Consider the following 230,686-nt stretch of genomic DNA (forward strand, 5'->3'; position numbering starts at 1 on the left):
GGGATTTGCGTCTTAACTGATTAGAATTACACGCCCTTGCATTCCTGGGCGTTTGCTTGCAACCCGCAACATCGTGACAGCGATCAAAAGCTCAACTAACCTTCAGCGCGCGGAGAGTGATTGAGAATCTCTCGCGTTGTCAGACAACAACAATATTTTGAGGAAACCCCATGCGCAAACTCCTGTTGCTCTCGCTTCTTGCCGCTTCTCCCCTGGCCTTTGCCGGTCCTGAATGCACCACAACCGACAAGGCCCAATGGCAAGACCAGGCCAAATTTCAGGAAGAGCTCAAAGCCAAGGGCTACAACATCAAGAAGTTCAAAGTCACGAGCGGCAATTGCTACGAGATCTACGGCTGGGACAAAGACAAGCGCAAAGTCGAGATCTACTTTGACCCGGTCACTGGCAAGGTCGTGAAAGAAGAAATCGAATAGCCCCCTGTGAAAGCTGAAACCCTGCGCCTCTGGGACCCTCTCGTACGCGTTTGTCATTGGTCCCTGGTGGTTGCCTTCATCAGCGACTACTTCCTCAATGAGGAAGGTGACGGCTGGCATCGCTGGCTCGGCTATTACGCCGTGGCTGTCGTGCTGGTGCGTGTGGTGTGGGGGTTCATCGGCCCGCCATCGGCGCGTTGGTCAGACTTTTGGCCAACCCCGACGCGGGTCGTTCAGCATGGCCGGGCGCTGTTTTCCGGCAAGGGCTATCACCGCATGGGGCACTCGCCCATCGGAGCACTGGTGATGGTCCTCATGCTGTTGTTGATGACCGGCCTGGGTCTCAGCGGTTTTTTGATGGAAGAAGTGGACTATTTCTGGGGCGAAGACTGGCTACGTGATGTCCACGAGTTTATGGCCCATGCACTGCTCGCATTGGTTTGCGTACACATCCTCGCAGCGCTGGTGGAGAGCGTTCGCTTGCGTGAAAACCTGCCACTGTCAATGATCACGGGCCATCGTCGTAAGCGCTAGGTCTCAAAGATGCTGACACCACACATTGCCCTCCCCCTTGCGGGAGAGGGCGAGTGCCAACCTTATGTGTGATGAATTTCCCGATCCTTGGTTTCCGGCAGGAAGAACGTGCCAAGAATGGCCGTCATCACGGCGATGACGATGGGGTACCAAAGTCCGTAGTAGATATCCCCCGTGGCCGCGACCATGGCGAACGCCACTGTGGGTAGAAAGCCGCCGAACCAGCCATTGCCGATGTGATACGGCAGCGACATCGAGGTATAGCGAATACGCGCCGGGAAGAGTTCCACCAGCCAGGCGGCGATCGGGCCGTAGACCATGGTGACGTAGATCACCAGGATGGTCAGGAGCAGCAGCACCATCGGGTAGTTGGTCTTGGCCGGGTCGGCCTTCTCGGGGTAGCCGGCGTCCTTGAGGGCGGTGCCGAGGGTAGCGGTAAAGGCGTCGTTGCGGGCCTTGAAGTCGGCGGCCGGCATGCCGGTGCCCTCGAAGCTCTGGATCACCTTGTCGCCGATGCGGACCTGCGCGATAGCGCCTGGCTCGGCCTTCACGTTCTCATAGGGTATGGCCTTCTTCGCCAGTACGGTCTTGGCAAGGTCGCAGGAGCTGGTGAATTTGGCCTTGCCCACCGGGTCGAACTGGAACGAGCACTTACTCTGATCGGCGATCACCGTGACCGGGTTCTTCGCCTGCGCGGCGAACACGTCGGGGTTACCGTATTGGGTCAACGCGTGGAAGATCGGGAAGTAGGTCAGCGCCGCGATAATGCAGCCGGCCATGATGATCCCTTTGCGGCCGATGCGATCGGAGAGGCTGCCAAATACGATGAAGAACGGCGTGCCGATCAGCAGCGAGCCAGCAATCAGATAGTTGGCGGTCTGCGGGTCGATCTTCAGCGTCTGCAGCAAGAAAAACAGCGCATAGAACTGCCCGGTATACCAAACCACGGCCTGGCCGGCAGTGCCGCCGAGCAGCGCCATAATCACTATCTTGAGGTTATCCCAGCGGGCGAAGGATTCGGTCAGCGGCGCCTTGGACGACTTGCCTTCTTCCTTCATCTTCAAGAACACCGGCGACTCGCTGAGTTGCAAGCGGATGTACACCGAGACGATCAGCAGCAGGATCGACAGCAAGAAGGGAATCCGCCAGCCCCAGGCCTCGAAGGCTTCGTTGCCGAGAATGGTTCGGCAGGCAAGGATCACCAGCAGCGAAAGGAACAGGCCGAGGGTCGCGGTGGTCTGGATCCACGAGGTGAAGTAGCCGCGCTTGCCTTTCGGCGCATGTTCGGCCACGTAGGTCGCCGCCCCGCCGTACTCACCGCCCAGGGCCAGGCCTTGCAACAGGCGCAGGGTGATCAGGATGATCGGTGCGGCCACGCCGATGGTCGCATAGCCGGGCAAAAAGCCCACGATGGCGGTGGAGACACCCATGATGACAATGGTGATGAGGAACGTGTGCTTGCGCCCGATCATGTCACCCAGTCGGCCGAATACGATGGCACCGAAGGGGCGTACAGCGAAGCCCGCGGCGAACGCGAGCAGCGCGAAGATGAAGGACGTTGTCTCATTGACGCCGGCGAAGAAGTGCTTCGCTATGATCGCGGCGAGGGAGCCATAAAGGTAGAAATCGTACCACTCGAACACGGTACCCAGGGACGAGGCGAAAATGACCTTGCGCTCCTCCTTGGTGATCCCGTGGTGGGGCGCGCTGCCCGTGGATGTGTTGTCGATTGCGGCCATGAGTCTTCTCCGTCTTGCTCTTGTTATAGGGCGGAGTACCTCGTTACCTTTTTACCGTACCCAGGCCCCAGGGCTGATGTCATCGGATCAAGGACTGCGCGAAGCATGGAAACAGGCTGGCGGCCTCGCATCGCTGCAAGGTTTCTTGAAGCATAATCGGCTTCGCGCAGATATCCACTCGGCCCTCCCGCTCCAAACCCGGGCCGACGCGCCGTCGAATGATTATTCAGATCATTGAGATCCCACGCGAAGCGTCTGGGTCGCGCCCGCTGATGCCTATTCTTCGGGGCGACCATCGCCTGGAACTTCGCAGCGAAAGAATTTCGTATACCCTATCGCCATCTCACTCCAAACGACCGCTGCCGTGAACCTACCCAAACTCAACGCTCCCGACCTTGGCAATACCCCTTCGACCTCGGAAATCATCACCCGCCATTTGCGGGACGCGATCGTCGCCGGGCATTTCGCGGAAGATGAGCCGATTCGCCAGGACGACATTGCCCGCCAGTTCAACGTCAGCAAGATTCCGGTGCGCGAGGCCCTCAAGCGGCTGGAGGCCGAAGGGCTGGTGATGTTCCAGCGCAATCGCGGGGCGATGGTCACGCGGGTTTCCGATGCCGAGCTGGCGCAGATGTTCGAAGTGCGGATGTTGCTGGAGGACAAGATACTGCGCCTGGCCATTCCCAACATGACCGAAGAAACCTTCGCCCGTGCCGAGCGTATCTGTCAGGAGTTCATTGGCGAAGACGACGTGGGCCGCTGGGCCGAACTCAATTGGGAGTTGCACGCTTGCCTTTACGAGCCGGCGCAACGGCCATTTCTGGTCAGCCTGATTCGTTCGGTCAACGACAAGCTGGAGCGCTACTTGCGCATGCAGATGAGCTTGTCGGCCGGCAAGGAACGGGCTGATCACGAACACCGTGAGATCCTCGCGGCCTGTCGTGCCGGGGATGTGGATCTGGCGGTGAAGCTGCTGGACGAGCACATTGCCGGGGTCTGCAAAACCCTGTTCGAGCACCTGCCTCACGCGCACTGACCACTAGAATGCTGTGCTGATTTCGTCATCGGCACAGGATAAATCCATCAAGCCGACACCCCGCTGCACAGGCCACTCTTTCGTTCACTCATCTGAACGGACGTGGCCCTCCCATGAAACGCATCACCGTGATCGACTCCCATACCGGCGGCGAACCGACCCGTCTGGTGACTGCCGGCTTTCCTGACTTGGGCACCGGCAGCATGGCCGAACGTCGCAAGCTGCTCGCCGAACATCACGATCAATGGCGCGCCGCTTGTGTGCTGGAACCCCGTGGCAGCGACGTGCTGGTGGGCGCCCTGCTCTGCACACCTGTGGACCCGAGCGCCTGTGCCGGAGTGATTTTCTTCAACAACACGGGGTACCTGGGCATGTGCGGCCACGGCACCATCGGCCTGGTGGCGTCGTTGGCGCATCTGGGCAAGATCGGCCCCGGTGTGCATCGCATCGAGACGCCGGTGGGTACGGTGCAGGCGACCCTGCATGAAGATCATTCGGTGAGCGTGCGCAATGTGCCGGCCTACCGTTACCGCAAGGCGCTGGTGTTGCAGGTGCCAGATGTCGGTCAGGTGGTCGGCGATATCGCTTGGGGCGGCAACTGGTTTTTCCTGATTGCCGAGCATGGCCTGCGGGTAGCCGGCGACAACCTCGACGCGCTGACCGCTTATACCTACGCCGTGCAGCAGGCGCTGGAGGCTCAGGGTATTCGTGGCGAAGACGGTGGGCTGATCGACCATGTCGAGCTGTTCAGCGATGACGATCACGCCGACAGCCGCAACTTTGTCCTCTGCCCCGGCAAGGCCTATGACCGCTCACCGTGCGGCACCGGCACCAGTGCCAAACTGGCGTGCCTGGCCGCGGACGACAAACTGCAACCGGGGCAGATCTGGCGCCAGGCCAGTGTCATCGGCAGCGAGTTCGAAGGCTCTTACGAATGGCAGGGCGAGCGCGTTGTGCCGACCATTCGCGGGCGTGCCTTTATCAGCGCCGAAGCCAGTTTGATCATCGAACAGGATGACCCGTTCGCCTGGGGCATTCGTCCATGAACGAGGGCCTGGTGGCCGATGTGATCGTGATCGGCGCCGGCATCATCGGTGCCACCTGTGCCCAGGCGCTGGCCCGTCGTGGCTTGCAGGTGCTGGTGCTGGACGCCGGCTTGCACGGCGCGACGGAGGCGGGCATGGGCCACTTGCTGGTGCTCGACGACAACCCGGCCGAACTGGCCCTGAGTCAATATTCCCTGCAACGCTGGCGCGAACTGGCGCCGGACCTGCCCGACGGCTGCGCCTACCGCAACAACGGCACGCTGTGGCTGGCGGCCAACGCCGAGGAAATGGCGGTCGCCCATGGCAAATACCTGAACCTGCAAGCCCAGGGCGTGGCGTGCGAATTGGTCAGCGCCAGTGCGGCGCGCCAGCGTGAACCGGAACTGCGCGTGGGTCTGGAAGGCGGTTTGTTGATCAATGGCGACGGCATTCTTTATGCGCCAGCGACGGCCGGCTGGATGCTCGACACGCCGAACATTCGTCAACGTCGGGCGCGGGTCAGCGCAGTCGATGGCAACCGCGTCTGCCTCGATGACGGTCACTGGTTGAGTGCCGAAGCGGTGGTGTTGGCCAACGGTGTTCAAGCCAACGAACTGTGCCCGGAGTTGCCCATCGAGCCGAAAAAAGGTCACCTGCTGATTACCGACCGCTACCCCCGCACCGTCACCCACACCCTGGTCGAACTGGGTTACGTCACCAGCGCCCACAACGCCACGGGGCCGTCGACCGCCTGCAATATCCAGCCGCGCCCCACCGGGCAATTGTTCATCGGTGCCTCGCGGCAATTCGGTACCACCGACCCGCAAGTCGAAGGCTGGATGCTGGCGAAAATGCTCAAGCGCGCCGCCGAGTACATGCCGGGGCTGGCCCGACTCAACGGCATCCGCGCCTGGACCGGTTTTCGCGCCGCCAGCCCCGACGGCCTGCCGCTAGTGGGCCAACACCCGCAACGCCAAGGCTTGTGGCTGGCCGTCGGTCACGAAGGGTTGGGCGTCACCACGGCCCCCGGCACGGCCGACTTGCTGGTGGCGCAACTGTTCAACGAAACCCCGCCACTGACCGCACAACCCTATCTCCCCCAGCGCTTCCTCGGAGAACCTGTCTATGCCTGAATTGCTGCTGGACGGCCGCGCCTTGAAGGTAGCCGAGGGCACCAGCGTCGCCGCTGCCTTGGCGTTGGGCAGCGACGGCTGCACACGCACGTCGGTCAGTGGCCAACGCCGCGCACCGCTGTGCGGCATGGGCATTTGCCAGGAATGCCGGGTGACCATCGACGGCCGGCGACGCCTCGCTTGCCAGACCCTGTGCCGAGACGGCATGCAGGTGGAGACACGTCCATGAACGAATACGCCGATCTGCTGATCATCGGTGCCGGCCCCGCTGGCATGGCCGCCGCCCTTGCCGCCGCACCCAGCGGCGCACGCATCGTTATGCTCGATGACAATCCGCTACCGGGAGGGCAAATCTGGCGTGACGGCCCTCAAGCCAACGTGCCCGATCAGGCCCGTCATCTGCGTGAACGTTTGCAGGCTTGCAGCAATATCCGCCGTCATGCCGGCACCCGGGTGATCGCCAGTCCCGGTCCGAAACAACTGTTGGTCGAAGATGATGACGACGGCTGGTTGATCAGCTACGACAAACTGATTCTGTGCACCGGCGCCCGCGAGTTGCTGCTGCCCTTCCCCGGCTGGACGTTGCCGAGCGTGACCGGGGCCGGTGGTTTGCAGGCGCTGATCAAGGCCGGTGTGCCGGTGCAAGGTGAGCGCGTGGTGATCGCCGGCAGCGGCCCGCTATTACTGGCGAGTGCCGCCACCGCGAAAAAACATGGCGCCCAAGTACAACGCATCGCCGAGCAAGCCTCGCGCATTGCCGTCGCCGGTTTCGCCGCGCAACTGCCCCGCTGGCCCGCCAAATGGTTGCAATCGTTCAGCTTGTTCGACCGCCATTACCGCACCGCGACTCATGTGCTGGCCGCCCTTGGCACTGACCGGCTGGAAGGCGTGCGCCTGCAACAGCAAGGCAAAATCATCGAACTGGAATGTGATCGGCTGGCCTGTGGTTTCGGCTTGATCCCGAACATTCAATTGGGCCAGGCACTGGGTTACGCCATCGAAGGTCAGGCGTTGGCGGTGGATGCCTGGCAGGCCAGCAGCCGTGCCGATCATTATGCGGCGGGTGAATGCACCGGGTTTGGTGGCAGTGAACTGGCGTTGGTCGAAGGTGAAATTGCTGGCCACGCGGCGGTCGGTAACCTTGAAGCGGCCCGCCAATTGTGGCCACGCCGGGCACGCTGGCAGGGTTTCGCCAAGGCACTGAATCAGGCATTCGCCCTCGACCCGCAACTCAAGTCCCTGGCCCAACCTGACACCCTGGTCTGCCGCTGCGAAGACGTGCCTCACGCCGCATTGGCCGGGCACACTGACTGGCGCGAAGCCAAGCTGGCCAGTCGCTGCGGCATGGGTGCCTGTCAGGGTCGTGTGTGTGGCGGTGCGGTGCAGCATCTGTTTGGCTGGCAACCCTCGGCGCCCCGCCCACCCTTCAGCCCGGCGCGAATCGAGACCTTGATGTGCCTGGACGACACCCCACCGGCCTGATTCCCCCTCGGGGGTTTCGGCCACGCTGCCGAGCCTCTATGATCCCGGGGTCGCCATCAGACCCCAGCGCCATGTACCCCTCGCTCAGCACCTTCAAACCCTGCGACCTGCCAACGCTGCTCAACAGCCTGCAGCCGATTGCGCCGCTGCTCGATACCCTGGCGGACGTGGTGTTTTTCATCAAGGACCGCGAAGCCCGCTACGCCTTCGTCAACCAGACCCTGGCCCGACGTTGCGGTTTCAAGCATCGCGAGGAACTGCTGGGGCTCACCGCTGAAATGGTCTTCCCGGAACGCTTCGGCCCGCTGTACACCGAGCAGGATCGACGGGTACTGTCCAGCGGCCGCGAACTGTCCGACCAACTGGAACTGCACTTGTATTACGGTAATCAGCCGATCTGGTGCCTGACCCACAAGCTCGCCTTGCAGGATGAACAGGGTCAGATCGTTGGCCTGGCCGGGATCTCCCGCGACCTGCAATCACCCCAGTCCAACCATCCCGCGTTCCAGAAACTTGCCGCCGTGGATGCGCACATCCGCAGCCACTTCGCCCGCGCCATCAGCCTCGCCGAACTGACCGCCATCGCCGGCTATTCCGTGGCGCAACTGGAGCGTCACTGCAAACGGGTATTCCAGCTCACCCCACGGCAGATGATTCACAAGGCGCGCCTGGAAGAAGGTTCGCGGCTGTTACTGCACACCGACCTGCCGATCACCGAAATCGCCCTGCGCTGCGGTTACACCGACCACAGTGCCTTCAGCCGACAATTCCGCGCGTTGACCAGCCTTTCACCGAGCCAGTTTCGGGATAATCAGCGTTAGGGTCATTTTCCGGTGATTTGGTCCGGGGTTTGAGGGTGTTCTTCCGGGCCTCTTCGCGAGCAAGCCCGCTCCCACACTGGATCCTCTGTGAACATATTATTTGTGTCCGACACAACTCAACTGTGGGAGCGGGCTTGCTCGCGAAGAGGCCGGTACAACCACCACAAGGCTCGGTGTCAGACCGCTAAACAAACACTGTTTAAACGACACTTCCAGATACTCACCCAGGCTACACATCCTTGCGCCGTTGCCTACGACTACGCCAGAATCCGCCGGCTTGTGCGCCTTGAGGCCGGGCTCTATCGTTTCCGGGTCGCTGACGAATCAGCGATCGGATTTGACCGTCCGAATCAATCAAGGCGCGCCAGCGTCCAAGACCTGTTTCAGGCATGTCTGAAATATCGTGTCGCGGTGGCTGTGCGTGGGACACCTTCGGGTGTGCCGGATTCCTTGATGTCCGGTCGGTCAACCCGCGTACAGCTGCCACCTTGTTCGTTTGACCGCGAACGGTGGTAGCTCCAGTCATCAAGGAGCTTCACCATGTTCAAACCAACACCCAACCCGCCGGAAACCGATCCAACATCCCCCTACGAATCCCTCGATTCCAAGAAACTCAACGAAGCCGCCGACCGCGCCCTCGACCACTACCTCAAGCCAGCCATCCCCAAAGACACCAAGCGCAAACCCAGCACCATTTACCATGTGGGTGCGAAGGTCGATAACGAAACCCTGCTGGTCAACGCCTGCGAATCCCTGGCGTCAGCGAGCATGATGCTCAGTGAGTTCGCCGGCTTGATGGACATGCCACATCGCAACGTGATGTTGGGGATTCAATCGGTGGTCATGCTTGGGGAGTTGGCGGTGAATCGAGTGTTGGATAACCTCGATCCGCCGTCCTGAACATTAATCTGAGGCCACAGGGCTTTTGTGGCGAGGGAGCTTGCTCCCGTTCGGCTGCGCAGCAGTCGCAAAGCCTGAGCATGCGGTAGGTCTGAAAAACCGTGATCGCCGGGATTGGGGCCGCTTCGCGGCCCAGCGGGAGCAAGCTCCCTCGCCACATGGGGTGAATTCGGGCAAAGGGTTGGTCGATCAAAGGATCGCAGGTCCGGTGTTCCTTAAAGGGGCGCCCCGCACAACCATTGCTCCCATCTGTAACACCCGCCGTGGCGAGCCCAAGCCTTCACAGCGTCACTCCCCCTCCGTTGCGCCACTACAACACCTCTACCTCAAGGCCTGACGATTAATTCACACCTCGGCCTGGAAACGGGCACGTTGATTGCTATATTTAATATCGTATACGAAATCCCCAATACGATATCCAACAGCACTTCACATCAACGAGGCCTCTATGAAAAACCCCGCATTTGCCGTAGCCCTCAGCGCTGTTCTCAGTACCTCCTTTATCGCCACCGCCCAGGCCGACAAGCTCGACGACATCATCGGTTCGGGCAAGCTGCGCTGCGCCGTGACCCTGGACTTCCCGCCCATGGGTTTTCGCGATGCGGGCAACAACCCGGCCGGTTTCGACGTGGACTACTGCCATGACCTGGCGAAAATCCTCGGGGTCGAGGCCGAAGTGGTCGAGACGCCGTTCCCGGACCGCATTCCGGCGCTGGTCTCCGGGCGGGCCGACGTGATCGTCGCCTCTACCTCCGACACCCTAGAACGGGCCAAGACCGTCGGCCTCACCGTGCCTTATTTTGCCTTCCAGATGGTGGTGCTGACTCGTGATGACACCGGCATCAACAGCTTCGATGACATCAAGGGCAAACCCGTGGGCAACACCAGCGGCACCTATGAGGCCATCGCCCTGGAGAAAGATGTGAAGAACTGGGGCACCGGCACCTTCCGCGCCTATCAGTCGCAGAACGACACCCTGTTGGCGATCGCCCAAGGCCATATCGACGCCACCGTGGTCACCAACACCGTGGCGGCCGCCACCCTCAAATCCGGCAAATACAAAAACCTGAAAGTCGCCGGTAACGCGCCGTACGTGATCGACTACGTTTCCCTCGGCGCCAAGCGCAACGAGTACGGCCTGCTCAATTACCTCAACTTGTTCGTCAACCAGCAGGTGCGCACCGGTCGTTACAAGGAGCTGTTCGTCAAATGGGTCGGCACTGAAATCTCGCCGACCAATCTGACCGTACCACAGGTCTACTACTGAGATGTCCGGCATGCCTAGGCCCACTTCTCTGACCGGTCGCAGCCTGGTCGCGGGCGCCGCCGAGGGCGCCCTGCTGTTCGCCGATATCGGATTGAGTTTCTGGGGCGGGGTCGATCCGTATAGCGGCGAGATCATTGACCGTCACCACCCGCTCAGCGGCGAATACCTGGCCGGCCGTGTGCTGGCCATTCCCAGCGGTCGCGGCTCGTGCACCGGCAGTAGCGTGTTGATGGAACTGATCAGCAACGGTCACGCACCGGCCGCACTGGTGCTGGCCGAGCCCGATGAGATCCTGACCCTGGGCGTGCTTGTGGCACAGACCATTTTCGAGCGTTCCCTGCCGGTGCTGTGCATCGGCCGGGAGGCCTTCGCCGCTCTGCGCGGCAAGGCCTTCGCTCGGGTCGAGGGCACAACGCTGAGCCTGTTCGAGCACCTGCCGGGCGATGCCTGGGAGGCAAGCGACAGCCCTTTGCCGAGCACCGACATCGCCACCGCGATCGAACTCACCGAACACGACCAAGCACTGCTCGACGGCCAGCATGGCAAGGCCGCGCAGGTGGCGATGCAGATCGTCCTGCGCATGGCCGAACTGCAAGGTGCCCGCCATCTGGTGAATGTCACCCAAGCGCACATCGATGGCTGCATCTACACGGGACCTGCGAGCCTGCGTTTTGCCCAACAGTTGGTGCAATGGGGAGCAACAGTGCGGGTGCCCACCACCCTCAATTCGATTTCCGTGGACCAGCGCCGCTGGCGCGAGCTAGGCATTGATCCCGCCCTCGGCGAACCGGCCAGTGCCTTGGGCGATGCTTATATGGCAATGGGCGCACAGCTGAGTTTCACCTGCGCGCCCTACCTGCTCGACAGCGCGCCGAAGGCTGGCGAGCAGATCGTCTGGGCCGAATCCAACGCGGTGGTCTATGCCAACAGCGTGCTCGGCGCACGCACCCTGAAGTACCCGGACTACCTCGATATCTGCATCGCGCTGACCGGTCGCGCGCCGTTGATCGGCTGTCACCTGGACGCGCAACGCAAGGCCCGACTGCAGATCGAGTTGCCCGCCTTGGGTGAACTGGACGATGCCTTCTACCCGCTGCTCGGTTACCACATCGGCGCGCTGGCGGGCAGCCGGATTCCACTGGTGCGCGGGTTGGAAAACCGCAAGCCAAGCCTGGACGACCTCAAAGCTTTCGGCGCGGCATTTGCCACCACGTCCGCCGCTCCACTGTTCCATATCGCCGAGATAACCCCAGAAGCCATCGACCCGTCTCAAGTGCTGGATACGGATAACCCGGTGCCGGTGGAACACATCCTCTTGAAGGATCTGCTGCTCAGCTGGCGCGAACTCAACAGTGCCCGCGACAACCGGGTGGATGTGGTCTCGCTGGGCAATCCGCACTTCTCCCTCAGCGAGTTCGCCCACCTCGCGCGGTTGTGCCTCGGTCGGCACAAACACCCTGAAGTAGTCCTCGCCATTACCTGCGGCCGTGCCGTGCTGGAGCAGGCTCGCGAAGCCGGGCATGTCGCCGTGATCGAAGCTTTCGGCGCCACCCTGGTCACCGATACCTGCTGGTGCATGCTCGGCGAACCGGTGATCCCGCCGGCCGCAAAAACCTTGATGACCAACTCCGGCAAATACGCCCATTACGCACCCGGCCTGGTGGGTCGCAAGGTGCACTTTGCCAGCCTCGCCGAATGCGTCGATGGCGCCTGCAATGCCACCGCCAGCGGGCGTCTGCCGGCGTGGCTACAACCTGCCGCCCTACTGGAGAGCCCTGCGCATGTTTGATTACAGCTTCCAATGGCGCTCAGCGCTGCGCGCCCTGCCGGACATGCTCGCCGGTGCTCTGGTCACCTTCGAGACCGCGGCGCTGTCGATGATCTTCGGCGTGCTGATCGCCCTGGCCCTGACCGTGATGCGCGAAAGCAAAAACCCGCTGCTGCGCGGCATCGGCAACGGCTGGGTATCAATCGCGCGTAATACCCCGTCGCTGTTCCAGATCTACGTCCTCTACTTCGGCCTCGGCTCGCTGGGCCTGCACGTCAGTTCATGGCTCGCCCTGCTGGCCGGGATCACCTTCAACAATGCCGGGTACCTGGCGGAGAACTTTCGCGGTGGCCTCAAGGCCGTACCGGACACACAAGTGCGCGCTGCACGTTCGCTGGGCATGAGTGCCTTCCAGGCCTACCGCATGATCATCGTCCCGCAGCTGCTGCGAATCGTCTTCTACCCGCTGACCAATCAAATGGTCTGGGCGGTGCTGATGACGTCGCTGGGGGTGATCGTCGGGCTGAACAATGACCTGACCGGCGTGACCCAGGACTACAACGTCAAAACGTTCCGCACCTTCGAGTTCTTCGCCATCGCAGCGGTGCTGTATTACCTGATTGCCAAGGCGATCGTCGCGGCAGCCCGGCTGATGGCCTGGCGGTTGTTCCGTTACTGAGGAGCTGTGCATGTTCTCTACCGGTTTTTCCTCCAATGACCTGTTGTTCCTGCTCAATGGCGCCTGGGTCACGCTGCAACTGACGTTCTGGTCGATCCTGCTCGGCTCCCTCGCCGGCTTGCTCTTTGGTCTGTTGCGGGCCTTGTTGCCGCGGGCCAGTTTGCCCCTGGCCTGGGTGCTGGACGTGTTTCGCAGCGTGCCGTTGTTGATCCAGTTCGTGCTGTTCAACTCGCTCAAAAGCATCGTCGGTTTGAACATCAGCGCCTTCAGCGTCGGCTGCATTGTGCTGGGGGTCTACGCTGCCGCGTACTTCACCGAGATCGTCCGCGCTGGTGTGCTTTCGGTGCCGTTCACCTTGCGCCGGGCCAGTCGCTCGCTGGGCCTGAGCTTCCTGCAGGACCTGCGCTGGATCGTCCTGCCGATGGCCACCCGGGTGGCTTTTCCGGGCTGGCTGAATCTGGTGCTCGGCGTGATGAAAGACACCGCGCTGGTGATGTGGATCGGCATCGTCGAACTGCTGCGCGCCTCACAAACCATCGTCACCCGCATCCAGGAACCGTTGCTGGTGCTGTGCATCGCGGGCCTTATTTACTACGTCATGAGCCTGGTGGTCGCACGCCTGGGCGCTCGTCTGGAAAGAAGGTGGCAAGAAAATGATTGAGATCGACAACGTACATAAATCCTTCGGCGACCTCGCCGTGGTCAAGGGTGTCAGCCTGACGGTGAACAAGGGCGAGGTGGTGTCGATCATCGGCGGCTCGGGCTCCGGCAAATCGACCCTGCTGATGTGCATCAACGGCCTGGAACCGATCCAGAAAGGCAGCATTCGCGTCGATGGCGTCGAGGTCCACGACAGCACCACCGACCTCAATCGCCTGCGGCAGAAAATCGGCATCGTGTTCCAGCAATGGAATGCCTTCCCGCATCTGACGGTGCTGGAAAACGTGATGCTGGCGCCACGCAAAGTCTTGGGTAAAAGCAAGTGCGACGCCGAGGAACTGGCGGTGCAGCAACTGACCCACGTGGGCCTTGCCGACAAGCTCAAGACCTTCCCTGGCAAGTTGTCCGGAGGCCAGCAGCAACGCATGGCCATCGCTCGCGCCCTGGCCATGTCGCCGGACTACATGCTGTTCGACGAAGCCACGTCGGCCCTCGATCCGCAATTGGTCGGCGAGGTGCTGGACACCATGCGCATGCTCGCCGAAGACGGCATGACCATGGTGCTGGTGACCCACGAAATCCGCTTTGCCCGCGATGTATCCGACCGCGTGGCGTTCTTTCGCAATGGCCTGGTGCACGAGATCGGCTCGCCGGATCAGGTGATTGGGAATCCGGTGCATGCGGAGACTGCGGCATTTCTGAAATCGGTGAAATAGCGGCTGGCCCCTTCGCGAGCAAGCCCGCTCCCACATTAGAACTTCGGTACATTCGAGATCTGTGGCACACAGGAGATCCAATGTGGGAGCGGGCTTGCTCGCGAAGGGGCCCAAACAGACAAAACAAGGAGCAGGTAATGCGCTCATCGAAAGTCATTCATGTAGTCAGCTGTCACGCCGAAGGCGAAGTCGGTGATGTGATCGTCGGCGGTGTCGCCCCACCACCGGGCGCCACTGTGTGGGAGCAATCGCGCTGGATCGCCAAGGATCAGACACTGCGCAACTTCGTGCTCAACGAGCCGCGCGGCGGTGTGTTCCGTCACGTCAACCTGCTGGTGCCGGCCAAGGATCCTCGGGCGCACATGGCCTGGATCATCATGGAACCGGCGGACACGCCACCGATGTCCGGCTCCAATTCGCTGTGCGTCGCCACCGTGCTGCTCGACAGCGGCATTCTGCCGATGACCGAACCGCAAACCCGACTGGTGCTCGAAGCGCCCGGCGGCCTGATCGAGGCCGTGGCCGATTGCCGTGATGGCAAGGTCGAGCGGGTAGAAATCAAGAACGTGCCCTCCTTCGCTGATCGCCTCGACGCCTGGATCGAAGTCGAAGGCCTTGGCTCGTTGCAGGTCGACACTGCGTATGGCGGCGACAGCTTTGTGATCGCCGACGCCGAACGCCTGGGCTTTTCCATTCGTCCTGATGAGGCTGCCGACCTGGTGGCGGTCGGGTTGAAAATCACTCGCGCGGCCAATGAACAATTGGGCTTCGTCCATCCGCTGAACCCCGAGTGGTCACATATTTCCTTCTGCCAGATTGCCGCGCCCATCGTCGTTGAAAATGGCATCGCCACTGGCGCCAACGCGGTGGTGATTCAACCCGGCAAGATTGACCGCTCGCCTACCGGCACCGGCTGCTCGGCGCGCATGGCGGTGCTGCAGGCCAAGGGATTGATGCAGGTGGGCGAGCGCTTTATTGGGCGTTCGATCATCGGTTCCGAATTCCACTGCCGCATCGATTCCCTGACCGAAGTGGCCGGACGCCCCGCAATCTACCCGTGCATATCCGGCCGGGCCTGGATCACCGGCACCCACCAATTGCTGCTCGACCCGAGCGATCCGTGGCCACAGGGCTATCGCCTGTCAGACACATGGCCGGGTGCCTGAAACTCCCCCAGACCAACGGCTACCAAAAACCCCTGACTCATTGAAAAAAACACTAGCCGAGTCATTGTCATTTAAAATATCGTATACGAAATACAAAAACGAACCGGAGGCAACAATGAGCAAGCGTATTAACTGGAGTGGCGTCTTCCCCGCGGTGACCACTCAATTTAACGATGACTTCACCATCAACCTGGAAAAAACCCATCAGGTGATTTCCAACGTGATCCGTGACGGCGTATCAGGCCTGGTGGTGTGCGGTTCGGTGGGGGAAAACACCTCATTGACCGCCGAAGAAAAAATCGCCGTGACCGAAGTCGCGGTCGATGCCTCCCGGGGTCGCGTGCCAGTGATCTGCGGTGTGGCCGAGTTCACCAGCGTGCAAGCGGCCAAGGTCGCCAATGCCGTGCGCCGGGTCGGCGTCGACGGCGTGATGCTGATGCCGGCGCTGGTCTACGGCTCCAAACCGTTCGAGACCGCCGAGCACTACCGCTACGTGGCGAAAAACGCCGACGTACCGCTGATGGTCTACAACAACCCGCCGATCTACAAAAACGACGTCACCCCGGACATCCTGATTTCCCTGGCCGACTGCGACAACGTGGTGTGCTTCAAGGATTCGTCCGGCGATACCCGTCGTTTCATCGACGTGCGCAATGAAGTCGGCGACCGCTTCGTGCTGTTCGCAGGTCTCGACGACGTGGTGCTGGAAAGCATCGCGGTGGGTGCCGAAGGCTGGGTCTCGGGCATGTCCAACGTGTTCCCGAAAGAAGGCGAAACCATCTTCCGCCTGGCCAAGGCCGGTCGCTTCGCCGAAGCCATGCCGATCTACGAATGGCTGATGCCGATCCTGCACCTCGATGCCCGTGCCGACCTGGTGCAGTGCATCAAGCTCTGCGAAGCCATCGCCGGTCGCGGCAGCGCGCTGACCCGTCCGCCACGCCTGGCACTGCCGGAAGCCGATCGGGTGTTCGTCGAGCAGATCATGGCCAAGGCCCTGGCTAACCGTCCGGAGTTGCCAGACGTCGGTCTCTGAGTGATTGCCGGGCGGGTCTTTGCGGATCCGGCCCGGCTGCCTGTTTTTGCGCCTCTACAGGAAACGCCAGCATGTCCAATCCTCTACACACGCAAAGCGCAACCACCCCCTCGGGACTCAAACGCGTAGTGGCCGCCGCCATGGCCGGCACCGTTGCCGAGTGGTACGAATTCTTTCTCTACGGCACCGCCTCCGCACTGGTCTTCGGCCAGTTGTTCTTCCGCCAGACCAACAGCCCGATTGACGGCATCATCGCCGCTTTCGCCTTGTACGCGGTCGGCTTTCTCGCTCGCCCATTGGGCGGTCTGGTGTTCGGTCACTACGGTGACAAATTCGGCCGAAAACGCCTGCTGCAATTGAGCCTGGTGGTGGTCGGTATCACCACTTTTCTGATGGGATGCCTGCCCGGCTTCGACAGCATCGGCTATGCCGCGCCAGTGTTATTGGTGCTGCTGCGGTTGATCCAGGGCTTTGCCTTTGGCGGTGAATGGGGCGGCGCGATTCTGCTGGTGTCCGAACACTGCCCCGACAACCGTCGCGGCTTCTGGGCCAGTTGGCCGCAAGCCGGGGTACCAGCCGGCAACCTGGTGGCTACGGTCGCGCTGTTGCTGTTGTCGTCGAACCTGTCGGAGGAACAATTCCTCGCCTGGGGCTGGCGCGTGGCGTTCTGGTTCTCGGCGGTGGTGGTGCTGATCGGCTACTGGATTCGCACCAGCGTCGATGACGCGCCGATCTTCAAAGAAGCCCAGGCCCGTCAGGCACAGACCAAGCAGCAACAGTTGGGTGTGGTCGAAGTGCTGCGTCATCACTGGCGCGCTGTGCTGGTCGGGATCGGCGCACGCTTTGCCGAGAACATTCTCTATTACACCGTGGTTACCTTTTCGATCACCTACCTGAAACTGGTGGTGCACAAGGACACCTCGGAAATTCTGCTGCTGATGTTCGGCGCGCACTTGGTGCACTTCTTCCTGATTCCGTTGATGGGGTATCTGTCGGATATCGTCGGGCGCAAACCGATCTACCTGACCGGCGCGGTGCTCACTGCGTTCTGGGGCTTTATCGGTTTCCCGATGATGGACACCGGCAATAACTGGCTGATCATGGCAGCGATCATTCTGGGCCTGGGCATCGAGTCGATGACCTATGCGCCCTACTCGGCCCTGATGGCCGAAATGTTCCCGACGCACGTGCGCTACACCGCACTTTCACTGTGCTACCAGGTGGCGCCGATCTTCGCCGGTTCCCTGGCACCGCTGATCGCCATCACCCTGCTCAACAAATATCACAGCTCGACACCCATCGCCTGGTACCTGGTGGGTGCCGCGCTGATCTCCATCGTGGCCGTCGGCCTGACCCGGGAAACCCGCGGCAAGTCGTTGCACCAGGTGGATGCGGAATCCGCTGCGCGTATTGCTGCACTGGATAGCGCCGCGCCGGCCACCCCGCGCCGGGGTAGTGAGCTAGCTTGAGCCAAAAACCTGTGGGAGCGGGCTTGCTCGCGAAGACGGCGGCACAGTCAACATTAATGTCGCCTGACACACCACTTTCGCGAGCAAGCCCGCTCCCACATGGATTGCGGGCGTTCAAATTCTTGACTGACTGGCATTAGCCCCCCTCTTTTCCAACAGGAGTTTTCCATGCCCGAGATCATCGGCCACAACTACATCGGCGGCACCCGTAGCACCGCTGGCAGCATCACCCTGCACAGCCACGACGCCAGCACTGGCGAAGCACTGCCCTTCTCTTTCATGCAAGCCACCGTGGAAGAAGTGGACGCCGCCGCCCAGGCCGCTGCTGCCGCTTACCCGGCCTTTCGCAACTTGCCGGCGACTCGCCGTGCAGAATTTCTTGAGGCGATCGCCGCGCAACTGGATGCGCTGGATGATGAATTCGTCGCTCTGGTCACCCGCGAAACCGCGCTGCCGACCGGGCGCATTCAAGGTGAACGCAGCCGTACCAGCAGCCAAATGCGCCTGTTCGCTCAGGTTCTGCGCCGGGGCGATTTCTATGGTGCGCGTATCGACCGTGCCTTGCCCGAACGTCTGCCACTGCCACGGGTCGACCTACGCCAATACCGGATCGGTCTCGGTCCGGTGGCCGTGTTCGGCGCCAGTAATTTCCCGCTGGCCTTTTCCACCGCCGGCGGTGACACCGCTGCCGCTCTGGCCGCCGGTTGCCCGGTGGTGTTCAAGGCCCACAGCGGACACATGGCGACCGCCGAACGCGTGGCCGATGCAATCATCCGCGCCGCCGAGCAAACCGACATGCCCAAAGGTGTGTTTAACATGATCTACGGCGCAGGCGTCGGTGAAGCGCTGGTCAAGCATCCGGTGATCCAGGCCGTCGGTTTCACCGGCTCGCTAAAGGGCGGTCGCGCCCTCTGTGACATGGCCGCCGCACGGCCACAACCGATCCCGGTGTTCGCCGAAATGAGCAGCATCAACCCGGTGCTGGTATTGCCGGAAGCTCTGCTCGCGCGCGGCGAGAAAATCGCCGGTGAACTGGTGGCGTCGGTGGTCCAGGGTTGCGGTCAGTTCTGTACCAATCCGGGGTTGGTGATCGGTATTCGCTCACCCCACTTCAGTGCTTTCACCGCGCGGCTCAGTACCTTGATGGCCGAACAACCGGCGCAGACCATGCTCAATGCCGGCACCCTCGGCAGCTACGAAAAAGGTGTGCAGGCCTTGCTCGACCATCCGGGAATAACCCACTTGGCAGGCCACGATCAGCAGGGCAATCAAGCGCGGCCGCAACTGTTCAAGGCCGACGTCAGTCTGCTGTTCAAGGGTGATCCGCTATTGCAGGAAGAAGTGTTCGGCCCGACCACCCTCGTCGTCGAAGTGGCCGACAAGGCCGAGTTGCGACAAGCGCTTAACAGTTTGCACGGTCAACTCACCGCCACGTTGATTGGCGAAGCACAGGACCTGAAGGAACACGCCGATCTGCTGGCACTGTTGGAACAAAAGGTCGGCCGGGTGCTGTTCAACGGCTACCCCACCGGCGTCGAAGTCTGCGATGCCATGGTGCATGGCGGCCCCTATCCGGCGACCTCCGATGCCCGTGGCACTTCGGTCGGCAGCCTAGCCATCGAACGCTTCCTGCGCCCGGTGTGCTACCAGAACTGCCCGGACGCGTTGTTGCCCGACGCCCTGAAAAATGCCAACCCGCTGGGCATTGCTCGACTGGTTGACGGCATCAACCAGCGCGACCCGATTTAAAAAACACTCGAAAAACTGTGGGAGCGGGCTTGCTCGCGAAGGCGGAGTGTCAGTCAGCATTTGCATTGCCTGGCACACCGCCTTCGCGAGCAAGCCCGCTCCCACAGGGTTGGGTATTTCGTTTCAAGCCAGCAGTGCTTTCAGGTCGTTGTACAGTGCCTCGGGAATCTGCACCCCCTCCACCACACTGCGTGCCCGCGCCGCATAACGCCGTTGCGACGGCAAGCGTGCGCCCTGCCCTTCAATGCCCTGAAACAACACCTCGGCCCGGACCAAGTGTTCCTCAGTGGCCGCCCCCAAAAAACGTCGCGGATCCAGTGCGATGATCAACTCGCCATGGTACGGCGACGACTTGCTGCCCGCGTCATAAGCCAGCGACTCGGCACTGGTCAAATCACCGATCAAAGGCCCGGCGATCAACTCCACCATCGCCGCCAGCGCCGAGCCCTTGTGCCCACCGAACGTCAGCATCGCGCCGCTGTCGAGTACCACATTGGCATCGGTGCTCGGCCGGCCCTCAGCGTCCACGCCCCAACCCTCGGGAATCGCCTTGCCGGCACGCCGATGTAACTCGATATCGCCACGGGCAATCGCACTGGTGGCGAAGTCGAACACAAACGGATCCTGCCCCGCACGCGGCCAGCCAAAGGCAATGGGATTGGTGCCGAACACCGGCACACGTCCCCCCGCCGGTGCCACCCAGGCATGGCTCGGATTACACGCCAGCGCCACCAACCCGGCAGCGGTCAACTGCTCGATCTCCACCCACAGCGCCGAGAAATGCACACAGCGATTGATCGCCAACGCCGCAATCCCGTTGGCCCGGGTTTTCTCCGTCAGCAGCCCAAGCCCCGCCTGAAACGCCAATTGCGAGAAACCACCAGCGGCATCCACCCGCACGATCGACGGCGCCTGGTCGATCACCTGCGGTTCGGCATCGGCCGACACCTTGCCGGCCCGCAGGGAATTCACGCAGCCCAGAATCCGGTACAAACCGTGGGAGGCACAGCCATCGCGCTCGCCGGCGATCACCGTCGCCGCCACCGCTTGCGCGTGGGCCAGATTAAAACCGTTGTGCAACAGAATCGATTCGGCCAGTTCTCGGGCTTCGATCAGGGTCAGTCGGATCATGCTCATCTCCTTGGACAGACCATCCAGACTGGGCCATTCCAAGGCTCACGGCTTGATCGCTTTAGGTCGGGTTGATGACGAATTCGGCATATCGCTAAAAGCAGTCGACCTTGTGTGGCCGCACCACTCGTCGGCAGGCGCAACGCGATCAATTGACATCGGTGGGGGTCTGCGCAATTATTATTGCATCGCATACGATACAAACGTATACGACACATAAATCACATCTTTTGAAACGTTGAGGATCCCCCCCCATGAGCAAGATCGAAAAAGTACTGGCCACCGGCAAGACTCACACCACCGTTAGCGCCGCTGGCAATACTTCGCGGGGCCATAACGGCAGCCTCGACATCCAGCTCTCGTCGCCTGGAAACGCGAAACTGGCGCACGAGTTCAAAGCCATTGCACCGCACCCAACCGCCGAGCAATTGTTCGCCGGCGCATGGTCGGCCTGCTACACCGCCGCCGTCGGGCTGGTGGCAAATGAAATGAACGTGGTGCTGCCGTCTGATCTGTCCGTCGACATCGAAGTCGATCTGGGCCAGACCGGTCCGGCGTACTTCCTCCAGGCTCGGTTGACTCTGCGCGTCCCAGGTCTGGCGCATGACATCGCGACAACGCTGGCGCATACCGCAGATCAAATTTGCCCTTACTCGAAAGCGACGCGAGGCAATATCGACGTGGCCCTGAACGTCCTCACGGCATGACGCACTGTGATTGGCCTTTTTTTTCCATGTATATATCGCATGCGCTTTAAGCGCATGCGAATCAGGAGCTCATTCGTACTGTCGAACCCGGCCACAGTCGAAGTCAGAGCTGTTCCGATACAATCGCATACGCGGTATATTTTGCCTTTGCGAGCCTTCAACTTTGGCCAACGAGGAAGCACATGAAACCCACCGACAAGACGGCTCCCGCCAAGCTCTCCGACTTTCTGTGTTTTGCGGTCTATTCCACGAACCTGGCCTTCGGCAAGGCCTACAAGCCGATACTCGAGCAGCTGGGGCTCACCTATACGCAATACATCACCATCGTTGCGCTATGGGAGGAAGACAATCAAACCGTGGGTAGCCTGGGCGAGAAGCTGTTTCTCGAATCGAACACGCTCACACCGATCCTGAAGAAGCTGGAAGCGATGGGCTATCTACAGAGGCAGCGTGATCCCGAGGACGAGCGGCAGGTGCGCATCAGTCTGACGAAGAATGGTCGACAGTTGCGCGAAGGCCGTCCCGAAATGGGCCTCTCCGACGCAACCGGTCTGACACCGGACGAGTTCATGCAGATGCAGAATGCGATCGTGAAGCTGCGCAACAATCTCATCAAATCGACGAAAACCGGGGAATGAGTGACCACTGATCGTTTTTTTAATCGGGGGTATTTTCGGGTATGTAAAAGCCCAACCTTTTCGGATTGGGCTAGTCATTGAATCATAGGGTCGGGACACTCGCCCCTTGGTACCTCATCTTCTTTTTCACCCCAATTCGCTTTCCCGAATCAGCTTCTTATTAATCTTTCCCACACTGGTTTTAGGAATCTCGGCGACGAACTTGAACTGCTTGGGGATCGCCCATTTGTTGATGCGGCCACGCTCGACAAACCCTTGAAGGTGCGTCTCCAGGATCTTGCGGTCGAGATACTGCCCAGGCTCGCACACCACCAGCGCCATCGGCCGTTCGCCCCATTGCTCATCGGCAATGCCCACGACCGCGACCGACATCACCGCCGCGTGTTCGCTGATCAGGCTTTCCAGTTCCAGGGAGCTGATCCACTCCCCGCCTGTCTTGATGACATCCTTGATTCGATCTTTGATTTCCACCCCTCCCAAGGCGTCGATGGAGGCCAGATCGCCGGTGTGCATCCAGCCGTTGTGCCAAAGCTCGGCACCCTTTTCGGGCTCCTTCAAATAGCCTTGGGTCAGCCAGGGTGCGCGCACCACGATCTCGCCCAGAGACTCGCCGTCATGGGCAACGTCATTGCCATTGGCATCGATGATTTTCAGGTCGACCATCGGCACCGGCGTGCCAGTCTTGATGCGGGTGGCCAGTTGGGCTTGCGTGGATTGTTCGAGGTCTTCATCACGCAGGTACGTCAGGCACAGCAATGGGCAGGTTTCCGACATGCCATAACCGCTGTGCACCTGAATACCTTTGGCGCTCGCTTCGCTGGCAATTCCCAGCGTCAGTGCGCTGCCACCCAAGAGCATTTTCCAGCCATCGAAACGGGTCTGTGCCGCTTCCTCGCAGCTCAAGATCATCTGCAGAATGGTCGGCACGCAATGGGAAAAAGTGACCTTTTCCTCACGATACAACCTGACCAGGCTGTTGGGTTCGTAGCGGCCGGGGTACACCTGCTTGAGCCCCATCAGGGTGGCGACATAAGGCACACCCCAGGCATGCACGTGAAACATCGGGGTGATGGGCATGTACACATCATCGGAACGCAGCAACGGCAGGCCTTGATAGACACCCAAAGTGCCCACGGCATTCAAGGTGTGCAGGACCAATTGGCGGTGGGTGAAATACACGCCCTTAGGGTCGCCCGTGGTGCCCGTGGTGTAGAAAAGGGTCGCCACCGAGTTTTCATCGAAGTCGGGAAAGTCGTACCGGTCTGCGGCCCTGGACAACAGGTTTTCATATTCCCCCAGCACCGGTAACCACGTATCGATTGCTGTGTCGTCCGTGAGCTGCAGGTAACCTTTGACGGTTTCAAGCCGCCCCTGGATCTGTTCAACCAGCGGCAGGAAATCATCATGCACCAGCACCAGGTCGTCCTCGGCATGGTTCATGGTGAAGAGCACCTGATCCGGCGAAAGACGAATGTTCACGGTATGCAGCACCGCGCCGATCATCGGTACCGCAAAGAAGCATTCCAGGTAACGATGGCTGTCCCAGTCGAGCAAGGCCACCGTATCTCCGGCCTTGACGCCGGCAGCGGTCAAGGCGTTGGCCAGCCTGCGGATCCGCTGGTTGAGGGTCTGGTAGCTGTAGCGCAGTTTGTCGGCGTAGACGATTTCCCGGCCCGGTTCGTAGCGCACGCCGGACAGCAATAATTGCTTGATCAGCAAGGGGTAGGCATAGGCGCCATCGGCGGGCGGAATTATTTTTGTCGCCATCATGGTTGGGTTCCTTGTCCTTCGATCAGAAGTGCGCTGCTTCCAGCTTGTAGAGGCATTCGCTGCCAGCCTTGGCCGATGCGCTCAACGAGTGGATACGCGGCAACAACCGGGCAAAGTAAAAACGCGCGGTAGCCAGTTTGCTGGCATAGAAATCGTCCTTGGAATGTGTGCTCATGGCGGCTTTGGCCATTCGCGCCCACATGTAGGCGTAGGCGGTGTAGCCGAACACGTGCAGGTACTCGACCGAGGCCGCGCCGATTTCATTCGGGTTGTTTTGCGCCCGGTCCAGCAGCCACGCGGTCAACTCGTCGAGGGTATCCACGGCAGCATTCAACGGCTTGGTGAACTCGCCAAGATCGGCGCAGGCTTTGGCGGTGAAGTTGCGGATTTCCGACGCGAACAAACGGTAGAGCGCCCCGCCGCTGCCGACGATTTTGCGCCCGGCCAGGTCCAGTGACTGGATACCGTTGGTGCCTTCGTAGATCTGCGTAATGCGCACATCGCGAATCAATTGCTCCTGGCCCCACTCGCGGATGTAGCCGTGGCCTCCGAAGATCTGCTGGCCATGCACCGTGGTTTCCAGCCCCATGTCGGTGAGAAACGCCTTGGCCACCGGGGTCAGCAGCGACACCAGTTCCTGGGCGCGGGTGCGGGTTGCCGCGTCATCGCTATACTTGGCGGTATCCAGTTGCAGCGCCACGTAGCTGGAGAACGCACGCCCGCCCTCGTTCAAGGCTTTCATGGTCAACAGCATGCGCCGTACATCCGGGTGCACGATGATCGGGTCGGCGGCTTTGTCCTTGTTCTGCGCGCCCGTCGGCGAACGGCTTTGCAGACGGTCACGGGCGTATTCGACTGCGTTCTGATACGAGCGCTCACCCAACGCCAGGCCCTGGATACCCACGCCAAGGCGTTCGTAATTCATCATGGTGAACATCGCCGCCAGCCCCTTGTTCGGCGCATCGACGATCCAGCCGGTCGCACCGTCAAAGTTCATCACACAGGTGGCGGAGGCCTTGATGCCCATCTTGTGTTCGATGGAACCGCAGGACAGCGCGTTGCGCTCGCCCAGCGAGCCATCGTCATTGACCAGCACCTTGGGCACCAGAAACAGCGAGATGCCCTTGGGACCGGCCGGTGCATCCGGCAACCGGGCCAGCACCAAATGAATGATGTTTTCGGTCAGGTCGTGCTCGCCGCCGGTGATGAAGATCTTGCTGCCGCTGATCTTGAAACTGCCGTCGGCCTGGGGTTCGGCTCGGGTGCGAATCAGGCCCAGGTCAGTGCCGGCGTGCGCCTCGGTCAGGCACATAGAACCGGTCCAGGTGCCGGCATACATGTTCGGCAGATAGCGTTCCTTGAGTTCCTGACTGGCATGGGCATTGATCGACAGGCACGCACCGGCGGTCAGCATCGGGTACAAGCCGAACGACAGACTTGCCGAGTTGACCATCTCTTCGACCTGAGCCGAAATGGCCTTGGGCATGCCCATGCCACCGAACTGCGGATCGCCACCGACACCCACCCAACCGCCTTCGGCGAATGCCTGGTAGGCCGCGACAAATCCGTCCGGAGCCTGGACCGCGCCGTTGCTCCAGGTACAGCCCTGTTCGTCGCTGCTGCGGTTCAGCGGCGCGACCACCTCGGCGCTGATCTTGCCGGCCTCTTCAAGAATGGCGGCGGCCGTTTCTTCATCAATCACCTCGGCCATGCCAGGCAATTGGGCCCATAGCCGGGACACCTGGAAAACCTCGTTGAGTACGAAGCGCATGTCGCGCAAAGGAGCTTTGTAATCAGACATCGTTGGCTTACTCGGAAGTGGTCAGGGCATGCGACATGCCGGGACGTTCAGTGGATTCAGTGTTTTCGGCTACCGCAACGGCACCGGGCTCAGGAGCCCGTTCGCGCAGCAAGAAATACGACAGGGCTGGAATCAGGATCAGCGCGCCGAGCATGTTCCACAGGAACATGAAGGTCAGCAGGATGCCCATGTCGGCCTGGAACTTGATCGGTGACCAGACCCAGCACACCACGCCCGCCGCCAGAGTGATGCCCACCAGGCCCACCACCCGCCCGGTAAACGACACGGCGTTGCGGTAAGCCTGACTCAGCGGCAGGCCCTGGCGTTGGTAATGCAACTGCACGCTGAGCAGGTACAAGGCGTAGTCCACGCCGATGCCCACGCCCAATGCGATCACCGGTAGAGTCGCGACTTTCACGCCAATGCCCATGGCCACCATCAACGCCTCGCAAAGAATCGAGGTCAGGACCAGTGGCAACAGGGCGACTAGGGTTGCGCGCCAGCTGCGGAAGGTGATCAGGCAGAACAGCGTCACCGCCGCATAGACGTAAAGCAGCATGGTGCGATTGGCCTCGCGCACCACAATGTTGGTCGCTGCTTCAATCCCGGCCGACCCGGCCGCCAGCAGGAACTGGCGATCTTCGCTGTTGTTCTCTCGGGCGAATTTTTCGGCGATGCCCACCACGGCATCCAGGGTCTCGGCCTTGTGGTCCTTGAGGAAGGTGATCACCGGCATCAACGAGCAATCGGTGTTGAACAACTCCGGGGAGTTGACCGAGGCTTGCTGCGCGGCGTAGTTCAGCACGTCCTGATTGCGCTGGATGCTGTTGAGCTTGGGGTTGCCTTCATAAGTACCGGCGGTGATTTGGCGCACCGCGTTGACCAACGAAGCCGTGGCCTGTACGCCCGGATACTGCTGCAGCTCCCAGGCCAGACGGTCGGCGAGGACCAGCGTCTTGTAGTTCAAGCAGCCTTCCGGCGCGGTCTTGATCATCACCGCGAACAGGTCGCTGGAGAGCGCGTAGTGGCTGGTGATGTAGGCGTTGTCACGGTTATAGCGAGAGTCGGCACGCAACTCCGGTGCGCCACTTTCCAGGTCGCCGATCTTCAGCTGCAAACTGACCATGAAGCCGCCGATGCCCATCAGCATCGCGACCAATACCGCCCCCGTGGCCCATTTGGCCGTGGTGAAGCGGTCGAGCAAGTCCCACAGTTTGCCGAAGCCTTTATGCCCTTCTGCACGTGTGTCGATTTTCAGCGCACGCTCGGCAGCCTTGGCGCCGACGCCGACATAAGACAGCGCCACCGGCATCAGCAACAGTGAGGTGAAAATCAGCACCGCCACACCGATGCTGGCGGTGATCGCCAGGTCGCGGATCACCGGAATGTCGATCAGCATCAACACCGCGAACCCGACGGCGTCGGCCAGCAGTGCGGTGACGCCGGCAATGAACAGGCGGCGGAAGGTGTAGCGTGCGGCGATCAGTCTGTGGGTGCCGCGGGCGATGTCTTGCATGATGCCGTTCATTTTCTGCGCAGCGTGAGACACACCGATGGCGAAGATCAGGAAAGGCACCAGCACCGAGTATGGGTCGATGGCATAGCCTAGCCAGGCGACGATGCCGAGTTGCCAGACCACCGCGATCAGCGAGCAGCCAACCACCAGCAAAGTGCTGCGCACGCATCGGGTGTAGGCGTAAATGATGATTAGCGACGTGACGACGGCCAGGCCGAAGAACATCATCACCTGGATCAGACCGTCAATCAGGTCGCCCATCAGTTTGGCGAAACCGATCACCCGGACTTTGTACTGGCCCTTGCCCTCCTCCCCGGCCTTGCGTGCCGCGCTGTCACCGGCGAACTCGATCTTGTCGCGCAACTGCTCTTCGAGCATCTGCGAAAAGGCGTGGTAGTCGATGCGCTGACCGCTGGCCGTGGCTTTGTCCAGCAGCGGAACAATGAGCATGCTCGATTTGTAGTCGCTGGCCACCAGACTGCCGACGATACCGGCGCGGGAAATGTTCTGGCGCAGCTGTTCTATTTCTTCAGGCTTGCCCTGGTAGGTATCGGGCATCACCGGGCCACCCTGGAAACCTTCCTCGGTGACTTCGGTCCAGCGTACCGCCGGGCTCCACAACGACTTCATCCAGGCACGGTCGACGCCTTCGGTGACGAACAGCTGATCGTTGACCTGCTTGAGCACGTCAAGATAAGCGGGGTCGAAGATATCGCCCTGAGTGTTCTCCACCACCACCCGTACCGAGTTACCCAAACCGCGCAGCGACTGACGGTTTTCCAGGAAATTCTGAATGTACGGCTGGCTCTGCGGAATCATCTTTTCGAAACTGGGACGCAGCTCCAGGCGAGTCGCGGCCATGTAGCCCAGCACCACGGTGGCCAGCGCCATCAACAGCATGAACAGCGGGCGATAGTTGAACACCAACCGCTCCAACCGATTGCCGGAATGGCGGTCGAAATCCCGCAGATCGCGGATCACCGGCATGGTTTCTTGTTTGGTATGGCCCATGTCTGGGTTCTCGCTCTAAGGGTTCGAGGGCTTATTCAACGGACAGCGTCCGTGCACCACGGCTGCCAACTACCACCAGTGCACCGTCGGCGGACTGAGTGGCGCCGGTCACCGGTGTTGGTGCCCGTTGCTGAACCAGATGCAATTGCGCACCGAAGCCCTGGCTGACCAGCATCTGCCCGCCCTGGGTGAACAAGCGGTAATTACCTTGGGCATCGACGATGCCGGCGGTGATGCTGACGTGCAGGCCATTCTTCAGCGGGGTCCAGCTGTGACCGCCATCGGTGCTGCGCAGCACATTGCCGCGCAAGCCGTAGACGAGCGCTTCGCCGGGCTTGCCGAGCACACCGAAAAAACTGCCCTGATAGGGTGTCTGCACGGCGGCGAACCGCTGTTGGGTGTCATCCCACTTGAGCAACAGGCCCTGCTCTCCGGCGATGTACAGTGCGTCGCCGGTAGAGGCGATGGCGTTGAGGTGAAAGCCCTGCGGGTTGTCGGTGCGGTCCTGAAACGGCGTCCAGCTCTGGCCGCCATCCTCGGTGCGCAGGATCAGGTTGAACACCCCGACCACATAGCCAAGGCGCTCGTTGGCGAACCAGACATCGAGCAACGGTTTGTCGGCGCCCTGCGCCACCAGGCGCTCACCTTCGGCGACCAGCAGTGGCCATTGTTCGTTGGCGGGTTCTGCACTGGCTAACGCGCTGTAATGCTTGACCAGCAAGGCACCGATCTCGCGGCCGTCCAGTTGTTTGCGCCAGGTCGCGCCAGCGTCACTGCTGTGCAACACCACGCCGTCGCCGCCCACCGCCCAGCCTTGGGTGGCGGAAGGAAAACTCACGGCATTGAGGTCGGCACTGACTGGCACCGCTGCCTGCTGCCAGTGTTTGCCGGCATCATCGGAATACAGAATGTGGCCACGCTGCCCGACTGCGACCAAGCGGTCGCCGGCGCGGGCCATGCCGGATAACGGGCTATTGGCGGCCAAGGCGCTGACCCTGGCCGGCAGATCCAGCACGTCGACATAAGCGGACGCCTGACTCATGCCCTGCAACGTTGCAAGCAGAACGCCGAGCGCCAGCTGCAGATAATTTTTGTACGAACACATACCGCGTCCTCTTCGGATAACCGCGCCGGGACACACGTCCGTGTGCCTGACGTTCCAACCTGGCGCCCGCAACAATCGGCATGCGCCGACCGTCGTGCGGTCCCCTGCCTTGCAGGCAGCAGACCGAACGGACGCTTTGTCACGGTTTGCCTAGCGAATCCCGCTACCGGCCAGGGACTCAGGCGACCACTGCGCCTTGGAGAGCGGATCGATGTACTTGATGCCGCCGTAAGGCCCGACCACACCGTTGATGTTGTAGGAGCCACCCACCAGGTCGTAGATCATGAAGGGCGTGGAGTCCGGGATCTGCTTGTCGTAGCTCTGGCTGAGGAACGCGAACGAGCCACGGTACAGCTGACCACGGGCGTCGTATTGGTCAGAGGCCAGAGCGGTCCAGCTGTCTTCATCGAGGTAGAAGCGACGCTTCTGATAGATGTGCCGGGCACCGGCCTTGAGGTTGCCCTCCACCACCCAGACCCGGTGCTTTTCCCAACGCACATAATCCGGTGCCAGGTGATTGGCGGTGGTCAGCGACTTGGGATCCTGGGCGTAGGTCAGTTTGTAAGTATTGTAGGGCACGATCATTTCTTGCTTGCCCACCAGCTTCCAGTCGTAGCGGTCCAGCGCACCGTTGAACACGAAAACATCGTCGTAGGTGCCGGCACCGGCGGTGCCTGGGTTAGGCGTGTCGTAAGCCAGGTTCGGTGCCAGCTTGACCCGACGCTGGCCAGGCAAGTATTGCCAGGCGCGGCGCGGTTGCTGCAGCGGGTTGGCGGCGTCCTTGAGCATCACCGCTTCACCGGCCCGGCGCGCAGGGCCGGTGTAAGACAGCTTCATCTGGTAGTACACGTCGGCGCTGCTGATCGGCTGCGCCAGGTTCTCGTAGATCGGATAGGAAATGAACGCCTGCCCGGTGGTCGCCAGGGTCGGCACGCCAGCGGAATCGACGTTCCAGGAGTCGTACTTGGAGTTGATGTTGACCCCCTGATAACGCAACAGGAAGTTCCACATCGCCTCGTTGCCGGACTGCGGAATCGGGAACGGCACACCGGGCAGTACGTTATCGATGGCCAACCCGCCTTCCAGGGACTTGGCGTCAGTGGCGTTTTTCACGCCATTGTCCAGCACCGCCTTGGGCAGGGAGACAGTACGGTGAGTCGGGTAGACATTGACGTGGAAGCTTGGGAAACGCTTGGCCAGTTCCGCCGTGGTTGCACTGAGCAAGCCCTTGTACTGATCGACGTTTTTGCCATCGATCACCAGCAACGGTTTTTCATTGACGAAGGGATCCGGACGCATGCTGTCACCGGATTTGAAACTGGCCGGCGGCGTGGTCAGGCCACCGTTGTAGGCTGGGATGGAACCATCAGCGTTCCCGGCCTTTTCGGCGCCCACCAGGGTCAGGCTGCTGCCCAACTTGGCAGCGTCCTGAGTTGAAACAGCGGCCTGTGCCTGGGCGGCAAGGACCATGGCCAGCGAAGCGGCCAACACGGTTTTTGCGAATTTCATCTTGTTATTCTCCTGCTTGCATTGAGCAAATCAGTGGTGAATCAAAAAGTGGTTTTCATCGTCAGGTAAACGGCGCCACGGTCCTCAGTCGTGGCACCACCACCGGAGAAGGCCGAGTAGCCGCCGCCGTAACACGCGTAGTTTTCATTGCCGCTAAAGGCATTGGGGGTGGAGCCGTCGCCGCTGCCGGCATTGGCCGCACCGGTGCTCAAACCACTGGTGTCGCACTTGTCGGTCTTGCCGAAGGAATCCACGTACTTCAGGTCGATGAAGTATTTGTTGTACACAACGGCACCCACGCCCACGGCATAGTTTCCGGTGTCTTTGGCACCGCCACCGGACACCGGTGACACGCCATCAAGACCGACGTTGATGGACATCGGTGCGTTGAGATCGACCCCCGGGAACACCTGGTACCAGGTCGGTGTGAAGTTGACCGCGATGCCCCAGTTGTCCCGGGTCGGCTGGTCGATGCCGCGATAGGTGTCATTGCCCTTGTAGAGCGCTTCGTTCTTGCTATCGAGCTTGAGCAGGTTGCTGTAGTACAACTCGGCGAGCAGGCTGGCCGAATCGAACACCGGTGTTTTCGGGAAGGTCATCAGGCCGTTGAGCGTCCAGTGCAACGTGTCACCGGTGGCACTCATGCTGTCGCCCTTTTGCGGGGTGTCGTAGATCACACCGGTGGCCGCCGTGCGGGCCGGCAACAGCCCCAGGCCTGCGCCCAAACCCCGCGGCCCTGTCGAGCTGACAACGGCGGGAATACTGGCCAGCGGCATGTTGTGGCGAATGTTCAGGTCTGAACCGACGCTGATACCGCCCACATCCTTGGACAAACTCAGGCCGACGATCTTGATGTTGTCGGCATAGGCCAGCTGATAGGTGCTGGTGCTCAGCGAGTTGAGGGTGTTGACCACAGCGGGCACCATGCCGGCAGGCGGGGTGCCATTGGGATTGGCCGAGGTCAGGCCGGTGGCATTCAACCAGGCTTGCGGCAGGATCTCCGAGGTTTCGCGGTAGTAAACGCCGAGGGTGCCATCCAGCCAGGCCGGCGACCACTTGGCCATCACGCCCCAGTCTCCGCGCTTGTCCGGCGTCAGGTCGTGACCGCGACGCACATTGGTCAGCCCGTTGCAGGGCGCCAGACCACAACCCAATGGACTGCCCGGCACCACGCCATTGGTGTTGCCCAGCAGGAACGACTGCGCACCGAAGCCGACCAGATCGGAACCGCCGTAGTAAGTACCGGCTTCAGGCAGGCGGGCGGCATCCCAATCCAGGAAATATTGAGCGCCCACGGTCAACTCGGGATTGACCGTGAACGACATCGAAAGCTGGTTACGCGGAACGAACAGCTCCTTGGCTTCGGTGCCCGGCGAGGCGGCCAGTTTGGCCAGGTCGAGGCCGGACTGGCCGTAGCTGATCGAGTGCACCGGGTTGAGCAGGGTTTCACCCCAGAACACATTGTGCTGACCGGCCTTGACGCTCAACAGCGACTCCTCGCCCACTTCGGTGCTGTAGAACACGAAGGCATCGAGAATTTCGCCGGATGGACCGGTGTAGTAACGCTGGGCGTAGTTGCTCAGGTGCGGGCTGCCATTGCCGACATTGTCGCCAGTGACCCCGGCCAGGCGCGGATCGTTGGCGACCAGACCCGACCGTGCGTCATTGCCGTTGACGAACGGGTTGGAATTGGAACCGGTGTTCTCGTACGCCTTGTCGTACCAACTGGCGGCACTGACGCGAAAGCCCATGTGGTTCTGGTAGACCACATCCATTTCGGTCAACAGGTCAACACGGTTGGTGATGTTGGTCCCGGCCTTGCGGAAGTTGTAGTCGCCATCGTTGTTATTCGGTGTCGCCAACATGCGCTTGTCGGCGCTTTCGGTGCGTACGCCGTAGTTGTACTTCACGGTGTTATCAAAACGCACGGTCCAGTCCGGGTTACCTGTGTCGAGTTCGACCGCCTGCGCGACCGGCACGGCGGCGGCCAGAATGGCCGAGGCCAACAAGGTGTAACGCGAGGGTGCGAACCCGTGACTCTTATTGTTGTGCATTGCGTTGTCTCCGCCTTTTTGTATTTGTTTTAAGCGCAGCCGCCCTCGCGCAACCCTTGTTCCAGGGATTTGCGTTTTTCAGGAGTGAGGGCAAATGCCGGATGGCTGGGGCCAACCGGCGCCTGAACTAGCGATCCAGCTCCACGATGAGTGCTTCGGCTTGCGGCCAGTGGCCAAACCCTGCAACCGGATTGAGATGACCCACCTCGCCCAGGTTGAGCAGTTCGCTGCCCCAGCCTTCAGCCAGGCGAGTGGCGGCATCAAGGCTGGCGAGGTGGTCGTTGGTACTGGCGGCCACCAGACTGCGGAACGGCAGTGGCCCTTTTGGTAGAGGATTCCAACCCTGGGTGCGCAGGGTTTCAGCAGAGGGGTAGCCTTGTGGCCAATGAGCATCGAGATCCGGAGGGGTGGCCAGCAGCGCGCCCTTGATCGGCCGACTGTGCTGCGCAGCCCAGTGCGCGACCATCAGCACACCGGCGCTGTGAGCAACCAGAATCACCGGCCCGTCGATCTGCTCCAGCGCGTGCTGGATCGCTTCGACCCGCTTGGCGCAATCGAGCTTGTCGGTTTCCAGCGGCGGCACACTGCGCACTTTGCAGAGCCTTGCCTCAAGCAGCGTTTGCCAATGCTCGGCAACGTGCTCGCGCAGGCCCGGTACGATCAGAACGGTTGCGGCAGTTTGCAGTTTGTCCACTTCAACACCTTCGCTTTCTCGATGACTCGACTGGCTCTATTGCCAGGGGCTTTTTGTAGGACTGACATTAAAGAGCGCCCACCCGAGGTGCTTTTCATTGGACGTCAGGCACTTTTCTTTTCATGACAAATTTCCACATGTTGGCGTGCCCCGACCACTGGTCGAAAATCCCCCCAGCTTCGCTGTGGGTCACTGTAATCAATGGGTGAGCGTCGATTGCTCGACGACAACGCAGCTGCTTCTGGACAGAATCGGGCGAGCGCCCTCGACAACGTCACAACTGTTCAATTGCTGATGTGCTGGATATAGTCGCCACGCTCATCTGAATCACAACCGGCCCAGGAAAGACCTTCGCATGCCCAAGCTTGTTCGCGCCGCCGTCTTGACCAACTACCTGGAGGTCACCCAGTACCTGGGGTTCAATCCGCGCGATGTGCTGGCCGACGTCGGCCTGAGCAAAGCCCTGCTACAAGCGCCTGAACACCGTATTCCCATTGATGCCGCCGTACGCCTGCTGGAAGATTCGGCCGCCGCCAGTGGCTGCCAGAGCTTCGGCCTGAGCATGGCCGAGTCGCGTCAGCTCTCGGATTTCGGTGTGGTCAGCCTGCTGCTCAGCCACCAGCGAACGCTGCGAGATGCGTTGCAAGTGTTGGTGCATTACCGGCATCTGATGAACGACTCGCTGGCCCTTTTCATTGAAGAGGCCGGCAAGATGGTGATCATTCGCGAAGAGGTGGTTACTGAATCGCCGATGCCTTGCCGGCAAGCCAATGAACTGGCCATCGGGGTGATGTTCCGCCTGTGCGCCGCCCTGCTCGGCACCCACTGGCACCCTTACAGCGTCAACTTCACGCACCAGCCTCCCGACAACCTGCAACTGCATCGCCGCCTGTTTGGTTGCAAGCTGGAATTCGGCAGTGAGTTCAACGGCATTGTCTGCTCCGACGCCAGCCTCGACGTGACCAACCCCAATGCCGACCCAGCCATGGCGCGCTATGCCCAGAGCTACCTCGACTCGCTGCTGAGTCACGAAGGTCCCTCGATGCTGTTCGAGGTGCGCAAAGCCATCTACCTGCTGCTGCCGATGGGACGCGCCACCATCGAGCAGATCGCCCAGACCCAGGGCATGAACGTACGCACCCTGCAACGTCGCCTGAAAGACGACGGCTGCGCCTTCAACGACCTGATCAACGACGTGCGCCGCGACCTGGTGTTGCGCTACCTGGAAAACCCGAACTACTCGTTAGGGCGCATTGCCGACATGCTCGGCTATTCGATGGCGAGTTCCTTCACACGCTGGTTCATCACCCAGTTCGGCATGCCGCCCGCCGCATGGCGCAGCGCGCAAAAGCACACCCTCAAAGCTCCGCCGGACCTGACCACCCTACCCGGCTCCAGCGAACCCTGAACCGGACGCAACAGACGCAGGGCATGCAAAAAAAAGCGGCGACTGCTGGTACAGTCGCCGCAAAAGAACCGGTGTCTGTGACACCGGCCGAGGAGTCCTGTGGCGAGGGAGCTTGCTCCCTCGCCACTGTTTTGTGTACCTACATTCCCCAGCGCAGCAACAGCAGCACCAGCACGACAAGGAACACCGTCTCCCCCACCATCAGCAGGATCGGTTTGATGCCCACCGCCGCCAGCTCCTTGAGCTGGGTTTTCATGCCCAGGGCGCTGATGGAAACCACCAGGCACCAGCGCGACAATTCATTGACCGATCCCTGCACCACCGGAGCTATCCAACCGGTGCTGTTGATACAAGCCAGAATCAGAAACCCGACGGCGAACCATGGCAGCAGCGGCGGTCGTTTGCCGGCCGGATCAGCGCCCTGCATGCGGGTAATCATGGCGGCGCAGACGATCACCGGCAGCAGCATGGCAACCCGCATCAGCTTGATCACCGTGGCCGTATCGCCGGTCTCGGTCGACATGCTGTAACCGGCACCGACCACCTGGGCGACATCGTGGATGGTGGCGCCGAGGAACACGCCCGCCACTTGTGGCGACAACGACAGCCAGTTGGCAATCATCGGGTACACGATCATCGCCAGGGTCGACAGCGCCGACACCCCGATCACCGTGAATAACGTCGCGCGTTCTTTCTGCGGATGGTTCGGCAATGCCGCCGCCAGCGCCAATGCCGCCGACGCACCACAAATCGCAGTGGCCCCACCGGTGAGCATGCCGAACAAACGCTGGAATCCCAGCGCCTTTGCCGCGATCACCGAGACGCCGATCGTCACCGCCACCACAATCACCACCAGCGCCACAGGCTTCCAGCCCAGCGCGGCAATCTGTTCGAGCGTGATGCGCATGCCCAGCAACGCCACACCAATGCGCAACACGGTGCGTGCGGTGAACTCGATGCCAGCCTTGCAGGCGCCGTCACCGGCCAGAAAGTTCAGTGCCATGCCCAACAGCAAGGCAAACAGCATCACCGGCGCGCCGTAATGCTCGGACAAAAAGGACGCGGCCGCCGCCACGATCAGACTGACGACAAAACCCGGCGCCAGTTCGCGCGTTCGGCTATGGATACGGGTGAGAGCGATAGCGCTCATGGCACGGACTCCTCGGGAACGATGACGATAAATGCCTGGCCGTCGATGATCTCGACCGGGTAGTTGGCGACTTTGAGCTGGGTTGAATTGAGCAAATAACCGCTGCGCAGATCGAAGCGCAGGCCATGGGCGCAGCACTGAATCACCCGCCCCTCAAGGCGCCCGCCACACAGCGAGGCGCCCTGGTGCGGGCAACTGTCGTCGATGGCGAACAGGTCACCTTCGACGTTGAATAACGCCAGGCTTTTGCCATCGAATTCGAACAGTGCACGACCACCCGCCTGCGGGAGTTTTCCGGCAGGTACAGGGACACGAAGACTCATATCGGTTGCCGCTCACGAGCACTTTCTTTCAGGGCTTCGCTCATGGCCCCAAGTAGCGCTTCGGCAGACTGCGCGCCCACCATCGTCATCCGACGGTCGAACTGAAAGCTCGGCACGCCGCTGGCGCCGCCGGGGAATCCGTCATAGGGACTGGCGTCGCCCTTCAGGCAGTCGGCCACAGCTTCTGCCTCAATGCCGCAGGACCGGACAATGGCAAGCAAGGTCTCACGGCAACCGAGGTCTTCGCCCTTCTGGAAATAAGCGGCGAACAGACGCTCGAACAAGGCGTCACGCCGGGCAGGATTGCCCAGTACGCTGACACGCTCCAACAGCCGATGGGCGTCTGCGGTATTGGGCATGGTGGCTATGCGACTGAAGTCGATGGACACCCCCACTGCCTTCGCGGCCTGCTGCACCTGGGCCTGCCGCATGGCCACAGCGTCGGCATTGCCCAGACGCTTGCGATAGAAATCGGCGAAAGGTTCACCTTCTACCGGCAACTGCGGCAGCAACTGCACGCCATGCCACACCGTGGTGACCTGCACATCCGGTTGGCGACTGCGAAACTGTACCTGCGCATGCTCCAATTGGCGTTTGCCGATCAGGCACCAGGGGCAGATGAAATCGAAAAACACATCAATACGTAAACGACGACTCACAACTTCACCTCTAACCCGGCTTCGCTGACGGGGTCAGGAAGGCTCTGTCCTTGAAGGCGGGCAATATCTTTGTGGTAATGACACTTGGCATAAAAGAACACGGCCGCTGCCGCGATGCTGACCAGCGGCACCATTTGAAAAGCTGCATGCAAGCCGATGAGGTCGGACACCTTGCCGGTGATGAACGGCCCAGGCGCCAGCCCCAGCATGTTGTTGGCCAGGGTCAGCGTGGCGAAGGCCGTGCCATGGACCGAGTAATGGGTCAGGTTGGCAACCATGGCGCCGCAAGGGCCGGTCGTGCCGGCGGCAATCAACATGCCCAGGCAGATCAGCACCAATTGCACAGGCCCTGCCGGCAGCGCGAACGCCGCCGACAACAGCAGACAACTGCCCAGACAATAGGCGATGGCCAAAGCGACTTTGCGCTCCGGCGAATGGCGACACAGTCGATCGCTGAGCATGCCGCACAGGATCATCCCGGCACCGCTGCACAGCACGATGATCGCCGCGACTCCCCCCGCCTTGTCGGTGGCCATGTCGTAATAACGATTGAGGTAACTGGGCATCCACACAATGACGGTGCCGCCGACGAACAGTTGCAGGCCACTGCCGATGTAGGCAGCGATCACCGAGCGGCTGGAAAACAGCGTACGCAATGGACGCTTGACCGCGGCAGCCGTCTTGTTCGCCGCCTGAGCGGCACGTTGCGGCGCAATGCGTGCTTCCTTGACGATGATCGGGTAAAGCACCGCCAGCAGCAGGCCGAACAGCGACATGCCGGCGAACGACCAGCGCCAGCCAAGCTTGGCGGCGATTGCACCGCCCAGCGCCATCCCTAATACCGAACCGAACATGCCACCCGCCATGAAGGCACTGGCCAGGGTTGCACGCATGTGTTTGGGAAACACCGAAATCACCACCGCGATACCGACGCTGCCGTACGCCGCTTCGCCAACGCCGACCATGAACCGTGCAATGAACATCTGCTGATAGTCCTGCGCCAATGCGCAGCCCAGCGTTGCCAGGCTCCACAGCAAAGCCATCAGCGCCAAGCTCTTGACCCGGCCGAAGCGATCCGCCAGCAATGACAGGGGAAATGTCAGCAGCCCCACCATCAGGGCGACAATGCCACTGAGCAGGCCGAGCTGACCGTCGCTCAAGGCCCATTCGCCCTTGAGCATCGGGAACACCGCGTTCAGCACCTGACGCGACATGTAATCGGAAATCAACAAGCCGAACGTCAGTGCAAAGACGATCCAGGCATACTTGCGCGCAACGCCGACGCCACTGCAGTCATCATCGTCTGCGGCGATTGGGTGAAAGGCCATGCAGCCTCCTCAAAGCTTCGTTTTATTGTTGTTATCAAGCGTGTTGCAATGCAGCGAGCGGAAAGCCATTGACCTCCCGCGTCGTCTGCCGATCAGCCGCGTTGCGGCACACCTTTCTGCCCGGCCTTGCGGTTGGGGGCCATGCCATTGGCCAACAGGGTTTCTTCGATGCTTTGGTACTGCACGCCGATGCGGTAGATCTCGCGGGCTTCTTTACCCGTGGCGATTTCGCGACCCAGTTCATGGGCGATGCGCACGGTCTGCTTGATCTGCGCAACTGAGCCGAAACGATCGCCCTTGTGATCAATGATAGTGTCTTCATTGCCCACACGCGGGTGCATACCCATGGCCATCGACATGGTGTTGAACGGCATGACGTTCTTGAGCAGCGACTCGGAGGTCAGGGTGCAACCGTCTGGCGCGCGGTGGATGAAGTTGAAGAAGTTGAACGGATTGGGGCCATCGAAACCACCGCCGATACCGATCCAGGTCAGGTTCAACGGGCCCTTGTAGACGCCCTTGCGCACCAGGCGCTCAAGGGTTTCCATGGCATGCATGCCGGTCAGCTGGAAGTGCGGCTGGATGCCGTTGTCCATCAGACGCTTGAGGTGCTCCGCGACCCAGGCCGGGCCGGCCGGTACGGTCATTTCGCTGTAGGCCGCCTGATAGGCAGGATTGGCCAGGGACGTGCCTTCCAGGTATTCCGGATACAGCAGCTCCATGATGTTCATCTGGGTGGTGTTGATGGCCACCGTGACCTGATCCGGTTTTGGCGTCAGCTCGGCCAGCATGTGACGAGTATCGTCAGACAGCCACTTGGCAGCTTCGCCATCGCTTTCCGGCGCGAAGGAAATCGAACCACCGACCTGGATGATCATGTCCGGCACGGCTTCACGCACACCGGCGATCAACTCGTTGAACTTGGACAGACGCTTGGAACCCTTGCCGTCCAATTCACGCACGTGCAGGTGCAATACCGTTGCACCCGCCTCATAACAATCAACCGCCTTCTGCACCTGCTCGTCCATGGTTAGCGGGATGTCTTCAGGAAAGTCTTCCGGCATCCACTCGGGGCCATACGGGGCCACGGTGATCACCACCTTTTCCATGTTTTCCGGGTGCAGGGAATCGTCGAAGAATTGCATGAGTTACTCCTATTCTTATGATTGTTCCGCCCACCCGGGATCGTGCCGGGCAGGCGTGTCTACGAGAGCGAATGCAGCGGCGGTCGATCAGTAAGTCTTGTCGCCGATGATGCCGGCGCGCTCCATCTTGCGATGGCACGGCGGGTAATCCATGACGGCGTAGTGCTGGGTACTGCGGTTGTCCCAGATGGCGATGCTGTTGGGTTTCCAGCGCCAGCGCACCTGATACTCGGGGATGTAGGCCTGGCTGATCAGGTAGCGCAGCAGCTCACTTGCGCCCGGATTGGCGTCCTGGCCGAAGCGCACCCGCTCGGGGGTGTGGTAATTGCTCAAGTGCGTCGTGAAGGCGTTGACGAACAGCACCTTCTCCCCGGTTTCCGGGTGGGTTCGCACCACCGGGTGCTCGGCATCCGGGTACATCGCCTTGAGCGCCAGACGCTTCTCGATCGGCATGGCGGCACCGAAACTCGCTTCGATGCTGTGGCGCGCGCGCAGGTCGGCGATCTTCACCTTCACGTCTTCCGGCAAGCGCGCATAGGCCTCGACCATGTTGGCCCACATGGTGTCGCCGCCCACCGGTGGACACTCCACGCAGCGCAGCACGCAGCCCATCGGCGGCGCCTCGCGCCAGGTAGCGTCGGTGTGCCAGGCGTTTTCGTAGCGGTCCATCGGCTGGTCCGGCCGCTTGTAGATGCGCACCAGCCCTGGATGATCCGGATCACTGCCGGCCACCGGATGATCCTCCAGTTTGCCAAAGCGCCGGGCAAATGCCACATGCTCGGCGCGAGTGATGTCCTGATCACGCAGGAACAGCACCCGGTGCTTGAGCAACTGAGCACGAATCTCGGCAAAAAGACCGTCGTCATGCACCGCGTCGGCGAGGTTGACGCCCACCAGCTCCGCGCCAATGCTGCAGGTCAATTGTTCGACTTTCATGGCAGACGACTCCCTTAAATGACGAAAATCGATGAGCCCGTGGTTTTGCGTGATTCCAGGTCGCGATGGGCCTGCACGGCATCCTGCAAAGCATAGTGCTGGTTGATCTCGATCTTGATCCGACCGCTGCCGACATGGTCGAACAACTCGCCCGCCAACACGGCTTTTTCCGCCGGGTCGGCGATGTAATCGGCCAGGGCCGGACGGGTCATGAACAGCGAGCCTTTCATCGCCAGCAGTACCGGATCGAAAGCCGGGATCGGACCGGATGCCGTGCCGACGCACACCATCAAACCGCGGCGCTTGAGCGAATCCAGCGAGCCCATGAAAGTGTTCTTGCCGACACTGTCGAACACCACGTTGACCCCCACGCCGTCCGTCAGCTCGCGGACGCGCTGGGCGACGTCTTCATGGCTGTAATTGATGACATGCTCGCAGCCATGGGCCCGGGCAATTTCACCCTTGGCCTCGGTGGACACGGTGCCAATGACGTTCAAGCCAAGCAGCTTGGCCCACTGCGAAACGATCAGGCCCACGCCACCCGCGGCGGCATGCAGCAGAATGCTGTCGCCGGCCTTGAAATCGTAAATGCGCCGCATCAGGTACGAGGACGTCAAGCCGCGCATGGTCATGGCCGCAGCGGTCTCGAAACTGATGGTTTCCGGCAGCTTGATCAGCGGCGCGGCCGGAATCAGACGCTCGGTGCTGTAGGCACCCAGGGTATTGAGAAAACCGGTGTAGGTGACGCGATCGCCGACTTGTACGTTGGTCACCCCTGCGCCGATGGCCTGGACCACGCCGGACGCTTCAACCCCCATGCCGTTGGGCATCGGAATCGGGTAAGTGCCATTGCGAAAGTAGGTGTCGGCATAGTTCAGGCCCACCGCCACATGACGAAGACGAACCTGGCCTGGACCGGGATCGCCGACGTCGACCTCTTCATAACGAAGGACTTCGGGACCACCGGTTTCGTAGAAGCGTACGGCTTTGGCCATTTTTTCTTATTCTCCAGTCTCAAGTTGGGCGTGCTGCGTCGAATTGCGCTGATTGGACTGTAGGACGCCGTCTGGCGAGTCGCTTCTCATCAGACGACAATGGCTTTTCATTTCATGACAGTGTGCGTTGCATCAACGTCTGCTATGGATGACTTATCCAGTGCCTCTCGATACCCTGCGCACCTCGGTATGATGGTGTTCCAGGTCAAACCACCTCCCCTCCAGACGAGCATGTGATGAAATCCCCTGCAGGTTTGCTGCTGTCGGCTATTGAGCTGGACCGTGCCAGCGCCATCCCCCTGTACCGCCAACTCTATTTGCAGATTCGCAAACAGATTCTCAGCGGAAAAATGCAAGGGGGCGTGCGCCTGCCGTCGACGCGGACCCTGAGCAAAGAATTGGCGCTGTCGCGGATCACCATTCTCAATGCATTCGATCAGCTGATTGCCGAAGGTTTCCTGGCCTCGCGCACTGGAGCGGGTACCTATGTCGGCGATGAGTGGGAGAGCCGAGGGATTGCCGACGAAGAGCAGCGCCAGCCACCGCGCCTGTCCGACCTGAGCCAGTCCATGCTGTCGCTGCGCAGCAGTCACTTTCGCGGGGTTTCCTATACCGATTGGGACCCCGCGACCCCCACCTCATTCTTGCCCAGCCACAGTACCTACGACGCGTTCCCGCTCGCGGTGTGGCGGCGCTTGATGAACCGCCACCTGCTCAAGCCGACCAAGGCCATGCTTGGCTATGGCGAACTGCAAGGGTTACAGGCCTTGCGCACGGCGATAGCCGAGTACGTCTTTGATGCCCGTGGCATCGACTGTAGCGCCGAGCAGGTGGTGATCGTTTCAGGGGCCCAGCAAGCCTTCAACCTGTTGGGCATGCTGTTGCTCAATCCGCAGGACAGCGTGTGGATGGAAGACCCGGGACACATCGCGGCGCGCATTGCGTTGCAGGCCCAAGGGGCTCAGGTGGTCCCGTTGCGGATCGATGAACAAGGAATAGATATTCAGCAAGGCCTGACCGAGTGCCCTGACGCCCGCCTGGTGTTCACCACACCATCTCGCCAGCATCCCTTGGGCGTGACCATGAGTTATGCGCGGCGCCAGGCACTCATCGACTGGGCCGCGCACTATCAGAGCTGGATCATCGAGGACGATTGCGACAGTGAGTTTCGCTACAGCGGCCGCCTCCTCCCCGCGCTCTACGCCATGGACCAGATGGCTCGAGTGATCTACGTCGGCACCTTCAGCAAAGTCCTCTTCCCCTCGCTAAGACTGGGCTATGTGATATTGCCGCAAGCCCTGATCGAACCCTTCTGTACCCTGCGCGCGGTGATGGATCGCAGCCCGCCCACGCTTCTCCAGGCGACGACGGCGGACTTCATGCGCGAAGGCCACTTCCTCGGCCATATTCGCCGCATGCGCGCGCTGTACCAGGCTCGCCAGCAAGCACTGCTCGAGCAACTTCAGCAACAGCTGGGCGGCTTCTTCAACATCACCCCGGTGGAAGCCGGCATGCACTTGATCGCCTGGCTGCCGCCCACGCTTGATGACGACGTGATCGCCAGGGAACTGGCTCGGCACAACATCCACACCTATGCCCTGAGCGACTACTGCCTTGAGCATGTCCTGCCACCTGCCCTGCTCATCGGTTTCGCCGGGACGCCTGAGGGCCAGGCGCAGGAGCGCGTCGAAGCGCTGGCCCGGGCCTTGAGCAAAATGGGGTACCTGCAGGCCACTTGAGGTAAGTGGTCTTATGATTTAACTGATAATGGATCTATCGAGAGTTCCTGACTGGCGCGATAAAGGCTGCGCCGGCAGACCCGGCGTCTGACCAGGAACGACTCGAATGAACAATAAGATCCAAGAGCGATTCAATGCCTTGCTCAGCCACAAGGCTGCCGAGGCAGGAACACCTCCCCTACTGACAGAAGCATTGGCCCGCCAACTGCTCGACCGCCTTGGGCAGATGCGCTTGTTTGCGCATGCCTATCCCTTGCTGACCAACCTCACCCATGGCCGTGTCACACCTGCCGACCTGCTGGACTTCGCCTATCGCCACGAGCTGCAGGGTCTGAGCCTGCACTTGCTCGACGGCGAGGAAAACAGCCTGAGCCAAATGACACCCGCGCAGTTGCAGACGTTTGCCGACAAGGCCAATGCGCTCGGACTGGATGTGCACCTGGAAATCAGCAGCACGCTGAAAAAAGATGTCGATCAGGTGATCGCCATCGCCAAGGCGCTTGAGGTTCGCAACATCCGCGTTTACTCACGCTATGAGGGGACGCTGTCTCGGGTCATGGACGTGATCGAGTCAGACCTGCATTACCTCGCGCAGCAGGCCGATGAGCACAACCTGTTCTTCGACTTCGAGCAGCATGAGGAACTCAAGAGCGCCGAAATCGCGCAACTGCTGAGCCGGCTAAACCACCCACGGCTGCATGCCTTGTTCGACTTCGGCAACATGATCAACGCCTGCGAACAGCCCCTGCCGGCGCTGCGGACCCTGGCGCCGCACATACGCCAGACCCACCTCAAGGGTGTGCGCATCGTCCCCGAGCACAACGGCTTCGGCCATTACGGCGTGCTGCAGGGCAGCGACGATGACGACCTGCCAAGCGCTCGCATGCTGTTCGAACTGTTGATGCTCGGCGACTCAACCCCGCAGGTGATCGCGTTCATTCTTGAGCAGGAAAACCACTACGTCGCCCCGGCGTTCCGCCAGACCTCTGAGGCTGCCGATCCGTTCATTGCGTATCGGGAAATGAGCGACACACCACTCCCGGACGGCTACTCGCTCGAACGAATGCTCGCCGACGAACATCGTTGGGCAAACAACCAGGTCGCCTATGTGCGAGGCCTGCTGGCCGAGTTCCGAACCCTGGCCGAGTTGACCCTGGCCAACCGCGCTAATCCCTGAACCTGACACGACAACCAGCACTGCTTACCCGAACACGCCTGGAGAACAATAATGACAACTCGTGACAAGGCCAAATGGCTCAGATTCCTGATTCTCATCCTCGGTGGCGGCACCATCTACAAGCTGGCGAACCTCAAGGACGCCTTCTACATCCCCATGCAAGAATTCATGGGCTTGAGCCACACTGAAATCGGCATGCTGCTGAGCGCCAACGCCATCATCGCCACCGCCCTGTTTGTCGTCGGCGGCATGCTCGCCGACCGCTACGACACGCGAAGACTGATCCCCATCGGCCTCATCGGTACCGGAGGCCTGGGGCTGTATCTGGCGACCTTTCCGCCTTTCAGCAATCTGCTGATCGTGTTCAGCCTGCTGGCCGTCTGCGCCGATTGCATCTTCTGGCCCTCGCTGCTCAAGGCCATCCGCAACCTGGGTGACGATCAGGAACAGGGTCGGTTGTTTGGACTGCTGGAAGGTGGGCGTGGCGTCATTGATACCCTGGTCGCCTTTTCTGCACTGGGCGTTTTCGTCGCCATGGGCTCCGGTGAAACCGGTCTGAAATCGGCAATCCTCTTCTACTCGGTCATCGACATTCTTGCCGGAACCCTGACCTGGTTCCTGCTCAAGGGCGGCAGCGCACAGTCCATTGCCAAGCCGAAGAACGGTATGTCGAACCTGCTCGAAGCCATCAAGGTGCCGGGTATCTGGCTGGTCAGCCTCAACGTGTTCATGGTCTACATCGTCTACTGTGGCCTGACCTATTTCATTCCCTACCTCAAGGAAATGTACGGGCTGCCCGTGGCACTGGTGGGCGCCTACGGCATCATCAATCAGTACTTCCTCAAGATCCTCGGTGGCCCCGCCGGTGGTTTCATTGCCGACAAGCAATTCAAGAGCACCAGCCGCTACTTGAAGTGGGCATTCCTGGCCTTGCTGCCGCTGATGGGCGTCATCCTGCTGATCCCGAAAAGCCCGAGTTTTATCTATGCGGGCATGGCCGCCACGCTGTCGTTCGCGCTGATTGTATTTTCCATGCGCGGCGTGTTCTGGGCGCCCATGGGCGAAGTCGGCATCCCTTCGCACATCACCGGTTCAGCCTTCGGTATCGGCTGCCTGATCGGCTACGCACCGGGCATGTTCGCTTACGTCATCTACGGCGCAATCCTCGACCATTTCCCGGGTCAGCAAGGCTACAACTATGTCTTCAGCTTGATGAGCCTGTTGGCCGTTCTTGGATTCATGGTGTCCAGCCTGCTGTATCGGACTGTTCGGAATAAATCCACGGCAATCGGTGCGGTTAGCGCGGCGCAAAGCTGATCGGGTAATCGTCGCCTTCATTGAACAGACCAAGGCCTTTCGGTGAAGGCGATCGGTTCACGCCCTCACCCTGGACTTGAAATCGTTGAAAGTTGCGACTATCAGTGAGACTCAATCCTTCGAGGGCAATAACATGCCAACGACTGAAGAATCGATCATTACAGCAGCCAGGCTGCGCGCCGCCTACCGGGGAGAAAATGAGGCACTGGCTGCGGCTTCAGCGCTCGAAGCCCTGGCCGTGCTGAAAAAAACGTTAAAGGGAGATAAGTACCAAGAGGCGCTCGAAAGGCTGTATCTCGAGTACTCAACCTCTTGATCCGCCCGTGCCGCACTTGGCGGCGGCACATTGTTCGCCTATTGAGAGCAAAGCGATATTCATCTGGGATGCAGTGCATAACAAAAAATGCCCGAGTCTTGCGATCCGGGCATTTCGTTCATCGGCTGAGTGGCGTTTTTATCTCTGTCTGCGTTAGAAACTCGCTTTGACCGACAACATAAAGTTACGTGGATCACCGTAGTAGTTACCGAAGGTCTCGGTACCGATGGTGGCGTAGTAGCGCTTGTCGAACAGGTTGTTGCCGTTGAGCGCAACCGACCAGGTGTCGTCGATGCGATAGCCGATGCGGCCGTTCCAGATCGCATAGCCCGACTGGCTGATTTTCTCACCACTGGAGGGTGAAACCCGGAAGTTATCGCTTTGCGCGTTAACGCCAGCGCCGATCGTGAACCGCTCAAGTGACCCACTCAGCGCGTAATCGCCCCACATACGCAATACATGCCGAGGCACATAACTGTTGAACGCTGCTCCGTTCAGGCTGGTGTCGATGTCGTCGAGGGTTTTGGTCTGGGTATAGGTGTAACCTGCCAGTACTTGCAGGCGTTCAATGACTTCCCCGCTGATCTCGGCCTCGAACCCCTGAGCGCGAACTTTGCCGGCATTGACGTAGCAGTAACCATCGGATGACGGGCAGGACGAGTTGTAGTCAGTCTGCGCCTGATCTTTCTGGATCGTACGGAACAGGTTGAAGGAGCTGTTCAGTCGACCGTCGAACCAGGCACCCTTGATCCCCAGCTCATAGCTCTGGCCCACGAGCGGCTTAAGCGCCGAACCGCCTTCTGAGCGGTAATTGCCTTGCGGGGTAAAGATATCCGAATAGCTGGCGTAGGCCGTCAGGTTCTCGTTCAGGTCCAACAGCACAGCGGCAAACGGCGTAACCTGCCCGGTCTCTGTAGTGCTGGAGTGTTCCGAGGTGCCAGTGTTGATGAAGTCGGAGTCGGTATCGGAGTTGTACCAGCTCACCCGACTGCCGACGACAACTGTCAGCGGATCAGCCAGTTTCAAACGCAGTGTCGAGTAAATGCCCTTCTGTTTAGTCACTGAATTGACCGGCCCACCGCGAGATGAGTTGTCGATAAAGTAACTGTCATCCGGCTCCGGTATATGCTTGTCGGGGTTGAACACATTCTGGCGCTGCGGCAGAAACGCCACCGAGTAGAAGTCGTCCTTTTTCGAACGGCTGGCGTTGAAGCCCACGATCAATTCATGTTGCTGACCGAACGCATCGAACTTGCCATCCACGTAGGCATCGAGGCCGTAATCGACCTGATCGTAATCGTACATACTGCCCAGCACACCGGTGGTGTTGGTGCCGGGAGTCACGGCGCCGGAGGCGAACGCGTATTTGATGTCCTGAGTGTTTTTTGTGTAAACACTGGCGACCTTCAAGGCCCAGTCTTCGTTGATCTGGTGTTTCAGATCACTGAACACCGTGGTGCGCTGGCTGCGCCAGGTGTTCCAGGAAGGATCGAGGCACGTCGAACGACTGAGCTTCAAATCGCTGCTATCCCTGTAGCGCGGCAGGCCACCCCAGCATGGATTGGCGTCCACGTCTTCATAGGCAATGCCCAGCCCCAGCGTCGTGTCAGGGTTCAGATCAACATCGAGCGCGCCGTAATACACCTGATCCTTGCGACTGGCGTCGTCTACAAAGTAATGCCGGCTCTGCTCGGCAACGACGGCCCGTCCGCGTACTGTGCCGGCGTCGTTCAGCGGGCCACCGGTGTCGACCTGTCCGCGATAGTTGTCCCAGCTGCCACCGGACAGCGTGATGTCGGTGTGCGGGGCCGTCTGGCCGCGTTTGCGCACGAAGTTCACGCCGCCGGCAGTGCCACCTGAACCTTTCATCATTCCCGCTGCACCGCGAAGAATTTCGACCCGGTCGTAATACGCCATGTCACCGCTGAAACTGTCGGCCTGAACATAGAGGTTGCCCATGTCCAGCGGTACACCGTCGTACTGATATTGGCCCGACATCCGGAAACCGCGCGAATAAAAATATTTGCCGCCCATGGTCGAATCGTAGACGGTAATGCCCGGGGTCTTTTCCATGACCTGATCGATGGTGTTGAGGTTCTGGTCATCCAGCATCTTGCGGGTCATCACCGTGACCGATTGCGGCGTTTCCTTGAGGGAATGTTCGCCCTTGCCGATAGTCACCGCGCCGGTGGTGTATGAACCGCTGTTCTCGGTCGTTGCGCCCAACATCTGCCCGTTGATGTTGGTGGCGCCCAGTTCCAGCGCCGACCCGGCAGCCGGTACCGGGCGCAAAACGTAAGTACCGTTGGCCTGTGGTTCAGCTTGCAGACCGCTGCCACCCAGAATCCGTGCAAACCCTTCGCCGACCCCGAAAGCACCTTTGAGCCCGGGGGATTTCAACCCGTCGGTCTGCCGCGCATCAAAGGAAATGGCGGCACCCGCCGCGCTGGCGAAATGGCTGAGGACTTCAGTCAGGCTGCCCCCGGCGATGTCGAAGGATTGAAGCTGATTGTACTGTTGCGTCGGTGCCGCGATCGCGGCGACCGGCCATACGCAAATCGACGTTGCCGCGAGCAACCCGACCTTCACTACAATCGCCAGACGACCTGGCGCGTACACCCGATACATGCTTACCCTCCCCCAAAGACCATCAATAAAAACTCACTGAGGGATGAGCCGAACGATGCGTATGAAAAGTGCAAAAGCCCTAAAACATTTTTTTTGCGCGGCGCACGCTAATGCACATCACCGCCTGAAACATTGACCCAGTAGCGACTGTATCGGGTGATCCGTAGCGAAAACCCACTCTCCAGCGCAGCCAGCGCCAGGTCGGTATTATTAATGGGGAACGCGCCTGACACCTTCAGTTGGGCGATACGCGGATCGCAGCGCAACACGCCTGTGCGATAGCGCGAAAGGTCGGCCAGCAACTCGGCCAAGGGACGATTAATGGCAATGATGCTTCCCTGTTGCCACGCACCGACCGAAGCATCGTTGCGCCGTACAACCCCCAATGAGTGGCCATCGAAGTCCAGGGACTGGCCGGCCTCCACACGCACCGTCGAGCCACCGCCAGCCGAACGGAGCTCTACGGCCTTCTCGATCACCGCCACCCCACCGCCCTGCTCATGGGACCGGACGATAAAACGCGTCCCGAGCGCCAGCACTTCTCCATGATGGGTGAGCACCTTGAACGGCCGCTGCAAGGGATCGACAGCAGTCGTCACAAGTATCTCGCCCCATAACAGTTCGAGTACACGTTGACGACCGTCGAAACGAAGGTTGACTGACGTGTCGGTGTTGAGCAGCAACAAGCTGCCATCGGCCAACCGAAATTCACGGCGCTCACCCACGGCGGTGCGAAAATCGGCAACCAGGTTCTGGGAGATTTCACTGCGCCAACCCAACCAGCCCAGCGAACTGGCTGACGCGAGCACCAACACACTGCGCAACACCTGACGCCGGGATCGATCAGCGCCGCGCAACGCTGGCGAAGCCAGGGAGCCCGGCACACTCGCCATCTGCTCGCCTACGTCCACCATGCGTTGCCAGGCTTGGCGATGAGCAGGATCGGAGACCAGCCAGTCGTTCCAGGCTGCCAGATCCGAATCGGTGGTGACACCAGACCGAAGTCGGGCGTACCACTGAGCAGCGACGCCAATCGCCTTCAACTCAGCGGGCGAAAGGCTCACGCCAGCTGCAACTGAATCTGCATCAGACAGCAATGCTCCATGGCCTTGGCCATGTAGTTGTTGACCGTGCGGGCGCTGATATTCAAGCGCTCGGCAATCTGCGGATAGGTCAGACCGTCGAACTGAGACAGGATGAACGTCTGCTTGACCTTCGCCCCCAATCCTTGCAACAGGCGGTCGATTTCCATCAGGGCTTGCAACAGGATCGCCTGTTCCTCCAACGAAGGCTGCTGCCATTCGGGCATAGCGGCCAAGGCTTCCAGGTAGGACTGTTCCAATGAGCGTCGGCGAAACAGATCGATCAGCAAGCCCTTGGCGATCATCGACAGGTAAGGTCGCGGCTCGCGAATCTCTAGCGCGTTTCGCGCCTTGATTACCCGAACAAAGGTGTCCTGCGCCAGGTCTGCCGCATCGAAAGCATTGCCCAGACGCTTGCGTAGCCAGCCATTGAGCCAACCGTGATGGTCGCAATACAGATCATTGACGGCGCTACGCAGGGATAAATCGTTGGCGGACATGACGACGGAATAATTCGCGAGTGATAATGACTCGCATTGTCATGCGTACGAAGGGTGATTTGCAATAGCCACATTGGCCAACAAGCCCTGCGTCACCGGAAGGTGCGAGGGCGAGATGCCGGAGTTCGGAGCAGGTTTCGCCGTCATTGATTGAGCGCTGCTCCCTACTTCTTGATGCCACTTATTAAAGAGAATGGGTGACTCGGTAGCCGTCTGGCATCCAGACAGCGATCGGAGATATCACAGGCGTTATTCACACAGCCACCCACGACTTTGTTCTGTTGCAAAGCCATGTAAGCCGAACCGGGGTCTTGGAACGTCACCGGTGTTGCCCCGGCAATTCGGATCGACTGCTCGGAGGTCGAGCCTTTGGTGGAGCTGATGCGCTTGTCTTTGAAGAAGCTTTTTGGCTGATCGGCGTTGGTTACGCGCAGCAGTACTACTACGGCAACCGGACTTCTACAAACAGAACTTTCTGGGCCTCAATACGATTGGCAGGTCGGCCCCGGCATCCTGCGTACCGACTTGCGCCACTTCGACAACCCTATGTTCAGGTCAATTTGGCGAGACGCCACTCAAATTTTCAATCAATGACGGGGTCACCACTGCGCGATATCCATCAGCATTTGGGTGCAATCCATCCGCAACATACTGATTAAACAGGTCGGGATTTGATTTCAAGACCGCCTCCCACTTTGGATAATTGTCGATCAGACGAAGTCCCTTGGCTTTTGCGACATCCCGGTACATCTGGAAGTAATCCCTTAACTTCGGTCTCTGCACTCCAGAGCCTCCAATCACTGGATTCGTCACCATTAAAATGATCTCCGTCGATGACTTGGCAGCCTTGATCCGGTCAATCATTAGCTCGAGGTTTTTCCGCGCTTGTACGACGGTGGTTTTGTTGGGAAGGAAAGCGTCGTTGATCGCGAATTCGATAAACACCGTATCCGGGCTTTTGGAGATAACTCGACTTTCGAGATTTTCAACACCCCATCCCGACCACATCGAATCCTTGCCACTATTTATAACCGTGGCACGTCCAGGGTAACGCTGATTCAGATCATCCCCAAGCTGCTGCACCCAAGCGCCGGAGGCCGTCAAGCTCGTACCATAAGCTACGACGGTCTGCGCCTTGCCAGCATCAAGGTTTGAATAAAGATCGCTCTCCTGACCAGCAAAGCTGGCCGCGCTTAACGAAAGTAACATTCCAGCAAACAGAGCCTTGGCCCACAAACCATTCATTCAACTGTCCCGATCTTTTCACAGGTGGCAAGGATGAACCCGTGAGCTTGAGGCGTCCAACAGATTTAGGCGGGTGGCATTGGTTCTCACCCCGTAAGGTGCGGGCGAGGATGTCTCGGTCATTGTCGGGAAAGGATGGGCAGAAAATTGCAGGACATGCAAACGAAGACATGCCCAAAAATTACCAGCAGTAACCCCGAGCAAATCGTCTGGTCCGAGGCGATTCCGGACCTGAATATCAGCGAAAACTTCGGGTAGTTTTGCGCGGGTTTTGCGCAGAACTGCAACGAAAAAGGGGATCAAGCCGCTAAGTGCTTGATCCCCTTACAAAATATGGTCGGGACGGAGTGATTCGAACACTCGACCCCTAGCACCCCATGCAAGCGGACTCCTCTACAGGCCGTTAACCACAAGGCTTCGCGCTTGGCGCTCGCTGCAACGATGCCCAACTGTGCGGAACAGGGAATTACAAAGTCACTCGGAAAGTCACTAGGCCTTTTTCAGGCCCTCGCCGGCCAAGCCAGCTTTCGACGCTCGGCTGCTGCGTTGCGAACATTGCACGACTGGACGGGGGTTCAAATCCCCCAGCGCCACAAAATAAGCGTTACAAATCAGGCAATTAGTGATTATCGCAAGTGTCTTTTTTGTGCCCGGATGGGCCGTTTTTGCTCAGTAATGCCAGCTTAATGACAGCCTTCATCCAAAGGGAGCAGTGATAGATGGGGTCGGAAGTAGCGCGAATTCGTGAGCGGTCAAAAAGCCGAAAACTCATAGAGAGCTTGTATGAGTCGGCACAGCAAGTTTACGTCATCCATTATTCCTGCGAGTCGTTTTACGAGAATTCCACAGGTGGGTTGCTAAGCATCGCCTTCGAGCGAAATATGGATAGGGATTCGAACCCCTTCTAGTGATCGTGCAGGCCGTCACAGGCCGCGAAACTCGTGCTTATGTGCCTTTGAGCAAGGAGTGAAACGGCCTATAGCGGCCCCTTGTTTGCCCTAATTTTGCCCTAAAACGTTATGCGGTCGCGCAAGGCGAGGGCCTGCACAAGGAACACGCCTTGTGAAAGCATCAGGATTGAGGCGAAAGCTCCCGCCTCAATCCCTTCCACTACATACCTGGCCTAGCCTGGCTTGGATCGGCTGGTCGATAAGATTTCAGCTCGATGGAAGGTTACTCACCTGACCGCCGATCACATGACGCTTTCTATCAACCAGCCAACAGCCGGTACGAAAATTTCCACGCCAGTTCCCTATATGGCCGTGCACTCACTGCCGATACTGGCCCCGTCAACATGCATCGGGCACGTTGGCAAAATCATCAGGAGCCGGACCATGAGCAAGCAGTCTGATCAAGACAATCGTGCTAACCAATTGAACGACAACAATGACGCCTACTGGCAATCTCGAGGTGAAGATGAGCGCCCGGACGATTGGGATACCCGCTCAGAGGAGAACGACTGAAATGGCCAAAGTCTATAAAGCGCCACAAGACGCCCAGTCGGACTATGGCAATGCGAACAAAGGCACTCGCGGCACCAATCCTTTGTACGACAAGGCCCAAGGTAACCGAGGGAAGCAACTGGACCCACGACAGCAGCCACGTTCTGGGCATTGATAACGGCAAGTAGAGGCTGCTCACGCAGCCTCGTTTTAATCCCGAGCGCTCATTGGTCGGCCCAATTGCGTTCTGGCAAAACGATATTCTTGAGCGTAAGCGCTCATGACGGACGCCACTTCGTCGTGCGTCAGACCGATATGCGTAAGATGAAGTCGTACCAGGGCCAGGGTCTCGCCAAGTCGCAAAACGGATGCTTGAATCCAGGCGTCATAGGCTCTCCCCCCTGGATCGGCATCTTTCAACCGGGGCGATTCTTTGGTCACCGCACCGACCAGATCGAGAAATGTCTGGAATTTCGGACGGCCCTTTTTCGCTTGAACCCAATACCTGAGAAGCTTTATGCGAGCTGGCCCATCCACACCCTCAGGGGCTGAACTGTTTGCCCAACGGTTTCCAAGATAGGTCGTCACTTTCTGCTTTCGTTGCCAGTCACAAAGCTTTGCGAGGTGTTCAAGAGCCCCAAGCATCGGATTGCTCCATTCGCCGCTGAGCGGTTTGTAGACTGGTATGACACCGCCAAAGGGAATCAGCTCCGACATGCCGTCCCGTTCCACCGCTTCCCAAAAATTCTCAACAACGGTATCTGCTACGTACCAGGCAAGAAGGCGAAGCAGGACAGTGAGTGCATCAGCGGTGAGAACGCTTGAAATCACCTGGTCAACAGACGCTTCATTGTCCTCCCGCTGAGTGGAATCAGGTGCAGATTTTGCCCGTAGCGCAGCACACCCGAACCGCGACACTAACGGCGAACTGGCATAGCGTCGCCAGTTCTCTTCCAAGCCTTGACCAGCCCGAAGCGTTTCGGCGTTTAACACTGTGGCATCCCGGACAAATTGGACCCAGAACGCCTTGGCCGCCTTGTGATGGAAAAGTCCGCTACTAAACAGGCCAATCCAGGTGACCCCTACTGGCCAAACGTAGTCGGCATCATGAGGTCGCAACAGTTCATCAATCAGCGCGGTAGGGACGGCGCGGATCAAACGGCTCATTGCGCTGCGTCCGAGAGGACGAAATGGGCTGACCAGCATACTGGCCATTGTTTTGGCTACCGGGAGCGAAGGATTACCCGCGCGAACGCCCTCCCATATTTCTCTATGGCTGGTGTGCAGGAGCTTCCAGAACGACTCCACAGGCAAAAGCAATGCTCTGTTACTGATCAGGCGAACCATTCTGGGGTCATCTAACGACAGCAGATCCTTATACAAGTCCTCGGGGCTTTTTGTGGTCATTGCGTGACATCGGAAATGATGATGACTGAAGAGGCTAGTCGTTTTGCATGCCGTTGGCTAAGTAACCTGTTTTTATCACTGTGGGCCACACGCGGACATTCAACTCCAGCGTCACATTCCCAGCGACAGTGCTTCGCCAGTTCTGTGCGCACAGTGGCTCGACCTTGTTCTGGTCAAGATCCCAAGGCGACGAATCCTGCATGCGATTCGCGCGGTCTTGAGCAGCCGCTAGTCAATGTCCACAACCAGAAGCCGTCGTTCGTTAGTGGTAAGAAACCCTGCATGGACGTGAAGAAGATTTGCGTGTGGTCTGCAAACGTCCACTTGAGTCGGAATCAACCCCGGGTGTGGGAAAGGCATAACTTTCGAGGGAAGGGTTAAGACCTTATCAAGGTAATCGTCCAGCTTCCCTCCAACCCCTGCACTTCTGAATTTAAAAGCGTCGACTGCTTCTACCAACTTTTTCTCCAGATTGTCTCGATGCAGATCTTTCTTAAAAGACGGCATAAAACGTACTGAGGATGGGAACAAGTGATTTACGTTAAATTTCAAAAAGCGCCTCAATGCTGAACCGCTCCGATGCTCGCAGTAAACGTGAGATTCGATACAACCTCCTCCCCTTCATGGTTCGGAGGCTTTTGACGCAAAGTGGACATATCCAGACCCGGAACGGCAATTGCTCAATGGTCAACGCTGCGAGGCGGAGCTCCTGGGCACAGATCTCGTCAGCCTTCATGGCCCAATACCTCGACCAGCACAGGCACTTCCAGCAAGCGGCCGCTGAAAAATGTCATTTCGGATAAAGTTCGTCACGATCCGGTCTTTCTCGCACCGTTGTGTGGCGTTCAATGTCTTCTATCTCATGAGGCGCGATGATATTGCCTATGCTTACTGCGTCGTAGGTCAACCCGTGAGCTACTGATAACCGGTGAAAATCATCGGGGCCTATGCTGCTGACCGCCGTAGTCTCAAGCATTGGGAACTGAGTGCGCAGAGGTTGCGCCTTGATCTTCTCGAAAGCTTGCTTTAAGGCGCGTAGGTAAACATCGCAGGTGGAGCCGCCGCCGGCGAGAAAAACCGGTATCCCCGCAGTCCACTCTGGGGCATTCGGATAGCGGTGTGCCTTGGTATAGTGAAGAATCTCACCTATTACATCGCTCACACGTAGAACGAAATACTTATCGATGCCTAGAAGCAGAGCACGATCTATTGCTAGGCGTTCGGCGAGTTTATCCGTCGTTGGGGTTCCCTCAATATCATCCCAGTGATGGCTGCTTAACCCTAATTCATCAGATCGCCTAGCCATCAAGAAATGCGTTCCCAATGGTTTGACGGTGCTAGCAAAGATTGGAAATCGATCCTCGCTTTCCTGTGATTCTCGATAAACGTTAAAAACCGCGACATCCATCGTGCCGGCGCCAACATCCAGCAATAGATGCAGGCCATTCCGACGTTGTGGCGATTTGACGTAGCCGGCAATCTGCGCAACAAACTCTGGCATAGGGTAGAGACCATCCAGTCCTATGTCGGCCAAGCCTACAGGAGTGGCTTGCATCAATGCGTCGGCGGCTTCCAAGGTCAGCTTGTCGTGAGTTTGGCTGAGTTGCCACCCCCAACACCCGATACGGTTGTAGTCATCTTTTAATGGTGACAACCAGGAATTCGTTGGAATACCAAGGTTGACCTCCCATACCAAACGCCTGTTTCCAACAAGCGGCGCCTGATGTCGATATAGCCAAGCACGCGCATAGCGCATCACCCATGCAAGGAAAACTACTGCAGCCGCCAGTTGCCGAGACTGTACTGGGTGGCTGGAGATAAAGGGTAGTTTGAGATTACTGAGCACCTCGGACTTCTCAGGTGTTCTTCCCAGCCAAACACTCCCATCAGTGCAGCACGATAATTCGCCAGGCAGAAAATATCGATGGGGGCTGCTGCGAACTCCGTCCCAGTCGACAAAAAACACCTTGTCAGCGGCTCTGATGGCGAGTTTCGTATAGGCTGTTCCGAAATCGATGCCCACTCTGACGGATAAGGCACGTGAGGTTCCACCACCATTTGCTTGCAAGGCGGATCCTTCCTTTACCCAGTCCTCAGGCATCTTGAACTCGGACACCCGCGTCAGTACTGCCTGGCTGACGGCGTCAAAGCCTAGCTCGGCAATCGTAATCGTATCGACTTTGGCAGGGGGACGCGGGGACGTCTTCGATGCAGGGTGATATACCTCGTGCACAAAGTTCATATCCCCGCTGTCAATTTTCGAGGCTTGTGTATCGGGAGCTCGTTGCTTGTTTTGTTTTTGACTCGATGGTGGCTTCGCAGCGGGCCGTGGGCTTTTTTTATGTGTTACCTCCGAGCCGATTTCTGGAGTTCTTGAGTCCTTGGAATGCTTAAGAGCCTGGACGTCATCTTTCCAATCTTGCTCGGATGAGTACTTGATCTGTGATGGGGGTACTGGCTGATCGCCCGTCTTTATTACGGACTTCTCCTTTACGAGTCGATTGCCTAACTCTGGAAATACCTTGGCGAGCTCTTCTTGTAGGCTTCCCATCTCTCCTCCCTCAAGTCAGCCATCGACCTGCAAGATCCCTGCGCAAACGAAGTACCGGTCGGCGAGTACCTTTTCTTTTTCGCGGATACGCTCCCGGCGTGTGTTTATACGGGCCAAGAGTTTGTCAATCTTCCCTTGCGTCATATTGGCGAGGGAAGGCCGGCCCGCGTCGATATGTGTTTGCAGCGTGTTGTGTAATTTGGGTAGGCGGCGATCGAGGTAGTGGTCTATCGAGTCGAGTTGAAAGTGCGCACGGTCTGAATTCTCATTCCTCTTCCGCTCCAAGGCTATGCGATAGCGTCCATCGAGCAAGGTCTCCGCCTCCTCGAGGCGGGTTCGAACGAGACAGGGGGCTACTGCCTGGTCTGCGCCTAGCCAGTCGCAGCCATTCACGCGAGCAAGCTGCAGTAACTGATCGGCAGCGTCTTCATCAAGCACATCCCCGTCTTGTAGCCGCAAAGCGGCTACGGCCAGAACTTCCTCTTCCCGTACACCGGAGAATGCCCAAGAGCGTACGTAGAAGACATAGGTGCCGTGCGGCAAATAGCTCTGTTGTTCGCTACCACCAAGACGCAGTGCAATCAAAGGGTAAAAGTGTTCGTTGCGCGCCTTAAGGTCTCGACTGATAAAACGAATCAGAGGGTGAAATTGATGAATTATCTCCTCACCCCTGCGCGATATTTCGCTTACCCGGTTGAGAAAGCGGCAGATTCTCACCCCGCCAGCCCCCAGCTGTGTCTTACCTATCAACCCTTCCGTTCTGAGGAAATCATCGAGTCTGGCTGCCAACTCTCCTGGAAGTTGGATACTGATTAGACGACAATCATCAGTTTCTTGGGCAAAGCGATGTTCAGGCCAGTATTTGTTTAGATAGTCTTTAATATAAATGTAGAGATCAGTTTCCGTGACTCGACGCGCAAGTTCGTGAGCTGCCTCGATTCGTTCCATAACCCGCTGACCGTGGGCCATCATGTGTGCAGCATTACTCTCCAGTTCCTCGCGACGCAGACGTAGATTTTCGAGCGCCTGTGCTGCTCGCTCGATTTCCGCGTCTTCTTCCACTTGAGTCAGCTGACGGCTCAATAGCGAAGATTCCAGCTTGCGAATCTGATCACCCACCACTGCCTCGGCTTCCCCCAAGGCTTCCTCGAAGATGCGCAAACGGTCTAGAAGCCTGGAAACTATTCTCTGGTCGATCGTGTCCTTGAAGTAGAGATTCCAGATGTGGACTATATCTGCCTGCTGGCCAAGCCGATCGATACGACCGATGCGCTGCTCGATGCGGGCAGGGTTCCAAGGCAGGTCGTAATTCACTAAAACCCTGCAAAATTGGAGGTCCACACCTTCGGCGGCTACCTCGGTCGAAACAAGGATTCGAAGAGTCTTGCTCAGTCTGAACTCGTCGATCACTTCCTGCTTATTTTGGGCTTGATTGCCCCAGAGTAGCCTGGATGAGAATCCCTCGCGGAGCAGACGCTCAACTAGATATCGGGCTGTAGCGCGGAAAGTAGTGAAGAGCACAATCTTTTCCTGTGGGTGGTTCCTCAGGAAGTCGCCCGCCACTGTTAGAAGACGGGCGAACTTGGTGTCTTCACGCCGAAGAGCCGCCAGATCCACCGATCTAGGTATGGTTGCACGCAGCAACTCACGTAAGGAGAGTGGTGACTGGTCCACTTCTTCAAGTTCAAGTTCGGCCTCGTACTCATCCTCCAGATCCTCTATTAGCTCCTCAGCGCTATTCCCTCCCATAAGCCAGGCCTCGGCGACAGCAGCAGGACAGGAAGTCACCTGTCTCTGGGGACTGGCGAGGAGGAAACCGTCGCTGATACCCCGTTTCCAGGCGAATTCTCGGGTTGTCTCGGTAACAGCTAAATAGAGTTCGCGCTCCACCGGGCTCATTTCCACCTCCTCTCTGCGTACATCGCGGGTTACGCGGCGCTCCTGCACGTCGCGCTTGCGTGTCCTTACAATCACGTGTGAGAGCAGATTCATGCGTTCAAGCGTATCCGCTAGCTGAGCCCTATAACCTTTTGTTGCGAGCCGTTCGTCCGTGGGCGGATCACGAAGTACTGCCGCAAGTTGCAATGAGTTCATCAAAAGTTGTTCATCGGCAGCAGCCTGCAAATGGGACATTATCTGCTTGCTGTTCGATTGATAGTTGAGCACAGCATCCCGTGCCGCAACCAGCGGCTTATTTGATTCAATTAGCCGAGTGAAGTCCTGCTCCGAACTGAAATGGTCAGGATCAAGTAGTCGCAATAGGTTGAATAAATCTTGATTCTGAAGGCTAATCGGTGTCGCTGAGAGCATTGCTTGGTAGTCGGACACCCCGCGAAGCAATTCACCCAAGTTCCACGTGGCGCTTTCACTATTGCGCATGTAATGCGCTTCGTCGAAGACCACCATGTCAATAAGCGGCTCCTCCTCTGCGTTCTCATACAAAAAATCTGCCAACTGCCAGCGCGCGCTGGGGTTTTTCGGTTTGGTTTTTCCATCTGGCCTCCATGCACGCGATGCACGCGCAGCTTGGTAGCTGATGATCCAGGCTTTGCCTTCACCAATTTGATGGCGGGGCTGCCGCATAGCATCAAGCAGGTCCTCTGCTTTCACGATCTGGGCATCCACGCCGAATCGATTGCGCAGCTCATCTCGCCATTTTTCCCGCAACATTGCGGGGCAGACCACCAGCAATCGGCGCATGTCAAAGCGGGCTCTAAGCTCCGTCCAAATCAGACCAGCTTCTATGGTCTTGCCCAGGCCTACTTCGTCGGCAATGAGCAAACCGTTGATAGGAGATTCGAGTAGCGTAAGTAACGGCCGATACTGGTGGGGGTAGAATTCCGTATTGGTGATACCCATGGCATAAATCAGATTTGCCAGCCGCCCAGAAAGGTGCACATAGGTCAGGTTGCAGCGTAGATCCGCCGCACGTCCATACCGCCCCTTTTCCACCAACGAGAATGGGTCCTGCGAGTCGAGATTATCAAGAGGCTCGATCTCTTCCTCATGCACGAAGTCGACACCGCCATCGGACCATCGGACCTGAACGTAAAGCCCTGAGGGCTTCTTACGAGGTGGGGTGTTTGTCACCACCCCCTGCCGACCGGGATTATCGATGCTACTCACAGCAATGCCAGCGTCAAAGCTCATGCAACCTCCACTATTACGCCCCTCTGTATGGATGGCCTTTTACTTGTGGGTTCTGCTACGTCAAAAGTGGACGACATGTACTAACTATTAACTAACGTACGGCCAGCGACATATTTCTGTTTTGCTTTACGGCCACAAACGCATTGCATAGCCTCACTTGACAACTACCATCTAACAGCCAAAGTTCGGCCGAAGATACTTAAGCCGCACCCAGACTCGGCATACCTTACTAGGGGCACCTCTAAACTCACCATTCAGGCCAATCAATGAATTACTCTTGTTATGCACTTACAGACAAAGAGCAATTTTCTATCTTAGCCCCCTGACTGAGGAATATCATGTAACGACTGCAAGTGATACTTTATGCCAACTTTTAAATTCCCACCCAAACAAATACCCATAGAAACAAAAAACCAATGAAAGCAATTAAATACAACTTAAAACATAGAGAATTTCTGCATTACTTTCTCGGTAGAGAGTAGTGCAAGATTCCATAGAATGCAAAGGACTACCCTGGCCATGACAGGTTGACCTAAGTGTTTGTTTTTTAACTGGTGGGCCTAGTCGGATTCGTACCTACGCCCAAGGGATTATGACCTCAGCAAAGATGGCCTATCCATTGAAAAAACCATTTTTATCAGGATCTTATCGATATTTATTCCCATATTTCCCCAGTGTTCTCGGTAGGAGCTGACACTTTTTAGACACTCTCAATTGGTAAACGCTTGTAGATCGTGCAACGGCAGGTCCCAGCAGCCGGCGTAGCTCGAAACCATGATTGCACCACCATACGGAACTGCACAAAAAGCGATGCAAGACCGTCGTGGGGACAAGTGCGTTTCGGCTCGTTTCTTCCCCCACTTTAGCTATCCTTTCACGGTGAGCATCGATCATGGAACAAGCTCGTGCGGATGGTATGTATTCGTAAGTGACTTTGAAAGTGAGTGAACACCATGCAGAAGAAGCTCAGTGATGCATATCTGACGGCTGTGGCCAACGAAGAACTGGAAATACTGGACTGCCTGATGGATTACGTCGAACGGATGATTCGAGAAGGCTGCCTCGAGTATCGCAGCTTGCGGCGCGAAGCTTATGGCAAGACGGTATGTATCGTTCAGGAAAACGGTCAAAAAGACACCTATCGGTTAGGTATGGATTCGCTGACTTATCCGAAAAAAAATTCGGGATATGCAACGCCGCACTCACCAATTGGACGTTTGTGCTCAGTAGTCAGTCTGGGCTATCAGGGGTATTCCATACGCTGGGGTGATTACCGCGTTAATGAGGTTCGTCGGTTCCGTCGGCACGACTTCGAAGAGCTGGACAAGCAGGTTAGAAACTTCAGGGCAATGCTCGTCGAAAATGACAAGGGCGCGAGCACCGTTGAGAATTTGCGAGCTTTGGTCGCGAAGCTGTTGGCTCCTAGGCCGGAATCTGTAGTTGAATCGGACGCAAAGACAGAACTTTCTGGAGTAAATCTGTCCTCTGTTGAACCTGCTCCGCCAAGCTTGGGCGAAACCGCACTAGTTGCGTCAGGGGTGGAAGCCGAGCAGCCCCGGGAACCACTACAGCCTGCATTGATCCTTGAAATTCTCGACGATGAAGATGATGCGGCGATTGAAGGCATCATCACTCATTCCGACCTCGATATGGATGGCGAACCCGAGGAGTTTTCCGAATATATAGGTCTGGACGAAGACTTCTTCCTCAACCGTACCTGGGCACAGGACAAGATCATTTCCCGATCGCCCGTGGGCCCGATGTGGGTAGAGGGGGTTGCCGGTTCCGGTAAGACCTCGGCGGCGCTGGGTCGCACTAAGATGCTGTGTGACTTCAACTCCAACGTGGTTTCAGACAGTGAGATGTTTAGGCAAATCCTTGGCGATGAATTCGACTACTGGGAAGGACGCTTTGCCGGAAAGTTCTCTCAGGAGGGCTGCGTCGGCTTTGTCAGAACGGCTGAACTGATCCTGTATCTGAAGGAAACCTGTAGTCGTTTGGGTATGGCTAACCTGCCGGTGATGGAATACCACGAATTGCGCTCGCGGTTGCGAAACCATCGCAAGCTGGAAAGCTCCGGCGGTCCCGTCAAAAGATTCAAACACAGCAGTGAGGACAACCATCCACTGACCTCGACCTTGCAATGGCTTGACGCTGCAAGTTTCGCTGTTGCGCAGGTGATTGCCCGCGACTTGAGAGCTCAGGTTTCACTACTGAGTTCTTCCATTACGAAGGATCTTCCTGCCAATCAGCTCAGTCTTCTCACCGCTGCAATTGAGTTGCTGTCTCTGCGAGTCGAGGAGTTGAGCAGGGCGATCGAGAACCCTGTGGTTGCTCGCGGCGTATTGAGTGGGCTGGTTGTCAGGTTGCAGGAGCTAATTCAGAAGGTTGAATCACGCATCTTGGGTACTGATGTCCTTACCATCCAACTGGGCGGCAAGCTGGTTTATGGCACTGGTCAGCCGGAATTGGCCAAGGGGCTGATCGAGCAGGAGGTTGATTTCTTCCTAGACCCGAACACGGTGCTGGTTCTCTATCAAGTGCCAACTGACTCAGGGCTTGGGGAAGGAGTGAAGCTTTGTGTCTCCAGCTCTGGATACGAGTTCTTTGATACTGCTCGGCAGGGTATTGATCTTGCCGAAGCCTTGCAATGTGCTGATCAGAAAGAACCTGTAAGAGTCAAAATTCCGGCCTTGACGGATGTAATGCTCGCATTCTTCATGCCCGCCAATGAGCTGTTCATGAGACTGGGACACAGTGTTCCTCTCCTGTTCCTTAACAAGGGTGGCCTTAAGAGAATCAGGATCAAAAGGGGACTAGGCAGGATAGCGGCTGAAGGTACTGAATCATCAGCCAAGATGTTCTCGAGCCTGGCACGAGAAAAACTGGTCAAACCGCTGAAAAACTTTGCCTATTTCTATGCCAAGGCGCTTGAAGACGAGAGATTACTTTTTCCTGACCAAGTAGTGGCACAACAAGTGCTTGAACGCTTGCAGACATACCGGCTGTGTGACGCCGATATTGATTTGCTACTGTGTATTGCTCACGATATTGCCTTTAAATCGGAAAAGGGTTCCCTTCCCTCGGGGCTACTTTCGTCTAGCTACTACCAGAGTGTGTTTGTCGACGAGGTGCAGGATTTCACTGAGCAACAGATCTATCTGATGACCTCTCAAGCTGACCCCGAGTACCACGCAATCACTGTTGTAGGCGACCGCTCGCAGCAACTGTTGCGCAACGAGCAATTGCACATCACAGACTGCTTCCCGGGAGGTTTGCGCCCTGAGTTTGTCCGTCTGGACGAGAACCTGCGGCAGAAGAGCCAGCCTGAGCTGGCGGACTTTAGCGCTTTACTGCGCAAGCTTTTCGAAACGGGCACGCATGCTGACCTTCAGATGCTGGATACCTATCTGCTGCATGATCAAGTCAGCAACACAAGTGCGTACTCTCTGCAGAGCTTTGCGGATCGCGAGCAAGAATTCGCTTACCTCTGTGACATTATCTCTAATATCTCGGAAGATCTGACAGTTGCGGTCGTTTTACCCGACCAAGCGTTGGCGTTTGAGTTGCACAACTATTGCGAGCAAAGACTTGAAGGCAGCTTCCGTAAAATGAGCATGTCAGAGCATATAAATCTTGCCAAAAAGTACCTCGTGCATTTTACCTCTGTGCTGCATGTGAAGGGCTTGGAGTTCGATGTCGTACTGCTGCCGATGATTGAGCGTTACGATCTTGCTCAGCCGATTTTCAGGAATCGGTTGTATGTGGGCTGTACCCGTGCAAGGAAAAGTTTGGTCATGAGCCGGTTGACACATTCTTCCTGATTTTCATGCTGGAGTGAATCGCCCTAATTCTGCGGAAAATCTTCATGTCTTCGATAGAGGTCGGTAAGGGAACGGTGAACCCATCTTTTCACCCCCGCTAAGCCCCGACATGGTGGACACTATTTTTTAGTGGACACCATCTCTGACCTATTTAAGCGGATCCTTTATGCAGCCAAAACGACGCTCCTGTACCAAGACTTTCAAAGCCCAAATCATCCAGGAATGCGCCCAGCCAGATGCGTCAATCGCTGGGGTTGCCCAGATCCATGGGCTCAACGCCAATCTCGTGCATTAATGGATTCGCGTTCAATCGCAACAAAGCTTGGCACTGCAAACGCCTTCATCCCGCTGAGCATATGGCCCACCACTGTGTAGGAGTGCTTCGCAGGCACATTCTGCCCCCTTCATGCGCTACTCAAACAGATGCAGGGCGAACCAAGAGAAACAGATTGCGTTTCGCCCGTGTTGCCGCAACGTGCAGCAAACAATGCTCGGAAGTTTCCGTATCTTCCGTCACGCCAGCATCTTCATCGCGACTGAACTGCTCGGCGTAACTAGTCGCCCCCTTATAGGCGGCAACAATCACTACGCTGAACTCGAGCCCCTTGATGCGGTGCATAGTGGCTAGGCGAACACCCGGTAGTGCCGAATCGTCAGAGGTTGAATTGTCCAGTTTCAGGTGGACAATACCGGCTTGCTGTAAGGTCCGAGCAATACTGTCCAGATCATCATTGGTACGCGCAGTGATGCAAATCTGTCGAGGCTCCATGCCATCGTCCTGCAATTGTTTCAGGATCGCCTGTATATGCGGCATATCTTCTTGTACGGAGGACGACTCGATGATATCCGGCACATCACCATGAGTAAGAGAACGGTAACCGCGCAGAGATTCCGCGTTGCCGTCTAGGTCATCGACAGCACATCCTTCGAGCTGAGCGCAGGCCCATTGGCGGATTTCGTCGGTGGTTCGGTAATTCACCTTCAGGTTACGGCTGCGGCCGCGAACCTCGATACCCACCCGGCTGAGTACGACTTTGTGCCGGTAGATACGCTGGTGAGCGTCGCCAACGATAAACAGGTCGTTTTCGGCTACTTCTACTGCCGTACGAATAAGTTCGAAGCCTGCGTTGCTGATGTCCTGAGCTTCGTCCACCACCATGGAACGAATGCCCAGTGCAGGCTGCTCCTTCCTGAGCAACTGACAGGCCTCACGGAAGGCTTCTTCAGGCTCGCGCAAGTTGGCAGCTTGCAGTTGGGCGCGGTATTCGGCAAACACCGGCCAGATAGACTTACGCATCGCACGACCAAGCTGACCGCCGCGTCCTACTCGACTGGCACGCATATAGTCCTCAGCAGTTTCGCAAGCTTGAGGAAGCACCACTCGCTCATATTCCGCACGCATGAACTGCAAGCTGAGATCAACCGATGTCGGCATCGCCGACAGAGCTGCTTGCCAGAAACGGCGACGGTCGCCTTCGTTGTACAACAGATTATGTGGGTAGCCAAAACGACGCAGAAGGCTGGAAGCCCACTGATCCAGGTTCACCACCTGAATTTTCTCCAGCTCCTGCGGTGTGCACAGCAGCGCCAAATGCTGGCGGATGTCCTCAGCCAGCGTTTTGGTGAAGGTGGTAAACAACACGGGACGACCCGGCAAGCCCGAGTATTGTCGTGCAAGTCTTGCGGCGCGATGCATGGCCACAACGGTTTTACCTGTACCTGCACCACCGGTCACCTTCACCGGACCATTCCAGTCGCGCTCCACCAACTTGCGCTGGCTGGGATGCAGGAACACCCTCCAGCGCTCTAGAGGTGCAGCTAGTAAGGCCTCCAGATCGCTGTCATCAGTCAGTACTACGAAATGACGACGCGAACTGTCGCGCTCCAGCGCAGCCCCGAAGTCTGCAGGGTCGACCGACTGCGGCGCGGCTTGATCACTGATGATCTTGTCGAAAAGCTCGCCAGCAGCAAATAGATACAACGCCTCAAATGCCTCATCGGGCAACTGCGTTTCCAGTGCCTCAAGTTCATCTTCATTAGTCACGGCACGCACCGCTCCAAGCCGGTCATCGGGCACACCCAGACGGCGGATTTCACGGTCTTTGAGGGTATCGAACAGGCCCGCAGAACGCACCTCAACCGGTGCGTCAGATGCCGTCGTGTCAGCTAACTCCTGCACTGCATAAACCTGAATGCTGCCTACATCTGGATGGATCGCGACTCGATGGTGACGAGCCCACTGGTAGGCATCGTCGTGCTGGTCTACCCACAACAGGCAATACACGTTGCCCACATCAGGTTTAAGCACAATGCCGCGCATATTGTCGTTAATCCGCACCGAACGCATATTCGGATCGGCGGCATCATGAATGCGCTCATAATTGATGCCGGTCGCCATAGGGTTCTGACGAAACTTTGCAATGAAGGTCAGTACCGCCTGCTGGTGAGAGTGGGGAACTGCCGAAAACGACTTCAGAAAGTCATCAGACATTGCAATCTTCAGTGCCAGCGTCATGCCAGTGTCTCCATCAAAAGGGTTCTCAGCTCATCAGGCAATTCGCTGCCGTCAACAGTGAAAGAATGCCAACCTTGGCCAGCAAAAAGCGCAGCCTCTGCTCCTGTATCAGGCAGTAGTACGGCGGTACGAGCATCTGGCCAAGCCAATTCAGCTTCAGCTATTACGCGGCCTTTTTCATCCATTAACTCATAGCCCACTTCCGGTGCGGTCACGCCCAAACCAGCCAGAACCAAGCCCCAAAGTTGTAAATCCTGAGCAGCCAGATCCAGCGCTTCCTGCCAAGCTTCAGACAGCCCCCCAGATTTCGCTTTGAGCGCAGAACAATCCTGCAGCGCAGATAACCCAGGCATTTCAGCGTTGCCAACCCAAACCTGACGCAGCGGCAATAATAGGTTGAGTGCTTGCCAAAGCTGCTGCCAGCGTAACTGGAGCTCGCTTTCCGGCAAGCCGACTTCTCTCCACTCACCGACCAGCACAGGCTCCGAGTCCGCCGAGCCATTGCCCGTCATCACTTGCTTCAGCTGCTCCGGGTGCATGGCAATAGCCAGCGTCCAGGCTGTACCGAGCTGACGCAGGCTCAACCTATGCTGATGCAGATCCGGCAGCAGACCCAGTTCATCCAGGCGCTGCCAGAAGGCCCCTTCGCGCAAGGCTTGTAGCCCGGAGGTATCTCCCGGAGGCATTAGCATTCCCGCAGCCAGGGAGATGGCCAATTTGCCAAGCGCTTGGTGCTGCCCATGTGCTAAACGCTGATGCAGCTGAGTAAAGGACGGCAGCGATTTGAAGTTGGAAAGTGTGGCGATGCCCTGTGCCGTGCAGAGTTTTCTCACTACCTGCTGCGGATCATCATTAAGCAACATTTGCCAAGGCGATGGCGTAGCCAATACCTGGTTTTGCAAGGCGCATTCGACGTCATCCCAGGTCAGGGTCCATACCGAGAACTTCCCGCACTTTGCCACCGCCATACGTTTGGCGAGATCGGTAGCAATGATGTCCTTGTGGTACTGCCAGCCATCAACAAAAACCACCACGGGCAGGTCGTCGGCGGTATCGTCCGGCCAGAACACGAAGTCCGGCTTGCACGGAACCAGCACACCATCGCTGGTTCCCAGACTAACCTGCAACTCCATCCGCCAGCGACGCGAACCAGCCTGTATCTGGTAGCCCGCCTTGCCCTTGAACAAAAGCTCGGTCAGCTTAAATCTCTCACCCTGATGCTCTCGGCGCAGTGCCTCGACAAACCGCTTCTCCAGCATGCTGTCCAGTAACTGGTTAACCGGCTGGGAATCAGCCAAATGGGTAACAGGCTTCAGCGCCCCCTTGTGCTGCATCACCTCGCCCAACAGTTTCTGCGCAGTACGCCGCGAGATGGACTTACGATCGTGGCTGTTGTGATAGCGATACACACAGCGATAACAGCCATCAGTGTCCGCATTCTGGTTGCAGACACAGCTATTGAGGGCCTGCAACGCAATATCGAACACTTCCAGCAATGGCTCAGGTGCGCGCATCAGTTCTTTGAGGTAGCCAGTGCCGCCCGGCACGCTGTCGTAGATCACCAAATAACAGCGCGGCGTATCGGAGCCCGCAGCCATACGCATATCCAGGGCGATACGCAGGTGGTCCACCGCCCCCCTGAAACGCCGCACCAATCCCAATTCCAGAGCCGACACAAAGCTCAGCAGGGCCTCATTGGTGTCAGCAAAGCCCACCTCGGGCAAGAACAGACGAATACCCTCACTGGTGAACTCTCGATAGAGAAACACACATTGCTGCGTGCTCGCTTCCGGAGTCTTACGCTTCGAGCACCAGGACGAATGGTTACGATAAAACTCCTCGGCCTTGCGCTTTCGTTGCAAGGTGCCGCACTCCGGACAAATGCTGAAACCTGGGCGATTAAGCTCCTTACCGCCTATTTCCATCGGCGCACCTTCCGCCGACTGTTCACCAAAGTTCACCTCACGGAAGGTCACACGGTCGAGAAACTCAAAGCCGAAAGGAAACGTTTGTTCGTCGATCACAAAAGCTTGACGCACCGCATCTGGTGGGCTATCCACTAGCGCCTGCCGTACATAAAAGCCACGCTGGCGCTCATCTGAATCGTCAGCAATACGGCTGTCGCGATCCAGCGTTCGGGCAAACACCGTGGTCAAACGCAACATCTCGTGCACCCGACCACTGTCGCGCCACAGCGTATCGCCACAGCGAGGGCAGTTCGGGTGCTGATCACCTGACGACAGGGGCTCGGTATAGGAGCACTGCCTACAGAAGCGCCAGTGCTCCGGCTTGATCTTTGACACATCGACCTGATTGATCACCACCCGCCGGCCTTCGGCATAAAAGGTGTTGTTCGGCGCAAGCTCTGTGATGGCCGTTGAGCCAGGACGCTCATACTCAAAGGTCTGCGGATCGGGCGCTGTAGTGCCTGGCTTGGGATCACGGACAATTATCGAGCGCAGCAGTACACCTTGCTCCGGAAAGGCATAGTTGGGCAACAATCCTTCATCCGTCAGCACATTGAGCGTAGCCTTGCCCTCGATGGAACCGATCAGCCGCGATAACGCCGTACGATCCTGTAGAAGTCGAGTCAATTCGGCCTCCTGCTCCTCACCGCGCACGGTCAGTGCCTGCAGCTTATCGATCTCCTTAGCTGCTGCTTCACGCTTGCGCTTGATGCTATCAACATCACTAGCAATGCCCTGTAAACGGTTGACGATTTTGTAGGCCAACGGACTGCTTTCATCGCTACTGCCCTGGATGAAATTTGCTAGCCACTCACGAGTACCCTCGCTCAGAGGGTTCTGAGTGCCTTGGTTGAACAGGCGCAGAAAACGCTCAAGCAGCGACGCTTGGTTCTGCTCCACATAAAACAACCATGGATAAGGAAACTTGCTGCTGGTCTGATTATTGATCGCGCTGAACACCCCGCGAACTTCTGAGGGGATCTGCGCGGCACGTCCGTTTTCATGTACCCAGCAATCAAGGGTAAAAGCGGTGAGCTGACGCTCAAGCACCGCAGAGGCGTTAAGGAAAACTCCAGGTGCCTGCACAGCGCCTGCGATCATGGTTTTCGGGTCATCCCAGAAATACAGATCATGCGGTTTGCTGGTCGCCATGCTCATAAGCAGAGCGTTACCCGTGCTTCGCCCTGCTCGACCGGCACGCTGAATGTAGTTGGCTTGCTGCGGCGGTACCGAGCATTGCAACACGCTGGACAGATCGCCAATATCGATGCCCATCTCCAGAGTCGGAGTGGCTGAGAGCACATTGATGCCGCCAGGGCGGTCACTCTTCGATTTGAAATTACGCTCCACTGCCTCGCGAGTTTCACGTGGCAACAAACCAGTGTGCTCGTGGGCAACTACGCGCTGGATATCGGCATGTAAATAGAGCTTGCGGTAGAAGTCGCCGGGCAAAGCAACTGGCTGCAGCTGACCCTGACAATCCACACGACGGCAGGGCTGGCCAGAAAAATCATCTTCTGGACCTGACAGCGTCATGCTGTGGCAACTCTCGCAGCGCCAACTACAACCGCCCAAGGTGACACGGAAAGCCTTAGGCTCCAGCCCCCACACCCGCATATCAGGGTGATCATCGGCCTCTTCGAAGCCAGCCAGGCCAGCCTGACTCAGCGCTTCAAGCGCAAGTCGATACAAAGGAAAAATCAGCGCGTCCGCGCCGATCGCCAAATCGTGCAAAGCCGGCAAGGCCTTGAACGCCCAGGCACGGAACAAGCGGATATGGCTGCCAGTAATGCTGGCACAACGTTTGAACTCGGGCAGAGTCACAAAACGCGGTGGCCGCGGGCCGGTGAGCAACTTGAACTGGCTTGGGCTCTTTTTGTAAACCCAGGGGCTGCTACCAACACGAGCATAGAACGCCAAAGCTGGGTCCCGCCAGGCTCCCAGGCGTTGCATGGTTTCCATCAGCCCGCGCAGGAACACCACCGCTTCTTCCGATTGCGTACCTGCCACTGGCTCAAGCGTCTCTCGCAAGCGCGGTAACAACCAATGCGCGGCCTCTTCCAGCGCGCCGCTCTCCGGCACCACACTAGCCGTACCGGTGGCGACAAGCGTACGCCCTATATGAGCATCTTGGCCAAACTCTGCATTCATCACCCAAGGCAACAACTTCGCCAGTTCATGCAGCAAATTACTGTTTTCGGGCAGCGCGCCCTCACCCATCAGAGTTTCGTAATCACGCAGCCATTGCATCTGTGGCGGAAGAAAGTTGGCCACATAGTGGCCGTCACCCAACGCGTCACGCCAACGCTGCTCAAAGGCCGCCGGCAAATCAGCCAGCGTTAGAGGCTGGCCTTGTGCGATCGTTTCAGAAATCACCTGTGCCAGCGCCGGGCGCAAGTTCAAACGCCAAGTGCGCGCGGCAAGAAAACCTGCGCGGTGGGCAGCGTCCTGCACAGAGTCGGAGAAGGCAATAAGTTTCTTGTCCAGATTGAAGCGCGTTGCAAATAACTGCCCCACCATCGCCGCCGCCAAGCTAGCCGCCTGCGAACCCACAATAGTCAGTGTTTTATAGCCAGCGCAGTAAGGACAATCGTGATGCGACTTGCTGAACTTCGCGCCATTGCGCGAGCTTTCACGCAAGTTGCTGGCGATATCCACCGCCAGTAGGGCCTGATCTTCGCAGTGTGAGCACTCAGTTTGTGAGGCTTGATGCAAAGTGCCGCAGGCGGGGCACACCTGCTTGCGTTCGAAAATCTTTTGATCCGCACCTGCACTAGCGGGGAAGACAAAGCGCGTGGACACGTCCTCAGAGAAGAACGCGCTGTAAAAACCCTGCAAGTCATGGCTGAGTTGGTTCGGACTGATTTTTTGTTGCGCGGCCCCCCACCCTGTGGCGTGACATTCGCGACAATGGATCACCGGCAAATACACCCGAGTCAGATCGGCCTTACGCAAATCATCATGATGTTTAAGTAACGGCTCGGCATCTAGCATCGCCACCATGCGGCGCAGCTCGCGCAGCCAGATTTCTACCTTAACCTGCAAGAAGAAGTCCTGATGCCCCGGCTTGCGCGCATGGGCCACCAACGCCAGCAAACTGGACAACCACAACAGCGCAAAGCGCTCATCCTCGCAGGCCGGTAAGCGCCGTTTGAGCAGAATCAGCAGGTCATCCAGCAAAACAGATTTAGGGCTAAGACGCTCCAAATCACGCAACAGGTTCTGGAATGCAAAGTGGCATTTCAGGCGCTCGCCCAGCGTGCAGCGCCAGTCAAAGTCTTGCGCCTGCTCCGCCGAACACGAATGACCAAACCAAAGTGGTCCTTGTGCAGCCAAGTAGGTATACAAATCGTCATATTGCTCAGGTGCCAGGGCTGTAACGTCGCCGGGCTGCGGGCTTTGGGTAAACTCCACCACAGCCTCAGCCAGGTAATCGCCTACCGACTCACGGTCTTCGCCGATTACCGCGCCAGCATCCATCGTCTCACCAAATACATCACCGGCAAATGCCAGCAAGTCGCTCACGCCATCGTCGCCCAACGTAGCCGAGGTGCCCACACATACCAGTTGCCCTGGTGGCGCATTGAGTCGGCCTTTCAGGCGACGAATCAAACAAGCTAGATCCGTGCCCTGCGCACCATTGAAAGTATGCAGTTCATCTACCACCAGATAGCGCAGCGTATCAGGCTGTTGCTGCACCCACAGGGGTGCATCAGCAGCGCGAATCAGCAGAAAATCCAACATTTTGTAGTTGGTCAGCAGAATATCCGGCGGATTTTCTCGCAATGCCTCTCGATCGGTGATGACGGAATAGCTGCCGTCCTCCAGCCTCGTCACCGTCTGTGACTCGACTGCAGGTGCATCCCCCACATACAAACCAGCACGAATACCTGTAAGTCCTGCAGCGTCAACAATTTGCTTTGCAACACGGCCAGCTTGGTCGCTAGCTAGAGCATTCATCGGGTAAAGGATAATGGCCTTGATGCCACGCCGTCCCTCTGCGCGGGCCATACGGCAATGCTCCAGAATCGGATAGAGGAAGCACTCCGTCTTACCAGAACCCGTGCCAGTGGCCACCAAAGTGGACTGAGCCGCATCACCTGCCAGTCGAGCAAACGCTTTGGCTTGATGCGCGTGCGGAACAAAGCTAGACGGCAGCCACGCAAAAGGAGGGTTACCTGAGTTTCCCTGTTTTCTAAATGGCAAAGGTACCGTCAGATATGGACCTTTAAATATATTGTCCCGCTCGGCCAGAAAGCGTTCCAACAGCCCTTCAAAGCCAGACGTGGTGGAGGGGAAAGCCGTGCGGAGAAAATCCGCAACGCCTTGGGTGACTTGCTGGGAAACAATCAATGGCTGCATGGTCAACCCTCCCCATCATCTGAGGGAACGACCGTCAGTCCATACAGACTTTCCAATGAAGCCAGCATCTGCTGCTTTCTTGAAGCAACAAATGCTAGATGATCGTTCCAAAGTGGGTCTTTAGGTTCGGGAATGGAGTCATAGGAAGGCCAATACTTACTGCTGCCGTCCTGACTTTGAAAAAACTCTTTAGGGTGACGTGCTCGTTTGTAATTGTTGACCTCTGCGAGCATAGGCTGGAAATTCCACAGCACATCAACAGCTTCTACTTGACCATACTCTTTCATAAAGGCAGCACCAGCCACAGCGCTCAGCCCAACCGAAGGAATCCCTAACCAGTAGTGGTAACGAGACCATCGGTCTGCGGCATTAAACTGCGCTTTACCTGAGTGGATGCAATCTTCTTCGATTCTTCGCAGCTCAACGGCAATCGGGCCTTTGATAGTGCAGTTATGGCTTTGCATGGCGCCCTCTACCTTGGCATTGCCCATTGAACATTCCTCAGTCATGTGACAGCTTCGATTCGAAATGCGCCCAGGCCACACAATAGTCAGATTCGCGGTCGGCCAGGCTGAAAGGGGCGACGCACTGGATGGTGCGCTGCACCGGGCCACCGGGCAGGGTGTCGTCCAGGATGGGGCGTTCGATCACGGTGCCATCGGGGACTTGCGGTTGGCCGTCCTTGGGCTGCACATCTTCCCAGCCAAGACGACGGGTTTGGCGGCGGCCATCGGGGGTGATGAGCGTGCATTCGCCATCGCGTCTGCCGGCCTTACGCGGCAGACCGACGCCAACCAGGCCTTTGCTGGCGGTGAAGACGATGCGGCCCTTGCTGTCATACCAGGTGTCGCGCTCGTACTGGCGCATCACCGGGAACTGCACGCGGTAGATGGTCAGCAGTTCGTCCAGCGTCAGGTCCAGCGCCTGAGCGGCCAGTACGTCGATTTCCACCAGTGCCTGGCGGCGGGCATAGTCACTGCGCAGGGCGCAGTTACGCTGCCACTCAGGCATCAGCGCAGCGAAGAAGTCTGCGGGCAAACGCGGGTCGGTGCTGGCCCAACGATCCTGGGCGAAGGCGGGTTGCCAGCACTCGGCCCAGAGATCGGCATAGTGGGTGGTGAGCGCTGCCAAAGTGATGGCTCGTGCATGCAGATGCTCTCGAAATTTCGCGTTTGGCATGTAAACGGGGAGCCGGCTCAGGTAGGCATGATTGGCGTGCCCTGCCCCCGTGGACTTCATGAAGAAGTCTAGTGGTACGCTCAGGGACAAGGCATGGAAGTCCAGCAGTTGCTGTGTGTGTCGAAATGCCGTGCTTATGCATGTATGCACATGCCCCATGCCGGGAGTGAGCAATGCAGGGATCAATGATCGCTCTGCTGAGGAGCTGATCATCTCCCGGTTCACATGCCGGTAATATCCCGTCACTGCCCTGGCCTCGCTTTCCCCCTCCTCCACCCAATTCACGCGCGGCGCGCGGTCGGCGTAGGTGCGAGCGTCGCAGGCAGGTAGGTAGTTGCTACGCGGCAGGTAATCGTCTGGCAGGTGGTCGAGGTCGAGCTGATCGTAGGCTTTATTGGTGTCACACACTGCGCGTGGAGTTTTGTTCAACGGGCTGCCGACATAAAAGTGCGGGCCGGACAGCACAAACTCGGCAGGCGATGGGGCAAAGCCCTGCTCAGTGGTACTGCGGCGGCGAATGGTGCCTTCTTTCTGTGCGCCGGTTTCGTGCCACATCTCCAACGTGAAGTAATCGCCCTGCAAATCGCCTAAGCGGCGCGGCACTCGGGCGAATTTGTCAAGCACCGACACCAACTCGCGGCTGTGTACTGCCGGCAGGCGCGCCTGCGCAGGCGGGGTGCCGGCGGCGTCATAGAGTTGGCCAAAGGTGGTAAGTAAATCGGTGTTTACTTCTAGAACTCGGCTGGCATGGCCGGCGGTATTCCAACCGCCCTCGTCGCGTTTTAGGCCGGGAGTTATACCCCCGCCGGAGTGTTCCAGACATGCATTGACGGTGGACGGGTGAAATAGATTGGCCAATGTCTTGAAACTGAGCGAGGTCCCGGCGGCACCATATATATTGATGCTGAAGTGGGTGAGGTTATGCACTTCAGAAAAGAGTTTATGCTCGTTGATGAACTGATAGTGCGCCCGCAAGCGGGAGTAGAGCACCTTACGCAATGAACCGCCCTTTGGGTCGTCGTATACGCCTTCCGGATGTAGCAGCGCCTGCACGCCGCTGCCTACCTGCCACACCAGCGGCAAAAAGCATTTGTACAGATTGCTCTGCTGTCCCTTGAGCAGCGGGTAGTTCTGCGTGGCGTTCAAGAACTGTCCCATCCCCTCAGTGGCCACACATTCAGCCAGGTAGTCAGCCCTAGCAAGCGGTAGCGCGGCAAACACCGCCTCGCGCTGCTTGGCAGTATCTGAAGCACTTAGCTTGCGAATGGCAAAGCGCGGGTCAAAGTCAGATAGCAGAGCCTGCTCGTTCCACTCGACCTTGATCCACGGCGGATTACCCAGGATCACATCAAAACCACCACGGGCCTTGAAGATATCGGCAAATTCTAGCGCCCAGTGCATAAAGTGCTGCTGCGCGGCCACGACCTGGGCCACTTGCAATTGCGGCAGAGCGGCGATCAGGGCGGCAATGTCGACATTACCGTAGCGGTCACGCTCGGGGGCGAAGTCCAGCCCCGGCTGCATCTGGGTTTCCGGGAACAGGTCATTGCCCACGGTAGCGCTCAAGCTGGCATTACCCAGCAGCACGGTTTCCAGCGCAAACCACCAGTGTTCGCGGCTGGGCAGATCCGCGGCCTTGTCAAGAGGCCAAAACCACAGGGCACACCAGCAATCCATCACCAGCCTCAGGCGGCGGTAGGGGCTGGCGTTTTTCTGCGACTCGCTGAGCATTTCACGCTGGTAGGTAGCGTCTTTCTGCGCAGTGGAAGTCGGTGCGCGGTTGGCAGCAGCATCGGGCCATACGTGTAGTTCATCGCAGGTGGCCTTGCGCACGCGGGCAAGCTCCTGAGCATGTTGCTGCCAGAGTTGTTCGCCAGCGGCACTCAGCGCCTGCACCCGTTTGATCTCATCCCGGCTCAGCGGCGCGGTAAAGGCCTTGCGCCATTGTTTGAACTGCTCGAAGGCGGCTGGCTCTAACGCCTTGACCACTTTTTCGCTGACCATCCCCATGCCTTCGGCGGGTAGCAGAAAGTGGAAGACATCCGTGCTCGCGGAGGTTTGATGCATGGACAGCGCACGCGGGGCAGCGGCGCGCCAGTCGCGTTCGGGCTGGCCATTTTCGCCCTTGCCAGGGCTGAGCTGAGCGGTGCTGAAGACTTCGCGTCGCGCGCCCACCAGCGAGTTGCCGTTGTACAGCTGCAAGCCAAACCAGGGCACATGGCTGCCTTTGAAAATGGCGTTGAGCCACAGAGAGACCTCAGCCAGCTCCACTGCCACCGGGTTCAAGTCCACGCCGAACACGTTGCTGTCGGCAATGTACATTTTCACGCGCTGTTTTTCTTCGGAGTAGCTTTCATGCGGGATGGTCTGGCCCAGCTCTTTTTGCTTGGCTTGCAGGTAGGCTTCAGCCAACTGGCTGACGGCTTCGTTCAAGAATGCTGCGCTGCCCATGGCGGGCTCGCACACAGTGAGTTGCAGAATTTCATCCGCCGACTTGCCGGGAAGAATCTCCTTTAGCGCATGCTCGACCAGGCATTTGGTCAGCACTTCCGGCGTGTAATAGCTGGCGGACTTTTCGCGGGCGCGACCGGCCAGGCGATAGATAAAGCTGCCTTTGGGGTGGATCTTGGTATTGCCGCCAAGCAGGCGTTCGGCGTCGGTGTACTGGCTGATGCTACTGGCAGGTACAAAATACGCCGCATCCAGCGGGTTGACCTCGGCGTCTTTTTTCTTCTCGGCAGCGCTGGGGGTATCGAGGCCTTCCTCGCTGTCCGTATCGCTCTCGCTCGACTCGTCCTCTTCACTCTCGTCGCCCGTACTTGCCTTCTTACCCTTGGGGTCAGGGCGTACCTCGTAGAGATCTTCTTCGGCGAAGAAGCCACGGAAGGACAGCAACGATTCGTACACAGCACCCAGCTGGTTGATACCGAGGGTGCCATAGCTGATACGCCCACGACGGCTCTTGCCACCACCACGGGACAATGACATTAGCTCGATGACTTTCTGCAGCACAGAGTTACGCAGTTTGACGCTACCCAGAAGCGGTGTGCGTGCCGGGTCAAACAGGTGACCTTGCAGCGGCGCAATGGTGAAGCCGTTGTCGAGCAAGCCGTCATGGCTGCCACTCAGGTCGAGCTGACTCGCCGTGGCATCCCGGCGCGGATAGCCTTGCCAGATCAGGCCAAACAGCTGCTTGAGGCTGTCGTGAAAATAAAAGCCTTCTTGGGCTTCGCTGGTGGTCAGCGCGGTTTGTTCCAGCTCGCGCAGGTGCTCGATACTGTAACCCTTGAGGTAGGCTTCGGCATCGATGGGCGCATAGCCCAGCTCGGGCCGCGCCTCGATATAAAACATAAAAAGCAGACGGTACATGTAGCGCAGGCTTTCACGGCTGAGCTGTTCAGCCAGGTCGGTGTCGTTACGCTCGAACACCTTCTCCTTGGCAACCGTGCGTTTGTACCAGATGGCCTCGTTGGCAATCAGCTCGATGCATTCACGCAGAGCGTATTTGAGATCAGTGGATACCTCAAAGGCATGCTTGTGCGAGCTGTCGTCCAGGCTGTCGAGCAGCGCCACGCCGCCTTCCACCGGCAGCACCGACTGGCTGCCCAGCAGCGCGGCCATAGCGCGGAACTGCTTGTCATCACGCGGGCCGAACAGCTCCGGCAGGTTGAAGCGCAGCAGTGCCTTACGCCCCCATTTTCTGCGTTCGATCAGCAGCCACTCTTCATGGTGCAGCAACAACACCCAGCGTGGCGGGTGGTCGTCGGCAAACAGGCGCTTGCTGAGGGTTTCTTCCCAGTCGCTGTGGGCATATTTACCTTTGCCTTGCTCACTGGCCGCTGGCGCAAGCAATTGCAGCGGGCTGCTGTCGTCGTCTTCCGCATTGGCAATAACTGCCGCAATGACCAACAGCGGCTGGTGTTTGGCATCGCGATACACCGCGAGCACCGGCAATTCGCCTTCGGCCAACGTCAGGTTCTGCGGCGCTAGCTCATACCCCAAGGCAGCGAGCAGAGGCTGCACCAGATCAATAAACAGGCTGGCGCGCTCGCTGGCTTTGCGCTCATTCAGAAAGCGCTCACGGGTGCGAAAGTAACCATTAGCCCCCGCGGCAGTGCGCAGACGAGCGACTGGGCTTTGCGCGCCCTGTTCTTTCCACTGGTCAAACAGCGGCTTGAGGTCTTTTTCGAGAATCTCATCCAGATAGTGCTGGCTGTAGAACTCGTTGGCATTGGTGAGGCCGGTGATGGCGAAGCTCATGGTGTTATTCCTTCCTTACGCCATCAGAGCGGCAACAACAGTGAACTGGGCGCGGTCGTCCAGTTGCAGGGTGTCGTGTATCCATTGCTGGTAGTTGTTGAACAAGTCTGCCGTGTCGCTTTCTTTCTGTTTGCGCTTGGCGGCCATGACCTGCTCGATGCCCTGACTGAAGTCCAGCGCCAGCTGATGCAGGTGTTTGTCCTGCAGAGTTTTCAACTTGGCTAACTCCTGCTCCAGGCGCTGACGGCAGTCTGCATCAAAGGTCTGCTTGATCGGTTTGATATGGCGCTCGGCCGCCTGAATCACCGCAGGCAATGCCGCTTGCAGGGCGCGGCTATCCGGTTGCTGGCCATCGTTGGCTCGAGCTTGCTGATCATTGCCAAGTCCGGTTCGCTGCAAGGTGTCCGCTAGGCTAAGCACCCCCTGTACCTGACCAGCAGCATTGAGCTGCACCCCTAGCCATTCGGCCAACACAGCCTGACCGCGGCGATTGGGTATCTGGGCGAGCACAAGCACGATCGCATCACCGACCCCAAGTCCCTGGCCGACCCGCAGTAAGGGTGCGCGCTGGCGACCAAACAGGGCCATCAGCTTGTAATCCAGCCACATGGCAATGGGATGCAGCGACCACAGATAGTGCAGTTGCGGCCAGGCGTTGGTGTCGCGGGCGTGTTTAATGGCTTCTTCGACCACCGCTTTATCGGCACTCAGTGCAAAGGTGTTGTCTTCTGGCCACATTTCCGTGGCCAGATCACGCTTGAGTACCTGCGCCAGATCTCGGCTGGGTTGAAAGATTAGCGTCTTGCGAGCGTCGTTAGCGGTGGCCGGTGAATGCTCGCACGGTGACTGCTGCGCCAGTAGACGCAACGCATCACGCAGGTAGCAGTAGCTATCGCTAAACAAGCTGGGGAGCTCAGCCGTGGGAGCGTTCACTGCGGCCGTGCTGATGTGCGTGCTGATGGTTGCACTGTCTGGTGCGTTGGAGCCCCATAGAGCTTCGAAGGGGTCGATATCGTCTCCAGCCAGTAGCGCGGCGAATTCCTCAGCGGTTCTGTTGCCTTCAATTGCTTTGGCTACTTCAACCGCTTCCAGTTCCTCGTCATAAAGCCCCATGAAGGCTGATGGGTCACCGATGTTTTTCGCAGCTTGCTCGTCCTTATCAATCAGGATTTCTAAATAGCGCAAATCACCACGAATGTGCTCATTGCGCGGCAGGGTGAGCAGATAGCCAATCTTCGGTGCATGGATCTGACCATAGCGATCCACCCGACCATTTCGTTGCTGGAAGACCATCAGCGACCAGGAAATGTCGAAGTGAATAAGGCGGTGAGCCTGGTAATGTAGGTTGAGACCTTCGGAAGCCACATCCGAGGCGATCAGCAAGCGCAGAGGTGAATGGGTTTTACCGAAATCTTCGACAGTTTGCTGGATATCCTGGTCGGGCAACTGACCATGCAAAACGGCAATGGCATCATCTTTGAGTCCCAGAGCTCTAGGCAATTCCTTCTGGAGGAATTTCAAGGTCTCCACACGTTCGGTGAAAATCACTAGGCGGTCGCTGGGTTCTTTGCCATCCCATCGCCAATGCTGACCTTGTTTGAGCTGACTGATAAGGTACTGCAGCTTGCTGAACTTGTCCGGACTAATGGCTTGTACCAAGTCTTGCAGATCACGCAGCCCCTCAAGATCAAAGTGATGAGCGTCTTTAGCCTCAAGCTTGCGTATACGCTCCTTCAAGGTTTGCAAGCAGGCCGCTGGCGAGGAGAACAGCGCCTTCTCAAGCACTGTGCGGAACAGCATGGCGCCATCACGCGCGCCGGTTCCATCGCTATTGAGTTTGAGTTCGGCCAACGCATCGAAGGCAAGGTTTTCTGACTGACTCGCCTGACAGGCCAGGCGGAATACATCACGCTCGGGGAACTCTTGCTTCATCTGCTCCCGAACGTCTTTCTTAAAACGACGCACAAACAGGTGATCAACATCAGACCGGGTGTAGTCGGCTCCCGCTGGCAGCACTGTAGGGTCGAGCATGCGCACGAGACTGGCGAAGCTGTCCTTCCTCCCGTTGTGCGGGGTAGCCGTGAGCAGAATCAGCGCATCAGATCGCTGCGAAAGCAGTTCAGCCAGGCGGTTGCTCTGGGTACGGTTACCCTTGTAAGAGACGTTGTGGGCTTCGTCGATGATGATCAGATCCCACCAGGCACTTTCCAGATAGTGCCGGTATTCACTATCGCGCTTTAGGGTGTCGACCGAGATGATGGTGCGGTCGTAATAGTTGAAGGGGTTGTGATTAGCAGGGATATCGCGACGAATACGCTGAATACCAGCGGAGTCCAACCGGGTCAGCGGGATAGTAAAGCGGTTCCAGAACTCCTGCTGAAACTGACGCATCATGCTCTTAGTGGTGACCACTAAGATACGTCTGGCCTTGCCTCTACGCATGAGCTCGGCAGTCAGAATACCTGCTTCCAGTGTTTTACCCAGACCTACGGTGTCAGCAATCAACAAGCGGGGGCGCAACTGCTGCAAGACTTGATGGGCCGGCTGCAGCTGAAATGGCAGCGCATCCATCACACCGTGCTGGCCGATGACTACCGCATCGTTTTTCAATGCTGACTGTCGCAACCGCGCCTCGATGAACAATCTCGAAGCAACAAACGTAGGCGATTCGTCGTACACCAATTCGGTTTTCGCCGGATCGATTAGGGTGATGTCTTCAAGCTGTGTGAGAACGAGTGCATGTCGATTACGCACGGTTTCCGACACGCCAATGCAGGACAGTTGCCAACCACCAAGACTGCATTGATCAGTGTTCTGGATGATCCACTCTTCATCACGGATCAGTGCACGCGCACCGGGGGCTGGGGCTTGGGTCAGTTGCATGTGCAATCCTTGTCAGGGTGTTAGATGCGCAGCGGGCATTGGATAAGATTAGGCAAGCACCAAATAGGCCTACACAGATCGGCACTCCAATCGACATTGGATTGACTGTAGCGTATGTAGCCATGCCCCCTAGAAAATGTGCGTAGTGAGGTACGGAACTCATCCACACGGCCTTAAAGGTCTGGAGCGTGTCCAGGGTCGGATAGCGCAGCATAGTTGGGCGCATTCGGTGGAAGTAAGCACCGGTTTGCACACGTCGACATGAGGGCCAATCAACCCACGCCGCAATGGCGGCTAGCGCGCGGAAAGCGAGGCAACAAAATATGGGTATCGACTATGCGACCGGATACCTAGTTTTGAAATTTTACGCTTTTGTACTGACTACTTATCGGTTACCTGTGTGATTATTTGCTTGCTATTTATTCGTTTGTTTAAACGAGTAGCTAGAGTAGCGCTGATAGCAATACCTTTTCTCAAATTCGATAACCGGAAAAAACCCTCAAGACATTGATTGTATTAGAAATTATTAAAACAGCCGCAAACAGACCCGCGAAGACTTTGCCTTACAAACAAGTCACTAAGTCAACCACGAAGACTTAGCGACTTAATTTTTGAGGGTTTTCGATACGAGTTATTCTCACTTAGAAATCTTTCGCTTTTTTAGCCTTCCTTTCTCATATAAATAAATAATAATTAAATATTAATATATATAAGAAAGGTAGCTAAAAGTAGCGGGCAAGGCTCTGCCCTGCGGGAGCAGCTGAGCCCTTCCTGTCGGTTCCTTTCAGGCAGCCGTAAACCGTCGGCCAGCTTTTCACCGGCAGCAGTTCGTTCGTACTTCAGTCCTGCGGCTAGGGTTTCGTCGAGTTTATAGTTCACTTCAAGGACTAGGAGCGTCTGGGGGTCGCTCCTTTTCAGGTGGGGCTACCTTGTCGGGTGGGTGCAGGGGTGGATTAAGGACGGCCAATCAACGCCGCAACCACGCGCTGGATTTGCTCCAGTTCTGCGGCGGTTAATTGGCCTTTGTACTGTACCTTGCGCGCTACCCAGTCGACTCTTTTGACTTTATCGGCCAGCACCGCGCTGGGCTTGGCCCCGGCAATCGGCACCTTGAACGGATAGCCCTTGATCTGGGTCGTCATGGGCGCACAGATCATCATGCCGCTCGCCCGGTTGTACCCGCCGGAGTCAGCACCACCGCAAGGCGGTGGCCGGCTTGCTCATGTCCAGCCTGCAGGCTGAACCACACCACGTCGCCCGCGTTGGGCACATAGACGCTTTAGCTATTACCAGACCTCCTTGCCAACCGGTGGCCCCCAGTCAACCGCTTCATGGCGGTTCTCCGGGGTTACCTTGGCCAACAGCGTGGCCAGGTCCAAGGGCTCGCGCACCGGTTCGATGATCATCCGGTTGCCTTCAACCCGCACGTCGACCTCCAGGTCAAGCTCGAACACGGTGCCACCGAGCACGGACGCCGGCAGACGTAGGGCCAGACTGTTGCCCCACTTCTTGATATTGCTTTTCATAGTGGTCCCTCCGGGGCATTTGCATTCGTCGCCACATCACTGCGTATCTACAGTTGTATCTACGTGAGTGACACGGGGCAGGTCGGGCTCAGTTGAGCAGCTTGGTCACTCACACGGTGAGACCAGCCATGGTGATGAACAGGCCAATGGCGAAGGCGAGCGGATACCAGAAGATCTCGCGGGTGAACTGCCGCGCTTCGACGTTCGGCGTTCGGGTCGCGGGACCGACAAGCTTCATGGTCTTGGCCCGCAGCCGGACAATGTCAGCGTGGATTTTTTCGAGTTCGGCTTGGGTCAACATGCGGTTCTCCTTCTGGCCCCCATGCTTCAAGTTCGCGGCCTACCGACGGCGCTTCCAGCCATGCGGTCTCTTCTGCCGACCTCGCCACCTTCCAGTCGCAGCGGGCCAGCAGCTCGTCCAAGGTGTAGTGGGGTTTCTGCTTCGTGGGCTTCATCGGGGTTGTCTCCTTCTCAGGTAGGTCCGGCTCACACATGCAGGCGGACGGTCATGTCGATGCCCACGGCGCGCATCACCGCCAGCATGGTCTTCAGGGTGGGGTTGCCCTTCTCGCTGAAGGAGCGGTACAGCTGTTCGAGGGCCAGTTCGGTCATGCCTTTCGCGCGGGCGACGAACACCCCGAAGCAGATCAGTCCCAGCAGCATCTGCCGGGCAAAGCGTAGCCGCTCGCCTTCATTGAGTGACACTCCCGCCCCGCGAACACCGTGGCCAGGCCCATAGTCGGGCTTGTCCATCAGAGACCCACCACGCGGCCCATGGCCTCCAGCGTGTGGTCGTCGCGTTTGCGGACGATGCCCAGCGAGAAGCCGGGCTTGCGCGCCTCACTGTCGGCGATGACCAGCAGGGCGAAGGCCTTGCGCATCGCTTCGGCCTTGGTGATGCCGCGACGGCGAGAAATGTCGTTGAGGGCCTGGTCGATCTCGTCGGACAGGTCGAGGGTCATGCGCGGCATGGGACTCTCCAGATAGGTGGAGGCGTAGTTACGCCGGTTTAGTGGAGCAGCCTGTAAATCACGGTCATGATCACGGCGATGACACAGTAGAGCCCAGTCACCACGGCCATCGGATACCAGAAGGTTTCACGGGTGAACTTGCAGGCCTCGACTGTCGGTTTCGGGACCTCGGCACTGACCTTGCGCGACTCTTCATTGCGCTGGATTGTCTGGTCGATCAACTGGCTGATCGCGGCATGGATCTTGTCCAGTTCGGCCTGGCTCAAACCGTGGGTGGCCATGGTGTTGGCTCCTCCTTCTCAGAAGGGGTTAAGAACGGCCAAACCTCCTTGCCAACTGGCGGACCCCAGTCGACCGGCGCATGCCGATTCTCTGGGGTGATGGCCGCGATCAGGGCGTCCAGATCAATCTCCGGCGTGTCCATCAGATCCCTACCACGCGGCCAACCGCTTCGAGGGTGTGATCGTCGCGTTCACGAACAATGCCCAGGGAGAAGCCGGGCTTCTTCTTCTCGGCGTAGGCCACCGCCAGCAGGGCGAACGCCCGGCGCATGGCTTCGGCCTTGGTGATGCCGCTTTGCTTGGCGATGTCGGTCAGCGCGCCGTCGATCTCGTCCGACAGGTCGAGGGTAAAACGTGGCATGGCGGATGCTCTAGTCGAGGGAATTGAGTGGAAATTTTACTGCATATTGCAGCTACTGCCGCTACTCCGTCCGACCACTGGCCTGGTGCACGCCCGTCGACCTGCGGCTGTTTGGCACCCTTGCGGCAGTTGTGGTGCAGGCGCGTGGTTTCGGCTGGCCAGACCTTGGCGTAGGTAGACCTCGCCCAACGGGTCGCCGAGATCGAAGCTGGTGGTGCCATTCGTGGTCGAAGTCGCCGACGTGGAGCCGGGCGAAGACCATCAGTTCGTCCAGCACGGCGCGGCCCAGCAGCCCGCTGGCGCTCGCTGGGCGCCGACCGTGTTGTTCCAGTTCGGCACAAAGGCTCAACGCACCTCTGCGCTGTGTGTGCCCTCCCCCCGGTTCTTTCAGGTTGTACAGCGGCGGCTGTAGGTGGCTTCGACAGTCAGGGGCAGGACGCCGTAGGCGGCGAAGCAGGACCAGTCACGGAGCATAAGACATCCAATAGCTGTGGGATGCTTGGGCATGGCAGAAAAAACCGAATTCCCCCCTTCATAGTTCAGAAGTGAGCGGGACAGCTGACTGAGTCACGGCATCGGTACGGTAAAGGGCCAGTTCGCGGTAAACCGTGGCCTGCCCGACGCCAAGCTGCTTGGCAATCTCGACCTTAGTCACGCCCTCCCCCGCCAGGCGCAGTATGGCCGCGCGTTTTTCCTCGTGGATTGGCTTACGTCCCTTGTATTTGCCGGCCTTCTGCGCTTTGTCGATCCCCTCGCGCTGCCGCTCCAGCATCATTTCCCGCTCAAACTGGGCAATCCCTCCCAACACGGTCAGAATTAACTTGCCGGTGGGCGTGCTGGTGTCCAGCCCCAGATTGAGAATCTTGACCTCAACCTTTTTCAGTTCCAATCGGTGCAGTGTCTGCAGCAGGTCGGTGATCGAGCGAGCCAGCCGGTCGAGCTTAGTGACCACAAAGGTATCCCCCACACGGGCAAACTCAATGGCCGCTTCAAGCTGGACGCGCTGGGCCACGGACGATACCTGTTCTTTAAATATTTTTTCACAGCCACATCGTTCTAATTCGCGCAACTGGGCTTCAAAACCAGCTTCTTGTTCGATGGTTGAAGTACGTGCATAGCCTATATCCATAGGTTTTCTCCCACATATGTTTAAGACTCTGTGATAGCCCACCTCCCAAATAAATTAACCCACTTATATGAGAGGTTTAGGTAGGGCTTCGCCTGCTATCACAAGGGCCGGCTCTATTTGGAGATTGCATATCTTTTTTTTCACACTGGTGGGCTTTCGCCAATGCTTAGACGATCCGCTCGCCCAGGCTGGCGCGTTCCATCGCGGCCGTTTTCGCCAGTAACCGCTACTCGATGGGCGCACCGCTACCCGAACGCGATGCTGTTAATTTCTTCGTGAACAAACTAATTAATGCAGTCCTTTTTTGAGCAATCCGCATTGCTTCTTGGACACTAATATGAGCGCCACCCAATGTGGTATCACGCTATTTCCTAAGAGGCACCTTCCTCTCGACATGACTGGCGCATAACACAAAAACCAGCCACATACATATGTAAGCACAACCAATAACAGTACGAAATACATGCCTCAATACAAACTATATTGTTTAGCGATATATTGAAATATTTAACCACCACATATGATATAGAAAGCATTTAATGTACCAACAGACACCCCACCCACGACTTTTTTCTATTGTTTTTTTCCAACCAGATAGCACAGACCCCCTCACCGCTCTCAACTAACCTCAGATCCCAGTGGTACTCAGTACAAAGTTCCCTATCTCCCAACTGTACTCAGTACAAGGTCCACGGTACTCAGTACAAACTTCAAAAAAAACATCAAAAAAATTTAAAAAAAAACAGGCAGTCAACAGCAACACAAACACCACACACAGCATCAATACAAAAAAAAATATTTGATAATAATCAATCAGATACGACAGTGGCCCATCACTTTATACCCTGTACCAAATCAGAATGATCACATCAACGAGTGATATTTTCAGCCAAGAGCGACTACCCTTTGAGAATCTTGAACTATCCTTACAAGTGTACAAACCAATGCACCAATCAAATAAGAAAGTTTGGGGACTTCAGAATGAAAAACAAAGTCAACGCCAAACCGAACTGGAACGCTGATGGTATCGCGCTTTCAGTATTCGAGCCTGGTAGTCTCAGCTATGAGCATCTGATCCAAGAGCGTGTAACGCGTGCCTTCCAGCACCAACCATCCACCCTTATCTACGACGCATTGGCTTTAAGTTACAACCAGATCAAGAAGGGGGATCTGATGCTGTTGGAGCTACCGAACCGACCGACCATCAGCAACCTGCGCAAGACCCTCGAGGCGCGCGGGCTGGAAGAGGAAGATTATCGCCTGTTCCGATCAAACTGCGACGAACACGGCCAGCGTGCCCCGAAAGACAACCGGCCACTGGTCTTGCACCGCCTCAGTGAAAAAGTTATGCGTACCGTGCAGCAGTACTTGACCATCGCGGCGAAAATGGCCGAAGAAGCCAAACAACGTGGTACTTCGCACAACTTCACGCAAGATGAAAACCAAAAAAACCCACAGCCAGTAGAGAAGGTTTCGGCTGAACATCAGAACCTAATTTATTCATTAAACGACAAGGATTGATTGCGAGTGACCGCCCCACTGAAAGGGCGGCACTCAAGTTAACACCCGGCTTATCCGGGCCTTTTCCTCCAATTTTGTATTGCGATGGAACCCCTGGTTTTTGGGGGTGCGATCAAGGTAACCAAAGTGCCTAAACAACATCATCCCCGCACCGTCGGGGAAAGCATGACCGCGGATGATCGAATGGCGTACATCCGCAAACTCGCCAAATCCCACCTCCTGTCACACAAGGACCTCGCGCTACTCACTGGCTATTCGCGGCACAGCGTCTCCGGTTGGTTCACCGACTGCGACTCGCATCGCCACCGGGACGTTCCGGCCAGAGCGATCGACCTCCTGCGGCTGAGGCTCGCCTCGGCGGAGGTCAACGGCACCACGTCGACAGGGGGGGAACGGCATGTATCACTATTATCAACGGTCTGAGCACGACGCCTGGTTTCTGCTTTCTTTCAAAGCCGGCGAAGACCCGGTTGAGTTGGCCAAGGCGCAGGGCGCGAAGAAGCTGACGATCCTCGCCGTCAATCAAATGATCAGCGACGGCACCGACGCCGAGATCCCACGCAACCGCGAGAAGATAGGTTACCGGGGCCCACTGTACTTCGACATCGACTGTAAAGATGACCTCGGTCAGGCCATCAGCAGCGCCCAGGAACTGCTCGGCAAGCTGGTCCGCATGGGCGTGCCGAGAGGCTGCATCAAAATCTACCTGTCGGGCAGCAAGGGCCTGCACATCTTGGTCGACGAATTGCTGTTCGCGGGCTCCCGACCCTTCCTGCGCCTGCCAGAAATCTACAAGGAAATGGCCCGCGACCTGTTCGTCATCGGCCTCGACTTCTCGGTGTACAGCAGCGGCCGGGGCAACAGTTTTCGCATCGTCAACCTACAGCGGCATGATGGTAAATACCGCGTCCCCGTGACGGCCGACGAACTGGCCGAGCTGACCGTGGAGCGCTATCACGAACTGGTCAAGGCGCCGCGTAGCGTCGAATTCGACGACCCGCAAGGGCTGGTGGTGCACGAGCTGCGGGGCCTGTTTGAAGAGGCCAAGAAGCGCGTCACCTCCAAGCCGAAGCTGGTGATCATCGTGTCCTCGGCGGACATGGAAGCGATCCGCGAGCCGGTTCCGGTCTGCATCCAGATGCTCTGCGACAGCGAGTCACTGAAGCCCGATGCGTCCTACAACCAGTCCGCGACCCAGCTGGCCACCTACATCGTGCGTGCCGGTGTGTCGCAGAGCGTGGCCGAAAGCCTCGCCGCGCGGCTGGCCAGCAGCAGCAAGAGCAGCAAGTACAGCACGCCGAAGTTGCGCCGCGACCACATCGAAGCGCAGATCCGCTATGTCGAACACACCCCGACGTTCGGCTTTGGCTGCAATGCGATCCGCGCCCTGCTCAGCAAGCCCCCCTGTGAAGGCTGTGCGATCGAGGCCGGGGTCAATCGGGACGGCGACCCCGACGCCAACCTGAGCGCGGTGGCCGAACCGGATGGCTATTACTTCGGGCAGGGGGACAGCAAGCGGCGCATCAGCAACTTCACCCTGCAGCCGATCGACATGTTCATTGACGTGCCGCAGGACGGCACCAGCCCGCGCCGGGTTGGCACCCGGATGAGCGTGATGAAGGGCGGGGTGGAAGTGGACAAGCTTATTTTTAAAGAACCCGGCTACGCCAGCCGCTCGGCGTTTCTGCGTGAATTCGAAGGACTCAGCGACCTGACCTTTCAGGGCTCCGATCTCGACGTGCAGCGGATCAAAGTGGCGGTTTATCGAGATGATCAAGACATGGGCGAAATATTCCAGGTCTACACCGCCGGGGTCCATCTGGATTTCGTCGATGACATTCCCCTGTTCACTTACGTGGAACCGGACATGTCCGTGAACTCGGTCAAAGTGCGCGGCACCCACCAGTTCCTCGGCAACCTGCTGGCCCGCCCGTACTTCGCCCACACCACCATGGCAGAGCGTGCCGATGAAGCGGTGGACCGCACCCTGGCGCACCTGCTCAAGATCAACCAGAAACACGAGATCGGCCTGATGATTGGTTGGTGCATCGCGGCGCACTTCAAGACGCACCTCATGCACCTCTACAGCCAGTTCCCGATCCTCTGCCTGTGGGGCAGCGCCGGCGCTGGCAAATCGAAAACCGCTGGCTTGATCACCTGGCTCAACGGTACCGACTACATGCTGAAAGACTCGGGGGTCAGTGCTCCGTCAACCTCGCACTACGCCATGCTTGATTACCTCTCCAGCACCACGACCATCCCTCGAATCATTGAAGAGTTCAACAAATCGAAGATGAGCAACAAGACCTACAAGGACGTGGTCGAGCGGATCAAACAAGCGTGGAATGGCGAGTCGACTTTGAAGGGTCGACTGGGCCGGAGCAACATGGGACGCACCAACGCCGAGGCCATTGCCATTCCGCTATCGTCGCCACTGATCGTGATTTCCGAACAGGAGATCGAGGTGCCTGCGATTCAGGAGCGGAGCATTCGCGTACACCTTACTAAAATCAAACGGGCGCACTGCCGGGAACACTTCCGGTTGGCCAACAAGAACCGCGAGGAACTGCGCAAGCTGGGCAAGGCGATCATGGCCATGGCCCTGACCACCACCCCCGAAGACATCGACGCACTGATGGAGAAGGCCTCCGACCTGCTGCCGCCGGAAATGGATGACCGCCCACGCTTTTCCTTACAGGTGGCCATCGTCGGCCTGTGGAAGTTGAAGGAAGTGTGTGAGCAGCTGCGTTTATTCCAGTCACTGGACGCGCTCGACCCGGTGATCAAGGTGATGATTGACCACTGCGCCAATTCTGGCGACGGTTATGTGCAGAGCGAAATCGACCTGGTGGTGCAAAAAATGTCGGTTATCGTGGCCATTTCACGCAGCGCCGATGAAACCGCAACCGGCAATGTGTACCTGTCCGAGGGTCAACACTACGCGGTCACCCCGGAATACCTGATCCTCGACCCGGTCCTCTCCTATGCCAGCTACACCCGCTATTGCAACGTCGATGAACGCAGCACACCGGTGATCAACAGCGGCGCGCAGTTCGTCAAGTTGATCACCGAAGAGCCCTACTTCGTGAAGTACGAACCGTATGCCAGCATGGGTGGAGGGCGCCCGATGTTGTTCCTGTCGCTGCAACTGCTGCAGGAAAAGAACATCGACATCAGCCTGCTCGGCTGGGGAGGTACGAATGCAAACGCCACCTTTAGTTGAATACTTCCAGCGCGTCGGCATTGATCGTTATCCGGTGTGGGCCCCGTTCGTGAACGACGCACAAAGCGCAATGAAGATTGCAGATGCCGCCATAGCCAAAGTAACCGACTAACTCCCCCACCTTCTGCCGCCACGCGCGGTATGGAGCAAGACGCACATGGCCAATAACAGTGCAGCCCAAGTTTCAGCCCCTCCCCCGCGCTTTATCCGCCTCAAGCACGCCTACGGCTACCTCGGCATGTGCCGGGACGAATTCAACAAGTCCGTGCGACCCAATGTTCGCGAGTTTCCCATCGGCACCCAGGGCGTTGCGTTCGACCGGATTGAGCTCGACGAGTGGGCGGATGCCTGGATCGCAAGCAAGTCAGTTGAAAAGGTGGCGAATCAGGACAACAATCGGCCTCGCAGCGAGCGCCATGTGGAAGCCAAAGGAGCAGAACCATGGCCCAAAAAGCAATTACAGGCCTCCAAAAAATGCCGAACGGCATCTGGAAAATCGACAAAAAATACCGAGGAGAGCGAATTCAAGAGAGTACTGGCACTTGTGACCGGGCAGAAGCCGAGCAGTACCTGATCCACATGGAGAAGTTGCGGCAACAGAAGGTCTATGGCGTCAGGACGGTGCGGACATGGCGGGAGGCTTCCATCAAGTTCCTGCTTGAGGTGAAGGATCAAGCTTCGATTCATATATCAGCAACTTATATGGCGCAGCTAGACCCGTTTATAGGTCACCTGCCGATCACGCACGTCGACGACAACAGCCTGGCGTCTTACATTCGCTCGAAGCTGGCACCGGAGATCGGAAAGCCGGTAACGAACAGGACGGTGAATATCGCCCTTCAGCGGGTGATTAGGGTGCTGAACCTGTGTGCACGGAAGTGGCGGGATGATGAGCGCCGGCCTTGGCTAGACGTGGTGCCAATGATCTCGCTGCTGGATGAGAAGACGACCAGTCGCAAGCCCTACCCGCTCTCGTGGGAAGAGCAGTCGATCTTGTTCGCCGAACTGCCCGCTCATCTGCAAACCATGGCGATGTTCAAGGTCAACACGGGATGCAGGGAGCAGGAGGTGTGCAAGCTTCAGTGGGATTGGGAGATTGCCGTGCCAGAGCTGGCGACGAGCGTATTCCTGATACCGGCCAGGTTTGGCGGCAGGAGTGCTCGGGCAGGAGTGAAGAACGGCGATGAACGCCTGGTAGTGCTGAATAACGTGGCCAAGTCGGTCATCGAGAAGCAGCGAGGCAAGCATCCGCTGTTCGTGTTTCCGTTTGGCAAGCCAGATGGCGAAGGGAATGAAACGACTGTGCACCGCATGAATGACTCGGCATGGAAGAAGGCGCGGGTCAGGGCTGCGAAGAAGTGGCAGGAAAAGTACTTGAGGCCAGCGCATGACGGATTTTTGCGAATCCGCATCCACGACCTCAAGCATTCTTTCGGTAGGCGCTTGCGTGCCGCTGGTGTGACCGAGGAAGACCGGAAAGCTTTGCTCGGACACAAGAACGGCAGCATCACTAGTCACTACTCGGCAGCAGAGCTGGATCAACTGATTGCAGCGGCAAATAAGGTATCAGCAACCGACTCACGCGCACCAGCGCTGACGATCCTGAAAAGGAGGCAGGTATAGAGAAAAACCCCTAGGGTCACTCGGAATGTCACTAGGGTAGAAACGAAAAAGCCACCAAAAGACGGCTAAGTCATTGAAAAATATGGTCGGGACGGAGTGATTCGAACACTCGACCCCTAGCACCCCATCTCCTTTTTCATACTTCTTGAAAGCTTCCAAAATTTTACTCTGGATTTTTCTAAGCTAGTATTTACTTGAGCTCCAGCGGTGTTCTGCTCTACGAGAGTCCAGTAACGTCCATCAAGAGCCGGCGTTTTTGTGGGGGGAAAAGTAGGGGGAGTCCATTTCATGGCCAAAATCACCATCAAAGAACTCGAGTCACTGACTGCCAACGATGCCGGCCGCATCCTCAGGGAAGATGGCAATCTGGCCGGTCGAATCTCAGTCCGCAAGGACGGTGTTTCGGTCAGCTTTTTCTATCGCTATCGGTGGGGCGACCAAAATAAAGAGTACTCCTGCGGGTCCTGGCCGCGCAAATCCCTGACGGACATCCGCAAGGCCCGCAACCAGGCCCGCGCACTCATTGATGAGCAGATCAATCCCAACGAGCAAAAGAAAACCGCCAAGGCACAGGCATACGCCGCGGCTAAGGTAGAGGCCGAACAAGTAAAAACGACGAAAGTGCAAACGCTGACCGTCCAGGATCTGGCCAAGGCGTGGCTGTTGGATGGCGTGGCGCGCAAAGATGGAAATGCTGAATTGCAGCGCCGTTTTAACAAGGACCTATACCCGGCACTCGGCAAGACCTCGGTGAACCGTGTGTCCGAACACGATATTCGGGCGCTGATCCGAACGGTCGTCAACCGCGGTGCTCACCGACAAGCGATCAGTTTCTTCGCCGACCTCACCCAGATGTTCGGCTGGGCCAGGAAGCGCCAGCCTTGGCGGGCCTTGTTGGTCGAGGGTGATCCAACGGAACTGGTCGACATTTCCCCCCTAATACCTGCCGACTACGAGGCCGAAAGAAGCCGCATCCTTTCCCCGGCGGAGCTGTTGGAATTGCACAACCGCTTCCAGCAAATGACCGCTGATTACAACGCCCTGCCCGCCGGGCAAAAATACGACGGCATACGGCCGCTAAAGAAAGAAACCCAACTCACACTCTGGATCAGCCTGGGCACGCTGTGCCGGATCGGCGAGTTGCTCCAGGCCGAATGGAAAAATGTCGATCTGGACCAGCAAACCTGGTTTATTCCCAGCGAGAACGTCAAAGGCACTCGGGGCAAGAAGCAGGACCACCATGTCTTCCTCTCCCCCTTTGCGCTGCATTTCTTTCAGGAACTCAAAACCCTCACGGGAGACTCCCAGTGGTGCTTTCCGAACAAGCAGGATGATCAGCATGTTGACGTAAAGGTGGTGAGTAAACAGGTCGGCGATCGCCAGGCCCGGTTCAAAAACCGCAAGGCCCTCTCCAGACGGCGTCACGACGACACCCTGGTACTGGCCGACGGCCAGAACGGTGACTGGACACCGCATGACCTGCGTCGCACGGGCGCAACCATGATGCAGGCTTTGGGGATCAGCCTGGACGTCATCGACCGCTGCCAAAACCATGTGCTGGCCGGATCGCGGGTGCGGCGCCATTACCTGCATCACGACTATGCCGAAGAGAAGAAACGCGCTTGGAACCTATTGGGCGATCGGCTCGGTGCCGTGTTGTCCTCAACTTACGAGCACACGCCAAACGAGTCGATGTTGTCATTTCCAGCGTAGGCGACAGAGACGTGGATGCTACGCGCTAGAGCAGGTCCCATACGTGAGTGTCCTGTTCTTGCGATTGTATTCACTTTCAGGTGATAACCAATAGTGTATTGATTTCTAGTCCACCAAAAATCTTGACATAAAGACCGAACTGATCTTTTATGTGGGAGTGCGCTTTTCACACGGATTGAGAAGTGCACCAACGAAAAAGGATGACGTTGACATTAATTGGTGCAGTGTGCGCCAAACTCATAAGGATATGTTTTATGTTCATGACCCTCTTCGCTCCCGCGATTCATTACCCCCGCTTTGGATACAGCCGCAGGCCGAGTATGTAGCCTGTATCCATGTCTTTGCCTAATTTTTCTGAGCATTAAGCACGGTATTCTTTATGGATGTTGTGTAGCGTTGCTTGATAAGCGGCAGGCATATCTGATTATTACTCGATAGTCACTCATCATTACAGTTGGCAAGGCAGCGGTCACGGACATCGTGGCTGAATGGCGGCGCACATGTGTTGTCCTTTGTCGAACCTTCGGCGCAACTCGACAGAATGCTAGCCCGTGCTGCATTTATTCGCGGAAGCAATCAATCCCAGACATACAAAAGGCATCTGGTCATGCACGTTATAATGGTTATCGATGGCTCCGCCGGTGACTTGCATCCTTATCTTGCAATTGGCACTACTTTACTTCAGCGAAATCACCGAGTCACTATTCTCGCGAATGATCTGTATGCCAAAATAATAACTTCGCAAGGGTTCAATTTCGTTTCTTCGGGACCTCCAAAAGAACTCCAGGATCGCTGGGCAATGCCGGCGATGTGGGAGGCCAAGACCGCCTTCGCCACGGCCTGGCGTTATGGTGTAGCCCCCAATCTGCGTCGTAGGTTCAGGCAAATCACTGACCTACTGGACGACGAAACAGTGCTAGTGTCGTCTCAAATGAGTTGTTTTGCCGCCCGCCTGGTACAGGATGCGCTCGATATCCCGCTGGTCACTGCATGGGTGTCGCCGCTGCAATTCATGTCCTCCCACGTGCCGATGGAGCTAAAGGTCCGCAACCGCCCCTGGCTCAGCCCTCATATTGCGAAGGCCGCCAAGACCTGGTTCATCGACCATTTCGTGGGGGATCGGCTGTGCAAGAACGATATCAATCATGTTCGACAAGATCTCGGCCTGGCCCCGGTATCGAGCATCATCCGCCGCTGGGTGCATTCTCCGCTCGCCTCCGTAGGGCTGTTCCCTTCCTGGTTCTCGCCACCGCAACCGGACTGGCCCAGCGCCGCCGCACTGACCGGCTTTCCCCTGTTCGATATGAGTTCCTCCCTTGCGCCCAATGTTGAGTTGGAGCAGTTCCTCTTCAATGGGCCGCCGCCGGTGCTGGTGGCCACTGGCTCGGCGATGTCCAATGGCAAAGCCTATTTCACTACTGCCGTCGATGCCCTGCGGGGGTTGAACCTGCGCGGCATCGTACTAACCTCAGCGCCGGAACAACTGCCAGCACTACCATCTGGATTCATGCACTGCCCTGGTGTGGCGCTGCCAAGCGTACTGCCACGGATCAGAGCCTTCATTCATCACGGGGGCATCGGCACGATGGCACAAGCGTTCGCCGCCGGGGTGCCACAGCTGATAGTACCCTCGGCGATGGATCAGATCGACAACGCCGCGCGCATATGTAGGATCGGCGCCGGCCTGCAACTGGCCATGCCGATCTGCACGTCCACCTTGAGTCAGGCGCTGCAAACCCTACTGGAAGATCAGACGATGGCGCGTCGGCGCGAGTCCATCTGCAAACAGATGGAGATGGATAGCGGCGTCCTCGCTTGCGCCAGGGCGGCAGACCTGATCGAGCGGGTCGGACGGGATCACTTGCCTGCGGGCGAACGCTCACATGTCGAACGCCGGTCGAGCGCGCTGGCCGACTAGATCGGAGCGGATTGAGCAGGTCCGCACCGTAAACCATAAAAATTGTCCCATCAAGCCTCACTCAACGGAGTATTTCATGGATATTGCAACCAAGCCCGAACAGTCTCCTGCCTTCATCGCGAAAATCGTCGTGCGTTGGCGCGACCTTGATCCCATGGGACATGTGAACAACGCAGTCTATCTGACCTATCTGGAGGAGGCCCGGCTCCAGTTCGGGCAAAAAATCGGCCTGAGTTTCGATCCGCGCGCGGTCCCCGTGATGGCGAGTAGCGAAAACCATTACCGCCGCCCCATCGAGTGGCCGGCCAATCTGCACGTGCAATTGTTCATTCAGCGCATGGGCCGCACCTCCACCACCTTGGGCCACCGGATCGTCGATGCGACGAACCAGGAAAAGTTGTATTGCGAGGGGCACGTCACCACAGTTTGGTTCAATCGCGTTGATGGCAAGGCCATTGAAGCTCCGTCCCAGCTGCGCGAGTTGGCGGAGAATGAGTCGCACGCTAACTCTGTAGATACCTCTTTACCTTAGGCTCTATACGAAAAGTACTTTCGCAAACACCGCTGGCGCAGCGATTGAGACCATCGTTGCAAAACTTGTTGCAAGCTTATCGAAGCGCGTAACGATGCGACGATGGTCAGTCAGTACTTCATCTTGTAAGTAGTCGAGTCCTCGCGCCACTGGCCTCGCTGGTCATATAAGCATGTTGTGTTGTCCGCTGCTCGGTCACGTGGTCGAGTCGGTGGCCGTCTGAAAGGCCTGCCCTCTGAGGCGAAAGCGACGGCTATGACCGCAGAAACGCTGTACCGAGAGGAGCGGTTAAGTGTTAGCGCCATTGGCAATAAAATGCAGATATCTAAAAGTACGCTTTACCGTTACCTCCGGCATTGCGGCATGCCGGCCATATTAAACAGGGACTGGCCCGATTGAAGAAAATGGATATCGGCTAACACATGGTCCCACTGGTCGAACGCCGCTATCTTTCCTCGTGCAACATGACCTGCACAAAGCCATGATTCCAAAATCCAGAAAATCGTTTTTTTCGAAGGCAAAGAAAAGCCCGGCATTTCTGCCGAGCTTTGCATACCGCTCTAAGCGCGCCGTTTGATTGCGACCTTCGACCACAGAGTAAAGGCGACTGGTGGTGTCCAGCCTGAGTTTGATGTGTGCTCTTGCAGGCACAAGTACTTATTGCCTTCGTAAGTCACGCCATCCTCCTTGCGATACCGATGGTTCAATTGCCATTCAGGATACTCTGGGTCTGTTATGTCTCCAGCGGTTCTAACGCTCAGGCTCTTGCTGGGAAGCGACTCTTTTCCCGAAGAGTCTGTTGCCGTAACAAAGTAGCTGTACTGAGTGTTCGGTGTTAGACCTGAGTCTTCCAGCGTCAAGGTCGCCGTATGGCCTATTGGAGTCCCATTTCGGTACAGCGTGTATGTTTCGATCGGACGAGGACCGGCTGAAGCCCCCCAACTCAAGGTCATGTTGGTTTCAGTCACGTCCCTAGAGGACAAATTTGCGGGAGCCGTTGGCCGGTCACCGATACCTGTCTCACCGTGAATTAACGGGGCATAGCGATTGTAGAACTCCCAATCGTAGGGAACATTATCTCTGCTAACGCCATCGTCCCAGTTGATCGACCAGGTCATCAGTCCTTTGATGGAGTGGCTGGCAGCATCGAGACGTTTGAACGCATTAACTACCGCAGCAGGCTCAATTACATAGCCTGTAGCCGCAGCGTCAACGTTGGCAGGTAAGCCAATGACGAACTTGTCCGCGGGAATGGCGATGTAGTCCCGAGTGCCGGTTACCAAGCTTTCGGTCAGGTAGTAAAGAAAGTCCTCTTTCATCGCATCATTGTTCTGCGCAATCCAGGCCCCCTGACCGTCATTGAACTCTTGAACCCAGATCCCATCGCCACCTTGGTTGTAGTATTGAGGCGCGATGAAGTCGTAGTACCCCTCAAGCGCCTGAACGTAACCAACATACTTGCCGTCAACCCTGAGATAGGGAAACTCAGGCGCCATGCTGATGATGAAATGCTTTCCCTCACCCTTGTAGTGATCCTTCACCAGTTTCAAGGCTGCAGGCAGCACCGTCTTGTTGTCAGCGAAATCAATGGCGTTTTGCTCAAGGTCGATGTCCAACCCATCGAAGCCGTAGATTTCAACCAAGCGGATGATCTCATTCGCCAGTGGTTGTTCATCCCCTTTGCGCAACTCGATATGAGCGTCGGCGCCACCCAACGAGATCAAGACAGCCCTTCCCTGACTGTTCAGCACGCCTACCTGGCGGCGAAACTCGTCGTCGGAGAGGTTATAGGGTTTGAAAGTAGGAATGCCCTGGCCTTTCATAAAAGCCACAGCAACAACGTTGTAGTCCTTGGGTACATCCACCAGATCCAGATTGGCGAACTGCCCACCTTGATAACCGTCACCATGGCCAGCCGGCCAGTTATGCCAAAAACCCATCAGGATTTTTTTATTGGCAATGCTAGGCATCAAAGAGGCTGAATCACTTACTTTGGACTTCAGTAATGAAAAATCAATCTTAGACATTGCTCTATTCCTTCAGAACTATACCAGGAGCCGTACATGGCCCGACTTTATTTAAAGTTCACATCAAACGCCTGATAGAACGCATTGCCAGTATCAGCAACCACCCAAAGTAAGACAATGACATGATGACCGTGCTTACCCGTTGGCAGCTTTACTTCATGTTCAATCTTCGCCTTCAATTCGGCGGCATGCTGGTAGTACGGAACCTGAGTATAAAAATCATCGTAGAAGGACTTTGGTTCAAGCTGAGCGCGGCTGATACGCTTTTCAGGATCCCAACCGTCTTTGGTGATAAACCAACTGTAACCCCGAGTCACGTGAGGCATGGTGTATACCCATTTGACATGAAACGTCTGGCCCGGGTCGACATTCAACAGAGGCCAGGTAAATGGGCGATTTAGCTTTTGGCTCATTTCCTCGTTAGTGAAGTTAACGCAGTCGCGGGCATCAGTCTTGCCACCACTGAGGATATAATCATCCGCCGGTGGCACAAGGCTCACGTTGTCAGTCTCATAAGGCCTTGGGAATGGGCCTGCAGTCAATGATGGAAAGTTCTTACCTCCTTCCATTTCATTAGCCTGCCAGTCAAGGATAAGACCTTCGTCTGTCGCAATAGCAGAACGACTAGGAGGGGAAATTACACGACCGTGTTTCAACTGCGGTTTGGATTCTGGCTTATTCATTGGTTCATTCCTTTGATTAGTTGATCTCCTCTCTAGAGGAGAACTCTCAGGCTAGCGCAAGGTTTTAGATTGTCCACCATAAAAAATAAATACGACCACAAAAGCAGAAGAACACAAGGTGGTGAACTCTCCCAACACCCGTACTTCACTCTTCTCCACCAAAAATAAACAGATGAGAAGGTACTATCAAACTGATACCAACCTATAACCTTTCGAAATACATATCTAGAAAAATATAACTTTAACTTCTTGAGCAAGAAGCATGGACAGCATGAAAATGTCGGCTAAGGTGAGATAGTGCCCTAGTGAGATACGCATTTAAACTCCGATTGGGCGAGAAAAACCTCAGGACACTTGCGCAAAGCATGGCGCATATTTTTTTGCAAGGAGGCGCACAAACATGAGCACGACAAAAAGCACTTCGGACTTCATTACAATAACGGAAGACAACAAGACATTTTCAACCTTACAGAAAGGCTTCAATCTCCGATGGCCACCAAGTGCCGGAACAGGAGCGAAACGAATCTACGTATGCAAAACACCAGAAGGAGTACTAGACGCTGCGAATGAAGCACTATCACAAGGCTTTCGGATCACCATAAGGAGCGGAGCGCATTGCTATGAAGGCTTCGTATCGAACCAGCTAAACAACGAAAACTTGGCAATTATTGACGTGGGCGAACTCAAAGGGTTTTCTCATGATACTGATGGTAAAATTCAGCCTCTATATAAACATGACAGCAATACCCCAACAAATTATAAATACGCCGCATTCACAGGCAGTCAAAACTGGGATGGTTATGTGGCAATGTATAAACAGAGCGGTAAGACAATACCTGGCGGTTCGTGCTATTCCGTAGGGGTTGGTGGCCACATTAGCGGCGGCGGATACGGTTTACTGTCTCGCCTTCAGGGGTTGACCGTCGACTGGGTAACAGGAGTGGACATCCTGATTCCGGACCCAGCCAATAGCGGCAGATCGTTAATCCCTGTCCATGTCAGTCCGAGTTCAAATCTTAAAATACATCGAGAACTTTTCAAGGCTTGTTGTGGGGCCGGCGGCGGAAATTTCGGCATAATTATTCGATACTACTTCGACGACCTGCCCGAGCCCCCACAAAAAGCTTATTGGACAACGCTCTCTTGGGATTGGTCAGACTTCGACAAAATCAGTTTTAGAAAGTTTCTGCGCGGATATCACGACTGGTTCGCCAAAAACGATTCAGACGCAACCTCAAATGTTTTGTCCAAAGCAAACGGTGGTCTTTTTACCCTACTGAAACTGAATCACATCGACTCCAACCCGAAAGTTATTCTGGCCATCCAATACACGGGACGCGATGGCATGGTGGGCGATCACGAACGAGATGCACCATTTAACGATTTTCTCTCAGCAATAAACAGTGCAGCACCGGGCCACGGCAAACTATACGACGGCTTCGTATTACCAAACATCGCACCAAGACCTCATAGCATGGCCGGCGGTGCTATCACCAAAGCTTCGCCAGGACTTCTTATGGACTGGTTCTATATCACCCAGATGATTAATGCGTCAGGAAACAATCAAAGAGGAAAATATAAATCCGCCTACCAAGTGGATAATTTTACCAACGAAGAATGCGATGCATTTTACAACAATCTCAGCCCCCCTTCCAAAGATGGGACATTCAGTCAATCACTTGTCCAAATTGATTCTTATGGTGGAAAAATCAATAGCTTCGGTCAAGGAGACACCGCAGTACCACAACGCAAATCATTATTAAAGTCTCAATATCAAACCTACTGGACTGACCCTGCTCAAGATAATATTCAACTCGCATGGATCAATAAAATCTACGAAGACGTCCACGCTAGTCAACTCAACAAGCGACCTGGCATCGAGGGGCGATATGAAGGGTGCTACATCAACTATCCGGATGTGGACATGCTATTGGTAAACGGCACGCCTGATGATAGTTGGCTTGAGCTTTACTATGGAAATGCGGGTTTGGTAGAGGAGTTAATTTTCTTGAAGAACCAGGTAGACCCTAACAACCTTTTCAGGCACCAGATGTCGATACCGCTAGCACGAGACAGTAAAAGACAATAAGGGACGGACATTCCCGATAGCATGCACTGCCTCGGCAGTGCATGCTATCTTTTTGGGATCAATTAGCCCACGACTCAAAGAACATAAAGCAACGCTCGTCAATAAGAAAAGTGTCACGCATGAAGTCGGCCATCCACTCGTAGTTCTCAAACGGAAAGTCCACCCCATACCCGGTGGTCTGCCAGTAAGGTGCGTTTATGTAGTGGAAGGTGTGGGAACGGTCGTAGCGTTCGGCACAATTCAACCAAGGCACTTTCGACATAGGTGCCGGACAGACGCAGCCAAGCGCCAAAAGGTTTCTTCGATCCACAGAAGGTTGATGGCCGGACCGGTGGTGGCAGTACCAAACGTCTGCCCGGTGACCTTGCCGGCAAATGCATGGTGCTGCAGGTAGAAGAACCGGTCGCGGTAGGAATGGCAGTCACCTGCCACCCCCCGCACAGATCCGTACGTGCGGAATTACCGCATACGGCTCCTGCCTTGGGTTTTAACGCCGAAGCGGGTTATGGGATGAGGATGCATTGGTAGCTCGCGCGGATAGGGAATGAACAGCCTGGCTAGCGCAGTCATGCGCTCCCAGTTCAGTCGCTGACTCCGCCGTTTAAGGGCATGCCTCCACGCTCCGATAATTTCCCGGCGAAAAGCATCCAGCCTCCGTGTATTACCGGGTACGTGGTAGTAATTGCAATAACCTCTAAACAGCTGACTCAACCACTGTCCGATCACAGGGACAGGCTCGTGCCTGCGCTTATGCAACTGTGCCCGTATTTCCTTGAGCATTGCTCTCATACGTTTGCTGATGGTCGAGCGCCCCACCACGAACATCCCGTTCTTGGTTTGACTACAGAAATGCGTGAACCCGAGGAAATCGAAAGTTTCCGGTTTCCCTTCGCCACGCTTCTTGCAGTCTTCGGCCGCGAACCAGCCAAACCGCAGCAGACGTGTTTTCTCTGGGTGTAGAGTCAGGTTGAACTGAGCGAGTCGAGCTTCCAAAGCATGGCGAAAGCTCCATGCATCTTCACGCTTTTCGAACCCAAGCACGCTGTCGTCTGCATACCGCACGGCAATCATCTCGCCCTGTGCTGTACGCCCACGCCATTGCCTAATCCACAAATCCATCACGTAGTGCAGGTAGATATTGGCCAGCAACGGTGAAATAGGCGCGCCTTGCGGTGTGCCCTGCTTCGCCGGGATTCGCTTTCCATTCTCGATAACGCCAGTACGGAGCCATCGAGCTATCAACCCTAACACTCGCCTATCTGGATTCGGTGTTGCAAGAAGCACATCATCCATTCGTGATCGATCGTGTCAAAGAACGCACGAATATCCACGTCCAATATCCACCGAACCCGAGAGTTCTGTATTCCCACCGACAAAGCATCCAATGCATCGTGTTGCCCTCGACCAGGGCGAAACCCATACGAGAGTCCGAGAAAATTCTGCTCATAGATCGCATTGAGCACCTGCACTACTGCTGTCTGGACGATCTTATCTTCCAGCGCGGTGACACCCAGCGGTCGCTCGCTGCCATCTGCCTTCGGGACGAAAACCCGTCGAACAGGTTTGGCTCGGTACCGCCCACTGTGCACTTTGTCATGCAAGGTTTTCAGTTTCTCTTGAAGATCTTGCTCGTACTCTCGCCACGATATTCCATCCACACCACAGGCGGCGTCTCGCTTGAGGTTGTAAAAACTCTCGCGTAGTAGCTCGACCGTGACGTGGTGCAATAAACTCGTGAACTTGACCCGGCGATCCTGCCGGGCTGCTTGACGTACAGCGGGCAACCCTGACAACGCGCTTATCCGGCTCTGCGTCCGGGGCGCGGAAAGTTGCTCACTGTTCCCCTTGGCTAGCCCCCTTTCCTCCATCACCTCCGCCGGGCCAGGCCCATTGTTCGGCAACTTCTCAGGTACTACGGGGCTATCCGACTTCTCATTCGCGTAGACGGCAGACGCTCGGCTTGTGGCCTTTCCTGCCCCGTCTGGCTTGTCACGACCAGACACGAATGAGATCTCCCAGCTTCCGTACAGTTGACTTCCCAGCATGCTCAGGGTCTACGACCGCGCAGGGCGTGATACATGACTTGCGATTATCGTCATGCACACTGTGGCCTTCCGCTTCGCTTAACAGCGTCGGCGCCCCGGACTCATGATTTCGCGGCTCAATGGCTGGCCTGCTGGTTTCCCCTGCCAACGCTTCGCCGTACACCTCACGGTGCACAACGCATGACTCGGGGTCGAGGTGTTTCGCCATAACTTCTCTCGTAGGGACTTTCACCCTTTATCAACTGCCAGCTTGGCTGGCGCACTAACTGCTCCATGAACCCCACATTCAAAGCCGCAATTTGATGCCGGATGCTGTGCTCCCGATTTCTTTCCGGAGCCAGCCCTTATGATGCGTCCCGACGCTAAAGTGGAAAAAGTGTATCTGTACCCCAAACCCGTGGACTTCCGAAAATCCATCGACGGCTTGGCCGCCCTAGTCGAGTTGGATATCAAAGTCGCGGGATTCGACCCAGTGCTTTTTGTTTTTCTCAACAAGCCCCGTAACCGAGTGAAGATTTTGTACTGGGAGCGCAACGGCTTCTGCCTTTGGCTCAAGCGCCTCGAGTCCGAGCGTTCTAAAACCGCCCCTGCCCTCACCGACGAGGCCATTGTCTTGAGTGTTGAACTCAACTGGTTACTGGACGGTTTTGATCTAGCGCAGCCGTCCGCATCAGGTTTTGACGCCTGATTGGGTATAATCCGCGGCATGATTTCCATACCCGACCACCTTCTCGATGACCCAGCTGCGCTCAAGCAATTGATTGCTCAGATGCAGTCGAAAGTCGCTCATCTCGAAGAGCAGAATGCACTGCTCCGCCAGCGCCTGTTCGGTCGCAAGTCGGAGCAAACAGTTGATCCGGCGACGCCACAATTGGCCCTTTTCAATGACTGGCGCATCCATCGATCCGCGGCGTATGACTTGGGGGCTTTTTCCCGCAGATACAACGCCGTGATCCGAGGATGGATCGAATACTACGGCAAATTCTGGTACAGGAACTTCAGCTATCGCTTGTGGAGTGCGCTGCAATCGCGCTTTCTCAAGTGGATGAAGAGCAAGTACCGGATCTCGACGCGTCAAGCGGAGCATCGGCTGCGCCTTGTTCGAAAAGGGAACCCGGAGTTGTTCGCGCATTGGTATCTACTACGTGCATCGAATGTGTGATCAAGAGCCGTATGACGGGAGACTGTCACGTACGGTTCTGTGAGCAGCCGAGAGGTGAAATTCCCTTCGGCTGACTCGACTCAGCGACACCCCCAACGGGGCGACGGCCAGACATGCACCGCCCGCCAATCCTGATATGCCTGATGACATTCGCAGAGACTACGATGAAGCCAGCGCGATTCTTGAGTTATCTCCACGCGGTGCAGCCACGCTGATCCGCTTAGGAATTCAAAAGCCGTGCAAGGATCTCGGTCAACCGGGCGAGAACATAAACAAGGACATTGGTGCACGCGTGGCTGGTGGTTTAGATGCACGACTTCAACAGACACTCGATGCCGTCAGGGTCATAGGGAATAATGCGGTCCACCCCGGACAGATCGAAATCAGAGTGAACAAAATCCAAGAACTGAAAGACCGTAAGGGGGAAACGGTGTCCTGTCTTTCATGGGGCTCGTTCATCACCGGCATGAGCCTGGTGGTGGGGATGTTGTGCCTGCGTGAAACCAAGGATGTAGATCAGGACAAAAACTGACCACACAAAAAAGGTCCATCCACGTTGGCCATGGGGGGACCTTCCTTACAAGAGAGCGAAGTCGGTCGCTCTCTTGTATTGAGGCTTACGCCACGATATCCGTCATCGCAGCCTGGCCCACCGTGCCCACGGCAAAGCCCGCCACACCCATGCCGTCAAGGTCGACATGCAGGCTCGTCTGGTTGGTTTCAGCGAAGTAAGTCAGGACCGCATCACCCGCATGACCGGTGAAGCCGCTGACGAAGTTCAGTATTGCACCACCTGAAGCGAACTGCGCGAGGCCCGACAGATCGATCTTGTCCTGGCCACTGGTGAAGTCCATGATCCAGTCCGGTGCGTTGTACTGGGAATCGCTGGCAGCACCAAACACAAAGGTGTCCGACCCCGTACCACCCCACAAGGTATCGCCACCACCACCGCCGTAGAGAATGTCGTTACCGGCTCCGCCTTCCAGCAAGTTGGCCACCGCGTTGCCGATCAGCAGATCATTTCCTGAACCGCCGAGAGCGGCTTCCACCGTCACGCCCTGAGCGATCGAGACGTTGCCCACCAGGCCGCCGACATCGGAGAATGAGCCTTGGTTGAGGTTAATCTTCTGATTTTGGGTAAAACCGGAGAAGTCCAGCGTGTCATTGCCACCGCCATCCCACACCGAGAACACCACTTTGGAGGCCGCCGACGTCGCGCTGAAGAAATCGCGATCGGCGTTGGAATTAAAGCCGTACACGGTGTTATCGGCACGGGTCTCCATATTGGCCCCGTAGAGCTTTTGCACGGCCGCGATGTCGTCCATCAACGGTGCCGAGGCATAAGCGCCGCTACCGTCCTTGCTGAAGTTCTGGTTGGTGTTGCTCTCGCTCCAGTAGCTCATCAAGCTGTAGCCGCGCGTGTCTTGTGCGTAGGTCACGTCGTTATAGATCGGGTTACCGTTACCCGCGTTATAGACGCCAGGATGGGACAGGCCCAGGCTGTGGCCGATTTCATGGGTCAGGGTCTGCCGGCCATAGTTGCCATGGTCCGGGGTCTTGTTGACCTGATATTGGTCGTTGATCAGGTACCACGACTGACCGTCGTAGCCGCTGCCCGACGGTAGAAACGCAAAGGCGGCGCCACCGGTGCTGACGTTGTAGTTCCCGAAACTCAGGTTACCGTCACCATTCGCCGCGTCTTGTATGAACGTCACGTTGGCCACGTCCGACCAAGATTGCAATGCGAGTATTGCCTGGGCTTTCTGCTGCGCGCTGAACTCGCTGAAATCCCCCAGTCGCGAGTCGTAATTGGAGGGAGTGGAGGTCATGAAACTGAATCCCAGCTCGATCTTGCCATTACCGTCCTTGTCGTGCCAGGACATGTTTTTGCGCAAGATCGAATCGGCTGCCTGGTCGGCAGTGAACGACGGTTTGCCGTTGATCAGTTCTGAGCCACCACGGTCGTACAAATGGTTGAAGGCATCGACCTGGCTGTAGGCCGAACTGACCCGGCCCGAGGCCTCCATCACTTTTGCTTTTGTCTGTGACATTGCTTACATCCTTGTTTCAAGTAGTCAATTACGATAGATATTGAGTAAGTTAGAGCCCTGATTATTCAGGGCTTTTTCTATGCTGGCTTCTGAAAAAATCTCCCACTGGATAAAATATCGTTTCCGACCGACACCGGTCTTTTCGACATCAACGGATAAACCAGCCAGGGCTTCCCATCGACCTCCTGCCACGACGCACCTTTCGCCTCCAGAACACTGGCCAGCCGTTCACGAACCCCATTGAGCTCCGGGTTCGCTATGCGCTCAATGAACATCCCTCGCACCGCGTGCAGTTGCTGGACGTTGCGCTCGATCCGGTGAATCAAATGGACGAACTGAGCGACCGCTCCACTCGTACCTTGGGCCCCCTCTTTGGCGGTGAAATCGCAAACGATCAATGTATCTTCTTCAAGCCGGTAGACCAGTTCCAGATCCCCAAGGTGAATCCGCCAGCCGATGACGAAGTCGCTTCTTTCAAAATAGGCGACTTCTGGCTGCAAGCCTTGTGACCTTAGAAACTGCGTAACGGGATCAACGGATTTAAGTGCCTGCATCTCACCTCGCCCTCATTTGCACTGCATTCGCCATGCGCTCATAGAGCCCGACCAGTTCGCGCGTTGCATCGCGCAACTGACGCGACGCCTCGGCAGCACGGTCAGCGGTGGCTGCAATGTTTTTCGCGAAATTATCCGCAGCGTTGGCCTGGAACTCACCCAGCAACTGTGCCTGCTGAGCCTCACGGCTAGTGCCCGCAGCCGCAACTGCGCCAGCCCCTTCAGCGGCTTTACCCAATCCGCTGGTGGCCGAGGAAGCCAATTGACTACCCGTCAGAGCACCGCCAAAACTGACGACCCCGGACACCATCTGACTGACTGCGTTTGTCACCGCTGCGTTATAAGTAAGCTCGATCGCTTCTTGCTTGGTCGCCATCGAGGTCATTTGTTTCGCGAATGCCGTTTGCTGCATATCGTCGTGAAATCCGCGCTGGGTATCGCGCATCTCGATATTCATTTTCTTCATCAGCAAGATGATTTCGTTGATCCGCGAGAAAGCCCCTTCACCCGTGTCAGAAATCCGAGTGATCCCCATGTCCTGCATCGGCGCTGGCGCCGACAACGGTTGGCTATTAACTGTAGTCATCGTTTTTTTCTCCTGATGTCAGACCATTGCCGAGGCGATCCGGACTTGCACTGCTCCGGTTTGAGCCATTGCCTTACTACCCTCTTGAACCACTTGTCCCTGACCCTCGATCAATTCGCCCATGCGCTTCATGGCGGCGTCTTTCTCCTCTTTATAGAAAGCGAAAAACGACTGCAGCCATTGCTGATCGAGAATCAACTGGCTGATCTCTTTCTGTAATCTGGCGCGATCCACTGCCAATGCTCCGGAGGTAATCTGACTGGCACCGGCGACAGCCCCTCGCGTGATATTGACCGCCGCGCAAGTCGAAGCCTTGAGCGCGACCTGAAGCACTTCACGATTGATCTCTTTGGTCACCGCCTTGGTTACTTCCTTGGCGGTCATTTCAACGCCCTTGTCGATCGCGCCGTGACCCACCTTCTTCACCGCTTTCGTGACGAGCTGTTCGATCGCTTCCTGGGAGAATTTTTCCAGCATCAGGTTCACACCGAGCTGCTGCACGACTTTCTGCGCGGCTTCTTTACCCACAGTTTTGGACGCCTCCAACGTCGCCTTACCAAGACTTTGGGCAATCTGTCCCGAAACCTGCGACGCCACTTCCTTACCGACCATCTTCGCCGTCTGATCGATCGCGCCCTTGCTACCGGCCTTGATCCCGGCGACCAGCGCTTGCTCAGCACCCTCCTTCATTACCGTGCCCGCCACTTTCGGGATCACCTTGGTCACCAACATATTGCGCGCAGCACTCGTCACATCGACGACGGCACCGGCGATTTCAAAACTCAGCTGGACGGTTCCCGCGGCATCGGCGACCGCCTTGTATTTCTCGGCGTTGTCGGGGTCGATCAGCGCCAGGGTATTGGCTGTCGCCTTGACGACACCGGCAACCCCCGCCAACAGATCCATTGCGCCGCCGGCAACCTGCATGACATTGCCTGTCAGCGCCCCACCGACGATTTTTGCAATGCCCGAAACCACTTCGACGGCGGCAATGATCCAATCAAAGATCACCCCGAATATGCCAGCCTTCTTGGCTTTATCTTGCTGCTCGATGGCTTTGTCCATCTGCTCGCGAAAATCGACAATTTCTTGCTGACGAATTTTTTCCTGCTTGTCGGTCATGATCGCCATGGCTTTGGATTTCGCCACGGCGGTACTCCCCAGGATCTCGCTGGAAAGCAGCGTCGACGCCAGCATGATCGAATCCATAGGGATTTTTTCGATGTCTTTCAGACTGATCGAAGCGCCGTTTTCGCCCTTCACTTCGACGTTCGCCAAGATCCGCTCCATCGCCTTCATCGCGTCAAGCTGCGAGACCATCAGCTTCGCCGCAGGCGGTGTGTTCACCCGCGAATGCTGCTGGCTCAAAGCATCGCCGAACACATTCGAGGTACCGCGCAAAACACGAGCGCTACTGCGCACCTCACTGGCAGATTTTTTGGGGTCCGGCGCGAGCAATGATTCGGTTTGTGTCTCGGCCAACGGGCGCATGTTCAACATAACGGTCATGCTGACACCTCCACCGCGCAATGCGCGAGCAGCTGTGCCGCACTGCGTTGAATCGTCTCGTGTTCAGGGCTCTGATTGCACCATTTGATCGCCGCATTGAAGGCTTTGCGAGCTAACTCGGTATTGCCGATTACGCTATGACTGATCCCTGCGAAATATGCTGAACGGGGGTCGTCGACCTTGATCATGCCGGCACGACCAAAGCTTACGACAGCGTCCTCGTGCAACCCCAGACGCTGATGGCACAAGCCCAAAGCCAACCAACAGTCAAAGTTCCAGTGATCAATACGCACCAGCACGTAATACACATTACGTGCGCCCTCTATTTCACCGGCATCGAACAGCTGTGTCGCGTAGGCATATAGCTGGTCGACGTCGTTTTGTTTGATATCCGCCAACATGCGAATGGAACCACCGCGTGCGAAGAAGTGCTGTAGCACCTCGTGGTCGTCCTGACCGACGCTGGAAACAGGTTGTGTCATGATGACTCCTTGCAATAACTGCCGAATTACCTGCCCTCCCCCGGCCCAGCACTACCGCTACAGATACCGATGGAAAGCTCATCAGTCGTTGCCGGCCGGAACACTGCAACCTGCCCAGCCAGCGCAGGATCCGATCAACGGATGGCCGAAGCGGTACCCTTGGTCATTTCCGCCAGCATGCTCTGCATGCTTTGCGTCAATTGGTTAGAGGTGCTGTAGTTCTGCATGATCTGTTGCAACTTCAGCTGGCTCTGTTGGTTGAAGTCCGTCGCACGACCTGCCACCGACTCAAGCGACGACTTGACCATCATCAAGTCGCCTTTATCGAGTGTTTTACCCTTCACACCAATGAACTCATCAATGGTCTTGCCATCGACCAGAATGTTGTTGGCTTTCATATACGCAATGGCCCCGTCCGGCAGTTCCAGCTTGTCCGTTGGCTTCTCCAACTTGGCCATGATGCCTTCGACCAGGTTGGCCTTGTCTTGCGCATCACGGGCGATTTCAGACTTCCTGTTCATCTGCACGAACAGTTCGTTGCCCGACTGAGTGAGTTGCAACATGATGTTCTGCATGGTCTGCAGACCGTTACTGAACATCGATTGCGAATTCGCCACGCTCTGCGGCGTTGGGCGCACAGCCTCAAGAGGACTGATCGAAGCGGACGGGGCGACAGAAATACTCATCATTGACTCTCCAGAGGGTTCAAACAAAGGCGCGGTTGAACTTTTTCAACGCGTTGTTTTTTGGCGTGGGTACGCCGTTTCCTGCTGCTTCGTTATGGGCAAGGGACAATGAACGCAGTTGCTCCCCGAGCTTTTTCAAACTCATTTCAGATATCGCAAACTTTTCGACGATTTGACGCTGCGATTGATTGCCGTCACGGGCCATAAATTCATTGAGCTTCTGCAACTTCTTTCTTGCTGCCGGATCAAAGTCCGCACTGTTTTCAAGCGCAGAGACCTCGACCTGCAACAACTCAAATTCTTTCGCTTGACGGGCAAAGGTTGATTTACTTTTATCAAGTTCGACGAGCATGCTTTTCAATGTCTCAAGCTCCCCCACAAACCGCTCCTTTCTACAGGGTAAAGTAATAATAACCAGTCACTCTTGCTGACGCTTACTAAAGCCAGCGGCGCTTTACTTTTTCACCTCCGCCACCCTCTATTACTTCGCCCGCATACCTCATTAACGGATGGCAGAAGCGGTACCCTTGGTCATTTCAGCCAACATACTCTGCATGCTTTGTGTCAACTGACTGGAGGTGCTGTAGTTCTGCATGATCTGTTGCAACTTCAGTTGACTCTGTTGGTTGAAGTCCGTCGCACGACCTGCCACCGACTCAAGCGAAGACTTGACCATCATCAGATCGCCCTTATCGAAATTCATCGAATCCGCAAGCGCCTGGCGAAGCGTATTCATATGCTCGGCACTGACCTTCTGACCGCTGGCATTACCGACTTCCGGTAAGCTCCAGACATAGTCGGAGGCCTTCTGCCCCTCGACTTTTATGTTGTTGTCATCCATGTATTGCAGTACTTCTTGCCAAGAGCCAGTCTGCATCCCGTCAGGTCCAACAGCGGCGATCTTGCCGGCCAGCGTATCCAGACTCGCCTGCGCCCCGGCTTTCGCAGCAATAAACTCATCAATGGTCTTGCCGCCGACCAGAATATTGTGGGTCCGCATATACACGACCGCACTTTCAGGCAACGCCAGCGTGTCACTCGGTTTTACCAACCTGGACATAACCGCTTCAACCTGATTGGCCATATCCTGCGCATTACGGGCGATCTCGGATTTCTTGTTCATCTGCACGAACAGTTCGTTGCCCGACTGAGCGAGCTGCAACATGATGTTCTGCATGGTCATCAGGCCGCTACTGAACATCGACTGCAAATTTGCCACGCTTTGCGGTGTTGGGCGCGCAGCCTCAAGAGGACTGATTGAAGTGGGTGGTGTTACAGACATATTCATATATGGACTCTCCATAGGTATAACGCAGGCGTGAGCACTTTTTAATAGAAGCTTCTTTTCGCGATGACCATCCGATAGTACGGAACCACTCAGCCCGACCTTCTGAAATCCCGCCAAACATTCCAGTTTTGACCGAGCACTCACCACCCACTCGCACCTTACATATTTACTCAATACCTATCGAAATCCGCTCAGCGCCCTCATCTTTCAGGTGAACACCGGATGTATAGTTCTCCGGCGACGCGTAACCATGGACGCAATAAAGCAGTGACTAACAACAAGGGAGGACCGATGCAGGCAGTGCGACTTTTATTCGGTAAGTACGGTGGGAAGGTGTATGTTGACGACAAAGTACAGGTCATTGCGCCTAACTCTGTCGTCGTGGCACACAACGGCCCTGTCCCCTGCAACACGGGCAGCGATATCCAATACTTCGACTTCTACCCCGCCGATTTCCAACGGTTATATGCCGATGTTGTGGATCTGCTTGGCGCACCCCATCGCACGTTATTCTGGCGCGACCCCATCAGAATGGTGAAGGCGCAAGCCGAGGTCATCAGTGTGCTTGAGCTGCTCGCCCAGGGCACACCCGACACGCTTTTGCGCTTTGCTTACATCTACTGCCTGGGAGTCGATCGGCGCTACTTCTCGGCACTGCTCCAGCACATCATGACCGGCGATGAACCCTTCTTCGAATTTATCGAAACACACTCACTGAATCAGTGGTCGGTCGCCCGGTATGCGCAGGAGTTCGACATGCCGCTGCGCAAATTCAACCTCCTATTCCAGGAAAAATACGGCCTTACCGCAAAACGCTGGCTGCTTGAACGGCGGCTGACCCATGCCCGCGAACTGTTGCTGTCGACGCCCATGCGCATACTCGATATCGCCCTCGAATGCGGCTTTTCCAATCACGGACACTTCACTGAAAGTTTTCGCAGGCGTTTTCTCTGCAACCCCACCCAACTCCGCATCCAGACAAATCTCATCAGCGCAATCAACGACGCAGAGTAACCGGCCATGGATATCGAAACCGTCAACAACCAGCTCTCGCAAATGGTCGAGAAAGCCGGCAATGACGTTCAGTCAAAGATGACTGCTGCCGACATGAATGATCCGGTGCGCATGCTCCAGGCGCAATTTGCGATTCAGCAGTACTCCACCTTCGTCACCTATCAAAGTGCCGTGATGAAAGCCGTCAAGGACATGCTGTCAGGGATCATTCAGAAAATATGAACCCGCTTGAAACCGATATTTGTCGCCTGATCAGTGAGACCGGCCTGGCGGCGGTCAACCACGGCTTTATCGAGCAGGTCGAGACGATCCGTACAGCGCTCCCCTACCTGATCAAAGATCCAGGAGATCGGCAGGTTATCCAAGCAGCCTTATTGATCGGGCTCAAGCAAGCGGATGTCGCCCTGAAACTGCTGGCCAACAACTCGTCAGACGAAGCACACATGCTGCGTCGTTTGATCGAAAGCGATCCCGTTCGCCGCTGTCCGTCGCCATTACCTGGATGAAAAAATCAAATGGAAATCGAAGCCACCCGCATGACCGCCATGCAAACGCCAACCGAATCCCCGCCTCCCCTCGTCGCTCCGGCGGACATCGAGGCCTTCACCCAAGCGCTATTCGGCCATACGGCAAAAACCCCGGAGGCATTTGCGCTAACCAACCTGCAAGACAAATCTCAAGCCCTGGACAGCAGCATCGCCAATGCGCGCGAAAGCGTGCTCGATAGCCCGTTAAAGATGCTCTCCGCACAGTCGAACATGCTGCACTCCATCGTTGAGGTCGACCTGATCGCAAAAACCGCCGGAGCCCTTGCCCAAGGGGTGAATAAGCTGGTGAGTATGCAATGACAAAACGCCTGATACGGTTTGGCTGCATGGGCGTGATTACCCTGATGCTGGCCGGTTGCAAAATCGATCTGTATAGCGAGCTGTCCGAAGCAGAAGCCAACCAGATGCTGGCCATGCTGCTGCTACGCAATATCGATGCGCAGAAGGAGGTCGCAAAGGGTGGACTTGTCACGATCAAGGTCGACAAGGAGCAGTTCGTCAATGCGGTCGAGCTGTTGCGACAAAATGGGTTACCACGAAAAAAAGTGGCGACGATGGAGGAGTTGTTTCCCTCTGGCCAACTGGTGACATCACCGGCTCAAGAACACGCGAAGATCACCTACCTGAAAGAACAGCAGTTGGAAAAAATGTTGCGGGCAATGGATGGCGTCATCATTGCGCAGGTATCGATTGGTGAAGGCACCAGTCAGAACCCGCGCGAAACACCTAAACCCTCGGCCTCGGTATTCATCAAGTACAGCCCCGAACGCAACTTGCTCAATCGCGAAACAGACATCAAAAGCCTGATCTACAACAGCGTGCCGAACTTGCGAACGGAGAACATCAGCATCGTGCTGCAGGCCGCCGATTACCGCTATCAACCCCTGTCTGAAGCGGACATGACGGCCGAGGACCAGAACAACAGGTGGACGTGGCTTGCCCAAAACCGTCTGTTGCTCGCTTTATCCTTGGGCGCTTTGGCCGTACTTGTTGCAGTGATGTCATACGGTCGATTGCCCAGGTCTGACCGGCGATGACAAAGGCATCAATTTCCAGTTCCATGCAGCGCTTGCATCAACTTGGCTGGCAACCCGGTGCGGGGATGCATGACGATTGGTGGGCACAACCCGAACTCACCCGATGGCAGATCTGCTATCAACACTACCCGGCTTGTCGGCCGACTATCGACAAGCTGATTCTCCAGCACCATGGCTTCGATCTGGCGGCACTACCCGGCAGCCTCACTACACAGCAACAAGCCCTGCTTGCGCTTGAGCCACGCTTTACCCAAATGATTATCGCGCTCGGAGTGATTGCGCTGAACTGCCCCGATCACTTATTGATGAAAGCGTACCGCCAGGCACTTATGCCACATCTTGACGAACGCGATTGCGAGCAACTGCTGGCGTTGCACCACGGCTGGAGTCGCGACGAATACGCAGTGCCGGTCGACACGCTGACCAACACCGCACTCAACATCGGCACGCGCTGGTGGCTTCGAGACTCCAGCGATTGCCCGGTGAGTCGCGTACTGGCGATGCAGTTACCTCGCATCGCCGATCAAGCCATCGCGATACCTGAAAACGCCGTCAACTGGCTGATCAGAATAGGACGATTCCTGTGAGCGCCCTGAACATCCCATGCCTTTATCTATCCGGTGCCACACCCCACAGCGCGGTCATTCCTGCCGTTGAACTGGCGGACTATTTCAACGCCACCTCAATACTTATCGAAGCCCGCGAAGAAGCCGAGGCAATACTGCAACAAGCCCATGCAAGCCTGGCTGACGCTCAGCGCGATGCTCAACAGATCCGCGACAAAGCACATCACCAGGGTATTGCCGATGCCGCCAGCGAACTCGCTTCGCTGCGTACGGCACTCATCGATGAAACGCTGGAGTGGCTGGTCGCAGAAACAGCACTCGAAACCACCATCGCCCAGCACCTCGATACACGTCTGCGTGCTCTTGTCGGTGCGGTACTGGAGGAGTTCATCGGTGAGCAAGACGCCACGGAGCTGATTATTCGTCGGGTGCAACAACGACTCATGCATTTTCTCAGTGATGAAGCCATCACATTACGCGTTTCAACGTCGAGTAAAACGAAAGCGAAAGCTATCTTTTCCTCTTACAGCCAGGTTCGCGTGATCGCAGACACCTCTCTGCAAGACACCCAAGCCCTGTTGGAAACGCACCTTTTCACACTGCGAATTGATCTGGATCTCCATCTCCGATCACTCCTGTCGCGCTTAAGGCAGGTCAGCCGCGAGGACCTCATTGATGATCAACAAGACCGACTCTGCAAATCTCAAATCAGTGCCGGCGATTCAAAACACGCTACAACGGCCACCGACCAGCGCAACACAAGTTTTTCCCTCGCAATCAGCCATTGAGTTAGCCCGCGATGAGCTCGACATGCAGACCGATGGTTTCGAGTTCCTGCCCGTCGACAGGGTCGAAGATGCGGTGGCCGAAACCCTGGAGAATATGGGCTTTGCACTAGGTTCACGACAGCGTGCCACCAGACGAGGAACGAGTGATGGAAAAGCTGAACACCCACGCGCGCACGCGATGCTGCAACAGTTGGTCAAACAGATTACGGCAACGGCCTCGACCCAACTTGACGATCTGCATAGGCGCGCATCGGGTATCGATGAGGCATCCGATCTCATGGCGGCCATGCGCGAAGGTGGTCTCGATGCCGGTGAAATGACCTTGCTGCTGGCCTATTTGCTGGCGGGCCAGAATCTCTCCGGCGCACGTCGCAAGCGCTTGGACGACGCTCTGTCGGCGGTGATGGCCGATGATGAATGGTCGTTGCAACTCTTCACCCGACTGGAGTTCGGCGCAACCGGTAAAAGCGGTTTCGCCGAGCTCAAACACCTGTATCAGCGTGCGACGTCGCGGCGTACCCGTTTGGTGCAATGGTTCGAGGAGTTTCGTCAGCTGCACGATCGCAAACGCAAGCTGAAAACACTGATTCGCGCATTGGCCTTCGAACTTTCGGCCGAAGGACCGGCGATGGATATCCAGCTTGCGGCCGTCATTAGCGACCTGAAACGGATCATGATGTTTCTCGGGATGGAGGATCATTGTCAGCGCGTCGCACAAACGCTACGCATCGATGGTCTGGACGGCGACTCAGTGATTGAAACGCTCCTGGAGATCGTTCAGCAGTCCTGGATGCAGGCCGACTGGATCGAGCAGCGAACCGCCCGGCAGGTTCCTGACGAAACGCTGCACTACGCTTATGCGCGGCAAATAGGGGAGTTGGTCAAATTAATGACCGATGACTGCTTCGAGGATGACGAGCAGCGGAAAATGATTTCGAACGCGTTTGCCGAATACCAGGAAAAGCTCTCGGACCAGGGTGCATGACAATCAACGGGAGTGGTACCGATACCATAACTTTTCGATAACCTCTGCGGCACTGACGCAGGCGCTCGCACACTGCTCCAGGACCTGGTACCGAGCAGGTGCTTGCGGCAACCGCAATTGCTCGCGCAGTTGCTGTTCGGCCTGTCGCAGTTTATTCAATGAGCTGTCGCGCAATGTGCCCTGTGTATCGGCATGCAGCGCATCTTCCAGGTAGGTAATACGGGCCATTCGAGTTCCTGATTCAATCCTGCGGATTAAAGATCGAGCGGCAGCGAGACCAGCTCCTGCCCTTTGAGTAAAGCCATCGCCGAACGATTCAATGCATGAATCAAGTAGCCACTGGGCAATACACTGCCTTTTTGCAAGCGCATGCCGTTGGCCAGTTGAACGTAAGTAGAGTCAGTATTGCCACCAATACTGACGATTGCCGAAGGCAAGAACTGACTGGCTGAGGGAGCCCCGGGAATGTTCTGGAAAGCAGCCAGTAATCGCGGAGGGCCATCCTGATTAAAGGCTTTGATGACCTCTGCCACCGCCTGTAAACGCTGGGGAGCGAGCTGTCCGCTCACCCGTAAGGTCCTATCTGAAACAACGATGCTGAGACCGTCCAGAAGATTGCTCGCGGTCAGCCTGACGAGCAGACCATCGAACAATTGCGCATGGTCATTGACCACCGTCCAACCGCCCAACGCCGGTAGCGCCTGCAATTGCGCGCTGGCGTGTTGCCAGGCACGGTCGGCGACGATAGCACCGAGGATCACCACGCGATCCAGCGTCTCACCACTCTTTACCTCAACATCCCGATAACCGTCCAACGTCAGCACCGCAAGCACGCTTTGACGCAAGGTGTCGGCACAAACACTTTCGTCGTGCACGTACAGCCCTTTTTCACGCAACCGCAACCTCAGTCCGTCGACACTCGGGGTTGACCGACACATACCTTTAATCACCAGCCCCCGTTGTGCGACACGCATGACACTCAGGCCGGACAGTTCAGGGTTTTCCAGTTGCAGGGCCAGCCAGACATCAAGGTTAAACGGTGGAGCAACTGGAACCGGTTGCCAAAACACCAGCGCTACAGTGAACACCGCAACGAAACCGAGACCACCCGCGCACCATAATGACCAACAAGATTTGCGCGTAGCGGTTGGCGCCAAACGCACGGGCACTGGCAACGTCGGTAACTCATCGGTGGATGCGCCCAGAACGAATGCCTGCCCGGCTATATCAATGACCCCCCCGAACGGCAGCGCTTGCTCCATATCCCAGGAGCGGCCCGCCACCCATACTGGCGTTGCCGATACCAACATGATGCCCGTGTCATCAATCGACAGAATAGCCTGAATGCCTTGTTCAAGAGACAGTGCAATATCCGGGTCCGTGCCCCCCAGGCGCAACTCCCCGGTCGGCAAGGCCAGCTCGCGCCCCCTTAACGGCCCATTCAGCCATTTTAACTTGTAAGTGCATTCCATCATCGGCTCATCAAGATTGATGCCAAGGATCGGCCTTGATCAAAAACAAACGCACTGTCTGGCGATTAGTCTTCTGCGTCGTTCTAAACAGTTTGCCGAGCAATGGAATATCACCCAGCAGGGGAATTTTGCGCACGCTCTCACTTTCTTCGTCTTGAACAAAACCACCGAGCAGCAGAGCTTGTCCGGCCTTGAGTAACGCATGGGTCGATATTTCCGAATTCAGTGTTTGCGGCAGGGGTTCTGCCTGACTGACAGGACTGGTCTGCCGGCCATCCTGGATAATCAGTGTCAGCATGACCTCCTGCTGAGCCCCCTCACCGACCACCCGCGGTGTCACGCGCAGCAGCGAACCGGCCGAGATGGACTCAAGCCTGGCGACGTTTTCAGCCACAAGCTTGGTGTAAAAAGTGATATTGCGATCAAGCACCGCCTGCATGTTGTTCAGCGTAACGACCGATGGGCGCGACAATATCCGCGCTTTGGCATTTTTCTCCAGCGCACGGAGGCGAACCATGAAGTTGCCGGTATTACCGATCACCGTGGAAAAATTGCCGGAATCAAGTTCCGCGCCACTGTTGAAGCTGACCTCCCCACCACCGATGCGCGTTGACGCGGACCAGTCGACCCCCAGCGCGCTAAGGTCTTGCGAGTTGACATCAATGATTGCCACCGAAATCTCGACCAGTTCTGGCTTGTAATCGAGCTGGGCAATCAAGTCCGAATACAGCGGCAGATTGATCTTCCGGTCACGCACAAGTACCGCATTTTGCCGAGGGTCTGCAGAGAACATCGGCAGCGAACGATCACTCGACAGCTGCTCGCCCTGATTCTCCGTGAGCGGCAAGGTCCGCCCCTGGGCCATATCCTTCAACACCGAAACAATGCCCGGAATCACTACCTGCCGAGTACGGTAGGTGTACTGCGTATCGACGGCGGCAGCGTACTTCAATGGAAAGAGCTCCACCGCCTCCTGGTTCTGCTCGTGGTTGAGCTTCTGCTGGTCGATGCGTTCAGCCAGGCGCGCGACACGCTCCATACAGATCGGAACACCATGAACTTCCAATGCGTTCGATATTGGTACAGCGCGCACGCGGCAATAGCGACGATCCAGCACACCGGTGGCGCGTAACTGGGTAATCAGCGTTTGAACCGATAGATAAGCCGGGGTCAGCAGCTGGCTGCCAACCTCCTGCGTTTTGTAGACATAGATCGTTTGCCCGTCGTAATACCAGGCGAGTTGATAAAGCTGCGCCAGATGTTCGAGTGCCTGCTCAGGTTCCATATCGTGCAGACTGCCGATAAAGGCCTCACCCACCAGCGGACTGACGACCACCGGCAGCCGGTAATTGGCCCCCAGATCACGCAGAACGTCGGCAAGCTTGGTGCCCCGTGTGGCCAGGAAAAACGCGGGGGCCCCGTTAGTCGGGATCGCCCCTGTTGCGCTGCTGGCAACTCCAAATGCAATCAGGCCCACCATGCAATACCTGAGTAGATATGTGCTGCGCGTCCTCACGCCCAACGCCCCGCAACAGCGGAGTCTGTCGATTCCTGTTGCTCCTCGCCATGGGTCGCAAGCCAACGTGCGATCGTCAGTTGCCGGTTGATCCGGGTTTCCAGCTCGACAGATGTCAGATCGAGTTCATAGCGCCGCACCAGGAGCAACCGGTCACCTTCCAGCAGCAGGCTGTCGTCCAGACTGCCTGGCACTGATGCCAGCCACAGCGTTAACTGAATCAGCCATTGATCATCGATCGACGGACGCTCTATGACGAGGGCAACGCACAATCCCTGCGGGTATTCCCAGCACCACCCAGGCACATCAGAAAGTGTTATTAGCCAACGCCCACCCGAACGTTCGAGAGCAGAAATCGATTCAAGAGCAGCCAGAGCTGTGGGAAATTTCATACGACCATCAATGAAAAGAATTACACAATTCTGTCATCTCTCGTACAAATCTGAATCCGGTAATGACCTGAACCCTATAAGCTCCTGCCACTCACTTCATACAAAAAAACAGGCTTCAACTATGTTCTTACACCAGCAGACAGCCCTAAGCCCTCAACGCATTTTGATCGTCGAGGATCATTATTTGCTGAGCTATGGCATCAAAAATCTATTGTCGGCGATGCCCGGGTATGAAGTAGTTGGTGAAATTAATGACGGCTTACAGGTCTATACGGCCTGCCAGCAGCTGAGCCCCGATGTTGTATTGATCGACCTGGGTTTACCCGGGATGGATGGTATCGACATTATCCGCCAGCTGAAACGGCGCAGGCCCGAACTGGTGATTGTGGTAATTACCGCGGATGCTTCCGAACACCGCGCCCGCGACGCACTGGCTGCAGGCGCGCTCGGTTATGTTCTGAAAACGAGTTCGCAGCAGATACTACTTGCCGGGTTGCAAACAGCACTGGCAAGCAAGATATTTCTCGATCCCGCACTAGACGAAGCGCAGATCAGGTCTGAACCGAGTGCCTGTGGTCAGACCAGGTTGACCACGCGCGAACGCCAGATACTCAAGCTGATCGCCGAAGGCGGCCGCAACCGCGATATTGCCGAAAAGCTGACGATTACGATCAAGACCGTAGAAACCCATCGTCTAAACCTGATGCGCAAGCTCGATGCTCATAACATCGCAGAGCTGGTCAATTGGGCAGGCCGTCTGGGCATCCACTGATGCGCTGCAACTTCGTCATTTAGTCTGCTGGATCAGCCAACCGAGGTCGCTTACATCCTTGGCACTCGGCCAGTTACCCTGATGGATATGTAGTTCCTGCTGCTCCACCAGTTCGCACACCAGGCCCAAACCGCCCTGCCCGGCACAGCCTTTGAGGCTATGTAACAAATCCAGCAACTGCACTCGCTCATTCGCCTGCCTGGCCGCGGCAATATCTTTGTGAAGGGTTTCAAGCGTCTCATAAAGCTTGTTGCGCAAGGCTGCGTCAGCGAGATTGAGGAGCGGCTGTTGCAGCCCCTGGTTCGGCGCAAGATCGATACCACGCGCGAGTTGCAGCGACACAGCCTGCCCGACGCCGACCGCTAGTTGTTCAAGGCTGACGGGCTTTGCCAGATATCCATTCATACCGGCCGCCCTGGCCCTGTCGCGCTCGGCAGGCAACGCATTGGCCGTTAGCGCCATGATCGGCACATCCTGATCAAGCATCCCGCTAGCCATGTCACGCCAATACCTTGTGACCTGCAAACCATCCATCTCGGGCATGCGGATATCCATCAAGACCAGATCGAAAACCTGCTCACGCCCGAGTTGCAATGCCTCCTCACCCGTTGCAGCCGTTTGCGTCTGATGTCCAAGCTCACGGAGCATCTTGCCGACGATATCGCGATTGATCAGTATGTCGTCGACAATCAACACCTTGAGCGCCCACGGACAGGGAGCAATCGACGCAACCTCCTCACCCGGGATTTTTTCCTCGAAGACAATGGCACTCACCTTTTGCCACAGCCTGCCAGGCAAATAGACCAGCTCCGGCATATCGAGCAACGGTGAATCACCCGTTGCGGCCTGGATCCCCCAACTGCGTAACTGCTGATGCAACGCCGGCGGTGCGACGAGGCTCGCCGAGAATGCCAAGAGTGGCAAGGTGGGCTCATGCAGGGGTAGCAACAGCATAAAACGCGACCCAACGCCCACCTGACTGTCGAGTAGTATTTCCCCACCCATCAGATTGGCAAGCCGCGAAGCGATCGCCAGCCCAAGCCCACTGCCATTGTCGTGCGCCCGGACCTGGATGAATGGCATGAAAATGTCGAGCTGGTTTTCTTCCGGGATACCTTTACCCGTATCCCGGACCGTAATCACCAGCATATCTGCGCGCCGTTCCACCCGTACGTAGACCCCTCCGGATGAGGTGAACTTCACCGCATTGCCCAGCAGGTTGATCAGAATCTGTTGTACGCGGACGCTATCGAGCAACGCGGACTGTGGCACCTCCGCCGCCACCAGCGTCTGTAACGCCAGGCGCTTTTCCTGCGCCCGCAGATTGATCGTCAACAGCACCTGATCGAGCATGGGCAAAATCGCCGTCTGCTCATACGACAGCTCCAACTGCCCGGCTTCGATACGGGAGAAGTCCAACAGATTATTGACGATACTCAGCAAAAAACCGGACGACTGCCGCGCCGTACCGACCAGTTCCTGTTGCTGCACCGATAACGAACTGCGCTCCAGCAAGCTGAGTGCACCGATGATGCCGTTCAAGGGCGTGCGTATCTCATGACTGATACTTGTCAGATGCTCGCTTTTGCGGTGATTGGCTCGCTCTGCGATACGCTTGGCTACATCAAGTTCGCGGGTCCGCTCGCTGACTTTATCTTCGAGTGTCTGGTGGTAAGCATTGAGGGTTTTGAGCAGAGTATTGTAGGCACTGGCAATCCGTCCGAGCTCGTCCTTGCGGCCTTCCGGCAGCCGATCACTCAAGTCAGTTACTTTTTTCTGGCGATTGATGATCTCGACAATATGACTCAACGGTCGCCCAAGCCGCCGCTGTAAAACGAACGCTATGAGTATCAATAACAGCACCTGCGCCAAAAGCGTCCACGGCACCGTCGAACTCAACAGTGAAAGCACCCGACTCATCACCACGTCACTGGGCGCGACTGCCGTCAACTGCCACTCAGGTCCCTTGAGCGGAGTGCACTCGACGAAAAAATCCTCGACACGAGTGGACAACGATTGATGACAGTCTGGCAGACGCCCTTTTAAGGCAAGTAGAGCGGGAGGCTTGCTGAAGCTACTCCACAGTAGCGAGCCTGAACTGTCGCGCAAAATGTACAAAAACTCATACTTGCGCAGGTTCAGGTCATCGACGCGCAGCAATTGACCTGCCTTTACCGTTGAGTAGGCATTTCCCGCGATCACCGCGGTGCGCAAGGCGCCACTGGCGTCCTTGAATGCCGTCCCCCAGTGATTCCCGCTGATCGCAGAAGTGTATTGCTGCGACGAAAGTGCGCGCATTCTGATGTTCATATCGGCGGCAGACGAGATATCCGGCTTATAAAAAAACACTCCCTTGCCAGGCAATAACAGAAAGGTATCGATCCGTTTGACGGGATCAGAATCGCCAAATATTTCAATTGTCTGCCCGGCTGCCGCAATACTCGCCATGTCCACCGTCACACCTTCGAACGGGACAAATACCGTGTGCTTGAGCCGGGCGGTGTTATCGCTCGGCATATAGGTACGCGTACACAGCTCCCCCCACAGCCTGGACAATGTGTTTACCCTGATTTGGGCGAACTCATAACGTCGGCTTTCCTCTGCGGAAACCATTGCCAGTTCCCTGGCCAAGTCGACACGAATCTCGGTTTCGGCTTTGGTGTAGCGGTAGTAAAAGCTGATCGTCTCGGACAATAACCAGAAGGCACTCATTGCACAGGCAAGCGTGACGATGACCCTCCTGGTCAGTGAGGCCTCCCAAAATGTATGCATGCAGATGAAGAACCTCGACAGGTTGCGCCACGAATAGCGCCAAAAGAGATGCGCCAGTGATAGCGCTTCGTGATTCAGGTATTTACCGGATGGCCTGAAGGCCTGCCAATTGTAAATGATTGGCTCTAGCACAGGCACTTGCCATGTGGATACCCGAGTGCTCCTGAATGATGACGCGCTTAAATAGCACGAGGACGTGGATGGACCTGCAAACGGAACGCCGGCTTGAACAGTTCCTGCGCCTGTCCGACTTTCCTGCCGATCGCATTGAGCCTCGTATGGAGTTTTCGTTCCCGCCCTTTCGGCTGTACATCGAGTACACCAATGGCCGCGTGCTGTTATCGCTGTCCCGCAAAGTCGAAGCCTGTCGCCGCCTTCATACACTGAAAACCCTTCTGGGACGTTGCCAACCGGCTTGCACCCAAGGCGTGCCGCTGCGTGCCTATGCGCTGGGCGATCATCAAGTGCTCAGCTGCGGGCTCGTACCAGGCAGTGACGTCAATCAGTGGATAAGGTGCCTGCAAACGATGCGTCGCCTGCTCGCAACCCATGTCGGAGAAGCCAGATGAAGCCGCTCGGCTCATGGCTCTCGATCGCGGCCGGTCGCCAGGATATCGTGCTGGCAGTGTTGTTGCTGCTCGCCGTGTTCATGATGATCGTTCCGTTACCGACCGGACTCGTCGATCTGCTGATCGCAATCAACCTGACCATTTCGATCGTTCTATTGATGATGGCACTGTACATCCGGGAGCCGCTGGAGTTCTCGACCTTTCCGGCCGTGCTGCTGATCACCACCCTCTTTCGCCTTGCGCTGACCATCAGCACGACCCGCCTGATTCTTCTGCAAGCCGACGCGGGTGAAATCGTCTACACCTTCGGCAGTTTCGCCGTCGGCGGCAGTCTCGGGGTCGGCCTGATCGTCTTCATGATCATCACGGTCGTACAGTTCATCGTCATTACCAAAGGCTCGGAACGTGTCGCCGAAGTCGGTGCACGCTTTTCTCTCGATGCCATGCCGGGCAAGCAGATGAGCATCGACGGCGATATGCGCGCCGGGATCATCGATGCGAACGAAGCCCGTCGTCAGCGTGGCCTCGTACAAAAAGAAAGTCAGCTGTACGGCGCGATGGACGGCGCGATGAAGTTCGTCAAAGGCGATGCAATCGCCGGCATCATCATTATTCTTGTGAACATCCTCGGTGGTACTGCTGTTGGCGTGTTCGTCCACGAAATGAGCGCCAGTACAGCGATGTCGACTTACGCCATCCTGTCCATCGGCGATGGCTTGATCAGCCAGATTCCTGCGCTACTGATCTCGATCACCGCCGGTATTATCGTCACCCGTGTGCCTGGCGAACAACGCAAGAACCTGGCCAGTGACCTGAGCGAACAAATAGCCGGACAACCGCAAGCCTTGAGTCTCGCCGCCGGGGTGTTGCTGGTATTTGCGCTGATACCGGGCTTTCCGGTCATTTACTTCGTCGCGCTCGCCGCCGCTATCTACGGCGGCTCATGGTGGATCAAAAAGCGCCTGCGCCGCAGCGGTGTGCAATCAGGGACAGCGCCGCTTCATTCGCCAGCGGGTTCGGATGCGGGTGATCCACAGAACTCCATGACGCCGGGAGCCATACCATTGATGGTACGGGTTGCCGGTGATCTGGCACGCTCAGGGTCATTCGATGAAGCGTTCGGCCAGCTGCGCCAGACGAAATTCGAACAACTGGGCATCCCCCTGCCCGACATCCATCTACAAACGGACAACACACTTGAAGCCGGCACGTTACAGGTTCTGCTCTATCAGGAACCGGTCCTGACCCTCACGGTGCCAGACCAGTTGTTACTGGCCGATGCGCACTCGACGACACTCGTTCAAGCGCTGCACACCCACAAATTGCCTTTCGGCGGCCAGGTCCTGCAATGGCTCGACCCCGTGCAAGGTGAAGCACTGGCAGCGGTTGGTATCACGCTCTACCGTGACAAAGCACGCATCGTGCATTGTCTGTCACTCGTCATAGACCGCTATGCCGCCGACTTTGTCGGCGTGCAGGAAACGCGTTTTCTCATGGACTCCATGGAGAACAACTACGCCGAGCTGGTCAAGGAAGTACAGCGGCAAATGCCCATCGGGCGGATTGCCGACGTACTGCAACGACTGGTTGGTGAAGGTGTATCAATCCGCGACCTGCGAAGCATTCTCGAGGCGCTGATCGAGTGGGCGCCACGGGAGAAAGACCCGATCATGCTCGCCGAGTACGTACGCGTTGCGTTGCGTCGCCATATCGCCACCCGATACCGCGGCAACCAGCCCTGGATAAGTGGCTGGATGCTCGGTGACCGTATCGAAAACATAGTACGTGAATCGATCCGGCAAACGGCCGCAGGGTCTTACTCGACGCTGGATGCGCAACAGAACCGGGCAATCATCGACGGCATCCGCGAAAGGATCAGCGACGGCGACACACGTCGCGCAGTACTGATGACCGCGATTGATGTACGGCGCTTTGTCCGCAAGATTGTCGAGCGCGAGTACTCGAACCTGCATGTCCTGTCATTCCAGGAACTGGGCGACGAAGTTGAGTTGCGCGTGATCGGTAACATCGACCTGATCGCAGAGGCTTGATATGCGAGCTCCCGATCTTGCCGCAATCCAGGCACTGCTCAATGACCAACCAACCCACACGGCTGCCAGCGCCACGACAACCGAAGTGGGCGAGAGCCTCTATGGACGCATTACCGAAGTCGGTCCAACGCTTCTGCGTGCATCCCTCCCAGGTGTCGGGCTCAGCGAACTGTGCCGACTGGAACCCTCCGGTATCGAAGCGGAAGTAGTTGCCGTCGAGGGTGATTTTGCACTGTTGTCACCGTTCGCCGAACCGCTTGGCGTGACGACCGGCAGCAACGTGCGAGCACTGGGCAGACCACACGAAATTACCCTGGGAGAGTTTCTGCTCGGCACAGTCGTCGATGGCCTGGGCCGCCCGCTCAACGGTTCGGATGCGCCGCAGAACTGCCTGTGGCGCGGCATTGAACGTACCGCACCACCCGCCCTCACCCGGCCGATTATTGATACCCCCCTGCCACTGGGCGTACGGGCTATCGACGGTATTCTGACCTGCGGTGTCGGCCAGCGAATCGGCATTTTCGCTGCTGCGGGCGGTGGAAAAAGCACATTACTGGGGATGATTTGCGATGGCAGCCTGGCCGATGTGATCGTGCTGGCACTGATCGGTGAGCGCGGCCGCGAGGTTCGTGAGTTTCTTGAGCACACGCTGTCCGCCGCCGCGCGTAAACGCACCATCGTGGTTGTCTCGACCTCGGACCGCCCTGCGCTCGAACGGCTGAAGGCTGCTTATACCGCGACCACCATCGCCGAATATTTTCGCGATCAAGGCAAGAACGTGCTGCTGATGATGGACTCACTCACGCGTTTTGCCCGCGCCTCCCGGGAGATCGGCCTGGCCGCCGGAGAGCTGTCCGCGGCAGGCAGTTATCCCCCCAGCTTCTTTGCCCGACTACCGCGCCTGCTTGAACGCGCCGGGCCCGCGGCTATCGGCAGCATCACGGGTATCTACACCGTGCTGGTCGAGGGCGACAACATGAACGAACCAGTGGCAGACGAGGTCCGCTCGATTCTCGATGGCCATATTGTGCTGTCGCGCAAGCTCGCCGAAGCCAATCACTATCCGGCAATCGATATCGGCGCCAGTGTGAGCCGGGTCATGGGGCAGATCGTCAATGCCGAACATCGCAACCTGGCTGGCCGGTTGCGGCGCCTGATGGCCGCCTACAAGGAGATCGAACTGCTGGTCAGAGTCGGAGAATACCAAGAGGGTCAAGACAGCGAAGCTGACGAGGCGCTCGCCCGGCGGCGGGCCATCGACGAGTTCTTGTGCCAGTCGATCACGGAAAAAAACAGTTTCGAAGATACGGTCCAACACCTTTGCCGAACACTGAAAGCATGACGCTGAGCAGATTACTCGCGCTCAAGCTGCGGCGCGAGCAGAGCCAGCGTGCTGCGCTGGCCACACTCGCGCAGCACGAAGCCGAGTTGCTGGAGAACAAGACCCGATTGCTCGATGAGCGTCGCCACCTCTGGGATGAATGGCACAGCTGCAGCGCCACCACACACGTACTGGACCACAGAACTCTGCGTGATCTGAAGATCGAACTCGCCAACTACAGCCAGCATGACCACGCCATCGCCGACCGGCTCGATACCGTGCAGACCGAGTGGCGTCGAATGCAGCTCGAGAAAGCGGAGCGTCAGGCGCTGCTGCGCAAACTGATGGTCGAGCAAGAAAAACTGAAAATGCTTCTGGAGTGAAAGATGACCTACCTCAGGGCTGTACCAGGCGCCATAAGACATTACACAGGCCAACATTCATCGAGCGGGGATGCCGACGACAACCAACAGCGCTATTTCAACAAGCTGTTGCAAAAACCGGTAACCCTGCCTGAGACCGTCACCCGAAACACCTTCGATCCCAGAAACCGGCAACGCTCCCGCCCAGATCTGGCGCCAGTCTTCGCCCCCCAGGTCGCAAAACTCTCGCGACTCGGCCGATTTACCCCCGACACACTCACGCTGCGCCTGACCAACGGCCCATTGGCTGGGCTGGAGATCGAAGCCAGCGCACACGGGTGTCTCCTGTCGCTACGGGTAACGGTCAATGATCTCAACGACTTCGAACGTATCGCCGGACCTCGAGAAATACTCGAAGGCGAACTTGCCGCGCTGTTCAATCGCCCCGTGACACTGGATATCTGCAGTGCAACTGCCAAGACTGAGTGAACCTGCCGGTCAACTGTTGCGCAAGATCGGTGCCGGTCGACGTCTGGAACACGTCGATGGCGCATTGACGATAACCTACAGCGTGGCGGGTGGTGATGGCCTGATTCTGAACGCCGAGGTCCTAGGGCAACCTGTACGCCTGTGGCTTACGCCCGAACACTGGTGCCGCTGGATCAGCCCGATGCTCAGCGTACCGGCCTGGCCAGCAGTGCCCGTCGAGTTGCACGGCGTGCTGGCCGCCTGGACCCTGGCCTCGGCGGGCGCCGGTCTTTACGACAACAACATCGCCTGGCCCACAGACGCCGTCATCGAACCCGGGCATGTCGAAACAGCCCCGCACTGGTGCCTGCGGATCGAACGCGAGGACCGTCGACTCGACGCCTGGATACTCGATGCACCTCTGGCCTGGCTCGATACGCTGGCCGAGGCTTTCACTCCGATTGCAACAACCGACGAACCCGGCATGCGGCGCATCCCCGTTCCGCTCGTGGCCGGCTGGAGCCGTATTGATCAGCAGGCGCTCAAGCGCTTGAGCCCAGGTGATGGGCTACTGCTGCACCACAGCTACCTGGTCGCCGACGGCGAGCTGGGTTTATTCATGAACCGCCCGCTCGCCACCCTGGCAGGTAGCGACACCGGTATTTATGCCCTTAAGGATGTGATGGACGACTTCAACGATTGGCTCGATGTAACCCCTATCGCCCCCGAAGCAGGCTCAGGCCTGCGCCCTGATGTGTTGGTCACCGTGGTTGCTCAGGTTGCCTCGATCGAGGTTCCACTGGATGCGCTGGTCAATCTCAGGGCTGGCGACATCCTGGAGGGACCCGCGCGCACCGAGGACTTCATCCTCTTGAAAGTGGCCGGAAAAACGATTGCCCACGGCCTGCTGCTGAATATCGATGGACGACTGGTGGTGAGGATCGAGCGTTTCGTCTGAAAACTCAGGTTTGTGCCTGATGGGTGGGTTGCGGCGCGAATTCGATAATAGAGGGCAAGACGAGCCTCCCGGAGTTTACAGATGGGCCTGCTGGACCAACCTCTACAACTGATCGCTCTGCTGTCCGCTGTCTCGATTCTGCCGCTTCTGCTCATACTGGGGACGTCATTTCTGAAACTGGCAGTGGTCTTTTCGCTACTGCGCAACGCCCTCGGCATCCAGCAGATCCCGCCTAATATCGCGTTGTACGGCCTGGCGCTGATCCTGACGATGTTCATCATGGCGCCGATCGGCCTGGAAATTCAGGACAACCTGGCGGCCAACCCCATTCAAATCGAATCCAACGACTTCATCCAGCAGGTCGAATCCGGAGTTTTCGCACCGTATCGCGAGTTTCTCGGGCGCAACACCGCACCGGACCAGGCACACTTTTTTTCAAGTATCGGGCATGAAATATGGCCAGAAAAATACCGCGATCGTATCCCTGACAATTCACTTCTGGTGCTGATGCCGGCCTTTACCGTCAGCCAGTTGATTGAAGCCTTCAAGATTGGTCTGTTGCTGTATTTGCCCTTCGTCGCGATCGATCTCATTGTCTCCAACGTGCTGCTGGCGATGGGCATGATGATGGTCTCGCCAATGACGATATCGATGCCGCTCAAGCTGCTGGTTTTCGTATTGATGAACGGCTGGGAAAAGTTGCTTGGCCAGTTGATGCTTTCGTTTACCTGACGGTGATCGTGCAATGAGTGAAGCCCTGATCACCCAACTGGCCATGCAGATGATGTGGCTGGTCCTGCTTCTATCGCTCCCGGTCGTGGTCGTTGCTTCCGTGGTCGGTGTACTGGTCAGCCTGATCCAGGCCTTGACCCAGGTGCAGGATCAAACCGTTCAGTTCCTGATCAAACTGATAGCTGTCGCTATCACGCTCGCGATGACGTTCAACTGGATGGGCGACATCCTGCTCAACTACGCCAATCGATCATTCGACCTGATCAATCAGATGAGAGTCTGAGCGTGGAATCACTCACCCAGTGGCTGCCTGTGCTCGGGCTATGCATGCTGCGCCCGCTGGGTGTCATGCTGATGCTGCCACTGTTCAATCAGGCTACGCTCGGCGGCACACTGGTGCGCAATGCCCTGGTGCTGATGATCGCCCTGCTGCTGATTCCGCTCCACGACACGTGGCCCATGCTACAGGCCGCACGCGAGAACGCCACCGCTTGGCACTACCTGCTGATTATCTGCGCTGAACTGAGCATTGGTTTGCTGATCGGTTTTTGCGCGGCCATTCCATTCTGGGCACTCGACATGGCCGGTTTTCTGATCGATACCCTGCGTGGCGCATCGATGGCCAGCGTGCTCAATCCGCTGCTGGGTCAGCAATCTTCGCTGTTCGGCATTCTGTTTACCCAGGTCTTCAGCCTGCTGTTTCTGGTCACTGGCGGCTTCAACGAACTGATCGCGGCGATCTATCACTCCTACACAACACTGCCTCCGGGAGAGGTCTTTCGTTTTGGGCCTGGCTTTCTCGCGTTTTTGTCACGGGAATGGCAACTGATGTACGAGTTATGCCTGCGTTTTTCAATGCCCGCGATCGTCGCCATTCTCCTGGTCGACATGGCGCTTGGACTGGTCAATCGCTCGGCGCAGCAACTGAATGTGTTTTTCCTGTCGATGCCGATCAAGAGCGCATTCGCCTTGCTGATGCTGGTCATGGGGCTGGGCTTTGCGTTTCAAGCCCCCCTTGAACGCAGTACACACTTCATGCGCTACACGCTAGCGCTTCTGGATCACTTGCGATGAGTGAGAAAACCGAAAAACCCACCGCGAAAAAGCTCCGGGATGCCCGCGCCAAAGGACAGGTCGCCAAAAGCGTTGAAATCACCAGCGGCGTACAACTGGCGGTGATGCTCGGCTACTTTACGTTCGAAGGCGCCCCTCTGCTCGACAGTTTCGAAGCATTACTCGACGCAACGATCAATGCCATCAATCTTGACCTGGCCACGGCGATCGATCAGTTGGGTGGCCTGTTCGCCAGCATCTTTCTGCGCTTTGTGGGCGGTATCGCCGCTCTTGTGATTGTCATGACCATCGTTGCAGTCGTTGCACAGACCGGTCCACTGCTGGCACCCGAGGCAATGAAACCCTCGCTGGAGAAGGTCAATCCGCTCGCGAATGCCAGGCAAATGTTTTCCATGCACAGCCTTTTCGAGTTCGTCAAATCACTCACCAAAGTTGCATTGCTCTCGCTGATTTTTTTCTATCTCATTCGTCAATATGCACCTTCGATCCAGTTCCTGCCCTTGTGTGGAGTTGCTTGTGGCCTGGCGGTCAGCACGCAACTGCTGTACTGGATGTGGGCGGCCCTGATCGGTTTCTACGTGATGTTCGGCATCGCCGATTTCGCGTTTCAGCGTTACAACACCCAACAGCAATTGATGATGTCACTGCAGGATATCAAGCAGGAATTCAAGAACTCCGAAGGCAACCCGGAAATGAAGCAAAAACGCAAAGAAGTTTACCGAGGAGTACAAAGCGGCAGCCTCGCAGCGAATGTTGCAAAGTCCACGGCAGTGGTGCGTAACCCGACTCATATCGCGGTCTGTCTTTACTTCCGGCCGGGTGACCCCCCCTTACCGCAAGTGATCGAAATCGGCCATGATGAAGTCGCATTGCACATTGTCGCGCTGGCCGAGAAAGCCGGTATCCCGGTTGTCGAGAACATCGCTGTCGCCCGCGCACTCGCCGGCCAGACAGAGGTGGGTCGTTACATTCCGGCGGAATTGTTCGAGCCCGTCGCGCATATTCTGCGCATCGCAATGAAACTGGATTATGACAATGAAGAGCAATGAATCCTGCTGAAGGACTGGCGTTGAAATGCTACGGCTATCCAGTTGCATCACCGACCTTTGCGTAAAAGGATCGAGCATGCTCTGTTATTTTCGATCTGAGGTGCAGTGTGGACACTCACCTTGGGTCATTCGTAAGTCATGGTGAAATCTAACGAAGTATTGGCCGAGCCCCCTTTGACGGTGCTACCCGTTTGGTAGTAAGCCGCCTTGAGCGGAATGGAAAAATTGCCGCCGGCTGCTGAATAATCTTTAAATACATGATCAATCCCAAGGGTCAGTGGTGTATTCAGGTTGTTCAGTATCTGTACGCCAACGCCTTTGGCGGTGGAGGCGGCCGACAAGGCCGCCACTGATGGGGGGTTATTGGGATCTGAGAAGTTCGGGACCAGTCGGTATTTGACGGTGTTTATCCCCGCCGGACAGTTGTTAAGTTTGATCACGAATGGCACAGGGGGCAGCGAGGTCCCCACTCCGCGAAAGCCTGAGGTTTTTTGGGTGCCCATGGGGGCCGTCACGTCCGGGGTCGTACAGGTGGGTTGGGTGACTGTGATTTTTTGGGTGAGGTTCATTGTGACCACCGGGTTTAGCGATCCTGCAGCCAAAGTCGCTATATTTCCTGCGGAAACTTCGATGCCCTCCATGATTGGCCCGATTTTAACTAATTCAAAACCGTAAGGAGTGCGAGCGGTATAATCCTGAGCCCCGCGATAGGAAAAACCGTAGGGGCCAATATAGATTGGGCGAAGTCTGGTTTGAGCTATCCATCGAAAGCCGAGTCCGGTTGTCCCAATGGGAGAAATGCCACTTCGCGTAAGATCGGTCGACTGGTTTCCAATAAGATTCTTAATGCCATATCTCTCGCCGCCGGTGCATCTATAAGTTGAGGGTGTGGATGTAGCAAAAGCCGAGGTATAAATTACCGTTCCGTTCCGAGTGTCTCGTGGCACAGAGATACTCGCGGAAGGAGTAATGTTGACGGTTTCGGCTTTGAAGCCGGGATCAAAAGAGCAAGCAGCATTCGCCTCGCCCAGAATAGACAAGAAAAGTAGTGTGCCAAGCGTGATGAATACTAGTCGGTAGGCATTCGATTTGGGGGGGGCGTTTAAAAAAAACATTGCGATATCTCTCTGTATAGACATAGACACGACAGGCTCTTGATCAGAATCGGGCGGTCATGCCTTTTGTGCGCATGGGGTAACCCGTGTTTGCACATACCTGAAGAACTCCGCGGCAGGCATGGGTTTGGCGAAGTAATAGCCTTACGCAAAATCCGCTCCCGATCTTCTAATTCGTTCGAAGTCTGCGACATAAGTGCTTTCAAGTCATTGGGGAGCAGCGATAAGGCATTAAGTTTCGATGTGAAAATAGTGCCTTAATCGCTTATCACAAAGAATTGCCCTTCCTCCTATATTTCTATAGGACCTTGTCCTAATTTGTGATTTGTTGCCGATAAAGGTCGGCAGCTGAAGTCTGTGTGCGGCTGCAGCGGCAGGTAGTGCCTGAGTAAAGCGACCCGCTTGACGTTCTAAATTAATAAGTATTCGTTCAATACCAAAAGAACCTGAAAGGCGACTCCTCTAGCATTTGCTCCACGAAAGAACATGGATTCTTCAGGAGCAGACATGAACGTTCAGTCGCCAATCAGTCCACTTGCCGGTCCGGATCAATCGCTGGAAGTCGCCCATACCCGGAGTCAGCAGCCGACCAGGGCGGTGCTGTTCGCTGACTTGCCAGGGCAGAGTTTGAGCGCGGCGCTGAAAAGTACGGTCGGCATTGCTATCAGCCGGCAGCTTCCCGATATCGGTCATGCCCGTCTGCTAACGCCGCAGCCTCAGGGGCAGGCGCAGGTTCTCGCAGACCAGACAGGGCAGCGCCAGCTCACCCTTCGCCAGTTCGACAATGGCGTTGCACAACTTGAGCTCAGCCGTCCGCCGTTGACCAGCCTGGTACTCAGTGGCGGAGGGGCCAAAGGGGCCGCTTACCCGGGAGCGATCAAGGCACTTGAAGACAAGGGGGCGCTCGCCGGTATTCGCACGCTGTCCGGCTCGTCTGCCGGTGGCATCACAGCCGCCTTGCTGGCGTCAGGTATGGGGGCATCGGCCTTTAAGGCGCTCTCTGACGGAATGGACTTGATCTCGCTGCTGGATAGCGCCAACAAGTCACACAAATTGTTCCAGCAAATCTGCACTGAAATCGGTGCCTTGACTCGGCCCCTTCCTGTGGTTGGCGGATTTACTCAACTGTTACTCAACGTGTTGCCGCGAATCCAGTCCGAAGCCGCTCCGCTGGAAAAAGTCCTGCGGGAGGAGTCGAGCAAATCCGTGCTCAATCAGATTGCGGCTAACCCGGCCGTCGGGCGTGAGCCCGCTGTCGCTGCCATCGCGCAAAAACTCGAGAAGGGAGGGCCGGTGACTTTTGGCGACCTGGACGTGCTCAGCCAGCGCATCCCTCAGATCAAGTCTCTGAATATCACCGGTACGGCGATGTTCGAGGGACGACCACAGATGGTGGTGTTCAATGCGAGCTTGACGCCAGACATGAGCATCGCCCGTGCCGCGCACATTTCGGGCTCCTTTCCCGGGGTGTTCCAGCAGGTCGGTGAGCAGGCTCAGCCCTTTCAGGCGCAAGGCGAGCGCACGTTTTTCCAGGACGGTGGCGTCATGTTGAATGTGCCGGTGCCCGAGATGTTCGATCGACCATTTTCGAACAGTCCTTTGCGCCAATCCGACAACCTGATACTCAAGTTTGAAGAGGCGCAGACCGCTGTCAGTGATCGCGGCACAAAAATCCAGGCAGCTGTGGATTGGGTGGTGGGGGCACCCGTTGCCGCGCGCGGAGCATTGCAGCAAGAAGCACTGGAGGCATTTACCGATCAGACGGTTGTGGTGCCGCTGAAGACGGAGAAAGGAGACTTCAGTACCACGCTCGGCGGAACCCTGAACTTCAGCATGCCGGATGACATCAAAAACCACCTGCAGGAGCGTCTGCAACAAGCAGTCGATGCTCATCTTGAAAGCCGCGCTCAGGCTCGCGAACAGTACAACTTTGCTTCTGTGGAAGAAGCGTTGATGGCGCTGGATGACGAGATGCTTGAAAGCGTCGCAGTTCAGCATCCAGGGGGCACGGATGCAGTGATCGAGTTTCGCTTGGCGGCCCGCGAAGGCCTCTCGCAACTGATGGCGGCCATCGTCTCGGGTAACGAAGCCGCGGGACGACTGCAATTGACGGGCGAGATGCGCGACGCTCTCGCCCGGCTGGATGCGCTGGCTTGCACCCCGATTCGCCAGGAGTGGCTGGTCAGGGAACTCAATCGTGCTGACAACGCAAACCACCAGCAGTTGTTGGGGGCGATGCGTGGTCAAGCTGTCGAGTCGCCGGTGTTAAAGGATGCCGTCACCGAGATGCAAAAACGCGATATCACTGTGATTGCCGAGAACATACGTAAAGAAGTCATCGTCCCATCCTTGTATCGCCCCGGACAGCCTGATTCCAACGTGGCATTACTGCGGCGCGCGGAACATAACCTGGCACGGGCCACCACGTCGGTCCAGGTCAATCAGGTGCTGGACGATATCATCGACAATTATGCGGCGCGCAATAAACCCTGGGGCAAGCCCTTGCACTCCACAACCATTGAAATGGCACAGGCCTGGCGAGTAGCGGAGTAAAGACTGATGACGATGCAAAAATGGTTGGAGCAGTGGAACCTGACGTTGCCTTCTTCGTCTGTTGAGGCCTGTCGGTTGCAGGTGGCGGACGGTCCTGAATTGGTTTTGGAGAAGATGCAAGGTGGATGGTTGATGGCGATGCGCTTGGGCGCTTTATCGCACCCCTTGCCGCAGGGTGTTTTGTTGCAGCTTCTTCAAGTCAACAGTCCGTTCTCGCCTCTCTATCCCGTGCGATTGACCGCTGATGGGACGGGTGAACTGGTGCTTTGGGTGGAGGCACAGGAAGGGCAGGTAGACGTGCCTGCGTTGAATGAGTGGTACGGCAAGCTTTGCCAGGGATATGCCGTTATCAGTCCTTAGTCTGCGTTCTATTCATGCTGCCAGCCTGGTACAGCTTTTCAGGCCTCCTAACGGATGGGGGGCATTACAAAAAACCAATGGAGCGACCCATGTTAGTGCTTACTTGCGATCTCAATAAAGCCATACGTCTCAATGATGATATTAGGATCACGGTGCAGTCCATAGATCGAGGAGAGGTAAAGCTTCAAATATCGACTCCACGCTCGGTGCCCATATTTCGTCGCGAAATCTATCTGAAAATCAAAGAAGGCACTAATCGAAAACGCTGAGAGTTCGACACTCCAGACCACGCGCTTGGATCTTCAGCGGGGCGTCGCGGGTCGTTCGCGCTCGCGACGCAAGCCCAGCGAGACCGCTGACAGTGTTTAATTAAAGAAATAACAATGGTTGGGTGTGGTCATGATTGCTGAGCTTATTTCGAAAGAAACCGCTCCTGAACAAATAATAGCGATTATTAAAAGCCTGAATATGACGATGGAGGTCGAAAAACTCATTGACAGGTTGCATGATCAAAAAGAACTGACCGATGCCAATTCGCGTCGAGCCGCGATCCTGGATATTGTCAATCCGCACACGCATACACTGACACTGCACTGCTCGGCTTTCGGCAACATCAGTCTCAAGGCCCCCCACGCTTCGAAGTCCTCGGCGCTGTACTCAGTGCCCGGGTACAGTATTCTCTTTGCCATTAATCATCAATCTTTTCCGCTTCAGCGCTATCGCCTCACAGAAGAGCAGTTAACGATCAACGATAGCGTAACCATCAGTGAGGGCAATCCCGTGCTGATTGATGGTCGCCACACTCTATTCGACTGTCACTCGGCAGGTAACAGCCATCAAGTATTTATCGGCAGTATCAACCTGCCTGACCGAAGTGCCGACATCAGCGTGTTTGACCGTGAGTCGTTACGAAAAATCGCCTGGTTCCCCCATGACGACAGTGCCGCACACTATCTCGTCAGCCTTGAATTGCTTGAGGCGGCGCAGGATCCAGGGGCCGGCAAAGTGGCCGCAGAGTTGATCTATCACTATCACCCGGCTGTCGCCTGGCGGGCGTTTCAGGTGATCTATCAGCAGGATCGGCAGACCGCGTTACAGCGTGTACCACTGCTGCGCCAATTGAAAAACCCTCGTCTGGATCATTTGCTGGATCAATACAGTGAGGACGCATGAAACTCAGCACATTCATTGAACGCATGGCCGGTTATGACTTGCAGCAGGACACATCACACATCATTGATGATTTAAAACAACTGGCGACCAACCGTACCTTGCTGAGTGACCATCTTTACAGCACTATCCAAAAAGACGGGTTCAGTACTCGTAACAGTATTTATGGCTCTTATGGGTTCGTATTGCATTATGATGACTTATTTACAGTGCGACTGGGTTTTTGGTCGCCCATTATTTCACAGGATGAAAGCGGAACGTTCATTTATGAGTTGAACCACACTCATGACTTTGAAATCTATGCCGTGGGTTACAGCGGTGACGGCTATACAACCATCATGCGATCAATCCTTGATCATGCACCGTTGCGAGCCGGTATAAAACCTTCACTGGGTGAGGCGCGCACCTTAAAACTTGCGCCGGGCCATATTTTGCACATGGCGCCACTGTATGAGGTACACAAGCAACTTCCACCCGAAACGTTGTCCGCTTCGCTGAGTTTGATCATCCATCCTCGGCAGGCGACAAAACCCGAAGAAGCCTGGTGCTTCGACGATAACTATGTGCCGACTTATCCCGGCATTGCCACGCAGGAAGCCGCGCTCCTTGAGCATACGTTCTCCCTGCTCCAACGTGGGTAGCCATGGCTACCCGATCAGTCAGAAAGAGAAGTTTTCATGAGTAAGCCAATGATTAACTGGACCGAAACCCCACTGCTTCGCGCCGGCACCAACGTGATGAACACACCGGTCAAAACCACCATGGCAATGAGGTGTAGGCGAACCCTCCGTTTCAACGTGGGCAACATCCACGCGATCAAGGAAATCAGGAATGCGCTACAAAAAGGTTAAGGCCGTTCCTGTTTAGCGCATCATCGGGCGGCAGATCGGCAAGATCTGTCGCCTTGTCCACACTGGCATTACAGGCCGGTTGGGTGTTACAAAGCAGCGGCTTTTCGGTAGCTGCTTACCCGCTCCAGCAGCCTCTCCATCAACGCATCGATTGCCGCCTGAGCATGATGGATGCCTTGCAACTCGACTTGCCGCCGCAGCCGTTCACAAGCTTCAGCTATCGACTTTTCGCCCAGAGCCAGCAACGCGCCCTTGAGGCGGTGGAGACGGCCAAGAAAGCGCTTGCTGTCGTTAGCCTCCAGCGCCTCACGCAACGCCAGTTCATCACCCTCCCAGCCTGCCAAAAACAACACGTGCATCTCTGTCAGCGCCAAAGTGGCCGGCAAGTCGACAAATGTTTTTTCCAAAGGCGACCTCACGGCCCCCAGCACCTGATCAAGGGCTGCATTCAATCGGTCCATGGTGATCGGTTTGTGCAACACCTCGGCAAATCCTGAAGTTTTGCTTTGTATATTCCCACCGGTTTCCGCGGTACTAACGATCACGGGTGTCGCGATTCCCTTGGCGCGTATCGCCTTGAGGAAGGTTTCCCCATCCATGACCGGCATGCCGAGGTCGGTCACGACAATGTCATAGGTGTTCGCCAGGCAGCGCTCCAATGCCTCCTTGCCGTCCCCCACGCTGTCGACATGGTTATAGCCGAGCGCGGCAAGCTGATGCTCGAGTAATGTTCTATTGAGCGGATCATCCTCGGCAATCAACACCCGGGTATCACGATGAACCACCGAACGCTGGGGACTGGTCGTTGCCTGTTCGAGCACTTCATCGTGATTGCCGCAAGCAGCCAGGGCCAATTTGAACATCGACGCCGAGAATGACGTCACGCACAGGTCCTCGTCCCGACGCTCAGGATAGAGCGGCCCATCGCCTGTCAGAATCACGGTATCAAGATATGAAGACTGAACATCATGCCACTGACTCGGCAGAGACGGCCCCAAGGTCGCAAAGACAATGATTGCTCGCTCATTGCCAGCAGCGAACGCCTTCATCGACTCGGCCTCGATGACCTTCGCCTCGGGAAACCAACGCTTGACCTGAGCCACCAGGGTCTTTTGCCAGAGTGGAGCGTCGCAAACAATCACCACCGCGCTGAAATCATACCTGTCCCGCGCCAGGGGGAACTCATCGGTCGGGCTGTCATGCTTCAACGGCACATTGACCGTAAAGAGGGAGCCCTCACCCTCCTCGCTATCGACGGTGATATGGCCGCCCATCAACGTTATGATTCGGCTGCACAACGTCAGCCCCAGCCCGGTGCCGCCGAAACGGCTAACAATCGATCGGTCCGCTTGTACAAAAGGCTCAAACACTTTTTCGAGCCGCGCTTGCGAAATGCCGATACCGGTATCACTCACCGAAATGCGCACCCAGCAGCAGCCGTCCCGGGTTTCACCGGGCATTGCCCTGAGGGTTATGGAACCGTTTTGAGTGAATTTTCGGGCATTGCTCAGCAGGTTCATCAGCGCCTGGGCAAGCCGATGGCCGTCCCCGCTCCAGGAGCCGGCGAGACGCGGATCGACAAGGCAGAGGAAACGCAACTTCTTGTCCAGAATGACCGGCGCAAAGGTCTGCGCACAACGTTCGATCAACTCATTGAGACGAAACGGCTCGATGTGCAGTTGCAGCTCAAGAGCTTCCATCTTCGATAAGTCGAGGATGTCATTGATCAGTGCCAGCAACGCATCGAATGCTCGGCGTATGATCGAAACCCGTTCTTTTTGTCGAGCGGTGAGTTGCTCCATGACCAGCAACTCAAGATTGCCCAACGCACCATGCAACGGCGTGCGAATTTCGTGGCTCATCGTGGCCAGGAACATGGACTTGGCCTGGTTGGCTTGATCCGCCGCCTCCCGCGCTCGTTGCAACAACCGCAAAGTGGTTTTCTGATCACTGATATCGGTCAACCCGAATAACACCACTTCACGCTGCCGGTAACGAGCCAGGGAAAAAGCGACGGAAATTTCCCGGCGTTGGCCATGTGTAGTCATCACCGAGATTTCGGCGCTGCGCACTTCGTTTGCCCCCAACGGGGCGTCAGGGTGAGTCCACGAGCTGCCCGTCAGCAATCGGCGGTAGAAACCCTCGTCTTCGGGTGATGACGCGAGCAACCTTTGGGTAGCGTCGTTCTGCATGACTACCGTGTCGCTGAGCGGATCGTAAACCGTCAGCCCGACGGGTGCTGTCGTCAATACCGCACGGTTGAACGCTTCGCTCTCGTATACCAGGCGTGATTGGGTCCGTAACGGTGCGAGCACCTGGCGATCGAGCAGCACGATGAAAATCCACAGGACCCCGAGCACTGAAAAGGTCAAGAGGAAAACCAGGATCAGCTGGCCCCGCAGTGCCGACAACACCGTGTACCAATCGAAAGCGTAGACGGCAATCCAGTCAGGGCCCGGGATCAGTTGCGACAGGAAAAACATGCCGCCATTGTGAACGATCTCCGGTTGCTGCCCTGTATGCTCCAGAGTAGCCGGAGAGCCGAGTATGAATTTCATCCACCTGCGTTCACGCGGGCTGGACTCATCAAGCCCGTACAGATGTTGGCGATCACGGGATACGATGAAGAACCCGGGCTCGTGGCTAGAGTTCTGAAACAACAGAGAAAACTTGCTGAAAGGGACGGCGACCACCATCACCGCAATGCGCCGGTCATTGTGATAGACCGGAACGGCGTAGTGGCTGACCAGTTCGCCGGTCACCGGCGAGTGATAAAGCGGTACCCATACCACTCGCTGCTGACGCAGCACTTCAGGGGGGATCCTGGTCATCGCCGTTTCGACTCTGTCGATGTAGCTATCGACAAAATGGCGGACGCCTTCGGCGCGGACTTTGTCCAGTTGCTCTGTGGGCAATGGTGGCCATGTCGCTAATAACCGGCGATCGACAGAGTAGATGAAGCCACCCAGGTAATAGCCGATGTCACGCTGACTCAGCAAGGGCACTGGTGATATCTCGCGAGTCAGACGCAGAAAAATCGCCAACCGGGCATTGCTCTCAGCCGGCTCAAGTGAAGAAAACACCGCAATGGGGGTCGCCGTCACGTCAGGGCCTGTGATGACGACGCCCTGGTTTTGCTCCAGGCGCTGGCGATAACGTTCAACGGGGGCCTGTTCTTGATCGAGCAGGCCCCACAACATCTCGTAGGCTTCGACCGTTTGCTTCAAGCGCACCTGATAGCGATCGAGGTTGGCCTTGATCAAATCGCGCTGAACCTGGAACACGTGTTTGCGTTCATCGAGAAACTGCTCGATCAGCATCGTCGCCCCCACTGTCGATGTCGCCAGCACCGCGACGCTGAGCACAATCGCGCCACCGATCAACAGGCCGCGATAGTAGCGTCCAGGCAGATCGGGGATTGACTGGATTCTATGCTGAAGGCGCTCACGCAGCAGACGTAGAGGGTTTAACCGGGAGAGTTTCACTCAGGGCGACCTCAGTTGCTGCATTCAGAACAGTTGATTGAACGCATTGACCAGTTCGACATCATTCTCGGCCCCCAATTTGAGCATGGCTTTTTTCTTCTGGGTGCTGATGGTCTTGACGCTACGATCGGTCTGTTGGGCGATATCCGTCACAGACATGCCTCTGGCAAACATCCGAACGACTTCAAGCTCGCGGGCCGTCAGTTGAGTCGTCGATAGGGTCGAGGTCGGTAGATTGTTCGACATCATGTGCTGAACCAGCATTTTCGACGTGTCGGGGTCGAGGTACTTCTCCCCTTGCAGGACACGCGCGATGACCGCCGGCAAGGCGGAAAAATCGCCGCTGGACTTGCTCAGAAAACCGTCAATGCCAATCCGGATGGCTCGCTGTACGATCACCAGATCATCATGAGCTGTCAGCAACATAATCTTTATATCCGGATAGAGCCGACGTATACGCTCAAGCAATAGCAGGCCATCGGGCTCCTCGTCATCTTCAAAGGAATAATCACAGATCAACAGATCGCAAGACACTTGGGCCAGTGACTCGAACAGCCCGGAAATGGCCGTAGCGGTCGCAACCAGATGAAAATCCTTGACTTCATCGAGCATCTTGCTGATACCCAGAACGACCACTGGATGATCGTCAGCCACAATAATATTGGTTCTCGGCAAGTGCCATTGACTTGAGGGCATACATGGGTCCCGGGTCCGTCTGAATCCAACCCGCTCTAAAGACTAGCGGGTTGGATTGGGAAGTTGTTAAAGCGCAGGCCATTGCTGACTTTTAGAAAAAAAGCGAGCCTCACGCTATCTCGCTGAGCAGGTGTTTTCAAGTTAAACCGGGGATAGTTGCCTCATTATTGAATGTACATGGGCAGCAGACTTCTAAAGCACGCGGCATTGCTAGACTAAAAGTTTAAACCTGGCGCCGCTTATTAGTTGTGCTGGTCAAGTGTCTCTACGCTCAGAATCCCTGATCGACTAAACGAGTCTTTCCGATGGTTTTCTCTCAATGCGTTGACACGATCCGGGTCGCCTCGCCGGTCGGAGTGCAGGGCGCGCTGAAGCGCTCGAACTGAGTCCGCCTGGTACCTTTTGCCTGCGGCTCAAGCGCATAGGCGATCTGACATTGCTGGGCGGCAGACTCACCCCATTTGATCATCAGCGTACCCTTGTCATCCAGACCGCGAGCCAGCACGCGACCGCCCTGCCCTACGACCCCCATAGCGCTACCGGCGCCGCTGGTCACTTCACTGCCAAACGGAATGCTCACACCATCCGGCAACTCCAGATCGATGATTGCTGCGCGCCCTGTGACGGTTTCAAACTTCGCCATGACCACGGCGCCAGCGCGTGGAACAACCTCTTCACTGGTCGACTTCAACTCGACATCGGTCGACATATTGCGCGGATCGATATCGACGGTGTTACGGCGATACGGGGTCAGGTACGGCACGATGGCATAACCTTTGTCATCTACCTTCACACCCGGTTGCGACGGAATCGATGCACCCGCAGCATCAGGCGCTTCAATGATCCCGAAGGTGTCGCTGACTTGCTGCCCGAAGGTCACGCCACCCGGGTGTGCCACCACCGAGCCGGTTGCGCCCCAGGACGCCTGGCGATAGCCGGCCCCGGAACCGAGCGAGCCATTGAGTGTGCCGTAAGTGCCCTGATAGCTACCGTAGGAGTTGATCGACTGGTCATTGTTCTCGGCCTTGGCAACGCTCGCCCCCCAGTTGTATTCATTGTTCTGCCCCGATGTACCGTTCAGTGCGGTGCGAGTGCTGTTGCCGCCCTTGGCGAAACTGACACTTGAGCTCGCGCTGACACGACCGCCCAGTGGAATCGACACCGTCGCGTAGAGCTGGTTGGAATTGACACCGGTTGCATCCGACGAGCGCATCGCCGCGACCGAATAGTTGAAATAACGAGTACTGCTGGTAAAGCCAAGCTGGTACTGGGTACTGGAGCCAGACCTGTTCCAGTAATTCTGCGTGCTCCCGGTGAGATACATCGAGCCAACGCTGCCCAATGACTGGTTCAGAGTGACCTGCATGGAGCTGCGCTGACGCTGTGGCAGCACCCAACTGCGTTGGTTGAACGGGCGGCGGACTCGACCGCTTGAGGCGTCATCGAAATCAATCCGGGCGTTATCATCCTGACGGTCGGTTTTCATCACGGCCATCGCATCCTGCAGGTTGTAAAAGCCGCTGGTGGAATAGCGATACGCCGCCACCGAGACCGAACTGCCCGTCTCCGGCATCGACTTGCTATACGACAATCGCACACTTTGCCCGGTCGAGGTTCCACCAGGTGTATCCCCGCCTGTGGGGACCTTGGTGGAGGCATGCGTCACGTCCAGGCCGAAGGCACCGATCGGTGTATTCATTGCCGTACCCAGCAGCGGTGAAAAGTAGCCTTCGGCGGCCAATACGCCGGTATACCCGGTGAACAGGTTGGTCAAACCGCGCTCATAGGTCAGCTGGCCAACCATGCGATGATCGTTATTATCATCGGAGCCGTTACGATATTGCCCCAGTGCCGCGCCATAGCGTTGGGCACCAAGACGCAGCATGCGCACCACGGAGGAATACGGAACGGAAAAAGTACGGATCCGGCCGTCAGCCTCGGTCACGGTGACCTCCAGGTCGCCGCCGTAACCGGACGGGTAAAGGTCATTGATTTCAAAAGGCCCCGGTGCCACGGTCGTTTCGTACACGGTATAGCCGCCCTGGCGGATGGTCACTTTCGCATTGGTGTTGGCCAGGCCACGCACCACCGGCGCATAACCGCTCAACGAATCCGGCAACATGCGTTCGTCACTGGCCAACTGCACGCCGCGCAAGGCAAACGTGTCGAACAGGTTACCGCTGGTGGAGGAGTCGCCCAGGGTCAACTGCGAGCTCAGCGCCTGCACATCGCGCTGGGCATAAAGTGCCCGGCTATGCCAGTTGCGGTTCACGTCGTTCCAGTCCAGTGAAGAATCGGAACGAAAACGCCAGGCCCCCAGGTTCACCCCACTGTTCAAACCGAGAAAGTTCTGTGTGCCGCCTTGCTGAGCGGAGCTGTAGAAACTGCTGTAATTGTAGTTGAGCATCCCGGCAGTCACGCCTTGATCCCACTGCGACGGGTCAACATAACCTTGCACGCTGCGGCGCAGGTTCAATTGCGGCACGCTCAGATCCAGGCGCTGTTCGCCACTGTCAAAGTGTACGGAGGCGGAAGGGATACTGGCTTGCAGGTCGACACACGCCTGACGACTCTTCAGGTCGACACCTGGCAACTTGAGCAGGTCAACCCCCAGACGATCAAGCAGCGCGACGCTCAGACACGGCTCTGCACTTCGTTTGCCGGGCTTGACGCTGAAAACAACCTCTTCGCGACCGACCGGAATCTCGTTAAGAACGATGTCGACCAGGTAGGTACCAGGCAACACCAAGTTGCCATGGCTGAACTTGCTCAGGTCGGCAGCACCCGCCCCGCCTTGAAGAAACGAGGAGTCGAACTCGTACTCATCCTCAGCATACGCGCCTTGAGCAGTCACCAGACACAGGACGACCAGAACGGACGCTGAAACCAGACCGATGCTCTTGCCTGCATTGCGTCGAGCATTAAATGAGAGAGAATTAGTCTGCATGGGAACTCGTTTCAAAAGACAAAAGGGGTCCGACTCGCCGCTGCAAAACAGCAAGCGAAGTGCTTCGTTATTTATTTTTTAAACCAATGCGAATAACTACTTACTTAACAAAACCGTATGCTCTCGCGCTGCACCGTAGTCATCGATCGCCTGATACTTGACGCCGGTCGTTCCAGCGGGCACTGAACTCACAGGAACTTTCAGCGTGCCGCCGGGAGCGACCATGCCATCACTTACCGGCAAAGAAGTCTTGCCCGTGGACAACGCAATTTCAGTCATGGAGACGTAATATGAACTGGGGTTTGTACACTCCAGGGACCAGCCGGATTCTTTCTTCAGTAACGTCCACAGCAACTTTTTGGGGGCCTCACTTGAGTTTCCTTTGAGGTTGGCCGGCCGAAAGAACACTTTGACCCGGGTCCGCAAGGCGATCTGCATAATATTTTGGTCAGCGGACGTTGCGGCCTTGGGTGGAATCTCCAGCAAGTTCAGGTAAAACACAGACTCACGATCTTGCGGCAGCGCTTCTCCGGTGTACATCAAGCGCAAGGTTTGCCCTTTGCCCGGATCCACTCGGGTGATCGGCGGCATCAGGATAAAAGGCAACTTCATCAGGCTAGGGTCTTTTTTTACATCGCCGTCATCAATCCAGGATTGCACCACTAACGGTTTTTTACCTGCGTTGGTTAACTTGACACTGGTCTCTCTATCCTGCGCTTCGTAAACCACACGGGTATTGTTAAGCACAATAGAGGCATGAGCCGGCGACACCGAAGCAAAGCCGGAAACCAGCACACCAAGCGCCAAGCAACGCATTAAAGAGTGTTTCATATCGCCCTCTTGATCAAATGGGTGGCATAAGGGGAAGTTCCCCTTATGCACGGGCTGGTATTACGGATAGATAATGCTGTAAGTCACAGTGCTGTTGGCCGAACCCGCACCAGCAGCACCGTTGGCGTAGTAACCCACCAGGTAATTCAGGGTCGCGCCGCTATTAGCGATCGTGGCACCTTTATCGCTGGTGTTATCACCAATCTTGATTACCGAATTGTCGTAGTTACGCAGTTGCAACTGAACGTTGGCGGCCTTATCGGCATCGGGACCTGTCAAATTCAGGCGACCGGTCGACAGATCAGTGTTCGGACCCGGCTCAAAACCTGCTTGCACCACCTTACCGTCCAGACTAGCCGCGCAACTGCTCAACGTAATGCTGAAAGGCTTGAACCCGGCAGCCTGACCATCCGGCACCGCGCTGATTCCGAGCGAGTCCAGACCGACGCTGGCACTGCTAGTCACGGTACAAGTCTGATCGGTAAGTGCACCAGTGATGTTGATGGTGCCATCCGAAGCAAATACTGCCGCGGACATCAGGCTCGACGCGACAACAACTCCTGTCAGCGCGAAAGAATAAAATTTATTTCTCATAACATCCGTTTCCGTTTAAGTGGTGAATCACAGATTGATAAAAGATTATGTCTGGCGCCCCCTCGAAACACTTTGATTTCCGCATCAGACGAGACAAATTATGGAAGAATCGAGCACTTGAAGAAATTGCTTAAAGTCTTATTCGGAAGGCGCTTCAGATCTTGAATTTTAATGGGAATTGTCTTACCTCGCTGTCAATGCAAACCACAACGCAAATCTGCACATCTATAACAAGAGACAACAAACACAAATAGGACAACACCCCATATAAATATAGGACGACGTACAATTCTTCGTGACGAGCGATTAAGGCATTATTTTTTCACATCGAAAACTCAATACCTTATAGCGGCTCCCCAACGACTTAAAAGCACTGCGATCGCTAAGCGGGTCAATGGGGGGCGAGGTTTACATCGTGAAAACACGGAATGTCCTGCTGATCTCGAACAATGCCCTGCACCGTGAACAGCTGGCGCGCCGGCTCAACACGCTGGGGCCTGGCTGCCGTTGTGTGGCGACGACGGGCGAACAGGCACTGGCCGCGGTCCATGAACAGCGCTGGGACACCCTCATCTCGGATCTGGAGATGCCGGAGATAACCGGCTTGCAACTGATCGACGCATTGGCGGTGCTCGACACCGACACGCAACTGTTGCTCATCGGCAAACAATCGCCCTCCATCGTGAATGCCATCAAAGAGCACGCCCGGCAAAAAGGCGTAAGGATTATGCTGGTCAACAGCAACCTATTGGTACTGACGGACATCGAAAGGTGCTTTAGTGCGCACGCGTCTGCGCCCAATACTCGCGTCGAATCGGCGAAGCCACAGGCTCCAGCGCTAAATGCCGTCCGCCCGACGGAGTGCCTGGAGCAGATCGTTGCCTACTATCAGCCTCAGTTCCACGTGGCTAGCGGTGAACTGTACGGTGCCGAAGCACTCGCGCGCTGGGACCGCCAGGAACTGGGGATCCTCGGTCCCTTGCACCTGTTGCCCGTGTTGCGCTCGGTCAAACTGCGCGATGCGCTCTGGGAACGGATGCTTGGCCACGCCATGACCCTGCTCGAGCAGCTGCAAGGTACCGACCTGTGCATGGCTGTGAATGTCAGCGCCGATGTCGCCAACTCCGTGAGCTGGGCCGAAAGCGTTGCCCAACGGGTCGCGCAAACCCGGATCAACCCTTCACGCCTGACCATCGAGATCACCGAAGACACCGCAGAGCGCTTCGATGCCGGACTGGCCGGTGCCGTTAGTCAACTACGCCTGCGCGGCTTCAACTGTGCCATCGATGACTTCGGCACCGGTTTTTCTTCATTGCAACGCCTGGCGCTGACACCCTTCAGCAGTCTGAAGATCGATCAGCGTTTCGTGCGCCAGGCACGCTCAAGCAGCGTCGGCCACCAGATACTGGCCAACACCATCGCCATGGCGCATGACCTGGGCTTGAGCGTGACCGCCGAAGGCATTGAGACCGAGGCAGACTTCGAACGCATCAGCAAGCTGGGCGCTGATATTGCGCAAGGGTACTACTTTGCCAAGCCCATGCCTGCAGCTGAGTTCTTCAGGTATGCGCAAACACGGACGTCCCCTTTTGCATGGAACGCATGACCGCCAGTTCCAGAACAAGAGCTGTCGTGCCTATGCCTATACAGAGAGATATAGCAATGAAATGTTTTAAACAGCCATCCACGTCGAATGCCTGCCGACAGGTATTCATCACCCTTGGTACACTCCTTTCCTTGTCTATCATGGGCGAGGCGAATGCTGATTGCACTTTTGATCCCGGATATCCAGCCGCTACCTACAACCTTGCCCATTCTGCGAGTATCTCTGTGCCACGAGACACTCCAGACGGCACGGTAATTCATACAGACAATGCGAGAGTGCCTAGCAGAACTACCGTTAATTGTAGCTCCCCTGATTTCGAATTATCCGGCACTAAGAGCCTTGTAGGGATCCAGCCGCCTGATCTTCAGGAGAAAACCATCTTCCCCATCGGGACAACCGGACTCGGCTTTCGATGGAGTCTTTTAGCTAGAGGTGGTCAGCTTTATTTGGGGCCCTATGGCTATAAATATATAAGTAGTTTCAATCAATTTTCGAATACCTACTTTGAACTAATTAAAATCGGACCAATTAAAACGGGCACCGAAGTTCCGCCAGGAAATGTAGCGACATTTGCTATAGGATCGCTAAACCCTGTACTGACATTGAACCTCCCCCAAAAAATCGTGATCACCCAACCAAGCTGTACGACCCCGGACGTGACGGTCCCTATGGGCACTCAAAAAACCTCAGGCTTTAGCGGCATGAATAGCCGGCTGCGCCCTGTGCCATTCGCGATCAAACTTGACGCCTGTCCGACGGGGATAAACGCCGTCAAATACCGACTCGACCCGACCACCCCACTTCTCGACCAGACGGCATCCGTTGTGGCCTTGTCGGCCGACGCCACCGCCACCGGTGTTGGCGTACAAATACTCGACAACTTTGACAAAGCACTGCCCCTTGGGGCTGATCATGTATTTTTGAACTATTCACCCGCAGGCGGCAATTTTTCCATTCCGCTCAAGGCCGCTTACTACCAAACGGATAAATCCGTCAAAGGAGGCTCGGCCAATACCGCGTTAACCTTCACCATGACTTACGAGTGACCCAAGGTCGAGCGCCGATACCTGCACCCTGGATCGGCCACGATCCCCCTGTACTCTGCGTTATCGGACAAGGGCCACGAGCTAAAAGGTCTTTATTCCTGGGTCTTCAGAAAACCCAATGCCCCGACAAATCGGGGCATTGGGTTCTGGCCTTGGCAAACTGCGTTTTCACACAGCCTGAAACATGCCGGTCTTTTACTTATTGACGCTTAGAAAACATTGAGCGGGTAGTCGACGATCACCCGGTATTCATCGGTGTCGGTGTCCAGTGCACCATATCCGTTGCCACCACGGTTGGTGGCCCATTGCAGGCGTATCGCCAGATCCTTGGCCGTACCACCCTGCACCACATACTTGAGATCGACATCGCGTTCCCAGTGTTTGGCGTTTTTGCCCTCTGCGTTGTAGAAGTTCGCATAGCCACGGCTGTTCGGGTCGACCTTGTTCAAGTCCAGCGTGCCACGCGAATACGACACGGCCGAGGTCAGGCCTGGCACGCCGATACCGGCGAAATCATAGGCGTACTTGAGTTTCCACGAGCGCTCGTTCGGGCCGTTAAAGTCCGAATACTGCTGCGAGTTGTCGAGGAAGATGCTGTCGCCCTGGGAGATGTGGTCGAACGGCGTGTTGCCGTTCACCCGCTGATAAGCAGCGGTGACGCTGTGGTAACCGATACCCACGGTGAAGTGCAGGCTGTAGGTGTTGTTGTCGATCTTGCCGAGCAACGCGTCGCCAGTGTCCTGAGTGTGATAGTAGTGCAGGCCAGGGTTGAGGCTGATCAGTTCGTTGACCGCGTAGGTGTAGTCCAGGTCGTAGTAGTACTGGTTCCAGATGTCCTTGAGTTCGGACGCATAGAGGCTGCTGGTCAGGCTCGGAAGGCCGCTCCAGGCCACACCGGCCCAGTTCAGGTGCTGGCTTTTGTCGCCATCCGCCAGTGTGCCGTTGGACGTCCCGATACGCTGATGGCCGCTCTGGTTGTACAGCTTGGTGAAGCTGGCCTGGCCTCCGTCGATCAGCCAGCCGTCGAAGCTGTGGTTAGTCAGACTGACGCCGCGAAAGGTCTGCGGCAGCATGCGGCTCATGCCGCCAGCGATTACCGGATTGTTGAGAAACAGGTCACCGGCTTTCAGTTCAGTGTCCAGGGCGCGCATTTTCAGGGTGCCGCCGCCACTTGAGAACGAGCCCGGTGCTTTGCCGTTGCCATCACTGATCGGCAGGATGCTCGAACCGTCGGTGCCACCACCGCCGTCGAGTTTGAGCCCGAGCATGGCGTTGGCATCCACGCCAAAACCGAGCGTGCCCTGGGTGTAACCCGATTCGAAGATACCGATGAGACCCTGGCCCCATTCGATGTTGTCGTCGGTATGCTGCTGACGGTTGCGATTCATGTAGTAGTTGCGGGCGTTGAGGTTGAAGTATGCGCCTTCAACGAAACCTTCGTGGCTGGAGTCGTCGGCGGCCTGGGCATTTGCGGCCATTGTTACGGCCATTGCAATGAATAACGGACTGAGTTTGAGGGTAATACTCACGAGGGATACAACTCCTTTGGTTAATAACGACGTTGTTATTTTAAATAGGAGTCCACAGCGCCTGTATAAATTTAGGGTAAAGAAAAATGCCCGTATCGCAAAATACGGGCATTGATCTAACGATAGTGAAGGATGAACGATCTAATTGAGCAATGTCGTCAACTGGGTAAGAGCGGCAGGCACTGCGCCAGGAGAACCCACCATACTGGAGTCAGTGAAGTATTTATCATTCACCACAAAACTGGGCACCGCTCGAATTTCATAACGAAGTGCAAGCATATTGCCTTGGATCATCCGGCTTTTAACCGCAAATGAATTGATTTTCTGGTCGACATCCTCTCTTGCTACACCAAGCCCCACAAAAAAATCAGCGATGGCCTCATCAGGCTCCAGCTTCCCGCCGTGACTCGCCAGTTCAAATAGCGCGTGATGCGTGACAGCTTGAAGATTGAGAACTTCACCAATATAAAATGCTTTGGCGTAGCCTTCCCATTGTTTGTTGCCAAACGTGACAGGAACCCGTGTCAAGACCACGCCATCTCCGGCCTCCGCAGCCCATTGGGTTATGCTCGGATCGAGTTGCCGACAGTGCGGACAGGCATACGAAAAAAACTCGAGCACTTTGGGCGATTGGCTCACCGGCTCATTAGTCACCGTATAGTTTTTTCCAGCCTGCAATGAAACAACTGAGTCAGCCATCCCCAGTGGAATATGAAATATCGCAGGCATCACTAAAGCCAACCAGAATTTACGCATAGAAGTACCTCACCTATTGGTGAATCGAAGTGTATTGGCGAGGGTCACTGCGCCAGAACAAAGTCCGCTAACTGTTTCAGCTCAGCCGGTTGCAAACCTGGAAATGGAGGCATCGGTATCTCGCCCCAACGTCCAGAACCACCATGGCTGATGTGGTCGATAACTTGTGAAATGGCCTGCGCATTGCCTTTGTAATGCATGGCAACATCATGATAGGCGGGGCCAACCACTTTTCGGTCAATAGCATGACAGCCTAAACAAGCGTTCTGATCCAGAAGGGTCTTCACATCTACAACCGCAGGTTTATCGACCGTATTTGACGCAACCTCTATTGCTTTGATCGCGGGTTTACTCTCAACAGCAGGTTTACCTGAATAGGTGGCGGCCAGGTATTCACCGACCAGACCCACATCACTCTCAGAAAGCGGAGCCCCATACGATTCTTTCATTTTTCTGGCCAGCCCTGTCCATTGCTTCTGGTTAAAACCGGGCGGTTGATACTCAATATAATCGGCCGAATGACAGATTCCACATTTCTGCTGAGCAACGACATAACCTGGTAAATCCGAGGGGCGCAGGACGATCGTTTCAGCAGGCAAGTTTATCGTCAATGGAGAGGCCACTGCGTAGATCGGAAGGGTACAAACTGCAAACAGCAACGCTTTATATTGCCCAAATACACGCTTCATACCGAACTCCTACACAACCGTGACGGGGGTGGTCTCAATATTGTTCTTTACGTAGATCGAGGGGTTCCACAGGGCTTTCACCGGTTGTTGCTCTCCCTGCCCGCCTTTGGCACGGACCTGCAACCCGACTTTTCCCTTTTCTCGAGGTTGCCACTGCAGCGTCCACTCGCGAAATGAGTAATTACCCAGGCTCTCGCCCAAAACGGCCAACTGCCAATGCCTTCCACCGTCTTCGGATACTTCAACTGACTGGATGCCATGCCCGCCGTCAAACGCAAAACCTTTCAACGTAACGGGTTCGTTGACGTTGACCTTATCGCCTGGCTGCAAACTGGTAATAAACGATCGTACTTTCAGCTTGCCTATCGGGCGGGTCTTGTCGGGCACTGTGCCTGGCGGTACACATTGGCAATCATTGTCAGGAACGCGGTAGGCCTTTTCCATGAAGTAGCCTTCGAAAGTATGGTCGATGACCTCGATCTCACTTAAATGCTTGACCCAATAAGTACCGAAGTAGCCGGGAACGATCAGCTTGATGGGATACCCGTTGAGAAAAGGGATATCAGTAGCGTTCATGGCCCAGGCAATCATGGGTTCATCACTGAGTGCCAGATCAATACCGAGTGCCTTGACGAACTCTGGAGTCGTCGGCAAGACCGGGTGGTCCAAGCCCCGAAAGGTGACTTGCTTGGCGCCCGCCTGGACTCCCGCATGCTCAAGTACGGCTTTCAACGGTATGCCCGTCCACCGTGCATTACCTACCGATCCGTTACCCAGCTGCGCACCAAACACTCGTGGTGACCCATAACCTCGGCTGTTACCAGAGCATTGGTTGACTGCCACTACCTCGACAGTTTTTCCCAATGCCTTGAGTTCGGACAGGCTTAAGGCAAGCGGCTTATCCACTAAGCCCTTGATCTGTAGTTGATAGTTATCTGCATCGATCGAAGCAGGAATATTGGCGAGGTGGTAGCGCACAAAGAATGCGTCATTGGGCGTCAGTACCGACTCGTTGAACACCGAAAACGGTGTTTCCAGATGCGGTGGGCGAGCAGTGATACGCATCAGGGGTCTTTTCTGCGGATAAGCCACCAACTCCCGGGTTCCGTTGGCAAAGTCCTGGGCCTCCGTTTCTGCCGCTTGGCTACGCAGCGGTTTAAACGCAAGCCCCGCAGCGACCAGACTCGCGCCCTGGAGAAAGACACGGCGTTTAATAGTGTTTCCGTTATCAGTGGACATAAGCTCTACACTCTCAACACGAAAAATGATCGGAGATTACAGTCTTTACTTTATTTTTCCGAAGCGATGCCAATGGCCAACTACGCACGCCTATGATTTATCAGATAGACAGCCAACCTCAGACTTGCACGTCTGAGGCAGCTATTGATGAGTTGACTATTTAGCTGAGGAGGCGATGCATGGCGAGACGAACAGATTCCCCCGATACGCGCCGGCAAGCGTCCTGGAAGCCACGATTAACCACATGACCACCAGCACAAGTACCAGGCATCCCCCAAAAACATTGAAAAAGACGGAATGCAACAGTGAACCCAGCTTGAGCGTAGTGAGTGCATAGACGCCTATTGGAAAGGTAAAGCCCCACCATCCCAGGTTAAAAGGAACACCGGCTTTGAAGTAGCGGACAGTGATCAAGACTGCCATTGTCATCCACCACAAACCCAGGCCCCAGAAAAGGATCCCGGAAATCAGGCCAATGCCTTGAGCAACCCCACCAATACCCTCCATCCCCTGCGCCGAAAAAATGGCGGGTGCGTCGGCGCCTATGACTAACATGCCCAGTGCGCCTGTACCGATAGGACCCAGCGACAACCAGCTGGATGCGGCCATGCTTTCATGGGGAAGTTTGTGCAACGCCATGCGCAACAGAAGGATGACCAGGATGCTCAACGCGACAGGAACCGAATAAGCCCACAGTACGTAGCTGGTGATCAACATAACGAATTGCGCGCCAGTGTCGATCAACTGCGGAGCCAACAATCCACCACTGGCAGCCGCCACTTCTGCTGCCACCACGGGCAGCAACCAGACGGCAGTCATTTGATCGATGCTGTGCTGTTGACGTGTGAACATCATGTAAGGGATCAGCACGCCACAGGCCAGCGCCATGGCGACATCGATCCACCACAGAGCTTCGGCAAGCGGTATGACGCCAGCCCCCCAACGAGGGACGCCGAACACCAAAAGACCATTGATAATAGTCGCCAGTCCCATCGGAATCGTGCCGAAGAACATCGATACCGTGGAGTGTCCGAAAATCTGCTTGGCCTCATCAAAAAACATGATCCACCGAGCCATATAAAGAACACTAAAGGTGCAGAACAGAACAATGTTCAACATCCAAAGCCCTTCAGCGATGGATCGCAGGCCGGGGATCGCTAACGGAAACTGAGCCAGGGCCAAGGCAAGGATACCGGTGCCCATGGTGGCTGCGAACCAGTTCGGCGTGAATTGTCGTATCGCCTCCTGTGGTCGGCTCAAATGGCTAAGGGGTTTGGCTCCCGCGTTTATCGCAGCGAGATCTCTAAGCGACATGGCAATCTTCCTGATGTATGGGTGAATGACCGTCTGTGCAGTCTAGGTGATTTCCTTATCGGCTTTTCGCCGTATTATCGGCATGCGTTATCGATTTTGCCGATAAGGGATTTTTTGTACGGGGTGGCTCTAATGCGATGTGCACGAAGCAAACCGCCGATTTTGACAGAGCGGGCTTTGAGTGGTGAATAGGCTGATTGGACAATGGCACCGGCAAATTGGTCATGCCTGGTCCTTACAAGATGATAATTTGGTGGCCCCGTACAACCCCACGACATGGAGATCGCCGCGTCCTATCTGGTGGGCAACTTGCGGCCACCACAAGTTCAGGCCAATTCATGTTAAAGCTGTCATTAATATCTACCTGTATGACTTGCGTATTAAGCGCTTCACAAAGTACACATTCAAACCTGAAAACGAGGTCGACTTGCCCCCCCAAGCAGACCTCATTGCCGCACCATATATTAACTTGAAATCACGCAAAGTCTTGGACTCGACGCACCTACTGATAGATTATAGCGCACCATTGGACCAGCCAATTTAGCGCTCTGTATTTTAATTTACCTGCGCCCCCATCTTTATCTCCTTAAGAAAGGGAGCTCCGCCTTAGAGCTTCTTTCTTTTTAGCTCCATTGCAACTTAGCATACTTTCACGAATACGACTCCTAATAAATGATGCTTCTCTCGGAGTCAATGGCTGTGTATTTTTCCATTTGAAATCAAGATTTTTAGCTCCAATCGAAGGTATCCACTCCTGTATGCCTCGAGGGGTTTCAATGAAGTCGGATTCCCGAACATGGTTTGCTTTTAGAGCTAACAGTTTATCTTCATTTGCCTTACTTTTCTCATATAGACCTGTCTGCAATCCACGCTCGAGCTCCCGGATTTCCTCATAACGCACATGCCCTTCACTTTTAGTTTTATAACTCTGCTCAGTATGCATTTGTATTTCGAATTTCGAAGATTGATCAGGCAGTAGAAAGTTCGCATTAATCCCTTTGTATGCTTGTGCCGGATAGAAAGTGTTTCTGATAATAGCGGGAGAGTAACCGGACTTTCGCAAGGTAAACAACGTTCTGAATACACCAGATACAAAATCCTGTTGCTGAGCTACTGAGACATCCTCCCCATTTTTACCATACGGGAAGCCAATGGTATAACGCAACACATCATTTACATCTTCGGGCTTTGCAATTTTAAGCTTTTCTGAAAGCGACTCAGGTGTTTTAAGTCGATACTCCAATCCATATAGCTCAGCGCCTAACTTTTCAGTTACATCCTTAAGCAATTGAGTAACTGCCGGCTCATAAACTTTCATTTTACCCACTAACTGCTCGGCAGACTCTCTGTAATTGGGGTGATCCATCGTTCGTGGCAGAGAAGCACCCTCAACCTCCTCCTGTATATCACTCAGCCCCGACAGAAACTTAGGGCGGCGCGCCCGATGAGCATGAGGATACCTTGATTCAAATGCTTTGTTCAACTTGTAACTCCTTACTGTTAATATATATTTATTGAGAATCGCACCTGCTATTACCTGTTGATAAGGCTGATCGGCCAGGGCAATTCGCACCATTGCATCTTTACAGCACCCTTTATGGTAGCCATATCACACGCCATACACTGATCAAACAAGCAACAAGCCCAACACCTCCCTTTTATTGCATACCACAATGGATCATCGACTTTCTAGAAAACACTTTATTACTTTTACTTCTTTCTATTTTTAGAATAGTTTCAGCCATACTTTACAACAAAATTTAATCACCCATAACAATAGGAAGACATCTGACCTCTTCAAGTTTATGACACTGCGAGAACCTGATTATCGACGTTATCAACAAACAACGCCCCCCCCTCCAGCTCACCAATAGCCTTAGCCTCTGCTTTCCAACCATCAATAACACTTTGGATCGCCGCCAAATTGGCACCCAACGCTACACCAGACAAAGTAATATCAAGATGCTGATCAGGCAGTTTGTCATCCGTAAAAGGCGTACCCACGCAGGTAATATTCACTTTTTTCAACTGCGCACGAGCCATATCATCCAGCGGACTCTTCGCATCCAATGCTGTGACCAAGGCATCCCAAACCACTACTCCGGCCTGCTGATAAAAATCAATACCGGGCTTTTGCGCCACCGTGGCAGATACGCTTTTCACCGGAGCCAATACCGGGCTGCGACTGGTCAACGCGATCGGCACAGTAACTTCATAGGTCAAGCACAATCGCGGTTTGTTACCCAGCGATTGCCAGAAGTTGCCCAGGCTATTCAGCTGTTCCGACGGTGGGATCACTCGTCCATAAAAGTCTGACAACCCCGGATAGGTGCGTGCATTGATCAAGGCGTTGAGTACATCATTCATGATCATGACGGCCTGGCTGTCCGCCAGGGTCGCGGGGGAGTCGCTGCTACTGCTCGCTTTCATTTCCCAATAAGTGATCAGGTAACGACAGCAAACATTAATACTCCCTGGCATTAGCATGCCATTTGATGGTGAGAATTGGCGCCCTACCCCGGTTCTTAGCGACAGGTCTTCATGCACATCATAAAGAAATACACTGACCGTTGGATGTGCCGGCGGCTCATTGGTGTCCGGCAGGGTAAAAACGATGTCTACTCCATCCGGCAAATACTCCGCCAACATTTCCCCAACGGTTTGGTTCACTTTGATTAGTGTCGTATCGGCAATACGTTTTTGGGGAAGGTCATCGTGCAAGTTAGTCATACAGAAACTCCAGATACGCGAAAGTTAGATTAACGGGACAAGACGAGACGGCCGATTTTTCCGAGCTCACGTTGCAAGGCTCGTTCGATGTGCTGCATGGCCACAGCCGGGGACTGTTCTTCTGCCGCCAACCAGCTGGCCAGCATGGCCACGTTGCGGATGTTGGCACCGGTGATATCTGCCCGCCGGGCAAGGGATGAGAAGTCGACATCTTCGGCCACTGGCGTTTCCGCCGGCCATATGGCACGCCACATCCGCTCGCGCAGGGCCTGATCCGGGAAAGGGAAACGCATGATAAAGGTCAGGCGCCGGCTGAAGGCATCATCCAGATGGCTACGGTTGTTGGTTGCCAGTACCACCAGGCCCGGATAACTTTCCAGGCGCTGCAACAGATAGGACACTTCGATATTGGCATGGCGATCCTTGGCATCCTTGGTTTCACTGCGTTTACCAAACAGTGCATCGGCTTCGTCAAAAAACAGCACACCGGCATCGGCTTCGGCACAATCGAAGATCCGCGACAGGTTTTTCTCGGTCTCACCGATGTATTTATTCATTACCGTGGAAAGGTCGACCTTGATCAGATCGACGCCCAGCGCCCCGGCCAACACCTCCGCTACCATGGTTTTCCCGGTACCGGAATCCCCATGGAACAGCGCGCTGATGCCGGTGCCATAGCCGACTTTACGGCCAAACCCCTGCCCCAACACCTGCTCTCGTTGGCGAATCGCCGCCAGCACTTCGTTGAGTTGCTGCTGCAGATCATCACTGATGATCAAGTCATCAAAACCACGTACCGGGGTAATACGTTTTGCCAGGTCGCCGAAATTCTGTTGCGAACGCAGCCCAAAGGCGTGATAGAGATCGGCATTGGAGAGCAATGCATTCTCCCCTCGCTGCAAGCAATAGGCCTGCGCCTCTTGCAGCACGGACACCAGGGTTTCCGAAGACGGATGGAAACGTTTTACCAGTCCCGCAACGTCAATGTCAGGCTGTTGCGGGATACCTTCCAATTGGCTGGCCAGCAAGGCGACCTGATCGGCAACCGCCGGTACTGGCATGGCGATCACGACCTGAGCCATCCCCTCCAGCCACATTAGTGACGCATGGGGTTCGGTCAGGCAAAAGATCTGCAGGTCAGTATAAGCAAGCTCTTCGCCCAACCATTTCATTAGCCGTGGATGTGCCGTGCTGAAATCCGCCAACGAACGCAGCAACAGGCATCCTGCATGTAGCCGCGTTTCGCGCAATGCCACGCTCACCACACGTTGGGCTTCTTCATCGTCTTCCGGTAACTGCGCCAAATCCAGCGCCAGTACACCTTTGCCCACGCTGCCAGCCGCGCGGGCGATCACCATCGCCCGCCCGCTACCTGGACGCCCTTGCAACTGCACCAGGGTTTTCTTCTCGGCGGTTCCGTCAGCACAATAGAGGGCCAGCCGTTGAGTCAACTGCGCAGACAGATCCGCCAACGTAGAGGGTGTCAGCCAGTTTGCACAGGAGCGCAGCGCAGTTGGAAAGGCCGAATGCCCGATCAACCAGGTGTAAATCTCGGTCGCCGGATGAAGCAACGCATTACCCCAATGCTCTCCGTCACGCTGTTTGAACGTCAACAGCTGATATTTCAGCAAAGGTGCCTGTGGTAACAGACAGGTCTGTTGCGCGGCCTTTTCGACTACGCCCGGGCACAAGATGTTTAAGGCAAAGTCCACCGTCATTGATTTTTTCTGGTTGCTCTCCTGCATATAAGCAAACAGCAGTGAGTAACGGCTATCAAACAACGGTAACAGGCAGAGCAACAGCACGTCCCGTTCAAAATCAGTCAAACCAAAACGGCTGATCAATTGGCCCAGACGACTGCGCGAGTCAATATGCTCAGCGTCACCCGAAAGTTGCTGACCAGATTGTTCCAGGGCCCAGAAAGGAATACCCATTCGGTGCGTGGCCAGGCGTTCTACTTCCTCCGGGGAAAGCGCCAGCCCCTGGAGTTCTTCTTCAGGTTCGATAAAGCGTTGTTGCAAAGTTTGCAACTGCTTTTGTACCAGTAGATCCAGCCGCTCGAAGTGGGCCAAGAGTAGAAGTAGATCTTCATCCTGGCGTAATTCAGGCGACAGCTCGTCACAAAGACGGAGCGCATTATGCTGTTTTGGCATGCAGACTCTTCTTTACTGATGATTGGAATATCGCCGGGTAAAACACCCGACATGGGTGAATAATTAGTTAAGTAGCAGCAGGCAACCACTTCACCTGCAGAGGCTTTTCCATCCAGGGGAAGTGGATAAAGTCCAGTGCCCAAGGCAGTTGCGATAGTAAAAAGTCACAGGCATCCGCCTCTACCGACAGTTGCCAGCCCGACTTGGTTTGTATCAATTGCCCCGGTCTTTGTAGAAACAGGCTGCGTAGATCATTGACCTGACAGCGATGCAAACCGGGTAACTGCGCTGGAATAGCCGCCAGCCAGTCCAGCAACTGTTCACTCACCTTCGGTTCTGGCGAGGACCAGGGCACGAGTGGTGATTCCAACGGCAACCCGCACAGCAGCTTGCCCAATGGGGTACGCCACTCCGCCATGGTTTCATCCCCCCAGATCAACCCATCCAGCCAGCACACCGCCTCCAATTGAGCCTGTGGGCTGCTGAATTGCTGTTCCTCGAGCAGACCCAACTGACGCAATAGCCCAGGCAATAGCGGCCACAGCAGTACCAGACCAGCATTGGCGACCGACAGCGGTTCCTGCTCCGATAATGAGGCGCTTGAACCCGTTGGCACCGACGGTCCTGTGTACTCACGCCCTTCTCTCTGCCAATCGCCTTCTTCCTTCTGGGCGTCCTGTTTGGCGTCCTCTGTGTGCGATTGAAGTCCGTTCAGTTGGCCGACATCCATTGCAGGATCCAGGGAATCCTCCTCTGACCGCTCGGGTGCTGAAGCTTGAGGTTTGCGTTTTGCTACCTCGTCTTGTGGAGTGACATCCCCCATTTGTTGTTGCCAACGAGTAAAGTCTGGCTCGGTTAACTCCGATACTAATAACTGCTGCACTACCGGTTGTTGCCAGAATGGCTGCAACCAAGGTAACAGCGCCGCAGGCAGTGGCAGATGGCTGAACAACACCAACAACCAGGGCGCCACCTCTGGCAACAGATTACTGTCCAGCACCAGAGATGATGGGGCAGGCAAAGCCCCTGTCGATGATTGCCGACAAACCCATAGGCTACTGAGCAGTAAGCAAAGCTCTAAGGCTGGTTTGTCTGCCGGTGGCGTCAACTCTGGCTTATCGTCCAGAAATAAACAGCAAATAGCCTGTGAACTCGCAGTACTAAAGGTTTGTAGCAATCTTTGGCGTGGCATCGTCTGTAAACAGTACTGTGCCAGAATTTTCCGCTGCTCAATTGATGAGGCTGCCAGATGCGAGCGCAACCAGTTATCCGCACCATCAGACGCATTCCACTCAGCCATCAATGCCTGATGCGGGAGCGCCAAACAACCCCATTTTAGATAGTGAAACAGGGGGGCCAGCCCTAATTCCTCCTGAGCTACAGGCAACGCTGCATCCGTCGTAGGTTGATGAGTAGCTCCCTCCTTATAAGCGGGGTTGATAAATGAAGGATGTAGCTGCAAGTCCGTTTTCCCTTGAAGATGAGCAGCAGTAGTGCCCTGCTGGATACATAGCGACTCCCCAGCAACGGCAATTGGTACCGCGGTCAATAGCGCTGTCAGTTGCTCCTCTAATTGCGTCAGTAGTCGCTGTGTTAATACTGCCTCGAACTGCACCATCGGAATGTCCCCCGCATCAATGACCAGCCGTTCAATAGACAAGGTACTATTGATCGACATAGGCATCTTATTGAATAGGCGAAGTACATCTTCCGACAGATGATAGTTAAATAGATCACTACAGCGCTGTTGAATATTAGCAACGCCCCACTCAAGAACCTCAAGAATAAACTCAATTCTTTTTACAGTACCCATAGCAAAACTTCAAACCATAGTTACATTTTCATTATGTAAGGAAGTGGATATTGATGACCCGACGACGAACCACATTCTACAGGTATAAAATTAACACCATCATACCTATGCTTATCTGTCATATCCACACCACCACTTATGATGCACCCTGTAAGGTCTGGAGTACCATTCTCCCCATTACAAAACGCCCAACCTTCAGGTACTTTGCCACCAAAAAATGGCACCACCGTTCCTTTAGGGATAATCAAATTAGCAAGCTTTTTCATAAAGTCTGTTGATAGATCGACACTCACCCCGTTACCGTCCACTTTAATGCCGGAACCAGGTTTGACGCCGATCTTGGCTCCTATACCTCCACACTGAAGTCCGCCGCTACCATCAACCTGAATATCGATATTGCCGTTTGGTCCGTACGCCCAGCCAATCCCTTGCCTTAAATCCAACTCCTTATCAGAAAATTGAAAAGCTTTAGCATTAAACTTTACCGACACCCCATCCTTATCCACCTTAATACCGGAGCCAGGATTGATACAAAGTTTACTCCCCGCCCCACTCCCCAAAATAATCCCATAGTTGTCATCAACCTGAACATCAAGTTCCCCATCCTGGCTAAACTTCAAGCCAGCCCCCCCAACAATGGCCAATCCATTACCATCAACCACAAGACCAGCCTTGTCATTAACCTTAACAGCCACCCCATCCTTATCCACATTGATACCCGCATCGGTCTTGGCCTTGACTTCCAACTTCCCATCAGAATTCACCACCATACCATTACCGGCATCATTATCTGGCTGATCAGGACTCAACCCCACAGCCCTACGGCCAACATCGGCAATATTAATCAGGGTTTTAAAGTCCATCTCAAGCGGAATGGACTGCTCTTTAAATTTACTGATGAGCTCTTCTACCTTTGGCCCAACAGCCTCAGCATTTGCCGCTTGCACAGTGGGGGTCTTTTCATTAGCCACAGATCTTACTCCAGTCATTTACTTTACTAAAAACATAGCGAGGCAATCACGCCAATACAAATCGCGGCGCAACCATTCGCAAAAAATTATCAACAACAGCAACAAAATAACAGTGAAAAATAAAAACTAATAAACCGCTCAAGTATTAATTTCAATTTTTCGGCACATAGAACAACTCTTCTTTCGATATGTACTCTGGATTCCAGTCCGGCGTCGTTGCTTTATTCTGTTGATCAGCCGTGGCAATGCGCATATGTCTGATACCATCCAGTACGCCCGGTGTTCTTCCCAGGGTCAATTGCTTTAGCAATTGGTAAGAACGATCTCCCAATGGCGCCCCATCGTGCTGCCACCCCTGATAGGCTAATCCGAACTGATTAAAAGCAGTGTCATCCAACCAATGGACCAGTGCGGATATATGGCAGGGAATTTCCTCCAAAATACACTGTTTGATCCATGCTTCCGTGGTCTTGGCATCCTTGAGATCCGCTAAAAGGCTACGTCGGAATACCAAACTGACCATGAAGGAGAAACGGTCACTGATAGTTTTACCCTGGTCATCGATATACCAACGGTAACTCTCCTCCTTCTCAGGAAGCGTACTGCCGTCTTGAGCTTTAATGACAAAACTGCCATTAATCCAGTCTCTCGACACCACCTGTGCATGGATAATAGTTTTATCATCGCCCAGCTGCAGTGAAGAGTTCGGAGAAATGTTGCGACGAATCGTAATCCGGTCATCCTGCTGCAACATAACCGGATAAGGGGCATCGTACGTCGCCACGATACGCTTCTCACCGTTTAGGAAATTCCCCGTATCAGTATCATAATGCAACGGATACCACATATCGTGCAGCCAGACATTGCTGTTTTTCCAGCGCAATGTACCTGCATTCATTGCGTCAATAAGCTTCTGTAGATTACGTGACAGTTGTGCATTGTCCTGAATACTACAGGTCAAGATCGTTCCCGCACTGTCAATTTCCTTCACCATGACGGTTGCGAGGATGTAATCATTCTCCGGCCCACCGCTGTCTTTAATGATCAAGTCAATCAATACCCCGACATGCAAGGGATAATCCGTCACATCGACTGTCAGCAGTAAATTTTCAGTCTTGTCATCCGTTTTGGCAGCCGTTGGTGTTTGCTCAGTATTGTAGTGTTCATCCGGCAGCGCCGGTAATAGCGCCCGATGCTCTACCAGGTAAAACGGCAACTTATCCAACGCGGGGGACTGAGCAAACAGCTCACTGCCAATCCCGATACGGGCAGCAATTCGCTTTTGTAACGCCGAAACCGCCTGAATCTGGATATTGCTACGCTGATACCCAAGATCAGCATGTTGACGCAAATAACCGCGCTGCACATCTAAAAATTTATCCAGCAGCCCCGAAAGAATTCGTGGCGCACGCTGGCTGCCAAAATAACCCAGGAGATGGTCAATAATCGCCAGTTCTTTATTATCTAGTTTGTAGTCTTTCAGCGCCAATAACAATTCAGCTTTATAGTCTTGATGAACCTTATCGGACTGACTATTTTCAGCAAACGGCCATTGCTCACCCCAGACAGGGGTAGAGTGGGAGCGATCAAACGCCAGTAGGTCTGGTAGCAATGCCAATTGCTGGCAACCATTGGCCAACGCTTGCTCAAACGGCAATAGAAACTGGTGGAGCTGTTTCTGTACCTCTGTAGGTACCGACTGCTGCAAACCATAGCATGGCGGTAAGCGCTTGCTAAGGGTATGAAAATCCTCTGGTTTACGGTTACGACCATAGTCCATCACCACCGGCTGCTCAACGATCAGTGCCGAAGGCTTGATAAACTCCCTGATCTCATCTTCTGTTGCAGAACAACGCTGCCCATACTTAATCAACTGAATATCAGAGCTCTCCGCCAATGCGGCGATAGGGTCACTCCCCCACAGTTGAGGATAGGTGTATGAAGCGCTTGAAGTCCACGTCCAGTTATCTGCCATATCTCCGCGAAAAGTAGTAATGCTTTTCACACCACTGATGCTTAGCCACTTGTTCACTAGAACACCGAAGTCCACCGTGATCTCGCTACGATAGTCTAATTTCGGTGGCAGTTGGGTAATCCACCCATGTGTTAGCTGGGTTCCCTGATAGATCGCCTCATTAGTCAACCCTTGCGCAACCAAATTAGCCGCGGAATCACGTACCGCCATCGGGCTGATGAAGTTTTCAGCCAGAGTATAGAGCTCGGCCAATACCCGAGCCGGGTTGGTACAATCATCTTCCAGTTCAATGCTGCTCTTAATATTGATAGCTTGTGCCGTGACCCAGGTAATGTTCCGTACCGCTTCACACATATTACGATGGGTATCAAGGAATTGGGTTAGAGCCCGTTGCGCCTTAGTTTTTTCAGCACCTCGAGCCAACTCCACGTAAAGATGGTAGCCTCCCTTCAGGGTCAGCGGAGCCAGCTGGCCATCATTGCCTGACTTAGCAAAGGTGAACTCCCGCTTTTCAGAGGCGGGGTCATACCAGTACTGATACTGTTCCGCTTCACTTTCAGGTGTCAGTTGCACATTACGAAAATAGAAGCCACCTGGCGCTTCTCCATCATCGCAGCTGTGCAAATCCAACAGCGCACGGCGGTAGTCATCTACCGTAACAGGCCCGCAGGTCAACACACGATGTGGCCCGAATTGCGCCGGGAATATCCCCTCCCCCTGACGATCAACCGCAGGGGTCAATAAATCCACCAGCGGCAACGTGTGACGATAGGCGAGGTCGGAAGTGCCGTAACAAAAGTCCTGCAACAGGGTCACACCTGGATCTTGCTCACCTTTATCGGTCCACACCTGCCCCGCATAATGGTCGATGGCTTCCATACCCTGCTCCAGCAGGGTATCGAAGTGGATAAGATCTCGTACCTTCGCAGGCAACATGCTGTTATTGTTCATAAAAATCCTTATTGATGACTTGCACCTGGCAAAGTCAGAATCAGTACTTGCGTATCGGTACTGACCACCGAAGCGCTTTGACCATCAAGGGTCAGGCGATCCACACGCTCGACCATGGGTAATTGCTGAATAAACGCCACCATGGCGTAGTAATCCAGTTCGGCTCCAGCGATGGCACTGCTCTGTCCATCCCCCCCCCATGGCATGTACTTGCGCTCCAATGCCTGCCTTAGCAGACACAGGGCATAAGCCTGATTAGTGCCCGGGGTAAACTCCACGACATATGTCACCGGCACATCCCTGTAGTCAGGATTGACCACACTGATATCTACCCAAGGGCTGCTCAGCTCTTTCAGGTAGTCCTGCATCGCGGTTAAACGCGCCGGGGCGAATTTCGGCCGCAACGCATCGTTATTGTCCTGTTCGCCATTGGCAGGAATCACGATCAGCTGTTGCGTGCAACGAGCAGGCAAGCTGGATAACTGCTCAGACAATGGAATGTGCACATAGCCGATTTCGGGATAACGCTCACTCAGCAACGCCACCATATCGGACCAGGTCTGCGCCCGCCCCCGATGGGTCAATTGCCGGGCTACCCGTGGCAGAAACTCCGCTTCAGACTCAGGTGCGCGCCCACCTTGCGATGGCCAGGGCTGTTCAACCTGCGCCAATCCATTGAGCCTTTGTACTGGCCGGCGAACAGTACCCGCAGGCAGAGGCTGGATAAAATGGCTGTTACTCAACGACTCACCGTTAATCAAGGTTGCCGTCACCGCATTGGTTCGCAGCCCTTTCAAACGGGGGTAAGCGCAAATGGATGCATCAGCCCCGGGGGCTTGAGCAGGTGGTGTCACCACTGCGCGGATCCAGTAACGCCCAGCAGGCATTTGGGCGCCCTGCGCGGCGTCGGCCGGCAGTGACGCAGACCACAAGCCCGAGGTGAATAGCCCGCCCGTGTTATCCTTTACCGTCGCATCCAGAGACTGCCAGCTGTTGCCCTGATCAAGGTATTGCCACCTCATATTCAGTGCCTGCGGGCTTTGCAACTGCCAATGCAAACTCAGCTCCTGTCCCGGTTCGATATCGCTGAAGCCCAGGTACAATTGAGGATTTACATCATCGGCTACCGTAGCGCTGACTTGCGATTCCAGTCCATAACCAAAGGGGCTCAACAGATATTGTTCTTTGACCTCGGTGTCTGCTCCGCTGTAGCTGATGGCCAGTGATCTAACCTTCGGGGTATAGGGTGGGTTCAAGTCTGGCTTCGTCGGCAAGAGTTCCCAATACTTCTGGTGCAGAAAATCATGGCCGCTGAGTTCCAGATGTAACCAGTTTTGCCAGTCTTGTGGGTCAACACTTTTCGAGAGTGAACAGGAAAGGTCCTCCACTGTAAGTGTAATAGGTACGGCGACCGGAGGTTCTTCACTGTTGCCAGAAAACAACACGGTACTGTGTTTCTCACCAGTAATAAAAGGCGAGGTCACTTTGAAGGCGTTATTGTCGATGTGATCTACACCATAGCCCTCGTACCATTCACTAAACGAGTTCGCCGGTAGATCCAGCCATTCGGGTGTCAGGGTAATCGTCAGTTCCTGTGGCTTGTTGCACCAGTCCGCAGCCACCAGGTTAAATCCGCTCCCCAACACTGGGCTATGACCGAACGGATAACTGGTAACGGACAGTTTTTCCACGCCGTCATCGGTGCTGTACATCACCTGAGTAAGACCAGACACATCCACCTTAAGCGCTGTCACTTCAGGCACTGGTTTGCCATCGGTTCGGCTCAGTTTCAGTAACGGCATGGCAGAGGTAAAACCGTCCAGCCCGCCAGGGGGGGTGATTGCTCCTTTCGCGGCAGACAACTTCAGAGTGAGCGATGTGCCGTCTCCTTTACTGATATCAAGTGCCAGCCACTGCCCTGTGCCACTGATACCCGCTGTAATTGCCTTGATATCGTCATCAGTCACTGCTGTTTGCAATGTCACAGTGATGGTGCGATCCCCGCCAGACATGGCCAACAGCTCGGAACCCACCACCCGCCCGGTCACCACCGACTGCTCCTCGCCACCTGAATGGGTAAACAGACGAACTCCGTTTTCTGGCCACAGCACCTTATTTTGCTGGTCAAAAAGCACACGAGACGTGCGAGGCGAGCTGTCGGAGTTAGCCGGCTGGCACCAACGCAGGTCACTCCAGCGCCCCTGATTTCCCAACATGGCGTTATCCAGCGCGTACTGCACAGGGTTACCCTGGCTGTCCTGCCCGGCATCCATTAACGTTCCTGCCGGCAACAGCAACTCACGAGTGCCTTTCTCCAACTGGCAGGCCAATGCCACTTGATCTGGTACCATCCCTCGTTCTTTCAACCCTAACAAGCCGCGATAGTAAAGTTGTCGGTGCATACCCGGCAGGCGGTTCAATAGCGCTTTAGGCGTTTCCAACAGACGATAAAAAGCCAGCAGCAGCGCCTGGTGCGGCGCCAGTGAACCATCGGCCAACCCAGGTTGACGATAAATTGCAGCCAGCCGTTCCGCGTTAACCGGAGACAGAAAAACAGCATCCCAATTTTTGTCCTTATCAAATGGAATCTGCTGACTATAGTCCTTAAGGAGTTTCAGCAGATCTTCGACAGTCCGGTCATCCAGGGTAAAGCCATTGTCCGATGGTGCATCAGATGCGGTTTTATGAAAGATACTCAAATCAGACATGATAAATATCCCTTATCCAGCAGTAGCAAATGATTGTTTAGGGATAAAACGCCCTTTCCCCATACTGGGCGCAGGCACATCCGGCCCCTGATTAGTGCTGACTGCCAATTGCGTTGGGGTAAAGCGAGCAATAAATTGTTGTCCCTTTAATAGTAATGCTGCACCGCTTGCGCAACGACGTGCCTGTTGATCGCGGCCCAGTGCAGCGATAGTCAGCAACCCCATGCCTGGGCTATAACCGGGAATCTGATACTGCGCGAAAACCTGAACTTTTTTCTCATCCCCCAAAATGCACATTTTCTGTTGGTTAATACTGGCCTGACCGGAGCCACTGATAATGGCCGGCCCCGTCACCGTAACCTGGCGATTACCGAACATCGGATCAAACTGTAGTTGGTCCCCATTAACAATAATAATATCGCTCATACCACCCTCACACCCCTGCCATCAGCGATATCCAACTGCCCTTTGAACTGCTGAACAATATCGCTGCCGCGCAGTCGATAAATGACCTGTACCTGCAATAAACTTTGGTGTTGCGGGTTCTGTGCAACGCGTACGTTATCGAGAGCTGCCCGCGGCTCATAACGCAGAATCGCGTCACCAATGCATGTTTTTACCTGCGCCAATAGTTCTTCCCGAATATTGGAAAACATGTAGGTTTGCAAATCACAACCGTAGTCCGAACGCATAATGCGCTCCCCCGGCTGGGTACTGAAAAGAACATGCAAACTCTGATGAACACTCACTTGGCCTTCTGCCATTTTTACCTCACCCTGCGGGGTGAAATTGGGTGGAAATGCCCAGCCACGACCATAAACCTGCGTGAGATTATTATTCATTTTCACCTCCGATAATCGATTACCAAAAATCCTGGCGGCCGGTTAGTTAGTAAGATCCACTAAGATCCACTGCACCCTTGACTTGTACACCCTTCTTACCTTCAATATTAACTTCTTGCTTGGCATTCAACTTTAGGTTTTGCACCGAGATCGTTACATCCTGATCACTGACCAGCTGCATACCTTTATGCAGGGTCATAGCGTCGTTACTCACTTGCAGAGTGGCGCTGCCTTTCTGACTATCAAACATTAACTGATGTTTATTATCGCCTTGGCCGAACACCAAACCCTTTTGGTTGTTTTCTGTACTGGGCGGGAACGGCGGCAGATTCTTCGGGTTGTGCATTGCCCCGAGGATTACCGGATAACAAGGATCGTCGGCAAAGAACCCCACAACGACTTCATCCCCCTCTTCAGGGTAGAAGCACAACCCGCTCTCTTTACTGGCATAAGGTGCGGCAAACCGCGCCCAGAGTGGCGTTTTGTCTTGCAACGCAGGGACTTTGACCCGTAGTCGATTGAGCTTGGCCGGATCCTCTAGGTAGCTATCCACCACACCGACAAGTACACCTGTTACCTTGGGGACTACCCCTGCATCTACATCTAGCGACAGCGACTGGCCAATCTGCAACGTGGTGCGCCAGTGCTTCTTAGTGATGTCGTGCTGTACTCCTGTGATTAATGCTAAACCATCAAAAGAATGGCCGAATCCTGACAAAGCCAAGGTTTGGCCTAACTGGTATTTAGCGTCACCCTCTACTGTAAAACGTCCATGAATACTCGCAGCCTGCTGCGCCAACCAACGAGCATTTGCCAGTGCAACTTGTTCTTCAGTCGCCAGCGGCTGGCTATTGGCCAACGACCAGATGCTGCTGTTCAGCGCTACCAACTTCCTGGGATCCAGCGCTTCACGCCCGATCGACAGCGAAGCCGGTGTAGCGCTATGAGACATCGCCTGTGCCTGCAAATCCCAGGCGGAGACGGCCAATTGCTTGGGTTGCTCTTCACAGGAAAAATGCCACTCACCCTCCTCGACGCCCACCCCTTCTTTGCTGCCAATATTGAAGAGCGTGTGATCCGCTTGCCCGGCCAATGCAGGTTTCGTCACGCTGAAGCCATCGACGCCATCCAGTTCGGGTACCAGCCAAACACGGTTAGCACGCAAGCGGGTGACGATGAATTTCCAATCAGAACAACCAAACTGCACCATCTGCGGGTGAGTAGCGTCGACCCCCTCCAGCTTTTTGATATTGATACCTTGAGCCGAACACAACTCACGTAGAATTGCCTCTTCTTTGGTATCCATAAAAACCTGGCTACGTAAGGAAGCGGTCAATCGTTGTAGAGGGTGTTTAATCGTCAGCGTTAGTTCTGAACTACCTTTTTGCAGGCGCATCGACTGTTGCGTCAAAATACCGCGGAACAAAGTTGGGCCCGACTTGATACCTATGCGAAACTCACTACCCGGTCTGCAGAGTGATGCTTCCTTTTGTACTTCGCCCTGCAAGCGCGGCTTATCCGTACCTAACACCAGCCTGGCACTTGGAATCAGATTTACTTCTGCCTGGATGTCTACCCAGACTGGCTTGAGTAGGGATAATTGTTTCCCACCCACCCACAGCTCCAGCTTCGAAAGCGCCGTACTCATGATACCTCTCCCTGGTTCACCACCAATGTTCCCCCAGGCTGAGTGTCATCCAGATTATCCAGGCCATTGGTCACGGCCAAGGCCAGATAATCCACCGCGCTGGCAGCAGCAATCAGCGCCAACGGGCTGACATCTGGCACGGTGACTACATTCATTTCCGACGAGGGATTGAATGATAGTTGCTGTGCTTCCAGGCTTTCATCCGCCGTCAACGATAACGTCGCTTTAGCCCGTAGCGGAGTGGCATCACGATCAAATAGGGTGTAACCCACCACTAAATTGGCCATACGCCCGGCAAAATAACCATTGCCATTCCAACTCATCTTGCCCCATTTAACCTGCAAGAATCGGGGTTCGTTACCGGTGCTGTCTACTTCGCAGCACAACGAGCGCAACTTAGCCAGCTGATTGTCCAGTGATGCGTTATTCCCTGGCAAGCGAGCATCAAACAACAGCTCCAGACTCAACCGCCCCGGACGGGTCTTTCGGTAACTACTGATACTCACATCGGAGTTAATAAATGAGTTTTCAGTAAAGTCCGTGTAATAACTTAGCTGGATGCTTGCGGGGTTATACATCGCCTTGATTTCCCCTACTCTCCTTTTCATCTCCCTATCGCTAAAAGCAGTGATGGTGAGTTTTGCCAGTCCCACATCCAAGAGTCCCATTAGCGCCTCCCCTGCTCGCTGCGAAGTTTTTCCAGCACCGCTCGAGTGATTTCGGCCACCAATCGAGCCCGCTCCGGGTGCCCCAGCTGGGGTAAGGTTGCTACCAGTGGAGTTGTCGTGCTTTCAGGCGAGGTAACCCGGGCCTGGATCACTAATTCTCTGATTTCGATGGTCATGCTTTTACCCCCAACCAGTGCATATCCCGGTAACGTAGTTCCAGGGTATTGAGCAAAATACTATTGCTGTTGGCGTCCAGATTGCTGGTACTCCATTTCACCGGTAACGCTTTACTGATCGTCCAGCTACACACCGGTAATGAAAGGTGATTCATCAGCATCACAACAACATTGCAATAATTCACCGAGGCGCCACTGAGCACTGAATCAAAATTCAAGGTGAGAGGGCTAACCGCCATCACTCCCCGCTGTAGAACTAACGATCCGTGCTGAATATTTTCCGGCAGATAAAGGTTTCCGTTGTTGTCACCACCTTCGCGATAAGTGCTGACATTCAACTGGCGGCTCAAACCTGAAATCTGCTGAAAATAAATATCCACCGGACTGGGGATAATACCGCCAAAGAAAAAGGTCGCCATAAAGCGGTGCGATACAGAAGGCTCGAATAACTCGGACGCAATACTCATCAGAACACCCCTCTGTTCAACACCAAGGCCCCTTGCCCGGTATTACTCTCACTGGTGGTAAATTGCAGGTTGAGCTCAATAAACTCAGCAGGCGATAGCAGCGCCAGAGAAATACGCATGATCAATCGACCCGCGCTGACATCCTCATGAGTCATCGTCTCATCCAACCCCAACGCCAACTTGAATGCCTCGCTTTCCTGCTGACCAAATAATCCACCTTGTCGCCATAGTTCACGAAGCCAAGCCGTTGCCTGCCCCTTAAGCTTCAACCAGGTAATTTCATTATTCGGTTCAAACACTACAAAACGTGCAATTTCACTCAGGCTGGACTCAATATAAGAAACCAATCGGCGGCGTTGAATATAAATCCATGGAAAACTTTCCCCGGCGTTCGCATTACACAAAGTACGAGATCCCCATACCCGTACACCGCGGCCGGGAAAACTACGGATCACATTCAGCGAGGTGCCTGAACTATCAAACAACGACAAGCCCTCCTGATAGGGGTGAGTGGGTTTGACCACTTCAGTCAGTACCACGTTGGCAGGCGCAGTCCAAACACCATATTCCCGATCGGTTTGTTGAAATACCGCTGCGATCGCTGCCGAAGGTGGAACATTGACCCGTTGATTATCCTCTGCAATATATGAGGTCGTTAAGTGAGGCCAATAGGCTGCACCGGACATACACTGACGAGCATCCCATTTACTACTGGTATCCAGACACTTTTTCGCCTCGGTGACATTATCAGGGGTATCCAGTACGGCAAACAGGCCACGGCGGCGTTGGCAAATCTGCAGCAGAGCCTGCCAGCCTTGTGACCAGTTATCTGCCGCTGAGACGCCTTCACCCAACAACACCAAGTCCGGCATCGCCACCAGGGTAATCTGCGATTCAGCGACAATCAGCTGCGTCACGGTATCGGCCTTCAGAGCAGCCATCAGTTGTGAATTATCAATCACATCATAAGTGCCGAGACACAAGATAAAGCAGGCGCCGCCACCATTATCAAAATAATGTTGTAGCGAATAGTACAACGTCGCCTTTACAACTGGAGAAATACGGTTATCTGGCCCACCCAACTGCCGCTGATAGTCAGCCCAATCAGAAATGCAATAGAGCGTATTCGCCGTACCCTCTTTTCGCAATAACGATAAATACAGTACCGCCGTGGAGTTCCGATTCAGCTTGGCCAAATGGCATATCAGAGAACTGAACACCAGGAAAAATTCATCTCCGTCACAATCACACCATACATTGTGGAAAATAGCACCCGCAGGTGCTATTTCATTTCATAGAGATAAACTTTATTGGCCAACGTTCTGGGTAAACTGCAGAATAATGAACTCTGCCGGGCGTACCGCGGCCATACCGACTTTGACAATCATCTTGCCTTGCTTGATATCATCATCGCTCATGGTGACGTCTTTACCAATCTGAACAAAGTAAGCTTCGCTGGCTTTGCTACCAGACAACGCTCCCTGTTGCCACAAGCCATACAGATAGTGGTCAATTGCACTACGCACTGCTTCCCAGGTTGGCTGACTGTTTGGCTCAAACACCGCGAACTGCATGGCGCGTTTAACATCACGTTCGACACTGTTAAACAGACGACGCACAGGGACATAGCTGAACATCTCTTGTCCAGAGTACGAGCGCCCCAAATCAGCGTGCCTTTTCCGGTAAATTTGCCGGATGGCATTAATACCTTTATGGTCATTCATGGTGCCCTGATCGGCATCAGTGACTACCTTTTCCGGTGTCGCATTATTGAGCGCTACGTTGGCAGGCGCTTTCCATACACCTCGACTGGCATCTGTTCCAGCGTATGCACCGGCAACGGCGGCACTCGGTGGCAAAGTGATTGGTTTTGTCGGGACATTAGCCCACTCTGTATCAACCACAGTTTTGGCTGCTGCATATTCCTCGACCGAAGTGGTTTGCAGCTCGGCCAGGGTGCCAACATTCGGATAATCAGTCAGGACAGTGTCGGTGTCTGCCGGACGATCGATAGGCAAAGAAGTTACCAAGTCTGGATAATAGACGGCAATGTTTGCCGAAACGATTGAAGGGACCGTATTACCATCGACACTATCAGCAATCAGGAAGTAATCCACTTTCTTCTGCAACAGATCACTCCAGCGCAGTATAGATTTCCTGTTTTTTGCCATCTCCCAAGATCGCATCCGTTTCCGCACAGACCAGCAATGTAATTTCCTGCTGCTGTTCAATAAGGCTCGGCAGAGTGGCCAGGTTCTTACTGTATCAGCCGTCACCAGCGGCAATACATAGCATACGCCACCACCATTATTGAAATAGTTGTACCGCAAAAGAAACCATTAGTGACTGAAGCTTTGGCAACATAGGCATAGGGTAACTACGTCTTCCGACTTAGAAGATGTAGCCAGCGTTACCGTGACTGTCGGAGACAACGAAAATTGCGAGGTAAAATCCAACCAACTGGTGATTTTAATACAGCTTCCCGCCGCTGGTTGGCTACCGTTTGAACCCGTAAAAACGTGTAAAGAGGAATGTGGTCGCTGGGCTGTTGTTAACGACAACGAAGATCTTCTTGATAAAACACCGGGCGTAAATTGGGTACAGAAGGCATAATTATTTCAAATCAACGAATTGATTGGCAGCCCTGATAGCCGCCATTATTTGTCAGGCTTGCCCGACCGACTGGCTGAACTGCAGAATGATAAACTCTGCCGGCACTGCGGCCATACAATTCGACAATCATCTTGCCCTGCTTGATATCGTCATCGGTCATATCACGCCTTCGCCAATCTGAATGAAATAGGCCTCATCCCGTTTGGTTCCCGCCAAACCACCTTGTTGCCACAGGCTATACAGATAGTTATTGATAGCGCCACGTACCCGCTCCCAGGTAGGCTGGCTATTAGGCTCGAACATGGCGAAGCTCATGGCGTTTTTAATATCTCGCTCCACGCTGTTAAATAGACGTCGCACCGGGACATAACGCCAGCTATCAGTGTCCTCAAGAGTACGAGCGCCCCATACCGTGGTACCAGTATTAGGAAACTCGCGAATCATATTGATCGCTTTACCGGTGTTATAGGTAGCCTGCAAATCATCAGTTACTTTGTACTTTGGTTTAACACCGCCTTGCAGCACCACATTAGCCGGGGCTTTCCATACTCCACGACTGCGATCAACTGAGCAGTAAGCGCCCGCAATTGCGGCGCTGGGGGGAATGGAAATCATAGCCCAATCAGCAGTCAAATAAGGGTAATAAACTGCGGCATAAGGATTCGGAGAATAAATGTCTCCGGATGTGCCATCAGAACTTAGCTCGCCAAGTGGACCATCCAAAATGGCAAACAACCCGCTACCTATCTTACATAGATCACCAAGATACTTCCCAATATCCTCGCCGGCCGCTACCAACAATGTAGCATCATTCAGTTGCGACACCGCTTGAACAAAATTATCTGTACTGACGATATAGCAAGGACCTCCACCATTATCAAAATAACTTTTTATGGAAATATGAAGGTATTTTCTCGAATCAAAGGTTTTCACACAGGAAATAAAATCCAGCCATGAGCTTATCTTATTCGTCCCGCTTAACACCCCTTTATTACAGGCAAATACCGGCACCGCCGTTGAACCACTTGATACCGACAGTGACAACTCAGCATCTTCTTTAATATACACACCAGGGTAGTTTGTTACATCCACCATAACACCATCCTTTTAACAATCATCTGCATTTAAGTGCCAGGCTACCCCTGACACATTAATGCCCTGCTTAATCAGTGGAATTCAACGGTAACCCGATCAGCTTTCAGGCTCATTTCCTGCACCGCCACCTCATTACTGGTAGCGTCAAAGCTCGGGGCAGTGAGTTTTTCCGGGAAAGCATTGGAAATATTCCAGGTAATCAACAGATTTGAACCTGTTTCGTCGGTCAGGCTTATGGAAATATCTTTCTTTTCGACCTGATTAAGAGAGATAGAGTTAATCCAATCATACAACTTCGATTGCCCCTTGAAGACACCACGCTTCAGGGTAATTGTTGGTCTATGGCGCTGACCCGGCATTTGCAACCAGTTACCGCCACCATCACGATACTCAATAGTGTCGTGGCTAATATCCAAACCCGAGACGCTTTGGAAACACATTTTTTCATCGCCAACGCTAACAGCAAAACGATAGGTTGGAATCGGGTATTGAACAGCAATTTGATCGGTGGTTGTAGACATCGTTACTTCCTTTAAAGAGTGAGTGCTTTTACAACGAACAAGACAGTTACCTCTGCCTCCCGAGAAAAACAATGCTCCTCCCCCACCAAAAACAACAGTGACAAATCAATAATAATCCTTAGTTAACACTCCGAAGGATTAGAAAACAAAAATCATCAATATTAACCAATAAAACTAACTTTTTAAACTTGATAATTTTCTTGCATAATTGCGAGAATCATATAAATTTTCAATGAGTCTAGGCTATCCAAGCCAGGCCTACTCATGGCGGATGCATAAACACCAAGCAGAGAGGGACTATGCAATGTTAAGATTGACGAAAGATGTTTCTTTAGACACCGACTTAAACAAAATCTCCAATGGAGAAAATATCTTTCCGATCACCGAGAAAGAAAAACAATTGCTATTAGCATTATGGGAGCATGCACAAGAAGGAAACGTACTAAGTCGTGAACAACTGATTCCCCTCGTCTGGCCTGAGCGCAAAAATGGCGTCGAGGAAAGCAACCTGTTGCAACTGATCTGCAAGCTACGCCGGACATTACGCTACTGTGAATTAGGTGAAGCCATACATACTGTGTATCGACAAGGTTATCGTTTTATTCTTCCTCCTGATGACGATGAGCAAATCAAACCAGATGATCGTTCGTCCGAAGAGACTGAATTACCACCTCCGCGCATAATCGAAAAGAAACCCAAGCGATACTCGATTGGTCGTACTGGCATTCTCCTCATGCTGAGCTTCTGCGCTATATACGCCTACCGGCTGTTTATCTCTTTCACAGAAGCGCCTCTTCTTGTCGAATTGCAGCAACTTCCTGTCGATAGTGTTGAAAGCGTTTACGTCACCAGAACGATAAATGGATATGACTTATGCTTTAAAAAAGAGGACAACACTGACGGACATATGACTTTTAGTTTCTAACTCTATAGATGTCGATCGAGAAAAATCACGTTAACATTGAGTAAACTATGCTGCACGTGTGGCACCTACAGACCGTACTCCACTTAAGATGGGGCATAGTTGACTCATCGCCCTAACCGGCACCTCATCCCCCTTCAAAATCAATAAAACTAATAATTACATACTGTATATAAATTGCCATCACACACACACACCCTCTACATTTTTCCAAGTCAACACTATAGAGGTGACGAAATGCTTTCCGTACTTAATGACATCGGAATTATCTGCGCTGGATTATTTGCCATTTCCATGTGGAGCGGCATTGTGGCCTATATCATTCACATCCGGGAAACCCATGAACAAGGATCATGGATCCTCCTTTTTTCTCAAGTCTTTGTTTCGTGCTTTACAGGATTTCTGGGTGGACTGTTAGCATTAGATAACAATCTATCCATTCCCATTACTTTTAGTATTGCGGGAATTTCCGGCACCTTGGGCATTACCTTGTTAAAAGCCCTGCAAAAAAGACTGCTGTCCGTTATTCAACGTTATACGCCAAGGGAGTCATAAGCCATAATGACTTACACATTATCTAAACGTGGCCTGTCTGCTATCAAAACCTCTGAAGGCTGTAAGCTCAGCGCCTACCAGGACGGCGCCGGGATCTGGACCATTGGCTATGGCACAACAGGAAAGGTAGATGGCCAACCTATTGGTCGTGGATTGGTCATTGATGAAAACTGCGCAGAACGCCTATTGAGAACATCACTGTTAACCTTTGAGAAAGATGTTAACCGGCTAATTAAGCTCGATGGATTAACCCAGAATCAATATGACGCCTTGGTATCCCTTATCTATAACATCGGTACCACTAACTTCAGCCAGTCAACACTGTTGAGGGAGCTGAATATGGGAAATGTTATGCGAGCCGCAGAACAATTTTTAGTCTGGTGCAAACTGACCGACGCGAAGACTAAACAAAAAATCACCTCTGCGGGTCTACTGAACCGCCGACGGCTGGAACGCGAGCTGTTTTTGCTATGAGCTGGCTACTACGAAACTGGTCCTGCGCCCTGCTGGGTGCGGGGGCCATCGTCATTGGGGGGCTATGGTTGCAGTTACGCTGCGCGCAGGCAGATACCCGCACTCTTCAACTAGAAAAGCATCAACTGACTGAACAGCGTGATGCAGCACAAGCACAGCTCGGGCATCAGATGAAAACCATGCGTTTTTTTAATCAAATTACTCAGGCAACAGAAGATGCTAAACAGCAACGCCAACAACACAGTGAACAGGTACAAACCATTATTAAAACGGTACTGGTTAAAGAGTCCTGTGCTGGGGAGCCTGTCCCTGCTGCTGTTGTTGAGCGGTTGCGCCAGCACGCCGAACAAATCCGCTCCTCTTCCTCCAGTTCCGATACCCGCCAGCCTGCTGGTTGAATGCTATGGACCCACCATCCCTTCAACCATGACCTATGGTGATAGCCTGATACTCAATGAACAACTACTCAATGCACTGGAGCGTTGTAATCATCAGGTACGGGGAGTTCGACGGTTGGAAGCCTATCGTTCGTCTCCCTGAAAAAGTCTAGTTCAACAATAGACCATGTAGCCTACGACTTAATCGCCCTAAGAATATCTTTCATCCGGCCTGGAATTTTCTGAACCTCAAGCAGCGAGAACATAAAAAATCCGTGCCCTCCCCTAATGCGGCAGAAACTGAAACAAGAGCTATACCATCAACGTTTCCATTACGTACTCAATCAATTTTGTAGAGGCTTTGTAAAATGTACAGCGCCAAACACACTACGAAACAGCACCCTATTAAAACACAATCTTCGGATAAAGATGATCCAGAAGAATGGGTGGATGATTTTCTATTTCGCTACCGAGAGGAAACAAGCAAGGAAAATGGATACTTATTCAACGAAAAAATGACGAAATTTGTAAATACCAAACTTAGACTAATAGAAACGTTGCGAAACTCTAAAAAAATGGAAAGCACTTCCGAGCAAATCAAACAAACAATAGAGAGCCACATTGATGACCTGTTGACAATCATCCCTGGGGGAATCATTGACGGAATGGTTTCAATTGAAAATAAAGGTGATATTTTAAAGAAAAGCCCATACAAAACACTTTTCATTGACAATGGGTCATATTTTATCGATTCAAATTCTCTAGCGGATGGTTGGTTTTGTTTTGTTATTTTGACCAGTCGCCCTTGGGAGGTTAGGCTGGGAGAGCGTAAAGATGGCGGACATACAGCTATTTCCATAGGTGCCGCAGTTTATTATGCTGGAGAGATAGAGTTTACAAATGGAAAACTTATCTCATGGAACAATTCAAGTGGCCATTATACGCCGCCTGAAAATCTCCACAAGCAAGTCCAACAACTTACAATTGGCCACCTTTTTCCGGAAGAAAAATTTAAAGATCACAGTGAATAGTTTGGCGGGAGGCTCTGTACGAAAACTCTTGAAAGACCGAAATAGGTAAAAGCGCAGGTTACCACATTGTTCGGCTCAAACACCTGCGCGCTCAGGGTGCTCTTAATATCGCGCTCGGCCATGCTGAACAGGCTACGCACCGGAACATAGCGCCACTCCTCACTGTTCACTGCCAAGGTCCGGGCGCCATGTACCACGATCGGATAACTAGCGAATTAGGCCCCGAAAACAAAGTAACTGCAGCACTTCTAGCGGTAGGTGTACTTAATGGAGCGGATACCAGAAAATAGAGTCTCGAGAATAACAAGAACACCTAAAAAGTCAAATACCTGCAAGAATATTTGTATAGTCGCCTGTTATCCATCTGCCTTTATTGAAAAAAAAATATAAACAGCGATAAAATCACCCGATCAAGTATAACTATCCAACTTATAAACACCTCACAGTAAACACAAGCATTTCGTCAACCTCTGCAATATGCTCTTCAGCTTTCAATATCAGTTTCTCGATTACTGCCAAGAGTTGTTTCTGAGCAGATATACTTTCTGGCTCTTACCAGCATTTGATTAACTCATCAGCACTCACAGTCAAGGAGCTCCAGCAATGAAACAGCCTGCACAAGGTGCAACTCCACTCGGGGAGCACTTCTATCTTTATCAAAAACAACCAGGTAATCCTAGTAAAAAACTTATCATAACGAGCCACGGAGCCTATGTGCCCGGCATGCATACTCGTGTCCCGTCCAATACCTCACTGGATTTTTATGGTCCAGACGGCAAGACCCTAGAAGATCCGGGTTTGAGTAGTATCATGCGTAACGAGGTTACGCCCTTTGAACATCAAAAACCCGACAATCCAGTACGTAATTACTTGCTTTCCAAATATAGCAAGGATTCATATTTCTCCATCAGCTATAGCGTCAAGCTAGAGGGCATAGACGTACTGACTATTCGAAGTCGTAAGACACCCGCACTACTGCTGGAGAACAGTACCCTTTCATTACAGAACGCCCTTGCCGAGTTGGCAAAAAAGAGGTATCCATTATGAAGAAGTACACTGTGTTTTCTGTCGCAACTTCCTGCTCCATCCGATGCCAGAAACCTATGTCGCTCCAATAGCGTTGGAACAGCTACCTATGCAGGTCGCACACACGTCGCGACAGTGGCCAATGAGTATTTCAACCGCGACCAAAAGCCCCGCTACGCTCCATAGACCTCATTATCCTCGCAGCCTTTTATCAATCCGTTTTGCCTTGCCGAGCGACGAGGGTACCGAAAAACCGCGCATCACCCGCGAAAGCAAGACCCACAGCGAGATTCTGGGGGAGTTCGATCACTATGATTATTCCGACCGTGTCATCCAACGCGGTCAGCATCTGCCCAAACAGACGCTGGAACGCCAGCGCCACGACTCCCAGTTGGTCCGAAGGCATTAATGATCTGCCTGCTGCTGGTCAATGATTGCATCCAACATCAGGCAGTTTGTCAGTGCGACCTCATCCCCGCCGCCTGCATGAACAATCGAATCAGCATGGCGAACACACCCAGCGCCGCCACGCTACCCACGTATATCATCACCATCCAGCCCAGCCGCTGCCACAGAGGTGGCTTGTACTCGGCCGACTCAACAATCCTCTTACTATCCATTGGAGCACTCCTCTACTAGTGGTAACCATCTTCGTGGGTGACCTTGCCGCGGAACACGTAGTAGCTCCAGAAGGTATAACCCAGGATGAACGGAATGATGAATAAGGCGCCGACCAGGAGGAAGCCCTGGCTTTGCGGTGGTGAAGCGGCGTCCCAGATCGAGATCGACGGCGGTACGATGTTCGGCCACAGGCTGATCCCCAGACCGCTGTAGCCGAGAAAAATCAGTACCAGAGTCAACAGGAACGGCGTGTAGTGCGCGTTACGCGCCACCGCGCGAATCAGACCGTAAAGGGTCACCAGCACCAGGAGAGGCACTGGCAGGAACCAGAACAGGTTTGGCAAGGTGAACCAACGTGCAGCGATCTCGGGATGGGTCATTGGAGTCCAGATACTGACGATACCGATCACCGCCAGCAGCACCAACGCCAGCGGTCGCGCCAGGTTGTGCATCTGCTCCTGCAACTTGCCTTCGGTTTTCATGATTAGCCAGGTGCAGCCGAGTAGCGCATACGCAACGATCAGCGCCACGCCGCAGAACAGGCTGAACGGGGTCAACCAATCCAGCCCACCGCCAGCGTACTGGCGGTTGACCACTTGTATGCCATCAATAAACGCACCCAGTGCCACGCCCTGGAAGAACGTGGCGACCAGCGAACCGCCAATGAAGGCCTTGTCCCAGATGTGCCGCTTGGCATCCTTGGCTTTGAAGCGGAACTCGAACGCCACACCGCGAAAGATCAGCCCGATCAGCATCAGAATCAGCGGTAGGTACAACGCCGAGAGCACCACCGAATAGGCCAGTGGAAACGCACCGAACAACGCTGCGCCGCCCAATACCAGCCAGGTTTCGTTACCGTCCCAGACTGGCGCGACGGTGTTCATCATTACGTCGCGATCACTTTTGCCCTTGATGAACGGGAATAGAATCCCTATTCCCAGGTCGAAGCCATCCATGACCACGTACATCATGATGCCGAAGATGATGATCACGGCCCAGATCAGCGGAAGATCAATACCCATGATTCAAATCTCCTTGTTCAGGCTGTGGCTGTATTCGCCTTCACCGTTGTCGTCGGCTGCGGACAGCGGACGGGCCGGGGTGCGTTGCTGGCCAGGACCACCGTGGCTCGGTTCGGCACCTTCGTTGGTTTTCGGCCCTTTGCGCACCAGGCGCATCATGTAGCCCAGGCCGACGCTGAACAGCGAGAAATAGACCACGACAAACAGCGCCAGGGTGATGCTCATCTGCGTGACGCTGTGCCCGGAGGACGCATCCGCCGTGCGCATCAAGCCGTACACCACCCACGGCTGACGGCCGATTTCAGTGGTGAACCAGCCGGCGAGGATTGCGATCAGACCGGACGGCCCCATCCACAACGCCAGGTACAGGAACGCACGGTTCGAATACAGCGTGCCTCGCTTGCGCAACCACAGGCTCCATAATCCGGTGAGGATCATCAGCATGCCGAGGCCGGCCATGACCCGGAACGACCAGAAAATGATGGTCGAGTTGGGGCGATCTTCAGGCGCGAACGATTTCAACGCCGACACCTGTTTGTCCAGGCTATGGGTCAGGATCAGGCTGCCCAGGTACGGAATTTCCACCGCAAAGCGGGTCTTCTCGGCTTTCATGTCCGGCAGGCCGAACAGAATCAGCGGGGTCGGTTCGTTGCCATGGTTTTCCCAGTGGCCTTCGATCGCGGCAATTTTTGCCGGCTGATGCTTGAGGGTATTGAGGCCATGGAAGTCACCGATAACAGCCTGAATCGGCGCCACGATCAAAGCCATCCACATGGCCATCGACAACATGGTGCGGATCGCAGGATTGTCCTTGCCCCGCAGCAAGTGCCAGGCCGCCGAAGAACCGACAAAGAACGCCGTGGCAACGAACGCCGCCGTGGCCATGTGCATCAGGCGGTACGGGAACGACGGGTTGAAGATCACCGCCAGCCAGTCCACCGGAATCATCTGGCCGTTAACGATTTCGAAGCCCTGAGGGGTCTGCATCCAGCTGTTGGAGGCAAGAATCCAGAAGGTCGATATCAGCGTTCCAAGAGACACCATAATGGTAGAAAAAAAGTGCAGGCCGCGCCCAACCCGATTCCAGCCGAACAGCATCACGCCCAAAAACCCCGCCTCAAGGAAGAAGGCGGTGAGTACTTCATAGGTGAGCAGAGTACCGGTAATGGGGCCAGCGAAGTCCGAGAAGCGGCTCCAGTTGGTGCCGAACTGATAGGCCATGACCAAACCGGACACCACACCCATGCCGAAGTTGACGGCAAAGATTTTCGACCAGAAATGGTACAGATCCCGATAGGTATCGTTGCGGGTCTTTAACCAAAGGCCCTCAAGTACCGCCAGGTAACCGGCCAAACCGAGTGTGATAGCTGGGAATATAATATGGAACGAGATCGTAAATGCGAACTGCATTCGTGCCAGGTCTAAAGCTTGCAAATTAAACATAACTGCCCTCTCAGGTGCGGGTAAATCATGACCGGAACGGCGTTTTTCATGGTAGTTGTTGCGTCCTATACGACCGACTTACCTTCTCTGTCGGGAATGGAGTGCAGGATCGTGGCCGACAAGCTCGAACTTTCTTTTAATCAATAGCAGGCCATTGAGCAAACTTCAGTCATCATGACTGAAGTGCAAAGGATGAGTTATTGGAGTACAGCGAACCTGTGAGGTCATTCCCTCACAGGCCGAAGGAAAATTACATCTAAACGGCACTAGTTCGTTAGTAGTTGATAAACCACAGGATCAGCCTCGCACTCACCGGCACCACACTCCAGCACTGTAGACACCAGGTTTGCAGCTATCAGGAAAATGAATACGGCAATGGCCAATTTTCCAAGAACGTGCATCTGTTGCTGTATTGGCGATGGCCGCTCCCAGGTCTTAAGCATTAGAAGCCCTGAGATGAATATAATAGCGGCGAGGGCAGACACGACGGCCCATGTATAGAAGTGCAGGCCAAAAAGTGCCAACCCATAACCCGCATCTCCCGGCATGATATGTAAAAACATCTGACGCGAGGCAATGGCCCCGGTGAGCAGACTCCCCAATAACGCAACACCGTAATGCGCACTGCGTATACCGAAGCGCACATTCATTAAAAAGCCAAAGCCTACGGTAATCATGCCCACCCGTTGCAGAAGGCACAACGGACACGGTAGTTCATGCTCCACCAACTGATAGTAGAAAGCGATTACCAGTGACGCGCTTATACCAAGAAGACCAATGATATTCAGGACATCGCCAATATTGAGCTGGAGCGTATTTTTTTCAGTCGAGGACTGCATACTGTAGTTACTCGCCATGGGAAATTCCTTTTAGAACGATAGGGTGAATGGGTCTGTCGAGTGATAGTCAAACCATGCAACAGAGACAATCAATAGCAGAAGCCATAGACTGAACCCCACTCGCTTCTTCCCCAAAAACAGAGCAACAGCACTCATCAAAGCAATTAAGAATGGCAAAAACATATACATTATGGACCTTCCTTTTTAAAAAGCGATATAACGCTGTTTTGATTCAAGGCCAACTAACTAGCCTACGCCAGGGTGTATCCAAAAATCTGTTTGATCTCATCAAAAACATAATCCACCGAGCCGTATACAAACACTAAAGTGCTCAAAACAGAACGATGTTCAACATCCAATGCCCTTCAGCAATGGATTGCAGGCCTGGAATCGCTAACGGAAGTTGAGCCAACGCCAATGCAAGGATGCTGGTGCCCATGGTGACAGCAAACCCGTTCAGCATGAATTGGCGAATCACGTCCTGTGGTCGGCTCAATTGGCCAAGAGGTTTGGTTCCCGCGTTTATAGCGGTGAGATCTCTAAGCGCCATGGCAATGTTCCTGATGTCTGTCTGTGTGAATGATCGTGTGTACAGTCTAGGTCATTTCCTTATCGGTTTTTCACCGTATTATCGTCATGCCTTATCGATTTTACCGATAATGATTTTTTTGCACGGTGACGTTTCTCCCGCAAACGTGACGCTCACGCCGAAACGCTTGCGTGTGCAACCATATGTGCACCAAGCGTTGTCGGCAGCCTGTGAGGAAACTGCAGTAGTAATGGGGCACACTTAGGTTGCTGATGTGCCTCAGGCGGGCTCGGTTACGAGGTTTCTCGGCACACGACATCACCCGCAGCCAAGGTCGCAGCTGTTCGGGGGTAAACATCGAGATTTTGTGTGCAAGTCACGACATCGATTTTGCCCGAGCAGGCTTTGAGCGGCGAGAGACTGACTGGCCAATGGTACTGGCAAACTGGTCATGCTGGATTGTTACAAGGCAGTGATTGCGCTGCTTTACCTGACTTATTTATGAGAGCAAACCCGGGAGTTCAGGCGCTTGGCCGCAGCATCAATTCAACGGGGAGAGGATTTCATCAGTGAGCTGTTTGAGAGCGATGCATCGGATTACTTATCAACAGCGCGCATGGTTGGGGAACAGCAACCATTCGACTCAACTTTTTGAGCTGTTGTGTGGGTCACCGTTCGCACCGGAATGCGTTGGGCTGGTTTGCAACCCGAGGAGCAAGAGCCACAACCGCTGTCGCAACCTCCAGTTCTGGACGGCGCCAAGCGTCGCCACAGGCTAACCACGGCGACAACTAGCAGAATAGCGATCACGCCGTATTGAGCCAAGAATCCCATTGTCATAACGCTGCCTCAGTTACTCGATAGGCCAGGAACGCAAGGGCATAGGCGACGGCGAACATGTAGCTAAACGCCAAAGCGACCTGCCCCCAACTGGCGGTCTCCTTTCGGATCACGGCAAGGGTCGACATACATTGCGGGGCGAAGGCGAACCACACCATCAGAGATAACGCGCTGGCCAGCGGCACTTGAGCTGCCAGGGTATGGCTAAGCGAAGTGATATCGTCGGCGTTCGCCACCGAGTACACCGTGGCCAAGGTGGCGACGGCAGTCTCGCGGGCGGCGAAAGCCGGAATTAACGCCAGAGTGATTTGCCAGTTGAAGCCCAATGGCGCGAACAGGTGCTGAAGCGCTTTACCCAGGTATCCGGCCAAACTGTAATCAATAGCGGGGTCGGTGGCACCCACTGGCGGGTTCGGAAAGTTCGAGATGAACCACATGATAACGGTGAGTGCGAGAATGACTCCCGTCAGCTTTTTAAGAAATAGGTAGCCGCGTTCCCAAAGCTTCAATACGAGGTCACGCGCGCGGGGGAGCCGGTAGGCCGGTAGTTCCATCATCAGCATAGGTTGCTGCATGGCCGTAGGTCGGAGGTGTTTGCAAACCCACCCCACCGCCATTGCCCCAACGATGCCCAAGATATACAGGCCGAGCAGCACGAGCCCCTGAAGTCCGAACAACCCTGCGATACGGATGTCTGGAATAACAGCTCCGATCAAAAGCGCGTATACCGGCAGCCGCGCCGAACAGGTCATCAGCGGTGCTACCAATATAGTGGTTAGCCGATCATACCGATCGCTAATGCTGCGTGCACCGATGATGCCGGGAATAGCGCAAGCAAAACTCGACAGTAATGGAATGAACGAACGGCCGGTCAACCCGACGGCACGCATCGGTCTGTCTAGAATGAATGCCGCGCGCGGTAGGTAGCCAGACTCTTCCAGTACGAAGATGAAAAAGAACAGTATCAGGATCTCGGGCATGAATCCGAGCACAGTTCCCAGCCCGCTGATCATGCCGTCACAAATCAGCCCGCGCAATGGGCCATCAGGCAGATAGGTGGCCACGAAGGTAGCCAGTGCGCCGAAACAGTCGCCGATCCAGTCCGTGACAGGCTTGCCGATTAGATAGACTCCCTGGAACACCAGAAACATGATCGTGATCAGTGCCAACGGCCCTGTCACGGGGTGAATTAACCAGCGATCAATCGCATCAACGCGATCGTCAGATAGTTGAAGAGTTTTCATACTCACGTCCAGGACTTCACGGACGCGCGCGTGTAAATCAGCACTCTTCATGGGGGCCAGCGCGGGCTTGATGTCATCGCAATTATCAATGGCATTCAGCAACTGTCCGGCGCCGTCGCGGCGAATCGCGACCGTTTCTATAACCGGCATCCCAAGCTCCGCCGACAGCCTGGCAAGATCGACGCGGATTCCTCGGCGCCGAGCCGCATCGGCCATGTTCAACACCAATACCGCCGGTAGCCCCAGGCCTTGCAACTCCAGCACGAAGCGCAGATGCAAGCGTAAGTTTGTGGCATCGACGACACATAGCAGCAGTTCGGGGCGTTCTTCTCCAGGATATTGACCCTGTAATACATTCAAGGTGACCTGTTCGTCTTGGCTTACGCAGGCCAGGCTATAGGTACCCGGCAGATCCAGTACTCGGAATGTGCGCCCGGTGGCCGTGCGAGCAATTCCTTCCTTGCGCTCGACGGTAGCGCCAGCGTAATTGGCAACCTTTTGCCTGGCTCCTGTTAGAAGATTGAACAGCGCCGTCTTTCCACAATTCGGATTACCAACTAAGGCCAAACGTAAGTCAGACATTCAGGCACACTTCGACCAGGATCATTTTTGCCTCATCGCGGCGCAGTGCAAAGCGACTACCACCCACTTGGATCAGCACAGGGTCGCCTCCCCAAAGTGCTCGCGCCACCACCGTCACGAGTTCACCGGGAACGAAACCGATATCCTGCAAGCGCTGACTAAGCGGATCAATTTCGCCAGATCCTTCCACATGGGTTACACAAGCTTTCTGGCGGTTAGGTAGATCACACAAACGCATAGTGACGCCCGATAGTGATGATAATGATTGCGGTTTACAGCATCAATATCTCAGTCAGAGCAGTTACAAGCAAATGACAAAATCTTCATCTTTAGGTTGTTTGTACCCCATCGATGCAGCGATACGTTGGTGCAATCCATCTGCCGGATATCTTGATCAACGTGCCCAAGCGGGTGTCTGTTTTTCGAGTTCTACAAGGCGCCGGAGCTGATCGCGCTGGGGCGCGAGATTGCGAGGGATACGCTGGATCGGTATGAGAATGAGCGTGAGCCCTGACAATTTCCGGGGTGAATGACAGGGCCCCATCGCGAGCAAGCTCGCTCCCACAGGGGACAGTGGTGTATCGACAAACGCATATCATTGTGGGAGCGAGCTTGCTCGCGATGGGGCCGGATCATCCAGCACAAAACTAAAGGCTGCCCTCACTCAACAACCGATATCCCACTCCCGCCTCGGTGACGATGAACCGTGGCTGAGTCGGATCATCCGCCAGTTTCTGCCGCAGGTGCCCGACCACTATTCGCAGGTAGTGGCTGTCCTCGGTGTGCGTCGGGCCCCAGATGTCCTTGAGCAATTGCTGCTGGGTGATGACCCGTCCCGGATGCCGCGCCAGTTGCGCCAGTACCGCATATTCCTTGCGCGTCAGCGCCACTTCGGCGCCGTCCAAGAGTACCCGGCGATAAGCCAGGTTCATGGTGAGCGGACCGAAACTGAGTACCGCTTCCTGGGCCTCACCGGTCGGCGCCTGACGCAGCAACGCGCGCACTCGGGCCAGAAATTCCTGGATGCCGAACGGCTTGGTCACGTAGTCGTTGGCGCCGCCATCCAGGGCTTGGACTTTCTGCCCTTCGCTGGCGCGCACCGAGAGCACCAGTACCGGCACCGTCGACCACTCGCGAAACTCGCGCAGCACCTGCTGACCGTCCATGTCCGGCAGGCCGAGGTCGAGCACCAGCAGGTCGGGTTTGCTTAACGTGGCCTGGGCCAGGCCTTCCGTGGCGGTGCCGGCCTCCAGCACTTTGTAGCCTTGGGAAACGAGGCTGATGCGCAGGAATTTGCGGATCTGCGGTTCGTCGTCGATGACCAAAATGGTCGCGGTCTGGCTCATGAGTTCATATCAACACAAAGAGGTGGCAAGAGAGTAATGCAGGCGAGATCAGGCTTCACTGTCCAATCCCGGCTGAGTCTGCAACGGCAGGTGCAGCGTGATGCAGGTGCCGCGCCCTTCGATGCCGTCGGCGACGCTGATCCGCCCGCCATGGGCACCGACCATGCCCTGACAGATCGCCAGCCCCAGCCCGGTGCCCTGCCCGCCACGATCGCCGCGTGCGGCGGTGTAGAACATGTCGAAGATCTTCGTCCGTTCCTCCTCGGGAATGCCCGGCCCCTCGTCACTCACGGAAAAAAACAGCTCGCTGTCATTGATCCCGGCACTCAGTTGCAAGCGGCCATGGGCCGGCGAAAAGCGCGCGGCGTTTTCCAGCACGTTGACCAGCGCCTGCTCGATCAACGCGGCATGTACATAAAGCAACGGCAGTTCGGCCGGCACTTCGGTAATGACTTGCAACGACGCCAGCACCGCGCGCAAACGATTGAGCGAACTGCCGACAATGTCTGCCGGCGACACCCAATCGCGCGCCAGCTTCAGGGCGCCGTGGCCGAGGCGAGTCATGTCCAGCAGGTTTTGAATGTAACGATCCAGCCGTTCGGCTTCATCGCGCGTGCCTTCGAGCAGTTCGCGGCGGTCCTCCAAGGGGATCGCCTCGCCAAGCGCCAGCAGGCTGTCGATGCTGCCGCGCATGGAGGTCAGCGGCGTGCGTAAATCGTGGGACACCGAGGCCAGCAGCGCACTGCGCAGTTGCTCGGTTTCACCATGCAAGCGTGCCGCCTCAAGGTCATCGGCCAGTTGTGCGCGGGCCAACGCCTGGGCCAGCGGTTGGCTCAGTGCGGTCAGCAAACGCCGACGCTGGCCGCTTAAGGTCTGACCTTCCTTGGCACATACGCCGAGCAGTGCCAGCGGCCCGTCGTCCACCGACAACGGCCACCACCACCAGCGCCCGAACGGCAAGGTGCCGGTGCCCGCGCCGGCCGGTTGGTCGTGTTGCCAGGCCCAATCGGCGGCGGCGCGCTCGGTTTCGGAGAACTCCAGCGGCCCGCCGGTTTCAACTTTCCAGCCGCTCTGGCCATCGCGATTGAGCAGGCACAGTTTCAGGTCGGTCCAGTCATTGAGGTGCTGGGCCGCGGCACTGACCACGGCCTGACGGTCGGTGGCGGCGGTGAGTTTGCGCGACAGGTCGAGCAGTTCGCCGGTTTCCTCCTGAGTGTCGCGCAAGGCTTGCAACTGTCGCCGTTGTCGCGCCGCCAGGTTGCCGGTGAGGGCCGCCATCAGCAGGAAGAACAGCAAGGTCAGCACGTCTTCTTCACGCTGGATGCTGAAGGAGAAATTCGGCGGAATGAACAGAAAGTCATAGGTCAGAAACGACAGCGCCGCGCAGGCCAGCGCCGGGCCGAGGCTGCTGCGCACCGCCACCAGCAACACCGCCGCGAGGAACACCAGCGAGATGTTCGGCAGCGGCAAGATACTCGACACCGCCCAGGCCAGGGCACTGGCGAGCACCGTCGCCACCAATGCCAACGCGTAGTCGAACCAGACCAGCGACTGCGCCGAGCGTTGGCGCGGCTGACGCTGTTCTTCGTCACTGTCGAGCACGTTGATTTCCAGCCCGCGGGCATCGCGCAGCAAACGTGAGGCCAGACCGCCGCCGAACAACCGTCGACGCAAACGCAGGCGCGATTGGCCCACCAGCACCAGGCTGGCGCGTCGTTCAGCGGCGTGCTGGATCAACGTTTTCGCCACCTCACCGGCGCGCAGCAACACCACTTCACCACCGAGGCGTTCGGCCAGTTGCTGAGCGCTTTGCAGGCGCAGGCGCGATTGCTCGTCGCGCACACGACCGTTGTCCACATGCACCAGGCTCCACGGCAGATGCCGGCGCTGGGCGACGCGACTGGCGTGACGCACCAGACGCTCGGCCTGAGCATCGCCATCGACCCCCACCAGCAAACGACCGCGCACGGCCGGTGCGGCCTGCCCCAACTGGCGATACCCCTGGGCCAGATCGTTATCCACCTGAGCGGCTGCAGTTTGCATAGCCAGTTCGCGCAGGGCGGTGAGGTTGGTCTGGGTGAAGAATGCATCGATGGCCGCCCGCGCCTGCTCCGGCACGTAGACTTTGCCGTCGCGCAGACGCTCCAGCAACTCGCGCGGCGGCAGGTCGATCAGCAGCAACTCGTAGGCTTCTTGCAACACCCAGTCCGGCAGGGTTTCGCGCACCTGTACGCCGGTGATGCCGCGCACCTGATCGTTGAGACTTTCCAGATGCTGGACGTTGACCGTGGTGAACACATCGATGCCGGCGGCCAGCAATTCCTGAATGTCTTGCCAGCGTTTGGTGTGACGACTGCCGGGGGCATTGCTGTGGGCCAGTTCGTCCACCAGCACCAGTTTCGGTTTGGCTTTGATCAGACCGTCGAGGTCCATTTCTTCGAGCATCACGCCGCGGTATTCCGAGCGCACCAACGGCTGCTGCGGCAAGCCAGCCAGTAGCGCTTCGGTTTCGGCGCGGCCGTGGGTTTCGACCACGCCGGCGATGACTTTCACACCTTGGCGCAATTGAGTGTGGGCGGCCTGGAGCATGGCGTAGGTCTTGCCCACTCCCGGCGCGGCACCGAGGAATACCTTGAGGCGGCCACGGCCATCGCGGGGCAGGCCTGCTAACAGCGCGTCGGCGCGGCCGGAGTCACTCATGCTTGAAGTTCTCTCTCATTTCTGATGTTGATGCAGTGACTGTCAGGGCCTCTTCGCGGGCAAGCCCGCTCCCACAGGGATCGATGGTGGTCACAAATTTTGTATCCATCCTCGCCTCCTGTGGGAGCGGGCTTGCCCGCGATTGGCGGCGCCATCGATTTACAGTTTTTCCAGCGCCATATTCAGCGCCAACACATTCACCACCGGCGGCCCCACCAACGGCTGCTCGATGTGCGCGTCCAGCAGTTGCTCAAGCGTAGACACCGGCAGATTGCGCGCCGCCGCGACACGCGCCAGTTGATAGGCAATCGCGGCCGGTGGCAAGTGCGGATCGAGGCCGCTGCCGGAGGTGGTCAGCATGGCCAACGGCACCGGACCTTGGCCAGGTATCAGCAGTTTATTGGCCTCATCGATAACCCGGGTGGCCAACGCCGGATTGCTTGGCGAGAAGTTGCTGGCGCTGCTCGACACGGTGGCAAAGGCACCGGCCGATGGCCGTGGGTGGAACCAGGCATCGCCGACGAAATCCTGGGCGATCAGCGACGAGCCGCGGACCTTGCCGTCGGCGTCGCGCACCAGGCTGCCGTTGGCCTGATCCGGGAAGGCGACGTGGGCGACGCCGGTGACCACCAAGGGGTAAGCGACGCCGGTGATCAGGGTCATCAGGACCAGCAGGCTCAGGGCCGGACGTATCAGTGTGGACATTTCAAAATCCTCGAATTCAGTGGAGACACACATCACCTGTGGCGAGGGAGCTTGCTCCCGCTCGGCTGCGCAGCAGTCGTAAACCCGGCAAATGCAGTGTGCCTGAATACATACGGTGGACTGGTTTGGGGCCGCTTCGCAGCCCAGCGGGAGCAAGCTCCCTCGCCACAAAAAAGCCCCTACTCCAGCGACAGCCGTCAAACCAGATGCAGCGCCGTCAACAGCATGTCGATCGCCTTGATCCCCACGAACGGCACCAGAATCCCGCCCAGTCCATAGATCAGCAGATTGCGCCGCAGCAACGCCGCCGCACTCACTGCCTGCACCCGCACACCGCGCAGCGCCAGCGGAATCAGCACCACGATGATCAAGGCGTTGAACACAATCGCCGACAGAATCGCGCTCTGCGGACTGCTCAGGTGCATGACGTTGAGCACACCCAGTTGCGGGTAGATCGAGGCGAACAGCGCCGGCAAGATCGCGAAGTACTTGGCCACGTCGTTGGCGATGGAAAAGGTGGTGAGCGCACCGCGAGTCACCAGCAACTCCTTGCCGATTTGCACCACGTCCAGCAGCTTGGTCGGATCGCTGTCGAGGTCGACCATGTTCGCCGCCTCGCGCGCCGCTTGCGTGCCGTCGTTCATCGCCATGCCGACGTCCGCCTGGGCCAGGGCCGGGGCGTCGTTGGCGCCGTCACCGCACATAGCGACCAGGCGCCCGTCGTTCTGCTCATGACGAATGCGCGCCAGTTTTTTCTCCGGTGTGGCTTCGGCCAGCACATCATCCACGCCCGCTTCGGCGGCAATCGCAGCAGCGGTCAGCGGGTTGTCGCCGGTGACCATGACCGTGCGAATCCCCAGCTTGCGCAGTTCGGCGAAACGCTCGCGGATGCCAGGCTTGACCACGTCCTTGAGGTGGATGACACCGAGCAATTTACCGTCAGCGCACACCAGCAACGGCGTACCGCCGCTCTGGGCGATCTTGTCGATTTCACGGGACAGGGTCGGTGCGAGGTCAGCGCGGTTCAGGCCAACGAAGGCCAGCAACGAATCCACTGCCCCCTTGCGATACACGCGGCCCTGATAGTCGACACCGGACAAACGCGTCTCGGCGCTGAAAGGCACGGCGGTCAGCACCTCGGGGGACGGCTCAGGCTGCGGATGAAGACTGCGCAGGTACTCGACGATGGATTTGCCTTCAGCGGTGTCATCCGCCAGGGAGGCAAACAACGCGCCTTCGGCCAGTTCCTTGGCGCTGACGCCAGGCGCGGCATAGACCGCGGAGCAACGACGGTTGCCGAAGGTGATGGTGCCGGTCTTGTCCAGCAACAGAACATGCACGTCCCCCGCCGCTTCCACGGCGCGACCGGACTTGGCGATCACGTTCAGGCGCACCAGACGGTCCATCCCGGCAATCCCGATCGCCGACAACAAGCCACCAATGGTGGTCGGAATCAGCGTGACCAATAACGCCACCAGAAACACCAGCGGCAGATTGCCGTTGGCGAAGTGGGCGAACGGTTGCAGGGTCACCACCACCAGCAGAAAGATCAGGGTCAGGCCGATCAGCAGGATATCCAGCGCCACTTCGTTCGGGGTTTTCTGGCGTTTGGCACCTTCGACCAACGCGATCATGCGGTCGAGCGTCGACTCGCCGGGGTTGGCGGTGATGCGCACCAGCAGCCAGTCGGACACCAGTCGGGTGTTACCGGTGACGGCCGAACGGTCACCGCCGGACTCGCGAATCACGGGGGCCGATTCACCGGTAATCGCCGCTTCGTTGACCGCCGCGATACCTTCGATCACTTCGCCGTCACCGGGGATCATCTCCCCCGCTTCGACGCGCACCACATCGTCCTTGCGCAGGCTGGTGGCCGGCACCACTTGAAAGGTGCCGTTGGTGGTTTTGCGCCGGGCGCTGAGACCTTCACTGCCGGCCTTGAGGCTGTCGGCGCGGGCCTTGCCACGACCTTCGGCCAGCGCTTCGGCGAAGTTGGCGAACAACACGGTGAACCACAGCCACAACGCGATTTGCGCGGCGACGAAGGTCGGCACGGCGTGGTCGGGAATGAAGCACAGCACTGTGGTGAAGATGGCGGTCAGTTCCACCACCAGCATCACTGGCGAACGTTGTAATTGCCGCGGGTCAAGCTTGACGAAGGCTTGCACCAGCGCCGGACGCCAGAGGGCCGAGATCGCAGTTTTCGGTTGTTCCGGCGTCTTGACGACGACGGCTTTAGTTGCGGGCATATTCATGATTGGATTCCTTAGAAGCCCATGCTCAAGTGTTCAGCGATAGGACCCAGGGCCAACGCCGGCAGGAAGGTCAAGCCACCCACCAGCAGAATGGTCATGGTCAACAGGGTCACGAACAGCGGGCCATGGGTCGGGAAGCTGTTCTGGCCAATCGGCGCGGTTTTCTTCATCGCCAGGCTGCCGGCCAGGGCCAGTACCGGGAGGATGTAACCGAAGCGCCCGATCAACATGCCCAAGCCCAGCATCAGGTTGTGGAACGGGGTATTGGCCACGAAGCCGCCGAACGCCGAACCGTTGTTGGCACCGGCCGAGGTGTAGGCGTAGAGCAACTGGCTGAAACCGTGAGCGCCGGGATTAGTCACCGAGGCCACAGGGCCTGGCAGGCTGGCGGCAATCGCGCCGAGCACCAGCACGCTGACCGGCATCACCAGCAAGGTCACCACCAGCAACTGGACTTCTTTGGCTTGCAGTTTCTTGCCGAGGTATTCCGGGGTGCGGCCGATCATCAGGCCGGCGAGGAACACCGCGATCAGCACATTGAGCAACATGCCGTAGAGCCCGGCACCGACGCCGCCGAAGATTACTTCGCCGACCATCATGTTGATCATCGCGACCATGCCGCTCAGCGGATTGAGGCTGTCGTGCATGCCGTTGACCGAACCGTTCGACGCCGCGGTGGTGGTCACCGACCACAGCACGGTGGCGGTGGTGCCGAAGCGCGCTTCCTTGCCTTCCAGCGGCGCGGTCTGTTCGACGGCGACGTTGGCCAGGGTCGGATTGGGTTGGTACTCAGCCCACAGCGACACCGCACCACCAATCAGGAACAGCGTCAGCATGCAGGCGATGATCGCGCGGCTCTGACGCAGGTCTTTCACGTAATGGCCGAAGGTGAACACCAGCGCCACCGGAATCAGAATGATCGAGCCGAGTTCGAACAGATTGCTCCAGGCCGTCGGGTTCTCGAACGGATGCGCCGAGTTGACGCCGAAGAAAGCACCGCCGTTGGTACCCAGTTGCTTGATCGCAATCTGGCTGGCGGCCGGGCCGAGCGGAATCACCTGATCGACGCCCTGCATCGTCACCGCGTTCACGTACTGCGCGAACGTTTGTGGCACGCCCTGCCAGACCAGATACAACGCCAGCAGCAGGCACAGTGGCAGCAGGCCATAGAGGGTGGCGCGGGTCATGTCGACCCAGAAGTTGCCGAGGGTCTTGGTGGACTTGCGACCGATGCCGCGACACAGCGCGACCAACACGGCAAGCCCGGTGGCGGCGCTGACGAAGTTCTGCACGGTGAGACCGACCATCTGACTCAGGTAGCTCATAGACGCTTCGCCGCTGTAGGCCTGCCAGTTGGTATTGGTCATGAAGCTGATGGCAGTGTTGAACGCCAGCGTCCACTCCTGACCCGGCAGATTTTGTGGGTTCAGCGGCAAATGCCCCTGGAACAGCAGGATCGCAAACAGCAGCAAGAAGCCCGCGAGATTGAAGGCGAGCAAGGCCAGGGTGTATTTCTGCCAACTCTGTTCGGCCTGTGGATCGACGCCAGCCACCCGATAGCAGCCACGCTCCACCGGCCCGAGGATCGGCGAAAGCCAGGTGCGCTGCCCTTCCATTACCTTGTAGTAGAAGCGCCCCAGAAACGGTGCCGGGATCAGTACCACGGCGAAGAAGGCGATGATCAGCCAATAGTCATAACTGTGCATAGCCGCTCCTAGTTCCGGTCCGCGCGCAACAGCGCAACCAATAGATAAATGAACAGCCCCACTGCCAACAGCAGGGACACCCCGTCCAGAACGCTCATGGAAATTCTCCCTATTACGGCGTATTGCCGCGTGTGGAGTATATTGTCCGCAGAGTGGCCGTAAAGGCGCGAGATCGAATGATGTGACGGGGTATAAATAAAACGTAAAGAATGGGAGGTTATGCGGGGCAGGGCCTGCCAACAACGCTCCAAACTGGCGCACAAACTGCCCCATCCAGCCGCTAACATCCCCGATACGACAGCTTTCAGCGCTTTACGACGCCCACCTGCAAAATGGCACACCCGCTGCACACGCCCTGCCCGAGTTTTTCCAAACCGTTTAGGGAGCAACGCATGAACACACAACTCAAACTCACGCTGGGCACACTGCGCCTGTGGGGTATTGTGGTTGGGCTGGTGATTTCCTTTCCGGAGAGTACTTCGGCTGGAGTTACGGGGCTGGGGGGCGTGGCCGGGACACTGGGCTTCCTGGTGATCTCGTACATGGTCGCCACGATGTACACCTGCTTCATCTCCCGTTTCACTTAACTGACCACCGCCATCCTCTCCGGACACATCTGTCTCGCGCTAGTTAATATTGGCTGAAGATGGCGGCCAAGGCATATGGATCATATTCGGTAATCGTCAAAAAAAATCAGTCATGTTCTAAGGGAAAGCTTCGACAGGTGTGGCAGGAAGTATTCGTGCTTCAAAGTGCTCGAGCCAAGCGCTTGCATCGATGAATAGGGGGCATCGACTGTCGTAAAAAACTTCATCTCGGCCAAAGTCCGATCACGCAATAGGCGCTGCCGCGACGCGACATTTTCTGCTGGTGTTCCTTGTAGCGCTGCCTGGGTAGCGGGCGTCATGTTCAAGTCTCTAGCAGTAGCCACTTCAGCTCATCCTTATAATACCCGCTGCCATCCTTTTGAATCGTACTGACTGGATCAGACTCAGGTCCACGCAGGTGATGACCTATAACAGTGGGAGCTTATGGTCCATTGCACCCATCTAGATCGCGACTGACGGTTTGAACCCGCCCTGTAAATGATGGTCTCCACACTGGATCCAATTGCTTTACGGAACCGAAATCCGCATACAACTGCGATGCGATCCCGCCCACCTGCCTGGGACGAAGCCATCAACAAAGCAAATGCACTTTTCAGGTGCTGGGTAAATGGAATGACCTCATCGAGTAAAAAATCCGAATAACACAGCCACTACCAGCAGTTTTCAGCAGGTAGGCGATGTAGAGATGTTTCGCGGGAGGCCGATCCATAAGGAATGGAGATCCGTTCGCACATGTCTTCAAACAACTTTAACCCGCAGGCTAAAATCTTCTATCGACCCATCGACGCAGCATTGCGTTGGTGCAACCTCATTCGTTACGAAGCGCAGATCGTGCAAGCGGCTTGGTCTTGCCCTGAAAAGCTCAGGAGCCTGTTTCCTCAATGGCCGTGCCTACAAGCGAATACCGACAAAATTTATGACGCTGTCCGCAATGGCGAATTACCATATGGCTGTTTCGGTATTTCGGTGCCCCTGGGCACCCCCGTAGAGCCCGCTCTGCTGACGGTACGACACTCTGATCTACGCCATTGGATGCAGGTCTACTACGCCGATCAGAGGCCAGACTTTCTGTTCGAGTCGAACGACGACCCTCGAGACAAAATCAGCCTGGGTGTTTACTTTGCACTCCAGGCCGAGCGGGATGCCCTCCTTCGAGAGCGCGATGCTCTGCAACGTCAGCTCCAAGATGTCGAAGCTGACCTTCAGGCACTGGGACTTGAGCAGGAAAGCCTTAAAACGCTGGTAAAAACGCAGGGACAGCTCAGCGATCGTAGTGAACACACCTATTTGCAGATCATCGGTGCCTTGGTCAACACCGTCTTGGATGTGTCGCCTGCAGGTAAACCTCTTTCCGTGTTCAAGAGCCAAGCCGCAATCGTCGATGCTTTGACCGCGCGCCACAATGACATTCCCGGTCTCAGCAAACGAACGCTGGATAAAAAGTTCGCGGCAGCCAATCGCACTCTCAAAAAAACCACCTGAACCAAATCATTGCACTGCAATGCACTCGATTGCAGTGCAATGACTCCCTCGCTTTTCTGCTATTCACTTCAGATCACTTCCCACCACGCGCCAAACGGCGCCAGGAGTGACCAGCATGTCCAGCTCATCCGTCCCGCTCGCTGACAGCCCTCAACCACCGGCCGAACGTCACATCATGCGGCGTGACGAAGTGGAGCGGAAAACCGGCTTCAAGCGTGCGCACATCTACAACCTGATGAAAGAAGGAAAATTCCCTCAGGCCAAACGCATTGGACTGCGCGCGGTCGGCTGGGACTCGCTGGAAATCGAGCAGTGGGTCGTTGAGCGCTTAGGCCAGCAGGCCTGATGCCATGCGTGTGGTATCGGTGGTGTCCACCAAAGGTGGGGTAGGCAAAACCACAGTAGCTGCCAATCTCGGCGGTCTGCTGGCGGATGCTGGCCTACGCGTCCTGCTGCTCGATCTGGATAGCCAGCCCACCCTATCCAGCTATTACGCCTTGAGCCAGAAAGCTGTTGCTGGTGCGTATGAGCTCATTGCACTCAACTTAACAACGCCTGCTCAGATTGTTTCCAGGACAGTGATTGCAGGGCTCGACCTAATCATCTCCAACGACGATCAAGGCCAGCTAAATACATTGCTGCTACACGCTCCTGACGGGCGATTACGGCTGCGCAATTTACTCGACAATTTCCGATCCAATTATGATCTGCTTTTGATCGACACCCAAGGCGCACGCAGCGTGCTGCTGGAGATGGCCATCCTGGCTTCCGATCTCGCCCTCTCTCCCATCACGCCGGAAATGCTCGCCGCTCGCGAACTGCGCCGCGGCACCTTGAAGCTGCTGAGTGAACTCGAACCGTTCCGCCACCTGGGCATTTCACCGCCCCCTTTGCGACTGTTGCTGAACCAGGTGAATAGCATTCGGGTGGACACCCGAATGATCACCCGCGGCCTGCGCGAGAGCTTCGCTGGGGCTACCAACATCTCGGTTTTAGAAACCGTAGTTCCAGACCGAGTGGCGTATCTCAATGCCGCCTCCCTTGGCCTACCGGTCCACCGAATCGACACTCGCCAGTCGCGAAAGCCACGCTCGCCATCAGCGTTGGAAACCATGCGGAGATTGGCCACCGAACTGTTTCCGGAATGGCGTGAAGCCATCTCTACGATGAGCAGGTACTCGGAGGCTCGATGAGACGAATCGCCAAGCCGACATTTCTCGCCAAATCACTTTTTATCGACCTTGATGCCAACAGTGTTTGGCAAGGAGTCTTTTGATGTTGGATCAACTGCCCATCATCGTCCAACCATCCATTCGACCACTACCCCCACCTTGCGAAGAGTACTGCACTGTGGTCTTTCGCCTGCAGGGAGGGCGCTCGGCCATGGCGTGGTTCCTCGCAGAACTCTCCCGACATTTCGAAGGTTCGGGGACTGTCGAGATCGTCAAGCTCGAGGTCGGTGACCATTCGCGCAACCGGCGTTAACTGAGGTTGTTCCGATGAAAAAGCTCAGTCAGGAGGAGATTACCGACAAGCTGCACCAGGACCACTTCCCTCGGGGCCCAGAACTGGAGCGGCTGTCCGATCCACTCATCGACACACCTATGCTGGTCACGCTGGAGCAGTTGCGGCCCTACGAACTCAACCCACGCTTCATCCGCAATCCGCTGTATGACGATATCAAGGCCTCGATCCGTGAACGCGGGCTGGATCAACCACCGCCGATTACCCGCCGCCCGGGTGAAACCTATTTCATTATCCGCAACGGCGGTAATACGCGCTTGGCAATTCTCGGCGAGCTGTGGCAGGAAACCCGTGACGAACGCTTCTTTCGCATTCATTGCCTGTTCCGACCTTGGACCAATGAAATCTCCGCCCTGCTCGGTCATCTGGCCGAAAGCGATCTGCACGGCCAACTCACCTTCATTGAGCGTGCGCTGGCCGTGGCCAAACTCAAAACCATGCTCGAACCAGATGGAGCTGTGCTCCCACAACGTGAGCTGGCACGACGTCTTGCCGCTGGAGGCTATCCCATTTCGCAGTCGCATATCAGCCGGATGCTCGAAACCCTCGAACACCTACTACCCGCCATTCCGCAAACACTGTATGCCGGATTGGGTAAGCCCCAGATCGAACGGCTGATCGCTCTGCGTAGCCAGGCCGAACGAACCTGGAACCGTTATCCAACAGACACCGTTGCGTTTACCGAGTTTTGGCTCGAAACCCTAGGCGACTTCGATACCGACCCTGAGTCCTTCGATCTTGAGCAAATCCAGGATGAACTGCTCGAACGCATGAGCCGCTTACTCGGACAGTCCTACCGCATGTTGGCCCTGGAGCTGAGTGACACCCAACAGGTCATCTCGACGTCAGGCGTTATCGTCACCACGCCCTCGGAAAACAGCCATCTGCCGAGTGTCAATGAAGCCGCGGCCGAACCTCCACCCGCAGAGTCCCGTCCCCAATCAACCGAGACCAGGACCCAGACCGAAACAGCGCGAGAGGAACTGCTCACACCGCCCGAAACGAATGTCGTATCAGCGGTCAGCCCTCCGTCGCGTGTTCAACAGATTCGCGAACAGATCGATCGCGAGATTTCAATCGAAGCAGCACCGACAGTCGAGGCCTGCGCGATCGAAGACATCTGGACCATCGCACCCACACTGGACAGCCCCGAACAACTACGTTCAGCCATCGCCGGACTGGCGCGGGAAATGGCGGCCTATGCCGGACATCCCGAGAGCATCATCGATCAGCAGCTTGGCTTGGGTTTTGCCCTAGATATGGAGCGGGTAGATCTTGCGACACCTAGCGCGACCGGTGTTCACCTGCTGCTCCTGGCCCTGTTGCGCGCTCAAGACGAGGTGAACTGGGAGGATCGCAAGCAACTGCCCTCAGCCCTGTTCGGCCAGCTGTTGTTGGGGGTCTATCAACTGCCGCTGACAGATCGTCCCGCCGTGGACGTAGGACTGGAACGACTGCCCGACAGCCTGTTAATCAAACTGTATCGCCTGATCCGCCTGGCCCGGCGCCTGATCGACTTAACGCTTACCCCTGAAGCTGACTCACCGATGGAGTTGCCATGAACCTGTCCTTCAATGTGCTCAACCAGGCCATGCTGACCCAGGTGCTGCACGAGTTGCGCTTGGGTAACCTGCAACGCTGTAAGGCACTCGGACTGGGTGAGGACGATATCTACCTGTTGCAATCTTTACCCGCCACCACGCTGTCGCGCCTGGCCCATGCCACCGTCCCCTGGGTTGAGGTCAAGATTGACTCGCCGGTGCTGCATCGGTTGATCGAGCAAGCCGAACGCGACGAACAGAACGAGCGATGGATCAACCGCGCGCTCAAGCTCGGTGCCAGCAGCACCATCATGTATCAGTGCTTCGGCTTGGCGCATTCGGAAACCGCCCTGCGCCGACGTCTGCTCAAGATAGAAACCCGAAAGGGCCGCCCTCAGCATTTGAGCGAAGCGCAGGAACATGCGCTCTGGCAGCGATGGTGCCAACTACGCACGCAGGACGGTAGCGAGGATCAGCTCGATGCCATGATGATGCTGGCGGAGGAGCAACAGATCAGTTTGACCATCGTCTGGCAGCAGATTGACCAATACAGCAACAGAACATGAACACTGCCCCTTCCAGCCGCTGGCAGCGTGTCCTGCAGCAATGCACTCAGCAGCTGAATGAACATTGGCCCACACGCCCTACCACTGAAAAACCTTCCAACCAGGCGCTACAGGCTGGCTTTCTGTTCAGTGGCCAAGCACACGAAGCCGTGCCACGTCGGCTGCTCTTGGATAGTCGGCTGACCCCGTTGGAGCGTAATGCCTGGCAAGTGTTTCGACTCATGCTGCAAGGCCAGGGTGTGGTCACGCCGCGCTATGAGGATTTGCAGCCTTACCTGTCGAGCGTACCTTACGGAGCGTCAGCCTCCCGTGAAACCATTGCTCGCGTCTTGACGATGCTCAGGCTGACGCGCTGGCTCAGCTTGGTGAGTCGCGGACGCGACCAGCTCAGCGGACGTCTGCAAGGTTCTCTGTACGTCCTGCACGATGAACCGTTAACTCCCGCTGAAGCCATGGAGTTGGATCAGGATTACCTTGAGCTGGTCGGACATGGCCTCCGTCATAACACCAAGGCGGTGTGTATTGTCGCTCAGCATGTTCTGGAAGAAATTCGCCAGGACACGGACATCGATCAGGGTCGACTTCCGACGCGACTCGACAGCTGGGGCGACCACTGGACGCAGCAAGGATTGGATCTCGCAACCGAGGACGCCTTACACGATTCCGAACTGGGTGGCGATCGCCGCGTTCGGAATCGTACAAGCCCTCGTTCGGATTCCGAACCAGGCTGGAACGCCAGCGTTTCCGGCACCGTTCGGAATCCGAACGCCGCCTGTACTGTATTAAAAGAAAGTACTCGTACTGTACCGCGCGCGACCTCAATGGTGGATAACCTGAACTGGCCCGCTCCGCTGCACCTGAGTCCAAGCGAGCGTCAGGCGATCGCCGTGGCGCTGAGCAAGCTCACCCCAGCTGATCGTCAGGCGGTGCTTAACGAAGCCGGTGCACGCTGTGCGGTAGGAGGTATCCGCAGACCAGCGGCCTACCTGATGGGACTGATCCAGCGCGCACTGAACGGTGACTTTCATCCTTGGGCAGGTCAAACGGAACCCTCCCCCATTGCAGAACCGCCCCCAACAGCACCGTCACGCCCGCCCCGAAAACAGGGTGAACCCGCCTCCGCCCTCGCCCAAGCGTGCCTGAATGAGCTGCGCCAACTGCGCGGCAAACGCCCTGGACGTCAGTAGATTTGATGCCAGTGGCATCAAATCTACTGAGTTCTAATGTGAAATCGCAAAGGGCCGAACCTGTGCAGTCCGACGTATGGCCATCGCCATCCATGGAAATGATGCCACCGGCCTCACTCGCGAACGTCTTTGAAATTAACCCTCTCACACCAAACCGAACAGAGCGCATTCAGCTTTTTGGCTGCCCTTGCCCCTCATCTGTCGCAACGTTCCCGTCCAAGCTTATGCGAGGACAACACCGTGGCCGATCACTACCAACTCAACCTGGGTTCATTGCGCAGCAGCATCACCCTGACCCTGCACACGCACCACGCCGCCCGTATTTGGCAAGGCCGGACCGCACGCGAAGGCGTCCACTCGATCATGGGCATGGCCGGTTACATCAGTGTCACCAACCTGATCAAACAAACCGCCGCCCAGGACGATCCCTATGCCGACTGGGCCATCGTGCAACTCGAAGAAAAACTGATGCAGGCCAAAGCTGGAATGCTGGCACTGACCCAACAACTGGATCGAATCAGGCAGGACCTGCCGACACAGATCGACATGGGTGACAACCTCAACATCCACCCCGTCACCTTGCCGTTGTACATCGGCAGCCAGTTGGGTTTTCTGGCGGTCTACCTGCTGACCGACTACGACACCCTGGTGCGTCGTACCCTGTTGGCCCATCACACCGCCTTGATCGGTCGCAGAGACATGGAAGCCTGGATCGACGACGGCGCCCATCTATTGCGCAGCCTGTTCGGCCAGGCGCAGCGCTATCGGCATGCCGGCGTCACACGCGGTGACATGGCGGCGAACAACGCCCGTGCCCTGGCGGCCATCGATAAATGGGGGGCGCCCCCGATGGACATCCTTGAGGGTCATCGCCGCTCCCAGTTTGCGCCACCGATCATTCGTCATGGTGCTGTGACAGAGGATGACGCTGGCGCGTTCGCAGAGGAAACGGGAGAGCCATCTGCGACAGTAGATGAGCCGGAGGATGAAGCATGATTCCCATGATCCCGGCTCAACCAATGCCCTTCGAAGCGTTGACACCGGATGCCTATCGACAGCTCGAACACGCCGCCTCCCTAAAAGGCCTTTTAAAACCTTTTAAGGGTAAGGGGGAGTTGGAGCACTTGGCGCAGGTGGCGAGGGAAATCGAGGCGCAGTTATGTCATCTGATGGAGGTTGTTGTGCAGCAAGCCAGACAGCCCCCGTACTCACTGCTGGATATTCGATTGGTGCTGCAGAACACCAGCGCTGGCAGCACCTTTTTGCGGTGGCGCACCCGAGATTTTGCCCGTATGGGCGTTGCGGCCTGGGAACGTCAGGTCTCCAACAGAGCCCTGCCGCAGGCCGTACGCGAGGGATTGCACCGTTTCGAAGGCGAGCGCATTGCACTGAACTTGCAGATGAGCGTGGTGCATTCGCTCTACCGCCAGGCCACGACCTGCGCGATCAAAATGGCCAGTGCCGAACAGTTACTGCGCCAGTTCACAACCGCAGTGGAGGTATCAGGATGAGCACTTTTTTCGTTGGCGAAGGCAACATCGGCAGTGCGCCAGAGTTCCAGGAGTTTCCCTCAGGCAATGACGAACCGCGACGTTTGCTACGGCTGAATGTGTACTTCGACAACCCCGTGCCACGCGAAGGCAGCTATGAAGATCGAGGCGGCTATTGGGCGCCGGTTGAGCTCTGGCACCGCGAGGCTGAACACTGGAGCACGCTGTACCAAAAAGGCATGCGTGTACAGGTCGAAGGCCGCACCGTGCGCGATGAGTGGGAGGACAGCGAAGACAATGCGCGAGTCACCTTCAAGATCGAGGCCCGTCGCGTCGGCATCCTGCCTCACCGGGTGCACAATGTGGTCATGCGGGAACGCTCTAGTGAGCCAGCGTCATCTTCGATACCCGCTGGGCAAGATACAGAGCAGACCAGTTCACCTGCGTCGAAACCCAGAAAACGCAGAGGACAACCACCGTCAGACTGACAGACTTCAGGCATAAAAATTGCATTTCTGCGCGAAGTGGCTGGCCTGTCGTTACCCGCTGCTCGTGAAGATCCACCTGTCGTCCACACTACAAACGGGTAGCCGCCTCGGCCCATTCAAGCCTGCCCTCACCATCTAATGTGAGGAACCTGCCATTCAGGTTTCTCATATCTCGCCACTGCGGTTTCCAACCACGCTGCTCCGAACTCAATCCGGAGCAGTTTTATGCGCCTCTTCCTCTGCGAGAAACCTTCCCAAGGTCGAGACATTGCCAAAGTACTCGGAGCCAGCCGGCGCGGTGATGGTTGCCTGATCGGCATCGACTCAACCGTCACCTGGTGTATCGGCCATCTGCTGGAGATGGCCCCTCCCGAAGCCTATGGCATTCAGTACAAGAACTGGTCGTTGGATCATCTACCGATCATTCCCGCGCAGTGGCAGGTCGAGGTCAAACCCAAGACCACGGCGCAGTTCAAAGTCATCAAGCGCCTGCTCAGTGAAGCCTCCGCCGTCGTCATCGCCACCGATGCCGACCGCGAGGGTGAAATGATTGCCCGTGAGTTACTGGAGCTCTGCCAGTATCGAGGCCCCGTTCAGCGCCTCTGGTTGTCCGCACTCAACGAGGCCTCAATTCGCAAGGCACTATCCTCACTGAAGTCTGGTCAGGAGACTTACCCGCTCTACCACTCGGCCCTCGCCCGCAGCCGTGCTGACTGGCTGATCGGCATGAACCTCAGTCGTTTGTTCACCCTCCTCGGCCGGCGGGCAGGTTACGACGGTGTACTGTCAGTCGGACGCGTCCAGACACCCACGTTACGTCTAGTCGTCGATCGTGATCGTGCGATTGCCAGCTTCGTCTCGGTACCCTACTGGGAAGTGGAGGTGCACCTGTCCTCAATGGGGCAACCCTTCATCGCATCGTGGTTACCACCAAGCTCAGGACAAGATGAAGCCGGTCGTTGCCTGCAGCAGACGCTTACCCATCACGCGGTCCGAGCGATCTCTAGTGGTAAAACCGCCACAGTACTCTCACTGCAGGCTGAGCATTTCCGCGAAGCGCCGCCCCTACCCTTCGACCTGAGCACCCTGCAGGAAGTCTGCTCGCGCAAGCTGGGGCTCGGCGTTCAGGAAGTCCTGAACATCGCCCAAGCCCTGTATGAAACCCACAAAGCCACTACCTACCCACGCAGCGATTGCCGCTATTTGCCAGAGAGTATGTTCAACGAGGTACCCGCGGCATTTGATGCTCTGCTCAAAACGGATCCCGAACTGCGGCTCTCACTCGGAAGCCTCGATCGATCACTGCACTCTCGCGTGCGGAACGATGCCAAGGTCACCGCGCACCACGCCATCATCCCCACCACTGAGTCGGCGAACCTGGCGCGGATGTCCGAACAAGAACGTCAAGTCTACGAACTGATCCGTAGCCACTACCTCGCACAATTTCTGCCGCATCATGAGTTTGATCGGACCCAGGTCGAACTGCAGTGTGGCGAAGAACGATTGACCGCGGTTGGCAAACAGATCCTGATCCAGGGCTGGAAAGGCTTGCTCTCCGAAAAAACTGAGGACGATGAGCCCAGTCACAAGTCCCAGATCTTACCGGTCTTGCATCAGGGCACGCCGTGCGCAGTGGATGATGTCGAACTCAAGTCCATGCGCACTGCCGCTCCCAAACCTCTCACTGAAGGCGATCTGATCAAGGCGATGAAAAACGTGGCCAAGCTGGTCAACGACCCACGCCTGAAACAGAAACTTCGGGACACCACCGGTATTGGTACCGAAGCCACGCGCGCCGGCATCATCAAGGGGTTGATTGATCGCGGTTATTTGCTAAAGAAAAAACGCGCCTTGATGGCCTCCGCAGCGGCCCATACCCTGATTGAAGCGGTACCCGCAGCCATCGCCGATCCAGGCATGACCGCGATCTGGGAGCAGGCTCTGGACGAAATCGAAGCGGGACGTCTGAGCCTGGATGCGTTTGTCGCCAAGCAGGCGAATTGGATTGCGCAACTGGTCGAACGCTGCGGAGCACTCACCTTGGCATTACCAGTCGAAGCCGATCCGGCCTGCCCCATTTGCAACGCCTCAATGCTCAGGCGAAAGGGGAAATCAGGACCGTTCTGGTCATGCTCCCACTACCCGGACTGCAAGGGCACTGTGCCGATCAGCAAAGGTACGCGTCGCCCCTGACGCGCCTTTGGAGATCAAAAGGAGTATTGGGGCCATGTTCTGCTCAGTGCATCATCAACGGCGGCTGATCCCTCTCTAAGTCGCTTATCGGTTGTCCGATTTCACGGGCCAAGGCGATACCGGTCGAAATCCATATCTGCCCCAGTTCGTTGAACGCTTTCAGATGCGCAGGATTTTCGTTGAGCCAATGAACAAGGCTGTCGAAGTGTTCGGGGTTCTCAGGGTAATCATGGATCCTGATGAACAGCTCCAGTGTTCGATCCCAGATCAGATCCATGACGTTGTTGCGCTCCTCTTCCATGCTCAACCATTCCTCCGTTTGGTCCGATCGGACCGTTCATTTTCACTGGTCACTTCGGGCTCTGATTCCTGGAGGAATAAAACCCACGTCGCGATACATAGCGATTTCAGTCAATATGTCAACCTAGCAAGTCGATACTCAACCTATAGGGATGTTCATGTCAATGGGTCTTTGCTCAACCATTCGGGTTGAACTGGAGAACTCATCACTTGGCACATAAACATCCAACCCAAGCTCAAATCGGGCGCATGATCGCGAAGCACCGCACTCAGCGTAATCTGACCCAGGAAGAGGTGGCTGAACGCCTGGGGATCGGTAGCGAAGCCATCTCGCGCCTGGAACGTGGTGTAGTGGAGCTTTCCGTGATCAAGCTGATGCAGTTGGCGGACATTTTCGACTGCCGGATGGATGAACTGCTGACTGAGTCGAGCAATCGTCCCCATGACCAGGGCCAGATGATTGCGGGTCTGCTGAGCGGTCTAAAAGAACGCGACCGAGCCTTTATCCTGGCAACCGTCGAACAATTGGCCGCTCATCTCGGCAGTAAGTAACCTTCACTCGTATTCGTTATAGGGGGCTCTGAGGGAGGCCCTCTGCCTTGACGTCGTCCCACCCTCTCTGCTGTAGTGCCTCAGGATCATCACCAACGGCGACCCAAGACCGATTCGCTCCGGGTAGCTCGGTCGGACTCTTAGAGTTCGGAGCCTTCTCTCTCTGCGGGATTCGTTCCTGTTTGTGCTCGACCTGATCGTGGTGGCGGATGACCACTGTTGCCTCTGCCAGGCAATAGCGGTCATCCGCCTCGGCGATCGTATTCAGCCCCGGAGCCCACCGGGGAAACATTGGGCACCCTTTGTGCGCGGATGCGTGCCAGCAGGTTCCGACCCAGGCCACGACAAGGGTCGGTTGGCGAATCATGGCGCAGTTAAACCAGGCTTTGCGAGGAGCTTGTCGACTGCGCAAGACCGTCAAAGGTGGCTTTTCTCTTCCTCGCCTGGCACCCGCCAGGCCCACTCTTCATGTTCTTCATTCCAGAGTTTTCCACTGAATTCCGTCCATAAAAAACTGGGTTGCAGCGTCTTGACGCTCGCCTGAGACAGGCTTATACAAAGGGCGTGGTTCGCTGTCGTTGACAGCCCAGCCCAGGTAGCCAGAACCTTCAAGGCTACGCCACGCTCGTGGTGGTTTACCCAAGTGCGGTCAGCGTTCGGAAGCTCGCACGGTTACCGCTTCAGCGGTGATGAATGCCGACTACCCCATGTTTGCGGACCACTACCGCAGACGTTCCTCAGTTGCACCGCTATTCCTCCAGACGCATAGACTTGCTTGCCATCGGCTTGCCGGTGGCGAGTCGTTCATCGCTCGCCTTCACCTTACCCACCCGACGGGGGCTCACTTCCCCTTCAGGGATTGTGCGTCGCCGTTTTCCCTTGAAACAGGAGAACCACCATGGCCCACGCCAACCACTCCCAAGAAGCGACCACTTACTTCAACCTGCACACCGTCGGTATCGGCTACCTCAACCGTGTTCGTGAAGTCCAAGTCCGCCGCGGCCAGCCATTCATGGCCTGCGTTATCGCGGCCCTGCACGGCGCCACCGATGCGGTCGAGTACACCCGCTTCGACTGCAAAGTCGCTGGGGGCGAAGCTGAACGTTTGATTCGTCGCTATATGGACGCCGTCAACGCCGAGAAAAAGGTCTTGCTGTCGTTTCGTATCGGCGACCTGTGGATCGATCCGTTTCTCTACGAGAAAGGTGATAAACAAGGTCAACCAGGCGCCAGTCTGAAAGGTCGTTTGCTGTTCATCGACTGGATCAAGGTCGACGGCACATTCGAGTACAAAGCGCCCGCCAGGCAGGAAGCAACAGCACCTGCTGAGCCAGCGCCCACCAGTGAGTCATCCCCACCATCGGCTGATGCCGACGCTGAGGAGATTGACAACCCAACAGAGGCTCGGGTTGAACCTGACTCTCCACCCACTCCCCGCACGGCTCGGCGTGATGCCACCCGTACCGTTCAGTCCGCCTGAACTGTCCACGATGTTCCTCATCAAGGCGCTCCCCCGAGCGCCTTTTCTTCAATCCGCACAGGAGAACCAACATCGAATCCTTCTGGCTTTGCGACGACTGCCTGTTCGCTGTGGCTTACGAGGACTACAGCACGTTATCGCTCTACTACTCGACGGATGAAATCGAGAAACGCATCACCGGCATCCATCGTGGACTGGTTCAGTTGATGCCCATCAGTGCCGACTTCGATCCCGAAGCTGGCTGGGGCATAAAAGCCTTTTCCCCGTTGCCCTGCGACAGTTGTGGTTCACCCCTGCACGGTCAACGCCATCGATTCACTCGGCTGTAATAGCGCGCCATCGGCTATCGCCCGCGACACTCTATCCACCTCGGGGACACCACTCGCCTCGGGCGTGTACCCCTGATTGTTCCCTTCGGAGGTACCGCCATGAGCACCCAATTCACCCTGATCGAGACCTCGGATTTCGAGACCGATCGTATCGTCCAAGAAAACCAGCTGATCGACGAAGCGTTGCAAATTCTGGATCGTCGGCTGTTCACCCGCGGCCCAATCCTGACCGCCCCTGACACCGTAGCGTTTTATCTAAAACTGCACCTTGCGCCACAAGAGCATGAAGTCTTCGGTGTAATTTTTCTCGATGCCAAGCACCGGGTGCTGGCGTTCGAAGTCCTCTTTCACGGCAGCATTGATGGGGCCAGCGTTTACCCCCGCCAAGTCGTTAAGCGTTCCCTCGCGCATAACGCCGCAGCCGCCATTTTTGTGCACAACCACCCCTCAGGGTGTACGGAACCCAGTCAGGCCGATCGCGTTTTGACCGCACGGTTGAAGGAGGCCTTGGCCTTGATCGAAGTGCGTGTACTGGATCACTTCATCGTCGGTGAAGGTCATCCGCTCTCCCTGGCCGAATACGGCTGGCTTTAACCCTAGCAGGCGCCTTCGGGCGCCTTGTTCATATTCATCTGGAGAACCCTCATGAACCCCGCCCCCAAGCCCCAGCTACGCTGACGGCCTCCAATCCATTTGCTCGCGGCTACGACAATCGGCATATCGAACGGCAGCTACTGATCACCTACGAGGACGACTGCCCTCCCTGCTTTCGACCTGTCCACGACTCACAGGCCCATCTGTCCGACGATGGGTTGCAGCTGTTCCCCTGCCTGTTCAATGACGAGTTCGCCTTGATCAGCGAAGGCCAATCCATTCCGGATGAGTTGGATAAACGCTGCCAATCCACTGGCCTGGTGCGCCAAATAATCTACGCTGTGATGGGCGAAATGCTCAACGAGCGGCATTACCTCGGTGATCTGTACTCCCTGGAAGAAGCCCAAGCCATGGCCCATCGCTTGAGCTTCGAAACGGGACACTACAGTCGAGCCTGGGAAATCAGTACCGCGCACCTTCCCGAAGAATCGATGCTTTATCTGGAGGAGTGGGTCAGTCACTTCGCTCTGCGGCAAACCGGCCTCTTGTTCGAGCTTTTTACGCTGCCAGATTGCTGCGGTATCGGTTGCAAACTGATCGGCACGCCATGGACGGACGAGAACTTGCTGAACATTGAGGGCAATCGTTATTCGAGCTTGAGACAAGAACAACTCGACGCCGGCACACCGGAAGCCTTGGTCAACGTACTGTATTTGGCGGCATTGGCGGATGTGCGATTGTTGATCTTCGACCCCGACGCTGCCGTCTTGGATGGGCTCGCCATCTTCGATGAATAGCAACGTGTTCAGCGTTAACACGACCCACCTTGAATCAACTTTCTCACTGAATCGCTCCTTCACCTCATGTCAGGTTCTGCACTGAATCTGACATGAGGTTTCTTCCATGGAGCGTTTTTTCACACCTGTCTGCCTGCTGGGTTTGTTGAGCGCCTGCACCGCGCAAATCCCCACCCCATTGCCGCCCCATCCAGCGATCGACAGTGGCTCCAATCGGACCCAGCACTCGAGGGGCATAGCCGAAGAAAGCCATCCGGCAGAGCTTCGTTATGGCCGCTACACGCTGGTCAGCACCGAGCCCACCACGGAACAACGCGATCTTCTTGCCCAAATCATTGACGTGAGCATCCCGTCCAGCCTGAACCCTTCGGTGCAGGATGCATTGCAGTACGTATTGCAGCGTTCGGGCTATTCGCTCTGCCCCGTTACCGCGTCCGTGAGGGTGCTGTTTACTCGGCCCCTGCCCGCGGCCCATTACCGGCTCGGCCCGACCTCTTTGCGCCGCGCGCTGCAAGTGCTCGCTGGCCCCGCCTGGCAACTCACGACCGACGAAGTCAGCCGTTCGGTCTGCTTCGAACAGCAGAAAACGGAGGCCGGCGTCGCGCTGATCACACCCGTCTCGCCCCATCTGTTGGAGGCACGCCCATGAGAGCCTCGACGTTTCAAACCCTTATTGTTGGGCTGCTTTGCCTGGCAATTGCCAGCCTGAGTGGTGGTTTGTACAAGCAGTATCAACGCGTGGCCGAACTGCAGCGCACGAACACGCAATACCAACAAACCCTGGACACCCTGCAACGTGATTCAAACGCCCTCAAGGATGCACAGGAGAAGCTGCAGTTCGCGCTGAAAGACCTGAAGCAGATGGTCGATAGCGGTGAACAACAGGCCAATACCCTCGATCCGATGTTGGATCAGTGGGCACAAGAGATACAGGAACTGCGTGATGGTCTCGCAGCCCGCGCCACCGCAGCCGACATGACAGCGCTACGTGCACGCCTTGAGCACATCGAGCAGCAGTTTCTGGAGTTTAAGAGTCCGCCATCAACCTCACCACCGACGCCTTCCGTGACCAAGCCAAAACAGACGGCTCGACCCAAGCCCGTCCCGCTCTCACCACCGTTCTCAGTCTTGAGTGTCGAGTCCCGCGGGGGTGAGCGTTTTCTGGCGGTCGCACCTCATGACAGTCGCTCGCTCATGGATGTTCGGCTGCTGCATAGCGGTGAGCAGCTCGGGGCCTGGCACCTGAAAGTACTGGAGCCGAATGCAGCCATCTTCGCGGTGGCCACTCAGCCAGACCAGACCGTGCACCTCCCTTGAGAAGCGATCATGAACAGAGCGCCACTTCTCCCCATCGTCTGTCTCGTTTCGCTACTGACCACGAGCGTTACGATGGGCAGCCCCATCACGACACCGTCACGCATCCAGGACATGCAGTCCACTCCCCTAGGGCGCTCTCACTCTGAACAGTCGTCAAGCTGGGGTCTGACGGAGCAGGAGTGGACGCGCTTCGAACAGATCCAAGCCGGCCCGCGTGGTTTCTGGAGTCCGAACCTCGATCCGCTGACTGCACTCGGGGTTGAGGCCGAGACCGACCAAGAGCGCCAGCGTTATGCCGAATTACAGGTAGCGCTGGAAGCCAAACGCGCCGAGCGCGAGTTGGCCTACCAAAACGCTTACACCGCGGCCTGGGCCAAGCTGTTTCCCGGGCTGCTGCCGATCCAGGGCATGGCATCACCGTCCCCTGTCAGCTCATCGGTCGTGCCGCGCCAGTCTCTATTTGTGGAGGACCATTGCCCGGCATGCACCGCCGAAGCACAACGTTTGCAAAACAGTGACACGACGTTCGATATCTACCTGGTAGGCAGCCAAGGCCAGGATGAACGCGTCCGTAGCTGGGCTCGGCAAGCGGACATCGATCCGGCCAAGGTTCAACGCCGGCAGATCACCCTGAACCATGACCGTGGTCGCTGGTTCAGCCTGGGTGCCTCGGGGCCATTGCCTGTCACATTTCAACAGGTGAATGGACAATGGCAACGCCTCGACTGAGTGGTATTGCGCTCCTGCTGACGATGCTCGCCGTCCAGGCTGACGAACTGCCGCCTCCTGCCTACCAACTGGCGGCGCATGACGCCGACATCCCTTCTACGGTGCTGTTCGCGATTGCCCTGCAGGAGAGTGGTATCCGCGTTCGTGGTCGACTGCTGCCTTGGCCCTGGACCCTGAACATCGCCGGAACACCCTACCGTTTCACCACGCGCCAGACCGCCTGTCACGCCTTACTTCAGGCACTCGCCCAACATGACGCCAAGCGGGTCGATGTCGGTCTCGGGCAAACCAACCTGGGCTATCACGGACAACGTTTTTCCAGCCCCTGCGAAGCCCTCGACCCCTACCGAAATCTCGCGGTGACCGCCGCGCTGTTGCAGGAGCATCACGCCGCTACCGGTGATTGGGTGTCAGCTGCCGGACGCTATCACCGCCCGGCAGGAGGAACGCCGGCCGCGCGTTATCGCGCCGGTTTTTCCCGGCAACTCGAGCGGTTGCTGGTTTCCTTCGAACAAGAGACACCACCATGAAGCGAATCGCCATCGCCTGTTATTTCACCCTGCTCTTGGCACCTTTCGCCCAGGCGGAACTGACCGTTGCCGGGGATCAGCCTTGCGACTTCACCCGACCCCATTTTCAAGTTTCCAGGCTGCCAATAAACAACAAGATGAAGCCTGATCGGCCCATGCATGCGGACCTGTCCACGTTTGCCGATGAAGCCTGGATACTGCCCATCCGCAGTTCTCACTTGAGCCCCAGTCAGATCACGTCTCGCGCCCTCAACATGCCGGGCTTGCGGCCATTTTTTCTGGTCGGTGACGATTCCCAGTCCCTGACTTGGCTGCGTCAACGCGCTGCTGAACTGCAGGAAATGGGTGCGGCTGGCCTCGCCGTCGAAGTGGCCGATAATGAAGCCCTGGCCCGGATTCGAGCAGCCGCTCCGGGCATCACCATCCTGCCGGTCAACGGCAACGACATTGCCACCCGCCTGCAGATTGAGCACTACCCCATATTGATCACCACCACCTCACTGGAACAGTGAGTCCAGGCCATGGCCGAGCATGCGATGGAGTCCAAACTCCGGCCAGCAGTGGAGCTGTATACCGTAGCGATCTGCATCGCCGCCGCGGTGCTGTGCGTGTACTCGCCCTGGGCCGTGGCCCTGTCACCCGAGATCGGTCTGGTTGCAGCGCTGGCCTATGCCCTGTTCGGCCTTATCCGGCTGCGACAAGCCTGGGAGGTTCTGCGCTATCGGCGCAATATCCGTCGACTGCCCCGCTACGAGCTGACCAATCGGCAGATTCCGGTCAGCCGCAAGCGTCTGTTCATGGGCCGCGGCTTTCGCTGGACCCGCCTGCACACCCAGCGCTTGGTCGAAGCCCAAGACCCTGCGGTCGCCCACTATGTCGACCAACCGACCTGTTACCGCCTGGCCCGTGGACTCGAACGGCGCCTGGAGCATGCACCGTTTCCGCTCTCGACATTATCCCGTGTCACCGCCTGGGACAGTGCCTTCAATCCATTGCGCCCTTTGCCCCCGGTAGGTGGCTCGCCGCTGTTGCATGGGGTTGAACCCAACGAAACGGAAGTCAGTCTGCCGCAGGGGGAACGGGTTGGACACACCCTGGTGCTCGGCACTACCCGTGTCGGCAAGACGCGACTCGCCGAGGTGTACATCACCCAGGACATTCATCGCATCGAACATGAGGTGGTCATTGTCTTCGATCCGAAGGGCGATGCTGACTTGCTCAAGCGGATGTACGTCGAAGCCAAACGGGCCGGTCGGGAAAAGGAATTCTATGTCTTCCATCTGGGCTGGCCGGAGATCTCCGCGCGCTACAACGCGGTGGGACGTTTCGGACGCATTTCGGAAGTCGCGTCACGCATTGCTGGGCAGCTCAGTGGTGAAGGTAACTCTGCGGCCTTCCGTGAGTTCGCCTGGCGTTTCGTCAACATCATTGCCCGGGCTTTGATCGAGTTGGGCCGGCGCCCAGACTACCTGCAGATCCAGCGACATGTGGTCAACATCGACGCGCTGTTCATCGAATACGCTCAGCAGTTTTTCGCCAAGACTGATCCGAAAGCGTGGGAAGTGATCGTCCAGCTTGAAGGCAAGCTCACCGAGAAAAACATTCCCCGGCATATGATCGGGCGCGAAAAGCGTGTGGTGGCCATCGAGCAGTACCTGGCGGTGAAGCGGGTATTTGATCCGGTAATGGACGGACTGCGTTCGGGGGTACGATATGACCGTACTTACTTCGACAAAATCGTGGCCTCGCTACTGCCGCTGCTGGAGAAACTCACCACCGGCAAGACCACCCAGTTACTGGCCCCCAACTACACTGACTTAGATGACCCACGGCCGATCTTCGATTGGATGCAGGTCATCCGTAAGCGTGGCATCGTCTATGTCGGCCTGGACGCGCTGACCGACGCTGAGGTGGCCGCCGCTGTGGGCAACTCTATGTTTGCCGACTTGGTCTCGGTCGCCGGCCACATCTACAAACACGGCATCGACCATGGCCTGCCCCAATCGGGTAACAACAGTGACAAGTTGCCGATCAACCTCCACGCCGATGAGTTCAACGAGTTGATGGGGGATGAATTCATCCCGCTGATCAATAAGGGCGGCGGTGCCGGTATCCAGGTAACCGCCTACACCCAGACCCTCAGCGATATCGAAGCACGTATCGGCAACCGCGCCAAAGCTGGCCAGGTTATTGGTAACTTCAACACTCTGCAGATGCTGCGGGTGCGCGAAACCGCAACCGCTGAACTACTCACCCAGCAGTTGCCCAAGGTTAACGTGCTGACCAAGACCCTGGTGTCGGGTGCGACCGACACCTCCGATCCTGAAGCCAACACGGATTTCACCTCCTCCTCGCAGGACCGTGTCAGCAGCACCAGTGTGCCGCTGATCGAGCCAGCGCATATCGTCAGTCTACCCAAGGGACAGATGTTCTCCTTCCAGGCCGGTGGCCAGCTCTGGAAAGTCCGCATGCCGTTGCCAAAACCCTCCAACGACGATGCCATGCCCAAGGACCTGCAGGAACTCACTCAGCGGATGCGGGCGACCTACAACGAGCAGGCGGGACAATGGTGGAGCGCAAGCGGTGGCGGCCCGACGCTCGACTTCGATCCAGATCGGGTTACGCCTCCACGCACTTCTTCAGCGGTGGATGCAAGTGTTCCTGCTCAGGAGGCCCCATGACGCCGTCGGCCCTGCAGTGCATCTCGCGGAGTCAAGAAGGATGACTTCAGCTCAGAACCCTCCACCGCAACCCATCCAGCGCCCAGGGCTAATCGTCTCGGCGATTAACCTGGTCCTGCACGTCATCGGTTTGCTGATCGCCTCGTTGCTGTTCTCGATTCTGATCGAGTGGGCCGGTCTGCTGCTGTTCTGGGGTGATCAAGGCTGGCGACACAGTCAGGCGATGCTGAGCAGCGAACTGGGCTGGCTCAGTGAGCACTTCACATCCTCACTGATTATCCAACAGCCTGGGCAGACGATTGTCCAGTGGCTGGATTTCCTCCAGCAGTGGTTACTGGTCAAGACCGGTTTTACGGATTTCGCCCAGCAGGCGCGGGCGTCGAGCCAGGACAACGGCTTCTGGAGCGGGCTCAATCAGCTGTATGTGAGCATCGAGGATTTTGTACTGGCGGCGGTGTATGTCACTTTCACTTTCGTGGTGCGCCTAACCATTCTGGTCCTGGCCATCCCCCTGTTTCTGCTGGCCATGTTCACTGGTTTTGTCGATGGACTGATACGCCGGGACCTACGTAAATTTGGCGCAGGGCGAGAAAGTAGCTTTGTCTACCATCGAGCTAAACGAGCCGTGACACCACTGCTGATCGGGCCCTGGGTTATCTACTTGTCCCTACCCTTTTCGCTCAATCCCACGGCAGTGTTTTTACCTTGTGCTGTGATGCTCGGCATCACTACGGCAATCACGGCAACGACATTCAAGAAGTATCTCTGATTCGGGAAAAGCAATTTTTCCTTTCCATATCCCGATGCCAGGATAGTTAATCCAGCGATCGAAAACTGAACACCACCATACGAATGCAAATAAAGCTGCTAGAGGTCATCCTCGACGCCCACTATGGGTTAGAGCTTCAGATTAAATGCAGGCTTCCAAGATTTGGTGGAATATCAATCTAACCACCAATTAAATTGGTGCAGGACTGGGTCAAGACTTGCACTCTGGATTTATCTTTCTCACCGATAAAAAAGGGCCCTTGCAGGCCCCTGATCATCAAACCGATCTTACTGAGTACGCCACGAGTCAACAACGTCTGCGCCAAACTCGGTTTTCCATTCTTTCAATTGTCGATGATTTCCTCCCTTGGTTTCGATCACCTCACCAGAGTTCGGATTCTTGTAAATCTTCACTTCGCGAGCCTTATGGGCTGCCTTTACCGGGGTGGGTGTCGAGGTACGACGGCCAGCTGCTGGATCCAGGATGCCAATGATGTTCTTCAAGCTGAAGCCGTACTCGCCAAGCAACGCACGTAGTTTTCTCTCAAACTCCATTTCATTTTTCAGACCGGAATCACTTTTCATCGACTCGAGCTCTGCGAGCTGTTCGGCCAGTTGTTGCTCAAGCTTGCGAAATTCAGCCAAACGAGACATGTGAAACTTCCTTCAGGTTAGGGAAATGAGAAGTGAACGCCCCCATGCTAAGCGATGATTGACTCTTCGTCACCCATACGCGTTTCAAGCAGAAGTGAATCCACTCATTGCCTTATGAGCAACACATTACTAATGGGGTAGGATTGCTAAACTGGACTTTCTTTTTCGCCCAATCGATTGCTGGTGTAGGTGTGGGTAAACTTCTTCCGCTCGCCTCCAAAAAAGCGATACATCACCTCTCGCAATTACTGCTGAAAAATTCAACCGCTAACTTGATGCTGGCTCCATCTCCACATGACATGGACCAGCATCATGTCGACTACCGTCTTTCGTTGCTTTTTACTCCTTTCGCTGGCCATCGCTCATAGCAGTAGCTATGCCGCATCCGCTTATGAGCAGGAAAAACTAAGCCTGATCCAGCAGCAGCTCGACACTATCGAACGCCTTGTCGCACGCGCTGAGATAGCCAGCACGGCTGAACCACACGAACGCTATCGCTTTGACTATCCCCGCCTAATTCAAGACATCCAGCGTATTCACCAGGGCGTACATGTCTATCTGTCCCCTTCCCGTGTGCAACCCCGCGATCCCAGTGAACTGGTCGGCGATTACCGCCTCGACACCCCGCCTGCGGAGCTCTCGCCATGAGCATGACCGACGCCCAGACCTCAGCATTCCAAAACGCCTCAGGTTTTTCGGCGCAGAGCAGTTCGACGCTCTGGCTGTCCCTGGTTCTCGTCCTGGCTTTGCTCTGGTGCGCCTGGGTGATGTGGACGGCGTACCGGGGCTGGGCGACAGGCAGTGTGCGCTTCGGTGCTTTTGGCGGAAGCGCCGCGCGAGTGCTGCTCACATTGTTGGTCCTGATGTTTTTCACCCTTTCCTAATCCAGGAGATCGCCGTCATGCTCAAGTGCCTTACCCCCCTGAGAAACAACCTGCGTGATCGTGCGAGCCAACGCTTGATCGGACTGCTGCTGGTGCTCGGTCCAAGCCTGGCTTTTGCCGAACTCCCGACCATGGAAGCCCCTTCTCGTGGCGAAGGATCAGGATTGATCGAGACGATCAAAAACTACGCCTACGACGGCGGCATCCTGCTCGGCCTGCTGATCGCCCTGCTCGCTTTTCTCGGCGTGGCTTGGCACTCGCTGACCGTCTATGCCGACGTACAGAATCAGCGCAAGACCTGGAAGGACCTCGGCGCCGTGGTCGGCATCGGCGCTTTGTTGGTGGTGATCATCATCTGGTTCCTGACCAAGGCTGCCGCGATTCTGTGAGGCCTACATGAACGACACTATCGAACGCCTTGCCGACGGCACCTTGGTCTTTCTGCCGGAGCGACTCAATCGCGATCCTGCCGTATTGCGTGGTTTGACCAATGATGAAATGTGGGTAGCGCTCGGCACCGGCGCCGTCACTGGCCTGCTGTTGGGCGTTCCTCTGGCGATCGTCACCGCCTCCATTGCCGTGGCGCCGACCAGCATGATCGCGGGCATGGCGCTGGTGTTATTGGCCGGTGGCACGCTACTGCGTCGGGCCAAACGGGCTCGCCCCGAAACCTGGTTGTACCGCAAGCTCGAGTGGGTACTCGCCAGCCGTTGGCGCCTGGGCCGCGGAAATTTGATCCTCCACTCCGGCGCCTGGACGGTTCGCCGCTCGTGTCGACTGCGCCCTGCCCTGTCCCGGTGGCAGCCATGAGTCGTTTTCGGAACAAGGTCGATGCTCAACAGGCCCATATCTTCAGTTTGCGTCTGGCGATAATGATCCTCGCCCTGGTCTGTGCCGGACTTTGGTATGGCTGGCGCTCGGCACCGACCGATCTTACCGTGCATGTCCCCCCGGATCTGCGCTCTGGCAGCACGCGCAAGTGGTGGGATATCCCCTCAGAGAATGTCTATGCCTTTGCCCTGTACATCTTTGGCCAACTCAACCGTTGGCCCTCGGATGGCGAGCAGGACTATCGCCGCGCCATCTATGGCTTGCAGTCCTACCTGACCCCCGCCTGCAAGGCCTTCCTCGACGGCGACTACGAGTACCGCAAAGCCGCCGGCGAACTGCGCCAGCGGGTGCGTGGCGTCTACGAAATTCTGGGCCGAGGCTACAGCGAAGATCCGGAACTCAGGGTCAAGCAACTCGACCGCGACAGCTGGCTGGTCAAGCTCGATCTCAATGCCGATGAATATTACGCCGCCGAACCGGTGAAACGGGTGGTGGTGCGTTATCCATTGCGCGTGGTGCGTTTTGATCTGGACCCCGAACGCAATAAGTGGGGGCTGGCACTGGATTGTTATCAGGGCACTCCGCAAAAAATCTCCCTGCCTGGAGGTGAGCCATGAAGCGGATTTCTACCCTGGGACTCACCGTCGCAATGATGTTATGGGGCGCTGCAGCGCAGGCCGTCGAACTGATGCACTGGGAACGCCTACCCCTCGCGGTACCACTGGTGATCAATCAGGAACGGGTGGTCTTTGTCGATGAGGCTGTTCGCGTCGGCGTGCCCTCAAACCTGACGGGCAAGCTTCGCGTGCAATCAACCGGAGGCACACTTTACCTGCGAGCGTCGGAAGCCATTGCACCGACCCGCCTGCAACTGCAATCGGTCACGACGGGCGAGATCATCCTCCTGGACATCGCGGCCACGCCTGGCGATCAACCGCTGGAGCCCGTGCGTATTCTCAAGAATGCTCAGGGGCAAGCTACCGAGGCGGAATCGAGCACCGTCCCTGTTCCAGAACGCACACCGATCCCGGTCGCTCTAACGCGCTATGCCGCACAAAGCCTGTACGCACCGCTACGCACCGTGGAGTCCCTGCCCGGCGTACGCCGCGTCCCGCTCAAGCTGCGCACCGAACTGCCGACCCTGCTGCCGACCGAAAACGTGTCCAGCACACCCATCGCCGCCTGGCGACTCGGTGATTACTGGGTGACGGCGGTGAAATTGCGCAATCGTGGTTCAGAGACGGTGCAACTCGATCCGCGCCGACTGCAGGCCAAGCTATTCGCCGCGACCTTCCAACATGCTGTCCTCGGGCCGGTCGGCAGTCCTGAAGACACCACGATCACCTACCTCGTCACTCGTGGTGCCGGCCTCGAGCAAGCCGTGCTGCTCCTGCCTATTGCGCGAGGTGCTGACGATGAAAGCTAACGCCTTGCTCAAATGGCTGGTACCGGCTGCGCTGCTGGCCGTGGTGTTGATCATCCTGAAAAGCTGGGTCGCGGGTAATACTCCCTCTCCAGAGCACCCAGTTGATCAGGGCAACATTCAGTTATCCGCCGAGCAAGCCAAATCGCTCGGCATTGCGGGTGATACCCCACGCGACACGGTCGCCACACTGGTCGGCCAGGTGAAGGCCATGCGCAGCGACATGCTCGGTTTGAAGAAACACAACGATTCGCTGCAGACGGAAAACAACCGCCTGCGCGAGCGGGAAAACAGTGTTGATTCGCGCATCCAGACCGCGCTTGGCAGCGTGACTCAACAGGTCGATGAAGGTCGCCGACAAGCCAACGAGGCCCGGCTCAAAGCGGAACAAGACAGTCGCCAGGCTCGCGGTCTGCTGACGCAGTTGCAGGACCAGTTGTCGGGGCTGACCGGCAAAGGCAAGGACATGCCAATCGGATTGGGGCTCGAGCCGGGCGACGGGGCTCAATTCGAGGGGCAACACTCTGTCACTGATACGCTGCAGTGGATTGAACCCTCGGATGCTCCGTCCACCAACGCCGGAGGCAAAACCAAGACCGCCTCCGCGCTGAGCCTGCCTACCACCTTCAACTCACTGGAGGGCTTGAACGACAACGCGATTGATCGCGGCCAGAAACAGCTACGTGCGGTCACCCAGGGTGAGCATGCCCTCACGCGATCCGTTGATCGTACCGAAGGCGCGAAGCCGGTCTACACCATTCCCGAAAACGCGACATTGATGGGCTCGGTCGCCATGACCGCGCTGATCGGCCGAGTCCCGGTGGACGGCACCGTGAATGATCCCTATCCCTTCAAGGTGCTGGTCGGCCCCGAGAACCTGACCGCCAACGGCATCGACCTGCCGGACGTCGCGGGTGCTGTGATGAGCGGCACGGCGTCCGGTGACTGGACCCTGTCTTGCGTACGCGGACAGGTCGAGTCAATCACCTTTGTGTTTACCAATGGCACCATCCGTACGGTGCCTCAGCCGAAAGCGGTAGCCAGCCGCAATGCCTCCACCCAGAGCTCGAACATCGACAAGATCCGCGGTGGGCTCGGCTACCTATCCGATCCGTATGGCATTCCATGCATTGCCGGCGAGCGCCGCTCGAATGCCCAGCAATACCTCGGCAGCCAAAGCCTGATCACTGCCGCTGGCGCGGGTGTCGCCGCCTTGCTCGGGGATGAGCAGAACAACAGCAGCGTGATCAGTTCGGGCGGCAGTGCCTTCGGGGTTACCAACAGCACGGGCAACAGCGCGCTGAACTCAATTCTCAGTGGTGGGGTCAGCGACATCCGCGAATGGGTCAACAAGCTGTATGGCGAGGCCTTTGCTGCCGTGTACGTGCCACCGGCCGCGCAGGTTGCGTTGCACCTCGACCATGAGATCACCATCGACTACGAGCCCAAGGGCCGGAGCGTTCGCCATGAAAAAGACCATGCCTCCCTGCCTGATCTGGATTAGCGTGCTTTGCCTAGTCCTGGCGGGGTGTTCCACCGACAAGGAGACGCTGCTGCCCCATGGCGAGCAAACCATGCTGGACATCTGGAACGGCGCCGGCTCACAAGGCACTCAGCAGCAACTGCTGGATGCTCGGCAACAGTTACGCCGCCCGTTGGCTCAGACGGAGTTCGCCGTTTCTCTCGAAGAACCATACACTCGCACCGCAGCGAACGAGATCCGCAACCTGTTCCCTCGCCTGCCCAATCCCGATCTGGTGCTGTACGTGTATCCGCATCTGAGTGGTACCGAGCAAGCACCGATCCCGGGTTACTCAACCGTCTTTCCGTTCTACCAACGGGTGCAGTACGCATTGCCGGGTGAACGTCAGGAAGACTTGTAGTGCGTACCGGCGATTCGGGCAACCGCACTGCCGCGTGGAAAGCCTGGCGCAACCCATTACGCCCTCGCGCCACGTTGGCCGATGACGCCGCACTGTATGTGCACAATCCAAGCTTCACCGATCACCTGCCGTGGGTCGAATACCTCGACACCGAGCAGTTTTTTTTGCTGGATGACAATCGCTCGGTGGGTGCGGTGTTCGAGTTACTGCCCATCGGCACCGAAGGGCGCGAACCCGATTGGTTAATGGCCGCCCGCGATGCCCTCGAGGATGCCCTGCAGGACAGCTTTGACGAGCTGGATCAGGCGCCTTGGGTGGCGCAGTTTTTCTGCCAGGACGACAACGACTTCACGCCCTACCTGAACCGTCTGACTGGCTATATTCGAGACAGTGCGCGAGGCACCGTCTTCACCGAGGCGTATTTGGAGCTCAGCCGCCGTCATCTGAAGGCCATCGCCAAGCCCAGTGGGCTATTTGAGGATAAGGTGGTGACACGCCTGCCCTGGCGCGGCAATAACCGACGGGTGCGCCTAGTGGTCTATCGCTGGCTTGGGTCTGACGCAGAGGAGACGGGACTCACCCCGGTGCAATCCCTGCAACAGGCTTGTGAACGTATCGCTGCTTCATTGCAGGCGTGTGGGGTGCAATCGACGCGAGTCGATGGGCGAGATTTGTATGCCTGGTTAGTGCCCTGGTTCAATCCGGCGCCCACGCTCACCAATGAAGCACCCGAGGAGTTCTACCGCCGTGTGGCCTATCCGGAGTCGGGTGACGGTGAGTCGCTGGAGCTGCCCTTTGATCACGATTTTGCCGAGCGACTGTTCTTCAATGAACCGCGTTCGGATGTGCAGCACGGACTCTGGTTTTTCGATGATCAACCCCACCGGGTCATGGTGGTGGACAAGCTGCGCCGGGCCCCACTGATTGGTCAGCTCACTGGCGAAACCCGTAAGGGTGACGCGGTGAACGCGCTGTTCGACCAGTTGCCTGAAGGCACAGTGATGAGCCTGACCCTGGTGGTCAAACCCCAGGATGTGCTCGAAGAGCAGTTGAATCGCCTGGCCCGCAAAGCCATCGGTGAAAATCTGGCCTCGACCCAGACCCGTCAGGATGTCGAAGAGGCTCGCGCGATCATCGGCCGCCAGCACAAGCTGTACCGGGGCACCCTGGCGTTTTACCTGCGCGGTCACGATGAGCAGCAATTGCACCAGCGCTCGGTCAGCCTGGCCAACGCGTTGCTGGGTGCGGGGCTGCAACCGGTACGCGAAGGCGATGAAGTCGCCGCCTGCAACAGTTACCTGCGTTGGCTACCGATGGCTTACAACCCGGCCCGCGACACGCGCAACTGGTACACGCGGCTGATGTTCGCCCAGCACCTGGCGAACCTGGTTCCGGTGTGGGGTCGCAGCACCGGCACCGGCCACACGGGCATCACCCTGTTCAACCGCGGCGGTTCGCCACTGAGCTTCGACCCTCTGTCACGCCTGGACCGGGCCATGAACGGCCATCTGCTGTTGTTCGGCCCCACCGGTGCCGGCAAGTCGGCCACCCTGGTCACCCTGCTGATGCAGATCATGGCGGTGTACCGCCCACGCTTATTTATCGTCGAGGCCGGCAATTCGTTTGGTTTGCAGGGCGACTACTTCGCGACACAGGGCCTGTCGGTCAATAAGGTCCAATTAAAACCTGGCGCCTCGGTCAGTCTCGCCCCGTTCGCCGATGCCTGGCGCCTGGTCGAGCAGCCGGATCAGGTGGCGAGTCTGTCGATCGATGAGCTGGACGATGAGGCGGTAGCCAGTCGCGAAGACCAGCGCGATATTCTCGGCGAATTGGAAATCACCGCTCGCCTGATGATCACCGGCGGCGAGGCCAAGGAAGAGGCGCGCCTGAGTCGAGCCGATCGCAGCCTGATTCGCGAGTGCATTCTCGATGCGGCGCAGACCTGTGTCGCATCGAACCGCCAGGTACTGACCCGCGACGTGCGCGACGCGTTGCTGCGTGTCGCCGCCGACCCGCACCTGCCAGAAAAACGTCGCGAGCGTGCCCAGGAAATGGGCGAGTCCATCGACCTGTTCTGTCAGGGCTTCGAGGGTGAACTGTTCAATCGCGAGGGCACGCCTTGGCCCGAGAGCGATGTGACCATCGTCGACCTGGCTACCTATGCTCGTGAAGGTTACGAAGCCCAGATGTCCATCAGCTACATCAGCCTGATGAACACCGTGAACAATCTCGCCGAGCGCGATCAGTACCTGGGCCGACCGATCATCATGGTCACCGACGAAGGCCATATCATCACCAAGAACCCGTTGCTGGCACCGTTCGTGGTCAAGGGCACGAAGATGTGGCGCAAGCTTGGCGCCTGGTTCTGGCTCGCCACGCAGAACCTTGCCGACTTCCCCACTGCCGCGCAGACCATGCTCAACATGATCGAGTGGTGGATTTGTTTAAACATGCCACCGGCGGAAATCGAAGAAATCGCTCGATTCAAAAAGCTCACGCCGGCACAGAAAGCCTTGTTGCTCTCCGCCAGCAAGGAGCCTGGAAAATACACCGAGGGGGTGGTGCTGTCGAAAAAGCTCGAAACGCTGTTTCGAGCCGTGCCGCCCAGCCTCTATCTCGCCCTGGCCATGACGGAGCCCGAGGAAAAAGCCGAGCGCTGGAAACTGATGCAGGAGAACGGCTGCTCTGAGCTGGAAGCGGCGTATTGGGTAGCTGAACGGATCGATAGAGCGCGAGGAATAGAACCCGTATAGGGAAAACTATTCAGGTATCGCGCTCTGAAGCGAGCGACAGGTTATTGTGACGCGCCTCGAAGTCGCTGCTGAATTCTCAACAGGAATCCGGTTTCAAAAGCATCTTGGCAGTCACCGACAGGAAAGGTTTTGCGCGCTTGCGCCAACTCCCACCACAGTGGAATTTCGCCGGGCGCATCAAGCCAAGACTGAGCGCATTGCACGCCACGTTCGATCATCGGGGAAAATTCGCTGCTCCAAGGTGTCAGAAGACTTGGGCAACCATCCGCCGCAGGAATTGAAATATAGTTTTCGTCCATACCCACCCTAGATGTCTGATTTGTTATTAGACGCTGGTCCAGCTTCGAAAATCTTAACGAAACCAAATGAACGCTCGATAACAGGCATGAGCATCAAATGGCCTAGATCAATGCAAATGTAGACTATATCCCGTGGATTGAGAGTCCCTCAAGGCGCAATTTGCGCGCATGACTCAAGACTACGAACAGCTTCGCCTGCAACTGGCGGAGAACATCCGTTTGATACGGCGCGTGAAGAATCTTACCCAAGAGCAGCTGGCGCTCATGGCCGAGGTGGATCGTACCTACGTCAGTCAAATCGAACGAGGAGTAGGAAACCCATCGCTATTGGTGCTGTGCAAACTCGCCAATATTTTCGAAATTACCACAGATCAGCTACTTGTAGACCCCGATACCCTGCGCAGCTCCCTCCACGTCAAATGATAGTCTCACGTCTCACAAATCCGATAGATCCGCCTTCATAATTACCACTGACAGTCTTCAATCCGTAACCGACGCTGCCCAGGCCATTCACCGAGAGCCTGGATCATGCTTGTTGCCTGCTCCTCAATCCCGCCCACAAAGCTACGGCCCTTTGCGCTGAGCGTCCTGCTGGCGTGCGGTCCAAGCATGGCGCTGGACACCGGCAGCATCACGTCCTCCGTGCTTTCGCCAAACTGTCTCGAATACAGGGTCGTCGGCATTTGTTTCTGGCTGCTCTGCACGCCCTTCGGCTGCACAGTCAAAACCTCGACCAAGGTTCGTCATTTCATTCCTGAGCTGGTGGTCTCGAGCTACGCCACCACCGGCAATAACCCCTGGACCGAGATGGCCACCCTCTCCTCTCCCATTAGCGGTGCGGAAGGTGGCGGCAACCTGATCACCCCGAACACCCACCGCGACAACCTGCCCCGATTCAAGAACGTCGATGGCATCGGTCATCCCGGTGGCTGGGCCGCAACGCAACTGGCCTCTCAATCCGGTTATGCCTGCATCAGCGGCGCTACTGCATTCATGCCCTACTACCTGAGCACCCTGGACTCACTGGCCTGGCGCCACGGCATCCCGGAAATTTTCTACCCCGAGTCGCTCATGCCCGGGATCCGTGAAATCGGTCGTCAGGCCTCAGGCAACATGTGGGGCAACGTCTATCCCCGCCAGGGATTTCTGGTGCAGCCCGACGACTTCAAGGCGGCCGCCGTCATGGCGCAACGGGCCGGCGATGTCATTACCCGTAACGGGCAGCCGCATGCGTACTTACCGCTCACGCCCGCGAAACGCGACGGCTACTGGCCGCCTGGGCCGATCATTGAAAACGACGCTTCGACCCACAAGTGGCAATTGCTCCACCCCCAGGCTCAACCCACGTGCGCCATCTTCCCCAGTGATCCGGTGCAGAGCACGGATGGTGGCTACGCCTGGTCGCTGTGGCGGCCCTACAGCTGCTGCAAACGCGAAGGACAGACCTTCCTGTTCAGCATCGACTTCGAAGGCGGTGCGTCATGAGTCGGCTTCTCGCGCGCCCCTGGTTGGGCACGATGAGTCTGGTGCTCTACGGACTGCTTACCATGACCACGCATGCCGACGCCGCCGAAGGTGATTACCGCCTGGGCACTCAAGGCGAAGTGCTCGACGACCGGGTGATGTACACCATCGGTGGCGGCTCGGCAGTCGGCTCACCGAGTTCGCTCTACCAACCCAGTGGTCTCGGTGTCGGCGGGTCCTGGCGAGCGAACATGATGTGCGGCAACATGAGCCTCACCAACACCCTGCAAAACCAGCTGAACGGCGTCACCGAAGGTTTCCAGCAGATCATGGGCAGCATCGTGCAGAACGCGACCCAAGCGGTGATGTCGCTGCCGGCGTTGATCATCCAGCGCGCCAATCCTGGCCTCTATGAGCTGCTCAGTAACGGCGTGATGCAAGGTCGTATCGACTTCGACCGCTCCAAGCTGACCTGCCAGGCCATGGCCGAAAAGATGGCGGACGAGGTCGGTCAAGCCGGCTGGGGCGCGCTGGCGAAGAACCAGGAGATGCAGGGCAACCTGGAGCAAACCGGCGGTGATGCCGTGGCCGCGGTGAAAAACACCGAGGCCCATAACGGCAACAATGGGGTGTCCTGGGTCGGCGGTTCGAAGTCTGGAGGCAGCGGGCAGACACCCATTCGGGTGACTTCCGACGTTGTGCGCGCGGGCTATAACCTGCTGCATAACCGTTCGGTGGATGACAGTGCCTCGATCAGCAGCAATGATTGCCTCGGTGGGGCTATTTGCCAGACCTGGGCCTCGCCCCAGGAGGAATCCGAATGGGCCGTCCGCGTGCTGGGCGAGAGCGAAGTCTCGACCTGCGACAGCTGCGAAACCCTGCGTGCGACCGCTGGCAGCGGATTGACGCCGCTGATCCAGGAGGCCTACAGCGAACGCCTCAAGGCCCTGCAAGGATTACTGTCGGGCTCACTGCCGCCTACCCCTGACAATCTGGCGAAAGCCTCCAGCCCGATGCTGCCGGTAACCCGTGGAGTGGTCGAAGCCCTGCGCGACGATCCCGACCAGGATCTGTTGGCACGGCGCCTGGCCAGCGAGACGGCCTTGTCCAGCGTACTCGACAAGGCGCTCCTGCTACTGCGTACGCTACTGGCGGGCAGCCACGAACCCAATATCGCCTCAGCTGAGCCGGCACAGCGCGCCTTGACGAAAAACATCGACGCCCTAGAGCGCGAAATACGCCTGCTACAAACCGAGCTGCAGGTCCGGCAGATGCTCGCCACCAATACCGCCAGCCTGGTGCTCGATCGACATGCGGGTGGTGCCGATGCTTCGCGTACCGTCGAGCAAGGCGACCCTGAGCCGGGCCGACTCAATGATGCTGACGCTAGGCGCAAATGAGCCATGAAACACTCACCGCTATTCACTCTGCTTTCAGGTCTGGGGATTGCCGCAGTGATGATCCTGACCGCCGCACTGGTCGCCTGGATCGGCCGCACTGCGCTGGGGAGTTTCGAGGCCTGGCAGCAGGCATTCGAATCCGCACGACCTTATCTGCGGTGGTGGCGCGCCCTGCTCTACGCCGCCCTCTTTGCGCTCTGGTGGGACCTGCTTCGGCGCTACCGACATCGACCACAGGATCGACTGCGCGTGAAACGCATCGGGGCATTAGGGCTCGTGCTCTCGACCGTCGTCGAACTCACCCGACTGTGAGGTCACCACCATGCTCATGAGCACCAACAGCTACCTGGAGTTTTACCTCTCTCTGCTGGCCTGGATCATCAACAACGGCCTCTGGAGTGTCCTGTCCGACACCGGGCTATTCGCCGCGCCCTTCGGCGCAATCATCCTGCAAGAATGGCTGTCGGCCCGTCAGCAAGGCGCGGATGAAGGCAACAAGGGACTGCTCTCGGTGCCGCGGATCGAGAACCGGTTGTGGCTGGCCTACATCGTCGTATTGTTCGGCTGCGCGCCGGTCTTTCCGTTGAGCCTCTCGTCAATGGCGTTCGATGATGCGGCGAGCCAACGTTGCGGCGTCAGTGTGGCCAGGCCAGCAGAAACCGCCTGGGGGGCCACCTTCAATACCATCGGCGAACGCTCCGCCAACGTGCCGATCTGGTGGTTTCTGGTGTATGCCTTGAGCAAAGGGGTCACCGCGGCGGCCACCGCCTCCATTCCCTGCACACCGGATATCAGGCAGATGCGCATGGAGATCGACAGTTCGCGCATCGACAGCCAGGTGCTGCTGCAGGAAGTCGCCGACTTCACCCGCGACTGCTATGGCTATTCCCGTTCTCGGTTGTTCACCAACCGTCCGCAGTTGGACAAGGTACAAAGTCACGACGCGTCCTGGATCGGCTCAAGCTATTTTCTCGACACGCCCAGCTACTACGATACGGATCGTTCACGCACACCGCGAGTCAGCTGGCCGTATGACGAAAGCCGCGATGTTTCCTTACCTAGGCTGGAGAATGGCGCGGGCTACCCCACCTGCAAGCAGTGGTGGAGTGATAGCGGTGTTGGGTTGCGCGAGCGCTTGATCCAGCAGGTCGATCCCTCGCTGCTGACTCAGCTGAAAGGTTGGTTGACTGGTCGTTCGAGCAACGAGATCGAGGATGCCACCCTGCGTGAGCTGGTCAGCCCGCGCCAGCAATCGATGTCCATGTCGCCCGGACAGGTGTACCAGGACTATGGCTCCAGTGCTCGCGGCGGCTCAATCAATCAGGGGCTCAATAACCTCGCCACCAACACCGGGCTGGCCCTCGGCTCCTTCAGCAACTTCCCGGCGATGAATGCGCTACGCGCCGCTCTGCCAATGGTGCAGGCCTTCCTGATCATGGGCGTCATCATCAGCTTGCCGCTGATCCTGCTGGTCAGTACCTACCAGTTGAAGACCGTCATGACCGTGACGTTTACGCTATTCACGCTGCACATGTTGAGCTTCTGGTGGGAGTTAGCACGCTGGGTCGACTCCAGCATGCTCGACACCTTGTACAACCAAGTTTCGGCTTCCAATCAAGTGCTGTTATCGCTGCCCACATCCGGCTTCATGGAGGGGACAGTTACGGCGCAGGTAATTGAGTATGTGATGGGTGCGATGTTCATCGTGCTGCCGATGCTATTTCTAGGAGCCATGAGCTGGGCAGGATATTCAGTCGGCAACGGGATACAAGGTATGTTGGCGAACGGTAGCAAAGCTGCAAGTGACTCAGCGAGCAAAGGTACGGATCAAATATTGGGTGCTGCTAAGCGCTCAATTAGATGACTTGCTGTCGCCTATATAATGCCCGTTGTCGTCGAAGTCACCGATGTAGAGGTCAGCACCTAGGTAGTCTGGCCCTGGATTTTTCTCTTGTTGATCGGCACCAATAAAAACCCTGAGCCATAGCAAAGTAGTGACAGCCAGCATCATCACAATGAAAGTAACCATCCAAGCACTGACAAAAAGCAATCCTCCGATCAATGCCAGTTTGGCAATCAAAAAACTCCCGCGAACAAGTAATTTACCTGCGGGCATACCTGCCGTCACCGCACGCTCAACCACGCGGGACTCAAACGTTTTCAACTTAC

At 56.4% G+C, this 230,686-nt stretch carries 214 protein-coding genes and 7 pseudogenes (1 of these 221 cut by a window edge); 117 read left to right on the plus strand and 104 right to left on the minus strand.

All coding sequences use genetic code 11. The features are described 5' to 3' along the window. Window positions 1–170: 170 nt before the first annotated feature. Together KVG95_RS20605 and KVG95_RS20610 are read left to right on the plus strand one after the other, a co-directional pair. Window positions 171–434 carry a PepSY domain-containing protein gene (locus KVG95_RS20605; RefSeq protein WP_217857722.1) on the plus strand — a complete coding sequence of 88 codons (264 nt, stop codon included), beginning with the start codon at window positions 171–173 and terminating at the stop codon, window positions 432–434. Window positions 435–440: 6 nt separating this feature from the next. Beyond that, complete coding sequence (locus tag KVG95_RS20610) at window positions 441–968, plus strand: cytochrome b/b6 domain-containing protein (RefSeq protein ID WP_217857723.1); 528 nt, start codon at window positions 441–443, stop codon at window positions 966–968. A 62-nt stretch (window positions 969–1,030) separates the two neighbouring features. Here the strand turns inward: KVG95_RS20610 and KVG95_RS20615 are convergent, their stop codons facing one another. Then, a complete protein-coding gene (locus KVG95_RS20615; RefSeq protein ID WP_217857724.1) occupies window positions 1,031–2,707 on the minus strand; it encodes an MFS transporter in 1,677 nt (558 codons plus the stop codon). A 364-nt stretch (window positions 2,708–3,071) separates the two neighbouring features. Here KVG95_RS20615 and KVG95_RS20620 point away from each other — a divergent pair, with 364 nt between their 5' ends. The 16 genes from KVG95_RS20620 to KVG95_RS20695 all read left to right on the plus strand — a co-directional run bounded on the left by KVG95_RS20620 (window position 3,072) and on the right by KVG95_RS20695 (window position 19,611). Further along, complete coding sequence (locus KVG95_RS20620) at window positions 3,072–3,743, plus strand: GntR family transcriptional regulator (protein WP_038980174.1); 672 nt, start codon at window positions 3,072–3,074, stop codon at window positions 3,741–3,743. A gap of 113 nt (window positions 3,744–3,856) precedes the next feature. Beyond that, window positions 3,857–4,789: a 4-hydroxyproline epimerase gene (locus KVG95_RS20625; RefSeq protein WP_217857725.1), complete on the plus strand. Its 933-nt coding sequence runs from the start codon at window positions 3,857–3,859 to the stop codon at window positions 4,787–4,789. Beyond that, window positions 4,786–5,901, plus strand: coding sequence for an NAD(P)/FAD-dependent oxidoreductase (locus tag KVG95_RS20630; RefSeq protein WP_217857726.1), 1,116 nt, complete (start codon window positions 4,786–4,788; stop codon window positions 5,899–5,901). The genes KVG95_RS20625 and KVG95_RS20630 overlap by 4 nt, the downstream gene beginning before the upstream one ends. Beyond that, the gene (locus KVG95_RS20635) at window positions 5,894–6,130 is read left to right on the plus strand and encodes a (2Fe-2S)-binding protein (protein ID WP_052965270.1); all 237 of its coding nucleotides are present in this window, start codon (window positions 5,894–5,896) and stop codon (window positions 6,128–6,130) included. The genes KVG95_RS20630 and KVG95_RS20635 overlap by 8 nt, the downstream gene beginning before the upstream one ends. Further along, window positions 6,127–7,383 (plus strand): NAD(P)/FAD-dependent oxidoreductase, encoded by a 1,257-nt coding sequence (locus KVG95_RS20640; RefSeq protein WP_217857727.1) that lies wholly within the window; start codon window positions 6,127–6,129, stop codon window positions 7,381–7,383. The genes KVG95_RS20635 and KVG95_RS20640 overlap by 4 nt, the downstream gene beginning before the upstream one ends. A 71-nt stretch (window positions 7,384–7,454) precedes the next feature. Beyond that, a complete protein-coding gene (locus tag KVG95_RS20645) occupies window positions 7,455–8,204 on the plus strand; it encodes an AraC family transcriptional regulator (RefSeq protein ID WP_038980169.1) in 750 nt (249 codons plus the stop codon). Window positions 8,205–8,744: 540 nt separating this feature from the next. After that, window positions 8,745–9,104, plus strand: coding sequence for a DUF6124 family protein (locus KVG95_RS20650; RefSeq protein WP_217857728.1), 360 nt, complete (start codon window positions 8,745–8,747; stop codon window positions 9,102–9,104). A 448-nt stretch (window positions 9,105–9,552) separates the two neighbouring features. After that, window positions 9,553–10,371, plus strand: a complete 819-nt coding sequence (locus tag KVG95_RS20655) for an ABC transporter substrate-binding protein (RefSeq protein WP_217857729.1) — start codon at window positions 9,553–9,555, stop codon at window positions 10,369–10,371. A 10-nt stretch (window positions 10,372–10,381) separates the two neighbouring features. Continuing rightward, on the plus strand, window positions 10,382–12,160 hold the full coding sequence (lhpI, locus tag KVG95_RS20660; RefSeq protein WP_217857730.1) for a cis-3-hydroxy-L-proline dehydratase: 1,779 nt from the start codon (window positions 10,382–10,384) through the stop codon (window positions 12,158–12,160). Continuing rightward, the gene (locus KVG95_RS20665; RefSeq protein WP_007903733.1) at window positions 12,153–12,818 is read left to right on the plus strand and encodes an amino acid ABC transporter permease; all 666 of its coding nucleotides are present in this window, start codon (window positions 12,153–12,155) and stop codon (window positions 12,816–12,818) included. Before lhpI ends, KVG95_RS20665 begins: the two co-directional genes overlap by 8 nt. Before the next feature lie 10 nt (window positions 12,819–12,828). Then, a complete protein-coding gene (locus KVG95_RS20670) occupies window positions 12,829–13,479 on the plus strand; it encodes an amino acid ABC transporter permease (protein WP_217857731.1) in 651 nt (216 codons plus the stop codon). After that, on the plus strand, window positions 13,472–14,194 hold the full coding sequence (locus KVG95_RS20675; RefSeq protein WP_217857732.1) for an amino acid ABC transporter ATP-binding protein: 723 nt from the start codon (window positions 13,472–13,474) through the stop codon (window positions 14,192–14,194). Before KVG95_RS20670 ends, KVG95_RS20675 begins: the two co-directional genes overlap by 8 nt. A gap of 137 nt (window positions 14,195–14,331) precedes the next feature. After that, entirely contained in the window at window positions 14,332–15,360 is a 1,029-nt protein-coding gene (locus tag KVG95_RS20680; protein WP_217857733.1) for a trans-3-hydroxy-L-proline dehydratase, read from the plus strand. 115 nt (window positions 15,361–15,475) lie between these two features. After that, a complete protein-coding gene (locus tag KVG95_RS20685) occupies window positions 15,476–16,393 on the plus strand; it encodes a dihydrodipicolinate synthase family protein (RefSeq protein ID WP_030132201.1) in 918 nt (305 codons plus the stop codon). A gap of 71 nt (window positions 16,394–16,464) precedes the next feature. Continuing rightward, on the plus strand, window positions 16,465–17,862 hold the full coding sequence (gene abaF, locus KVG95_RS20690; RefSeq protein ID WP_217857734.1) for a fosfomycin efflux MFS transporter AbaF: 1,398 nt from the start codon (window positions 16,465–16,467) through the stop codon (window positions 17,860–17,862). A gap of 168 nt (window positions 17,863–18,030) precedes the next feature. Continuing rightward, window positions 18,031–19,611 carry an aldehyde dehydrogenase (NADP(+)) gene (locus tag KVG95_RS20695; protein WP_217857735.1) on the plus strand — a complete coding sequence of 527 codons (1,581 nt, stop codon included), beginning with the start codon at window positions 18,031–18,033 and terminating at the stop codon, window positions 19,609–19,611. A gap of 123 nt (window positions 19,612–19,734) precedes the next feature. On the opposite strand, the gene KVG95_RS20700 is transcribed toward KVG95_RS20695, so the two are convergent. After that, complete coding sequence (locus KVG95_RS20700; RefSeq protein WP_217857736.1) at window positions 19,735–20,742, minus strand: Ldh family oxidoreductase; 1,008 nt, start codon at window positions 20,740–20,742, stop codon at window positions 19,735–19,737. Between the two features lie 254 nt (window positions 20,743–20,996). On the opposite strand from KVG95_RS20700, the gene KVG95_RS20705 reads away from it, so the two are divergent. Further along, on the plus strand, window positions 20,997–21,449 hold the full coding sequence (locus tag KVG95_RS20705; RefSeq protein WP_095053613.1) for an Ohr family peroxiredoxin: 453 nt from the start codon (window positions 20,997–20,999) through the stop codon (window positions 21,447–21,449). Between the two features lie 182 nt (window positions 21,450–21,631). Then, on the plus strand, window positions 21,632–22,087 hold the full coding sequence (locus KVG95_RS20710; protein ID WP_217857737.1) for a MarR family winged helix-turn-helix transcriptional regulator: 456 nt from the start codon (window positions 21,632–21,634) through the stop codon (window positions 22,085–22,087). Between the two features lie 126 nt (window positions 22,088–22,213). On the opposite strand, the gene KVG95_RS20715 is transcribed toward KVG95_RS20710, so the two are convergent. From KVG95_RS20715 to KVG95_RS20745, 7 genes are all read right to left on the minus strand, one after another. Next, window positions 22,214–23,857: a fatty acid--CoA ligase gene (locus KVG95_RS20715; RefSeq protein WP_217857738.1), complete on the minus strand. Its 1,644-nt coding sequence runs from the start codon at window positions 23,855–23,857 to the stop codon at window positions 22,214–22,216. A gap of 22 nt (window positions 23,858–23,879) precedes the next feature. Next, window positions 23,880–25,658: an acyl-CoA dehydrogenase C-terminal domain-containing protein gene (locus KVG95_RS20720; protein WP_217857739.1), complete on the minus strand. Its 1,779-nt coding sequence runs from the start codon at window positions 25,656–25,658 to the stop codon at window positions 23,880–23,882. 7 nt (window positions 25,659–25,665) lie between these two features. Next, window positions 25,666–28,185 carry an efflux RND transporter permease subunit gene (locus tag KVG95_RS20725; RefSeq protein ID WP_217857740.1) on the minus strand — a complete coding sequence of 840 codons (2,520 nt, stop codon included), beginning with the start codon at window positions 28,183–28,185 and terminating at the stop codon, window positions 25,666–25,668. Window positions 28,186–28,216: 31 nt separating this feature from the next. Continuing rightward, window positions 28,217–29,290 carry a WD40/YVTN/BNR-like repeat-containing protein gene (locus KVG95_RS20730; RefSeq protein ID WP_217857741.1) on the minus strand — a complete coding sequence of 358 codons (1,074 nt, stop codon included), beginning with the start codon at window positions 29,288–29,290 and terminating at the stop codon, window positions 28,217–28,219. 150 nt (window positions 29,291–29,440) lie between these two features. After that, entirely contained in the window at window positions 29,441–30,799 is a 1,359-nt protein-coding gene (locus KVG95_RS20735; protein WP_217857742.1) for a DUF1329 domain-containing protein, read from the minus strand. Between the two features lie 41 nt (window positions 30,800–30,840). Then, window positions 30,841–32,853, minus strand: coding sequence for a DUF1302 domain-containing protein (locus KVG95_RS20740; protein WP_217857743.1), 2,013 nt, complete (start codon window positions 32,851–32,853; stop codon window positions 30,841–30,843). A 127-nt stretch (window positions 32,854–32,980) separates the two neighbouring features. Beyond that, window positions 32,981–33,547 carry an RBBP9/YdeN family alpha/beta hydrolase gene (locus tag KVG95_RS20745; RefSeq protein ID WP_217857744.1) on the minus strand — a complete coding sequence of 189 codons (567 nt, stop codon included), beginning with the start codon at window positions 33,545–33,547 and terminating at the stop codon, window positions 32,981–32,983. Between the two features lie 355 nt (window positions 33,548–33,902). Between KVG95_RS20745 and KVG95_RS20750 the strand changes: the two genes are divergently transcribed. Further along, a complete protein-coding gene (locus KVG95_RS20750) occupies window positions 33,903–34,955 on the plus strand; it encodes an AraC family transcriptional regulator (RefSeq protein WP_217857745.1) in 1,053 nt (350 codons plus the stop codon). A gap of 139 nt (window positions 34,956–35,094) precedes the next feature. Here the strand turns inward: KVG95_RS20750 and KVG95_RS20755 are convergent, their stop codons facing one another. The 7 genes from KVG95_RS20755 to KVG95_RS20785 form a co-directional block, all read right to left on the minus strand. Continuing rightward, the gene (locus tag KVG95_RS20755) at window positions 35,095–36,105 is read right to left on the minus strand and encodes a YeiH family protein (RefSeq protein ID WP_217857746.1); all 1,011 of its coding nucleotides are present in this window, start codon (window positions 36,103–36,105) and stop codon (window positions 35,095–35,097) included. Next, window positions 36,102–36,428: a Rieske (2Fe-2S) protein gene (locus KVG95_RS20760; RefSeq protein WP_217857747.1), complete on the minus strand. Its 327-nt coding sequence runs from the start codon at window positions 36,426–36,428 to the stop codon at window positions 36,102–36,104. Before KVG95_RS20760 ends, KVG95_RS20755 begins: the two co-directional genes overlap by 4 nt. Then, window positions 36,425–37,087 (minus strand): DsbA family oxidoreductase, encoded by a 663-nt coding sequence (locus KVG95_RS20765; RefSeq protein WP_217857748.1) that lies wholly within the window; start codon window positions 37,085–37,087, stop codon window positions 36,425–36,427. Before KVG95_RS20765 ends, KVG95_RS20760 begins: the two co-directional genes overlap by 4 nt. Then, on the minus strand, window positions 37,084–38,415 hold the full coding sequence (locus tag KVG95_RS20770) for an MFS transporter (RefSeq protein WP_217857749.1): 1,332 nt from the start codon (window positions 38,413–38,415) through the stop codon (window positions 37,084–37,086). The genes KVG95_RS20765 and KVG95_RS20770 overlap by 4 nt, the downstream gene beginning before the upstream one ends. A 92-nt stretch (window positions 38,416–38,507) precedes the next feature. Beyond that, a complete protein-coding gene (locus tag KVG95_RS20775) occupies window positions 38,508–39,560 on the minus strand; it encodes a beta-keto acid cleavage family enzyme (protein ID WP_038980143.1) in 1,053 nt (350 codons plus the stop codon). 87 nt (window positions 39,561–39,647) lie between these two features. Next, entirely contained in the window at window positions 39,648–40,496 is an 849-nt protein-coding gene (locus tag KVG95_RS20780; RefSeq protein WP_217857750.1) for a TauD/TfdA dioxygenase family protein, read from the minus strand. 14 nt (window positions 40,497–40,510) lie between these two features. After that, on the minus strand, window positions 40,511–41,491 hold the full coding sequence (locus KVG95_RS20785) for a quinone oxidoreductase family protein (protein WP_217857751.1): 981 nt from the start codon (window positions 41,489–41,491) through the stop codon (window positions 40,511–40,513). A 236-nt stretch (window positions 41,492–41,727) separates the two neighbouring features. Between KVG95_RS20785 and pdxR the strand changes: the two genes are divergently transcribed. The 4 genes from pdxR (at window position 41,728) to KVG95_RS20805 (ending at window position 46,040) form a co-directional block, all read left to right on the plus strand. Next, window positions 41,728–43,230: a MocR-like pyridoxine biosynthesis transcription factor PdxR gene (pdxR, locus tag KVG95_RS20790; protein WP_217857752.1), complete on the plus strand. Its 1,503-nt coding sequence runs from the start codon at window positions 41,728–41,730 to the stop codon at window positions 43,228–43,230. Window positions 43,231–43,336: 106 nt separating this feature from the next. Next, on the plus strand, window positions 43,337–44,407 hold the full coding sequence (locus tag KVG95_RS20795) for a sugar phosphate isomerase/epimerase family protein (protein ID WP_217857753.1): 1,071 nt from the start codon (window positions 43,337–43,339) through the stop codon (window positions 44,405–44,407). A 51-nt stretch (window positions 44,408–44,458) separates the two neighbouring features. Then, on the plus strand, window positions 44,459–45,724 hold the full coding sequence (locus tag KVG95_RS20800) for an MFS transporter (protein WP_217857754.1): 1,266 nt from the start codon (window positions 44,459–44,461) through the stop codon (window positions 45,722–45,724). A gap of 133 nt (window positions 45,725–45,857) precedes the next feature. Further along, a complete protein-coding gene (locus KVG95_RS20805) occupies window positions 45,858–46,040 on the plus strand; it encodes a hypothetical protein (RefSeq protein WP_217857755.1) in 183 nt (60 codons plus the stop codon). 153 nt (window positions 46,041–46,193) lie between these two features. On the opposite strand, the gene KVG95_RS20810 is transcribed toward KVG95_RS20805, so the two are convergent. From KVG95_RS20810 to KVG95_RS20825, 4 genes and pseudogenes are all read right to left on the minus strand, one after another. Continuing rightward, window positions 46,194–48,668: a TonB-dependent siderophore receptor gene (locus KVG95_RS20810; RefSeq protein WP_217857756.1), complete on the minus strand. Its 2,475-nt coding sequence runs from the start codon at window positions 48,666–48,668 to the stop codon at window positions 46,194–46,196. A 107-nt stretch (window positions 48,669–48,775) separates the two neighbouring features. Beyond that, entirely contained in the window at window positions 48,776–49,732 is a 957-nt protein-coding gene (locus tag KVG95_RS20815) for a FecR domain-containing protein (RefSeq protein WP_217857757.1), read from the minus strand. After that, on the minus strand, window positions 49,729–50,250 hold the full coding sequence (locus KVG95_RS20820) for a sigma-70 family RNA polymerase sigma factor (protein ID WP_052965348.1): 522 nt from the start codon (window positions 50,248–50,250) through the stop codon (window positions 49,729–49,731). Before KVG95_RS20820 ends, KVG95_RS20815 begins: the two co-directional genes overlap by 4 nt. A 251-nt stretch (window positions 50,251–50,501) precedes the next feature. Then, window positions 50,502–50,681: pseudogene (locus KVG95_RS20825) on the minus strand (ABC transporter); the annotation flags it as partial. Here KVG95_RS20825 and KVG95_RS30445 point away from each other — a divergent pair. Then, window positions 50,682–50,793: pseudogene (locus tag KVG95_RS30445) on the plus strand (hypothetical protein); the annotation flags it as partial. Window positions 50,794–50,805: 12 nt separating this feature from the next. Here the strand turns inward: KVG95_RS30445 and KVG95_RS20830 are convergent. After that, on the minus strand, window positions 50,806–51,495 hold the full coding sequence (locus KVG95_RS20830) for an SGNH/GDSL hydrolase family protein (protein WP_217857758.1): 690 nt from the start codon (window positions 51,493–51,495) through the stop codon (window positions 50,806–50,808). A gap of 1,334 nt (window positions 51,496–52,829) precedes the next feature. On the opposite strand from KVG95_RS20830, the gene KVG95_RS30040 reads away from it, so the two are divergent. Continuing rightward, window positions 52,830–52,958 (plus strand): hypothetical protein, encoded by a 129-nt coding sequence (locus KVG95_RS30040; RefSeq protein WP_264082326.1) that lies wholly within the window; start codon window positions 52,830–52,832, stop codon window positions 52,956–52,958. Window position 52,959: 1 nt separating this feature from the next. Continuing rightward, entirely contained in the window at window positions 52,960–53,112 is a 153-nt protein-coding gene (locus KVG95_RS20835; RefSeq protein ID WP_217857759.1) for a hypothetical protein, read from the plus strand. A 35-nt stretch (window positions 53,113–53,147) separates the two neighbouring features. Here the strand turns inward: KVG95_RS20835 and KVG95_RS20840 are convergent, their stop codons facing one another. The 3 genes from KVG95_RS20840 to KVG95_RS20850 all read right to left on the minus strand — a co-directional run bounded on the left by KVG95_RS20840 (window position 53,148) and on the right by KVG95_RS20850 (window position 60,045). Continuing rightward, window positions 53,148–54,284 carry a hypothetical protein gene (locus KVG95_RS20840; protein ID WP_217857760.1) on the minus strand — a complete coding sequence of 379 codons (1,137 nt, stop codon included), beginning with the start codon at window positions 54,282–54,284 and terminating at the stop codon, window positions 53,148–53,150. 850 nt (window positions 54,285–55,134) lie between these two features. Then, window positions 55,135–56,895, minus strand: coding sequence for a hypothetical protein (locus KVG95_RS20845; protein ID WP_217857761.1), 1,761 nt, complete (start codon window positions 56,893–56,895; stop codon window positions 55,135–55,137). 15 nt (window positions 56,896–56,910) lie between these two features. Then, complete coding sequence (locus KVG95_RS20850; protein WP_217857762.1) at window positions 56,911–60,045, minus strand: SNF2-related protein; 3,135 nt, start codon at window positions 60,043–60,045, stop codon at window positions 56,911–56,913. Between the two features lie 953 nt (window positions 60,046–60,998). Between KVG95_RS20850 and KVG95_RS20855 the strand changes: the two genes are divergently transcribed. Then, window positions 60,999–63,869, plus strand: coding sequence for an ATP-binding domain-containing protein (locus KVG95_RS20855; protein WP_217857763.1), 2,871 nt, complete (start codon window positions 60,999–61,001; stop codon window positions 63,867–63,869). Between the two features lie 166 nt (window positions 63,870–64,035). After that, window positions 64,036–64,164, plus strand: coding sequence for a helix-turn-helix domain-containing protein (locus KVG95_RS20860; RefSeq protein WP_217857764.1), 129 nt, complete (start codon window positions 64,036–64,038; stop codon window positions 64,162–64,164). 120 nt (window positions 64,165–64,284) lie between these two features. Here KVG95_RS20860 and KVG95_RS20865 read toward each other — a convergent pair whose 3' ends face one another. The 12 genes and pseudogenes from KVG95_RS20865 to KVG95_RS20920 all read right to left on the minus strand — a co-directional run bounded on the left by KVG95_RS20865 (window position 64,285) and on the right by KVG95_RS20920 (window position 84,174). After that, entirely contained in the window at window positions 64,285–66,384 is a 2,100-nt protein-coding gene (locus KVG95_RS20865; protein ID WP_217857765.1) for a UvrD-helicase domain-containing protein, read from the minus strand. Next, complete coding sequence (locus KVG95_RS20870; RefSeq protein WP_217857766.1) at window positions 66,381–72,713, minus strand: DEAD/DEAH box helicase; 6,333 nt, start codon at window positions 72,711–72,713, stop codon at window positions 66,381–66,383. Before KVG95_RS20870 ends, KVG95_RS20865 begins: the two co-directional genes overlap by 4 nt. 2 nt (window positions 72,714–72,715) lie before the next feature. Next, window positions 72,716–73,204, minus strand: a complete 489-nt coding sequence (locus KVG95_RS20875; protein ID WP_217857767.1) for a hypothetical protein — start codon at window positions 73,202–73,204, stop codon at window positions 72,716–72,718. A 10-nt stretch (window positions 73,205–73,214) separates the two neighbouring features. After that, complete coding sequence (locus KVG95_RS20880) at window positions 73,215–78,152, minus strand: Eco57I restriction-modification methylase domain-containing protein (protein ID WP_217857768.1); 4,938 nt, start codon at window positions 78,150–78,152, stop codon at window positions 73,215–73,217. A gap of 15 nt (window positions 78,153–78,167) precedes the next feature. Then, window positions 78,168–81,035 carry a DEAD/DEAH box helicase gene (locus KVG95_RS20885; RefSeq protein WP_217857950.1) on the minus strand — a complete coding sequence of 956 codons (2,868 nt, stop codon included), beginning with the start codon at window positions 81,033–81,035 and terminating at the stop codon, window positions 78,168–78,170. Window positions 81,036–81,988: 953 nt separating this feature from the next. Then, a pseudogene (locus tag KVG95_RS20890) lies at window positions 81,989–82,201 on the minus strand (type II toxin-antitoxin system PemK/MazF family toxin); the annotation flags it as partial. Between the two features lie 120 nt (window positions 82,202–82,321). Then, window positions 82,322–82,561, minus strand: a complete 240-nt coding sequence (locus KVG95_RS20895; protein ID WP_217857769.1) for an AbrB/MazE/SpoVT family DNA-binding domain-containing protein — start codon at window positions 82,559–82,561, stop codon at window positions 82,322–82,324. Between the two features lie 109 nt (window positions 82,562–82,670). Continuing rightward, entirely contained in the window at window positions 82,671–82,862 is a 192-nt protein-coding gene (locus tag KVG95_RS20900) for a hypothetical protein (RefSeq protein WP_367616783.1), read from the minus strand. A 185-nt stretch (window positions 82,863–83,047) separates the two neighbouring features. Next, window positions 83,048–83,314 carry a helix-turn-helix domain-containing transcriptional regulator gene (locus KVG95_RS29855; RefSeq protein ID WP_225923242.1) on the minus strand — a complete coding sequence of 89 codons (267 nt, stop codon included), beginning with the start codon at window positions 83,312–83,314 and terminating at the stop codon, window positions 83,048–83,050. Further along, on the minus strand, window positions 83,314–83,532 hold the full coding sequence (locus KVG95_RS20910) for a ribbon-helix-helix domain-containing protein (protein ID WP_217857770.1): 219 nt from the start codon (window positions 83,530–83,532) through the stop codon (window positions 83,314–83,316). Before KVG95_RS20910 ends, KVG95_RS29855 begins: the two co-directional genes overlap by 1 nt. A 38-nt stretch (window positions 83,533–83,570) precedes the next feature. Further along, window positions 83,571–83,813 carry a hypothetical protein gene (locus KVG95_RS20915; protein WP_225923243.1) on the minus strand — a complete coding sequence of 81 codons (243 nt, stop codon included), beginning with the start codon at window positions 83,811–83,813 and terminating at the stop codon, window positions 83,571–83,573. 142 nt (window positions 83,814–83,955) lie between these two features. Next, a complete protein-coding gene (locus tag KVG95_RS20920) occupies window positions 83,956–84,174 on the minus strand; it encodes a ribbon-helix-helix protein, CopG family (RefSeq protein ID WP_217857771.1) in 219 nt (72 codons plus the stop codon). 214 nt (window positions 84,175–84,388) lie between these two features. Between KVG95_RS20920 and KVG95_RS20925 the strand changes: the two genes are divergently transcribed. After that, complete coding sequence (locus tag KVG95_RS20925) at window positions 84,389–84,586, plus strand: hypothetical protein (RefSeq protein ID WP_217857772.1); 198 nt, start codon at window positions 84,389–84,391, stop codon at window positions 84,584–84,586. 120 nt (window positions 84,587–84,706) lie between these two features. Here the strand turns inward: KVG95_RS20925 and KVG95_RS20930 are convergent, their stop codons facing one another. Beyond that, window positions 84,707–85,303 carry a recombinase family protein gene (locus KVG95_RS20930; RefSeq protein ID WP_217857773.1) on the minus strand — a complete coding sequence of 199 codons (597 nt, stop codon included), beginning with the start codon at window positions 85,301–85,303 and terminating at the stop codon, window positions 84,707–84,709. A gap of 981 nt (window positions 85,304–86,284) precedes the next feature. On the opposite strand from KVG95_RS20930, the gene KVG95_RS20935 reads away from it, so the two are divergent. The 8 genes from KVG95_RS20935 (at window position 86,285) to KVG95_RS20960 (ending at window position 95,833) form a co-directional block, all read left to right on the plus strand. Beyond that, window positions 86,285–86,824, plus strand: a complete 540-nt coding sequence (locus tag KVG95_RS20935) for a hypothetical protein (protein ID WP_217857774.1) — start codon at window positions 86,285–86,287, stop codon at window positions 86,822–86,824. 397 nt (window positions 86,825–87,221) lie between these two features. Continuing rightward, window positions 87,222–90,047: a hypothetical protein gene (locus KVG95_RS20940; protein WP_217857775.1), complete on the plus strand. Its 2,826-nt coding sequence runs from the start codon at window positions 87,222–87,224 to the stop codon at window positions 90,045–90,047. Beyond that, window positions 90,025–90,159 carry a hypothetical protein gene (locus KVG95_RS30045; protein WP_264082330.1) on the plus strand — a complete coding sequence of 45 codons (135 nt, stop codon included), beginning with the start codon at window positions 90,025–90,027 and terminating at the stop codon, window positions 90,157–90,159. The genes KVG95_RS20940 and KVG95_RS30045 overlap by 23 nt, the downstream gene beginning before the upstream one ends. A gap of 45 nt (window positions 90,160–90,204) precedes the next feature. Beyond that, complete coding sequence (locus KVG95_RS29860; RefSeq protein ID WP_224794411.1) at window positions 90,205–90,621, plus strand: hypothetical protein; 417 nt, start codon at window positions 90,205–90,207, stop codon at window positions 90,619–90,621. Continuing rightward, entirely contained in the window at window positions 90,522–91,670 is a 1,149-nt protein-coding gene (locus KVG95_RS20945) for a tyrosine-type recombinase/integrase (RefSeq protein ID WP_225923254.1), read from the plus strand. The genes KVG95_RS29860 and KVG95_RS20945 overlap by 100 nt, the downstream gene beginning before the upstream one ends. Before the next feature lie 288 nt (window positions 91,671–91,958). Continuing rightward, window positions 91,959–93,383: a tyrosine-type recombinase/integrase gene (locus tag KVG95_RS20950; RefSeq protein WP_217857777.1), complete on the plus strand. Its 1,425-nt coding sequence runs from the start codon at window positions 91,959–91,961 to the stop codon at window positions 93,381–93,383. A 607-nt stretch (window positions 93,384–93,990) separates the two neighbouring features. Continuing rightward, the gene (locus KVG95_RS20955; protein ID WP_217857778.1) at window positions 93,991–95,301 is read left to right on the plus strand and encodes a glycosyltransferase; all 1,311 of its coding nucleotides are present in this window, start codon (window positions 93,991–93,993) and stop codon (window positions 95,299–95,301) included. Window positions 95,302–95,377: 76 nt separating this feature from the next. Beyond that, window positions 95,378–95,833, plus strand: coding sequence for an acyl-CoA thioesterase (locus KVG95_RS20960; RefSeq protein WP_217857779.1), 456 nt, complete (start codon window positions 95,378–95,380; stop codon window positions 95,831–95,833). 560 nt (window positions 95,834–96,393) lie between these two features. On the opposite strand, the gene KVG95_RS20965 is transcribed toward KVG95_RS20960, so the two are convergent. Together KVG95_RS20965 and KVG95_RS20970 are read right to left on the minus strand one after the other, a co-directional pair. Then, on the minus strand, window positions 96,394–97,860 hold the full coding sequence (locus KVG95_RS20965; RefSeq protein WP_217857780.1) for a carbohydrate-binding protein: 1,467 nt from the start codon (window positions 97,858–97,860) through the stop codon (window positions 96,394–96,396). A gap of 47 nt (window positions 97,861–97,907) precedes the next feature. Further along, window positions 97,908–98,543: a lytic polysaccharide monooxygenase auxiliary activity family 9 protein gene (locus KVG95_RS20970; protein WP_217857781.1), complete on the minus strand. Its 636-nt coding sequence runs from the start codon at window positions 98,541–98,543 to the stop codon at window positions 97,908–97,910. A 400-nt stretch (window positions 98,544–98,943) separates the two neighbouring features. On the opposite strand from KVG95_RS20970, the gene KVG95_RS20975 reads away from it, so the two are divergent. Then, the gene (locus tag KVG95_RS20975) at window positions 98,944–100,632 is read left to right on the plus strand and encodes an FAD-binding protein (protein ID WP_217857782.1); all 1,689 of its coding nucleotides are present in this window, start codon (window positions 98,944–98,946) and stop codon (window positions 100,630–100,632) included. A 115-nt stretch (window positions 100,633–100,747) separates the two neighbouring features. Here the strand turns inward: KVG95_RS20975 and KVG95_RS20980 are convergent. From KVG95_RS20980 to KVG95_RS30200, 3 genes and pseudogenes are all read right to left on the minus strand, one after another. Beyond that, window positions 100,748–101,034 (minus strand): annotated as a pseudogene (locus tag KVG95_RS20980) (DNA adenine methylase); the annotation flags it as partial. A 57-nt stretch (window positions 101,035–101,091) separates the two neighbouring features. Then, complete coding sequence (locus KVG95_RS30195) at window positions 101,092–101,925, minus strand: reverse transcriptase domain-containing protein (protein ID WP_367616784.1); 834 nt, start codon at window positions 101,923–101,925, stop codon at window positions 101,092–101,094. Next, window positions 101,877–102,635 (minus strand): reverse transcriptase domain-containing protein, encoded by a 759-nt coding sequence (locus tag KVG95_RS30200; RefSeq protein WP_367616785.1) that lies wholly within the window; start codon window positions 102,633–102,635, stop codon window positions 101,877–101,879. The genes KVG95_RS30195 and KVG95_RS30200 overlap by 49 nt, the downstream gene beginning before the upstream one ends. Before the next feature lie 388 nt (window positions 102,636–103,023). On the opposite strand from KVG95_RS30200, the gene tnpB reads away from it, so the two are divergent. The 4 genes and pseudogenes from tnpB (at window position 103,024) to KVG95_RS21005 (ending at window position 104,371) form a co-directional block, all read left to right on the plus strand. Then, entirely contained in the window at window positions 103,024–103,365 is a 342-nt protein-coding gene (gene tnpB, locus KVG95_RS20990; RefSeq protein WP_225923244.1) for an IS66 family insertion sequence element accessory protein TnpB, read from the plus strand. Between the two features lie 18 nt (window positions 103,366–103,383). Then, window positions 103,384–103,566: pseudogene (locus KVG95_RS20995) on the plus strand (IS66 family transposase); the annotation flags it as partial. Next, on the plus strand, window positions 103,549–103,839 hold the full coding sequence (locus KVG95_RS21000; protein WP_225923255.1) for a group II intron maturase-specific domain-containing protein: 291 nt from the start codon (window positions 103,549–103,551) through the stop codon (window positions 103,837–103,839). The pseudogene KVG95_RS20995 and the gene KVG95_RS21000, both read left to right, overlap by 18 nt. Window positions 103,840–103,975: 136 nt before the next feature. Further along, the gene (locus tag KVG95_RS21005; RefSeq protein ID WP_217857783.1) at window positions 103,976–104,371 is read left to right on the plus strand and encodes a DUF4145 domain-containing protein; all 396 of its coding nucleotides are present in this window, start codon (window positions 103,976–103,978) and stop codon (window positions 104,369–104,371) included. A gap of 85 nt (window positions 104,372–104,456) precedes the next feature. Here KVG95_RS21005 and KVG95_RS21010 read toward each other — a convergent pair whose 3' ends face one another. The 8 genes from KVG95_RS21010 to KVG95_RS21045 all read right to left on the minus strand — a co-directional run bounded on the left by KVG95_RS21010 (window position 104,457) and on the right by KVG95_RS21045 (window position 110,995). Continuing rightward, the gene (locus tag KVG95_RS21010; protein ID WP_217857784.1) at window positions 104,457–105,890 is read right to left on the minus strand and encodes a serralysin family metalloprotease; all 1,434 of its coding nucleotides are present in this window, start codon (window positions 105,888–105,890) and stop codon (window positions 104,457–104,459) included. 77 nt (window positions 105,891–105,967) lie between these two features. After that, on the minus strand, window positions 105,968–106,444 hold the full coding sequence (gene sseE, locus KVG95_RS21015) for a type III secretion system effector protein SseE (RefSeq protein ID WP_217857785.1): 477 nt from the start codon (window positions 106,442–106,444) through the stop codon (window positions 105,968–105,970). Window position 106,445: 1 nt separating this feature from the next. Further along, on the minus strand, window positions 106,446–106,979 hold the full coding sequence (gene sseD / locus KVG95_RS21020) for a type III secretion system translocon protein SseD (protein WP_217857786.1): 534 nt from the start codon (window positions 106,977–106,979) through the stop codon (window positions 106,446–106,448). Window positions 106,980–107,048: 69 nt separating this feature from the next. Beyond that, the gene (gene sctE, locus KVG95_RS21025; protein WP_217857787.1) at window positions 107,049–108,521 is read right to left on the minus strand and encodes a type III secretion system translocon subunit SseC family protein; all 1,473 of its coding nucleotides are present in this window, start codon (window positions 108,519–108,521) and stop codon (window positions 107,049–107,051) included. 14 nt (window positions 108,522–108,535) lie between these two features. Continuing rightward, the gene (locus KVG95_RS21030; RefSeq protein WP_217857788.1) at window positions 108,536–109,021 is read right to left on the minus strand and encodes a SycD/LcrH family type III secretion system chaperone; all 486 of its coding nucleotides are present in this window, start codon (window positions 109,019–109,021) and stop codon (window positions 108,536–108,538) included. 134 nt (window positions 109,022–109,155) lie between these two features. After that, complete coding sequence (locus tag KVG95_RS21035) at window positions 109,156–109,710, minus strand: hypothetical protein (RefSeq protein ID WP_217857789.1); 555 nt, start codon at window positions 109,708–109,710, stop codon at window positions 109,156–109,158. Between the two features lie 16 nt (window positions 109,711–109,726). Beyond that, the gene (locus tag KVG95_RS21040; RefSeq protein ID WP_217857790.1) at window positions 109,727–110,086 is read right to left on the minus strand and encodes a hypothetical protein; all 360 of its coding nucleotides are present in this window, start codon (window positions 110,084–110,086) and stop codon (window positions 109,727–109,729) included. A gap of 123 nt (window positions 110,087–110,209) precedes the next feature. Beyond that, on the minus strand, window positions 110,210–110,995 hold the full coding sequence (locus KVG95_RS21045; RefSeq protein ID WP_217857791.1) for a hypothetical protein: 786 nt from the start codon (window positions 110,993–110,995) through the stop codon (window positions 110,210–110,212). Window positions 110,996–111,286: 291 nt separating this feature from the next. On the opposite strand from KVG95_RS21045, the gene KVG95_RS21050 reads away from it, so the two are divergent. Genes KVG95_RS21050 through sctW form a run of 8 tightly spaced genes read left to right on the plus strand, consistent with a single transcriptional unit; the run spans window position 111,287 to window position 115,933 of the window. Continuing rightward, window positions 111,287–112,009: a helix-turn-helix transcriptional regulator gene (locus tag KVG95_RS21050; protein ID WP_217857792.1), complete on the plus strand. Its 723-nt coding sequence runs from the start codon at window positions 111,287–111,289 to the stop codon at window positions 112,007–112,009. 6 nt (window positions 112,010–112,015) lie between these two features. Then, window positions 112,016–112,231, plus strand: coding sequence for a type III secretion system needle filament subunit SctF (gene sctF, locus KVG95_RS21055; protein WP_217857793.1), 216 nt, complete (start codon window positions 112,016–112,018; stop codon window positions 112,229–112,231). Beyond that, window positions 112,228–112,515, plus strand: a complete 288-nt coding sequence (locus KVG95_RS21060; RefSeq protein ID WP_217857794.1) for an EscG/YscG/SsaH family type III secretion system needle protein co-chaperone — start codon at window positions 112,228–112,230, stop codon at window positions 112,513–112,515. The genes sctF and KVG95_RS21060 overlap by 4 nt, the downstream gene beginning before the upstream one ends. 9 nt (window positions 112,516–112,524) lie before the next feature. Next, on the plus strand, window positions 112,525–112,857 hold the full coding sequence (sctI, locus tag KVG95_RS21065) for a type III secretion system inner rod subunit SctI (protein ID WP_217857795.1): 333 nt from the start codon (window positions 112,525–112,527) through the stop codon (window positions 112,855–112,857). After that, entirely contained in the window at window positions 112,854–113,594 is a 741-nt protein-coding gene (gene sctJ, locus KVG95_RS21070) for a type III secretion system inner membrane ring lipoprotein SctJ (protein ID WP_217857796.1), read from the plus strand. The genes sctI and sctJ overlap by 4 nt, the downstream gene beginning before the upstream one ends. Beyond that, window positions 113,591–114,181, plus strand: a complete 591-nt coding sequence (locus KVG95_RS21075; protein ID WP_217857797.1) for a type III secretion system domain-containing protein — start codon at window positions 113,591–113,593, stop codon at window positions 114,179–114,181. Before sctJ ends, KVG95_RS21075 begins: the two co-directional genes overlap by 4 nt. Next, the gene (locus KVG95_RS21080) at window positions 114,178–114,948 is read left to right on the plus strand and encodes a hypothetical protein (protein ID WP_217857798.1); all 771 of its coding nucleotides are present in this window, start codon (window positions 114,178–114,180) and stop codon (window positions 114,946–114,948) included. Before KVG95_RS21075 ends, KVG95_RS21080 begins: the two co-directional genes overlap by 4 nt. Further along, window positions 114,836–115,933 carry a type III secretion system gatekeeper subunit SctW gene (gene sctW, locus KVG95_RS21085; protein ID WP_217857799.1) on the plus strand — a complete coding sequence of 366 codons (1,098 nt, stop codon included), beginning with the start codon at window positions 114,836–114,838 and terminating at the stop codon, window positions 115,931–115,933. Before KVG95_RS21080 ends, sctW begins: the two co-directional genes overlap by 113 nt. A gap of 3 nt (window positions 115,934–115,936) precedes the next feature. On the opposite strand, the gene KVG95_RS21090 is transcribed toward sctW, so the two are convergent. Genes KVG95_RS21090 through KVG95_RS21105 form a run of 4 tightly spaced genes read right to left on the minus strand, consistent with a single transcriptional unit; the run spans window position 115,937 to window position 119,313 of the window. Beyond that, on the minus strand, window positions 115,937–116,161 hold the full coding sequence (locus tag KVG95_RS21090; protein WP_217857800.1) for an EscE/YscE/SsaE family type III secretion system needle protein co-chaperone: 225 nt from the start codon (window positions 116,159–116,161) through the stop codon (window positions 115,937–115,939). 26 nt (window positions 116,162–116,187) lie between these two features. Beyond that, window positions 116,188–117,405 (minus strand): type III secretion system inner membrane ring subunit SctD, encoded by a 1,218-nt coding sequence (gene sctD / locus KVG95_RS21095; protein WP_217857801.1) that lies wholly within the window; start codon window positions 117,403–117,405, stop codon window positions 116,188–116,190. 10 nt (window positions 117,406–117,415) lie between these two features. Continuing rightward, a complete protein-coding gene (locus tag KVG95_RS21100) occupies window positions 117,416–118,885 on the minus strand; it encodes an EscC/YscC/HrcC family type III secretion system outer membrane ring protein (protein WP_217857802.1) in 1,470 nt (489 codons plus the stop codon). Between the two features lie 32 nt (window positions 118,886–118,917). Continuing rightward, window positions 118,918–119,313, minus strand: a complete 396-nt coding sequence (locus KVG95_RS21105) for a hypothetical protein (protein ID WP_217857803.1) — start codon at window positions 119,311–119,313, stop codon at window positions 118,918–118,920. A gap of 121 nt (window positions 119,314–119,434) precedes the next feature. Between KVG95_RS21105 and KVG95_RS21110 the strand changes: the two genes are divergently transcribed. Continuing rightward, the gene (locus KVG95_RS21110; RefSeq protein WP_217857804.1) at window positions 119,435–120,085 is read left to right on the plus strand and encodes a two component system response regulator; all 651 of its coding nucleotides are present in this window, start codon (window positions 119,435–119,437) and stop codon (window positions 120,083–120,085) included. Window positions 120,086–120,100: 15 nt separating this feature from the next. On the opposite strand, the gene KVG95_RS21115 is transcribed toward KVG95_RS21110, so the two are convergent. Beyond that, window positions 120,101–122,989 (minus strand): two component system sensor kinase, encoded by a 2,889-nt coding sequence (locus KVG95_RS21115; RefSeq protein WP_217857805.1) that lies wholly within the window; start codon window positions 122,987–122,989, stop codon window positions 120,101–120,103. A 68-nt stretch (window positions 122,990–123,057) separates the two neighbouring features. Between KVG95_RS21115 and KVG95_RS21120 the strand changes: the two genes are divergently transcribed. The 10 genes from KVG95_RS21120 (at window position 123,058) to KVG95_RS21165 (ending at window position 131,441) form a co-directional block, all read left to right on the plus strand. Further along, a complete protein-coding gene (locus KVG95_RS21120) occupies window positions 123,058–123,426 on the plus strand; it encodes a hypothetical protein (RefSeq protein ID WP_217857806.1) in 369 nt (122 codons plus the stop codon). Beyond that, complete coding sequence (locus tag KVG95_RS21125) at window positions 123,423–125,477, plus strand: EscV/YscV/HrcV family type III secretion system export apparatus protein (protein ID WP_217857807.1); 2,055 nt, start codon at window positions 123,423–123,425, stop codon at window positions 125,475–125,477. The genes KVG95_RS21120 and KVG95_RS21125 overlap by 4 nt, the downstream gene beginning before the upstream one ends. Window position 125,478: 1 nt before the next feature. Next, window positions 125,479–126,819 (plus strand): EscN/YscN/HrcN family type III secretion system ATPase, encoded by a 1,341-nt coding sequence (locus KVG95_RS21130; RefSeq protein WP_217857808.1) that lies wholly within the window; start codon window positions 125,479–125,481, stop codon window positions 126,817–126,819. After that, window positions 126,816–127,181, plus strand: a complete 366-nt coding sequence (locus KVG95_RS21135) for a hypothetical protein (RefSeq protein WP_217857809.1) — start codon at window positions 126,816–126,818, stop codon at window positions 127,179–127,181. The genes KVG95_RS21130 and KVG95_RS21135 overlap by 4 nt, the downstream gene beginning before the upstream one ends. A gap of 3 nt (window positions 127,182–127,184) precedes the next feature. Then, window positions 127,185–127,649, plus strand: a complete 465-nt coding sequence (locus KVG95_RS21140) for a hypothetical protein (protein ID WP_217857810.1) — start codon at window positions 127,185–127,187, stop codon at window positions 127,647–127,649. Further along, on the plus strand, window positions 127,627–128,586 hold the full coding sequence (gene sctQ / locus KVG95_RS21145; protein ID WP_217857811.1) for a type III secretion system cytoplasmic ring protein SctQ: 960 nt from the start codon (window positions 127,627–127,629) through the stop codon (window positions 128,584–128,586). Before KVG95_RS21140 ends, sctQ begins: the two co-directional genes overlap by 23 nt. Window positions 128,587–128,667: 81 nt before the next feature. Continuing rightward, a complete protein-coding gene (gene sctR / locus KVG95_RS21150) occupies window positions 128,668–129,318 on the plus strand; it encodes a type III secretion system export apparatus subunit SctR (RefSeq protein WP_217857812.1) in 651 nt (216 codons plus the stop codon). Between the two features lie 13 nt (window positions 129,319–129,331). After that, window positions 129,332–129,601: an EscS/YscS/HrcS family type III secretion system export apparatus protein gene (locus KVG95_RS21155; protein ID WP_217857813.1), complete on the plus strand. Its 270-nt coding sequence runs from the start codon at window positions 129,332–129,334 to the stop codon at window positions 129,599–129,601. 2 nt (window positions 129,602–129,603) lie between these two features. After that, a complete protein-coding gene (sctT, locus tag KVG95_RS21160; protein WP_217857814.1) occupies window positions 129,604–130,392 on the plus strand; it encodes a type III secretion system export apparatus subunit SctT in 789 nt (262 codons plus the stop codon). Further along, complete coding sequence (locus tag KVG95_RS21165) at window positions 130,389–131,441, plus strand: EscU/YscU/HrcU family type III secretion system export apparatus switch protein (protein ID WP_217857815.1); 1,053 nt, start codon at window positions 130,389–130,391, stop codon at window positions 131,439–131,441. The genes sctT and KVG95_RS21165 overlap by 4 nt, the downstream gene beginning before the upstream one ends. A gap of 125 nt (window positions 131,442–131,566) precedes the next feature. Here KVG95_RS21165 and KVG95_RS21170 read toward each other — a convergent pair whose 3' ends face one another. After that, window positions 131,567–132,556 (minus strand): fimbrial protein, encoded by a 990-nt coding sequence (locus KVG95_RS21170; protein ID WP_217857816.1) that lies wholly within the window; start codon window positions 132,554–132,556, stop codon window positions 131,567–131,569. 507 nt (window positions 132,557–133,063) lie between these two features. Here KVG95_RS21170 and KVG95_RS21175 point away from each other — a divergent pair. From KVG95_RS21175 to KVG95_RS21200, 6 genes are all read left to right on the plus strand, one after another. Continuing rightward, window positions 133,064–135,109 (plus strand): patatin-like phospholipase family protein, encoded by a 2,046-nt coding sequence (locus tag KVG95_RS21175; protein WP_217857817.1) that lies wholly within the window; start codon window positions 133,064–133,066, stop codon window positions 135,107–135,109. A 6-nt stretch (window positions 135,110–135,115) separates the two neighbouring features. Then, the gene (locus tag KVG95_RS21180; RefSeq protein ID WP_217857818.1) at window positions 135,116–135,469 is read left to right on the plus strand and encodes a CesT family type III secretion system chaperone; all 354 of its coding nucleotides are present in this window, start codon (window positions 135,116–135,118) and stop codon (window positions 135,467–135,469) included. A gap of 89 nt (window positions 135,470–135,558) precedes the next feature. Beyond that, entirely contained in the window at window positions 135,559–135,738 is a 180-nt protein-coding gene (locus KVG95_RS30205; protein ID WP_217857819.1) for a carbon storage regulator, read from the plus strand. 130 nt (window positions 135,739–135,868) lie between these two features. Then, a complete protein-coding gene (locus KVG95_RS21190) occupies window positions 135,869–136,642 on the plus strand; it encodes a hypothetical protein (RefSeq protein WP_217857820.1) in 774 nt (257 codons plus the stop codon). Further along, window positions 136,639–137,280 carry a transposase gene (locus KVG95_RS21195; RefSeq protein WP_217857821.1) on the plus strand — a complete coding sequence of 214 codons (642 nt, stop codon included), beginning with the start codon at window positions 136,639–136,641 and terminating at the stop codon, window positions 137,278–137,280. Before KVG95_RS21190 ends, KVG95_RS21195 begins: the two co-directional genes overlap by 4 nt. Before the next feature lie 36 nt (window positions 137,281–137,316). After that, window positions 137,317–137,490 (plus strand): hypothetical protein, encoded by a 174-nt coding sequence (locus tag KVG95_RS21200; RefSeq protein WP_217857822.1) that lies wholly within the window; start codon window positions 137,317–137,319, stop codon window positions 137,488–137,490. Between the two features lie 86 nt (window positions 137,491–137,576). On the opposite strand, the gene KVG95_RS30210 is transcribed toward KVG95_RS21200, so the two are convergent. From KVG95_RS30210 to KVG95_RS21225, 5 genes are all read right to left on the minus strand, one after another. Then, on the minus strand, window positions 137,577–140,975 hold the full coding sequence (locus KVG95_RS30210; RefSeq protein WP_217857823.1) for an ATP-binding protein: 3,399 nt from the start codon (window positions 140,973–140,975) through the stop codon (window positions 137,577–137,579). A 24-nt stretch (window positions 140,976–140,999) separates the two neighbouring features. Continuing rightward, window positions 141,000–141,671, minus strand: coding sequence for a response regulator (locus tag KVG95_RS21210; protein WP_217857824.1), 672 nt, complete (start codon window positions 141,669–141,671; stop codon window positions 141,000–141,002). 316 nt (window positions 141,672–141,987) lie between these two features. Then, on the minus strand, window positions 141,988–144,618 hold the full coding sequence (locus tag KVG95_RS21215) for a fimbria/pilus outer membrane usher protein (RefSeq protein ID WP_217857825.1): 2,631 nt from the start codon (window positions 144,616–144,618) through the stop codon (window positions 141,988–141,990). 96 nt (window positions 144,619–144,714) lie between these two features. Beyond that, window positions 144,715–145,449 carry a fimbrial biogenesis chaperone gene (locus KVG95_RS21220; RefSeq protein ID WP_217857826.1) on the minus strand — a complete coding sequence of 245 codons (735 nt, stop codon included), beginning with the start codon at window positions 145,447–145,449 and terminating at the stop codon, window positions 144,715–144,717. A gap of 60 nt (window positions 145,450–145,509) precedes the next feature. Beyond that, window positions 145,510–146,043: a fimbrial protein gene (locus tag KVG95_RS21225; RefSeq protein ID WP_217857827.1), complete on the minus strand. Its 534-nt coding sequence runs from the start codon at window positions 146,041–146,043 to the stop codon at window positions 145,510–145,512. Between the two features lie 415 nt (window positions 146,044–146,458). On the opposite strand from KVG95_RS21225, the gene KVG95_RS21230 reads away from it, so the two are divergent. Then, window positions 146,459–147,649: an EAL domain-containing response regulator gene (locus KVG95_RS21230; protein ID WP_217857828.1), complete on the plus strand. Its 1,191-nt coding sequence runs from the start codon at window positions 146,459–146,461 to the stop codon at window positions 147,647–147,649. Next, the gene (locus KVG95_RS21235) at window positions 147,637–148,695 is read left to right on the plus strand and encodes a fimbrial protein (RefSeq protein ID WP_217857829.1); all 1,059 of its coding nucleotides are present in this window, start codon (window positions 147,637–147,639) and stop codon (window positions 148,693–148,695) included. The genes KVG95_RS21230 and KVG95_RS21235 overlap by 13 nt, the downstream gene beginning before the upstream one ends. Before the next feature lie 209 nt (window positions 148,696–148,904). On the opposite strand, the gene KVG95_RS21240 is transcribed toward KVG95_RS21235, so the two are convergent. From KVG95_RS21240 to KVG95_RS21345, 23 genes are all read right to left on the minus strand, one after another. Continuing rightward, the gene (locus KVG95_RS21240) at window positions 148,905–150,185 is read right to left on the minus strand and encodes an OprD family porin (protein ID WP_225923260.1); all 1,281 of its coding nucleotides are present in this window, start codon (window positions 150,183–150,185) and stop codon (window positions 148,905–148,907) included. A 180-nt stretch (window positions 150,186–150,365) separates the two neighbouring features. Continuing rightward, on the minus strand, window positions 150,366–150,980 hold the full coding sequence (locus KVG95_RS21245) for a thiol:disulfide interchange protein DsbA/DsbL (protein WP_217857831.1): 615 nt from the start codon (window positions 150,978–150,980) through the stop codon (window positions 150,366–150,368). Window positions 150,981–151,024: 44 nt separating this feature from the next. After that, a complete protein-coding gene (locus KVG95_RS21250; protein ID WP_217857832.1) occupies window positions 151,025–151,669 on the minus strand; it encodes a c-type cytochrome in 645 nt (214 codons plus the stop codon). 9 nt (window positions 151,670–151,678) lie between these two features. After that, window positions 151,679–152,908: a SorA family sulfite dehydrogenase catalytic subunit gene (gene sorA, locus KVG95_RS21255; protein ID WP_217857833.1), complete on the minus strand. Its 1,230-nt coding sequence runs from the start codon at window positions 152,906–152,908 to the stop codon at window positions 151,679–151,681. 156 nt (window positions 152,909–153,064) lie between these two features. Continuing rightward, entirely contained in the window at window positions 153,065–154,222 is a 1,158-nt protein-coding gene (locus KVG95_RS21260; protein ID WP_217857834.1) for a TDT family transporter, read from the minus strand. 586 nt (window positions 154,223–154,808) lie between these two features. Further along, window positions 154,809–155,705 (minus strand): hypothetical protein, encoded by an 897-nt coding sequence (locus KVG95_RS21265; protein ID WP_217857835.1) that lies wholly within the window; start codon window positions 155,703–155,705, stop codon window positions 154,809–154,811. A gap of 320 nt (window positions 155,706–156,025) precedes the next feature. Beyond that, window positions 156,026–156,952 carry a Pvc16 family protein gene (locus KVG95_RS21270; protein ID WP_217857836.1) on the minus strand — a complete coding sequence of 309 codons (927 nt, stop codon included), beginning with the start codon at window positions 156,950–156,952 and terminating at the stop codon, window positions 156,026–156,028. A 29-nt stretch (window positions 156,953–156,981) separates the two neighbouring features. After that, entirely contained in the window at window positions 156,982–159,105 is a 2,124-nt protein-coding gene (locus KVG95_RS21275) for an ATP-binding protein (protein ID WP_217857837.1), read from the minus strand. 67 nt (window positions 159,106–159,172) lie between these two features. Beyond that, window positions 159,173–160,918 carry a contractile injection system tape measure protein gene (locus tag KVG95_RS21280; RefSeq protein WP_217857838.1) on the minus strand — a complete coding sequence of 582 codons (1,746 nt, stop codon included), beginning with the start codon at window positions 160,916–160,918 and terminating at the stop codon, window positions 159,173–159,175. Window positions 160,919–160,938: 20 nt separating this feature from the next. Continuing rightward, window positions 160,939–161,889 carry a phage tail protein gene (locus tag KVG95_RS21285; protein WP_217857839.1) on the minus strand — a complete coding sequence of 317 codons (951 nt, stop codon included), beginning with the start codon at window positions 161,887–161,889 and terminating at the stop codon, window positions 160,939–160,941. A gap of 151 nt (window positions 161,890–162,040) precedes the next feature. Next, window positions 162,041–164,815 carry a baseplate wedge protein gene (locus KVG95_RS21290; protein ID WP_217857840.1) on the minus strand — a complete coding sequence of 925 codons (2,775 nt, stop codon included), beginning with the start codon at window positions 164,813–164,815 and terminating at the stop codon, window positions 162,041–162,043. A gap of 8 nt (window positions 164,816–164,823) precedes the next feature. Beyond that, a complete protein-coding gene (locus KVG95_RS21295) occupies window positions 164,824–167,523 on the minus strand; it encodes a baseplate J/gp47 family protein (protein WP_217857841.1) in 2,700 nt (899 codons plus the stop codon). 12 nt (window positions 167,524–167,535) lie between these two features. Then, window positions 167,536–167,949, minus strand: a complete 414-nt coding sequence (locus tag KVG95_RS21300) for a contractile injection system spike tip protein (protein WP_217857842.1) — start codon at window positions 167,947–167,949, stop codon at window positions 167,536–167,538. After that, complete coding sequence (locus tag KVG95_RS21305) at window positions 167,946–168,365, minus strand: GPW/gp25 family protein (RefSeq protein WP_217857843.1); 420 nt, start codon at window positions 168,363–168,365, stop codon at window positions 167,946–167,948. Before KVG95_RS21305 ends, KVG95_RS21300 begins: the two co-directional genes overlap by 4 nt. Window positions 168,366–168,411: 46 nt before the next feature. Next, window positions 168,412–170,013: a phage baseplate assembly protein V gene (locus KVG95_RS21310; protein WP_217857844.1), complete on the minus strand. Its 1,602-nt coding sequence runs from the start codon at window positions 170,011–170,013 to the stop codon at window positions 168,412–168,414. Next, on the minus strand, window positions 170,010–170,681 hold the full coding sequence (locus KVG95_RS21315; protein WP_217857845.1) for a CIS tube protein: 672 nt from the start codon (window positions 170,679–170,681) through the stop codon (window positions 170,010–170,012). Before KVG95_RS21315 ends, KVG95_RS21310 begins: the two co-directional genes overlap by 4 nt. Beyond that, window positions 170,681–170,857 carry a DUF5908 family protein gene (locus tag KVG95_RS30215; RefSeq protein ID WP_225923246.1) on the minus strand — a complete coding sequence of 59 codons (177 nt, stop codon included), beginning with the start codon at window positions 170,855–170,857 and terminating at the stop codon, window positions 170,681–170,683. The genes KVG95_RS21315 and KVG95_RS30215 overlap by 1 nt, the downstream gene beginning before the upstream one ends. Continuing rightward, window positions 170,854–171,324 carry a phage tail protein gene (locus KVG95_RS21320; protein ID WP_217857846.1) on the minus strand — a complete coding sequence of 157 codons (471 nt, stop codon included), beginning with the start codon at window positions 171,322–171,324 and terminating at the stop codon, window positions 170,854–170,856. The genes KVG95_RS30215 and KVG95_RS21320 overlap by 4 nt, the downstream gene beginning before the upstream one ends. Beyond that, a complete protein-coding gene (locus KVG95_RS21325; RefSeq protein ID WP_217857847.1) occupies window positions 171,324–172,520 on the minus strand; it encodes a phage tail sheath family protein in 1,197 nt (398 codons plus the stop codon). Before KVG95_RS21325 ends, KVG95_RS21320 begins: the two co-directional genes overlap by 1 nt. 111 nt (window positions 172,521–172,631) lie before the next feature. Next, window positions 172,632–173,453, minus strand: a complete 822-nt coding sequence (locus tag KVG95_RS21330) for a phage tail sheath family protein (protein ID WP_217857848.1) — start codon at window positions 173,451–173,453, stop codon at window positions 172,632–172,634. Between the two features lie 494 nt (window positions 173,454–173,947). Continuing rightward, window positions 173,948–174,097 carry a hypothetical protein gene (locus KVG95_RS21335; RefSeq protein ID WP_217857849.1) on the minus strand — a complete coding sequence of 50 codons (150 nt, stop codon included), beginning with the start codon at window positions 174,095–174,097 and terminating at the stop codon, window positions 173,948–173,950. Continuing rightward, window positions 174,094–175,032, minus strand: a complete 939-nt coding sequence (locus KVG95_RS21340; RefSeq protein WP_217857850.1) for a phage tail sheath family protein — start codon at window positions 175,030–175,032, stop codon at window positions 174,094–174,096. Before KVG95_RS21340 ends, KVG95_RS21335 begins: the two co-directional genes overlap by 4 nt. A 71-nt stretch (window positions 175,033–175,103) precedes the next feature. After that, complete coding sequence (locus tag KVG95_RS21345) at window positions 175,104–175,553, minus strand: phage tail protein (protein WP_217857851.1); 450 nt, start codon at window positions 175,551–175,553, stop codon at window positions 175,104–175,106. A gap of 304 nt (window positions 175,554–175,857) precedes the next feature. Here KVG95_RS21345 and KVG95_RS21350 point away from each other — a divergent pair, with 304 nt between their 5' ends. From KVG95_RS21350 to KVG95_RS21375, 7 genes are all read left to right on the plus strand, one after another. Continuing rightward, on the plus strand, window positions 175,858–176,478 hold the full coding sequence (locus tag KVG95_RS21350) for a winged helix-turn-helix domain-containing protein (protein WP_217857852.1): 621 nt from the start codon (window positions 175,858–175,860) through the stop codon (window positions 176,476–176,478). Between the two features lie 234 nt (window positions 176,479–176,712). Beyond that, window positions 176,713–177,030 carry a phage holin family protein gene (locus KVG95_RS21355; protein WP_217857853.1) on the plus strand — a complete coding sequence of 106 codons (318 nt, stop codon included), beginning with the start codon at window positions 176,713–176,715 and terminating at the stop codon, window positions 177,028–177,030. A gap of 6 nt (window positions 177,031–177,036) precedes the next feature. Then, complete coding sequence (locus tag KVG95_RS21360) at window positions 177,037–177,504, plus strand: lysozyme (RefSeq protein ID WP_217857854.1); 468 nt, start codon at window positions 177,037–177,039, stop codon at window positions 177,502–177,504. Beyond that, window positions 177,501–177,902 carry a DUF2570 family protein gene (locus KVG95_RS21365; protein ID WP_217857855.1) on the plus strand — a complete coding sequence of 134 codons (402 nt, stop codon included), beginning with the start codon at window positions 177,501–177,503 and terminating at the stop codon, window positions 177,900–177,902. The genes KVG95_RS21360 and KVG95_RS21365 overlap by 4 nt, the downstream gene beginning before the upstream one ends. Then, window positions 177,796–178,044, plus strand: a complete 249-nt coding sequence (gene lysC / locus KVG95_RS30450) for an Rz1-like lysis system protein LysC (RefSeq protein ID WP_437180801.1) — start codon at window positions 177,796–177,798, stop codon at window positions 178,042–178,044. The genes KVG95_RS21365 and lysC overlap by 107 nt, the downstream gene beginning before the upstream one ends. Window positions 178,045–178,249: 205 nt before the next feature. Continuing rightward, the gene (locus tag KVG95_RS21370; protein ID WP_217857856.1) at window positions 178,250–178,912 is read left to right on the plus strand and encodes a hypothetical protein; all 663 of its coding nucleotides are present in this window, start codon (window positions 178,250–178,252) and stop codon (window positions 178,910–178,912) included. A gap of 603 nt (window positions 178,913–179,515) precedes the next feature. After that, window positions 179,516–179,959 (plus strand): putative adhesin, encoded by a 444-nt coding sequence (locus KVG95_RS21375; protein ID WP_217857857.1) that lies wholly within the window; start codon window positions 179,516–179,518, stop codon window positions 179,957–179,959. A 190-nt stretch (window positions 179,960–180,149) separates the two neighbouring features. Here the strand turns inward: KVG95_RS21375 and KVG95_RS21380 are convergent, their stop codons facing one another. The 10 genes from KVG95_RS21380 to KVG95_RS21420 form a co-directional block, all read right to left on the minus strand. Continuing rightward, complete coding sequence (locus KVG95_RS21380) at window positions 180,150–180,344, minus strand: hypothetical protein (protein WP_217857858.1); 195 nt, start codon at window positions 180,342–180,344, stop codon at window positions 180,150–180,152. Between the two features lie 52 nt (window positions 180,345–180,396). After that, complete coding sequence (locus KVG95_RS21385) at window positions 180,397–180,558, minus strand: DUF2474 domain-containing protein (protein WP_217857859.1); 162 nt, start codon at window positions 180,556–180,558, stop codon at window positions 180,397–180,399. 15 nt (window positions 180,559–180,573) lie between these two features. Beyond that, window positions 180,574–181,581, minus strand: coding sequence for a cytochrome d ubiquinol oxidase subunit II (cydB, locus tag KVG95_RS21390; RefSeq protein ID WP_217857860.1), 1,008 nt, complete (start codon window positions 181,579–181,581; stop codon window positions 180,574–180,576). 3 nt (window positions 181,582–181,584) lie between these two features. Next, the gene (locus KVG95_RS21395; RefSeq protein ID WP_217857861.1) at window positions 181,585–183,024 is read right to left on the minus strand and encodes a cytochrome ubiquinol oxidase subunit I; all 1,440 of its coding nucleotides are present in this window, start codon (window positions 183,022–183,024) and stop codon (window positions 181,585–181,587) included. A gap of 266 nt (window positions 183,025–183,290) precedes the next feature. Continuing rightward, a complete protein-coding gene (locus KVG95_RS21400; RefSeq protein WP_217857862.1) occupies window positions 183,291–183,881 on the minus strand; it encodes a disulfide bond formation protein B in 591 nt (196 codons plus the stop codon). 12 nt (window positions 183,882–183,893) lie between these two features. Next, complete coding sequence (locus KVG95_RS30220; RefSeq protein WP_367616786.1) at window positions 183,894–184,052, minus strand: DUF5993 family protein; 159 nt, start codon at window positions 184,050–184,052, stop codon at window positions 183,894–183,896. A gap of 142 nt (window positions 184,053–184,194) precedes the next feature. Continuing rightward, window positions 184,195–184,413, minus strand: a complete 219-nt coding sequence (locus tag KVG95_RS21405; protein WP_217857863.1) for an SLAC1 family transporter — start codon at window positions 184,411–184,413, stop codon at window positions 184,195–184,197. Between the two features lie 576 nt (window positions 184,414–184,989). Further along, window positions 184,990–185,232, minus strand: coding sequence for a FeoB-associated Cys-rich membrane protein (locus tag KVG95_RS30225; RefSeq protein WP_217857864.1), 243 nt, complete (start codon window positions 185,230–185,232; stop codon window positions 184,990–184,992). Next, window positions 185,229–187,058 carry a ferrous iron transporter B gene (gene feoB / locus KVG95_RS21415; protein ID WP_217857865.1) on the minus strand — a complete coding sequence of 610 codons (1,830 nt, stop codon included), beginning with the start codon at window positions 187,056–187,058 and terminating at the stop codon, window positions 185,229–185,231. The genes KVG95_RS30225 and feoB overlap by 4 nt, the downstream gene beginning before the upstream one ends. After that, window positions 187,051–187,296 carry a FeoA family protein gene (locus KVG95_RS21420; RefSeq protein WP_217857866.1) on the minus strand — a complete coding sequence of 82 codons (246 nt, stop codon included), beginning with the start codon at window positions 187,294–187,296 and terminating at the stop codon, window positions 187,051–187,053. Before KVG95_RS21420 ends, feoB begins: the two co-directional genes overlap by 8 nt. Before the next feature lie 137 nt (window positions 187,297–187,433). Here KVG95_RS21420 and KVG95_RS21425 point away from each other — a divergent pair. Beyond that, window positions 187,434–187,572: pseudogene (locus tag KVG95_RS21425) on the plus strand (patatin-like phospholipase family protein); the annotation flags it as partial. A 133-nt stretch (window positions 187,573–187,705) separates the two neighbouring features. Here the strand turns inward: KVG95_RS21425 and KVG95_RS21430 are convergent. The 6 genes from KVG95_RS21430 to kdpF all read right to left on the minus strand — a co-directional run bounded on the left by KVG95_RS21430 (window position 187,706) and on the right by kdpF (window position 195,868). Then, window positions 187,706–188,404: a response regulator gene (locus tag KVG95_RS21430; RefSeq protein WP_217857867.1), complete on the minus strand. Its 699-nt coding sequence runs from the start codon at window positions 188,402–188,404 to the stop codon at window positions 187,706–187,708. Window positions 188,405–188,452: 48 nt separating this feature from the next. Further along, window positions 188,453–191,104: a DUF4118 domain-containing protein gene (locus tag KVG95_RS21435; RefSeq protein WP_217857868.1), complete on the minus strand. Its 2,652-nt coding sequence runs from the start codon at window positions 191,102–191,104 to the stop codon at window positions 188,453–188,455. A gap of 159 nt (window positions 191,105–191,263) precedes the next feature. Then, window positions 191,264–191,809, minus strand: coding sequence for a potassium-transporting ATPase subunit KdpC (kdpC, locus tag KVG95_RS21440; RefSeq protein ID WP_217857869.1), 546 nt, complete (start codon window positions 191,807–191,809; stop codon window positions 191,264–191,266). Between the two features lie 197 nt (window positions 191,810–192,006). Next, the gene (kdpB, locus tag KVG95_RS21445; RefSeq protein ID WP_217857870.1) at window positions 192,007–194,064 is read right to left on the minus strand and encodes a potassium-transporting ATPase subunit KdpB; all 2,058 of its coding nucleotides are present in this window, start codon (window positions 194,062–194,064) and stop codon (window positions 192,007–192,009) included. 11 nt (window positions 194,065–194,075) lie between these two features. After that, window positions 194,076–195,770 (minus strand): potassium-transporting ATPase subunit KdpA, encoded by a 1,695-nt coding sequence (gene kdpA / locus KVG95_RS21450; RefSeq protein ID WP_217857871.1) that lies wholly within the window; start codon window positions 195,768–195,770, stop codon window positions 194,076–194,078. Between the two features lie 8 nt (window positions 195,771–195,778). Next, window positions 195,779–195,868, minus strand: a complete 90-nt coding sequence (gene kdpF, locus KVG95_RS21455; RefSeq protein WP_007899818.1) for a K(+)-transporting ATPase subunit F — start codon at window positions 195,866–195,868, stop codon at window positions 195,779–195,781. A 294-nt stretch (window positions 195,869–196,162) separates the two neighbouring features. Here kdpF and KVG95_RS21460 point away from each other — a divergent pair. The 12 genes and pseudogenes from KVG95_RS21460 to KVG95_RS21515 all read left to right on the plus strand — a co-directional run. Beyond that, window positions 196,163–196,354 (plus strand): annotated as a pseudogene (locus KVG95_RS21460) (ethanolamine permease); the annotation flags it as partial. A 756-nt stretch (window positions 196,355–197,110) separates the two neighbouring features. Continuing rightward, entirely contained in the window at window positions 197,111–197,860 is a 750-nt protein-coding gene (locus KVG95_RS21465; protein WP_217857872.1) for a hypothetical protein, read from the plus strand. A gap of 115 nt (window positions 197,861–197,975) precedes the next feature. After that, entirely contained in the window at window positions 197,976–198,206 is a 231-nt protein-coding gene (locus KVG95_RS21470; protein ID WP_217857873.1) for an AlpA family transcriptional regulator, read from the plus strand. Window positions 198,207–198,210: 4 nt separating this feature from the next. Then, window positions 198,211–199,053, plus strand: a complete 843-nt coding sequence (locus KVG95_RS21475; RefSeq protein ID WP_217857874.1) for a ParA family protein — start codon at window positions 198,211–198,213, stop codon at window positions 199,051–199,053. Between the two features lie 82 nt (window positions 199,054–199,135). After that, the gene (locus tag KVG95_RS21480; RefSeq protein ID WP_217857875.1) at window positions 199,136–199,345 is read left to right on the plus strand and encodes a hypothetical protein; all 210 of its coding nucleotides are present in this window, start codon (window positions 199,136–199,138) and stop codon (window positions 199,343–199,345) included. Between the two features lie 14 nt (window positions 199,346–199,359). Continuing rightward, window positions 199,360–200,946: a ParB family protein gene (locus KVG95_RS21485; protein ID WP_217857876.1), complete on the plus strand. Its 1,587-nt coding sequence runs from the start codon at window positions 199,360–199,362 to the stop codon at window positions 200,944–200,946. Beyond that, entirely contained in the window at window positions 200,943–201,491 is a 549-nt protein-coding gene (locus KVG95_RS21490; protein WP_217857877.1) for a DUF2857 domain-containing protein, read from the plus strand. The genes KVG95_RS21485 and KVG95_RS21490 overlap by 4 nt, the downstream gene beginning before the upstream one ends. Beyond that, window positions 201,488–202,678: an STY4528 family pathogenicity island replication protein gene (locus tag KVG95_RS21495; protein ID WP_217857878.1), complete on the plus strand. Its 1,191-nt coding sequence runs from the start codon at window positions 201,488–201,490 to the stop codon at window positions 202,676–202,678. Before KVG95_RS21490 ends, KVG95_RS21495 begins: the two co-directional genes overlap by 4 nt. 240 nt (window positions 202,679–202,918) lie before the next feature. Beyond that, complete coding sequence (locus KVG95_RS21500) at window positions 202,919–203,674, plus strand: PFL_4669 family integrating conjugative element protein (RefSeq protein ID WP_217857879.1); 756 nt, start codon at window positions 202,919–202,921, stop codon at window positions 203,672–203,674. Continuing rightward, on the plus strand, window positions 203,671–204,189 hold the full coding sequence (locus KVG95_RS21505) for a DUF3158 family protein (protein WP_217857880.1): 519 nt from the start codon (window positions 203,671–203,673) through the stop codon (window positions 204,187–204,189). The genes KVG95_RS21500 and KVG95_RS21505 overlap by 4 nt, the downstream gene beginning before the upstream one ends. Continuing rightward, window positions 204,186–204,656 carry a single-stranded DNA-binding protein gene (locus KVG95_RS21510; RefSeq protein WP_217857881.1) on the plus strand — a complete coding sequence of 157 codons (471 nt, stop codon included), beginning with the start codon at window positions 204,186–204,188 and terminating at the stop codon, window positions 204,654–204,656. The genes KVG95_RS21505 and KVG95_RS21510 overlap by 4 nt, the downstream gene beginning before the upstream one ends. Window positions 204,657–204,881: 225 nt before the next feature. After that, window positions 204,882–206,849 (plus strand): DNA topoisomerase III, encoded by a 1,968-nt coding sequence (locus KVG95_RS21515; RefSeq protein WP_217857882.1) that lies wholly within the window; start codon window positions 204,882–204,884, stop codon window positions 206,847–206,849. A gap of 43 nt (window positions 206,850–206,892) precedes the next feature. Here the strand turns inward: KVG95_RS21515 and KVG95_RS21520 are convergent, their stop codons facing one another. After that, a complete protein-coding gene (locus tag KVG95_RS21520; RefSeq protein ID WP_217857883.1) occupies window positions 206,893–207,150 on the minus strand; it encodes a hypothetical protein in 258 nt (85 codons plus the stop codon). A gap of 209 nt (window positions 207,151–207,359) precedes the next feature. Between KVG95_RS21520 and KVG95_RS21525 the strand changes: the two genes are divergently transcribed. The 12 genes from KVG95_RS21525 to KVG95_RS21580 all read left to right on the plus strand — a co-directional run bounded on the left by KVG95_RS21525 (window position 207,360) and on the right by KVG95_RS21580 (window position 216,927). Next, window positions 207,360–207,701: a helix-turn-helix domain-containing protein gene (locus KVG95_RS21525; RefSeq protein WP_217857884.1), complete on the plus strand. Its 342-nt coding sequence runs from the start codon at window positions 207,360–207,362 to the stop codon at window positions 207,699–207,701. Window positions 207,702–208,599: 898 nt separating this feature from the next. Further along, complete coding sequence (locus KVG95_RS21530; RefSeq protein ID WP_217857885.1) at window positions 208,600–209,181, plus strand: STY4534 family ICE replication protein; 582 nt, start codon at window positions 208,600–208,602, stop codon at window positions 209,179–209,181. 71 nt (window positions 209,182–209,252) lie between these two features. After that, window positions 209,253–209,510: a hypothetical protein gene (locus KVG95_RS21535; protein ID WP_217857954.1), complete on the plus strand. Its 258-nt coding sequence runs from the start codon at window positions 209,253–209,255 to the stop codon at window positions 209,508–209,510. Between the two features lie 99 nt (window positions 209,511–209,609). Next, window positions 209,610–210,104 carry a RadC family protein gene (gene radC / locus KVG95_RS21540; protein ID WP_217857886.1) on the plus strand — a complete coding sequence of 165 codons (495 nt, stop codon included), beginning with the start codon at window positions 209,610–209,612 and terminating at the stop codon, window positions 210,102–210,104. A gap of 38 nt (window positions 210,105–210,142) precedes the next feature. After that, window positions 210,143–210,901 carry a DUF5983 family protein gene (locus tag KVG95_RS21545; RefSeq protein ID WP_217857955.1) on the plus strand — a complete coding sequence of 253 codons (759 nt, stop codon included), beginning with the start codon at window positions 210,143–210,145 and terminating at the stop codon, window positions 210,899–210,901. A gap of 106 nt (window positions 210,902–211,007) precedes the next feature. Further along, window positions 211,008–211,550 (plus strand): PFGI-1 class ICE element type IV pilus protein PilL2, encoded by a 543-nt coding sequence (gene pilL2, locus KVG95_RS21550; protein ID WP_217857887.1) that lies wholly within the window; start codon window positions 211,008–211,010, stop codon window positions 211,548–211,550. Further along, window positions 211,547–212,218: a chemotaxis protein gene (locus KVG95_RS21555; RefSeq protein WP_217857888.1), complete on the plus strand. Its 672-nt coding sequence runs from the start codon at window positions 211,547–211,549 to the stop codon at window positions 212,216–212,218. The genes pilL2 and KVG95_RS21555 overlap by 4 nt, the downstream gene beginning before the upstream one ends. A 9-nt stretch (window positions 212,219–212,227) precedes the next feature. Further along, entirely contained in the window at window positions 212,228–212,947 is a 720-nt protein-coding gene (locus KVG95_RS21560) for a TIGR03759 family integrating conjugative element protein (protein ID WP_217857889.1), read from the plus strand. Beyond that, window positions 212,929–213,477: a lysozyme family protein gene (locus KVG95_RS21565; RefSeq protein ID WP_217857890.1), complete on the plus strand. Its 549-nt coding sequence runs from the start codon at window positions 212,929–212,931 to the stop codon at window positions 213,475–213,477. The genes KVG95_RS21560 and KVG95_RS21565 overlap by 19 nt, the downstream gene beginning before the upstream one ends. Continuing rightward, the gene (locus KVG95_RS21570; RefSeq protein ID WP_217857891.1) at window positions 213,474–213,989 is read left to right on the plus strand and encodes an integrating conjugative element protein; all 516 of its coding nucleotides are present in this window, start codon (window positions 213,474–213,476) and stop codon (window positions 213,987–213,989) included. Before KVG95_RS21565 ends, KVG95_RS21570 begins: the two co-directional genes overlap by 4 nt. Before the next feature lie 9 nt (window positions 213,990–213,998). Beyond that, window positions 213,999–216,158: a type IV conjugative transfer system coupling protein TraD gene (gene traD, locus KVG95_RS21575; RefSeq protein WP_217857892.1), complete on the plus strand. Its 2,160-nt coding sequence runs from the start codon at window positions 213,999–214,001 to the stop codon at window positions 216,156–216,158. A 40-nt stretch (window positions 216,159–216,198) separates the two neighbouring features. After that, window positions 216,199–216,927 (plus strand): TIGR03747 family integrating conjugative element membrane protein, encoded by a 729-nt coding sequence (locus KVG95_RS21580; RefSeq protein ID WP_217857956.1) that lies wholly within the window; start codon window positions 216,199–216,201, stop codon window positions 216,925–216,927. A gap of 287 nt (window positions 216,928–217,214) precedes the next feature. Here the strand turns inward: KVG95_RS21580 and KVG95_RS21585 are convergent, their stop codons facing one another. After that, complete coding sequence (locus tag KVG95_RS21585; RefSeq protein ID WP_217857893.1) at window positions 217,215–217,580, minus strand: histone-like nucleoid-structuring protein, MvaT/MvaU family; 366 nt, start codon at window positions 217,578–217,580, stop codon at window positions 217,215–217,217. A 312-nt stretch (window positions 217,581–217,892) separates the two neighbouring features. Here KVG95_RS21585 and KVG95_RS21590 point away from each other — a divergent pair, with 312 nt between their 5' ends. The 9 genes from KVG95_RS21590 to KVG95_RS21630 are packed head-to-tail and all read left to right on the plus strand — an operon-like array spanning window position 217,893 to window position 225,354. Further along, window positions 217,893–218,228 (plus strand): integrative conjugative element protein, RAQPRD family, encoded by a 336-nt coding sequence (locus tag KVG95_RS21590; RefSeq protein ID WP_217857894.1) that lies wholly within the window; start codon window positions 217,893–217,895, stop codon window positions 218,226–218,228. Next, window positions 218,225–218,464, plus strand: coding sequence for a TIGR03758 family integrating conjugative element protein (locus tag KVG95_RS21595; protein WP_217857895.1), 240 nt, complete (start codon window positions 218,225–218,227; stop codon window positions 218,462–218,464). Before KVG95_RS21590 ends, KVG95_RS21595 begins: the two co-directional genes overlap by 4 nt. Before the next feature lie 17 nt (window positions 218,465–218,481). Beyond that, complete coding sequence (locus tag KVG95_RS21600) at window positions 218,482–218,853, plus strand: TIGR03745 family integrating conjugative element membrane protein (protein WP_217857896.1); 372 nt, start codon at window positions 218,482–218,484, stop codon at window positions 218,851–218,853. A 7-nt stretch (window positions 218,854–218,860) separates the two neighbouring features. Beyond that, on the plus strand, window positions 218,861–219,274 hold the full coding sequence (locus tag KVG95_RS21605; protein WP_217857897.1) for a TIGR03750 family conjugal transfer protein: 414 nt from the start codon (window positions 218,861–218,863) through the stop codon (window positions 219,272–219,274). Then, on the plus strand, window positions 219,271–219,912 hold the full coding sequence (locus tag KVG95_RS21610) for a PFL_4703 family integrating conjugative element protein (RefSeq protein ID WP_123330923.1): 642 nt from the start codon (window positions 219,271–219,273) through the stop codon (window positions 219,910–219,912). The genes KVG95_RS21605 and KVG95_RS21610 overlap by 4 nt, the downstream gene beginning before the upstream one ends. Then, complete coding sequence (locus tag KVG95_RS21615) at window positions 219,909–220,721, plus strand: TIGR03749 family integrating conjugative element protein (RefSeq protein WP_217857898.1); 813 nt, start codon at window positions 219,909–219,911, stop codon at window positions 220,719–220,721. The genes KVG95_RS21610 and KVG95_RS21615 overlap by 4 nt, the downstream gene beginning before the upstream one ends. Beyond that, the gene (locus KVG95_RS21620) at window positions 220,711–222,222 is read left to right on the plus strand and encodes a TIGR03752 family integrating conjugative element protein (RefSeq protein ID WP_217857899.1); all 1,512 of its coding nucleotides are present in this window, start codon (window positions 220,711–220,713) and stop codon (window positions 222,220–222,222) included. Before KVG95_RS21615 ends, KVG95_RS21620 begins: the two co-directional genes overlap by 11 nt. Beyond that, entirely contained in the window at window positions 222,185–222,601 is a 417-nt protein-coding gene (locus KVG95_RS21625; protein ID WP_217857900.1) for a TIGR03751 family conjugal transfer lipoprotein, read from the plus strand. The genes KVG95_RS21620 and KVG95_RS21625 overlap by 38 nt, the downstream gene beginning before the upstream one ends. Beyond that, window positions 222,601–225,354, plus strand: coding sequence for a conjugative transfer ATPase (locus KVG95_RS21630; RefSeq protein WP_217857901.1), 2,754 nt, complete (start codon window positions 222,601–222,603; stop codon window positions 225,352–225,354). Before KVG95_RS21625 ends, KVG95_RS21630 begins: the two co-directional genes overlap by 1 nt. A gap of 41 nt (window positions 225,355–225,395) precedes the next feature. On the opposite strand, the gene KVG95_RS21635 is transcribed toward KVG95_RS21630, so the two are convergent. After that, complete coding sequence (locus KVG95_RS21635) at window positions 225,396–225,653, minus strand: LasR-specific antiactivator QslA (RefSeq protein ID WP_217857902.1); 258 nt, start codon at window positions 225,651–225,653, stop codon at window positions 225,396–225,398. A 168-nt stretch (window positions 225,654–225,821) separates the two neighbouring features. On the opposite strand from KVG95_RS21635, the gene KVG95_RS21640 reads away from it, so the two are divergent. The 5 genes from KVG95_RS21640 (at window position 225,822) to KVG95_RS21660 (ending at window position 230,381) form a co-directional block, all read left to right on the plus strand. Beyond that, window positions 225,822–226,076 (plus strand): helix-turn-helix domain-containing protein, encoded by a 255-nt coding sequence (locus KVG95_RS21640; protein WP_217857903.1) that lies wholly within the window; start codon window positions 225,822–225,824, stop codon window positions 226,074–226,076. A 105-nt stretch (window positions 226,077–226,181) separates the two neighbouring features. Next, the gene (locus KVG95_RS21645) at window positions 226,182–227,138 is read left to right on the plus strand and encodes a TIGR03756 family integrating conjugative element protein (RefSeq protein WP_217857904.1); all 957 of its coding nucleotides are present in this window, start codon (window positions 226,182–226,184) and stop codon (window positions 227,136–227,138) included. Next, window positions 227,135–228,517 (plus strand): integrating conjugative element protein, encoded by a 1,383-nt coding sequence (locus KVG95_RS21650; protein ID WP_217857905.1) that lies wholly within the window; start codon window positions 227,135–227,137, stop codon window positions 228,515–228,517. Before KVG95_RS21645 ends, KVG95_RS21650 begins: the two co-directional genes overlap by 4 nt. Window positions 228,518–228,520: 3 nt before the next feature. Next, window positions 228,521–228,829, plus strand: a complete 309-nt coding sequence (locus KVG95_RS21655; RefSeq protein WP_217857906.1) for a hypothetical protein — start codon at window positions 228,521–228,523, stop codon at window positions 228,827–228,829. Between the two features lie 10 nt (window positions 228,830–228,839). Next, complete coding sequence (locus KVG95_RS21660) at window positions 228,840–230,381, plus strand: conjugal transfer protein TraG N-terminal domain-containing protein (RefSeq protein ID WP_217857907.1); 1,542 nt, start codon at window positions 228,840–228,842, stop codon at window positions 230,379–230,381. Here KVG95_RS21660 and KVG95_RS21665 read toward each other — a convergent pair. Then, a protein-coding gene (locus KVG95_RS21665; protein WP_217857908.1) for a DUF3742 family protein crosses the window boundary here: on the minus strand, window positions 230,370–230,686 show its 3' portion. It continues 82 nt past the right edge of the window; only the last 317 of its 399 coding nucleotides appear in the window; the start codon falls outside the window, past its right edge — the gene reads right to left on this strand; it ends in the stop codon at window positions 230,370–230,372. The two genes, KVG95_RS21660 and KVG95_RS21665, sit on opposite strands and share 12 nt — an antisense overlap.

It is taken from the genome of Pseudomonas farris, from assembly GCF_019145235.1.
Classification (GTDB): Bacteria; Pseudomonadota; Gammaproteobacteria; order Pseudomonadales; family Pseudomonadaceae; genus Aquipseudomonas; species Aquipseudomonas farris.

Coding starts and splice junctions, on each gene's coding strand:
- KVG95_RS20605 (WP_217857722.1), top strand. CDS start 171: ATGCGCAAACTCCTGTTGCTCTCGCTTCTTGCCGCTTCTCCCCTGGCC.
- KVG95_RS20615 (WP_217857724.1), bottom strand. CDS start 2,707: ATGGCCGCAATCGACAACACATCCACGGGCAGCGCGCCCCACCACGGG.
- KVG95_RS20625 (WP_217857725.1), top strand. CDS start 3,857: ATGAAACGCATCACCGTGATCGACTCCCATACCGGCGGCGAACCGACC.
- KVG95_RS20630 (WP_217857726.1), top strand. CDS start 4,786: ATGAACGAGGGCCTGGTGGCCGATGTGATCGTGATCGGCGCCGGCATC.
- KVG95_RS20635 (WP_052965270.1), top strand. CDS start 5,894: ATGCCTGAATTGCTGCTGGACGGCCGCGCCTTGAAGGTAGCCGAGGGC.
- KVG95_RS20640 (WP_217857727.1), top strand. CDS start 6,127: ATGAACGAATACGCCGATCTGCTGATCATCGGTGCCGGCCCCGCTGGC.
- KVG95_RS20645 (WP_038980169.1), top strand. CDS start 7,455: ATGTACCCCTCGCTCAGCACCTTCAAACCCTGCGACCTGCCAACGCTG.
- KVG95_RS20650 (WP_217857728.1), top strand. CDS start 8,745: ATGTTCAAACCAACACCCAACCCGCCGGAAACCGATCCAACATCCCCC.
- KVG95_RS20655 (WP_217857729.1), top strand. CDS start 9,553: ATGAAAAACCCCGCATTTGCCGTAGCCCTCAGCGCTGTTCTCAGTACC.
- lhpI (WP_217857730.1), top strand. CDS start 10,382: ATGCCTAGGCCCACTTCTCTGACCGGTCGCAGCCTGGTCGCGGGCGCC.
- KVG95_RS20665 (WP_007903733.1), top strand. CDS start 12,153: ATGTTTGATTACAGCTTCCAATGGCGCTCAGCGCTGCGCGCCCTGCCG.
- KVG95_RS20670 (WP_217857731.1), top strand. CDS start 12,829: ATGTTCTCTACCGGTTTTTCCTCCAATGACCTGTTGTTCCTGCTCAAT.
- KVG95_RS20675 (WP_217857732.1), top strand. CDS start 13,472: ATGATTGAGATCGACAACGTACATAAATCCTTCGGCGACCTCGCCGTG.
- KVG95_RS20680 (WP_217857733.1), top strand. CDS start 14,332: ATGCGCTCATCGAAAGTCATTCATGTAGTCAGCTGTCACGCCGAAGGC.
- KVG95_RS20685 (WP_030132201.1), top strand. CDS start 15,476: ATGAGCAAGCGTATTAACTGGAGTGGCGTCTTCCCCGCGGTGACCACT.
- abaF (WP_217857734.1), top strand. CDS start 16,465: ATGTCCAATCCTCTACACACGCAAAGCGCAACCACCCCCTCGGGACTC.
- KVG95_RS20695 (WP_217857735.1), top strand. CDS start 18,031: ATGCCCGAGATCATCGGCCACAACTACATCGGCGGCACCCGTAGCACC.
- KVG95_RS20700 (WP_217857736.1), bottom strand. CDS start 20,742: ATGATCCGACTGACCCTGATCGAAGCCCGAGAACTGGCCGAATCGATT.
- KVG95_RS20705 (WP_095053613.1), top strand. CDS start 20,997: ATGAGCAAGATCGAAAAAGTACTGGCCACCGGCAAGACTCACACCACC.
- KVG95_RS20710 (WP_217857737.1), top strand. CDS start 21,632: ATGAAACCCACCGACAAGACGGCTCCCGCCAAGCTCTCCGACTTTCTG.
- KVG95_RS20715 (WP_217857738.1), bottom strand. CDS start 23,857: ATGATGGCGACAAAAATAATTCCGCCCGCCGATGGCGCCTATGCCTAC.
- KVG95_RS20720 (WP_217857739.1), bottom strand. CDS start 25,658: ATGTCTGATTACAAAGCTCCTTTGCGCGACATGCGCTTCGTACTCAAC.
- KVG95_RS20725 (WP_217857740.1), bottom strand. CDS start 28,185: ATGGGCCATACCAAACAAGAAACCATGCCGGTGATCCGCGATCTGCGG.
- KVG95_RS20730 (WP_217857741.1), bottom strand. CDS start 29,290: ATGTGTTCGTACAAAAATTATCTGCAGCTGGCGCTCGGCGTTCTGCTT.
- KVG95_RS20735 (WP_217857742.1), bottom strand. CDS start 30,799: ATGAAATTCGCAAAAACCGTGTTGGCCGCTTCGCTGGCCATGGTCCTT.
- KVG95_RS20740 (WP_217857743.1), bottom strand. CDS start 32,853: ATGCACAACAATAAGAGTCACGGGTTCGCACCCTCGCGTTACACCTTG.
- KVG95_RS20750 (WP_217857745.1), top strand. CDS start 33,903: ATGCCCAAGCTTGTTCGCGCCGCCGTCTTGACCAACTACCTGGAGGTC.
- KVG95_RS20755 (WP_217857746.1), bottom strand. CDS start 36,105: ATGAGCGCTATCGCTCTCACCCGTATCCATAGCCGAACGCGCGAACTG.
- KVG95_RS20760 (WP_217857747.1), bottom strand. CDS start 36,428: ATGAGTCTTCGTGTCCCTGTACCTGCCGGAAAACTCCCGCAGGCGGGT.
- KVG95_RS20770 (WP_217857749.1), bottom strand. CDS start 38,415: ATGGCCTTTCACCCAATCGCCGCAGACGATGATGACTGCAGTGGCGTC.
- KVG95_RS20775 (WP_038980143.1), bottom strand. CDS start 39,560: ATGCAATTCTTCGACGATTCCCTGCACCCGGAAAACATGGAAAAGGTG.
- KVG95_RS20780 (WP_217857750.1), bottom strand. CDS start 40,496: ATGAAAGTCGAACAATTGACCTGCAGCATTGGCGCGGAGCTGGTGGGC.
- KVG95_RS20785 (WP_217857751.1), bottom strand. CDS start 41,491: ATGGCCAAAGCCGTACGCTTCTACGAAACCGGTGGTCCCGAAGTCCTT.
- pdxR (WP_217857752.1), top strand. CDS start 41,728: ATGAAATCCCCTGCAGGTTTGCTGCTGTCGGCTATTGAGCTGGACCGT.
- KVG95_RS20795 (WP_217857753.1), top strand. CDS start 43,337: ATGAACAATAAGATCCAAGAGCGATTCAATGCCTTGCTCAGCCACAAG.
- KVG95_RS20800 (WP_217857754.1), top strand. CDS start 44,459: ATGACAACTCGTGACAAGGCCAAATGGCTCAGATTCCTGATTCTCATC.
- KVG95_RS20805 (WP_217857755.1), top strand. CDS start 45,858: ATGCCAACGACTGAAGAATCGATCATTACAGCAGCCAGGCTGCGCGCC.
- KVG95_RS20810 (WP_217857756.1), bottom strand. CDS start 48,668: ATGTATCGGGTGTACGCGCCAGGTCGTCTGGCGATTGTAGTGAAGGTC.
- KVG95_RS20820 (WP_052965348.1), bottom strand. CDS start 50,250: ATGTCCGCCAACGATTTATCCCTGCGTAGCGCCGTCAATGATCTGTAT.
- KVG95_RS20830 (WP_217857758.1), bottom strand. CDS start 51,495: ATGAATGGTTTGTGGGCCAAGGCTCTGTTTGCTGGAATGTTACTTTCG.
- KVG95_RS30040 (WP_264082326.1), top strand. CDS start 52,830: ATGAGCAAGCAGTCTGATCAAGACAATCGTGCTAACCAATTGAACGAC.
- KVG95_RS20835 (WP_217857759.1), top strand. CDS start 52,960: ATGGCCAAAGTCTATAAAGCGCCACAAGACGCCCAGTCGGACTATGGC.
- KVG95_RS20840 (WP_217857760.1), bottom strand. CDS start 54,284: ATGGTTCGCCTGATCAGTAACAGAGCATTGCTTTTGCCTGTGGAGTCG.
- KVG95_RS20845 (WP_217857761.1), bottom strand. CDS start 56,895: ATGGGAAGCCTACAAGAAGAGCTCGCCAAGGTATTTCCAGAGTTAGGC.
- KVG95_RS20850 (WP_217857762.1), bottom strand. CDS start 60,045: ATGAGCTTTGACGCTGGCATTGCTGTGAGTAGCATCGATAATCCCGGT.
- KVG95_RS20855 (WP_217857763.1), top strand. CDS start 60,999: ATGCAGAAGAAGCTCAGTGATGCATATCTGACGGCTGTGGCCAACGAA.
- KVG95_RS20860 (WP_217857764.1), top strand. CDS start 64,036: ATGCAGCCAAAACGACGCTCCTGTACCAAGACTTTCAAAGCCCAAATC.
- KVG95_RS20865 (WP_217857765.1), bottom strand. CDS start 66,384: ATGACGCTGGCACTGAAGATTGCAATGTCTGATGACTTTCTGAAGTCG.
- KVG95_RS20870 (WP_217857766.1), bottom strand. CDS start 72,713: ATGCAGCCATTGATTGTTTCCCAGCAAGTCACCCAAGGCGTTGCGGAT.
- KVG95_RS20875 (WP_217857767.1), bottom strand. CDS start 73,204: ATGGGCAATGCCAAGGTAGAGGGCGCCATGCAAAGCCATAACTGCACT.
- KVG95_RS20880 (WP_217857768.1), bottom strand. CDS start 78,152: ATGAGCTTCGCCATCACCGGCCTCACCAATGCCAACGAGTTCTACAGC.
- KVG95_RS20885 (WP_217857950.1), bottom strand. CDS start 81,035: ATGCAACTGACCCAAGCCCCAGCCCCCGGTGCGCGTGCACTGATCCGT.
- KVG95_RS20895 (WP_217857769.1), bottom strand. CDS start 82,561: ATGAAAAGCAATATCAAGAAGTGGGGCAACAGTCTGGCCCTACGTCTG.
- KVG95_RS20900 (WP_367616783.1), bottom strand. CDS start 82,862: ATGTTGACCCAAGCCGAACTCGAAAAAATCCACGCTGACATTGTCCGG.
- KVG95_RS29855 (WP_225923242.1), bottom strand. CDS start 83,314: ATGGACAAGCCCGACTATGGGCCTGGCCACGGTGTTCGCGGGGCGGGA.
- KVG95_RS20910 (WP_217857770.1), bottom strand. CDS start 83,532: ATGCCGCGCATGACCCTCGACCTGTCCGACGAGATCGACCAGGCCCTC.
- KVG95_RS20915 (WP_225923243.1), bottom strand. CDS start 83,813: ATGGCCACCCACGGTTTGAGCCAGGCCGAACTGGACAAGATCCATGCC.
- KVG95_RS20920 (WP_217857771.1), bottom strand. CDS start 84,174: ATGCCACGTTTTACCCTCGACCTGTCGGACGAGATCGACGGCGCGCTG.
- KVG95_RS20930 (WP_217857773.1), bottom strand. CDS start 85,303: ATGGATATAGGCTATGCACGTACTTCAACCATCGAACAAGAAGCTGGT.
- KVG95_RS20935 (WP_217857774.1), top strand. CDS start 86,285: ATGAAAAACAAAGTCAACGCCAAACCGAACTGGAACGCTGATGGTATC.
- KVG95_RS20940 (WP_217857775.1), top strand. CDS start 87,222: ATGTATCACTATTATCAACGGTCTGAGCACGACGCCTGGTTTCTGCTT.
- KVG95_RS30045 (WP_264082330.1), top strand. CDS start 90,025: ATGCAAACGCCACCTTTAGTTGAATACTTCCAGCGCGTCGGCATTGAT.
- KVG95_RS29860 (WP_224794411.1), top strand. CDS start 90,205: ATGGCCAATAACAGTGCAGCCCAAGTTTCAGCCCCTCCCCCGCGCTTT.
- KVG95_RS20945 (WP_225923254.1), top strand. CDS start 90,522: ATGCCGAACGGCATCTGGAAAATCGACAAAAAATACCGAGGAGAGCGA.
- KVG95_RS20950 (WP_217857777.1), top strand. CDS start 91,959: ATGGCCAAAATCACCATCAAAGAACTCGAGTCACTGACTGCCAACGAT.
- KVG95_RS20955 (WP_217857778.1), top strand. CDS start 93,991: ATGCACGTTATAATGGTTATCGATGGCTCCGCCGGTGACTTGCATCCT.
- KVG95_RS20960 (WP_217857779.1), top strand. CDS start 95,378: ATGGATATTGCAACCAAGCCCGAACAGTCTCCTGCCTTCATCGCGAAA.
- KVG95_RS20965 (WP_217857780.1), bottom strand. CDS start 97,860: ATGTCTAAGATTGATTTTTCATTACTGAAGTCCAAAGTAAGTGATTCA.
- KVG95_RS20970 (WP_217857781.1), bottom strand. CDS start 98,543: ATGAATAAGCCAGAATCCAAACCGCAGTTGAAACACGGTCGTGTAATT.
- KVG95_RS20975 (WP_217857782.1), top strand. CDS start 98,944: ATGAGCACGACAAAAAGCACTTCGGACTTCATTACAATAACGGAAGAC.
- KVG95_RS30195 (WP_367616784.1), bottom strand. CDS start 101,925: ATGGATGATGTGCTTCTTGCAACACCGAATCCAGATAGGCGAGTGTTA.
- tnpB (WP_225923244.1), top strand. CDS start 103,024: ATGATGCGTCCCGACGCTAAAGTGGAAAAAGTGTATCTGTACCCCAAA.
- KVG95_RS21005 (WP_217857783.1), top strand. CDS start 103,976: ATGCCTGATGACATTCGCAGAGACTACGATGAAGCCAGCGCGATTCTT.
- KVG95_RS21010 (WP_217857784.1), bottom strand. CDS start 105,890: ATGTCACAGACAAAAGCAAAAGTGATGGAGGCCTCGGGCCGGGTCAGT.
- sseE (WP_217857785.1), bottom strand. CDS start 106,444: ATGCAGGCACTTAAATCCGTTGATCCCGTTACGCAGTTTCTAAGGTCA.
- sseD (WP_217857786.1), bottom strand. CDS start 106,979: ATGGGGATCACTCGGATTTCTGACACGGGTGAAGGGGCTTTCTCGCGG.
- sctE (WP_217857787.1), bottom strand. CDS start 108,521: ATGCGCCCGTTGGCCGAGACACAAACCGAATCATTGCTCGCGCCGGAC.
- KVG95_RS21030 (WP_217857788.1), bottom strand. CDS start 109,021: ATGACACAACCTGTTTCCAGCGTCGGTCAGGACGACCACGAGGTGCTA.
- KVG95_RS21035 (WP_217857789.1), bottom strand. CDS start 109,710: ATGATGAGTATTTCTGTCGCCCCGTCCGCTTCGATCAGTCCTCTTGAG.
- KVG95_RS21045 (WP_217857791.1), bottom strand. CDS start 110,995: ATGAATATGTCTGTAACACCACCCACTTCAATCAGTCCTCTTGAGGCT.
- KVG95_RS21050 (WP_217857792.1), top strand. CDS start 111,287: ATGCAGGCAGTGCGACTTTTATTCGGTAAGTACGGTGGGAAGGTGTAT.
- sctF (WP_217857793.1), top strand. CDS start 112,016: ATGGATATCGAAACCGTCAACAACCAGCTCTCGCAAATGGTCGAGAAA.
- KVG95_RS21060 (WP_217857794.1), top strand. CDS start 112,228: ATGAACCCGCTTGAAACCGATATTTGTCGCCTGATCAGTGAGACCGGC.
- sctI (WP_217857795.1), top strand. CDS start 112,525: ATGGAAATCGAAGCCACCCGCATGACCGCCATGCAAACGCCAACCGAA.
- sctJ (WP_217857796.1), top strand. CDS start 112,854: ATGACAAAACGCCTGATACGGTTTGGCTGCATGGGCGTGATTACCCTG.
- KVG95_RS21075 (WP_217857797.1), top strand. CDS start 113,591: ATGACAAAGGCATCAATTTCCAGTTCCATGCAGCGCTTGCATCAACTT.
- sctW (WP_217857799.1), top strand. CDS start 114,836: ATGATCAACAAGACCGACTCTGCAAATCTCAAATCAGTGCCGGCGATT.
- KVG95_RS21090 (WP_217857800.1), bottom strand. CDS start 116,161: ATGGCCCGTATTACCTACCTGGAAGATGCGCTGCATGCCGATACACAG.
- sctD (WP_217857801.1), bottom strand. CDS start 117,405: ATGGAATGCACTTACAAGTTAAAATGGCTGAATGGGCCGTTAAGGGGG.
- KVG95_RS21100 (WP_217857802.1), bottom strand. CDS start 118,885: ATGGTGGGCCTGATTGCATTTGGAGTTGCCAGCAGCGCAACAGGGGCG.
- KVG95_RS21105 (WP_217857803.1), bottom strand. CDS start 119,313: ATGAAATTTCCCACAGCTCTGGCTGCTCTTGAATCGATTTCTGCTCTC.
- KVG95_RS21110 (WP_217857804.1), top strand. CDS start 119,435: ATGTTCTTACACCAGCAGACAGCCCTAAGCCCTCAACGCATTTTGATC.
- KVG95_RS21120 (WP_217857806.1), top strand. CDS start 123,058: ATGGACCTGCAAACGGAACGCCGGCTTGAACAGTTCCTGCGCCTGTCC.
- KVG95_RS21125 (WP_217857807.1), top strand. CDS start 123,423: ATGAAGCCGCTCGGCTCATGGCTCTCGATCGCGGCCGGTCGCCAGGAT.
- KVG95_RS21130 (WP_217857808.1), top strand. CDS start 125,479: ATGCGAGCTCCCGATCTTGCCGCAATCCAGGCACTGCTCAATGACCAA.
- KVG95_RS21135 (WP_217857809.1), top strand. CDS start 126,816: ATGACGCTGAGCAGATTACTCGCGCTCAAGCTGCGGCGCGAGCAGAGC.
- KVG95_RS21140 (WP_217857810.1), top strand. CDS start 127,185: ATGACCTACCTCAGGGCTGTACCAGGCGCCATAAGACATTACACAGGC.
- sctR (WP_217857812.1), top strand. CDS start 128,668: ATGGGCCTGCTGGACCAACCTCTACAACTGATCGCTCTGCTGTCCGCT.
- KVG95_RS21155 (WP_217857813.1), top strand. CDS start 129,332: ATGAGTGAAGCCCTGATCACCCAACTGGCCATGCAGATGATGTGGCTG.
- KVG95_RS21165 (WP_217857815.1), top strand. CDS start 130,389: ATGAGTGAGAAAACCGAAAAACCCACCGCGAAAAAGCTCCGGGATGCC.
- KVG95_RS21170 (WP_217857816.1), bottom strand. CDS start 132,556: ATGTTTTTTTTAAACGCCCCCCCCAAATCGAATGCCTACCGACTAGTA.
- KVG95_RS21175 (WP_217857817.1), top strand. CDS start 133,064: ATGAACGTTCAGTCGCCAATCAGTCCACTTGCCGGTCCGGATCAATCG.
- KVG95_RS21180 (WP_217857818.1), top strand. CDS start 135,116: ATGACGATGCAAAAATGGTTGGAGCAGTGGAACCTGACGTTGCCTTCT.
- KVG95_RS30205 (WP_217857819.1), top strand. CDS start 135,559: ATGTTAGTGCTTACTTGCGATCTCAATAAAGCCATACGTCTCAATGAT.
- KVG95_RS21190 (WP_217857820.1), top strand. CDS start 135,869: ATGATTGCTGAGCTTATTTCGAAAGAAACCGCTCCTGAACAAATAATA.
- KVG95_RS21195 (WP_217857821.1), top strand. CDS start 136,639: ATGAAACTCAGCACATTCATTGAACGCATGGCCGGTTATGACTTGCAG.
- KVG95_RS21200 (WP_217857822.1), top strand. CDS start 137,317: ATGAGTAAGCCAATGATTAACTGGACCGAAACCCCACTGCTTCGCGCC.
- KVG95_RS21210 (WP_217857824.1), bottom strand. CDS start 141,671: ATGCCCTCAAGTCAATGGCACTTGCCGAGAACCAATATTATTGTGGCT.
- KVG95_RS21215 (WP_217857825.1), bottom strand. CDS start 144,618: ATGCAGACTAATTCTCTCTCATTTAATGCTCGACGCAATGCAGGCAAG.
- KVG95_RS21220 (WP_217857826.1), bottom strand. CDS start 145,449: ATGAAACACTCTTTAATGCGTTGCTTGGCGCTTGGTGTGCTGGTTTCC.
- KVG95_RS21225 (WP_217857827.1), bottom strand. CDS start 146,043: ATGAGAAATAAATTTTATTCTTTCGCGCTGACAGGAGTTGTTGTCGCG.
- KVG95_RS21235 (WP_217857829.1), top strand. CDS start 147,637: ATGGAACGCATGACCGCCAGTTCCAGAACAAGAGCTGTCGTGCCTATG.
- KVG95_RS21240 (WP_225923260.1), bottom strand. CDS start 150,185: ATGGCCGTAACAATGGCCGCAAATGCCCAGGCCGCCGACGACTCCAGC.
- KVG95_RS21245 (WP_217857831.1), bottom strand. CDS start 150,980: ATGCGTAAATTCTGGTTGGCTTTAGTGATGCCTGCGATATTTCATATT.
- KVG95_RS21250 (WP_217857832.1), bottom strand. CDS start 151,669: ATGAAGCGTGTATTTGGGCAATATAAAGCGTTGCTGTTTGCAGTTTGT.
- sorA (WP_217857833.1), bottom strand. CDS start 152,908: ATGTCCACTGATAACGGAAACACTATTAAACGCCGTGTCTTTCTCCAG.
- KVG95_RS21260 (WP_217857834.1), bottom strand. CDS start 154,222: ATGTCGCTTAGAGATCTCGCTGCGATAAACGCGGGAGCCAAACCCCTT.
- KVG95_RS21270 (WP_217857836.1), bottom strand. CDS start 156,952: ATGACTAACTTGCACGATGACCTTCCCCAAAAACGTATTGCCGATACG.
- KVG95_RS21275 (WP_217857837.1), bottom strand. CDS start 159,105: ATGCCAAAACAGCATAATGCGCTCCGTCTTTGTGACGAGCTGTCGCCT.
- KVG95_RS21280 (WP_217857838.1), bottom strand. CDS start 160,918: ATGGGTACTGTAAAAAGAATTGAGTTTATTCTTGAGGTTCTTGAGTGG.
- KVG95_RS21290 (WP_217857840.1), bottom strand. CDS start 164,815: ATGAACAATAACAGCATGTTGCCTGCGAAGGTACGAGATCTTATCCAC.
- KVG95_RS21295 (WP_217857841.1), bottom strand. CDS start 167,523: ATGTCTGATTTGAGTATCTTTCATAAAACCGCATCTGATGCACCATCG.
- KVG95_RS21300 (WP_217857842.1), bottom strand. CDS start 167,949: ATGAGCGATATTATTATTGTTAATGGGGACCAACTACAGTTTGATCCG.
- KVG95_RS21305 (WP_217857843.1), bottom strand. CDS start 168,365: ATGAATAATAATCTCACGCAGGTTTATGGTCGTGGCTGGGCATTTCCA.
- KVG95_RS21310 (WP_217857844.1), bottom strand. CDS start 170,013: ATGAGTACGGCGCTTTCGAAGCTGGAGCTGTGGGTGGGTGGGAAACAA.
- KVG95_RS21315 (WP_217857845.1), bottom strand. CDS start 170,681: ATGGGACTCTTGGATGTGGGACTGGCAAAACTCACCATCACTGCTTTT.
- KVG95_RS30215 (WP_225923246.1), bottom strand. CDS start 170,857: ATGACCATCGAAATCAGAGAATTAGTGATCCAGGCCCGGGTTACCTCG.
- KVG95_RS21320 (WP_217857846.1), bottom strand. CDS start 171,324: ATGAGTATTGCGTCCGAGTTATTCGAGCCTTCTGTATCGCACCGCTTT.
- KVG95_RS21335 (WP_217857849.1), bottom strand. CDS start 174,097: ATGACCGATGACGATATCAAGCAGGGCAAGATGATTGTCGAATTGTAT.
- KVG95_RS21340 (WP_217857850.1), bottom strand. CDS start 175,032: ATGGTGGATGTAACAAACTACCCTGGTGTGTATATTAAAGAAGATGCT.
- KVG95_RS21345 (WP_217857851.1), bottom strand. CDS start 175,553: ATGTCTACAACCACCGATCAAATTGCTGTTCAATACCCGATTCCAACC.
- KVG95_RS21350 (WP_217857852.1), top strand. CDS start 175,858: ATGTTAAGATTGACGAAAGATGTTTCTTTAGACACCGACTTAAACAAA.
- KVG95_RS21355 (WP_217857853.1), top strand. CDS start 176,713: ATGCTTTCCGTACTTAATGACATCGGAATTATCTGCGCTGGATTATTT.
- KVG95_RS21360 (WP_217857854.1), top strand. CDS start 177,037: ATGACTTACACATTATCTAAACGTGGCCTGTCTGCTATCAAAACCTCT.
- KVG95_RS21365 (WP_217857855.1), top strand. CDS start 177,501: ATGAGCTGGCTACTACGAAACTGGTCCTGCGCCCTGCTGGGTGCGGGG.
- KVG95_RS21370 (WP_217857856.1), top strand. CDS start 178,250: ATGTACAGCGCCAAACACACTACGAAACAGCACCCTATTAAAACACAA.
- KVG95_RS21375 (WP_217857857.1), top strand. CDS start 179,516: ATGAAACAGCCTGCACAAGGTGCAACTCCACTCGGGGAGCACTTCTAT.
- KVG95_RS21380 (WP_217857858.1), bottom strand. CDS start 180,344: ATGCCTTCGGACCAACTGGGAGTCGTGGCGCTGGCGTTCCAGCGTCTG.
- KVG95_RS21385 (WP_217857859.1), bottom strand. CDS start 180,558: ATGGATAGTAAGAGGATTGTTGAGTCGGCCGAGTACAAGCCACCTCTG.
- cydB (WP_217857860.1), bottom strand. CDS start 181,581: ATGGGTATTGATCTTCCGCTGATCTGGGCCGTGATCATCATCTTCGGC.
- KVG95_RS21395 (WP_217857861.1), bottom strand. CDS start 183,024: ATGTTTAATTTGCAAGCTTTAGACCTGGCACGAATGCAGTTCGCATTT.
- KVG95_RS21400 (WP_217857862.1), bottom strand. CDS start 183,881: ATGGCGAGTAACTACAGTATGCAGTCCTCGACTGAAAAAAATACGCTC.
- KVG95_RS30220 (WP_367616786.1), bottom strand. CDS start 184,052: ATGTATATGTTTTTGCCATTCTTAATTGCTTTGATGAGTGCTGTTGCT.
- KVG95_RS21405 (WP_217857863.1), bottom strand. CDS start 184,413: ATGGCGCTTAGAGATCTCACCGCTATAAACGCGGGAACCAAACCTCTT.
- KVG95_RS30225 (WP_217857864.1), bottom strand. CDS start 185,232: ATGACAATGGGATTCTTGGCTCAATACGGCGTGATCGCTATTCTGCTA.
- feoB (WP_217857865.1), bottom strand. CDS start 187,058: ATGTCTGACTTACGTTTGGCCTTAGTTGGTAATCCGAATTGTGGAAAG.
- KVG95_RS21420 (WP_217857866.1), bottom strand. CDS start 187,296: ATGCGTTTGTGTGATCTACCTAACCGCCAGAAAGCTTGTGTAACCCAT.
- KVG95_RS21430 (WP_217857867.1), bottom strand. CDS start 188,404: ATGAGCCAGACCGCGACCATTTTGGTCATCGACGACGAACCGCAGATC.
- KVG95_RS21435 (WP_217857868.1), bottom strand. CDS start 191,104: ATGAGTGACTCCGGCCGCGCCGACGCGCTGTTAGCAGGCCTGCCCCGC.
- kdpC (WP_217857869.1), bottom strand. CDS start 191,809: ATGTCCACACTGATACGTCCGGCCCTGAGCCTGCTGGTCCTGATGACC.
- kdpB (WP_217857870.1), bottom strand. CDS start 194,064: ATGAATATGCCCGCAACTAAAGCCGTCGTCGTCAAGACGCCGGAACAA.
- kdpA (WP_217857871.1), bottom strand. CDS start 195,770: ATGCACAGTTATGACTATTGGCTGATCATCGCCTTCTTCGCCGTGGTA.
- kdpF (WP_007899818.1), bottom strand. CDS start 195,868: ATGAGCGTTCTGGACGGGGTGTCCCTGCTGTTGGCAGTGGGGCTGTTC.
- KVG95_RS21465 (WP_217857872.1), top strand. CDS start 197,111: ATGTCTTCAAACAACTTTAACCCGCAGGCTAAAATCTTCTATCGACCC.
- KVG95_RS21470 (WP_217857873.1), top strand. CDS start 197,976: ATGTCCAGCTCATCCGTCCCGCTCGCTGACAGCCCTCAACCACCGGCC.
- KVG95_RS21475 (WP_217857874.1), top strand. CDS start 198,211: ATGCGTGTGGTATCGGTGGTGTCCACCAAAGGTGGGGTAGGCAAAACC.
- KVG95_RS21480 (WP_217857875.1), top strand. CDS start 199,136: ATGTTGGATCAACTGCCCATCATCGTCCAACCATCCATTCGACCACTA.
- KVG95_RS21485 (WP_217857876.1), top strand. CDS start 199,360: ATGAAAAAGCTCAGTCAGGAGGAGATTACCGACAAGCTGCACCAGGAC.
- KVG95_RS21490 (WP_217857877.1), top strand. CDS start 200,943: ATGAACCTGTCCTTCAATGTGCTCAACCAGGCCATGCTGACCCAGGTG.
- KVG95_RS21495 (WP_217857878.1), top strand. CDS start 201,488: ATGAACACTGCCCCTTCCAGCCGCTGGCAGCGTGTCCTGCAGCAATGC.
- KVG95_RS21505 (WP_217857880.1), top strand. CDS start 203,671: ATGATTCCCATGATCCCGGCTCAACCAATGCCCTTCGAAGCGTTGACA.
- KVG95_RS21510 (WP_217857881.1), top strand. CDS start 204,186: ATGAGCACTTTTTTCGTTGGCGAAGGCAACATCGGCAGTGCGCCAGAG.
- KVG95_RS21515 (WP_217857882.1), top strand. CDS start 204,882: ATGCGCCTCTTCCTCTGCGAGAAACCTTCCCAAGGTCGAGACATTGCC.
- KVG95_RS21520 (WP_217857883.1), bottom strand. CDS start 207,150: ATGGAAGAGGAGCGCAACAACGTCATGGATCTGATCTGGGATCGAACA.
- KVG95_RS21530 (WP_217857885.1), top strand. CDS start 208,600: ATGGCCCACGCCAACCACTCCCAAGAAGCGACCACTTACTTCAACCTG.
- radC (WP_217857886.1), top strand. CDS start 209,610: ATGAGCACCCAATTCACCCTGATCGAGACCTCGGATTTCGAGACCGAT.
- pilL2 (WP_217857887.1), top strand. CDS start 211,008: ATGGAGCGTTTTTTCACACCTGTCTGCCTGCTGGGTTTGTTGAGCGCC.
- KVG95_RS21555 (WP_217857888.1), top strand. CDS start 211,547: ATGAGAGCCTCGACGTTTCAAACCCTTATTGTTGGGCTGCTTTGCCTG.
- KVG95_RS21560 (WP_217857889.1), top strand. CDS start 212,228: ATGAACAGAGCGCCACTTCTCCCCATCGTCTGTCTCGTTTCGCTACTG.
- KVG95_RS21565 (WP_217857890.1), top strand. CDS start 212,929: ATGGCAACGCCTCGACTGAGTGGTATTGCGCTCCTGCTGACGATGCTC.
- KVG95_RS21570 (WP_217857891.1), top strand. CDS start 213,474: ATGAAGCGAATCGCCATCGCCTGTTATTTCACCCTGCTCTTGGCACCT.
- traD (WP_217857892.1), top strand. CDS start 213,999: ATGGCCGAGCATGCGATGGAGTCCAAACTCCGGCCAGCAGTGGAGCTG.
- KVG95_RS21580 (WP_217857956.1), top strand. CDS start 216,199: ATGACTTCAGCTCAGAACCCTCCACCGCAACCCATCCAGCGCCCAGGG.
- KVG95_RS21585 (WP_217857893.1), bottom strand. CDS start 217,580: ATGTCTCGTTTGGCTGAATTTCGCAAGCTTGAGCAACAACTGGCCGAA.
- KVG95_RS21590 (WP_217857894.1), top strand. CDS start 217,893: ATGTCGACTACCGTCTTTCGTTGCTTTTTACTCCTTTCGCTGGCCATC.
- KVG95_RS21595 (WP_217857895.1), top strand. CDS start 218,225: ATGAGCATGACCGACGCCCAGACCTCAGCATTCCAAAACGCCTCAGGT.
- KVG95_RS21600 (WP_217857896.1), top strand. CDS start 218,482: ATGCTCAAGTGCCTTACCCCCCTGAGAAACAACCTGCGTGATCGTGCG.
- KVG95_RS21605 (WP_217857897.1), top strand. CDS start 218,861: ATGAACGACACTATCGAACGCCTTGCCGACGGCACCTTGGTCTTTCTG.
- KVG95_RS21610 (WP_123330923.1), top strand. CDS start 219,271: ATGAGTCGTTTTCGGAACAAGGTCGATGCTCAACAGGCCCATATCTTC.
- KVG95_RS21615 (WP_217857898.1), top strand. CDS start 219,909: ATGAAGCGGATTTCTACCCTGGGACTCACCGTCGCAATGATGTTATGG.
- KVG95_RS21620 (WP_217857899.1), top strand. CDS start 220,711: ATGAAAGCTAACGCCTTGCTCAAATGGCTGGTACCGGCTGCGCTGCTG.
- KVG95_RS21625 (WP_217857900.1), top strand. CDS start 222,185: ATGAAAAAGACCATGCCTCCCTGCCTGATCTGGATTAGCGTGCTTTGC.
- KVG95_RS21635 (WP_217857902.1), bottom strand. CDS start 225,653: ATGGACGAAAACTATATTTCAATTCCTGCGGCGGATGGTTGCCCAAGT.
- KVG95_RS21640 (WP_217857903.1), top strand. CDS start 225,822: ATGACTCAAGACTACGAACAGCTTCGCCTGCAACTGGCGGAGAACATC.
- KVG95_RS21645 (WP_217857904.1), top strand. CDS start 226,182: ATGCTTGTTGCCTGCTCCTCAATCCCGCCCACAAAGCTACGGCCCTTT.
- KVG95_RS21650 (WP_217857905.1), top strand. CDS start 227,135: ATGAGTCGGCTTCTCGCGCGCCCCTGGTTGGGCACGATGAGTCTGGTG.
- KVG95_RS21655 (WP_217857906.1), top strand. CDS start 228,521: ATGAAACACTCACCGCTATTCACTCTGCTTTCAGGTCTGGGGATTGCC.
- KVG95_RS21660 (WP_217857907.1), top strand. CDS start 228,840: ATGCTCATGAGCACCAACAGCTACCTGGAGTTTTACCTCTCTCTGCTG.